At 42.5% G+C, this 226,904-nt stretch carries 246 protein-coding genes, 2 other RNA genes, 4 pseudogenes and 2 riboswitches (1 of these 254 running past the window's edge); of the genes and pseudogenes, 187 read left to right on the top strand and 65 right to left on the bottom strand.

The features are described from left to right. Positions 1–140: 140 nt before the first annotated feature. From ACOJQI_RS13365 to ACOJQI_RS13345, 5 genes are all read left to right on the top strand, one after another. A complete protein-coding gene (locus tag ACOJQI_RS13365) occupies positions 141–1,076 on the top strand; it encodes an LCP family protein (protein WP_421378622.1) in 936 nt (311 codons plus the stop codon). A gap of 575 nt (positions 1,077–1,651) precedes the next feature. Beyond that, complete coding sequence (gene proC, locus ACOJQI_RS13360; RefSeq protein WP_421378618.1) at positions 1,652–2,494, top strand: pyrroline-5-carboxylate reductase; 843 nt, start codon at positions 1,652–1,654, stop codon at positions 2,492–2,494. Between the two features lie 179 nt (positions 2,495–2,673). Next, on the top strand, positions 2,674–3,807 hold the full coding sequence (gene proB, locus ACOJQI_RS13355; RefSeq protein ID WP_421378615.1) for a glutamate 5-kinase: 1,134 nt from the start codon (positions 2,674–2,676) through the stop codon (positions 3,805–3,807). Positions 3,808–3,860: 53 nt separating this feature from the next. After that, positions 3,861–5,123, top strand: a complete 1,263-nt coding sequence (locus ACOJQI_RS13350) for a glutamate-5-semialdehyde dehydrogenase (protein ID WP_421378613.1) — start codon at positions 3,861–3,863, stop codon at positions 5,121–5,123. A 64-nt stretch (positions 5,124–5,187) separates the two neighbouring features. After that, on the top strand, positions 5,188–5,571 hold the full coding sequence (locus ACOJQI_RS13345) for a hypothetical protein (RefSeq protein ID WP_421378610.1): 384 nt from the start codon (positions 5,188–5,190) through the stop codon (positions 5,569–5,571). 53 nt (positions 5,572–5,624) lie between these two features. Here the strand turns inward: ACOJQI_RS13345 and ACOJQI_RS13340 are convergent, their stop codons facing one another. The 4 genes from ACOJQI_RS13340 to ACOJQI_RS13325 form a co-directional block, all read right to left on the bottom strand. Continuing rightward, positions 5,625–6,368, bottom strand: a complete 744-nt coding sequence (locus tag ACOJQI_RS13340) for a PolC-type DNA polymerase III (protein WP_421378607.1) — start codon at positions 6,366–6,368, stop codon at positions 5,625–5,627. Positions 6,369–6,371: 3 nt separating this feature from the next. Next, entirely contained in the window at positions 6,372–8,285 is a 1,914-nt protein-coding gene (locus ACOJQI_RS13335; RefSeq protein WP_421378604.1) for a DUF294 nucleotidyltransferase-like domain-containing protein, read from the bottom strand. Between the two features lie 237 nt (positions 8,286–8,522). Next, positions 8,523–10,679, bottom strand: coding sequence for an MMPL family transporter (locus tag ACOJQI_RS13330; protein ID WP_421378601.1), 2,157 nt, complete (start codon positions 10,677–10,679; stop codon positions 8,523–8,525). Between the two features lie 128 nt (positions 10,680–10,807). Then, positions 10,808–11,335 (bottom strand): D-glycero-alpha-D-manno-heptose-1,7-bisphosphate 7-phosphatase, encoded by a 528-nt coding sequence (locus ACOJQI_RS13325; protein ID WP_421378598.1) that lies wholly within the window; start codon positions 11,333–11,335, stop codon positions 10,808–10,810. A gap of 242 nt (positions 11,336–11,577) precedes the next feature. Here ACOJQI_RS13325 and ACOJQI_RS13320 point away from each other — a divergent pair, with 242 nt between their 5' ends. Next, positions 11,578–12,423 (top strand): DUF1206 domain-containing protein, encoded by an 846-nt coding sequence (locus ACOJQI_RS13320; RefSeq protein WP_421378595.1) that lies wholly within the window; start codon positions 11,578–11,580, stop codon positions 12,421–12,423. Between the two features lie 130 nt (positions 12,424–12,553). On the opposite strand, the gene ACOJQI_RS13315 is transcribed toward ACOJQI_RS13320, so the two are convergent. Together ACOJQI_RS13315 and ACOJQI_RS13310 are read right to left on the bottom strand one after the other, a co-directional pair. Then, positions 12,554–13,390: an alpha/beta fold hydrolase gene (locus ACOJQI_RS13315; protein WP_421378592.1), complete on the bottom strand. Its 837-nt coding sequence runs from the start codon at positions 13,388–13,390 to the stop codon at positions 12,554–12,556. Positions 13,391–13,554: 164 nt separating this feature from the next. Further along, positions 13,555–13,755 carry a DUF2188 domain-containing protein gene (locus ACOJQI_RS13310; RefSeq protein WP_421378589.1) on the bottom strand — a complete coding sequence of 67 codons (201 nt, stop codon included), beginning with the start codon at positions 13,753–13,755 and terminating at the stop codon, positions 13,555–13,557. A 186-nt stretch (positions 13,756–13,941) separates the two neighbouring features. Between ACOJQI_RS13310 and ACOJQI_RS13305 the strand changes: the two genes are divergently transcribed. Next, positions 13,942–14,088 carry a DUF3934 family protein gene (locus ACOJQI_RS13305; protein ID WP_421378586.1) on the top strand — a complete coding sequence of 49 codons (147 nt, stop codon included), beginning with the start codon at positions 13,942–13,944 and terminating at the stop codon, positions 14,086–14,088. 53 nt (positions 14,089–14,141) lie between these two features. On the opposite strand, the gene ACOJQI_RS13300 is transcribed toward ACOJQI_RS13305, so the two are convergent. The 3 genes from ACOJQI_RS13300 to ACOJQI_RS13290 all read right to left on the bottom strand — a co-directional run bounded on the left by ACOJQI_RS13300 (position 14,142) and on the right by ACOJQI_RS13290 (position 16,948). Then, positions 14,142–15,374: an aminopeptidase gene (locus ACOJQI_RS13300; protein ID WP_421378584.1), complete on the bottom strand. Its 1,233-nt coding sequence runs from the start codon at positions 15,372–15,374 to the stop codon at positions 14,142–14,144. Between the two features lie 172 nt (positions 15,375–15,546). Beyond that, a complete protein-coding gene (locus ACOJQI_RS13295) occupies positions 15,547–15,678 on the bottom strand; it encodes a hypothetical protein (protein WP_421378581.1) in 132 nt (43 codons plus the stop codon). A 13-nt stretch (positions 15,679–15,691) separates the two neighbouring features. After that, a complete protein-coding gene (locus tag ACOJQI_RS13290; RefSeq protein WP_421378578.1) occupies positions 15,692–16,948 on the bottom strand; it encodes a tetratricopeptide repeat protein in 1,257 nt (418 codons plus the stop codon). Positions 16,949–17,270: 322 nt separating this feature from the next. On the opposite strand from ACOJQI_RS13290, the gene ltaE reads away from it, so the two are divergent. The 3 genes from ltaE to ACOJQI_RS13275 all read left to right on the top strand — a co-directional run bounded on the left by ltaE (position 17,271) and on the right by ACOJQI_RS13275 (position 19,913). Then, positions 17,271–18,296, top strand: coding sequence for a low-specificity L-threonine aldolase (gene ltaE / locus ACOJQI_RS13285; RefSeq protein ID WP_421378575.1), 1,026 nt, complete (start codon positions 17,271–17,273; stop codon positions 18,294–18,296). Positions 18,297–18,455: 159 nt separating this feature from the next. Further along, complete coding sequence (locus ACOJQI_RS13280) at positions 18,456–18,869, top strand: sporulation protein (RefSeq protein ID WP_421378572.1); 414 nt, start codon at positions 18,456–18,458, stop codon at positions 18,867–18,869. 54 nt (positions 18,870–18,923) lie between these two features. Then, entirely contained in the window at positions 18,924–19,913 is a 990-nt protein-coding gene (locus ACOJQI_RS13275; RefSeq protein ID WP_421378569.1) for a zinc-binding dehydrogenase, read from the top strand. Positions 19,914–20,417: 504 nt separating this feature from the next. On the opposite strand, the gene ACOJQI_RS13270 is transcribed toward ACOJQI_RS13275, so the two are convergent. Continuing rightward, the gene (locus ACOJQI_RS13270) at positions 20,418–20,666 is read right to left on the bottom strand and encodes a hypothetical protein (protein ID WP_421378566.1); all 249 of its coding nucleotides are present in this window, start codon (positions 20,664–20,666) and stop codon (positions 20,418–20,420) included. A 169-nt stretch (positions 20,667–20,835) separates the two neighbouring features. Between ACOJQI_RS13270 and ACOJQI_RS13265 the strand changes: the two genes are divergently transcribed. From ACOJQI_RS13265 to ACOJQI_RS13245, 5 genes are all read left to right on the top strand, one after another. Then, complete coding sequence (locus ACOJQI_RS13265) at positions 20,836–22,026, top strand: cation:proton antiporter (protein ID WP_421378564.1); 1,191 nt, start codon at positions 20,836–20,838, stop codon at positions 22,024–22,026. A 125-nt stretch (positions 22,027–22,151) separates the two neighbouring features. Beyond that, positions 22,152–23,399 (top strand): M24 family metallopeptidase, encoded by a 1,248-nt coding sequence (locus ACOJQI_RS13260; RefSeq protein WP_421378561.1) that lies wholly within the window; start codon positions 22,152–22,154, stop codon positions 23,397–23,399. A gap of 144 nt (positions 23,400–23,543) precedes the next feature. Further along, positions 23,544–24,677 carry a M20 family metallopeptidase gene (locus tag ACOJQI_RS13255; protein WP_421378558.1) on the top strand — a complete coding sequence of 378 codons (1,134 nt, stop codon included), beginning with the start codon at positions 23,544–23,546 and terminating at the stop codon, positions 24,675–24,677. A gap of 12 nt (positions 24,678–24,689) precedes the next feature. After that, complete coding sequence (locus ACOJQI_RS13250) at positions 24,690–25,454, top strand: nucleotidyltransferase domain-containing protein (RefSeq protein ID WP_421378555.1); 765 nt, start codon at positions 24,690–24,692, stop codon at positions 25,452–25,454. Between the two features lie 553 nt (positions 25,455–26,007). Beyond that, positions 26,008–26,952: an aldo/keto reductase family protein gene (locus ACOJQI_RS13245; RefSeq protein WP_421378552.1), complete on the top strand. Its 945-nt coding sequence runs from the start codon at positions 26,008–26,010 to the stop codon at positions 26,950–26,952. Here the strand turns inward: ACOJQI_RS13245 and ACOJQI_RS13240 are convergent. The 3 genes from ACOJQI_RS13240 to ACOJQI_RS13230 all read right to left on the bottom strand — a co-directional run bounded on the left by ACOJQI_RS13240 (position 26,936) and on the right by ACOJQI_RS13230 (position 28,625). After that, positions 26,936–27,511, bottom strand: a complete 576-nt coding sequence (locus ACOJQI_RS13240; RefSeq protein ID WP_421378549.1) for a VanZ family protein — start codon at positions 27,509–27,511, stop codon at positions 26,936–26,938. The two genes, ACOJQI_RS13245 and ACOJQI_RS13240, sit on opposite strands and share 17 nt — an antisense overlap. 80 nt (positions 27,512–27,591) lie before the next feature. Beyond that, positions 27,592–27,966, bottom strand: coding sequence for an SET domain-containing protein (locus ACOJQI_RS13235; protein WP_421378547.1), 375 nt, complete (start codon positions 27,964–27,966; stop codon positions 27,592–27,594). Between the two features lie 206 nt (positions 27,967–28,172). Then, positions 28,173–28,625, bottom strand: coding sequence for an OsmC family protein (locus ACOJQI_RS13230; protein ID WP_421378544.1), 453 nt, complete (start codon positions 28,623–28,625; stop codon positions 28,173–28,175). A gap of 185 nt (positions 28,626–28,810) precedes the next feature. Here ACOJQI_RS13230 and ACOJQI_RS13225 point away from each other — a divergent pair, with 185 nt between their 5' ends. The 33 genes and pseudogenes from ACOJQI_RS13225 to ACOJQI_RS13065 all read left to right on the top strand — a co-directional run bounded on the left by ACOJQI_RS13225 (position 28,811) and on the right by ACOJQI_RS13065 (position 54,838). Then, positions 28,811–29,623: an alpha/beta fold hydrolase gene (locus ACOJQI_RS13225; RefSeq protein WP_421378541.1), complete on the top strand. Its 813-nt coding sequence runs from the start codon at positions 28,811–28,813 to the stop codon at positions 29,621–29,623. Between the two features lie 14 nt (positions 29,624–29,637). Continuing rightward, a complete protein-coding gene (locus ACOJQI_RS13220; RefSeq protein WP_421378538.1) occupies positions 29,638–30,096 on the top strand; it encodes an NUDIX hydrolase in 459 nt (152 codons plus the stop codon). Positions 30,097–30,130: 34 nt separating this feature from the next. Next, the gene (locus ACOJQI_RS13215; protein WP_421378535.1) at positions 30,131–30,556 is read left to right on the top strand and encodes a DUF1801 domain-containing protein; all 426 of its coding nucleotides are present in this window, start codon (positions 30,131–30,133) and stop codon (positions 30,554–30,556) included. A 235-nt stretch (positions 30,557–30,791) separates the two neighbouring features. Further along, positions 30,792–31,004 carry a hypothetical protein gene (locus ACOJQI_RS13210; protein WP_421378532.1) on the top strand — a complete coding sequence of 71 codons (213 nt, stop codon included), beginning with the start codon at positions 30,792–30,794 and terminating at the stop codon, positions 31,002–31,004. Between the two features lie 89 nt (positions 31,005–31,093). Then, positions 31,094–31,528: a hypothetical protein gene (locus ACOJQI_RS13205; RefSeq protein ID WP_421378529.1), complete on the top strand. Its 435-nt coding sequence runs from the start codon at positions 31,094–31,096 to the stop codon at positions 31,526–31,528. A 64-nt stretch (positions 31,529–31,592) separates the two neighbouring features. Then, entirely contained in the window at positions 31,593–32,615 is a 1,023-nt protein-coding gene (locus tag ACOJQI_RS13200) for a serine hydrolase domain-containing protein (protein WP_421378527.1), read from the top strand. Positions 32,616–32,634: 19 nt separating this feature from the next. After that, positions 32,635–33,783: a PstS family phosphate ABC transporter substrate-binding protein gene (locus ACOJQI_RS13195; RefSeq protein ID WP_421378524.1), complete on the top strand. Its 1,149-nt coding sequence runs from the start codon at positions 32,635–32,637 to the stop codon at positions 33,781–33,783. A gap of 9 nt (positions 33,784–33,792) precedes the next feature. After that, complete coding sequence (locus ACOJQI_RS13190) at positions 33,793–34,197, top strand: GNAT family N-acetyltransferase (RefSeq protein WP_421385472.1); 405 nt, start codon at positions 33,793–33,795, stop codon at positions 34,195–34,197. Between the two features lie 4 nt (positions 34,198–34,201). Next, positions 34,202–34,378, top strand: a complete 177-nt coding sequence (locus tag ACOJQI_RS13185; protein ID WP_421378521.1) for a hypothetical protein — start codon at positions 34,202–34,204, stop codon at positions 34,376–34,378. A 29-nt stretch (positions 34,379–34,407) separates the two neighbouring features. Further along, positions 34,408–34,773 carry a cupin domain-containing protein gene (locus ACOJQI_RS13180; protein ID WP_421378518.1) on the top strand — a complete coding sequence of 122 codons (366 nt, stop codon included), beginning with the start codon at positions 34,408–34,410 and terminating at the stop codon, positions 34,771–34,773. 20 nt (positions 34,774–34,793) lie between these two features. After that, positions 34,794–35,210: an NUDIX hydrolase gene (locus ACOJQI_RS13175; protein WP_421378515.1), complete on the top strand. Its 417-nt coding sequence runs from the start codon at positions 34,794–34,796 to the stop codon at positions 35,208–35,210. A gap of 97 nt (positions 35,211–35,307) precedes the next feature. Beyond that, complete coding sequence (locus tag ACOJQI_RS13170; RefSeq protein ID WP_421378512.1) at positions 35,308–35,874, top strand: 2'-5' RNA ligase family protein; 567 nt, start codon at positions 35,308–35,310, stop codon at positions 35,872–35,874. Beyond that, a complete protein-coding gene (locus ACOJQI_RS13165; protein ID WP_421378509.1) occupies positions 35,867–36,421 on the top strand; it encodes a GNAT family N-acetyltransferase in 555 nt (184 codons plus the stop codon). The genes ACOJQI_RS13170 and ACOJQI_RS13165 overlap by 8 nt, the downstream gene beginning before the upstream one ends. Before the next feature lie 11 nt (positions 36,422–36,432). Beyond that, positions 36,433–36,975: a GNAT family N-acetyltransferase gene (locus ACOJQI_RS13160; RefSeq protein ID WP_421378506.1), complete on the top strand. Its 543-nt coding sequence runs from the start codon at positions 36,433–36,435 to the stop codon at positions 36,973–36,975. 97 nt (positions 36,976–37,072) lie between these two features. After that, positions 37,073–37,453, top strand: a pseudogene (locus ACOJQI_RS13155) (VOC family protein); the annotation flags it as partial. Positions 37,454–38,384: 931 nt separating this feature from the next. Continuing rightward, on the top strand, positions 38,385–39,407 hold the full coding sequence (locus tag ACOJQI_RS13150) for an ABC transporter permease subunit (protein WP_421378503.1): 1,023 nt from the start codon (positions 38,385–38,387) through the stop codon (positions 39,405–39,407). A gap of 109 nt (positions 39,408–39,516) precedes the next feature. Continuing rightward, positions 39,517–40,200 (top strand): hypothetical protein, encoded by a 684-nt coding sequence (locus tag ACOJQI_RS13145; RefSeq protein ID WP_421378500.1) that lies wholly within the window; start codon positions 39,517–39,519, stop codon positions 40,198–40,200. A gap of 386 nt (positions 40,201–40,586) precedes the next feature. Further along, positions 40,587–41,423 carry an STAS domain-containing protein gene (locus ACOJQI_RS13140; RefSeq protein ID WP_421378497.1) on the top strand — a complete coding sequence of 279 codons (837 nt, stop codon included), beginning with the start codon at positions 40,587–40,589 and terminating at the stop codon, positions 41,421–41,423. Between the two features lie 294 nt (positions 41,424–41,717). After that, the gene (locus tag ACOJQI_RS13135) at positions 41,718–42,242 is read left to right on the top strand and encodes a sigma-70 family RNA polymerase sigma factor (RefSeq protein WP_421378494.1); all 525 of its coding nucleotides are present in this window, start codon (positions 41,718–41,720) and stop codon (positions 42,240–42,242) included. Continuing rightward, positions 42,235–43,239, top strand: coding sequence for an LCP family protein (locus ACOJQI_RS13130; RefSeq protein ID WP_421378492.1), 1,005 nt, complete (start codon positions 42,235–42,237; stop codon positions 43,237–43,239). The genes ACOJQI_RS13135 and ACOJQI_RS13130 overlap by 8 nt, the downstream gene beginning before the upstream one ends. Positions 43,240–43,391: 152 nt before the next feature. Further along, entirely contained in the window at positions 43,392–44,132 is a 741-nt protein-coding gene (locus ACOJQI_RS13125; RefSeq protein WP_421378490.1) for a hypothetical protein, read from the top strand. A gap of 431 nt (positions 44,133–44,563) precedes the next feature. Next, a complete protein-coding gene (locus ACOJQI_RS13120; RefSeq protein ID WP_421378488.1) occupies positions 44,564–45,106 on the top strand; it encodes an RNA polymerase sigma factor in 543 nt (180 codons plus the stop codon). Then, a complete protein-coding gene (locus tag ACOJQI_RS13115; RefSeq protein WP_421378486.1) occupies positions 45,096–45,761 on the top strand; it encodes a hypothetical protein in 666 nt (221 codons plus the stop codon). The genes ACOJQI_RS13120 and ACOJQI_RS13115 overlap by 11 nt, the downstream gene beginning before the upstream one ends. Positions 45,762–45,774: 13 nt before the next feature. After that, positions 45,775–46,647, top strand: coding sequence for an ABC transporter permease subunit (locus ACOJQI_RS13110; protein WP_421378484.1), 873 nt, complete (start codon positions 45,775–45,777; stop codon positions 46,645–46,647). After that, complete coding sequence (locus ACOJQI_RS13105; RefSeq protein WP_421378482.1) at positions 46,647–47,657, top strand: ABC transporter permease; 1,011 nt, start codon at positions 46,647–46,649, stop codon at positions 47,655–47,657. Before ACOJQI_RS13110 ends, ACOJQI_RS13105 begins: the two co-directional genes overlap by 1 nt. 112 nt (positions 47,658–47,769) lie before the next feature. After that, a complete protein-coding gene (locus ACOJQI_RS13100; RefSeq protein ID WP_421378480.1) occupies positions 47,770–48,144 on the top strand; it encodes a DUF4181 domain-containing protein in 375 nt (124 codons plus the stop codon). A gap of 18 nt (positions 48,145–48,162) precedes the next feature. Beyond that, positions 48,163–48,741 (top strand): GNAT family N-acetyltransferase, encoded by a 579-nt coding sequence (locus ACOJQI_RS13095; protein WP_421378478.1) that lies wholly within the window; start codon positions 48,163–48,165, stop codon positions 48,739–48,741. Continuing rightward, entirely contained in the window at positions 48,725–48,943 is a 219-nt protein-coding gene (locus ACOJQI_RS13090) for a hypothetical protein (protein WP_421378476.1), read from the top strand. The genes ACOJQI_RS13095 and ACOJQI_RS13090 overlap by 17 nt, the downstream gene beginning before the upstream one ends. Before the next feature lie 264 nt (positions 48,944–49,207). Then, positions 49,208–52,288, top strand: coding sequence for a GNAT family N-acetyltransferase (locus tag ACOJQI_RS13085; protein ID WP_421378474.1), 3,081 nt, complete (start codon positions 49,208–49,210; stop codon positions 52,286–52,288). Between the two features lie 79 nt (positions 52,289–52,367). After that, positions 52,368–52,898 (top strand): GNAT family N-acetyltransferase, encoded by a 531-nt coding sequence (locus ACOJQI_RS13080; protein ID WP_421378472.1) that lies wholly within the window; start codon positions 52,368–52,370, stop codon positions 52,896–52,898. Positions 52,899–52,916: 18 nt separating this feature from the next. Continuing rightward, on the top strand, positions 52,917–53,537 hold the full coding sequence (locus ACOJQI_RS13075) for a class I SAM-dependent methyltransferase (protein WP_421378470.1): 621 nt from the start codon (positions 52,917–52,919) through the stop codon (positions 53,535–53,537). Positions 53,538–53,574: 37 nt separating this feature from the next. After that, positions 53,575–54,372, top strand: coding sequence for a protein phosphatase 2C domain-containing protein (locus tag ACOJQI_RS13070; protein WP_421378468.1), 798 nt, complete (start codon positions 53,575–53,577; stop codon positions 54,370–54,372). A 25-nt stretch (positions 54,373–54,397) separates the two neighbouring features. Next, positions 54,398–54,838 carry a hypothetical protein gene (locus tag ACOJQI_RS13065; RefSeq protein ID WP_421378466.1) on the top strand — a complete coding sequence of 147 codons (441 nt, stop codon included), beginning with the start codon at positions 54,398–54,400 and terminating at the stop codon, positions 54,836–54,838. Between the two features lie 47 nt (positions 54,839–54,885). Here ACOJQI_RS13065 and ACOJQI_RS13060 read toward each other — a convergent pair whose 3' ends face one another. Then, entirely contained in the window at positions 54,886–56,685 is a 1,800-nt protein-coding gene (locus ACOJQI_RS13060; protein ID WP_421378463.1) for a M3 family oligoendopeptidase, read from the bottom strand. 392 nt (positions 56,686–57,077) lie between these two features. On the opposite strand from ACOJQI_RS13060, the gene ACOJQI_RS13055 reads away from it, so the two are divergent. From ACOJQI_RS13055 to ACOJQI_RS13020, 8 genes are all read left to right on the top strand, one after another. Beyond that, the gene (locus tag ACOJQI_RS13055) at positions 57,078–57,788 is read left to right on the top strand and encodes a methyltransferase domain-containing protein (RefSeq protein ID WP_421378461.1); all 711 of its coding nucleotides are present in this window, start codon (positions 57,078–57,080) and stop codon (positions 57,786–57,788) included. A 126-nt stretch (positions 57,789–57,914) separates the two neighbouring features. After that, positions 57,915–58,472 (top strand): GNAT family N-acetyltransferase, encoded by a 558-nt coding sequence (locus ACOJQI_RS13050; RefSeq protein WP_421378459.1) that lies wholly within the window; start codon positions 57,915–57,917, stop codon positions 58,470–58,472. Positions 58,473–58,488: 16 nt separating this feature from the next. Next, positions 58,489–59,388, top strand: a complete 900-nt coding sequence (locus ACOJQI_RS13045) for an alpha/beta fold hydrolase (protein ID WP_421378457.1) — start codon at positions 58,489–58,491, stop codon at positions 59,386–59,388. A 139-nt stretch (positions 59,389–59,527) separates the two neighbouring features. Further along, entirely contained in the window at positions 59,528–60,097 is a 570-nt protein-coding gene (locus tag ACOJQI_RS13040; protein WP_421378455.1) for a hypothetical protein, read from the top strand. Positions 60,098–60,395: 298 nt separating this feature from the next. Then, positions 60,396–62,180 (top strand): M3 family metallopeptidase, encoded by a 1,785-nt coding sequence (locus tag ACOJQI_RS13035; protein ID WP_421378452.1) that lies wholly within the window; start codon positions 60,396–60,398, stop codon positions 62,178–62,180. A 47-nt stretch (positions 62,181–62,227) separates the two neighbouring features. Further along, positions 62,228–63,763, top strand: coding sequence for a hypothetical protein (locus ACOJQI_RS13030; protein WP_421378450.1), 1,536 nt, complete (start codon positions 62,228–62,230; stop codon positions 63,761–63,763). A 102-nt stretch (positions 63,764–63,865) separates the two neighbouring features. Then, entirely contained in the window at positions 63,866–64,861 is a 996-nt protein-coding gene (locus ACOJQI_RS13025; RefSeq protein WP_421378448.1) for a multidrug resistance efflux transporter family protein, read from the top strand. 188 nt (positions 64,862–65,049) lie between these two features. Next, positions 65,050–65,358 (top strand): YrhK family protein, encoded by a 309-nt coding sequence (locus ACOJQI_RS13020; protein ID WP_421378446.1) that lies wholly within the window; start codon positions 65,050–65,052, stop codon positions 65,356–65,358. A gap of 25 nt (positions 65,359–65,383) precedes the next feature. Here the strand turns inward: ACOJQI_RS13020 and ACOJQI_RS13015 are convergent, their stop codons facing one another. Continuing rightward, positions 65,384–65,923, bottom strand: coding sequence for a CBO0543 family protein (locus tag ACOJQI_RS13015; RefSeq protein WP_421378444.1), 540 nt, complete (start codon positions 65,921–65,923; stop codon positions 65,384–65,386). 208 nt (positions 65,924–66,131) lie between these two features. Here ACOJQI_RS13015 and ACOJQI_RS13010 point away from each other — a divergent pair, with 208 nt between their 5' ends. After that, positions 66,132–66,599, top strand: a complete 468-nt coding sequence (locus tag ACOJQI_RS13010) for a GNAT family N-acetyltransferase (RefSeq protein ID WP_421378442.1) — start codon at positions 66,132–66,134, stop codon at positions 66,597–66,599. A gap of 95 nt (positions 66,600–66,694) precedes the next feature. On the opposite strand, the gene ACOJQI_RS13005 is transcribed toward ACOJQI_RS13010, so the two are convergent. Then, positions 66,695–67,537, bottom strand: coding sequence for a hypothetical protein (locus ACOJQI_RS13005; RefSeq protein WP_421378440.1), 843 nt, complete (start codon positions 67,535–67,537; stop codon positions 66,695–66,697). Positions 67,538–67,723: 186 nt separating this feature from the next. Between ACOJQI_RS13005 and ACOJQI_RS13000 the strand changes: the two genes are divergently transcribed. From ACOJQI_RS13000 to ACOJQI_RS12975, 6 genes are all read left to right on the top strand, one after another. Beyond that, complete coding sequence (locus ACOJQI_RS13000) at positions 67,724–68,278, top strand: histidine phosphatase family protein (RefSeq protein ID WP_421378438.1); 555 nt, start codon at positions 67,724–67,726, stop codon at positions 68,276–68,278. Positions 68,279–68,393: 115 nt separating this feature from the next. After that, positions 68,394–68,957, top strand: a complete 564-nt coding sequence (locus ACOJQI_RS12995; RefSeq protein WP_421378436.1) for a hypothetical protein — start codon at positions 68,394–68,396, stop codon at positions 68,955–68,957. A gap of 78 nt (positions 68,958–69,035) precedes the next feature. Next, positions 69,036–69,965: a nuclease-related domain-containing protein gene (locus ACOJQI_RS12990; RefSeq protein WP_421378434.1), complete on the top strand. Its 930-nt coding sequence runs from the start codon at positions 69,036–69,038 to the stop codon at positions 69,963–69,965. Positions 69,966–70,380: 415 nt separating this feature from the next. Beyond that, positions 70,381–70,806 carry a nuclear transport factor 2 family protein gene (locus ACOJQI_RS12985; RefSeq protein ID WP_421378432.1) on the top strand — a complete coding sequence of 142 codons (426 nt, stop codon included), beginning with the start codon at positions 70,381–70,383 and terminating at the stop codon, positions 70,804–70,806. A 43-nt stretch (positions 70,807–70,849) separates the two neighbouring features. After that, positions 70,850–71,200: an STAS/SEC14 domain-containing protein gene (locus ACOJQI_RS12980; protein WP_421378430.1), complete on the top strand. Its 351-nt coding sequence runs from the start codon at positions 70,850–70,852 to the stop codon at positions 71,198–71,200. Positions 71,201–71,249: 49 nt separating this feature from the next. Beyond that, on the top strand, positions 71,250–71,492 hold the full coding sequence (locus tag ACOJQI_RS12975; protein ID WP_421378428.1) for a hypothetical protein: 243 nt from the start codon (positions 71,250–71,252) through the stop codon (positions 71,490–71,492). A gap of 25 nt (positions 71,493–71,517) precedes the next feature. Here ACOJQI_RS12975 and ACOJQI_RS12970 read toward each other — a convergent pair whose 3' ends face one another. Then, the gene (locus ACOJQI_RS12970; RefSeq protein ID WP_421378426.1) at positions 71,518–72,441 is read right to left on the bottom strand and encodes an exonuclease domain-containing protein; all 924 of its coding nucleotides are present in this window, start codon (positions 72,439–72,441) and stop codon (positions 71,518–71,520) included. 438 nt (positions 72,442–72,879) lie between these two features. On the opposite strand from ACOJQI_RS12970, the gene ACOJQI_RS12965 reads away from it, so the two are divergent. The 4 genes from ACOJQI_RS12965 to ACOJQI_RS12950 all read left to right on the top strand — a co-directional run bounded on the left by ACOJQI_RS12965 (position 72,880) and on the right by ACOJQI_RS12950 (position 75,750). Beyond that, positions 72,880–73,899 carry an ion channel gene (locus ACOJQI_RS12965; RefSeq protein WP_421378424.1) on the top strand — a complete coding sequence of 340 codons (1,020 nt, stop codon included), beginning with the start codon at positions 72,880–72,882 and terminating at the stop codon, positions 73,897–73,899. Positions 73,900–74,184: 285 nt separating this feature from the next. Next, the gene (locus ACOJQI_RS12960; protein WP_421378422.1) at positions 74,185–74,619 is read left to right on the top strand and encodes a peptidylprolyl isomerase; all 435 of its coding nucleotides are present in this window, start codon (positions 74,185–74,187) and stop codon (positions 74,617–74,619) included. A 180-nt stretch (positions 74,620–74,799) separates the two neighbouring features. Next, the gene (locus ACOJQI_RS12955) at positions 74,800–75,252 is read left to right on the top strand and encodes a CoxG family protein (RefSeq protein WP_421378420.1); all 453 of its coding nucleotides are present in this window, start codon (positions 74,800–74,802) and stop codon (positions 75,250–75,252) included. A 93-nt stretch (positions 75,253–75,345) separates the two neighbouring features. Then, positions 75,346–75,750, top strand: a complete 405-nt coding sequence (locus ACOJQI_RS12950) for a cytochrome-c oxidase (protein ID WP_421378418.1) — start codon at positions 75,346–75,348, stop codon at positions 75,748–75,750. A 40-nt stretch (positions 75,751–75,790) separates the two neighbouring features. Here the strand turns inward: ACOJQI_RS12950 and ACOJQI_RS12945 are convergent, their stop codons facing one another. From ACOJQI_RS12945 to ACOJQI_RS12910, 8 genes are all read right to left on the bottom strand, one after another. Then, positions 75,791–76,441: an MtnX-like HAD-IB family phosphatase gene (locus ACOJQI_RS12945; protein ID WP_421378416.1), complete on the bottom strand. Its 651-nt coding sequence runs from the start codon at positions 76,439–76,441 to the stop codon at positions 75,791–75,793. 151 nt (positions 76,442–76,592) lie between these two features. After that, positions 76,593–77,615: an STAS domain-containing protein gene (locus ACOJQI_RS12940; protein ID WP_421378414.1), complete on the bottom strand. Its 1,023-nt coding sequence runs from the start codon at positions 77,613–77,615 to the stop codon at positions 76,593–76,595. A 134-nt stretch (positions 77,616–77,749) separates the two neighbouring features. Then, on the bottom strand, positions 77,750–78,367 hold the full coding sequence (locus tag ACOJQI_RS12935) for a polysaccharide deacetylase family protein (RefSeq protein ID WP_421378412.1): 618 nt from the start codon (positions 78,365–78,367) through the stop codon (positions 77,750–77,752). Positions 78,368–78,404: 37 nt separating this feature from the next. Beyond that, complete coding sequence (gene phnC / locus ACOJQI_RS12930; RefSeq protein WP_421378410.1) at positions 78,405–79,160, bottom strand: phosphonate ABC transporter ATP-binding protein; 756 nt, start codon at positions 79,158–79,160, stop codon at positions 78,405–78,407. Positions 79,161–79,172: 12 nt separating this feature from the next. Beyond that, positions 79,173–79,928, bottom strand: coding sequence for a phosphonate ABC transporter, permease protein PhnE (gene phnE, locus ACOJQI_RS12925; protein ID WP_421378408.1), 756 nt, complete (start codon positions 79,926–79,928; stop codon positions 79,173–79,175). 11 nt (positions 79,929–79,939) lie between these two features. Continuing rightward, a complete protein-coding gene (gene phnD / locus ACOJQI_RS12920) occupies positions 79,940–80,860 on the bottom strand; it encodes a phosphate/phosphite/phosphonate ABC transporter substrate-binding protein (RefSeq protein ID WP_421378405.1) in 921 nt (306 codons plus the stop codon). Positions 80,861–80,976: 116 nt separating this feature from the next. Beyond that, positions 80,977–82,026 (bottom strand): selenide, water dikinase SelD, encoded by a 1,050-nt coding sequence (selD, locus tag ACOJQI_RS12915; RefSeq protein WP_421378403.1) that lies wholly within the window; start codon positions 82,024–82,026, stop codon positions 80,977–80,979. Between the two features lie 12 nt (positions 82,027–82,038). Further along, positions 82,039–83,058 (bottom strand): glycosyltransferase family 4 protein, encoded by a 1,020-nt coding sequence (locus ACOJQI_RS12910; protein ID WP_421378401.1) that lies wholly within the window; start codon positions 83,056–83,058, stop codon positions 82,039–82,041. A 500-nt stretch (positions 83,059–83,558) separates the two neighbouring features. Between ACOJQI_RS12910 and ssrS (ACOJQI_RS12905) the strand changes: the two genes are divergently transcribed. Next, a non-coding RNA gene (gene ssrS, locus ACOJQI_RS12905) (6S RNA) lies at positions 83,559–83,746 on the top strand. 168 nt (positions 83,747–83,914) lie between these two features. Continuing rightward, a non-coding RNA gene (gene ssrS / locus ACOJQI_RS12900) (6S RNA) lies at positions 83,915–84,102 on the top strand. Between the two features lie 62 nt (positions 84,103–84,164). Here the strand turns inward: ssrS (ACOJQI_RS12900) and ACOJQI_RS12895 are convergent. The 3 genes from ACOJQI_RS12895 to ACOJQI_RS12885 form a co-directional block, all read right to left on the bottom strand. Next, positions 84,165–85,130 carry an acetamidase/formamidase family protein gene (locus ACOJQI_RS12895; protein WP_421378399.1) on the bottom strand — a complete coding sequence of 322 codons (966 nt, stop codon included), beginning with the start codon at positions 85,128–85,130 and terminating at the stop codon, positions 84,165–84,167. Positions 85,131–85,280: 150 nt separating this feature from the next. Beyond that, a complete protein-coding gene (locus tag ACOJQI_RS12890) occupies positions 85,281–85,646 on the bottom strand; it encodes a hypothetical protein (protein ID WP_421378396.1) in 366 nt (121 codons plus the stop codon). Between the two features lie 5 nt (positions 85,647–85,651). Next, positions 85,652–86,842: a hypothetical protein gene (locus ACOJQI_RS12885; RefSeq protein WP_421378394.1), complete on the bottom strand. Its 1,191-nt coding sequence runs from the start codon at positions 86,840–86,842 to the stop codon at positions 85,652–85,654. Positions 86,843–87,070: 228 nt separating this feature from the next. On the opposite strand from ACOJQI_RS12885, the gene ACOJQI_RS12880 reads away from it, so the two are divergent. From ACOJQI_RS12880 to ACOJQI_RS12865, 4 genes are all read left to right on the top strand, one after another. After that, complete coding sequence (locus tag ACOJQI_RS12880; RefSeq protein ID WP_421378392.1) at positions 87,071–87,934, top strand: CsxC family protein; 864 nt, start codon at positions 87,071–87,073, stop codon at positions 87,932–87,934. 197 nt (positions 87,935–88,131) lie between these two features. Continuing rightward, positions 88,132–88,902, top strand: a complete 771-nt coding sequence (locus tag ACOJQI_RS12875) for a CsxC family protein (RefSeq protein ID WP_421378390.1) — start codon at positions 88,132–88,134, stop codon at positions 88,900–88,902. Between the two features lie 77 nt (positions 88,903–88,979). Further along, a complete protein-coding gene (locus ACOJQI_RS12870; protein ID WP_421378388.1) occupies positions 88,980–89,168 on the top strand; it encodes a hypothetical protein in 189 nt (62 codons plus the stop codon). A 44-nt stretch (positions 89,169–89,212) separates the two neighbouring features. Then, a complete protein-coding gene (locus ACOJQI_RS12865) occupies positions 89,213–90,091 on the top strand; it encodes a hypothetical protein (protein ID WP_421378386.1) in 879 nt (292 codons plus the stop codon). Between the two features lie 42 nt (positions 90,092–90,133). Here the strand turns inward: ACOJQI_RS12865 and ACOJQI_RS12860 are convergent, their stop codons facing one another. After that, entirely contained in the window at positions 90,134–90,916 is a 783-nt protein-coding gene (locus tag ACOJQI_RS12860) for a CsxC family protein (RefSeq protein WP_421378384.1), read from the bottom strand. Between the two features lie 223 nt (positions 90,917–91,139). Here ACOJQI_RS12860 and ACOJQI_RS12855 point away from each other — a divergent pair, with 223 nt between their 5' ends. Continuing rightward, positions 91,140–91,709: a histidine phosphatase family protein gene (locus ACOJQI_RS12855; protein ID WP_421378382.1), complete on the top strand. Its 570-nt coding sequence runs from the start codon at positions 91,140–91,142 to the stop codon at positions 91,707–91,709. A gap of 181 nt (positions 91,710–91,890) precedes the next feature. Then, positions 91,891–92,067 carry a hypothetical protein gene (locus ACOJQI_RS12850; protein WP_421378380.1) on the top strand — a complete coding sequence of 59 codons (177 nt, stop codon included), beginning with the start codon at positions 91,891–91,893 and terminating at the stop codon, positions 92,065–92,067. Positions 92,068–92,120: 53 nt separating this feature from the next. Here ACOJQI_RS12850 and ACOJQI_RS12845 read toward each other — a convergent pair whose 3' ends face one another. Together ACOJQI_RS12845 and ACOJQI_RS12840 are read right to left on the bottom strand one after the other, a co-directional pair. Next, complete coding sequence (locus ACOJQI_RS12845) at positions 92,121–92,861, bottom strand: ZIP family metal transporter (RefSeq protein WP_421378378.1); 741 nt, start codon at positions 92,859–92,861, stop codon at positions 92,121–92,123. A gap of 151 nt (positions 92,862–93,012) precedes the next feature. Further along, a complete protein-coding gene (locus tag ACOJQI_RS12840; RefSeq protein WP_421378376.1) occupies positions 93,013–93,564 on the bottom strand; it encodes a DUF3231 family protein in 552 nt (183 codons plus the stop codon). 140 nt (positions 93,565–93,704) lie between these two features. Here ACOJQI_RS12840 and ACOJQI_RS12835 point away from each other — a divergent pair, with 140 nt between their 5' ends. From ACOJQI_RS12835 to ACOJQI_RS12805, 7 genes are all read left to right on the top strand, one after another. Next, positions 93,705–94,259, top strand: coding sequence for a DUF3231 family protein (locus ACOJQI_RS12835; protein ID WP_421378374.1), 555 nt, complete (start codon positions 93,705–93,707; stop codon positions 94,257–94,259). A gap of 63 nt (positions 94,260–94,322) precedes the next feature. Then, positions 94,323–95,384 (top strand): DUF3231 family protein, encoded by a 1,062-nt coding sequence (locus ACOJQI_RS12830; protein WP_421378372.1) that lies wholly within the window; start codon positions 94,323–94,325, stop codon positions 95,382–95,384. Positions 95,385–95,515: 131 nt separating this feature from the next. Next, positions 95,516–96,139 carry a TetR/AcrR family transcriptional regulator gene (locus tag ACOJQI_RS12825; RefSeq protein WP_421378370.1) on the top strand — a complete coding sequence of 208 codons (624 nt, stop codon included), beginning with the start codon at positions 95,516–95,518 and terminating at the stop codon, positions 96,137–96,139. A gap of 26 nt (positions 96,140–96,165) precedes the next feature. Beyond that, positions 96,166–97,083: an ATP-binding cassette domain-containing protein gene (locus tag ACOJQI_RS12820; RefSeq protein ID WP_421378367.1), complete on the top strand. Its 918-nt coding sequence runs from the start codon at positions 96,166–96,168 to the stop codon at positions 97,081–97,083. Next, a complete protein-coding gene (locus ACOJQI_RS12815) occupies positions 97,083–98,678 on the top strand; it encodes an ABC transporter permease (RefSeq protein ID WP_421378364.1) in 1,596 nt (531 codons plus the stop codon). The genes ACOJQI_RS12820 and ACOJQI_RS12815 overlap by 1 nt, the downstream gene beginning before the upstream one ends. A gap of 248 nt (positions 98,679–98,926) precedes the next feature. After that, positions 98,927–99,067, top strand: a complete 141-nt coding sequence (locus ACOJQI_RS12810) for a hypothetical protein (protein WP_421378362.1) — start codon at positions 98,927–98,929, stop codon at positions 99,065–99,067. An 18-nt stretch (positions 99,068–99,085) separates the two neighbouring features. Next, entirely contained in the window at positions 99,086–99,322 is a 237-nt protein-coding gene (locus ACOJQI_RS12805) for a hypothetical protein (protein ID WP_421378360.1), read from the top strand. Between the two features lie 60 nt (positions 99,323–99,382). On the opposite strand, the gene ACOJQI_RS12800 is transcribed toward ACOJQI_RS12805, so the two are convergent. After that, complete coding sequence (locus tag ACOJQI_RS12800) at positions 99,383–100,618, bottom strand: MFS transporter (protein WP_421378358.1); 1,236 nt, start codon at positions 100,616–100,618, stop codon at positions 99,383–99,385. Positions 100,619–100,835: 217 nt separating this feature from the next. On the opposite strand from ACOJQI_RS12800, the gene ACOJQI_RS12795 reads away from it, so the two are divergent. After that, complete coding sequence (locus ACOJQI_RS12795; protein WP_421378356.1) at positions 100,836–101,684, top strand: nucleotidyltransferase domain-containing protein; 849 nt, start codon at positions 100,836–100,838, stop codon at positions 101,682–101,684. Between the two features lie 11 nt (positions 101,685–101,695). Here ACOJQI_RS12795 and ACOJQI_RS12790 read toward each other — a convergent pair whose 3' ends face one another. After that, positions 101,696–102,259 (bottom strand): GNAT family N-acetyltransferase, encoded by a 564-nt coding sequence (locus ACOJQI_RS12790; protein ID WP_421378353.1) that lies wholly within the window; start codon positions 102,257–102,259, stop codon positions 101,696–101,698. Between the two features lie 195 nt (positions 102,260–102,454). Further along, a riboswitch (SAM riboswitch) is annotated at positions 102,455–102,559 on the top strand. A gap of 70 nt (positions 102,560–102,629) precedes the next feature. Between ACOJQI_RS12790 and ACOJQI_RS12785 the strand changes: the two genes are divergently transcribed. The 8 genes and pseudogenes from ACOJQI_RS12785 to ACOJQI_RS12750 all read left to right on the top strand — a co-directional run bounded on the left by ACOJQI_RS12785 (position 102,630) and on the right by ACOJQI_RS12750 (position 108,311). Then, on the top strand, positions 102,630–103,643 hold the full coding sequence (locus tag ACOJQI_RS12785) for a methionine ABC transporter ATP-binding protein (protein WP_421378351.1): 1,014 nt from the start codon (positions 102,630–102,632) through the stop codon (positions 103,641–103,643). Further along, positions 103,633–104,298, top strand: coding sequence for a methionine ABC transporter permease (locus ACOJQI_RS12780; protein WP_421378349.1), 666 nt, complete (start codon positions 103,633–103,635; stop codon positions 104,296–104,298). The genes ACOJQI_RS12785 and ACOJQI_RS12780 overlap by 11 nt, the downstream gene beginning before the upstream one ends. Positions 104,299–104,319: 21 nt before the next feature. Continuing rightward, positions 104,320–105,144: a MetQ/NlpA family ABC transporter substrate-binding protein gene (locus tag ACOJQI_RS12775; RefSeq protein WP_421378347.1), complete on the top strand. Its 825-nt coding sequence runs from the start codon at positions 104,320–104,322 to the stop codon at positions 105,142–105,144. A 167-nt stretch (positions 105,145–105,311) separates the two neighbouring features. Next, positions 105,312–105,698 (top strand): annotated as a pseudogene (locus tag ACOJQI_RS12770) (PAS domain-containing protein); the annotation flags it as partial. A gap of 204 nt (positions 105,699–105,902) precedes the next feature. Beyond that, positions 105,903–106,235: pseudogene (locus ACOJQI_RS12765) on the top strand (methyl-accepting chemotaxis protein); the annotation flags it as partial. A gap of 170 nt (positions 106,236–106,405) precedes the next feature. Further along, positions 106,406–107,281, top strand: coding sequence for an alpha/beta fold hydrolase (locus ACOJQI_RS12760; protein ID WP_421378345.1), 876 nt, complete (start codon positions 106,406–106,408; stop codon positions 107,279–107,281). Positions 107,282–107,473: 192 nt separating this feature from the next. After that, positions 107,474–107,722, top strand: coding sequence for a hypothetical protein (locus ACOJQI_RS12755; protein ID WP_421378343.1), 249 nt, complete (start codon positions 107,474–107,476; stop codon positions 107,720–107,722). An 85-nt stretch (positions 107,723–107,807) separates the two neighbouring features. Continuing rightward, entirely contained in the window at positions 107,808–108,311 is a 504-nt protein-coding gene (locus ACOJQI_RS12750; RefSeq protein ID WP_421378341.1) for a DinB family protein, read from the top strand. 30 nt (positions 108,312–108,341) lie between these two features. Here the strand turns inward: ACOJQI_RS12750 and ACOJQI_RS12745 are convergent, their stop codons facing one another. The 3 genes from ACOJQI_RS12745 to ACOJQI_RS12735 all read right to left on the bottom strand — a co-directional run bounded on the left by ACOJQI_RS12745 (position 108,342) and on the right by ACOJQI_RS12735 (position 109,912). Continuing rightward, complete coding sequence (locus ACOJQI_RS12745) at positions 108,342–108,632, bottom strand: hypothetical protein (RefSeq protein WP_421378339.1); 291 nt, start codon at positions 108,630–108,632, stop codon at positions 108,342–108,344. Positions 108,633–108,797: 165 nt separating this feature from the next. Beyond that, positions 108,798–109,550 carry a YqcI/YcgG family protein gene (locus ACOJQI_RS12740; RefSeq protein ID WP_421378337.1) on the bottom strand — a complete coding sequence of 251 codons (753 nt, stop codon included), beginning with the start codon at positions 109,548–109,550 and terminating at the stop codon, positions 108,798–108,800. An 86-nt stretch (positions 109,551–109,636) separates the two neighbouring features. Continuing rightward, entirely contained in the window at positions 109,637–109,912 is a 276-nt protein-coding gene (locus ACOJQI_RS12735; protein WP_421378334.1) for a YqhV family protein, read from the bottom strand. A 118-nt stretch (positions 109,913–110,030) separates the two neighbouring features. On the opposite strand from ACOJQI_RS12735, the gene ACOJQI_RS12730 reads away from it, so the two are divergent. Next, entirely contained in the window at positions 110,031–110,309 is a 279-nt protein-coding gene (locus tag ACOJQI_RS12730; protein ID WP_421378332.1) for a hypothetical protein, read from the top strand. Positions 110,310–110,339: 30 nt separating this feature from the next. Here ACOJQI_RS12730 and ACOJQI_RS12725 read toward each other — a convergent pair whose 3' ends face one another. The 3 genes from ACOJQI_RS12725 to ACOJQI_RS12715 form a co-directional block, all read right to left on the bottom strand. Next, on the bottom strand, positions 110,340–111,248 hold the full coding sequence (locus ACOJQI_RS12725) for a nuclease-related domain-containing protein (protein WP_421378330.1): 909 nt from the start codon (positions 111,246–111,248) through the stop codon (positions 110,340–110,342). A 68-nt stretch (positions 111,249–111,316) separates the two neighbouring features. Continuing rightward, the gene (locus tag ACOJQI_RS12720) at positions 111,317–111,823 is read right to left on the bottom strand and encodes a GNAT family N-acetyltransferase (protein WP_421378328.1); all 507 of its coding nucleotides are present in this window, start codon (positions 111,821–111,823) and stop codon (positions 111,317–111,319) included. An 18-nt stretch (positions 111,824–111,841) separates the two neighbouring features. Continuing rightward, positions 111,842–112,828 (bottom strand): glutathione S-transferase family protein, encoded by a 987-nt coding sequence (locus tag ACOJQI_RS12715; RefSeq protein ID WP_421385471.1) that lies wholly within the window; start codon positions 112,826–112,828, stop codon positions 111,842–111,844. Between the two features lie 172 nt (positions 112,829–113,000). On the opposite strand from ACOJQI_RS12715, the gene ACOJQI_RS12710 reads away from it, so the two are divergent. Both ACOJQI_RS12710 and ACOJQI_RS12705 read left to right on the top strand, forming a co-directional pair. Then, on the top strand, positions 113,001–113,483 hold the full coding sequence (locus tag ACOJQI_RS12710) for a PaaI family thioesterase (protein WP_421378326.1): 483 nt from the start codon (positions 113,001–113,003) through the stop codon (positions 113,481–113,483). 129 nt (positions 113,484–113,612) lie between these two features. Next, on the top strand, positions 113,613–115,073 hold the full coding sequence (locus tag ACOJQI_RS12705; protein ID WP_421378324.1) for a carboxylesterase/lipase family protein: 1,461 nt from the start codon (positions 113,613–113,615) through the stop codon (positions 115,071–115,073). 412 nt (positions 115,074–115,485) lie between these two features. On the opposite strand, the gene ACOJQI_RS12700 is transcribed toward ACOJQI_RS12705, so the two are convergent. After that, complete coding sequence (locus ACOJQI_RS12700) at positions 115,486–117,150, bottom strand: ribonuclease J (RefSeq protein WP_421378322.1); 1,665 nt, start codon at positions 117,148–117,150, stop codon at positions 115,486–115,488. 148 nt (positions 117,151–117,298) lie between these two features. Here ACOJQI_RS12700 and ACOJQI_RS12695 point away from each other — a divergent pair, with 148 nt between their 5' ends. From ACOJQI_RS12695 to ACOJQI_RS12635, 13 genes are all read left to right on the top strand, one after another. Next, positions 117,299–117,472, top strand: coding sequence for a hypothetical protein (locus ACOJQI_RS12695; RefSeq protein WP_421378319.1), 174 nt, complete (start codon positions 117,299–117,301; stop codon positions 117,470–117,472). 192 nt (positions 117,473–117,664) lie between these two features. Continuing rightward, the gene (locus tag ACOJQI_RS12690) at positions 117,665–118,210 is read left to right on the top strand and encodes a GNAT family N-acetyltransferase (RefSeq protein WP_421378317.1); all 546 of its coding nucleotides are present in this window, start codon (positions 117,665–117,667) and stop codon (positions 118,208–118,210) included. Between the two features lie 151 nt (positions 118,211–118,361). Next, the gene (locus ACOJQI_RS12685; RefSeq protein WP_421378315.1) at positions 118,362–118,487 is read left to right on the top strand and encodes a hypothetical protein; all 126 of its coding nucleotides are present in this window, start codon (positions 118,362–118,364) and stop codon (positions 118,485–118,487) included. A 326-nt stretch (positions 118,488–118,813) separates the two neighbouring features. Beyond that, on the top strand, positions 118,814–119,698 hold the full coding sequence (locus ACOJQI_RS12680; protein ID WP_421385470.1) for a metal ABC transporter solute-binding protein, Zn/Mn family: 885 nt from the start codon (positions 118,814–118,816) through the stop codon (positions 119,696–119,698). 14 nt (positions 119,699–119,712) lie between these two features. Next, on the top strand, positions 119,713–120,465 hold the full coding sequence (locus ACOJQI_RS12675; RefSeq protein WP_421378313.1) for a metal ABC transporter ATP-binding protein: 753 nt from the start codon (positions 119,713–119,715) through the stop codon (positions 120,463–120,465). Positions 120,466–120,475: 10 nt separating this feature from the next. After that, complete coding sequence (locus tag ACOJQI_RS12670) at positions 120,476–121,402, top strand: metal ABC transporter permease (RefSeq protein ID WP_421378311.1); 927 nt, start codon at positions 120,476–120,478, stop codon at positions 121,400–121,402. Further along, a complete protein-coding gene (locus tag ACOJQI_RS12665; RefSeq protein WP_421378309.1) occupies positions 121,399–122,283 on the top strand; it encodes a metal ABC transporter permease in 885 nt (294 codons plus the stop codon). The genes ACOJQI_RS12670 and ACOJQI_RS12665 overlap by 4 nt, the downstream gene beginning before the upstream one ends. Before the next feature lie 181 nt (positions 122,284–122,464). Then, positions 122,465–123,328, top strand: coding sequence for an ABC transporter permease subunit (locus ACOJQI_RS12660; RefSeq protein ID WP_421378306.1), 864 nt, complete (start codon positions 122,465–122,467; stop codon positions 123,326–123,328). Further along, positions 123,328–124,353: an ABC transporter permease gene (locus tag ACOJQI_RS12655; RefSeq protein ID WP_421378304.1), complete on the top strand. Its 1,026-nt coding sequence runs from the start codon at positions 123,328–123,330 to the stop codon at positions 124,351–124,353. Before ACOJQI_RS12660 ends, ACOJQI_RS12655 begins: the two co-directional genes overlap by 1 nt. Before the next feature lie 22 nt (positions 124,354–124,375). Continuing rightward, positions 124,376–125,173 (top strand): aminoglycoside 6-adenylyltransferase, encoded by a 798-nt coding sequence (locus tag ACOJQI_RS12650; protein ID WP_421378302.1) that lies wholly within the window; start codon positions 124,376–124,378, stop codon positions 125,171–125,173. Between the two features lie 380 nt (positions 125,174–125,553). Then, entirely contained in the window at positions 125,554–125,838 is a 285-nt protein-coding gene (locus tag ACOJQI_RS12645; protein ID WP_421378300.1) for an AbrB/MazE/SpoVT family DNA-binding domain-containing protein, read from the top strand. 175 nt (positions 125,839–126,013) lie between these two features. After that, positions 126,014–126,484 (top strand): hypothetical protein, encoded by a 471-nt coding sequence (locus ACOJQI_RS12640; protein WP_421378298.1) that lies wholly within the window; start codon positions 126,014–126,016, stop codon positions 126,482–126,484. Positions 126,485–126,521: 37 nt separating this feature from the next. Continuing rightward, positions 126,522–126,695, top strand: a complete 174-nt coding sequence (locus ACOJQI_RS12635) for a hypothetical protein (RefSeq protein WP_421378296.1) — start codon at positions 126,522–126,524, stop codon at positions 126,693–126,695. Positions 126,696–126,732: 37 nt separating this feature from the next. On the opposite strand, the gene ACOJQI_RS12630 is transcribed toward ACOJQI_RS12635, so the two are convergent. Next, complete coding sequence (locus ACOJQI_RS12630; RefSeq protein ID WP_421378294.1) at positions 126,733–127,308, bottom strand: CBO0543 family protein; 576 nt, start codon at positions 127,306–127,308, stop codon at positions 126,733–126,735. 97 nt (positions 127,309–127,405) lie between these two features. After that, positions 127,406–128,428: an aspartate--ammonia ligase gene (gene asnA, locus ACOJQI_RS12625; RefSeq protein ID WP_421378292.1), complete on the bottom strand. Its 1,023-nt coding sequence runs from the start codon at positions 128,426–128,428 to the stop codon at positions 127,406–127,408. Between the two features lie 254 nt (positions 128,429–128,682). Between asnA and ACOJQI_RS12620 the strand changes: the two genes are divergently transcribed. Next, on the top strand, positions 128,683–129,564 hold the full coding sequence (locus ACOJQI_RS12620; RefSeq protein ID WP_421378290.1) for a DMT family transporter: 882 nt from the start codon (positions 128,683–128,685) through the stop codon (positions 129,562–129,564). Between the two features lie 127 nt (positions 129,565–129,691). Next, complete coding sequence (locus ACOJQI_RS12615) at positions 129,692–129,811, top strand: YjcZ family sporulation protein (protein WP_421378288.1); 120 nt, start codon at positions 129,692–129,694, stop codon at positions 129,809–129,811. A 179-nt stretch (positions 129,812–129,990) separates the two neighbouring features. Here ACOJQI_RS12615 and ACOJQI_RS12610 read toward each other — a convergent pair whose 3' ends face one another. Both ACOJQI_RS12610 and ACOJQI_RS12605 read right to left on the bottom strand, forming a co-directional pair. After that, positions 129,991–130,101 carry a YjcZ family sporulation protein gene (locus ACOJQI_RS12610; protein WP_006835107.1) on the bottom strand — a complete coding sequence of 37 codons (111 nt, stop codon included), beginning with the start codon at positions 130,099–130,101 and terminating at the stop codon, positions 129,991–129,993. 119 nt (positions 130,102–130,220) lie between these two features. Further along, positions 130,221–131,369 (bottom strand): ROK family transcriptional regulator, encoded by a 1,149-nt coding sequence (locus tag ACOJQI_RS12605; protein WP_421385469.1) that lies wholly within the window; start codon positions 131,367–131,369, stop codon positions 130,221–130,223. Positions 131,370–132,212: 843 nt separating this feature from the next. On the opposite strand from ACOJQI_RS12605, the gene xylA reads away from it, so the two are divergent. From xylA to ACOJQI_RS12575, 6 genes are all read left to right on the top strand, one after another. Continuing rightward, entirely contained in the window at positions 132,213–133,544 is a 1,332-nt protein-coding gene (gene xylA, locus ACOJQI_RS12600) for a xylose isomerase (protein ID WP_421378285.1), read from the top strand. Between the two features lie 78 nt (positions 133,545–133,622). Continuing rightward, on the top strand, positions 133,623–135,122 hold the full coding sequence (gene xylB / locus ACOJQI_RS12595; RefSeq protein ID WP_421378283.1) for a xylulokinase: 1,500 nt from the start codon (positions 133,623–133,625) through the stop codon (positions 135,120–135,122). A 94-nt stretch (positions 135,123–135,216) separates the two neighbouring features. After that, positions 135,217–135,867, top strand: a complete 651-nt coding sequence (locus ACOJQI_RS12590) for an SGNH/GDSL hydrolase family protein (protein WP_421378281.1) — start codon at positions 135,217–135,219, stop codon at positions 135,865–135,867. Positions 135,868–135,881: 14 nt separating this feature from the next. Then, the gene (locus ACOJQI_RS12585) at positions 135,882–136,922 is read left to right on the top strand and encodes an aldose epimerase family protein (RefSeq protein ID WP_421385468.1); all 1,041 of its coding nucleotides are present in this window, start codon (positions 135,882–135,884) and stop codon (positions 136,920–136,922) included. Between the two features lie 4 nt (positions 136,923–136,926). Next, positions 136,927–137,910 carry an aldo/keto reductase gene (locus ACOJQI_RS12580; protein ID WP_421378279.1) on the top strand — a complete coding sequence of 328 codons (984 nt, stop codon included), beginning with the start codon at positions 136,927–136,929 and terminating at the stop codon, positions 137,908–137,910. Between the two features lie 96 nt (positions 137,911–138,006). Then, entirely contained in the window at positions 138,007–138,624 is a 618-nt protein-coding gene (locus ACOJQI_RS12575) for a polysaccharide deacetylase family protein (RefSeq protein WP_421378277.1), read from the top strand. A 75-nt stretch (positions 138,625–138,699) separates the two neighbouring features. On the opposite strand, the gene ACOJQI_RS12570 is transcribed toward ACOJQI_RS12575, so the two are convergent. Then, positions 138,700–139,332: a YesL family protein gene (locus ACOJQI_RS12570; RefSeq protein ID WP_421378275.1), complete on the bottom strand. Its 633-nt coding sequence runs from the start codon at positions 139,330–139,332 to the stop codon at positions 138,700–138,702. Positions 139,333–139,482: 150 nt separating this feature from the next. On the opposite strand from ACOJQI_RS12570, the gene ACOJQI_RS12565 reads away from it, so the two are divergent. From ACOJQI_RS12565 to ACOJQI_RS12525, 9 genes are all read left to right on the top strand, one after another. Continuing rightward, positions 139,483–141,252, top strand: coding sequence for a sensor histidine kinase (locus ACOJQI_RS12565; protein ID WP_421378273.1), 1,770 nt, complete (start codon positions 139,483–139,485; stop codon positions 141,250–141,252). Beyond that, positions 141,221–142,006: a response regulator transcription factor gene (locus ACOJQI_RS12560; RefSeq protein ID WP_421385467.1), complete on the top strand. Its 786-nt coding sequence runs from the start codon at positions 141,221–141,223 to the stop codon at positions 142,004–142,006. The genes ACOJQI_RS12565 and ACOJQI_RS12560 overlap by 32 nt, the downstream gene beginning before the upstream one ends. Positions 142,007–142,118: 112 nt before the next feature. Then, the gene (locus ACOJQI_RS12555) at positions 142,119–143,420 is read left to right on the top strand and encodes an extracellular solute-binding protein (RefSeq protein WP_421385466.1); all 1,302 of its coding nucleotides are present in this window, start codon (positions 142,119–142,121) and stop codon (positions 143,418–143,420) included. 287 nt (positions 143,421–143,707) lie between these two features. After that, entirely contained in the window at positions 143,708–144,586 is an 879-nt protein-coding gene (locus ACOJQI_RS12550; protein WP_421378271.1) for a carbohydrate ABC transporter permease, read from the top strand. 18 nt (positions 144,587–144,604) lie between these two features. Beyond that, entirely contained in the window at positions 144,605–145,507 is a 903-nt protein-coding gene (locus ACOJQI_RS12545; protein ID WP_421378269.1) for a carbohydrate ABC transporter permease, read from the top strand. 340 nt (positions 145,508–145,847) lie between these two features. Continuing rightward, complete coding sequence (locus ACOJQI_RS12540) at positions 145,848–146,561, top strand: TIGR02206 family membrane protein (RefSeq protein WP_421378267.1); 714 nt, start codon at positions 145,848–145,850, stop codon at positions 146,559–146,561. A 128-nt stretch (positions 146,562–146,689) separates the two neighbouring features. After that, the gene (locus ACOJQI_RS12535) at positions 146,690–147,160 is read left to right on the top strand and encodes a hypothetical protein (RefSeq protein ID WP_421378265.1); all 471 of its coding nucleotides are present in this window, start codon (positions 146,690–146,692) and stop codon (positions 147,158–147,160) included. A 36-nt stretch (positions 147,161–147,196) separates the two neighbouring features. Then, entirely contained in the window at positions 147,197–147,748 is a 552-nt protein-coding gene (locus ACOJQI_RS12530) for an aspartyl-tRNA synthetase (protein WP_421378263.1), read from the top strand. A gap of 138 nt (positions 147,749–147,886) precedes the next feature. After that, a complete protein-coding gene (locus tag ACOJQI_RS12525; protein WP_421378261.1) occupies positions 147,887–148,408 on the top strand; it encodes a DNA topology modulation protein in 522 nt (173 codons plus the stop codon). 30 nt (positions 148,409–148,438) lie between these two features. On the opposite strand, the gene ACOJQI_RS12520 is transcribed toward ACOJQI_RS12525, so the two are convergent. Both ACOJQI_RS12520 and ACOJQI_RS12515 read right to left on the bottom strand, forming a co-directional pair. After that, the gene (locus ACOJQI_RS12520) at positions 148,439–148,753 is read right to left on the bottom strand and encodes a DMT family transporter (protein ID WP_421378259.1); all 315 of its coding nucleotides are present in this window, start codon (positions 148,751–148,753) and stop codon (positions 148,439–148,441) included. Next, complete coding sequence (locus ACOJQI_RS12515) at positions 148,753–149,094, bottom strand: DMT family transporter (protein ID WP_421378257.1); 342 nt, start codon at positions 149,092–149,094, stop codon at positions 148,753–148,755. Before ACOJQI_RS12515 ends, ACOJQI_RS12520 begins: the two co-directional genes overlap by 1 nt. Before the next feature lie 61 nt (positions 149,095–149,155). Continuing rightward, positions 149,156–149,251, bottom strand: a riboswitch (guanidine-I (ykkC/yxkD leader). Positions 149,252–149,381: 130 nt separating this feature from the next. Between ACOJQI_RS12515 and ACOJQI_RS12510 the strand changes: the two genes are divergently transcribed. The 3 genes from ACOJQI_RS12510 to ACOJQI_RS12500 all read left to right on the top strand — a co-directional run bounded on the left by ACOJQI_RS12510 (position 149,382) and on the right by ACOJQI_RS12500 (position 151,671). Continuing rightward, the gene (locus ACOJQI_RS12510; RefSeq protein WP_421378255.1) at positions 149,382–150,446 is read left to right on the top strand and encodes a DUF2268 domain-containing protein; all 1,065 of its coding nucleotides are present in this window, start codon (positions 149,382–149,384) and stop codon (positions 150,444–150,446) included. A 38-nt stretch (positions 150,447–150,484) separates the two neighbouring features. After that, the gene (locus ACOJQI_RS12505; RefSeq protein WP_421378253.1) at positions 150,485–150,664 is read left to right on the top strand and encodes an amino acid transporter; all 180 of its coding nucleotides are present in this window, start codon (positions 150,485–150,487) and stop codon (positions 150,662–150,664) included. A gap of 128 nt (positions 150,665–150,792) precedes the next feature. After that, positions 150,793–151,671 carry an alpha/beta fold hydrolase gene (locus ACOJQI_RS12500; protein ID WP_421378251.1) on the top strand — a complete coding sequence of 293 codons (879 nt, stop codon included), beginning with the start codon at positions 150,793–150,795 and terminating at the stop codon, positions 151,669–151,671. Positions 151,672–152,215: 544 nt separating this feature from the next. Here ACOJQI_RS12500 and ACOJQI_RS12495 read toward each other — a convergent pair. Continuing rightward, positions 152,216–152,566, bottom strand: a pseudogene (locus ACOJQI_RS12495) (CBO0543 family protein); the annotation flags it as partial. A gap of 144 nt (positions 152,567–152,710) precedes the next feature. Between ACOJQI_RS12495 and ACOJQI_RS12490 the strand changes: the two are divergent. The 14 genes from ACOJQI_RS12490 to ACOJQI_RS12425 all read left to right on the top strand — a co-directional run bounded on the left by ACOJQI_RS12490 (position 152,711) and on the right by ACOJQI_RS12425 (position 169,062). Beyond that, positions 152,711–153,148 (top strand): cell wall hydrolase, encoded by a 438-nt coding sequence (locus ACOJQI_RS12490; RefSeq protein ID WP_421378249.1) that lies wholly within the window; start codon positions 152,711–152,713, stop codon positions 153,146–153,148. A gap of 166 nt (positions 153,149–153,314) precedes the next feature. Beyond that, the gene (locus ACOJQI_RS12485) at positions 153,315–153,845 is read left to right on the top strand and encodes a GNAT family N-acetyltransferase (protein ID WP_421378247.1); all 531 of its coding nucleotides are present in this window, start codon (positions 153,315–153,317) and stop codon (positions 153,843–153,845) included. A 135-nt stretch (positions 153,846–153,980) separates the two neighbouring features. Continuing rightward, entirely contained in the window at positions 153,981–154,289 is a 309-nt protein-coding gene (locus ACOJQI_RS12480) for a hypothetical protein (protein ID WP_421378244.1), read from the top strand. 17 nt (positions 154,290–154,306) lie between these two features. After that, entirely contained in the window at positions 154,307–154,747 is a 441-nt protein-coding gene (locus ACOJQI_RS12475; protein WP_421378242.1) for a hypothetical protein, read from the top strand. 27 nt (positions 154,748–154,774) lie between these two features. Beyond that, on the top strand, positions 154,775–155,338 hold the full coding sequence (locus ACOJQI_RS12470; RefSeq protein WP_421378240.1) for a hypothetical protein: 564 nt from the start codon (positions 154,775–154,777) through the stop codon (positions 155,336–155,338). 782 nt (positions 155,339–156,120) lie between these two features. Beyond that, positions 156,121–158,559 carry a hypothetical protein gene (locus tag ACOJQI_RS12465; RefSeq protein ID WP_421378238.1) on the top strand — a complete coding sequence of 813 codons (2,439 nt, stop codon included), beginning with the start codon at positions 156,121–156,123 and terminating at the stop codon, positions 158,557–158,559. Next, positions 158,556–159,488 (top strand): ABC transporter ATP-binding protein, encoded by a 933-nt coding sequence (locus tag ACOJQI_RS12460; protein ID WP_421378236.1) that lies wholly within the window; start codon positions 158,556–158,558, stop codon positions 159,486–159,488. Before ACOJQI_RS12465 ends, ACOJQI_RS12460 begins: the two co-directional genes overlap by 4 nt. Then, the gene (locus ACOJQI_RS12455) at positions 159,489–160,343 is read left to right on the top strand and encodes an ABC transporter permease (RefSeq protein WP_421378234.1); all 855 of its coding nucleotides are present in this window, start codon (positions 159,489–159,491) and stop codon (positions 160,341–160,343) included. Then, on the top strand, positions 160,336–161,946 hold the full coding sequence (locus tag ACOJQI_RS12450; RefSeq protein WP_421378232.1) for a hypothetical protein: 1,611 nt from the start codon (positions 160,336–160,338) through the stop codon (positions 161,944–161,946). Before ACOJQI_RS12455 ends, ACOJQI_RS12450 begins: the two co-directional genes overlap by 8 nt. A 6-nt stretch (positions 161,947–161,952) precedes the next feature. Further along, positions 161,953–162,960, top strand: a complete 1,008-nt coding sequence (locus ACOJQI_RS12445; RefSeq protein ID WP_421378230.1) for an AAA family ATPase — start codon at positions 161,953–161,955, stop codon at positions 162,958–162,960. Further along, positions 162,957–163,829: a DUF58 domain-containing protein gene (locus ACOJQI_RS12440; RefSeq protein WP_421378228.1), complete on the top strand. Its 873-nt coding sequence runs from the start codon at positions 162,957–162,959 to the stop codon at positions 163,827–163,829. The genes ACOJQI_RS12445 and ACOJQI_RS12440 overlap by 4 nt, the downstream gene beginning before the upstream one ends. Before the next feature lie 9 nt (positions 163,830–163,838). After that, on the top strand, positions 163,839–165,662 hold the full coding sequence (locus ACOJQI_RS12435; protein ID WP_421378226.1) for a vWA domain-containing protein: 1,824 nt from the start codon (positions 163,839–163,841) through the stop codon (positions 165,660–165,662). Next, positions 165,646–168,444 carry a VWA domain-containing protein gene (locus ACOJQI_RS12430; protein ID WP_421378223.1) on the top strand — a complete coding sequence of 933 codons (2,799 nt, stop codon included), beginning with the start codon at positions 165,646–165,648 and terminating at the stop codon, positions 168,442–168,444. The genes ACOJQI_RS12435 and ACOJQI_RS12430 overlap by 17 nt, the downstream gene beginning before the upstream one ends. Before the next feature lie 243 nt (positions 168,445–168,687). Next, positions 168,688–169,062 (top strand): hypothetical protein, encoded by a 375-nt coding sequence (locus ACOJQI_RS12425; RefSeq protein ID WP_421378221.1) that lies wholly within the window; start codon positions 168,688–168,690, stop codon positions 169,060–169,062. 130 nt (positions 169,063–169,192) lie between these two features. On the opposite strand, the gene ACOJQI_RS12420 is transcribed toward ACOJQI_RS12425, so the two are convergent. Continuing rightward, positions 169,193–169,426 (bottom strand): hypothetical protein, encoded by a 234-nt coding sequence (locus ACOJQI_RS12420; RefSeq protein WP_421378219.1) that lies wholly within the window; start codon positions 169,424–169,426, stop codon positions 169,193–169,195. 229 nt (positions 169,427–169,655) lie between these two features. Further along, positions 169,656–170,819, bottom strand: a complete 1,164-nt coding sequence (locus ACOJQI_RS12415; protein ID WP_421378217.1) for an endo-1,4-beta-xylanase — start codon at positions 170,817–170,819, stop codon at positions 169,656–169,658. A gap of 371 nt (positions 170,820–171,190) precedes the next feature. On the opposite strand from ACOJQI_RS12415, the gene ACOJQI_RS12410 reads away from it, so the two are divergent. Together ACOJQI_RS12410 and ACOJQI_RS12405 are read left to right on the top strand one after the other, a co-directional pair. Continuing rightward, positions 171,191–171,655 (top strand): SRPBCC family protein, encoded by a 465-nt coding sequence (locus ACOJQI_RS12410; protein ID WP_421378215.1) that lies wholly within the window; start codon positions 171,191–171,193, stop codon positions 171,653–171,655. Between the two features lie 125 nt (positions 171,656–171,780). Next, the gene (locus ACOJQI_RS12405; protein ID WP_421378213.1) at positions 171,781–172,176 is read left to right on the top strand and encodes a VOC family protein; all 396 of its coding nucleotides are present in this window, start codon (positions 171,781–171,783) and stop codon (positions 172,174–172,176) included. Positions 172,177–172,331: 155 nt separating this feature from the next. Here the strand turns inward: ACOJQI_RS12405 and ACOJQI_RS12400 are convergent, their stop codons facing one another. Beyond that, positions 172,332–172,703, bottom strand: a complete 372-nt coding sequence (locus ACOJQI_RS12400) for a VOC family protein (protein WP_421378211.1) — start codon at positions 172,701–172,703, stop codon at positions 172,332–172,334. Between the two features lie 254 nt (positions 172,704–172,957). Between ACOJQI_RS12400 and ACOJQI_RS12395 the strand changes: the two genes are divergently transcribed. Together ACOJQI_RS12395 and ACOJQI_RS12390 are read left to right on the top strand one after the other, a co-directional pair. Then, complete coding sequence (locus ACOJQI_RS12395; RefSeq protein ID WP_421378209.1) at positions 172,958–173,443, top strand: hypothetical protein; 486 nt, start codon at positions 172,958–172,960, stop codon at positions 173,441–173,443. Continuing rightward, a complete protein-coding gene (locus tag ACOJQI_RS12390; RefSeq protein ID WP_421378207.1) occupies positions 173,427–173,942 on the top strand; it encodes a hypothetical protein in 516 nt (171 codons plus the stop codon). Before ACOJQI_RS12395 ends, ACOJQI_RS12390 begins: the two co-directional genes overlap by 17 nt. Before the next feature lie 125 nt (positions 173,943–174,067). On the opposite strand, the gene ACOJQI_RS12385 is transcribed toward ACOJQI_RS12390, so the two are convergent. The 6 genes from ACOJQI_RS12385 to ACOJQI_RS12360 all read right to left on the bottom strand — a co-directional run bounded on the left by ACOJQI_RS12385 (position 174,068) and on the right by ACOJQI_RS12360 (position 177,098). After that, positions 174,068–174,586, bottom strand: a complete 519-nt coding sequence (locus ACOJQI_RS12385; protein ID WP_421378205.1) for a CBO0543 family protein — start codon at positions 174,584–174,586, stop codon at positions 174,068–174,070. A 130-nt stretch (positions 174,587–174,716) separates the two neighbouring features. Then, positions 174,717–175,016 (bottom strand): spore coat protein, encoded by a 300-nt coding sequence (locus tag ACOJQI_RS12380; RefSeq protein WP_421378203.1) that lies wholly within the window; start codon positions 175,014–175,016, stop codon positions 174,717–174,719. Positions 175,017–175,032: 16 nt separating this feature from the next. Continuing rightward, positions 175,033–175,227, bottom strand: a complete 195-nt coding sequence (locus tag ACOJQI_RS12375) for a hypothetical protein (RefSeq protein ID WP_421378201.1) — start codon at positions 175,225–175,227, stop codon at positions 175,033–175,035. A gap of 84 nt (positions 175,228–175,311) precedes the next feature. Further along, positions 175,312–176,448 carry a zinc-dependent alcohol dehydrogenase gene (locus ACOJQI_RS12370; protein ID WP_421378199.1) on the bottom strand — a complete coding sequence of 379 codons (1,137 nt, stop codon included), beginning with the start codon at positions 176,446–176,448 and terminating at the stop codon, positions 175,312–175,314. 18 nt (positions 176,449–176,466) lie between these two features. Next, positions 176,467–176,835 carry a spore coat protein gene (locus ACOJQI_RS12365; protein ID WP_421378197.1) on the bottom strand — a complete coding sequence of 123 codons (369 nt, stop codon included), beginning with the start codon at positions 176,833–176,835 and terminating at the stop codon, positions 176,467–176,469. Further along, positions 176,832–177,098: a spore gernimation protein GerQ gene (locus ACOJQI_RS12360; protein WP_421378195.1), complete on the bottom strand. Its 267-nt coding sequence runs from the start codon at positions 177,096–177,098 to the stop codon at positions 176,832–176,834. The genes ACOJQI_RS12365 and ACOJQI_RS12360 overlap by 4 nt, the downstream gene beginning before the upstream one ends. 273 nt (positions 177,099–177,371) lie before the next feature. Here ACOJQI_RS12360 and ACOJQI_RS12355 point away from each other — a divergent pair, with 273 nt between their 5' ends. Next, on the top strand, positions 177,372–177,824 hold the full coding sequence (locus tag ACOJQI_RS12355; RefSeq protein WP_421378193.1) for a PaaI family thioesterase: 453 nt from the start codon (positions 177,372–177,374) through the stop codon (positions 177,822–177,824). Positions 177,825–177,993: 169 nt separating this feature from the next. Here ACOJQI_RS12355 and ACOJQI_RS12350 read toward each other — a convergent pair whose 3' ends face one another. Next, on the bottom strand, positions 177,994–178,899 hold the full coding sequence (locus tag ACOJQI_RS12350) for a superoxide dismutase (RefSeq protein WP_421378191.1): 906 nt from the start codon (positions 178,897–178,899) through the stop codon (positions 177,994–177,996). Positions 178,900–179,510: 611 nt separating this feature from the next. Here ACOJQI_RS12350 and ACOJQI_RS12345 point away from each other — a divergent pair. Together ACOJQI_RS12345 and ACOJQI_RS12340 are read left to right on the top strand one after the other, a co-directional pair. After that, positions 179,511–179,978, top strand: coding sequence for a CBO0543 family protein (locus ACOJQI_RS12345; RefSeq protein WP_421378189.1), 468 nt, complete (start codon positions 179,511–179,513; stop codon positions 179,976–179,978). Between the two features lie 260 nt (positions 179,979–180,238). Then, positions 180,239–180,637, top strand: coding sequence for a YbaN family protein (locus ACOJQI_RS12340; RefSeq protein ID WP_421378187.1), 399 nt, complete (start codon positions 180,239–180,241; stop codon positions 180,635–180,637). Positions 180,638–180,686: 49 nt separating this feature from the next. On the opposite strand, the gene ACOJQI_RS12335 is transcribed toward ACOJQI_RS12340, so the two are convergent. After that, on the bottom strand, positions 180,687–182,153 hold the full coding sequence (locus ACOJQI_RS12335) for a DHA2 family efflux MFS transporter permease subunit (RefSeq protein ID WP_421378185.1): 1,467 nt from the start codon (positions 182,151–182,153) through the stop codon (positions 180,687–180,689). 215 nt (positions 182,154–182,368) lie between these two features. Between ACOJQI_RS12335 and ACOJQI_RS12330 the strand changes: the two genes are divergently transcribed. The 3 genes from ACOJQI_RS12330 (at position 182,369) to ACOJQI_RS12320 (ending at position 184,644) form a co-directional block, all read left to right on the top strand. Then, a complete protein-coding gene (locus tag ACOJQI_RS12330; RefSeq protein WP_421378183.1) occupies positions 182,369–182,977 on the top strand; it encodes a TetR/AcrR family transcriptional regulator in 609 nt (202 codons plus the stop codon). A 64-nt stretch (positions 182,978–183,041) separates the two neighbouring features. Beyond that, positions 183,042–183,857 (top strand): ZIP family metal transporter, encoded by an 816-nt coding sequence (locus ACOJQI_RS12325; RefSeq protein ID WP_421378181.1) that lies wholly within the window; start codon positions 183,042–183,044, stop codon positions 183,855–183,857. A 304-nt stretch (positions 183,858–184,161) separates the two neighbouring features. Beyond that, a complete protein-coding gene (locus tag ACOJQI_RS12320) occupies positions 184,162–184,644 on the top strand; it encodes a geobacillin-26 family protein (RefSeq protein WP_421378179.1) in 483 nt (160 codons plus the stop codon). A 38-nt stretch (positions 184,645–184,682) separates the two neighbouring features. Here ACOJQI_RS12320 and ACOJQI_RS12315 read toward each other — a convergent pair whose 3' ends face one another. Together ACOJQI_RS12315 and ACOJQI_RS12310 are read right to left on the bottom strand one after the other, a co-directional pair. After that, entirely contained in the window at positions 184,683–185,375 is a 693-nt protein-coding gene (locus ACOJQI_RS12315; protein WP_421378176.1) for a DUF421 domain-containing protein, read from the bottom strand. Between the two features lie 12 nt (positions 185,376–185,387). Then, a complete protein-coding gene (locus ACOJQI_RS12310; protein ID WP_421378173.1) occupies positions 185,388–185,759 on the bottom strand; it encodes a hypothetical protein in 372 nt (123 codons plus the stop codon). A 162-nt stretch (positions 185,760–185,921) separates the two neighbouring features. Here ACOJQI_RS12310 and ACOJQI_RS12305 point away from each other — a divergent pair, with 162 nt between their 5' ends. The 21 genes from ACOJQI_RS12305 to ACOJQI_RS12205 all read left to right on the top strand — a co-directional run bounded on the left by ACOJQI_RS12305 (position 185,922) and on the right by ACOJQI_RS12205 (position 206,196). Beyond that, positions 185,922–186,479: a sigma-70 family RNA polymerase sigma factor gene (locus ACOJQI_RS12305; protein ID WP_421378171.1), complete on the top strand. Its 558-nt coding sequence runs from the start codon at positions 185,922–185,924 to the stop codon at positions 186,477–186,479. Continuing rightward, the gene (locus ACOJQI_RS12300) at positions 186,469–188,007 is read left to right on the top strand and encodes a hypothetical protein (protein ID WP_421378169.1); all 1,539 of its coding nucleotides are present in this window, start codon (positions 186,469–186,471) and stop codon (positions 188,005–188,007) included. Before ACOJQI_RS12305 ends, ACOJQI_RS12300 begins: the two co-directional genes overlap by 11 nt. Positions 188,008–188,058: 51 nt before the next feature. After that, a complete protein-coding gene (locus ACOJQI_RS12295) occupies positions 188,059–188,421 on the top strand; it encodes a hypothetical protein (protein WP_421378167.1) in 363 nt (120 codons plus the stop codon). A 13-nt stretch (positions 188,422–188,434) separates the two neighbouring features. Next, entirely contained in the window at positions 188,435–188,617 is a 183-nt protein-coding gene (locus tag ACOJQI_RS12290) for a hypothetical protein (RefSeq protein WP_421378165.1), read from the top strand. 26 nt (positions 188,618–188,643) lie between these two features. Beyond that, entirely contained in the window at positions 188,644–188,766 is a 123-nt protein-coding gene (locus tag ACOJQI_RS12285; RefSeq protein ID WP_421378163.1) for a hypothetical protein, read from the top strand. A gap of 141 nt (positions 188,767–188,907) precedes the next feature. Beyond that, positions 188,908–189,420, top strand: a complete 513-nt coding sequence (locus ACOJQI_RS12280) for an RND transporter (protein ID WP_421378161.1) — start codon at positions 188,908–188,910, stop codon at positions 189,418–189,420. Positions 189,421–189,478: 58 nt separating this feature from the next. Next, a complete protein-coding gene (locus ACOJQI_RS12275) occupies positions 189,479–189,769 on the top strand; it encodes a hypothetical protein (RefSeq protein ID WP_421378159.1) in 291 nt (96 codons plus the stop codon). Between the two features lie 292 nt (positions 189,770–190,061). Beyond that, complete coding sequence (locus ACOJQI_RS12270) at positions 190,062–190,418, top strand: DUF6054 family protein (RefSeq protein WP_421378157.1); 357 nt, start codon at positions 190,062–190,064, stop codon at positions 190,416–190,418. 27 nt (positions 190,419–190,445) lie between these two features. Then, positions 190,446–190,940 (top strand): hypothetical protein, encoded by a 495-nt coding sequence (locus tag ACOJQI_RS12265; RefSeq protein ID WP_421378155.1) that lies wholly within the window; start codon positions 190,446–190,448, stop codon positions 190,938–190,940. 16 nt (positions 190,941–190,956) lie between these two features. Beyond that, a complete protein-coding gene (locus tag ACOJQI_RS12260) occupies positions 190,957–191,610 on the top strand; it encodes a hypothetical protein (RefSeq protein ID WP_421378153.1) in 654 nt (217 codons plus the stop codon). 148 nt (positions 191,611–191,758) lie between these two features. Beyond that, on the top strand, positions 191,759–192,769 hold the full coding sequence (locus tag ACOJQI_RS12255) for a DUF3231 family protein (protein ID WP_421378151.1): 1,011 nt from the start codon (positions 191,759–191,761) through the stop codon (positions 192,767–192,769). Positions 192,770–192,774: 5 nt separating this feature from the next. Beyond that, the gene (locus ACOJQI_RS12250; protein ID WP_421378149.1) at positions 192,775–193,251 is read left to right on the top strand and encodes a hypothetical protein; all 477 of its coding nucleotides are present in this window, start codon (positions 192,775–192,777) and stop codon (positions 193,249–193,251) included. Between the two features lie 170 nt (positions 193,252–193,421). Beyond that, positions 193,422–194,189 carry a 3-hydroxyacyl-CoA dehydrogenase gene (locus ACOJQI_RS12245; protein WP_421378147.1) on the top strand — a complete coding sequence of 256 codons (768 nt, stop codon included), beginning with the start codon at positions 193,422–193,424 and terminating at the stop codon, positions 194,187–194,189. Between the two features lie 718 nt (positions 194,190–194,907). Then, positions 194,908–196,956: a sigma 54-interacting transcriptional regulator gene (locus tag ACOJQI_RS12240; RefSeq protein ID WP_421378145.1), complete on the top strand. Its 2,049-nt coding sequence runs from the start codon at positions 194,908–194,910 to the stop codon at positions 196,954–196,956. A gap of 184 nt (positions 196,957–197,140) precedes the next feature. After that, positions 197,141–198,664, top strand: coding sequence for a class I adenylate-forming enzyme family protein (locus ACOJQI_RS12235; protein ID WP_421378143.1), 1,524 nt, complete (start codon positions 197,141–197,143; stop codon positions 198,662–198,664). A 22-nt stretch (positions 198,665–198,686) separates the two neighbouring features. Continuing rightward, entirely contained in the window at positions 198,687–199,832 is a 1,146-nt protein-coding gene (locus ACOJQI_RS12230; RefSeq protein WP_421378141.1) for an acyl-CoA dehydrogenase family protein, read from the top strand. A gap of 16 nt (positions 199,833–199,848) precedes the next feature. Beyond that, positions 199,849–201,003, top strand: a complete 1,155-nt coding sequence (locus tag ACOJQI_RS12225) for a thiolase family protein (RefSeq protein ID WP_421378138.1) — start codon at positions 199,849–199,851, stop codon at positions 201,001–201,003. Positions 201,004–201,064: 61 nt separating this feature from the next. Next, the gene (locus ACOJQI_RS12220) at positions 201,065–202,636 is read left to right on the top strand and encodes a fatty acid--CoA ligase (protein ID WP_421378136.1); all 1,572 of its coding nucleotides are present in this window, start codon (positions 201,065–201,067) and stop codon (positions 202,634–202,636) included. Between the two features lie 18 nt (positions 202,637–202,654). Next, entirely contained in the window at positions 202,655–203,701 is a 1,047-nt protein-coding gene (locus tag ACOJQI_RS12215) for a CaiB/BaiF CoA transferase family protein (RefSeq protein WP_421378134.1), read from the top strand. A gap of 149 nt (positions 203,702–203,850) precedes the next feature. Then, positions 203,851–204,849 carry a DUF3231 family protein gene (locus ACOJQI_RS12210; protein ID WP_421378132.1) on the top strand — a complete coding sequence of 333 codons (999 nt, stop codon included), beginning with the start codon at positions 203,851–203,853 and terminating at the stop codon, positions 204,847–204,849. Between the two features lie 801 nt (positions 204,850–205,650). After that, positions 205,651–206,196 (top strand): DUF7010 family protein, encoded by a 546-nt coding sequence (locus tag ACOJQI_RS12205; protein ID WP_421378130.1) that lies wholly within the window; start codon positions 205,651–205,653, stop codon positions 206,194–206,196. Positions 206,197–206,267: 71 nt separating this feature from the next. Here the strand turns inward: ACOJQI_RS12205 and ACOJQI_RS12200 are convergent, their stop codons facing one another. Beyond that, positions 206,268–206,852 carry an MEDS domain-containing protein gene (locus tag ACOJQI_RS12200; RefSeq protein WP_421378128.1) on the bottom strand — a complete coding sequence of 195 codons (585 nt, stop codon included), beginning with the start codon at positions 206,850–206,852 and terminating at the stop codon, positions 206,268–206,270. Between the two features lie 224 nt (positions 206,853–207,076). On the opposite strand from ACOJQI_RS12200, the gene ACOJQI_RS12195 reads away from it, so the two are divergent. From ACOJQI_RS12195 to ACOJQI_RS12175, 5 genes are all read left to right on the top strand, one after another. Further along, a complete protein-coding gene (locus tag ACOJQI_RS12195; RefSeq protein ID WP_421378125.1) occupies positions 207,077–207,625 on the top strand; it encodes an NADPH-dependent FMN reductase in 549 nt (182 codons plus the stop codon). A 35-nt stretch (positions 207,626–207,660) separates the two neighbouring features. Next, a complete protein-coding gene (locus ACOJQI_RS12190; RefSeq protein ID WP_421378123.1) occupies positions 207,661–208,665 on the top strand; it encodes a ring-cleaving dioxygenase in 1,005 nt (334 codons plus the stop codon). Continuing rightward, positions 208,662–209,273, top strand: coding sequence for an alpha/beta hydrolase (locus ACOJQI_RS12185; RefSeq protein WP_421378121.1), 612 nt, complete (start codon positions 208,662–208,664; stop codon positions 209,271–209,273). The genes ACOJQI_RS12190 and ACOJQI_RS12185 overlap by 4 nt, the downstream gene beginning before the upstream one ends. Before the next feature lie 224 nt (positions 209,274–209,497). Continuing rightward, a complete protein-coding gene (locus ACOJQI_RS12180; protein WP_421378119.1) occupies positions 209,498–210,589 on the top strand; it encodes a low temperature requirement protein A in 1,092 nt (363 codons plus the stop codon). Between the two features lie 25 nt (positions 210,590–210,614). Beyond that, positions 210,615–211,601 (top strand): ring-cleaving dioxygenase, encoded by a 987-nt coding sequence (locus ACOJQI_RS12175; protein ID WP_421378117.1) that lies wholly within the window; start codon positions 210,615–210,617, stop codon positions 211,599–211,601. A 73-nt stretch (positions 211,602–211,674) separates the two neighbouring features. On the opposite strand, the gene ACOJQI_RS12170 is transcribed toward ACOJQI_RS12175, so the two are convergent. Then, positions 211,675–212,577 (bottom strand): LysR family transcriptional regulator, encoded by a 903-nt coding sequence (locus tag ACOJQI_RS12170; protein WP_421378115.1) that lies wholly within the window; start codon positions 212,575–212,577, stop codon positions 211,675–211,677. 166 nt (positions 212,578–212,743) lie between these two features. Here ACOJQI_RS12170 and ACOJQI_RS12165 point away from each other — a divergent pair, with 166 nt between their 5' ends. From ACOJQI_RS12165 to ACOJQI_RS12145, 5 genes are all read left to right on the top strand, one after another. Beyond that, complete coding sequence (locus ACOJQI_RS12165) at positions 212,744–212,929, top strand: Spo0E family sporulation regulatory protein-aspartic acid phosphatase (protein WP_421378113.1); 186 nt, start codon at positions 212,744–212,746, stop codon at positions 212,927–212,929. A gap of 393 nt (positions 212,930–213,322) precedes the next feature. Beyond that, the gene (locus tag ACOJQI_RS12160) at positions 213,323–217,048 is read left to right on the top strand and encodes a S8 family serine peptidase (protein WP_421378111.1); all 3,726 of its coding nucleotides are present in this window, start codon (positions 213,323–213,325) and stop codon (positions 217,046–217,048) included. Between the two features lie 748 nt (positions 217,049–217,796). Then, positions 217,797–221,930: a S8 family serine peptidase gene (locus tag ACOJQI_RS12155; protein ID WP_421378110.1), complete on the top strand. Its 4,134-nt coding sequence runs from the start codon at positions 217,797–217,799 to the stop codon at positions 221,928–221,930. A 301-nt stretch (positions 221,931–222,231) separates the two neighbouring features. Beyond that, positions 222,232–222,783 carry a SurA N-terminal domain-containing protein gene (locus ACOJQI_RS12150; protein ID WP_421378108.1) on the top strand — a complete coding sequence of 184 codons (552 nt, stop codon included), beginning with the start codon at positions 222,232–222,234 and terminating at the stop codon, positions 222,781–222,783. 84 nt (positions 222,784–222,867) lie between these two features. Further along, positions 222,868–223,317 (top strand): NUDIX hydrolase, encoded by a 450-nt coding sequence (locus ACOJQI_RS12145; RefSeq protein WP_421378106.1) that lies wholly within the window; start codon positions 222,868–222,870, stop codon positions 223,315–223,317. 117 nt (positions 223,318–223,434) lie between these two features. On the opposite strand, the gene ACOJQI_RS12140 is transcribed toward ACOJQI_RS12145, so the two are convergent. Beyond that, positions 223,435–223,584 (bottom strand): hypothetical protein, encoded by a 150-nt coding sequence (locus ACOJQI_RS12140; protein ID WP_421378104.1) that lies wholly within the window; start codon positions 223,582–223,584, stop codon positions 223,435–223,437. 195 nt (positions 223,585–223,779) lie between these two features. Between ACOJQI_RS12140 and ACOJQI_RS12135 the strand changes: the two genes are divergently transcribed. The 5 genes from ACOJQI_RS12135 (at position 223,780) to ACOJQI_RS12115 (ending at position 226,096) form a co-directional block, all read left to right on the top strand. Then, on the top strand, positions 223,780–223,941 hold the full coding sequence (locus ACOJQI_RS12135; RefSeq protein ID WP_421378102.1) for a hypothetical protein: 162 nt from the start codon (positions 223,780–223,782) through the stop codon (positions 223,939–223,941). 150 nt (positions 223,942–224,091) lie between these two features. Then, positions 224,092–224,478: a DUF3021 family protein gene (locus ACOJQI_RS12130; RefSeq protein WP_421378100.1), complete on the top strand. Its 387-nt coding sequence runs from the start codon at positions 224,092–224,094 to the stop codon at positions 224,476–224,478. Between the two features lie 45 nt (positions 224,479–224,523). Further along, a complete protein-coding gene (locus ACOJQI_RS12125) occupies positions 224,524–225,132 on the top strand; it encodes a hypothetical protein (protein ID WP_421378098.1) in 609 nt (202 codons plus the stop codon). Between the two features lie 77 nt (positions 225,133–225,209). Beyond that, entirely contained in the window at positions 225,210–225,680 is a 471-nt protein-coding gene (locus tag ACOJQI_RS12120; protein ID WP_421378096.1) for a GNAT family N-acetyltransferase, read from the top strand. A gap of 35 nt (positions 225,681–225,715) precedes the next feature. Continuing rightward, positions 225,716–226,096: a hypothetical protein gene (locus ACOJQI_RS12115; RefSeq protein ID WP_421378094.1), complete on the top strand. Its 381-nt coding sequence runs from the start codon at positions 225,716–225,718 to the stop codon at positions 226,094–226,096. A 68-nt stretch (positions 226,097–226,164) separates the two neighbouring features. Here ACOJQI_RS12115 and ACOJQI_RS12110 read toward each other — a convergent pair whose 3' ends face one another. Further along, positions 226,165–226,904, bottom strand: partial view of an aldo/keto reductase gene (locus tag ACOJQI_RS12110; protein ID WP_421378092.1) — the 3' portion only. It continues 103 nt past the right edge of the window; the window shows 740 of its 843 coding nt (coding positions 104–843); its start codon lies beyond the right edge, outside the window — the gene reads right to left on this strand; it ends in the stop codon at positions 226,165–226,167.

Here is a 226,904-nt window from a genome sequence, read left to right as displayed (position 1 = left end):
TTTACTAGTGAAACTTTTTGTGCTGAATTTCGTCTAATCTACTAGATTTATGATGAAAGAAAAAATTAAGGCTTATTTTCGCAGATCTTGCCGATTTAATCATTGCAGTGGAAAAAAGCCAATGTAAAGAAGGTGCATGTATGAATTCACGTTTGGAATATAAAAAGAAAAAGAAGAGGAGAGGACTGAAAATCGTTCTTTTCCTATTACTCATGATAACAGTTTTAGTCGGATATGCAGCTGTTCAGTTCTATCAGGGTACACAGCTTGCTTCCGGGGAAAGCAATACTCCTAAAGCGGAAAATTATACCTTTAACGGAGTCAAGGACAAGAATGGCCGTATCAATGTCTTGCTTCTTGGCGTGGACAGCCGCGGTGAAGAAAAATCAAGAACAGATACGATGATGATTGCCCAGGTAGATCCAAAAACAAATGAAACAAAGCTGGTCTCCTTCATGAGGGATATGTATGTAGAGATTCCAGGGTATCAAAATTATAAGCTCAATACCGCATTTTTCCTGGGCGGTCCTGACCTTTTGAGACAGACCCTGAAGCAAAACTTTGGTGTGGATGTCCAGTATTATATGATTGTCGATTTTAAAGGCTTTGAACAATCCATTGATGTACTGGCTCCAGAAGGAATCGAAATTGATGTCGAAAAAGCCATGTCGGAAAATATCGGTGTTTCACTGCAGCCGGGACTGCAGAATCTGAACGGTAAAGAGCTTTTAGGGTATGCGAGGTTCCGTAAGGATGCAGAAGGGGACCATGGACGTGTAAGAAGACAGCAGGAAGTCATAACAGCTGTCAAAGACGAAGCTTTGAGCCTTGGCAGTGTGACAAAGCTTCCGAAGATGATCGGAGCAGCACAGCCGTATATTGAGACAAACATGAGCAAACTCGACCAAATCGGTTTGGTTAAAGACATCCTGTTAGGAAACAGCAGTGAAATCGAAAAATTGACCATTCCAGTTGAAGATTCCTTTACGGATGGCTATTATGAGCATGCAGGTTCTGTACTGGAAGTCGATTTTGAAACCAACAAGGCAGAGTTACAGGAATTTCTGAATCAGTAATGTAGGTGAACCGGGTGATACAGACCCGGTTCTTTTTTTATGACCAGTTTACGGCTTTGAAAAATGAAAATAGAGTTACTATTTTTTGTATACTTTGCACTGAGAATTTAGAGTCATACGGTTTGATTAGAATGAATCTCCTGAAGATCCTTTTTTAGTGATTGTAGCGGAAGGTGTGCGATCTCCTGCGGGACTAGCGGGCAGGTGAGACCCCGCAGGCAAAGCCGAGGAGGCTCACCGCCCGCCCCGCGGAGTCGTGCACCTGGAGCGGAAATCATAAACCGGTTTTCATACAGAAATTACAGGTTCTTTTTTTATTCCTGAAAGCATAGTCCGAAAAAATTTAGAAATAAAAATCTCTATATAACGGCTTGAGAAGGGAAATACAGGGATTATTCTCGGTTTGGACCGCTCACGAATAAATGGAACCGCTTACACTAACTAATTCAACCATATACACTAAACATTGTGCTAAACACTTGATTATGATTTTGTACGTGTTACGATTGTAAACGTTGAAAAAAGAGCGAACAAAAATACGAACAAAAAAAGAAATTTATTGGGAGAGGATATTTTTGCTAAACAAACAAACGGTTGCTTTTTTAGGTGCAGGTAATATGGCAGAGGCCATGATCTCGGGTATGGTGGAATCAAACAAAATCCCTGCAGAACAAATTATCGTATCAAATAGAAGCAATCAAGGGCGTTTACAAGAGCTTAAAGCAAAATATGATGTTGCAGCTATAACAAAAGACAATCTAAACTTTGATGAAATAGATATGCTGATACTAGCAATGAAACCAAAAGATATCGACGCAGTATTGGAATCGATTAAAGACCTTGTCAATCCGAAGACAGTCATTCTTTCTGTATTAGCCGGTATTACTACAGAACATATGGAATTGGGGCTTCCTGAAGGCCAAAAGGTCATCAGAGTGATGCCTAACACATCCAGTATGATGAGAGAATCGGCAACAGCGATATCTGCAGGAGAAAACACAACAGGAAAAGACATGAAGGTAGCTGCTGAATTACTCGAATGCATCGGTGAGGTTTATACAATAAACGAAGAGAAAATGGATATCTTCACTGGGATTGCAGGCAGCGGGCCAGCTTACTTCTACTATCTGATGGAACACATTGAAAAAGCCGGAAAAGATAGCGGTCTTGATCCGGAAGTAACACGCCAGATCGGAGCCCAAACCATTTTAGGTGCAGCGAAAATGATCATGGAGCGTGAGGAAACACCCGCACAGTTACGAGAAAATGTAACTTCCCCGAATGGAACCACAGCAGCTGGTCTTGACGCACTAGCGAAATTTGGCGGAGGCGAAGCGATTGCTCAAGCCGTCAAAGGTGCTGAAAAACGTTCAAAAGAAATCAGTTCCCAATTCAAAAAGGTGCTTGTCGCCAATTAATTCAACATATGAAGGGATTCTTCGCTGCACTAACGCATCACCGCAGCGGGGGACAGTCCCTCAGCGCACTAACATTTTAGCGAATTAACGCATTAACGCACTAAGAGGGACAGTCCCTTTTAATGGTTTAGTGTACTAAAGCAAAGAGATATAAATAATTATTTTACAGGAGTGATAAGATGTCTCCGGACACCAAGAAGAAGCGAATCGTAATCAAAATAGGAAGCAGTTCTTTAACAAGCCTTCACGGGGAGATGAGCCGCAGAAAGCTGGAGCGCCTGACAGATGAAGTCGTACGCTTGAAAGATGATGGCCATGAGGTATTGCTCGTTTCATCCGGTGCAGTAGCGGCCGGATACAGAAAGTTAGGATGCCTGACACGACCAAGCACACTTCCGGAAAAACAAGCAGCAGCATCTATCGGTCAAGGATTGTTAATTGAGGCATACTCTGATCTATTCTTATCAAATGGTTATGTAGCTTCTCAAATTCTCATCACGAGGAGTGATTTCTCTGATGAGAACCGATACAATAATGCGAAAAACACAATCAACGTACTGCTTGAACGCGGAATTATCCCGATTGTCAATGAAAATGACACCGTCACAATTGACCGATTGAAATTCGGCGATAATGACACGTTATCCGCGAAAGTGGCTGGACTGGTGAACGCTGATAAGTTGATCATACTGTCAGATATCGATGGACTATATAATGATGATCCGCGTAAAAATCCAGAGGCGGAACTTCTAGAAGAAGTGAATGAAATTACTCCTGAAATTGAAGATATGGCTGGTGAACCCGGCAGTTCGGTCGGAACGGGCGGAATGCGTTCAAAAATCGATGCTTTCAAAATCGCGATGGCATCAGGAATTCCAGCGTTCCTTGGAAAAGCCGGAGTTGCTAACATTATCTATGACGCAGCAAATGACGCAGCGAAAGGCACTTATTTTGAAGCGAAAGAAGATGTTATCAATCTCGACACCAAGAAACAATGGATTGCTTTCAATTCAGGGCCCGAGGGAGAAATCACGATTGATAATGATGCCAAAGAGTCCATCCTTGAAAGCAAGAAGAGCTTAGATGCCACAGGGATCTATGCCGTCAAAGGAAGATTCAAGAGCGGTGCCGTCATCAGAATTTCCGACATCAATGGAGAAGAAATCGGTTTGGGTGTCGTAAACTATGATTCTGATGAACTGAAGAAACTCAATAAGATGACTGAAGAAGAACTTGAAAAATATGAATATGCAGCAGTAGAGATCGACCATCTGGTTTGTCACGTGGAAGTACCGATCCCAGTTGGTGTCTAAGAAATCATTCTTATAATAACCGAATAAAACAACTTACTATATGGAGGTATTGGATGACTTTAACAGCCAATAAAACGAATGTAGAAGAACAAGCGATTGCAGCAAAGAAAGCAGCAAAATCACTATCTTTATTAACGACAGAAGAGAAAAACGCAGCTCTTTTGACACTTGCTTCAACATTGGAAGAACAATATGAAACCATTTTGGAAGCCAATGAAAAAGACCTCAGCCGCGGCCGTGAAAAAGGTTTTGACGAAGCTTTCATGGATCGCCTGTCTTTATCAAAAGAACGTATCTTTGATTTTGCGAATGGTCTTCGTGAAGTTGCTGAACTCGAGGATCCTACAGGATTGACAGTCAGCGACTGGACACTGGAGAACGGTTTGGATGTAGCAAAAGTAACGGTTCCTCTGGGTGTTATCGGAATGATTTATGAAGCACGTCCAAACGTAACAGTGGATGCGACGGGTCTTGCATTGAAATCAGGTAATGCCATTGTTTTAAAAGGCGGTTCAAATGCCATTACTTCAAACAAAGCGATTGTAGACGTTATGCATAATGCTTTGGAAAATACGAAGATCCCTAAAGAAGCAGTACAGTTCATCAATACAACTGACCGTGAAGCTACACAGCAGCTGTTTACTATGAAAGAACATGTTGACGTGCTGATCCCCCGCGGAGGAGGCGCACTCATCAATGCTGTTGTCAATAATGCAACGGTGCCGGTCCTTGAAACAGGAGTCGGAAACTGCCATATCTACATTGATAAAGATGCAGATGTACAAATGGCGCTTAATATCCTGGTTAATGCAAAAACAGATCGCCCTGCAGTTTGTAATGCTGCCGAGACAGTGATCATTCACCGTGAGTGGCTTGCAGAAAATAAGGGACAGCTGATTGAAACATTCAATAAGCATAACATCACTGTGCATGGTGATGAGCATGCCTGCGAAACGATTCCCGGATGCACTCCAGCAGGAGAAGAAGACTGGGCAAATGAATACCTGAGCCTGGATATCGCTGTAAAAACAGTGGACACTGCTGCAGATGCCATCAACCATATCGAACAATACGGTACAAAGCACTCTGAAGCAATCGTAACGGATAATGCAGAGACTGCTAAGATGTTCATGACACTTGTTGATGCAGCAGCAATCTATCACAATGCTTCCACTCGCTTTACTGATGGAGGAGCTCTCGGCTTTGGTGCAGAGATCGGTATCTCCACACAGAAACTACATGCACGCGGACCGATGGGACTGCCTGCACTGACTACAATAAAATATATGATGACTGGTAACGGCCAGATCCGATAAAACTTGAGTGAAAAGTGCCCCTTATTTAGGGGCGCTTTTTTTATTTGTTTGGGTTCATCAGGATTTGGACAGAGGCGGACATAAGATACAGGAAGGAGTCGCAATTCCGGCCGAATCGGGACATCACAGGGGTTGGAAGGGGAGACAGAGTCGTAATTCCGGCCGAATCGGGACAGCACAGGGATTGGAAGGGGAGACAGAGTCGCAATACCGGCCGAATCGGGACAGCACAGGGGTTGGAAGGGGAGACAGAGTCGCAATACCGGCCGAATCGGGACAGCACAGGGATTGGAAGGGGAGACAGAGTCGCAATACCGGCCGAATCGGGACAGCACAGGGGTTGGAAGGGGAGACAGAGTCGCAATTCCGGCCGAATCGGGACAGCACAGGGATTAGAAGGGGAGACAGAGTCGCAATTCCGATCGAATCGGAACAGCACAAGAGCTAAAAAGGAGGAAGGAGTCACAAAAAGAGACAGCCCGCCGGCTGCCTCTTTAAAATTCAAGCCCCTGTTCCTGCAACTTCATGCAGTTCTTTAATCGTCTCAATCTTGTTCGCTTTACATAATTTAATCAGTTCTTGAAAAATCTCCGCTGTCATGATTGCATCATTCAATGCATGGTGGCGGGTTCTTTTGGCAATTTGGAACTTTTTCACCAGGTCATCCAGGTAGCATTCCTGTTCATTCAGCAGCTCTTTGGCAAGTGCGTAAGAATCAATGAATTCTGGATCAAAAGAGGGAAGGCCCCACTTGCCGATTCGTTTTTGTAGAAAATTAATATCAAAAGAGGCCGGATGAGCAACGAGTATGGTTCCTTTACAGAAATCCAGAAACTCCTTTAAGCCCACTGGCAAAGTCTTCGCTTTGATGAAATCAGCTCTTTTTAACCCAGTGAACTTCTTAGTTTCAGCTGAGACGGTCTGCAGCGGGTTGATGACTTCATAGAAGGTCTTTTTTTCGAGAATTTGTTCTCCTTGCATTTTTATCGCACCGATAGAAACGATTTCATCACCTATTTCCGGGAAGAATCCCGTTGTTTCAAGGTCAAAGATCGTAAAAATGCAATTCTCAAGATATTGCTGCTGAAGAAGGGGCTTTTCTTCTTCAAATTCCTTTAGCATTGAATTCAATTTTTGATATGAAGGATTTTTCTTTGCTTTCTCCACTTGTTTTTTAAATAAATATCTATGCCAAAAATAATATTTCAAAATTCGGTATCCTACATTAAATTTAGCATCACTCATAATTTAAACCACCCGGTTACGATTGAAGCTGATCTCCATTACTTGCTGCATTCGATTTGCGATTTGAAGTGCTTCTCTAAGTTTTCGTTTATCTTCTTTAGAAATCTGATCAACTGGCAACTCATTTGTAAGCTCACGATTTTCAGCCAGTTCAGAAAGGTTTTGATTCAAACGGTAGTACAGCAAGTAGTGAAGTGCTGTTTTCGTATTCTCTGCATCTCTAGGGTGGAACACTTTCTTTTCCTTCAATGCTTCCAGGCGCTGGACAGTGTTCACTTCCTTGATGCCATGTTTAATGGAGTGGATGCGGACCATATTGACGATTTGCATTAAACCTGCTTTCTTGATGTTAAACCGTTTGTTTCTGCCTTTAAGGTTGATTCTTCCCAGGGCGTTGACGGGAATGCGGAAGCGTATGGCGTCCTTTCGCAGCAATTGCTGCAAGTTCAGTGATTTCCTGGCTTTTTCAGCTATATAGCTGCGGATATCCTCTGCAAGACTGTAGTCGCCGAAGATGGGGCGGAAATCATAAAACATCGTGAAGCTTTGAACTTCTTCCGCATCAATTTCATGAAGCCAGTCATCTATAGCTCTGAGCCATTCCTTGTATGATTTACGCCATTTCAGTTCCTTGGCCATGATTCCCCCGGTACATTCATGAAACCCGCAGAGAGTCAATTTGGTATTGATTTTTTCTGTAAACCGTTCAAAGTAACTTTCCACTGCACCCGCATTGTCAAGATGGGAATAGTCTGAAAGGATAATGCCGTTATCCTGATCGGTGTTGAAAGATTGCTCACTTCGGCCCTGGCTTCCCATTACGATGAAGCAGTAGTTTACAGGAGGGGAGCCGAAACCTTCCTGAATCATCTCTGTTTCAGAAAGCATAATGACTTTACGGTAGAGCCGGTCATTATAATTGGTTAAAACTTCACTAACGTTATAGGCAAAACTGTCTTGATCAAGCAAGCTGCTGATAAAGGATGTGAACGTACTATTCTCAATTGGAGATAAAGGGATAAGGTCTTCTGTGCTTGAAGCCGACGTTATGCTGTAAGACAGATCCAGATAGCTGGAATCATGGATGTTCACAAAAGAAAGTCCTGTCAATATACCTACAACAATGCCATTTCGCAGAACAGGGACAAACTTTGCCCCTTCATATCTGAATAGGGACAATGCTTCATAGGCAAAAGATTCATCCCTTACCCAATAGGGCTTCCTGTTCATCCACTCTGAAACGGAAGGAGTTTCTTTGCTGCTGGTTAAAAAGCGGAGGATATCCGTTTGAGTGACTATTCCTTTTAGAGCCGATTCCCTGTCGGTTATAACAAGCGCTTCCACTTCTTCATCAAGCATTTTTTGAGCAGCTTCTTCCATTGTGGCTTCTTTAGGGAGCGTGACGGGAGAATCCATCAGGACATTGACTCTGGTGCGGAATAAGGATAAGTCAGCTGAATCTTCCTGAGATTCCTTATACTTAATCTCATCATAAAGAGTTTTCATGCGGTTCCCGACACTTTCAAGGATGATCTGGGAAAAGTCCTGGTTATTGGTCAGCATATCGAAGAAAACCTTCTTATTAAAACGGAATAATGTGCATTCTTCAATTGCCTGTACGGAAAAACTCATATCCCCGCTAGTCCAGAGAATCATAAGGCCGACGAGGTCACCGGGATAGTAATATCGCAGAGAAACCTGTTTTCCGGATGGCCTGTGCAGTACATTCTTGGCCGTTCCGGAGATTAGGAAATAAACATCCAGTTCTTCCTGTGATTCATTTTCGTGAAATATGAACTCGTTCTTGGCATACTTCTGGAACTGGGCATGCGAGACTAAATATTCTAATTGATCTTCAGATAAGTGGTCAAACGGGTATGAAGCTTTAATCATATTATGAAATTCGGCTTTATTCACTCTTTCAGCCTCCTTGTGCATTTCTTTCGAGCCCTTCTTTTAATCAGCCGAAGTAATTAGGGATTATTCAAACCGCTACTGAAGGGAAATATTTTCACCCTGAAAAATTTATTGGCGAATCAGTCTTCTCTCTCTAACCTTATCATAGATCCACCACCTCATTAACGATTTTGCTTTTTCATCCAGGAAAATAAAAAAGCCAGTATAGAGAGTAGGTTCTCTATACTAGCTTTTTCATTAGACAGTAAAATCTTCATTTTTTCTTATATTTTTATTTTTCTTCATAAATGGCATATACCAGTTCCAATCACCAAGTAGCTTCATCAGTGAAGGAACAAGCAGCATCCTGATGATAGTTGCATCAATAAAGATTGCGATAGCGATTCCGATACCAATCTGTTTGACAGGCATGACACCGGTAAAGGCGAACGCTCCAGTGATGACCATCATTATCAAGGCAGCAGAGGTAATGATTTTGCTTGTCGATGTGAGCCCTTCTATCGTTGCCTCTGTGTTATCACCCGTTTGCAAATAGATCTCGTGAATCCTCGAAATCAAGAATACTTCATAATCCATACTCAAGCCGAAAACAAGGCTGAAGACAAGAACTGGCAGGACAAGGGCAATATCTGAAGCCTGAAGTCCAAAATGGCCGCCCTGGAAAAGCCAGACAAGTATGCCGAAGGTTGAAGTCAAACCGATGATGTTCATCAGAATAGCTTTCAATGGAATGATGATGGATTGGAAAGCTATCATGAGAATGAAATAAGTTGATATCAGGATAATTCCGAGACTTAAAGGAACTTTGTCATAAATTTCATCAAAGATTTCCTGGTTGAATTTCACTTCTCCACCGAAAGCCAAGGGGTAATCCCACTCTTTAGAAGACCATTCCCTGATCCAGTTTTTGGCTGCCTCTGAAGATTCTTCTTCAGACAACTCGACAGGCAGGAGGAGCTGATCTTCATTGATCAAGGATGCCAATAATGGAGCTAATGATTCAGCGCTTTCCGGTTGTTGAAGTGCACCGTACAAGGCTTCGGGTGAATCAATCTTGCTTTCTGTGAAAACAGTAGTGACGGAATCAACGATTGCATCTTCTTCAAGGGCATCAGAAAGCCTCTGTATTTCTTCTAATCCTTCTTCGCTTGTCCAGTCACCATCACGTTCTGCAATGACGTAAACCTGGCTGCCTTCATTTATATTGAAAGTATCCTGGATTTTTTCAATGGCCTGGCGGGACTCATAGCTTTCGGGAAGTGAGTCAATCTCCGGAATGGCAAGATTCATGTTCCCGACAGGCAATACTCCGATAATCAAAATGGCCAGTGCAGAGATGGAAATGACTAACGGCTTTTTCATCACAAAACGGGCAAATGTTCGCCAGCCGCTTGATGATCCATCACTTTGATTGATCACCATCCATTTATTAATCGCAGGTCCCAGGATAATTAGTACAGATGGCAGCAGGGTCAGGGATGAAATAACAGCGATTGAAACCACGACCATACCGCCAATGGCAATGGTCTGAAAGATATCAATCTCAATTACGCTCATGGCTGCCAATCCGATGAACACACAAACAGCTGAAAAGACAATAGACCTGCCTGCAGTTTGAATAGTTGTTCGGATTGCTGTCAGCTTATCAGATTTAAGCAGCTCTTCTCTATAACGATTAATGAAGAGAAGGGCAAAGTCGATGCTTAATGCGAGTCCGATCATAGGTACGACATTCAGAAGAAAAACAGATAATTCGATGTCTTCGCCTATCATTGTTAAAATTCCAAGGGAGGAGACGACAGTAATTCCGCCAATGATAATCGGGACTACTGAAGCTATTATACTTCCGAAAGCAAAGAGAAGAACAAGCAATGCAACCGGAAGGCCAATCAATTCAGCTCGTTTCAAGTCATCCTGGCTGGCTTGATTAATGTCGGCAGATATCACCGGACCACCGGTCAATACTACATTATCTTTGGATTGGATCTTTTCCTTAATGATGTTTATTTCTTCTTTAATATCAGATTGATCAAAAGAGATGGAGGCATAAGCTGTTCCTCCTTCTCGTAGAGAATCATCCGTCAAAGGAGATTGGATAATTGCTGAATTAACAGATTCATCTATATCGTTAAGGGTGGTCTGGATTTTTTCTTCAAAAACTGTTTCACTGTCCTTGCCTTGTTCAAATAAAAGAAGTAGTGTACTTTCTGGAAAATCGAAGTCACCGGTGAGGGTTTCTTTAACCTCTTCAAATTCACCGTCCGTTCTGAAACCATCACCCCCGAGTATATCTGGAAGCCCTGCAGCAAAATAGCCGAGACATAGCGCAATGATCAGCCACAGAATTAAGAAGGATTTATAGAAGCTGGTTATCTTTTTTGAAAAATACTTCATGACTGTATTCCTCCACAATTTAAATAGAATGAATGACTAATCATAAGTTTACTTTTATAGTTAAATAGATTCAAATATTAGTGGTCCCTAAAAACTGTCATATAAAAACTTCAGAGAAACTCTGAAGTTCATGATTGTCCGCATAAATATATTGCTGCTTCATATAGAGAGGGGAAGTGACGGTCCGCCAGATTTTCTGGATCGTCATCTCCAATGAGGATAGTGGAACAGCCAGCTTTTTTTCCCGCTTCTATATCAGGCTCCCTGTCTCCAATCATATAACTCTGTGATAAGTCGATTCCATGTTTGTTAGCGAGGGACAAGATCATTCCCGCCTCAGGTTTTCTGCATTCACATCCCTCATGCGGCTTATGGATACAACTTGCAAACTCCTCAACAAAGCCTCCTTCATTTTCAATATCCTGTTTCATCTTTTCATGAATCTTATCCAATCCTGCTTCCGTAAGGTAACCGAGGCCTACGCCTCCCTGGTTCGTGACGACAAAAACTTTAAATCCTTTACCATTAAGCATTTTTATTGCCTTAGGCACTTTTTTAAGATAATGAATATCAGAGGGTTTATTGACGAACTTCACTCTCTTGGACAAAACCTCATTGATCACTCCATCTCGATCTAAAAAAACAGCTTTTTTCACGATAATTCTCCTTTTTTAAACAGAATTTGCTTTATCGAATCAAATATTGTCATATATTGCGGTTTCCGGGGAAATAACTGAAAATTTCCTCAACTTTTCTATAAGAAATGTTTTCCTCTATTAGTATTCCTTTTTCTTATGAATCTAACATGTAGTGCTTAAAATAAGTTTTCCTATTATAAAAAGTGGGAAATTAAAGGACAAAGACAAAGAACAACTACAAACGAGAGGAGCAATCGGTAATGAATAAAGAACAGGCGAAAGGACAAGCCAAAAAGGGTGCCCATGAAGCAAAACCATGGGTCAAAGGACTCGGGCGAATGGGCTATGTGGCTAAAGGGAGCGTGTACCTCCTGATTGGTATTCTTGCACTAATGGCCGCCATAGGGATAGGCGGACAAACCACAGGAACCAAGGGAGCGTTGGCATCAATAGCAACAAAGCCTTTTGGTGAAGTAATCCTATGGATATTAGCTATTGGTCTGGCCGGTTATGTCATTTGGAAAATCGTTGAAGCGATCACCGACCCGCAGAACAAAGGACATGATGCAAAAGGAATTGTAATAAGAATCGGTTTTATATTTAGTGCAATTGTATATGCTGGACTTGCATATAGAGCGGTCCAACTTGCTTCTAATGCAGGAAGCAGCAGCGGTGGTGGAAACAGCAAACAGACTATAACAGCTGAAATCCTTTCCCAGCCATTTGGTCAATGGATGATTGGCCTGGCAGGAGCGGCCGTGATTGGCTTTGGTATTTATGAAATCTATAAAGGTTACAGTGAAAAGTTTACTGACTCTTTCCATCGAAGCAAGATGGACAAGAAAGAATATGAACTAGGAAAGAAAACCGGGAAAGCAGGATTGATGGCCAGAGGTGTCGTATTCTGTATCACTGGCTATTTCCTCATTCAAACTGCAATCACTACCAATCCCGATAATGCAAAAGGGCTTGATGCAGCACTATCTAAAATTGCAGAGCAGCCATTTGGACAATGGATGCTGGGGCTGGTGGCTCTGGGACTTGCAGCATATGGGGTATTCCAGATCCTTAAAGGTAAAAATAAGAATATGGCATTTGGTCAATAAAAGGAGGCTGCCACATTTTTGTGGCAGCTTTTTGTTGAAGAGGGGAAGATAAACTTGTGCAGTTACATGCTGGAGAGGGTACTTCCTTTGAAAATGAAAGAATGCCTGGTATTTTCACCAGGCATTCTTTCTAGTTCCATAGAAACTTTTTCAGCAATTTATCTACCTTTTCCGTTTCATGCAAACCGCTGTGATCAATAGACACATCTTCAATTAGGCGCTTTTGCAGGCGCTCTTCACTAACAATGTTTTGGATTGCAAATGCGCTTTCCACATCAACAACCTGGTCTCCGGATCCTGCAACCGCCAGTACTTCCAGGTCGGAAGGGAAGTTTTCGCGATTAGCAACAAGGGCATTCAATGCGTCAGATTCGGGCATTAAATCAATGACGGCTTCGCCGGTATTCACTCTGTGGTAGGAATCATCAGAAATACCAGCAAAAGGACTCCCAATAACCGCGAATTTTAGTGTTTCCGGATATTCATTGTTCCCGTTTGTCGTTTCCAAGTAATGCGCAGATACCAGTCCACCCATGGAATGACCGATAATATTCACTTGTTCAATACCAAACTTTTCCTTCAAGCCTTTCATGACACTCTGAAGGCGGCTGGAAGTTTCTGCAATGGATGCTTTATTTTTCTCGAATACAATCTGGACAAGAGGCGGCATTTCGGACTCATTATGGAGTGAACCTTTCCAGGTAAGTGCTCCCTCTGCAGAAACATACACCACCAGTTCTCTCTTGCCCCACTTATTATCCTCAAAGCGGTAGAGCATCGTTTTAAAAGAATTATAAGTTCCTTTATAGCCGTGTACAAAGACAGTTGGTATACCAGCATATTCTGCAGAATCATTTTCTTTCGATTCAGCAATCTGTGTCTTGAATGATATATAAATTAATGATAAGACAAGTAAGAGCATAGCTCCGACTGAAAAAACCTTCGTTTTAGTAAGGGTGCTTTTCATAAGAAGTAAATCTCCTTTAAATACTGTTATATTAATCATAAACGATTATGTATGACTTGAAAATGTTTTATCTGAAATTCTTCTGTAATAATAAGGGTAATATATGGTATTTAAAAAAAGCAAAATGAAGAAGCCTGATTCAGGCTTCTTCTTTGAAGTTCATATTAGGAAAAGGTCTTCTCGCTTATGACTTCCTGGTCTTCATTCTCAACCAGCACTTTTGCCGGCTGATTTTCTTTTGCAAGGCGCTCAGCTTCATCAATAGCTTCAGAACGGCCATTGTAAAGCGTTGTTGGAGCTACGTCTTCTATTTTTACATACCAGCCGGTGTCATCTTTATTAGGTACCACATAGTATTCTTTCATGATTATCGCTCCTTTCTAAGTCTTCAATTTTTCCTTTCCCTGAATGAGAGGAGGTAAAACCTTAAAGGTATAGTGGAATAAGGAGATGAAGAAAGATTTCTTATCTGCACCTTTGTTTATTGTGGAGGTTTTTTGATATAATGAATCTTTAATAATATTGAATGAGCATTTAATGGAGTTGATAGAGTGAGTAAAAGTAAAGGCGGCGGAACAGGCAGAGGGACTGGAAAAAAAGGCTGGAACCGCTGGCAGAAAAGTGCAAAGAAAAAAGCTGCTGCCAAACCATACACAAGCAAAGGGACCAAGCAAGGCAGCGAGTCTGACAAAGACTGAAGTTATAAAAAGAAGAGCCGCATTCCCGTGGAGGGGATACGGCTCTTCTTTTTTTAGAATGCCCAGTTGCCGCTTCGGAAAATTGGCTCGATCGTTCCATCTTCACGCTCGCCGTCAATATCCAATTGTGCTGAACCAATCATGAAATCCACGTGTGTCAGGCTCTCATTAAAGCCGATTTCTTTCAGTTCATCCTGGGTCATTTCCTTTCCATTTTCAACACAGATAGAAAGGGCATTTCCAAGAGCAATATGACATGAAGCATTTTCATCAAACAAAGTGTTGTTGAAAATGATATTAGTGTTCGAAATAGGAGAGTTGTGCGGAACAAGAGCAATCTCTCCAAGGAAGGAGGCGCCTTCATCCGTTTCCAGCAATCCTTTTAACGTATCATATCCTTCTTCGGCATTGAACTCTGTTACTTTTCCATCCTTGAATGTCAGGCTGAAATTATTGATCAGGTTGCCGCTGTAATTCAATGGTTTGGTACTGCTGACTGTTCCATTAACACTATCACGTACTGGAATCGTGAAAACTTCTTCAGTAGGAAGGTTAGGAACAAAATTAACACCCTGATCGTTATTGAACTGGGCGCAAATCCACTTGCTCTTTGGATGAAGTTCTACAGTGAAATCTGTACCAGGACCTTTATAATGAAGTTTTCGGTATGAACGGTCATTGAGATGGTCAGCATTCTTGGTCATGTCAGCAATATGCTTTTCCCATAACTGCACAGGGTTTTCCTGATCGACTCTGGTCGTGTAGAAGATCTTTTCCCATAATTCTTCGACAGCTTCTTCTTCAGATAATTCAGGGAACACACTCTTTGCCCAGGATTTTGAAGGGACGGCAGCGATCAGCCAGCTGATTCGCCCTCCAGATATGAAAGGCTGGAAATCCTTGAATGCTTCACCGCTCGCCTTATTGGCCACTGCGACACGCTTTGCATCTATACCTTTCAGCAAGGTAGGGTTGGGAGAGGTCAAATTAAGGACAGCTGCATTGTTTTTTGCCATTTCAACAAGCCCTTTGGCTTTCCATAAAGGAACGTCTTTTAATCCTTCCTCAGGTGCTTTTTCCATTTTTAATCGAGTCAGATTTTCATCCGAGTAATCAACAAGGACATTCTTGGCACCGGCATCATAAGCTTTTTCTGTCAGCTGGGCAACAAAATCAGCCTCTGTAACAGGAGCGTTGATAAGGAGCGTTTGCCCTTCCTGAAGATTGATTCCCACGCGGATAAGTAAATCGGCATATCTCTCTAGTTTTGTCTCTTTTGAAGCCATTTATAAATCCCCCTTTAAGTAGCTTACAAGTTAAATATACTATGTACTGCGTAAATTTACCATTTATAAATAAAACGCTTTCATCCTTTAAAGCGGCGGGGGACTGTCCCCCATTGCTTTAAAGCGTTAAAAGGCTCCTGTTTCCATTGGGAGACAGGAGCCTTAGATATGTTTATTCAGTTAGAGCAGGTGCTCCGCCGTTTGGCGGCGGCAGGTCTTCCTCTTGAGCGCTGACGGATGTTCCGACAGCAGAAAGGGCAACAAGTACAAGTGCGGCAATCGTGATTCTTTTCAGTTTTTTCATTCTGAATCTCCTCCTATAATCCTATTATTTTTTCATATGCCACATTAGCTTTAGTAAGATAATGTGCAGCATATTTATATTTTCTAATTTCTTGATAATAGTTACCAAGAAATTTAGAATACTGGGCCAGAAGATGAGGGTTCCCCGTTTTTTCAAAAAAGGGGAGGGCTTCGGTTTTCATAAATTCTTCAAATTCCCCATCCAGTTTATTAGCTGCAAATTCATAGATTCGGAATTCATAATATTTCTCCCTATTCTTTTGCTGTTGTGATAAAAGAATTCCTTCCTTAAGCCACTTCATCAGTTCGTCGAATCTTTTGAGTTTGTAGTACTCCTTAACAAGAGCAAGGATGGTCGTCAATTTACTGGCCTGATCGTCGTTTTTGAATTCGAGGCTCTTAAGGTAATGTGAAATGGCTTCTTCAATACGGCTATCCATTGACTTCAGATATCCCAGATTTTGTTCGACATTTCCTCTCAGCAATGGGTAATCGATATTCTTGCTGATTTCATTTGCCCACTCATAGTGCGTGATGGCCTCTTGTATGTTCTGAATCCTTCTATAGCACACACCAAGAAGCAAATGGATCTCAGCACACCTTTTGTTATGATACAGACTTTGGTAGAGTGCCAGGGACTCTTCTGAATAATGGATGGCAAGGGCATGCTTTCTTAATTGGACAAGGGTAAGTGATTTCAAGTAAAATAAATCTGCTTTTTCCTCATTGTCCAGTATGCTTCCAAGAACAAAGAAATGCTCCGCATCTTTAAGGTGATTATTGGCTTTCTCGAATTGGCTCTGGGTGTAGCAAAAGTTGCCGGCAAACTTATGGAAATAGAACCGCAGTTTATCCGAAAGTACTTTATAGTTTTTTTCAAGTGTAGTGATGATGTCCCTTGGGCTCTCGTAATCTTTTAATAAAATATGATAGCGGATCTTAAGGATAAGGAAACTATTGAGGAGGGTCATATCATCAATTTGTGTGATTTGACTTGAAACCTGCTCATAAAGGCGGACAGCTTCATTATGATCGTTTCTCAATAGTGCCTTATTCCAATCCGAGAATGCTTTTTTAAGGACCTCATCATTTTCCTGAAGTAAAACAATCCCGAGTCGTTTGCAGAGAAGTTCTATCACTTCTTCAGAGGCGGTGGTTTGATTATTCTCAATCTTGGAAAGATAAGAGACGGAAAGAATCCCTGTTGCAAGTTCTTCTTGGGTTAGTTTCTTTTTCATGCGATGATAACGGATTTTGCTTCCGATCGTCACGATTGTTTCTCCTCTCTATCTATAGTAATAGTATAAAATAATCCTTCGTTTAGAACGAATCTGGCTACTTGGGAAAATACCCCTGACCACCCCTTAAAGAATCCCTGAAATAGTGGATAAACCATGAAAATTTTCCTCTGGATGTTCAATCAATATTAATAAGATTACCACAGAAAAGAGGTAAAAAGTCCGAATATTCCTATAATTATATTTTAGATAAGTTTACTAGGAATTACTGGGAAAAAGACGTAAAGAGAATAAGAATGTTATAATTTGAAAGAGGAAAATAATAGGGGCAATTACATATTTGGGAGTGGTTTCAATGATCGATTTAAGAAGCGATACTGTGACAAAACCGACGAAAGAAATGAGAGAGGCTGCAATGAATGCTGTTGTTGGTGACGATGTCTATGGAGAAGATCCAACTGTCCTTAAACTTGAAGAAACAGCAGCAGAACTATTGGGAAAAGAAGCCGCATTATTTGTGACAAGTGGAACACAAGGCAACCAAATTGCTGTTTTGACACATTGCTCACCGGCTAATGAAGTGATCATGGAAGCAGAATCACATATTTTTTACTATGAATCTGGAGCAATTTCAGCGTTTGCAGGTGTGCAGCCAAGGACAATAAAAGGCAGCCGGGGGGCAATGGACCCAAAAGAAGTGGAAGCAGCGATCAGGGAAGATGACCAGCACTTTCCAGAGACGGGTCTGATATGTCTTGAAAACACCCATAATCGTGCTGGGGGTGCCATTGTTCCTTCTTCAAACATGAAGGAAATCTATACAGTTGCCCAAAAACATGGAGTACCTGTTCATGTCGATGGTGCAAGGTTATTCAACGCGGTTGCGGCTGAAAACGTTCTCCTTACAGAATACACTCAGTACTGTGACACCGTACAAGTCTGCCTGTCAAAAGGCCTGGGTGCTCCGGTGGGTTCTATAATTGCCGGAAATAAAGATTTCATTAAAAAGGCAAGAAAATGGAGAAAGCGTTTAGGCGGGGGACTCAGACAGGCTGGTATCATTGCAGCACCTGGGCTTTATGCATTGAACAATATGAGAGAAAGAATGTCTGAAGACCATGAAAACGCCAAGATGCTTGCAGAAGGGTTAAGCTCCATCAGCAGATTGAGCGTTGTGAATAGGGTGGATACAAATATTGTCGTGGCAGATGTTTCTGAGCTGGGGATGAATTCCACTGAGTTTACTGACCGCCTGAAGGAAGAAGGTGTGCTGGCTGTCACATTCGGTCCGGCATTAGTCCGCTTTACTACCCATTTTGATATCAGCCGCGAAGATATCGAACGTACGATTGATATTGTAAAGAACTTCGTCGAATTGTAAGTTACTGAAAGGAAAAGGAGGCCGATCATATTGGTCTCCTTTTCCATCACTTGGTGTATTTCTTGCTTTTCTGGCTGGTAGTTAGTATCATTTTCTGCGAAAGCAATAGATTGGATAAATCTTGGGTTTATTACTTAATTTAGAAAGGGTGAACAAGGCATGTGGAAAGACTTTTTGTCTAGCATTGGTATCGGTAATATCAAGGTAGATACCGTTGTGGAAAATCCTACACTGACACCATCAAGTGACTTGAAGGGAGAAGTTGTGATTGAAGGGGGCTTATCAGACCAGCAGGTAAACAAAGTTGTTCTGACCGTCTTTATCCGTACAGATGATTACCGGGAAGACAGCGATTTTTCTTATCATGAAAAAGAGCTGCATGGATATGCGTTAGATGAAATCGGGGTCGTGAAAGCAGAGGAAGTGAAACGGATTCCATTCAAGTTCTCCCTATCAAAAGAACATCCAATTTCAGATGATAAAACAGAAACGTTTTTAAGGACCACCGTTGATATCCCTCAAGCTGTGGATCCTACTGATGAAGACAGCATCAAAGTTGTCAAAAGTCTGTAAGGTATCCTTGAAAAGACGAATACATAATCGATATAGGAACAAAGGAGGAGAAATATGAAAGCGATCTTACATGAAGGAAAGCAAGGAATGGAAGGGCTCTCGCTCAGAGATTTTCAGGAACCTGAGATCAGCCGCGGTTTGGTGAAAATTAAATTGAAAACGGCCGGGCTAAACAGAAGGGATCTTATCGTGTTAACCAGGCATAAAGAAGATCAGCCTCCTTTAATTGTAGGTTCAGATGGAGCTGGAACAATAGAAGAGATAGGAGAAGGGGTCACAAATATAGCTGCGGGCGATGAGGTCATCATCAATCCAGGCCTTGGATGGAATCAAAACAGCGATGCACCGCCAGCTGGGTTTGAAATTGTCGGACTTCCGGACAACGGTACATTTGCAGAGTATATTACTCTGCCAGCTGAAAATGTCGAGAAGAAACCGGATCATCTGAACTGGGAAGAGGCAGGAGTTTTATCGTTAGCAGCTCTGACTGCTTACCGGGTGTTATTTACCCGTGCAAAAGTAAAAGAAGGGGATACCGTCTTGATTCCAGGAATCGGCAGCGGGGTAGGGACCTTCCTGCTTAAATTTGCAAAAGCTGCAGGAGCTAAAGTCATTGTTACTTCCCGGAGTGAAGAGAAACAAGAGAAGGCCCGGGAGCTCGGAGCGGACATCAGCATATCCACGAACAGTGACTGGAATGAAGAGCTTAAAGGTGAAACAGTCGACGTGGTCATCGAGAGTATTGGCAGAGCCACTTTTGATAAATCACTTAAAATAGTCAGAAAAGGCGGGACGGTTGCTACTTTTGGAGCCACAACAGAGGACGTAATCGAAATAGATATCCGCCATTTCTTTTATGGGCAGCTGAACCTCCTTGGTTCTACAATGGGGAGTGCCGAGGAATTCAGGGAAATGCTTCAATTTATCCAGAAGCATGGCATTAAACCTGTAGTGGACAGCGTTTATAACCTGAATGAATATGAAGCTGCATTCAACCGTTTAAAGCAGAGCGAAAACTTGGGGAAAATCGCTTTCCGTATTTAAAAGTGTTTTTTTGAAAGGATCTTACCTAAATGGTGAGGTCCTTTTTGAGTTTTATCACTTATATAATGGTTCTGGTTGAAAGAATAAAGTAAAAGTGTCTTGAGAGGGATCCTCAAGGACATGAGCCGGGCAAAACTGAAGTGAAAGTGACTTGAGAGGTGTCCTCAAGGACATGAGCTGGAAAAAACTGAAGTGAAAGTGACTTGAGAGGTGTCCTCAAGGACATGAGCCGGGCAAAACTGAAGTGAAAGTGACTTGAGAGGCGTCCTCAAGGACATGAGCTGGGAAAAACAGAGTCAAGAGTGTCTTGAGGGAAGTCCTCAAGGACATGAAATGTGAAAAACTGAAGTGAAAGTGTCCTGAGAACTGTTTTAATAAGAGAAAGCAGTTCTGCAATAACCATGTGCATTATTGAGTCTTTATGTCACTTAAGCCCCCAGCTGGATACAAAAAAAGGATCTTACCAAACCGGTAAGATCCTTCTTTGTATAATGACTATGGCTATTATTGTGCGGTTGAATTGTAGTAATGAACCGAAGTTTGGGCACCCTCGCTGACCATTGTGTTATCTTCCACATCATGGGGGTGAGGATTGCCAGTTCTGTGTATATGAGAGTCCTCATTCTCACGGTTCTGCCATTTCTGTTTTACGCTTTCAATCATGTTCTGCACCTTCATGCGGTTATCTTTCTTACTCATGTAGTATCCCGCGCCGGCTGCTGCACCAACTAATAACTTAGATTTTAGACTCATACCCTTATTCCTCCTTCAAGATTTTTAAAGGTAATAAACCTTCTTATCCAGTACCCGTACGTTAAAAAGAGTAAACATTTCACCCTATCTTTCTTATCTGATCCTCTGTTTAAGAGTCAGTCAGAAAGGTAAAAGAAAAACATAAGATTTTAAAGCAGGAGGCACAGTAATGAATTATACACACGTATTTATTTTACTATTTATCGGCTATATTGTTTTCACTATAGACAAAAAACAGAAAAACTTCCCGGTGCCTACAGTTCTTCTGTTGATAGGAATTGGGTTATCGTTCACTCCTTTTTTCTCGCCGGTAGAAATCACTAAGGACATGATATTCAATGTCTTTTTACCGGCTTTATTGTTCACTTCAGCGTATCAGTTCAAAATTAAGGGGCTGCGTAAAAATGCTGGTGTCATAGGCGTATTGAGCACTCTCGGGTTGCTTTTGACAGTTCTTCTTCTTGGGGCATCCATTTATTTTGTCGGACTGGTTTCCCTTTCCTTTATCGGTGCATTGCTTATTGCGGCCATCCTTACCCCGACGGATCCGGTTTCAGTTGTTTCAATTTTAAAGAAATCATCCAACAGCCCCAAGATTGCGGATGTTGTAGAAGGTGAATCCATGGTGAATGACGGTACAAGTGTCGTTTTATTCACAGTTATCTCGCATCTCTACTTATCTGATGAAAGTTTCAATATGCTTCCGGCTATAGGAGATTTTCTTTTAGTTTCAGCTGGCGGCCTATTGATAGGGATTGTGTTTGGATGGATGGTGAGCAGGATTTATCATTTTACACATCATCGCCAGTATCAGGTTATGTTAAGTATTGTATTGGCGTACGGAAGTTTTTATCTTGCCGAACATCTGGGGGTATCCGGAGTCCTGGCTTCAGTTTCATCGGGAGTCATGCTTTCATGGAAGCTTGATACAACAGATAAAGAAGAGGATTACCGTAGCTATTTAGACTCCTTCTGGGAGGTGATTGAACCAAGTATTCTCTCAATACTATTCTTGTTGATCGGAATCGAGTTTATGAAGTATATTTCTTTTGAGAATATTGGTTTCATCTTCATCATCTTTGGCCTATCGTTGATTGTCCGCTTCATTGTGCTGACAGGGATTTTTAAACTTTTTGGAAAATGGAGGAAAGAATTTTTGTGGGATGATATTTCAATCATTACTTGGTCGGGGATCAAAGGAACCATGTCTGTTGCACTTTTATTAGGTTTGGCCGCCGAAAGTTCAGGCCAGGACGATACGCTGCTTTCGCTGACTTTTGGTGCTATCATCTTATCACTTCTCATACAAAGTCCTCTCGTTTATCCACTATCACGATGGTTTTCAAAAGAGAGCCGTTGATACTAAGCTGGTCGTTGCGGCCGGCTTTTTTTTTCAGTAAGTACACGGGTATGTCCATTTGCATCAATAAAAAAAGGAAACTTTAAATAAAATAGAGAAGTGTATAAGAAAAGGGGGAGATGGGTATGGAGAAAACTTTTTCTAAAATCTTGTCTTTAAAAGAGAGAGATGCTTTCCGGGATCGTGTTTTAGAAGAGCGGTTGCAAACTATATTGCCGGGATTAATGGAGGAGCATGGAACGGAAATGTGGATCACATTCGGAAGGGAGTACAATGAAGACCCTGTCATCAGCACCTTCTTTCCTTCAGCTGTAGACAGTTCAAGGAGGCTGACGGTCTTTATTTTTTGTAAGAATGAACAAGGGGAAATCGAGAGGTTCGTTCTTCATTCGAATCCCGCATTCCAGCCCTTTTACAAAAATGTATGGGAGAAAAGCACAGAAACCCAATGGGGATGCGCTGCAAGAATTATTAAAGAGAGGGCCCCTGCTGAAATTGCCGTGAATATGGGAGAGCTCCATGCTGCCAGTGACGGTTTAACGGTCAACATGTTGAACAACTTAAAGAAAGCTCTTGGTGAGGAAAATCACAATTTTGTCAGCTCTGAACCTCTGCTGGTGGACTGGCTCCAGACCAGGAGCGAGCTGGAACTGACCGCTTATCCCCATATCTGTGAGCTTGCAAGGGAGATTGGGCAGGAGGCTCTTTCGAATAGGGTAATCCATCCCGGTATTACCACTACTAAAGAGGTAGTTGACTGGATCAGGCAAAAGGTTATGGATCTGGGTCTCGAAACTTCTTTTTATCCTACAGTTGATGTTCAAAGACAGGGGGCTGGCGAGGATCGGCTGGAGAATACGGCCATTCTTCCAGGAGATATTGTCCATCTGGATTTTGGAATACATTATCTTGGATTGGCTACCGATACCCAGCAGCTTGCATATGTTCTGAAGAATGGCGAGAGTACCGTTCCGCAAAGCCTTTCTGCTGCATTCGAAAAAGCGTTGAGGTTTGAAGATATCGTTACCAGCTGCTTTGAAACAGGAAGAAGCGGCAATCAAATTTTTTCGGGTAGCATGAAAGCAGCTGAAGGTCAAGACATAGAAGCCATGCTTTATTCCCATCCGCTTGGTGTTCATTGTCATGGTGCCGGGCCGCTGATTGGTTTGTATGATAAGCAGGCTGAAATACCAGGCAGAGGGGACTTATTATTAAGGGATAACACTTGTTATGCTCTTGAATTCAATATCCGGATGCACATTCCTGAATGGAATCAAGACGTCCCGATTTATTTGGAAGAACCAATCTTATTCCATAAGGGCAAAGTTCATTATATGGCCAAACAGCAGAAAGAATTCTACCTTATTCGTTAAAGCAGCCCCAGCTGTTTGCATGCTTGGAAACATTCGAGAATATATTCTTATAACTGTAAATCAAACGTTTCTCCTTGGACATAATGGTATAATAGTAGGAAATAACACGTTTATGATTCATGGAGAAAGCTGGGAGAGAGTAAAGTGCAAGAATATATAAGCAGTAAACAACAGGAAATGCTGAAATTGATTGAAATGCTGGTGAATATTGACAGCGGTTCAACAAACAAAGCCGGCGTTGACAGGGTAGGTTCATTATTAAAAAATGTATACGAAAATATAGGATTTAAAATAGATGTCATTCAACAGGAGGAATACGGGAATCACTTGATTATCCAACATGAAGAAGCAGTAAATCCGGAAATCTTAATCATCGCCCATATGGATACTGTTTTTCCAGAAGGAACTGCTGTTGAACGTCCTTTCAGGATTGAGGGAGATATGGCTTACGGACCAGGAGTTATTGATATGAAGTCCAGTCTTGTTACCCTTTTATATGCCATCAAAGCGCTTTTGAAGAATAATTCCCCTCATTTCCGCAATGTACAGATTCTTTTGAACAGTGACGAAGAGATCGGTTCGCCGTCTTCAAAGGATTTAATAACACGCGTTTCACAAGGAAAAAATTATGCGTTAATCATGGAACCGGCAAGGAAAGACGGCTCCCTTGTTTCCGCGCGGAGAGGAAAAGGAAACTATACGCTCAATGTAATTGGAAAAGCGGCTCATTCTGGAATCGAGCCGGAAAAGGGCAGAAGTGCGATAGAAGAGCTTGCGCATAAAGTGATTCAGCTGCATGAATTAAATGACCATGAAAATGGAATCAGCGTGAATGTCGGCCTGATAGAAGGCGGTTCTTCGGTAAATACCGTTTCTGACCATGCAACCGCTCAGATGGAAATAAGGATCGCTGAGACAGATCAAGCATCTTCCGTTGAAGAAAGAATGGAAGAAATCTGTTCCAAGACCGACGTTCCGGGTACGGAAATCATCCTTGAAGGCGAAATCAACAGGCCTCCAATGGAAAAGAATAGACGGAATAACAAATTACTCAAAAAAATCATATCAGTTGGTGAAGAGCTGGGCATAGAAATTACTGATACATCGACGGGTGGAGGATCAGATGCCTCTTTCACTTCAGCTGCCGGTGTAGCAACCATAGACGGAATGGGGCCGGTCGGCGGTAATGCACACAGCGAAAAGGAGTATCTGGAAGTAACTTCTCTATCCGAACGCACCCTTCTTTTAGCAAAAGTCATAGAAAATCTATCTCAATGAGGTGAGCATCCGATGGATCACCGTATCGCGTCTGAACTCAAACGAATAGAAAGCGAAAATGGAATCAAAATTCTCTATTCCGTCCAGGCTGGTAGCAGGTCGTGGGGGTTTCCTTCACCAAAGAGTGATTATGATATCCGGTTTATTTACAAGCACCACATGGACTGGTACCTATCGCTTGATAAGAAGCCGGATGTGATAGAAGAACAAGCTGGAACCGATTTGGAATTAAGCGGATGGGATTTGAAAAAGGCACTTACCTTGTACAAGAAATCTAATTCTACAATGCTGGAGTGGCTGAATACAAGGGAGAGATTAGTGGCAGATCCATTATTTTGCGAAAAAATCCTTCCTTTGCAGGCTGAGCTATTTTCAGCAGTGGCCTGCTATCACCATTACCTTAGCATGTCAAAATCAAACTGGAATAAATGGAAGAAGGATTCTTTAAAATCCACCAAATTGACCCTTCATTTGCTGAGAGGGGTTCTTTGCTGTATATGGATCAAGGAGCATGACGCCTTTCCTCCGGTGAATTTCAAAACATTGTCCGAGGGAACAATTAGTGATCAAGTGATAGCTGCAGAACTGAACAGCATTCTAGACTTGAAAAAGTCTGGAGAAGAAACAATCGGATTAGAGGTTGATTCACTTTACTCTTTTATAAACCTTGCTATGGAAAAACTTTTGGAGGAAGCCCCCACCTTTTCAGAGAGACAAAAGATTTCTAATGAAGTGTTGAATGAGGTTTTCAGGAGCTTAGTTAAAAGTGAAGGATGAGAGATATAGTATAGGAATATATCCAAGGGTGACTGTTGCAGGTTTGCGGGGCAAGCATGGTACATCATTGGAAGATTCTTCATGTGAATTGATGCCAGTCGGAAGGGGAGCGGGGTACATCATATGAGGAAAAAAGTGAAATGATACCAGTCGTAAATCGAAAGATGAAAAAGGAAAAGTACATAGAAAAGAAGGACGTTCCATGGTGGATTCGTCTTTTTTGAGAGAAGAAACCTTTTTGATAATTGTACGTCTAATGAAAAAGAGAATACCTTCGAAAAGGTGATAAGCAGCTTCCCGGTAATTTTTCCAATGCATTTAGTGTGGGAACAAAATATTTTTCTATAAAAAACATAAGCACGGGTGAAGCAATTGCCGTTGAAGTGGATGAGGGAATTTACCATGTAGCTGAGAGGCATGGTAAATATACAAAAAAACAGCCGGTTGAAAATAATGGGAAATTATCCCTTCAGGTTTTAGTGTCTCTTATCAGTCTGTTCTCTGTCGGAATTTTGATTGCAGTCAGGAATCTAAAGAATACTGGAGGTAATCCATGAAATACAACAAATTGGGAAACTCAGGACTGATGGTTAGCGAAGTCAGCCTTGGCAGTTACTTAACGTTTGGTGACAAGGTTAATGAATATGAATCAGCACAGATCGTTCATAAAGCATTCGAGCTAGGGGTTAATTCTTTTGATACTGCCAATGTATATCAGGAGGGGGAAGCTGAGAGAATTTTAGCGAAAGCATTAAAATCGTTTCCACGGGATGAATATATTCTGTCAACAAAGGCATTTTGGCCGACAGGGAGGGGGCCGACGAGCAGAGGTCTCTCACGAAAGCACTTGGTGGAACAGGTCAACGTGAGTTTGAATAGGATGGAACTGGACTACATCGATATCTTTTACTGCCACAACTATGATTCGAATACCCCAGTTGAGGAAACCTTGAGAACACTTGATGATATGATCAGGCAGGGAAAAATTCTTTATGCAGGGGTCAGCAACTGGTCTGCTTCTCAATTGGAAGAAGCCATAGAGATTGCAGACAGCCTGTTGTTAAATAGGCTGATCGTCAATCAGTGTGAGTACAGCCTGCTGAAAAGGGATATTGAGCATGATATCTTGCCGGTATCAGAAAAACTGCGAATTTCCCAAATCGTCTTCAGCCCGCTTGCCCAGGGGATTTTGACGGGTAAGTATCAAAATAGTATTCCTAAAGAAAGCAGAGCACAGAATCCCAATGTAAACAAATTCTTCAACAGTTTGTTTACAAAGGAATCGTTTGAGTTGGTAAGAAAAATACAAACAATTGCAGACCAATATGATGTTTCATTAACGGAACTGGCACTAACCTGGGTCCTTCAGCAGGAGAATGTCGCAAGTGCCTTGGTTGGTGCAAGTTCAGCGGAACAGATAGAAAGAAATATAATGGCTGTTAGCAGGGCGATTCCAGCTGAACTCTATGAAAAAATCAATCTTACTCTATCATCTTGAACACTTTTTGGAATAAAGGATACAACACAAATCCTGTGAAGACACCTGCTGTATTTAAAATCAGGTCATCAATATCCAGGCTCCCGCGGTGGGTGACAAATTGTGTGATTTCAATAAGAGAGATACATAACAGTGTATAGATAAGGATTCTCCAAGGACTTGGTTTCCTGTTTACATATTTGTAATAAAGACCAAAAGGAATAAAAAGGGCGATATTCGCGCCGAGGTTATAGAAAGCAATAAGAAAATCGACTTTCCCTGAAAGGTAAAAAGAAATCGTTTCAAAGGGGACTAAGTTTGAACTTCCATGATCATCGTTCGGCCTCAATAATAAAAGGATCAATAAACTGGCACTATATGCAGCTGTAACAATACTCAACAAACGTTTGTTAAAAGAAATCGTTACTTGATTAACCAGGCAAACGACAAACACAACTAAAAAACTATAACAGAACCATACGACCGCAATCACTATCCAATGAAGATACTTAGTCAGCTCCAGCCATACTGGGAATAACAAAATAAAAATAACTTGTGAAATAATAAGACTAATTTTCATATATCCTCCATTGATAATAAAAGCCCATCTAAGGTAGATTTCCAAAGATGAGCTGTTAGCATCCGCTAGATTTCGGGGTATTACTTATCAAACCAGAGAAGCTCTTGGTCGTCGGCCTCCCCGTTATAATTGATCATGATTTCTTCGCCGGCCTTTATATCTTTATGAGCATAAAAATCAAAAGTAAAGTTTGGGAAGTTGATTTCATAAATAGCATTCGGTTGATAGGAATGGTTAAACAGCATCCCATATCCTAAAAGAATAGCACTGTGGTTTATGCCGTATTCAAAAGCATAATCAGCGAGAAGCGTTTTCTCAATGTGTTCATGTTCACTGTTTGGATAAGGAAGTACAGGGGCTTCATGAATCAGTTCTCCCTTTGCAATATCCCTTGTGGCAAATACCCCTCTATTTAATTCTCCGTCACTAATTTCAGACGTTCTGATTTCAATCATATCTTCACCTTCCATGTTGTCAGTAATATTGTTGTTTCTTAAGCTTGTCAGTTTACAGCCAAGAAAGCAACCATTTTATCGGTAAACAACAAATTGTCTTTCATAAATGCATTTTTCCCTTAATTAGAATAGGAATATTCTTTAGTGTTGGAGATCTCGACTTACGACAAAAGACGCCGGCTGAGATGGCCGGCGTCTTTTGTCCATCACTCTTCTGTTTTTATAACTTCAGCTTGAAGTTCCACTTCTACATTCCCTTTAATGGCCCTAGTGATCATGCATGATGCTTCTGCTTTTTCTGCCAGTCGTCTGGCTAGAGAAATGTCTTTTTCAGTTGCCTCTTTTTTCAGGATGATAAGTGGTCTATGGATGATTTTTTTGTAAGTGATGATTCCTTTGGTGACGTCCACGATACCTTCTGACTCCAAGGTAAGGTCGTCCTTCTCCAGGCCACTTCTTTCCATCATTGCCGCCAATGTAATAATGAAGCATGTGGCGGCTGCGCCTAAAAGCATTTCGTCAGGATTTGTTCCGATACCTGGCCCGTCCATTTCTTTTGGAATCGAGATGGCGGTTTTCATATTCTTGGTCTCTATATCACCGATATCATTTCGCAGTCCCGGCCAGTTTGCTTTTAAGTGAAAGTGGTGTTCTGCCATGGGGTTTCCTCCTCAACAATTCATTTATCCTATTTTATCAGAAGTATAAACAGGAGGAGAAATGAAAAAGAGGTCGAATCCAATTAAGGTGGTAAAAATGCATTAAGACATTATTTTTTAGCGGAAGAAGATAAACATCGAGACTTACATACAAATCCGGCTCATTATGAAAGAAGAGGGATACAATGGAATGCAAAGTTAAGTATGGCACGATAAACTACAAAGTAACTGGCGAGGGCAGGCCTTATATCATCCTGCACTCAATGGGAACAGACCACAGAGCTATGGAGGCATGGCTGGAACCCATTTTTTCACCAGAAAGCAATTGTAAGAGAATCTACATAGACCTCCCGGCTCATGGTTTAAGTACTATAAATGAGCATTTCAAAGGTACAGAACAAATCGTAGGGAACATCATAGAATTTATCCAAAAAACAATAGGAGATCAAACATTCGGCTTGATTGGCATGTCTTATGGCGCTTATGTGGCACAAGGAATTATGGATGAATTAGGAGAGAAAGTGGAAGGGATCGCTTTAATCGTTCCGGCGGTGCATAACCCGACAAAAAATCTGCCAGAAAAGGTGGTCTTGAAACAAGAAGAAAAAATGCTGAAAACGCTGGATGATGATATGCGGCAGGCTTTTGAGACATTATTTGTAATTCAAACCGATGAAATGGTGGAAGGATTTCTATCAGAACTTCAACCGGGAAGGGAACGGGCTAATAGAGAGTTTTTAACATCTGATTGGCGGGAGAAGGAATATTTCTTGAAAAAAGAACCGTTCATTGAACATGAAGAAATCACTATTCCCGCACTGTTCCTTATGGGGAAACAAGATAGTATATGCGGATACGAAGGTCAGTTTGAAGTGTTCAAAAAATTTTCGAAAGCCACTTTCTCGGTGCTGGACGGGGCAGGCCATATGCTGGTCTTGGAGAAGAGGGAGACTGCACAAGCATTGATAAAAGACTGGATTAAAGAAATAAATGGATAAAAGGGGTTAGGAAAATGTTCTGTGTAAATGTAGAAGGAGCGGTCTTCAGAAAAGGTAAGTGGCTGATTATTGAAAGAAGCAAAAAAGAAGGGCATGCCGGCGGGCTTTTGTCGTTTCCAGGGGGGACTGTGGAAAAGGAAGGAAACTCAAAGGATTTACTGGAAATTACCTTAACAAGAGAATTATCAGAAGAGGTCGGGGTTACCATTCATTCGGAAGTGGTCCATGTAAACAATACGTCCTTCGTGTTGGAGGATGGTACACCTGTACTTAATATCGTGTTCCTATGCGAAATAGCTGAAGGTGAACCTTTTCCTAAGGCTGTGGACGAGGTGGTAAATGTATATTGGATGACAGAAGAAGAGATTATGGAACATCAGGGATCCCCTGTTTGGTTAAAGGACAGCATAATGAAAGCGAAATCTCTTTTGAAGAGATCCCATTCAGTAGACGGTATTTCTCTAATCCATTAACTGACCATACATGACTGAAAAGGAGCTGAATAGTATGTATGAACTGAAGACAAAAGAAAATGACAGCAGCGTGATTGAGTTTATCGAGTCAGTCGAAAGTCAGAAAAAAAGGGAAGACGCATACAAACTGTTGGATATCTTTACAGAAACAACAGGGGATGAGGCAAAAATGTGGGGAACGAGCATTATTGGCTTCGGTTCATATCATTACAAGTACAAAACAGGACATGAAGGAGATGCACCGCTGGTAGGCTTTTCACCGAGAAAAGCAAAGATCAGTTTATATTTTGCCACAGGTGATCCAGACAGGGAAAAACTTCTTGAAGATTTCGGAAAGCATACCTCAGGAAAGGCTTGTGTCTATATCAACAAATTGGCGGATATTGATGTAGAAGTCTTGAAGGAATTAATCCACCAATCCGTGAAATTCCTTCAGAAAACCTTTCCTCAACAACTATAGAAAATAGTGGCACCAGTATCTTTGCAGGTGTTCTGTCGAATTATTCAGGCTGGTAATAAGGTGAAGAATGCATTCAGTGAAATGCATTCTTTTTAGGTTGAATTTAGGAAATGAAACTTTCCAAAGGCAAAATCGTCCAATAACTAGTTATGATACATCAATCATACTCGATTTTCCCCAAATAGGCAGACTATTATGATAAAATTCTGAATTATAAACCATATTGGAGGCTCATATGGAAATACCATATATTATTTTATTTGGATTGTTAAGTTTATTCATCTTTTACATAATTATTGAAACTGCAGTGAGGAAAGGGATCGACAGTTCTGAAACAGGACAAATGATTCAGCGTATGCTTGAACGACAGCTGGAAGAACCGCCTCCTCCCATATCAGACAAAGACATAGAGAATGAACTTGAACAGGACTTTAATAAGAAAGATTAATGTTCTTTATTTTTGTGGATTACGGAGCGGGCTGCTTACCTGAAAATGGTACAAAGCCCTTAAAATTATGGGAAGGGATTAAATATAATATGACCTATACTAGAATTGAAAAATCCCATACTGCCTGGATGATCTTTCTATTTCTACTGATAAGTTCAGATTTTCTATCAGGTAATGTTGTCATCACTATAATTTTGTGGCTGATTTTATTCTTTGTGGTTATGTCACTTGGCATTAAGTATCAATTGGTATTTGTAGGACATCAATTGGAGTTCAGCCTGTTTTTCTTATCATTCCGTATTTTCACAAAGTCCGTCACCCCGGAACAGGTAAAATCAATTGTCTTCAAGCGCAGTGACTGGACTAAAAAGAAGGCTGTAATCAAAATGGAGAGAGGCAGGAATATTGTGGTCGTGGATTATCAGCCTGCTGAAATATTCATTGACCTTGAAAACTTCGGTATCCAACATGATATTTCATTGAAGAAGACAAAAGACTATAAGCTGCTCCAGAAATATTACTAAATTCTATGGAGAATAGCTACAGTTAGAGAGCTTCAAAAAGAAAACATTAAAGGTGTTGTAAGCAATGAAAATGAATCAACTTAATAAAGATATACAAGAAACCATCAAAAAAGAGAACTTCTCTGGAAGTATTATAATTAAACGTGATAAGGATGTTATCTTTGAGGAAGCGGCTGGATTCGCAGATAAAGCTGAGCAACGATTGAATACCCTTCCTACTCGTTTTGGTGTAGCTTCCGGCTGCAAAATATTCACATCCGCAGCTATTTGCCAATTAGTTGAGAACGGGCTTTTGAGCTTCGATACTCAGTTGAGGGAGTGCCTGAATATAAAATTTGATCAGTGGGATGACAAAGTAACCATCCACCATCTCCTGACTCACACTTCAGGAATACCGGATTATTTTGATGAAGATGAAATGGATGATTTTGCAGATTTGTGGAAACAGACCCCAATGTATCTGCTGAGGCAGCCTTCCGATTTCCTGCCGTTATTTAAAGAACAGCCGATGAAAAGTCTGCCCGGTGAGAAATTTCATTATAACAACGCAGGATATATTGTATTAGGGATGGTGGTTGAGCAGCTGACCAAACTTTCTTTTACAGACTATGTATCTGAAAAAATATTTAAAAAAGCAGGAATGTCTTCATCTGGTTATTTCTCGATGGACCAACTGCCAAAGGAAACTGCCTATGGATATATCCAAACAGAAGAGGGCGGTTACAAAACCAACATTTACTCCGTTCCTATTAAAGGAGGCCCTGACGGAGGAGCCTATATTACAGCTCCTGATATGATTGCTTTTTGGGAAGCACTTCTGAACAATAGACTGTTAAGCAAAGAAACAACACAATTCCTGCTGACTCCGCATGTAAAGGTAAAAGAAGGTGTTCAGTACGGATTTGGTGTCTGGATCAACAGTAAAGAAGGTATCATTTCAAAATATCATGTGATGGGATATGATCCGGGAGTCAGCTTTCATTCCGCATTCTATCCCAACTCCAAAACTCTATCCGTAGTTCTTTCAAACCACAGCAGTGGTGCTTTTTCGGTTATGAAAGCAGCAGAAGAAATTTTAGATAGATGATGAAGGGGCGGGCTTACTAATGTTGAGCAGGATCATTGCAGCAGCAGCATTCACCATTTTTTTTGGAGTTGTCAGCTTATTCATAGTCGGCTACTCCTTCCTTGTTTCTACTCAGAACGGCTATGTTTACACAGAGATTGTGGTTGTAGCAATCCTGATTATAGGAAATCTATACTTTCTCGGTCTTCTTGCACGTCTTACAAAAAGAGCAAGATGGGCGGTGCCAGCTTTGATTCTTACCCTTCCGCTGGCGGTATACGGAGGGTACGAGGCATACATAAACCATATTGAAATCAACAATGCGGAAGTGGATTTAACTGCCTATGAACCTTTCGAAAACGGTACAAAGGCAGTGTCCCTTGATGGAAAGGCAGACTTTTCAATAGATAGCAGGATGCCATTACTGGATGGAGCAACTGCTCTGTACCCAGTTATGGCTTCATTTATCCAGGCAGTTTATCCCGAACAAAACTATCCCCACGACAATCCACTGGAAAGTGAAGCAGTGGCATCCAAAACAGGTAATGCTTTTGCGCGGCTGGCTAAAAAGGAAGTGGATATCATTTTTACCGCAGGACCGTCAGAAGTTCAGGAAGCCGCTTTGAAAGACATGGAAATGACTCCCATCGGGAAAGAAGCATTTGTCTTCTTTGTACATGAAAGCAATCCGGTGGAAAGCTTGACGATAAAACAGCTTCAGCAGATTTATTCCGGAGAAATCACTAACTGGAAAGAGGTTGGTGGTAAGGATAAGGAAATCATTGCGTTCCAAAGGCCGGAAGGGAGCGGCAGCCAAACAGGATTACAGAATATGATGGGGGATACTCCCATCATGACACCTCCGACGGATCAGAAAGTAGACGGGATGGGCGGGGTCATCGAGAAAGCGTCCAACTACCGGAATTATCGGAATGCAATCGGCTTCTCCTACCGTTTTTTCGCTACAGGAATGGTTGAGAGCAAAGGGATCAAACTTTTGAAGGTTAATGACGTCGAACCTGATATTGAAGGAATCCAAAGCGGCAAGTACCCTCTGACAGGTGAGTTCTATGCCATTACAAATGGAACCATTAATCCCAATGTGAAACCTTTTATAGAATGGATTTTATCGGAACAGGGACAACAACTAATTGAAAAGACAGGTTATGTGCCTATAAAGGAGAAATAAAATTTGAACATTCTGTTATTCACTAACTCTGAAAAGCAAATACAGGCATCCGATGTGGAAGGATTATACAAGAATGCAGGATGGTGGCCTGAAAGGAATATAATGGATATTGAAAAAATGCTGAACGGCCAAATAGCAGTCGGAGTTTGGAATGGAAATGAACTAATAGGATTCTCTAGGGCTGTAACAGACGGAAGATTCAGGGCTTATATTGAAGACGTAGTCATCCACTCGGACTGGAGAAATCAGGGGATTGGCAATCAAATGGTGGTAAAGCTGCTGGATGAGTTAACCCATATTGATATCATCAGTTTATTTTGTGAGGAAGAGCACATCCCGTTTTATGAACGGAATGGCTTTAAGAAAAGCAGGTCCCAGTTTGTGATGCATAGAAAAATAAATGGATTGGTCTAATGCTATGAACATAGGACATCTATTGTTTACCACAGGTTTAATTGTTTTTATGGTGGGAATTTATCTTTCTACAAAGTGGGTCATCATAGGATCAATTACCGGGATTTTTGGCGGGATGATGATGGGAGCGGCAACACATTTTCTGGCAGGAATTGGTGCCGCTTCAAAGAAAAATAAATAAATGCAATTCAAATATAGGAGCGGAATGTTATGAATGAGAAGTCTATTAATTTTGCAGAGAAATTAAGCAAGTTTGCAGAGCATTGGTCCCCAAAAGTCATTGCCGAAATGAATGACTATCAATTTAAACTTGTAAAGGTCCAGGGAGATTTTGTTTGGCACGACCATAAGGATACCGACGAAGTTTTTATTGTCATCGACGGTGAAATGGCCATCGAATTCCGCGATGGAGAAGTTAGACTAGGCAAAGGGGAAATGTTTGTCGTCCCTAAAGGAGTAGAGCACAAACCCTATGCTGAAAATGAGTGCCATATCTTGCTGGTTGAACCAAAGGGTGTTGTGAATACAGGGGAAGCAATGGGAGAACTGACAGCAGAGAACGATGTTTGGATATAAAAATAAGCGGGGGGATATTTTTGCCTTCAGTTGGTGTATTTGCGGTTGTGAAAAATCAGAAAGATGAGATACTTTGCGTTAAATTAAATTACGGATCAGGCAACTGGACATTGCCGGGCGGTCATCTGGATGAAAATGAATCACCTTTTGATGGGGTGAAAAGGGAAGTATTCGAGGAAACAGGGCATGCAGTTGAGGTTGAAAATTTTGTCGGGGTATATTCTGCTCCCGAAAAAGATGATCTTGTCCTTTTGTTCAGGGCAAAAATCCTCCATGAAGGAACATTTATGCCTAATGCAGAAATACAACAAATAAATTATTTTGCGTTAGATAAACTTCCTAAACTTATGCATCCTTGGAACAAAAAACGAATCCAAGATGCTTTTATAGGAATGCAAAGTTCGATACATGTCTTTGAGAAAGCAGGAAAAGCCTGAACTTTACTTTAAGATCGAAATGAATTTGGTAATTTGGTGTAGGCTGGTAAAGTCTGAACAATTGGCAGTTTACAAATTTAATTAAAGGAGCAGTCGAATGTACTGGGTTGCAGCACTATTTGATGAAAAGACAGAGGAATTGATCAAACAGCTATGGGAAGAATTACGTGAAGAATCAATCTCTTTTTATGCGGATGAGATAAAGGATGGGAGGCCGCATATAACGTTAGCCAGTTACTCAGAATTAGATAAACAAAAATTCATGAATGAGATGGAAAAGTGCTATGCAAATGAAACGGAAAAAGAGATTTGCTTTAATACTTTGGGCTCCTTCTTGAATTATGGAACTCTATTTTTCTCTCCAACTGTCACAACAGAACTCCTTCAATTTCACGGGTCACATTATGAATTTTTTGAGAGTTATAATGAATATGCAAACCCGCTTTACACACCGGGAAAATGGATTCCTCACTGTACTTTGGCAAACAAATTGTCTGAAGCAGAGCTGGCAGAAGCTTTTCAATACTGTTTAAAAAGACATGAATCCATAATGGGAAAAATTACTGAAGTTGCTCTAATTGAACTGGTGGAGGAACAAGGTGAGAATTTAGATGCCCCGATCATTTTTTCAGTACCATTAAAGAAAGGCGAACGTAATGTTTAAACTACATGTAGATAACGATATACATATTTCCCTTTTTCAGCCCCGGCATGCTTCACAATTATACAGCCTGGTCAATGCTAATCGGGACACTCTTGGCGAATGGCTCTCCTTTCCAGGAAAAACGAAGTCTGCTGAAGATTCCAAGGTGTTTATTGAAAATTCGCTAACCAGGTTTGCAGAAGGAAATGGTTTTTGGGCAGGGATATGGTATGACGGCCAGCTGGCAGGTGCAATCGGTTATTTATATGTTGATTCAGCTCATAGGAAAACGGAAATTGGTTATTGGCTGGGAACCACTTTTGAAGGGAAAGGGCTTGTGACTAAATCTTGTCAAGGCTTCATAAAGCATGCTTTTGAAGAATGGGATTTAAATAAAGTGGAGATCAATATGGCGGGTGAAAACCTAAAAAGCAGAGCTGTTGCAGAGCGGCTTGGGTTTAAGCGAGAAGGTATAATAAGAGATTACGAGTATTTAAATGGGGATTTTCATGACAGGTTTATTTATGGGATGCTGCGAAAGGAATGGAACGAACTAAAAGGGAAATAAGGGTGATTTTAATGGAGAAAAAATCATTATTAAGAGGGAATAGGATTATCTTAAGGGAACTCCAGGAAGATGATTGGCTGGGGATCCATGACTATGCTTCCCAGGAACAGGCCAGCCGGTTCCAGCCTTGGGGGCCAAATACGGAAGAGGAAACAAAAATTTTTGTCCAAGAAGCACTGGATGAGGCAAAGAAGAATCCAAGAAACCGATTCTTCTTTGTGATCCAAGGAATTCAAAATAATGAACTGCTCGGCGCCGTGGAACTAAATATAAGCGATTTTCACAATCAAGCGGGGGATATCGGCTATATAATTAATCCAAAGAACTGGGGGGAAGGCTTTGCTACGGAGGCTGCACAATTGGTACTTCGGTATGGATTCGAAGTATTGAAGCTTCATAGGATTTATGCTACTTGCAGCCCGGAAAATGCAGGGTCCGCCAGAGTTTTGGAAAAGGTGGGAATGACAAAAGAAGGGACAATGCGTGATCATTTAAAAATGAAGGATGGGTGGAGGGACTCTTCCCTTTATTCCATACTGGAAAATGAAATATGAGGCATTAAGTTAAAAAAAACGGTACTGCGCTTTTCGTGAAAGTTGAAGCATCTGTTATAATACTGTGATTTTATCGTAATCGGAAGGAGAGGTTCCCTTGCTGCATCACATTGAACTATATGTGTCAGATCTTGAAAAATCCACTCAATTTTGGGGATGGTTGTTAGAGGAGCTGGGATATCAGCCTTATCAAAAATGGGATGAAGGACGAAGTTGGAAAATGGAGGGGACATATATCGTATTTGTTCAGACAGAAGAACGGTTTTTGGATATTCCTTATCACCGCTGCAGAGTTGGGTTGAACCATCTTGCTTTTCATGCAAAATCCAGGAAGCATGTTGATGAAATGACCATGAAATTAAGAGATAAAGGCATAGAAATTCTTTATCCGGACAAGCATCCTTTTGCCGGCGGGTCCGATTACTACGCTGTCTTCTTTGAAGACCCCGATAGAGTGAAGGTAGAACTGGTCTCTCCGGAATTGAGAGGCTTCATTCCCTCATGCCGCATTTGTACAAGGAAGGAGCGGGTGTCTGATATGGAGCATTTACGGGTTATCATGTTTATGGTATTAAGATTTTTATTTGTATCATTAGGCCTTATCTTGATTTCGGGGTTCATTGGCTTATTCAGAAATGGAATCAATCTCGATTTCCAACTTTATCTTGTGAATGTTTGGGAGATTATCCTCTCCCTGACCAGTCCCGCAGATATCACCATAACCAACAAGTCAGGAAATACTTACTCCATGTTCCCTACGTTTTGGAGTTATTATAATTATTCATTGATTATCTTTTTAGGATCTTTGCTTCTTGCAACGATTATCGCTTTTCTTTTAACATTCTTAACTATTCAACTTCCTCAGAAAATATCTGCATCCTTGCTTAAAATACTTTCCTTATTAGAGTCGATTCCAGACATTTTCATTATCATCATCATTCACTTCACAGTCATTGTTACCTTTAAGAAAACGGGGGTATTACTGGCACCTGTGGCAGGTGGGAATGATCCCGTTTATGTCCTGCCGATTGTGACATTATCCATTCTGCCGACAATATTCATTTTTAAACTTTTGCTGCTGTTTGTGCAGGATGAATTGACTAAGCCGTATATCGAACTTGCAGAGAGCAAAGGATTGGGAAAGGCATACATTTTTTCCATGCATGTCATCAGGAATTTTTCTTCCAGCCTGATGAACCATATGAAATCATTCATCCTTATTTATTATCCAACCTGATTGTGTTCGAAAGATTATTCAACATATATGGTTTAACACATTTCATTCTCGCATTCCCGCAAATTGATGTAATATGTTTCAGCTTGCTTCTTTTTTACCTGCCTATTTTCATTTTGTTGACAGCAATCGGCTTCTTCATCAGGTTGAAAACCGGACAGGAGGGAGTGGTTTCATGATAATAAAGAGGCTCATGAAAAGCCCGCAGTTCCTTACTGGTTTCATTTTTTTGTTTGGGATCTTCGCTGCAAGTATAGTTTATTATTGGATGACAGGTGATCAGGTCCCAAAGACCGACCTTCTTAAAGGGAAGGATGGGCAATTTCTCAGCCCGCCATACTCGCCATTGGAATTTCCGCCGCTGGGGACTGACAATTTTGGCCATGACGTATTTTTGCTCATGCTTGCCGGGGCCAAGTATACAATAGGTGCGGCTCTGCTGATTGCATTCCTGAGGGTGATTCCTTCAGTTGTAATAGGCTTGGGCATTCATTTCTATATGCATAAATTCAAGAAGATTTTCTCCTCTATTGTAGAAGCTTTTAATTATTTTCCCGCAACTCTTCTGGCCTTTTTGCTCTTGCAGTGGGTGATGATGGATGGCCCGCTGATGGATCCGGACTCTTTTGAATATTCTTTTAAGGATAAGGTATTCATTTACATAACCATTCTGGTTTGCATATCCCTTCCGTCTGTCTCTTTGTTATTCAGCAATGAAATCGAACATATAATGAAGAAGCAATTTATTGAGAGTGCGAAGGTGCTGGGTGCTTACAAAAGGCATTACATCATGTATCATATACGCCCCTATCTTGTTCCTCAAATCTATATGGTTTTCTTAAGGGAATTCATTTCGGTTATGATATTGATTTCACATCTTGGTGTTTTAGGCATTTTTATTGGCGGATTTCAATTCAAAATGGATCTGTTTAATAAAAGTCAACCCTTGTCGTTATCCCACGAATGGTCTGGTTCATTGGGGACATGGTGGGAATTTTTGTGGACTACTTATCCATGGATAGCCTTCATACCTGTCATATTTTTCACCCTGACAGTATTGGCAGCAAAGATGATGCTGCTTGGACTCACAAAGGCCTTCGAACAAAAAAGGGAAGTTCCTGAGGAGCTGGATCAGCTTAATAATGAAAAATTCAGCGATGAAGAAGACTTTGAAATCGTCAGTAATAAGGCAAATTAAATGACTGGCACCTCGGTAGACTGAACCCTATTCTGACAGGTGCTAATGCTCTATATAAATCAATAGATAATAACTCAGAGTTCAACAAGATCAAATTGGAGGAGCAGGAATGAGCCAAAACTTCTGGTTATTTACTGTGGTTGTGTTTCTTTTGCTTTTAACAGGGTGCAGAATGGAATTTTCCTATGTTGAGGAACTCCCTGAGAGTGAAGAAGAAGCAGAAGAAGAAAAAGAAGAAGAGGAAGTAGAATTTATTTCAGTTGATGAACAGCTTGAATCAATTTCGGTTCAAGATACTACTACTGAAGATGGCAGAATCAATACAGCCATTGATATCGGGGGAATGATCGAAGGCAGTACCCATTTGAAACTGAAAGGGAAATCAAACTTGCAGGAAGGAGCAGTTTTAACCATTGTTCTCCAGGAATATGAAGATGAAACCGGTTTTAGTGTCAGCGGTATTTCGGAAGGGGCAGAACCGACAGGCCCTGTTTTATTTGAGAAAGATGTGGTTACCGGTCCTCAAGGAGAATTTTATATCACTGTCATTCGGAAGGATCAGTTTAAGTATGGAAAGGTCACTGTTACCTTCCGGCCGGAACGCCAGAATGAAGAGGTGCAGAGTATTTATGGAAAGCATGGGGAAAATATAGGCTTTGCTGATGGAAGCAGCACCCGGAGAACCTACTCAGTAAATGGTGAGGAGTATTCAGCTTATCAAGTTTATGCACCGGCCGATTTTTTGAACGCATTTTCACAACTCTTGAAGGAATATGAAGAAACCGAGCAGTGAGGCTTGCCCTTGCTGCCTTATTAATTTAGGCAAGATTTCTGCTAATTTATTTTACTGTTTTAAGCCGATAGATCTGTGATCTCTTCTCTTTATAGTAGATTCAAAAAAAAATTGTATAATAAGGATTAATAATTTTATAATCAGGGTATATATAGGCGGAGTTTTAAAGGGGGAGGTGTAAGCTGCTTATTTATTGATGGGATAAGTACTTATAAAATGCAGCAATCATTTATACATAAAAAGTTTTTTCTGTTTACAAGCAGCTAAAGGACTAATTCATACAAGTATTCAAAAAAAGAATAGCTTTTTCTTGATTAATGAAGGATTTTTAATTCCAGAAATCGAACTAATTTAATATTCAAACTAGCTAAAGGAGTGTATTCTTTATGAGTGCAGAATTTATAAATAAAGAAGAAATATCAGAATTCATTAGTGCTAACAGGATGAACTTTAAAGAAAAACTACTTTCTGAGGCTGTAAACGTCAGAAACAAAATCAATGATATATTAGAAAAAGGAAATATAGACCTTTTAAAAAATGCAGAGAAGCTTGCTCTCTTTATCGCAGAGAACAGGGAGGATGAATTGATAGATTTTGCAAAGATAGAAGGGATCGCCTGGGCGCAGCATTCCCTCACACTGGCTTTCAAGCTGGAATGGGTTCATGCTATAAGAAGGACCTTGTGGTATTTTCTATATCAATATGATCTGTTGAATGCGGAGAAAGGATTTTCCGGGAAAAAATTCTTTGACCTGGAAAAAAGGATCAATGACCGAGTCGATCAGTTCCTGAACACTTTCTTCATCAGCTATTCTGATTATAAGGATCAGCAGTTGATGTCACAGAGGAAACTTGTTGAAAATTTATCCGTTCCTATCATTCCTATAGACAGCTCAATTGCCGTGCTTCCTCTTATTGGAATGGTGGATACATACCGTGTGCACACATTGGAAGAAAAAGTATTAATGGAAATCAACAACTTAAGGATCCAAACCCTTATCATTGATTTATCAGGTATGGCCGAGATGGAATTGGATGTTATCGTCCAATTTGAAAAAATATTGAACGGAATACAAATGATGGGCTGTAAGGCTGTTCTTACAGGACTGAGGGTGGAATTAGTCAGAAAAATGATCAATGCAGGAGTTTCTTTTGACAACCAGGTGGCGACCAAAGGAACACTTCAGCAGACACTTAAAGAGCATCTGATACTGGATAAATAAGTGTTGCGATATTTTATCTGTTCAGTAACAAGAAAAAGGGCCGATTCGAAGGGATAAATCGTCCCTTTTTTTATTGTGTTCATCATTAGAATTTGAAATAATAAAGTAAGATAAAAGAATAGCTGCCGTCAGGAGCCCTTCTCTATGGCAGGGGGCTTTTTTGTTATGGTTGAAATCAGACCACCAGAAGAGGTGGGAAACTTTAGAAATTTATTAAGAAATGAAACTTTTTATACCGGGTAACTCGTCAAATAAGAAATTCATAGACAGGTGAGGGGAAAAGGGAGCTGCAGCATGGAGAAAAGCAAACGAAATTTGTTACTGGAAGAAATCATGACAGAGTATGGAGATGAGTTGGTCAGACTTGCCTATTCCTATGTGAAAGATGTTGAACTCGCAAAAGATATTACACAGAATTCTTTCGTGAAATGTTATAAAAAGCTGGACTCTTTCAGAGGAGATTCGAAGATGAAGACCTGGCTGTATCGGATCACCATCAATGAATGCAAAGACCACTTAAAGAGCTGGAACCATAAAAAAGTTCAAGTCATGGACTATATACAGGAAAATACTAAGTCCCTGCTTCCTTCAACAGAATCAACTGTCCTGAAGGATGCCAAGAATCAGGAAATAAAAGATATTGTGTTGTCGCTGCCCAAAAAATACAGAGAAGTGATATATCTCTATTATTTTGATTCTCTGAACATTGAAGAAGTGGCTGAGGTGACAGAGCTTGGGATAAATACCGTCAAGACCCGATTGAGAAGAGCAAAGCAGAGGTTAAAGATTAAATTGGAGGAGGCCGAAGTATATGAATGATAAAGATTTGGAAAAATCATTGAATGAGTTTCATGATACCGACCTCTCCTTTACAAAAGAGGATAGGAATAAAGTATTTCAAAAGATCGAAGACGAGCAAAGGAAGAGGAGAACCGGTTTTATCCAAACTATCAGCCACCGGGCGGCACCTTTGATGGCAATGGCCGTACTTCTGGCACTTTCAGTTGTCCTTGCGTACTCATTTATCGGGGGAGGAATCAGTCAAACTGCCGACCATTCTGACAAGCAGACAGCTGTAGAAAATCAACAAAAATCCGTCCTGTTTCTTTTGAAAGGTGAAAATAACAGAACAAACCTGCATCTGCTCATCACTTACAACAGTAAAAAGGGAAGCATCAAGTTAAGTTCCATTCCTTCTGAAACCCTTGTTCCTCTTAGTAACTCAGAGGGAAAGAAAGAAAGCCAAGATAAGTTGACCCATGTATATGCCGACGGGAATGGTGCTGATTCGGTCAAGGAATCCGTTTCCCAAGCATTGGATATGCCGATAGATTACTATGTGGCTTTAAAATCGGAAGAATTTGCGAAGATGCTGAATACCTTGGAAGAAACTTCATTTAACTTGGATGAGGATGAAACATTGCTTACACTTGAAGGAAAACAAGTAAAAATTGAGGAAGGACCTAACTACCTTGATGGAAAGGAAGCAGTAGCTCTTCTCTCGGCACGCTCTACTTCAAATGATTCAGAAAGCACATGGAATGAACGGGATAGGCTGAAGTTATCTGCAGCTGTCCTCACAAACATGCTGACCCACCTGCCTGCTGACAGTGCTGATATCATATTGAGGAACGCAGAAACCAATGAAGAGTTGGAAACAATCATTGGGGAGCTGAAAGCTACTAAAATTAATTCCCTTGAGACCGTTGCCATCCAGGAAGAATTGAAACCAGTTTATATTGAGGATATGTACTATCTTCAATTTAAAGAGGGAGCTGCCAAACGTATAAAGAATGAATTAATTTCTTCAGACTAAAATTTCATTTCAATGTTTAAATACCCCGGGGGACTTTTATGCCGGGGTATTTTTAGTTGTTACGACTTTGTGTATATCTTGCTGGAATTATTTACAAGAAGGCCTTCCTTGGATACTCTTAAGAAAAGAAGAGAGAGGCTGGGGGGAATTGTATGGAGACAAGGATGATCGTTTCCTTAATAATCATGGTTGTTCTGTTAGAAGGGTTCATCATTTTTCTTTTTATCCGATATAAGCAGGGGAAAATGGATGAGAACCCACTCATTGCTGTTGTACAAAAAGAATGGAAAGTAGTTTATTACTCTCTATTCAAATGGAAAACGCGTCATATTGACAGCCCTGATACTTTTCAATTGCACAAGAACACAAGTTACTTTTGGTTGTTCGTAGCCCTCCTGCATGAACAGGTGATCGAAATGGCCGCCTTTCACATTTATTTGCGGAAGGAAGATCCAGCGATCGCGTATGCCTTTTCAGGTCTTCATCTCTATAGCATTTTTTATATATTAGGCGATTATAATTGGGTAAGGAATACCCCTGTTACGATCCGGAATAATTTTGTTCAAATGAAAATTGGAGCAAGAAGAGAACTTCATTTTCATATTTCAGATATCGACAGGATAGAAAGAGCTTCAATCCAATATGATGCAAAAGGAGGCATCATTCATCCAGACGGATTCCATGTGACCGCTTTTCCGAGGGTCTGGACAAAGATCTTTGGAATGACCGATCCTCTCCAATATGAAATCATCTTTAATGAGCCTATCCTATCCAAAGGGTATTTCGGTATTAAGAAGCCAGTTTCAAAAGCGTTGATTTACATTGACCAAGCTGATGAATTGGTTGAAAGTCTCAATGATAAATTACTGCTTGGTGATGTTTATATGAAATGAAGCTTTGTACTGTTTGACTAAGCGCTGGGAACTCCTGTAAAGGCAGTTCTCTTTTTTTGTTGTTTTGCATTTCATTAACAAACCAGTAGATGGCTCCAGGGAGGCGGGGTACATCAAAAGCTGAGAAAAAGAAAATGATGTCCTCAAAGAGGGTCTATGCCGTCATCAAAAGAAGTCAGAAGTCAAAATAATGTCCTCAAAGTGATTCCGTCCCAGCTTACACTTAATTCCCTTGCTGTACACTCCCCTAACTAATGCCATCCGAATCCACCCCAAAATTTTCAAAAACTGGATTTTGTTCTAGAATGAGAGAATAAGGAAAAGAGACCGAAGCTATGAAAATCATACATCCAAAATAAATTGTAAAATAAACCGAACCATTTTTCTGTTTTTGAAGTAATTACGATAAAGGGATGGAGAAGGGGGATTCTATGAGTCTGCAACTTAGTGAATCAGAAGCTGAGGATTTATTTACTGAATATAAAGACTATGTCTACAGGACGGCGTTATTGCTGACTAAGTCGAGAAGCTTGGCTGATGATATTACCCAGGAGACATTCATCAGGGTCCTGACTAAGTATCATACCTATGATAGTAAACGCCCGCTGAAGCCCTGGATTTATACGATCACCATGAATGTGACAAGGTCGGTTATGAGAAAGCAGAAATGGATTAATACTTTTTCATTTTTAACTGATTCCATTGGCGATGATCGAATCAATTCCATTGAAGATACCTTTATGAAGAGTGAAGATGTGAAAGAGCTATGGGAATCTGTGAAGAAGCTTTCTCTTAAAAGCAGGGAGATTCTCATTCTGCATTTTTATCTCGGATTTACTTTGAAGGAATCAGCAGGGATACTAAGGATCCCCGAGGGAACGGCTAAATCCAGGCTGCATACAGCGCTGAACCAACTTCGCAGGCAGGGAATCAGAAAGTTTGTCAGGGATGGAGGGGATACGGTTGAAGGATGAAAATCTCCGCAAACTTTTCAAGGAAGTAGATAAAAGTGAAGACACGTCAATTGAATTTGAAACAGTGTGGAGGAAGGCTAACCGGCGGGGCTGGAAAGACAAGTATTTTCACTCTCTGAGGCATAATCTTGCCATTTTATGTACTTTATTGATTCTGGCTCCTGTTGTGGGGAGCTTTATTGTCAGCAATCCGCAGAGTGACAAGGATGCTGACTTCTATGAGAACCATGATGTTATCCAAGGACAGACCAGGAGACTGGCTGACAAAGCAGTGATTAAGGGACAAAGTTCTCTTCCGGAAGGATCGATTATTCAATTGAAATTAATAAAAATTGAGAGCGAAACCATCATTGATGAGAAGGAAATTCAAATAGATCGTGCAGGTTCTTTTATTGGAACCTTCCATGTTCCTGACAAACAAGAAGATTATATAGTAATGCTGGAATTATTTCCTCATCTGCAAAGCAAGAGCATACAAGAAGTAATAGGACCCAAAGGTGAGAATCTATACAGCAGCCCCCAGGTGAATGGTGTTTACCATTATCTTATTGAAAAGGAACTCTATACCGGGATCCGTTTGTACGGAGATGCGGCAAAAGGCAATTTAAATGCTAATAAAATGATGTTCGGCAGCCTAAAGAGCAACATGCCGTAAAGGAGTGGGCAAAATGAAAATCGTTCAAAGGTTAATCTTCTTTTTTATTTCCATAGTGGGAATCATCCTTGCTGGCGGTCTGCCTTCCCTGCTGGCTGGGCTAAATGAACGTAGGCTCCATTTCGATCACTATCTGAAGGATATTGAAGAAATTCTATATGCCTTTATGCATCCAGGTGCCATCAAATATACAGTCATCGGGGGACAGAAGGAAAGGGACTTGTTTCCCTACCTATTCGATCCGGTTTTCTATTCATTGACTGTACTTTTTGTCTCGTTCTTTATAGCTGTATTCATTGCGTTGATTCTGACGTTGATTTCGATGCTATTTTCGGAACGGGTGCGGAACCGTATAAAACTCACCTTTTATTTACTGGAATCCATACCCGATCTTCTCATAATTATGGGATCGCAGCTCGCGATTATTTACGTTTATAAAGAATCGGGCATCCTGCTTTTCAATACCGCATCCACCTATGACGATAAAGCTTATCTTCTTCCGATCCTCATCCTTGCAATTCTGCCTTCGATTCAGCTTTTTAGGGTGACTATTGTTTCGTTCGAATTTGAAATGCAGAAAGACTATGTACTATTGGCGAGGTCGATTGGCGTAGGAAAGCTGCTCATACTCATATCTCACGTCTTGCGCAATGCCATTATCAGTGTTTTCTTTCAATCTAAAAAGACGGTTTGGCTCATGCTGTCCAATTTATTTGTCATAGAGCTTCTCTTCAATATACCTGGAATTACAAGGTTCTTGATGTCTACTATGCAGCCTTCATTATTTGTGCTCGCTATCTTATCAATCTTTATTCCTTTATTCCTTTTTTATAATATTGGGGAGCAGGTTCTTTCTAAAAAAGCAAACAGAGGGGAGGAACTGTAATGAAAAGGAGCGTATGGAAACATCCTTTTTTCCTTTCAGGTTTTATTTTTATAGCTGCTCTGCTTATTTTCAGTTTTGCCTACAGTTTTCTATGGGGTAATGAAGTACGGAAACTTTACTATATCTCTGTGGATAGTGTGCCGGTTGAATCTGCACCGATTTCGCCAAAATGGACTTATCCTTTCGGGACGGATCCTCTTGGTCTTGATATGCTGGGAAAAGTGATCATTGGGGCAAAATATACCATCCTGGCAGCATTGGTTGTAGCTTTTCTGCGTGTCTTCATTTCTCTTCCATTGGGCTTTTTCTTGGGAGTATACCTGCAAAGATACAGGAAATATTTTAATGGGACAGTGGAATCTTTTCATTATATACCGTTATCGATTCTGGCTTATTTTCTGCTTTATCCGGTTTTATGGGAACCTTATGAGGGCTTCTCAACTTCTATGGGGGAACGTCTCGTCATTGAGACCATAGTCTTGACGTTATTGGTCGTACCGATTATATCCTCGCTCTTGGGCAATGAAATCGCCCAGGTTTATAAAAGTGAATTCATCACCAGTGCACAAGCTTTGGGAGCGAGGAAGTTCAGGATTATGATTAAACATATTCTTCCCGCAATCAGGGAGAAGCTGGTGATTCTCTTTGGACAACAGGTAATGCAGACGTTAATCATTTTTATTCATCTGGGTTTACTGAAACTGTTTTTAGGTGGTACCGATGTGGACTACCAGCTGGTAAACGACCCTCCTAAATCAATGACATTGGAATGGTCGGGATTGATTGGGGATACATTTCGTTATCTGCAAGGGGCGCCTTGGGTACCGCTGACACCAATCTTGTTCTTTGCAGCCACAATGTTTGCTGTTGCGCTCATGATTGAAGGATATGTACAGGCGACTTCCGGCTATTCCTATTATTCCAGGAAATTTAAACGGAAGGCATCTATAGCGGAACAAGTGGAAGTCCGGGAAATTAAAAAATCTGATTTTACAAGAGTAGAAATATAGTTTGGAGAAGGGCTATTCCAATTGGAGGTCCTTTTTTTGATGATAAATCAACTAAATCTCAAATTTTGAAACAATTTCCCTTTTTGCCTCGTCATAAAGAGGGTGAAAGAATATGAAGTTTATTAGTTTTATAGTCATTACTGCGGTTGTTTTTTGGTTAATAGAAAGACTGCTGACAATGTGGCTTGGAAAAGACAAGCGGAAAATATCAGATACAGACGGTAAGTTGCTTGACCGGTGGGGAAGAGGCGTGATTCTTCTCATTGCTCTTGTCATGCTGAATAAAGTCCAGCAAATGCCTGATTCCCGTCAGGCGATGAATATTTATTGGATGTCATTTGCTATCCTTATCCTTGGTTTTCAATCTTACATGCAGTGGAAGTTTCTGAAAGGGTCAAAGGAGTATTTGAAGACATTGATCTTTTTAGGTGTTGTCCTCTGCGGATTTGGACTGATGGGGGTCATCGGGTACTCACTATTTTTATAGGAAAGGTTGGAAGCAGGGATGGATTCATTTACATATAAAGCAGAAACTGAAAGGCTGTCTGTCAGGCCTTTAACTAACGGGGATTATTCCTCATGGTACCGAGGATTCAATGAGAGACTGCCTTCACACCATAGACATGATCCAGGGAGACTGGATATGAGCGACTGTACAGAGCAATGGTTTGCTTCACTTGTTAAGAAGCATCAAAATCTGGCTGTGGAGGATACCGCCTATATTTTCGGTGTTTTTAACAACAAGAATGGTGAACACCTGGGCATGGTTGATTTTTCAACACTGGCAAGGAATGAATTCCAATGGGGAAGAATCGGCTACACCATTCATAACCAGTACTGGGGTGCTGGATATGGAAAAGAAGCTGTTTCCTTAGCTTTGAAACTGGCATTCTCTCAGTTGGAATATCATCGAATCGAGGCACATATTAATCTTGATAACCAAGCGTCCATTCATTTAGCTAAGAGTGTAGGAATGGATTTCGAGTGTGTCAGGAAGGCATTCATTCAAGAATTTGGCGAGTGGACAGATAATCTCATTTATTACAAGAATGCTGAGGTACGGGTCAATGAAGGTTCATTTTAAATTACGGGCGGCATGGGTTGGTTTAAATATTTTCTGTTATCTGATGCTCATTGGCGTTGTATTTTTTGTTGTGTTGAATGCTGAGGGGCTGGCTGAAATTCATCGCCTATCTATTTGGACCATGGCGATTTTAAGCTTGCTTTTTGTTTCAGTATTCGGCAGCGTCCAGTTAGTGTCTTGGATAAAGAAGGGGAAACTCTAGCGCTTTGAAATCAAGAAGTTGCTTATCTTCTTGATTTTTTAGATTTCTATCGTTCTCTTGTTTATAAAAAAATAGGGAATTTACTGTTTAATCGGAATGTTCTTTACTTATGGAACATAACCCTCTAAACTGTGGGTGCCGCAGTAAAGTTTTCCAGCCTATTTTTTGAAAGGAGGAGATGAACATGATTAAATTCATCAATATTATTCAGGTAAGCAAAAAAAATGAGGTAAGATCAATAAAAACGTAGCTCAGGGGGATTTTATGAAAACAACAGCAGAACAAGTGAAGATTGTGGAATACCACGAAGGTCTTGCTAAAGGCATTGCAAAGATGTGGAATGAAAGCCGGGAAAACTGGGGAGGGGATTCCGTTGTAACGACGGAACAGGATGTCATAGAAAAAGAGGCCAATTCTACTAATCTCCATTTATTCCTAGCTTTGGCAGGGGAAGAGGTTGTTGGGTACTGCGGGCTGTCACAATACCGTGAAGATAAAGGGGCATTATATATTCCATTACTGAATGTCCATCCAGGCTATCAAGGACTGAAAATCGGCAAGCAGCTTGTGCTGAGAGCCTTGGAAAAGACAATTGAACTGAAGTGGCCCCGTCTTGACTTGTTTACATGGGCAGGCAACACGAAAGCGGTTCCTCTTTACAAGAAATGCGGATTCTTTTGGGAGGAAAGAGATGATAGTACTCATCTAATGAACTTTATACCGCTTGTCATGCAAATTGAATGGCTTCGTCCTTTCTTTGAAAAGCATGATTGGTATACGACGAGCCAGAGGGAGATCGAAGTGAAACCCGATGGAATCAAAGAAAATGACCATACGTATTTCGAGTACAAATGGCAAGCTGGTAATGAGTTTGTCAGAGTACAAATCGAACGTACGGGAAGAGGCATACGCCTCATTGAAACCCAGGACCTGCTTCTGGAAGTAGACTTGCCGGGATTTAAGCTTCTGGAAAATGAAAAACACCCGGTCACCTATAAAATTGTGAATAAGACAGGCAAGCCATACTCTGTTTCCCTTTCAGGCAAAGTCGATGAAACGGTTGACCATTCATTCAATCATTCTGTTACCGTGAAAGATGAATGGTCAGGGGATTTTCCAGTAAGGGTATCCACGCCTGGTCGTGAACCCAGCCCTTGGAAGACACATCCTGGAGTAAGTTCTAACGTAAAGATAAATGGTTTTGAATTCCCGCTGAATGTGGGGATCTTCCCGAAACAGGCTGGAAAAATATTTGTTCGTTCCACCAGAAGGAATTGGAGGGCAAGACAAACGGGGCTGGTCCATCTGGATATTGAAAGCCAGTTGGATGTAGAATGTACATTCAGTGTCCGTTTGCCGGATAATCCCGTTCTGAAATGGGAGAGAAAAGAAGTAACGGCCGTAATTAAAGGGAAAGAAAAAGCTTCTTTTCCGATTCCTGTCAAACTTTTGAAAAACGGGTTTTTATCAGAAGAAGTAGAAGTCACTGTTTCTCCAAAAGATCAGGATTCCATGAAGTTTCAAACAAAGCTGGCTTTGGCTTTTCCGGGTTATGGAAGTAAATTCGGCGGAGAAACCGAAGAGTATTGGTTTGGTTATAATGGACCATTCTATGTGGAAGTGGAAAAGCGGAATCATATTGTGAAAATGGGGTCAATATATTCCTCTGGGGAAGCTTTGACTTTCTTTTCCCCAAAGTTGGGAAAACCATTCAGTGAGGAGTTTTCAAAAAAGGAAGCTTCCAATGTGGAGTTCATTGAACTTGTCGAGGGACTCGTTATTAAAACAACACTGGATTCAGATGCTTTTCCATCACTTAAACTGAATACTTACTTAAAACTTTTTGGTGATGGCCTGATTGAAATGAATCATGAGGTCATCAACAAGGGACCAGAGGCGGAAAAGGATGTGTTTCTCCTTCAGCCTGTTTATCCGGAGTTAAAAGGAATGGCACTTCCCCAAAAAGATGGGGTGATGATTGGGAATGAGGCATCCATCCCATTCTTTGATTATATAAAAGATAAAGACATTAATGAGAACTGGCTGTTCATTTCAGGGAATCAAGGAGATACAACAGGGTTATCCTGGCCGGCAGAGGCGGTTGGAAGAAAAGATGATTGGCGTTTCGGCATTGAGTATAAGCTTGATACAGTAAAACCTCAGGAAGAAATCTGCATCGGACCAATAGCTGTAGGAATAAATACTTCCCGAACATGGAGACAGTGGCGTGAATTTACAGAAGGTGCAGAAGCACCTGACCTAAAAGAACTCCCGTTGTATGCTCTTCAATCTTCAGGAGGAGATTTCGTTTCTTCTGCCGGTGAAACGGTGGACTACACTTTCCGGTCTATGCTCTCTCCTTATGTTCATGGCAGCTTAAGATTGAACAGTGAAGGTGAAACATATGAACGGTATGCAAAGAAAGAGGATGAAGTGACAAACATTGACCTTCAGGTTGAGCACAACTCTCCAGGAGTAAAGAGAATCAAGGGAAGTTTCCATACTTCTGGTCAAAAAGCAGAAATGGAAACCATTCAGCTGGTTAAAGGCCGTGAAATAGTAAATGTGGAAGAAAACAGCGGTAATTGGTCTGTTGATAATGGTATCCTTTCGTTTAAAGCAGCACCGGGATATTACCCTGGAGTCTATTCATTGATGATAAACGGCCAAGAATTCCTGCACAATCAATATCCAGAAGCCGGCCCAAAAGCTTGGTGGAACCCATGGGGCGGAGGTATTCGATACTTCTTCCAGAATGTCAGCGCCTATTCAATGATGAAAGAAAAAACTACCGTTAAGCAGGTTACCAGAGTAGACCAGAATGGGCATACATGGTCAGGCCTTTGTCTAATGACGGAGTTTACTGAACATGAGACGATGAAAGGCATTACTTTGAAACAATATGCTCTCACTCTGCCGGAAGTTCCTATATTGGCTTGTTATGGGGAAGTTCTTCAAAACTCAGGTCGTACTTTTAATCAAGAACTGATCGATTTGGAGGCATTCTTTAAACCGGCTGAAGCTCTTACATCATGCTATGCCAAGGTGCCTTCAGAAGGAGTAGTAGAATACTATTATGCCGGAATAGAAGAATTCGTGCTGGGTGATACAGACTACGTGACAGTCGGGTCTGAAGAGTTGAATGGGAAAATGACCTTGATTCATTCTGCCTCCCGCAAGCTGTCTGAGCTTTATATGAATCAGGAAGTGTTCGTTGCAGCTTCAACAGAAGAATGGTCAGCTTCCAGCGGAGAAACTTATACTCTCAGACCGACCATCCTGCTGTTTGGAGACGAGGAACTCTCACGTTCAATCAACCCTCTTAAAGAGATTATGTTCAGATAGCCAGTACATGTAAGGACAGTCCCCTGTTACTTTAAAGTAGCAGGAGACTGTCCCTCACTTTTTAAAAGGAGGAGAAAGGATGAATCTTCATATTAATGGACAAGTTTTTACTTTAAAGAAAGCCGGGGATGGTGATATGGATAAAGTAATCAGCTTGCTTGTGGACGCTGCCCGGTGGCTCAAGACCAAGGGGACAACACAATGGGATTATTATATAACCGATTTAGAAGGAAATTTGGATGAGATTATAGAATCCATAACTAAACGAAGTACATACCTTCTCCAAGAAGATGCGAAAGCAGTCGCCACGTTTACTCTGGAAGAAGATCCAAACGAATGGGATATGGATGTATGGGGAGAAGATGCGTCTCAAAATGATTGCGTCTACCTTCACAGGTTAGTAGTCAACCGTGAATATGCCGGCAGGGGAATTGGAGATGCATTAATGGAATGGGCAAAAGAGGATGTAAGCCGCCGAGGGAAAAAGTATATCCGTTTTGATTGCCTGAATAACAATGAAGGCTTGAATCACTATTATCAACGCCAGTATCGTTTAAAAGGTGTCGCAAATATTTATGGGAAGCATTCCTTGTATGAAATAACTTTGTGAATGCAGAAGGTGTTCAAAATGAACAATAAATGGAATAAATTCATTTATAAAATCTGGTCTCCTTTTTATGATTTATTTTTTAACCGAGGATTGTTTCTCTCCGCAAGAAAGAAAGTTTTTGCGGAAATAGATTTGCCTGAGGGGAGCAGAGTTTTATTCGTCGGTACCGGAACAGGTGCAGACATTGAATTTTTTGATGATAGAACATTAGAAATCACTGCCATTGATTACTCCAGTGATATGCTGCAAAAAGCCAGGGATAAGTTCAGGGATTCAAACGTGGAGTTCCTGCAAATGGATGCTCAAGATTTGGATTTCCCTCATGGTTCCTTTGATTTTATCGTTTGCAGCCTTGTTCTTTCGGTTGTACCGAATCCGCTGGCATGCCTTCAGGAAACGCACCGGGTATTAAGAAATGGCGGGACGATATTTGTATTTGACAAGTTTTCTTCCAACCAGAAACCCTCTTCTATTAGTAAAAAAATCCTTCGGCAGGTCATCAGGATTCTCGGTACGGATATCGGCCTGGATCACACTGATTTGTTAGGTAACATGAAAGATGAGCTATCAGTAGAGAAGGACGAGCCAGTCATGCTAAAGGGAATGTATAGAAAGATTGTCCTTATGAAATTGAAATGAGGCCAATTAAAACAAATATAAATTATGAGGGAAAATCATGTTGAAAGAATATAAATGGACAGGCAGTGATTGTCATTTTGTAGATGAAATACATACAAGGAATATCGGAAAAGTTCTTGTCGGACACTTTGGCGGAAACTCTTCTGCTGGTCAATATAAGAATGAAGATGGTTGTCTGTTATGGGTGGATGAGGAAAAAGATTGGGAGTTTGCCATCATACTTGATGCTCATAACACCGCCGAGAGTGCCGAATTGGTGATAGAGGAAATCCATTCCCGGAAAGAGAGGATCCTTACTTTTCTTGACCTGGAGTGTCAGGCGGCCTTCCGGCAAATCAATGAATTGATATTGAATACATTTGAAGGAGAGTCCTTTCAAGAGGCATGCCGAACGATCAAGGGGGAGACCGCATGCCTTTTTGTCATCAGAAAAGAAAATTTCCTCTCATGGTTTTCGGTAGGAGACTGTATCCTTCATCTCTGCCATCCTGAGCTTTCAAGACTTGGAGAGTATCAGCAGAATCACCGCAGCTTTTTTGAATGGGTGGGTCAGGAAAGTACGTTTAATAAATCTTTCCCATGCTATAGTACGGGAATTAAAGAGCTTAGGCAGGGTGTTAACCAAATTTTGATGACAACAGATGGACTGACAGAGTGCCCCGGCACACATTATGAACGGCCTGAAGAAGTTTTTTCTGCCTTTGAGGGAGTGCCGGTTCAAGCTGGGGTTGAACAACTTTTGAAAAGTATCCGTGAAAATGATGTAAGAGACAGTACGACCATTCTTACTTGGAAAGTTGTCAACACTAAAGAGGCGACCATGCCAAGTGATTAGGGGATCAGCGAAGGAAGGTGAGATAATGAAAAAGTGGCAGTTGGCCCTGGCCATTTTGATAATCTTTTCAGGTGGATTCTTTACTGGTAAATATGTATTTGAAGAAGGGGCCTCACGAGAAATCAGAGTGGGTTATCAGGACAGCGGCCGCCCGGATGTCATCAATTTTGAGAAGGTCATTAAAAACACAGAGGATCAGGCCGCAGTAGATAATTTCATGATGATCTATATGAATAAAGAGGAAGTCGCAATGACTGATGTTGATTTGGGAAAGCCCGATGTGTTTATCTCCATAACAAGTCCCAAGCAATTTACAGGTCTGATCGATTCCCGGATCTGGTTTCGTGAAGACGGAGGGATTATTGCCAGAAGGTCAGGAGAAAGCTGGGATGAGGTTGAGTATTTCAGTATTTCCGTCCAGGATGCTGATTATATAAAAGACAAGATTGAATATAAGGCTAATTGAATTAAAACAAACAGCGCCGGAAACACTTGTTGCCGGCGCTGTTGATATTATAGTAGGTCTTCTGTCAGTTCGATATATTCCTCAATTGCTTCAATAACAGGCTGTATCGCTGCCTGCCAGAAAGCCTCTTCATGGAGATCCTGATTTAGATATGTTGTGGCAAGCTGTTCAACTGTCATCCTGCCGGAATTTCTCAAAAGCTCATCATACTGGGCTGCAAATGATTTCCCTTGGTTTTTGGCAAGAGAATAAACTCCGTTGCTGAAAAGATACCCAATGGTATAAGGGATATTATAAAAAGCCTTTTCTGTACTGTAGAAATGCGAAGTAGTGATCCAGCTGTGTTGATGGACACTCTTAACATGCTCTCCATATACTTCTCTTTCAGCTTCGGCAACCATCACTGTTATCTCCTGGCTGCTAATCGATCCTTCTTTTCTCTTTGCGTAAAATCTTTGTTCAAATTGGAATCTGGATGGAACCATCAAGAGGTAGGATAAACCTGCTGTAATCTTGGACTCGAGCAATGATAATTTCTCTGTCTTGTCTTCTGCCTTTGCAATGGCTGCATCCAGCACAAGGTTTTCACAGAAAGTTGAAGCCGTCTCTGCAACGCTGGTCCCTTTTTCACGGGCAAATGCAGGTTCTTCATCAAGGATGTAGTTGTGGTAGGCGTGGCCAAGTTCATGAGCGAGTGTGATGACGTCCAGGTAACTGCCCCTGAAGGTCATCAGGATCCGGCTTTCTTTTTCCAGAGGCAGAGAAGCACAAAAGGCTCCGTTTGCTTTATTGGAACGATCTTCAGCTTCAATCCATCTCTCTTGGAATGCTTTTTCAGCAAGGGTTCCCATATTTTCACTGAAATCATGGAACTGATCAGCAATGATTTTTACAGCTTCTTCATAAGAAACCTTTTTTTCAGAAGTAAAGGTATTACCGGGAATATCATACCATTCCAACTTTTCAAGCTTTAGAAGTTCGGCTTTTCTTTCTAAGAAACGCTGGATGGCGCCCTGGTTGGAATTGATGGCGGCAAGCATCGCATTCAAGGTGCTTTGTTCAATTCGATTCTGCTCGAGTGCTTCTTTTAAAACATTGTCCCATCCACGCTGTTCATAAATGTCAAGACGGAATCCGGCGATATGATTGATAATCGAAGCGTAAGTATCTGCATTGTTTTCACATGCTTCCTCATAGGCATTCATTATTTTCTGCTTGTAGGCGCGGTCGGAAGAAAAGAGTACTTCATAAAACGCCTCACCAACCGTCATATTTTTGATTTCCCCGTCTTTCTCTACCTTGACTCTGAGCTTTGCAATTTGTTGATCATAATGGTTTTCCCATCCGGAGAATCCATTGACTGAAAGGTTCTGGATCACTCTTTCCAAGTGAGCAGGGAGTTTATCATTTGCCCGCTGTTTTCTTTCCTCAAGGAAAAAGCGGTAGGTCTTGACTTCTTCATTCTGAATAAGGGAATTCCAGATATCCTCTGGAAGTTCAGTGAGCAGTCGGTCGAGATCACCTAATAAAATCTCGAAATCACTTCTTAGTCTGGAACTTTTGTTGACCAGCCCTGCAGATGATTGATCGTCCACGTTATCGGAAGAGAAACAAATTAAAAACTCATCCACTTGGAATGTTCCATCCATCACAGTCTGAATGGTTCGGAATACATCCACCATGTTATTTACGGAAAAATCCTTCTTATTCATTATGGCGCCTATCTCAGAGTGAAGCTCTTTAATAGAAAGAGAAAGCTGATTCATAAAATCTTTCAATTCCTGTGAATCACTGCCTCCTGAATATATAGATTCTAAATCCCAGTTCTTACTTATTATTTGTTCCAATTTTCCAACCCCCTATTATTTTGTTCTTCTGTTCCACGAGGCAAGTATAACCTGAAATTTAGGAAAATTCATCCAACTCAAGGCTGATGAAGATCTTTATGTAATCAAATTGAAACATTTGTAACAATATTTAGGGATACTGTTTAAAACTCTACATTTGAAAGGTCTTATTTTGCTTAATACAGAGAGATGAAACTGATGAATAATATACTTCCTTAAGGAGTTTTTTTCCAGAAAATGAGGGTCTCCAGCCGTTTATGAGCGAAATTAAGAAGAGAGGAAAACTCTTCTGAGACTATCAATATATTGAAGGCTTAATGCTGCTGTAACAAGGATTTCAGTCCCTTTTAGTAAAATAGAAGAGAAGTTAAAAGAAAGCGGGGATGGATAAAATGAAAGAATTAATCAGGAGCAATAAAGATGTATTGGAAATGCTGGATGTGCTGCTTCAGGAGCAGAGGACATTTGACTGGGATGCCTTTTATACTGACAGGGACAAACCGGTGCCTTTCTTTGAAGACTTGCCTGATGAAAATCTAGTAGAATACGTAACCAAAGGAATGATAAAGAGCGGAAGGGTATTGGAGTTGGGGTGTGGACCCGGAAGAAATGCGATCTACCTTGCAGAGAAGGGATTCTCAGTTGATGCCGTTGATTCTTCAGAGCAAGGCATCAAATGGGCTAAGGAACGGTCTGAATACAAAAAGCTTGATATCAATTTTATCCAAGGAAATATATTTCATTTGGAGTTTGAAGAGCGATCCTATGACGTAGTATATGACTCAGGGTGTTTTCATCATATTCCTCCTCACAGGCGGATGAGCTATATCGACTTGGTTGAAAGGGCATTGAAACCCGGCGGGTATTTTGCGTTAACCTCTTTTATAGAAGATGGACCGCTGGGGGGAGCCAGAATATCGGATTGGGATGTGTACCGTTACAAGAGCATGAAAGGCGGATTGGGTTACTCCGAAGAAAAACTAAAAACAATCTTTGGAAAGTTTTCTCCGATTGAAATACGTCCAATGAAGGAGATTGAGAAGGCAGAAGGGGAATTTGGAGTGGCTGGATTAATAGCCGGATTGTTCAAGAAAGAAGAATAGTAAAAAGGAACCTTCGTAATAGAAAGCGGAGGTTTTTGATAATATACCCATTTAATCCCAAAAGAGGAATAATTCGTGTTAAAATCAGAATACATCTAACTTCAGTAACAGAGGAAGTGAAAACAAATGAATGATGTTGAACTGAACTTTCCAGAATTAGAAACAGAAAGATTGCTTCTAAGAAATGTTGTGTCCAGTGATAGAGATTTCATCTTTAAGTTGTACAGCAATCAAGAGGTTTGTAGGTTTCTATATGATGAAGAAATATATACCTCATTGGATGACGCTAAAGAATTTATCAGCTGGAACCAGAGTCCTGAAGAAACTGGGAATAACCGTTGGATTATCATTAGAAAAAAGGATCAGTTGCCATTAGGGACTTGTGGTTTTGATTCCTGGGATACTTTTAATAATATTGCTGAAATCGGATTCGATCTAGAGGTCGAATTTTGGGGGAAAGGGTATATGAAGGAAACTCTTATTTCAGCAATCCATAGCGGTTTTCAAAATATGGGTCTTAATCGAATTAATGCATTTACAGCTTTAGAAAATAAGAGGTCTTCTACACTTCTGGAATCGTTGGGTTTTGTAAAAGAAGGTATATACAGGGAGAAGCATTTATATAGAGGGGAATATCACGATCATTTTAGCTATTCCTTATTAAGAAGAGACTGGATTACATAAAAGAAAGAGGGAGAAGATGAAACAAGGTGAATTGATAAACATTAGAGGAAAAGGTTTATATGTTGAAATTTATGGCTCTGCTGAGAAGGATGCAATTTTATATTTGCATGGAGGTCCAGGGGAGAGCTGTTATGACTTTTCTGTTGCACAGGCTGAAAAACTAGCAGAAAATTTCATGGTAATTGCCATTGACCAAAGAGGAGTTTGCCGTTCGGAAGGAATTGGCCCGGATGAAAATTTTGGGTTGATGGACATTATAGAAGACTGTGAAGCCCTAAGGAAAAAACTGAATATTTCCAAATGGTCATTGATAGGGCATTCATTTGGTGGATTTCTGAGTGTTTTATATGCAGCAGAATATCCAGACTCCATACATAAGATAGTTTTTGAAGGACCGACATTCGATTTTGAATTGACTTCCCGAAGTCTGCTGAGAAAGACAGCAGCTCTCTTAAATGAAGCAGGGAAACAGGAAGCAGCAAAGGGCTGCCTTGCATTGGCGGATACTCATAAAACTGTTACGATCCGTGAACTGACGGAAAAGTATATGGATTTCAGTGATTTGCTTGAAGAAGAAAGAATGAAGATATATAGGCATGACCTCCATTCAGGGGTTGACTATTCTTATTACTCAGATGAAGAATGGGAGTCTTTCTATGATCGTTCCGACGTTCACTACGATAGATTAAGAGAAGAGGGAATGATCTTCAAGTCCTTGCTTCCAAACTTAAAGGCCTTGCCGCATGAAATGCTCCTTTTGAAAGGGGATAGTGATCCAGCCCCTTGCGAGAGACAAGTGGAAGTTTTCCAAGAAACAGAGAACGGCAGTGTTTACACAGTGGAAAATTGCGGACATACCCCTCATTATGAAACACCTGAGGAGTTTACCAGAGTCGTAACGGAATTTTTAAGGTGATAGCTTTCAGTTGACTGAAGTCGATCAGCAGATTTTGTAAATTGCTTTTATTCTGAATTAGTGCTGATTCCTGTAGTTCCGAGTATAATGGTTTCTGTGATAAGTTTTCGTTCATTTTTAACAAACTCGGAGGTACGCTTTGAAGAACAAAAGAATGGCCATTTTGATTGCTTTACTCATTGCAGTTCTTGTTTTTGCAGGAATTCAATTCAGGGATAATCAAAAGATGGAAAGTTATTTGAACAAACAGCTAAATGAGCGGCTGGAAATGCTCGACCTGCAAGTCCAGACAATTCACTTTGTGACGGAAAATGCCCTGGCAGATAAAGAGATAACTAGAGTTTCTTTAAATGAAATCCAGGAGTCCCTGGAAATGCTCAGAATGAAAAGCCTTCAGGTTGAAAACTTAGCCAGAGGGTTAAATTTGGAGGGGGCAGGTGAGCTGCATGGCACCACGCATAATTCCTCACGGTTTATGGAACAGCGTTTGGAGCTGCTCTTTAAAGAAATGGGTGATCATGAAAAATTAGCACTTCAGGAGGATACACTTCGCATCATCCGCCACATTCATGGAACCAGTAGTAATTGGAAAAAAGAAAGCGGAACATTTCTTGGTCCCGATAAGACCATCAATAAAACGGACTGGGTGGAAACGCTGATCAGAATGCAGAAGCATTCTTCTGAATATCAAAGAAATATGGATGGATAATTGGATGTATTTAGAAATGATGTCAATATTTATTGATTTTTCTAAAAATTATAATATAATATAATATAAATGTTAGGAAATTTGAAATAGAGGAGGTAGTCATTATGCTGATAAAAATTAAATTAAAAGCAGAGAACAATACGATGATTACACTCACTCCTTTTCCTTTTGCATTCTAATAATATTTCACTTTTTTCTTTAAGGGACCATCGTAAATAGGATGGTCCCTTTTTTACTGGGTTTGTTGGTCATTGTATTTCTTCCTAACATCTCTGCTTTTAACACTGGAGGAAAATGAATGTGTACTTACCAACAATGGGATCTGGCTTCACTGCAAGCTGCCAAATGTTTTTCAAGGAAATACATTGAAAAGTTGAAAACCAAAGTCACTGATTTACTAGCTAAGCTGAGCAGCAAGGAAACAAATGATGTTAACGGAAAACATTTGTCAATTATTCATTCTTACAGCAGTATTAAAGCTGAAATTGATGAAGTTTTTGCTTATGCCACATGTTTATCTAGAGAAGATACCTCAAAGGAAGAAGTGGCAGTGTTACTTATGAATTTAAGAAGTATGAAGGATGATTTATCACTTCTTTTGATAGAAGTCAGACGGTTGATTTCGGGTATGGACAATATTGAAGTAAAGCAAGTTATAGCAAAGTCAGAATCAAAATCTATGGCCTGCTTTATAGAAGAAATGAGGGAGCATGCCCAAGGCAGGCTGCCTATCCAAATTGAAAATGTTATTGAAGGGTTGGCTCAACCAGGAGTAAGGTCATGGGCACGTTTGCGTCAGACATTGATAAGAGATATTCAATTTTCAATAAAAATCAATGGAAAAAAACAAATCATTAACGGACCGAGGGCTCTTCATTTAATGTTTACTTCCCATCCAGACCCCCAAACGAGGAAAGGTATCAGGAACAATTTTGACGAGCAGATTCAAGATGATCTGAAAATATATTCACAAGCTATCAATGAGATTGTAAGGACCAATGTTACTTTGCAGGAGCTGAGGGGACAAAAAAGTGTACTGACAGGAGCATTGGAAAGGAACCGATTAACAGAAGAAGCTTTACTCGCAATGAAAGAAACCTTTGAATCAAACTTGCATAAATTTACTCCTTACTTTAAAAGGAAGGCGGTTCTAATAGATATGGATTCATTAAGTGAAGTGGATCTTCTTGCCAATTTATTTTCAGATCAGCCGCCGATAATTCCTTATGAAAAAGCAGTGAATGGTATCATTGAAATTCTGAGTGATTTCAGTTCTGATATGGGCGCTTATGTAAAGAATGCCATTAACAACGGCTGGGTTGATGCAGAAAATAGAGATGGGAAATCGTTTATTCAGTTTCATTGTTATTTTCCAATATCCAAACAATCCAGAATCATGTTGAGGTACAACAATGATTTTCAAAGTCTTTCCACACTGGCTCACGAACTAGGTCACGGGTATCATAGTTCCTTGCTTTCTGTTCAATCTGTTCCTCTGCAGGACCTCCCTCTGACTATTGCGGAAACAGCATCAACCTTCTCAGAAATGATCGTGTCAAAGAGGATGGTCAGTCAAACCAAAAGTATAGAGGAAGAAGTTTTTCTTCTGGATGAAAAAATCAAAACAATGATCACTTATCTTCATAAGCCTTTTGTTCATTTCCTCTTTTTGAAGGAGTTGTATGAAAAGGCGAAGGATGGGCAGTTGAATCACAGTCAACTGAATGAACTGATGGAAGAGAAACAAAAATTTGTTTACCAGGATTCATTAAATAGTTATACCCAAACTGAATGGATAAGCAATAATTTGTTCTGGCTGACGGATAAACCATTTTATAATTATCAATATTGTTTTGGTTATTTGTTTTCTGCTGGCTTATGCAGCCTTTTAGAAAATGACATTCTAAAACCTGAAGCTTTTTCCGCATTTCTTCAAGAATCCGGATTTATGCCTGTGGAGGAGTTAGCGCAGGAGCATCTTGGCGTTGACTTAAAGGACTCCTCCTTCTGGCAGAGGGCGATAGATTTTCTGGTGTTGGATGTAGAACGGTTCCTCTGTTTAACAGAGCCGGCAGACGACTGATCAGCTAAATTTATGAAGCCATAAACAGATGGGAGGAGAATTTGAAAGTGAATTTCGAGAGAATGCTTGAAATAACAGATAAGACCGCATGGAAGAATGCATATGAAGAAGAGATTAGACGCCTGGACTTACTATATCAGGAGGAAGAAAGGCTCTATTACGATATGTATACCAGTGGAAAACAGAGCACCCGATTAAATGAGATTCAAAAAACTAAACATGAAATAATGACAAACAAATACTATAAAGAAATGATGTCCTATTGGAAACAAGTTTTCAGAACCGATAAGATTTGGAGCAGAAGATTAAGTGTCCTATTATCCCGGATGGAAGCGGAAAAACTCGACAGCTCGCCTCAAATAACCAGGCTTCAGCAAAAATTGCAAAAAAGCCTGCTGGAAAGCAGTGTCAAGATTAATGGAAAGGACTACACACTTGGAGCCATTCACTCCAATATCATGGAAAATCCTGACCGGGATATGCGTAAGAATCTATTGTGCGGTGCTGTAGGAATAGGGAGGAATCATGAGGAACGGTTCCGCGATTTAATCAAACAGCGAAACGAGTTGGCAAAACAAGCCGGGTTTGAAAATTACTTTTACTTCAAATGCCATCTAAAAGGTTTGGATTTTGATCGATATTCTGCTGAATTGGCAACTCTGCTTGAATCTTCAGGAAAATCATCCCAAGACTGGAAGAACAGAATTAAAGACAAATTCGAGTGGAAAGTCATTCACCAGTATGATCAATACTATTCTGTATTTAACTACCATCAACTTGATGGAAGCCTCTTTCCATCGAACAGGCTGAACACTGTCCTAAAAGGGATAATGGAGAGCCTCAAAGTCGATGCTGACAATATGCCTTTTTCAGCAGAAATCCATGATATCCCTTACGGGGGTTTCTGTATAAATATCTCTCCAGAAGAAATCAAGTTGGTCGTTAGTAAGAGAGACTCCTACTCGGTCTATTTGTCTGCCATCCATGAGATGGGCCATGCGCTTGATGGTTATTTCAGTTCATTCGAATATCCTGAAATGTACCGGTTCTATTCAAGTATTGCTGCAGAGGGGATTGCAGAACTGTTTCAGACTATTGTAACGGATCACCGGTTTCTTAATGCAGCTTTTCAATTTGATCAAGAAATGATTCAAAGTTTAAATGAACTTAAGCAATTAACAGACATTAAGCTGCTCAGCATGAATCACTATTATAGCTTGGTAGAATTTAAATTATATAAAAATTCTGATAGAGATTTCAAAAAAATAGCAGAGGAAACTTATTTTGAAGTATTTGGTGAAGAAGGTGAAACGTTTCATCCTGCCAGTGAAATGTTTTATATTGAAAATCCTGTTTTCTTTCAGGATTATAACGTTGCATTGTCAATTCGTGAAATGATTCTTGAAAAATTTAATATGGAAAGTCCATATGGCAATCCTGCGTTTTTTCAAGAACTTCTAGAAAAATTCATTCAGCCAAATCAGCTATATACTTGGGAAGAACGAGTTGAGCGTCTCTGCAGGGAACCTCATACTTTTCGCTATCTGGCCGAGTCTCTTTCTAATCATACAAATGCTGAGTAGGAGGACAATACCTTTTTGGCTTCCTAATTAAAAAGCAATTTCATTCCTGTCTGACATATATTATAATTATCTAAAAATTCATAAAAAATGTGTGGTGTTCGTATGAGGGAAATCTTTATTGGTATTCTGGCTTCGATGTTTTTTGCTGTAACCTTCATCCTGAACCGGTCCATGGAACTTTCAGGGGGAAGCTGGCTTTGGAGTTCCTCGTTAAGATTTTTCTTTATGGTGCCATTTTTGTTCATCATTGTGCTGGCAAGGAAGAATCTCAAACAACTTTTCCTGGAGATGGTAAAGCATCCTTTACAATGGCTGAGTTGGAGTTTCGTTGGATTTGTTTTATTTTATGCCCCTTTGACCTATGCTGCTGCTTATGGACCAGGCTGGCTCGTTGCAGGTACTTGGCAGCTGACAATTGTTGCAGGTGTCCTCCTCGGACCGCTCTTTTTTGAAACCAGGCAATCGGAAATGGGTGTTTTGAAGGTCAGGCAAAGAATTCCTCTAAAAGCCTTGCTGATATCAGTGTTGATTTTATCCGGCGTACTACTTATTCAGGGGCAGCAATCAAATCAGATTACCATGCAAATGCTGCTGGCCGGGATACTTCCTGTTTTACTTGCTGCATTCGCTTATCCGCTTGGGAACCGAAAGATGATGGAAGTATGCGGTGGCAGGCTCGATACTTTCCAAAGGGTGCTGGGTATGACATTGGCGACCATTCCATTCTGGATGATTGTTGGGGGAATCGGGTTCGTTCAAGTGGGGGCGCCGAATTTCGATCAAGTTCTTCAGGCCTTCATAGTTGCAATCTGTTCAGGAGTGATAGCTACAACCTTATTCTTCATTGCAACTGATAGGGTGCGGGAGAGCCAGGCAAAACTTGCTGCTGTCGAGGCGACACAATCCACCCAAGTCCTGTTCGTCATTATCGGGGAGGTTGTCCTGTTATCATCACCGTTCCCGGATGGATTGGCAATGGCAGGTCTTTTCATCATTGTTCTCGGAATGCTCCTTCACAGTTTCTACAGCAGAAAAATTAAAATGAAGGGAAAAGGGAAAGTGTTGGTTTCCTCGCGAAGTGAAGAGATTAAAATGTAATGGGAGAGCAATCCTTCAGAAACGGAGGATTGTTTTTTATGTCTCAAACCTAGTACATTTGTTGGAATTCAATTTTTTTACAAATAATTATTTTAAACGAATATTTTAAGGGTAATAAGAATATCTAGACAAATTTAATTACAAACAATTCATCAGCCCGGTGATCTTATCAACAAGAGGTGATTCAAATGCTTAAAGGATTAAAAAACCGGATGGAAGAGTTTGATGATAATTCAGTCCAAATTTATTTAAGTAAAAAAAGAAAAATGGTGATCAGGAACCGTTACCAGATCATTGGATACCTAAACGATATCCTGCTTGGTATCCTTTATATGATTGGAAGTATTTTGTTCGTAACAGATTCAGATAGGATACTGGCTGTAAGCTTTTTCCTTGCAGGAAGTTTCCTGATGATTTTCCGGGCAATCATCAATATCCTCAGGGATATTCACCTGAAAAGATTTACAAAAGAAGATTTTCAGGAGCATAATTATTAACGTTTCTCAGGGGAGAAGCGTTTTTTTATTGCTGCTCTCCAGAACTGTTTTTTGCAAATGGAGTATCTTTTACAGAAATCGTATTTTTATTAATCATCCTAATCAACGCAATGATGCCCCTGCAGATAAGCATTTTTATCATGAGTGTTATGAAAGAGTGATACCAAGTCCATCCTTTCCTCCAGGTGATTAATTCCGTCTTTCTTTCCGCAATCGTCTCTAGCAGGATCTGTGGAATCACAAAAGGAAAGAGTTTAAAAAGTATGCCTGCCGGCTTGCTGTTCAATGTCCACTGATTGTAATAAAGAAGCATAAGTGGATAGTGAATGTAATCAAATGGCAGATGAATTTTGAATCTCTTTTTGAAAGGTCTGATGTTGTATCGCAAATACCCCTGTGAAACAAGGTAACGGTCTGCCATGGAATTTCCAAGCACACTGACTAGAAATACAATCAGCCAGTCTTTGAATGAGCGTTTGACGATAGCAAAAGGCAGTAAGGCGATGCCTATTAAAGTAGTAGTGGTTAAAAAGGCAACAGAAATCACTGAACTTTTTCTTTTCATATAAATAACACCTCCTTATTGTAGTTTAACTATATTCAGAACCGATTATGTAGTGATTTTTTACAGCCTTCCCGATTGCCTTCAAAGAAATCAATGGAAGACATCGAGTTATCATAATGGTAACATTATACAAAAGAGGGCAGTCCTGAATTGTTCTCAGGAGAGGGAAATGAACTAATGAACTACAAGAGACTAGAGGGTGGCAGACATGTATAAGTTTTCTCCTCTGACAGATGATGCAGCTGAGGAAATTGCTTTTCAATGGAAGTATGATGGCGAATATTCCTTTTATGACATGACGGCTGATCAAGAGGACCTTGAAGAGTTCCTAAGTCCTGACAGATCAGGTTATTACGCAGTGGAAAGAAATGATGAGCTTATTGGCTATTTCTGTTTTCAAAGGGATGAAGCAGGGCAGCTTGAGATTGGATTGGGGATGAAACCGAAATTAACAGGAAAAGGGCTCGGACTGGAGTTTGTTCTTGAGGGTATCAGGTTTGCTATTGCCAATTATCAAACATCCGCACTCTCGCTTTCAGTGGCTGCATTCAACAAAAGGGCCATCAAAGTATATGAAAAGACTGGCTTTGAGTCCATTGAAACCTTTAAACAAGATACCAATGGAAGTACATATGAGTTTGTAAGAATGAATTATGAACCTAAAGGTGAAAAATGATGTATTTGGAAAAGGATCAGTAGAAGCATGAGGAATAGAGGATCTCACCAGAGGAACCTAGGAACCAGTTTTGGTCCCTCTGGATAGTTTTTTGCTTATTCATGAGCTCCCCACTTGTATATCGATTTGTAAAATTGCCTGGATAGGAAAATCATGAATACATGAAAAGGGATGTTCGATAAAATCTGTCTTGTCTTCATTTTTAAAATTCCGATTTTAATGAGAATATAATCAACAAGCATACAGCCGCCGAGAAAGACAATTCGATAGAAAAAATGATGCTTGAAGGACAGCAGGACACCAAGGAACGATAATGACAAACTATACAACGGAGCAATCAGGAAATGTTCCTTCCATGAATGGTATCTGCTGAGCCCGAAGCGGAGTTTCCTGCTGGCAGCGGTACAGTAAAGCAAAGAAACCCCTATAACCTCCAGAGCCAGGTATTGGGCAGTGGCCAATGCCCATTGCTTTTTCCCCTTCATAGCATGGTACATTCTGTCACTTATGAAAAAATAGATCATTAATAAACATGGAGTGAAATAGGGTTTCCACCAATTCAATTTATAAAGTCCTAATTTCAAGAACAACTTCTCAATTAAAAAGAAATAACAGCTGAAACCAGCTCTCCACTTCCAGTTCCCGTTAAAAACGGTAATAAAAGTCGCAGCAATAGGAACGTATATACCTTGAGAAAGGATAGCTCCAAAAATATTATCCAAGTACCGGGTTTTTACAACCGAGGGTTTGTATTTATAGGCTTGAAGATAGTTCAGGACCACATATTCAAAAATATAGGCCATTCCCATATTGGTTAGCAGCAATACCCAGGTAATACGCTCTTTTTTTCTCAAAAGTGTCGCTATCAGCAAAAATAGATGAACCAAGGCTAGTATGAAAAAGTAAATGGAATTTCTGTTCAATGGTCCTTTTCTCATCACGAGCCACCTGACTTGATAAGATTTTCACTTAGTTTATGTAATTTGCAGGAGAATATAAATTTTTCTGCAGCAGCCTATAGTAAATTCGTCATGCAATCGGCCAGAAATCCTGGAAACAGCAAACCATTATTTATCGAGCCGAGAAACCACATATGAAATTTTTTGATTGAAAGGAGAAAGCGCATGAAAACAAATGTATATCTTGTGAGGCATGCCCATTCATTTTATACACCTGATGAATTGGAGAGGCCGCTATCGGAAAAGGGATTTGCAGATGCGAAAAAGATCAAGGGGATTTTAGCGGAGGAAAAGATCGATTTGTTTATATCAAGCCCTTATAGACGTGCTGTACAAACCATCCAGGGAGCTGCAGATGTTTTTGGTAAGGAGATTTTAATTGCAGATGCTTTCAAGGAACGTACTTTAACCGCGGAGCCGGCGGATGATTTTGATTTAGCCATCAGCAAGGTATGGGAAGACTGGTTTTTCTCCTGGGAAGGAGGAGAGTCCAATATCACCGCGCAGGAAAGAGGGATTGCAGGATTGCTGAAGGTCCTCGAAGAATATGAAGGGAAAAATATCGTTATAGGAACCCATGGTAATATCATGGTACTGATCATGAATTACTTTGATAAAACCTTTGATTTTGCCTTTTGGAAACAGTTGGAGATGCCTGATATTTATAAACTTACCTTTGAGGAAGGAAAGTTTAACGGGGCAGCAAGGGTTTATAAATAAGGAAAACCGCGTAAATGGTACGCGGTTTTTTTATGTTCTTTTACTGGTGAGGATAATTCATGAGGCGGGTGAAAAGATAGTAAAAGACCGAATTGAGTGTGGAGGTTGATTTTTCATGAGCTTTGAAGAATACTGGGCCAGGTTGTATGAAGCCGGGGATGAGTTGAATTCACTTTTTCATTCTTATTGGAGTGACTACTCGAGCTTAACGACATGGCAGTTCTGGGTTGTTCTTATACTATTGGCGGCTCCTTTGATTCTCTTGTTTTTTACGGTGGATCGCAGCCGTATTTTTGAACTCTTCTTCTTCGGGTATTCAGTACATATTCTTTGGACATATGTGGATGTCCCCCTTGAAAGATACGGATATTTCGTTCACCAGTATTTTATCCTGCCGCTTTTTCCCTACTCATTGAATATGACAGCATCGGTACTGCCTGTAAGTTTTTTGCTGTTGTATCAATACTGTACAAGCCGGAAAAAGAATTTCTTAGTTTATGCTGCTTTAATGAGTGCGGTTTTCACCTTTGTTTTTGCTCCTTTGGAGAGCTATTTTGGTCTTTTGGAACTTAGAAGGGGAATGACCTACTTTTATGTGTTGCTGATTGATCTGGGAGTCGTGTATTTTTCCTATTTTTTCACGAGGATTCTCAGGGGAGTATACGAAAGGAATCGTTGAACTCAGTCTAAGCTGGGTTCTTTTTATTGGAAAGCGGTTTGGGATGGGATAAAATGGAATAGAAAGGAGAGATGTTGATTGATCTTGAAAAATAGGAGGGAATCGGAAGAATTGAAAATATTAAGGTCCTTGAATGCGAGAGCTTCATTGGATGAGAATGGAAGGAACTCTTATCATTCTGCGGAGAAAGGTTACGAAGGAGAGGTGCTTTTTGATGAACGAGTGACTGCTGTTAGAGATCATATGGTATTCATAAACGATTTACTTCTTGAACACCAAGGCAGCGAGTTTCAAATTGACTCGTTAGCGGTTTCTTCCAGAAAGATTTTTCACTTTGAGGTGAAAAACTATGAAGGTGATTTTTTGATCGATGAAGGCAAGTGGCGGTCGCCGAGTGGAAAGGAAATTAAAAATCCAATTCTACAGGTTTCTAGAGCCGCATCGTTAATAAGACAGATCACTGAACAGGCTGGCTTTCGATACCCAGTTGAATCCTACCTCATATTTGTTAACCCCGAATTTCACCTTGATAATCCCCCGGCGAAAACCCGCTCCATTGTTTACCCTGCACAACTGAACCGTTTCATTTATAAACTTCAAAACCAACCACTCAAAATAAGTAAATCAGATATCAGACTTGGAGAGAAACTTTTGTCCCTTCATAAGGAGTCTTCCGATCATTCCCGGATTCCGGAGTATAAGTTTGAGGAACTGCGGAAGGGGATAATTTGTCCGGGGTGTGGGGAGTTTTATCAGGAATTTAATAGACTAACAGTTTTCTGCCAGCACTGTAAGGGGAGGGAGAGCTGCGGTCTAGCTGTGTTTCGTACGGTCGAGGAATTTAGATTATTGTTCCCTGGCTTAAAAATCACAAACAATCTTGTTTACGGAATTTGTGATGGACTCCTTAGCAAAAAAACCATTTATCGCATCCTTTCACAACACTATAAGAAGATTGGATACGGAAATCATTCCTATTATATTGATTGTAATAAAAATATTGATTAGTTTTCAATTGTGAAAATTTATAAGAAGGGTTAAAGGGCTTTAAGATAGAAAGGTAAAGATGTAGGTGTTTTAAAGGCAGCTTAAAGGACTTTTGCTGAATGATTGTTAAAATAAAGGTCTTTAGAAAGTTCTTAAAGGATTTAAAATTAGCAAAATGGAAATTAGAGTACTCTAAAGTCAGTTTAAAGGACTTAAGTTACATGATTTTAAAAATAAAGGTCTTTAGAGAGTGCTTAAAGGACTTTAAAATAGCAAAATAAAAACTAGAGTCCTATAAAAACAGTTTAAAGGACTTTAAGTTACTTGATTTTAAATTAAAGTTCTATAGGGAATTTTTAAAGGACACCAAACTTTTAAGTTTAACACTAAAGTCCTTTAGATCAGTTTTGAATTCACAAAAGGAGTGAAAATCAAGATGGAATTTCATACTTTTTTACAACAATTCCTAAATGCTTGGTCGCGGTCATCACTGGATGAACTGTCAGAAATGATTTCCCATACCTATCAGGCAAGGGAGATAACGCCCAACGGGGAGATTTCAGATTTTGGCTATGAGGAGTCTATTGAGGGATGGAAGCAGGGGTTCCAGTTTGTGCAAGAAAGCAAGTCTGAGTGGATGTTAGAAATCCTTTCCACGCTCCCTTTGAGGGAAGACGAGTCGATGGCGATCATTTCCGCTTCCATTAAAGTAGATGGGAAGCCAATGGAGACGGCAAATATCTTTTTTGATACGTTCAGGCATTCAGATGGGGAATGGAAGCTGGTCAGAAGCTATGTAGAGGCCGGGGTCAAGATGGATCAAAACCAGAATATGTTTTCAAAGTTTAACCCTATGTCCTAACCGGGTATAAACAAAATGAGACATTATTAAAGGAGGAATGAATATGATTAACATTATTCCGAGTGGACGAAATGATCTCATGGAAGTGGAAGTGAATGGTGATTATACAAAAGAGGACATGCAGGAATTCGAAAGGGCCTTTCATGAAAAGAAAACGCCGAATGAAGATATGAATTTGCTGCTTGTTGTGAATGACATGGATTTTTCCATGAAAGCATTGAAAGAGGACTTCATGTTCGGTAAGGATCACATGCATGAATTTAACAAAGTAGCGGTTGTCACCGACCAGAAATGGGTTGAGATGGGCGCGAAGATGGAAGACATGATGCCGAATGTTGAAGTGAAACAGTTTGATAAAGATCACAGAACTGATGCAGTAACGTGGATTCAATGACGGAGTGGAGATTTTTCTCCATTCCTTTTTCTTGTGAAGGAGGGGTATCATGCTGGTGATAGGAAGTATTTTGCTGTTGATCGTCACGCTGGCATTGAGTAAAAATGTAAAAAGATCAAAAAGGTTTGCTGTATTTTATGTTATTGCCTTGGCGGGTGGATCATTTGCCCTGTTATCTGCAGTCATTTTTGGCGGATGGGAAAGTCTTCCCTTTGCTTTAACCGGTGCTTTAATAGGAGTCGTCGGCCTTTTTGGGATGATGATGGTACTCCTTGTCAGACAAAGGGCATGAGTATGTAGAAGGAAGCGGCGATGCTTCACTTCAAATTCTTAATTGAGCTTATGGATTGATCATCGATGATCATGACTCTCGATGAACAGATGAAATGCTCCTGATAGGAATCTTTCAAGTTGTCGTAGAAGTTCTTTAACAGCATTACAAGATTCTGGAGATCCTTTGAAAAAATACCTGATCGGTTAATCAAGATATTTTCATATTTTTTAACTGTTTTATTCACTTTTTTTATAAGTTTTTTAGCGTCTCTTAGACGATAGGCAAAATGCAGATTTTCCGTTAGTTCATGGAAGTCCTGAATCAAGGCGCTGCTGACTTCAGCATTGATGTTATCCAAGTCCACTTCTTCACCAGGAAGGATAAAAGCTTTGACCATTTCTATATCTGATGTAATCGGCTGACTATAATAATGAAGAAAGATTTGCAGTGTATTGTAGGCGTCATACATAGGATTGTGAGCATCACCTTTAAATTCAACGCCATATAAAGCAAGGGCATTTTCGACGGAGAGATTATCCTTTGAAACATGTTTGGTGAATGTTTCCTGGAAATCAGCATACCTGCTTTCGATTTTTTCGATGGTCACTGCATGTAGTCCGTGGAGAGTACTATCCATTTTCAGTCTGGTCATGTCACTTTTGGACCACGAGAAAAAGCGGGACTTCTTCACACCGCCGACCCAGAAAAGGAATTCTTTGAAAACCAGCGGGAATGGCTCTGCAGCTGCTAGGTCAACATCTTCAATCCCAGTAAGTTTTTTACAAAAGTCACTCAAGGCATCTGGTACTGACGGCTTGATGAATCGGTTAAAGTGTGTCACTTGCTTTGTCTGGAGATCATATTTAACAGCACCTAAGCGAATGGCTTCCATTTCTTCAAAAGCCATGCCGCGATTATCGCATTTCATTTCAAAATCAAAGAAAATAAACTGTTTCATTTCGGCCATAGTCATTCTCCTCTCTCCAACTTGTCAGTATAAAGGGTGACCAGGAGTTTTGAAACAAGTAATTTATACCAAAAAAGCTTGCAGTCAATGGACCGCAAGCTTTTTTGGCTGATCTAAAAATCCTTTACTGCCTCGGGCCGCCTGTAACGGACAAGGATGCCGGGAACAGGCTGGAGTTTGGCAGCAAGCAGGATCTCAAAGCAGTGTCGTATGTACAAAAAACAGAAGGCCCCTCCCGATCCGTACAGTGGTTAAGTGTCCCGCAACAAGCGAATAGAATTCGGGAGGAGCCTTACTGTATTATACCCTAACATAGAATGTTAAACGCGTGAAGGGGGGAATTGTTTCCTTTCCAGATAATGTTTGTTGAGAGGAGCAGACGGGTATTTTAAACAACTATTGGAGAATAACTTTGTACTTGGAAAGGAAGTTTTGCGAGTGAATGAGATCTATATGATTTTAGGTGTGCTGGTTCTCTTCCTTGTAGCCATCGACCTTCTATGGACAACCATTTGGGTGGATGGAGGTGGAGGACCTGTTTCAAGAAGACTTGGAAAAACCTGCTGGTATTCACTGAGAAAAATCAGCAGAGATAATTCGAAAATACTCAGGCTGTCCGGGCCGTTGATATTGTCGCTGACTTTGATCATGTGGATCTTAATGCTGTGGGGAGGCTGGACACTCGTCTTTTCAGCTGATGCGGATTCCATTTTACTTTCTCAAAAGAAAAGCCCTGTTTCTTCCTGGGAGGAAAGAGTTTATTTTGTCGGATTTACTGTATTTACATTGGGAATTGGTGATTATATCCCCCAAAAAGGTTTTTGGCAGCTTATGACCACAGTTGCAACAGGCAGCGGGATGCTTTTCATTACTTTGTCAGTTTCGTATGTAGTTTCAGTAGTCAGCGGAGTGGTCCAAAAACGGGCATTCGCCAAAAATATTACAGGGCAGGGGAATGATTGGGTATCGATTGTCAAGCGGAGCTGGGATGGCAAGAGCTTCAGAAATATCGACTTGTTTTTAAAAGATCAGTCTTCACAATTGACCGCTCTGACTCAGCAGCATAAAGCTTATCCCATATTGCATTACTACCATACCCAGGATAAGGACCAATCCTCAGCTGTGGCAGTTGCCCTTTTGGACGAGGCTTTGACCGTTTATGAATTCGGTATCAAAGAAGAAAACAAACCAAACGAGGTATGGATTCAAGAGGCACGGTCAAGTGTGAAGGATTATCTGGATACTTTGCATACTGTCTTCTTTAAACCCGCTTCCAACACCCCGCCGTCCATGGATTTAACGCCTTTAAGGGAAGATGGGCTGCCGGTGAAGTCCAGTCAGGAGTTTAACATTGCTCTATCTGATCTTGTTAAAAGAAGAGAGAGATTACTTGGCTTGGTCGAAGCGGATGCATGGGAGTGGCCGCATAATGAAAAACATGATTCTCATGGGAAATGAACAGCTATGGGATCGCTCTGTGGGAGTGTGATTTCGCAAGGATGTTGGCCCGCAAATAGAGTTATCGGGCCAATGAGATGTCTATTCCGCAAGGGTGATGGCCCGTAAAAAGAGTTATCGGGCCAATTAGATGTCTTTTCTGCAAGGATGTTGGCCCGCAAAAAGCAATAATCGGTCCGATGCTGTTTTTTACGAAAAATCGACTAATTCTTTCACAATCTTTTTCTTCTCAAGAAAATCATGGTATGATATAAATTGATTTCTAATGAATAGGAGTGTTAACAAATGGCTAAAAAAGGATACATACAATTCGAAAATGGCGAAAAAGTTGAATTCGATTTGTTCCCGAATGAAGCACCTGGAACAGTTGAAAACTTTTCTAAGCTGGCGAAAGAAGGATTCTACGATGGTCTTACATTCCATCGTGTCATCCCTGGGTTCGTAAGCCAAGGAGGCTGCCCGAATGGAACAGGTACTGGCGGTCCCGGCTACACAATCCCATGTGAAACGGAAGGAAACCCTCATAAGCATGAAGCGGGATCTCTTTCCATGGCACATGCCGGTAAAGACACTGGCGGAAGCCAATTCTTCATCGTTCATGAGCCGCAGCCTCATTTGAACGGTGTGCACACTGTATTCGGTAAAGTGACGTCTGGCCTTGAGACAGCTAGAAGCCTTCGTAACGGAGATGTTATGCAGAAGGTAGTCGTTGAAGATTAATTTTTTAGGAGAGAGCTGATTCAGCTCTCTTTTTTTATGCCCCTAAAAGAATTACCTCTCATTCATCCATCCAGTACGCTTCAAATTTTATAAACGTTGACCTAAATTTATTTCAGTAATAACCCCCTCTTTTCCTAATAACATATATAGAAGACGAGAAGACATCTGGGAGGAGATACTATGCCGGCAGGCCTTCATAAAATGCAAGTTGAAGCTTCAAGGGATGAAATTTGGAAATTTGTTAGTGAAATGGATGCTTGGGCACCGTTAGTCCCTGGTTATATTGATCATGAAATCCTGAACGAAAGAGAATCGACATGGAAATTCAAGACGGATTTAGGTCTGATGAAGAAAAAAATCCACTTGAAGGTGGATATAACGGAGTGGCAGGAGCCTAGAAAAGTTACATTCAATTTAACCGGAATAAATGAAAGGTTCAAAGGAAATGGGTATTTTGAGGCTGAATCAATCGGAAGAAATGCTTCCAATATGACGGGATACCTTGAAATTAATGCCGAAGGACCGCTCTCCAAAATGGTGACTCCTTTGTTGAACTCGATTTTGCCTGAACTGACAACTGAACTAACAGAAGCAGTTGCTTATAAGGTCGAAGGGATGTATTCATCAAAATGATTTTATTTAAATTTTCTGATAACTCATTGAAATCAAGTAGGGAGTATAGTACCATTATAATGTAATTATTTTACAGTGAGGGAGGGAAATGGCATGGGTGCCAGGCTGTTAAAGATTTCTGTGTTCTATTTAATTGTCGGGGTAGGGCTGGGCATGTATATGTCAATCGTCCATAACTTTGGCTATACTGGGGCACATGCCCATATTAATTTGCTTGGATGGGCGTCTTTGGCTTTAGCTGGTTTGATTTATGTTTTGTTTCCTGCGGCAGCAGAAAGTACTCTGGGGAAAATCCACTTTTGGCTGCATAATATCGGTCTTCCAATCATGTGTATCGGTCTGTTCATAGTGGTTCATAATCAATCATTGGCCGTTCCGATCATTTCGATCGGTTCCATTTTGGCAACACTCGGAATCATCTCTTTTTTCATTAATGTCCTAAAAAATGTGAATGCAGCTGATGTGAAAGATGCTTATTCTAATAAAATCACTATGTGAATAATAAAAGATGACGGCCGTCCCAGGCAGCCGTCATCTTTTATTTTAAGAATCCTTCAGCAGTTAAATAACGTTCTACGTCCTTAAACGTGTCTACCGCAATGAAGTCTATATTTCTTTCACTGAGCATCTTTTGTAATGCTTTCTTGGCAAAAACCAAATCGGCATGTTCTGCAGGATGTGTATCCGGTTCACTGTCTCCAATGAAGTGGACCGTTTCATATTCCTTGTGCAAATCCTGGATGACTTTTGATTTATCAATACCATAACGTTCATGATAATGAGGATGTGATTTGTCCAGGTTCAAATGGACTCCTTGATCTTTGTAGTATCCTTCATTAGAATAAACTTTAACATTTTCGATTTTGTAATGATCAAGAAGGTGGTTGATGTAATAATCGGTCCCGGCACTTAGAATAAAGAAATCTCCTCCATTTGCCTGGACATTTTCTATGAAGCTCATTGCATATTCATCTATTGGAAGGTCGCGTATTTCATTAATGACATTTTCTTCTTTGTCATTAATGTTTCTAAATACCTCACGAAGAAAATCAATGTCTTTCATGTCACCATTTTTCCATTGTTTGTACAGATCTTTTCCTTCATTATAATGATTTTCAATGACAAGGTCGTAAAAGTCCTGTTCTGAAATGGTCCCATCAAAATCAGAAACAAATGCCCATTTTTTCATCTTGAAGCCTCCTCTAAAAAAGTTTCTCCCTTACTTTTCCCATTATCGTTCAATTATAACTTAGGGGACATGGAGAGGGGGAGGTCCCTGTGAAAGCGGCGATAGAAGATTTCTATAAGACACTGCGTTAAAAAAAGAGCATCAGACTGATCTAATGCTCTTTTTTGGTCAATTCCAATCCAAGTTCGTCCAAAGCATGCATCACGCTTTGTTGAAGGGTGGAGAAGCAGGGAACTTTATTAATTCTGTGACCTCTTTGGGTGATTTGTATACTAAGCTCTGGAGAAATTCCGACAAGGATGCATTTTGTCCCCAGGATGGAGGTGGCTTGTACAAACTTATCTATGAAGTCCAGCGTATAGTCATCGACGCCTTTGAGGCTTGTCAGATCAACGATTAAGTGGGTCGCTTTATACCGGGGGAGATTCAACAAAGTCCTGTTGAGCAGTTCCTCTGCCCTTAAATCGTTATAACGGCCGACCATAGGAATGACTAGAATTGATTCCATGACAGGAATTATAGGGGATGAAATCTCCTTAATAATATCGGATAAGAATTCGGTCCGTTCACGAGTGACCTTTTCAAGTTCCTCCTGGGCAGCCTTTTTCTTTTTTTGAATCAGCGTGTTGACATTTAAAGAGGGGGTCATCGATGAAGGGAAGAATTCATATTCACTATATTCCTCACCTTTGATTTGGCTTTTGGTCACCTTGTACCACACAGTATCATTGAATAAACCGGAAAAAACGCCGGCCCAGTGCCCCGGCAGGAAAGTGCCTTCTTCATTCTTCTTTTGAGCAACATTCACTTTATATTCCCAGCCATTTCGTACGGTAATCCTGGCTTTGTTTTCGGACAAGCATACCTGTTCAATATGGGTTTTTCCCCAGCCTGCAGTCAGATACATGTTTGGCAGCTTCTTTAATATATCTTCAACTTTACCAATGGATTCCTTATAAAAACCATATACGATTTTTCCTGTACGGTAGCCCGCTGTCTCCAATACAAGCTTGGCTTCATCACTGCCAGCAATTTCTTCTATAGAGTCAAAAAGTGTCTTGAAAGCCGTATTCACCCAAAATAAAACTACTTCATCATTTTCAAAATAAATATCTCCATTATCAAGGTCCCATTCAAAGAATGATCCGTTTATATCCTTATGATCTCTAGTCATCACTTGGCCTCCTAATAAAAATATCTACTTATAAATTCATATCTGCAATTTATTATTATAAAAGAAGATGGGAGGTCAAGTAAATTTTTAATGTGTTGAATAAAAAAACGCTTAGAATGCTATCACTCTAAGCGTCATCGTTCCAATATCTGAAACTGGAAACCTTGTTCTTTTATTTGCTGAATTAATGCAGGCAGGATTTTAACCGTCTGCGGCAATTCATGTAATAAAATGATTGCCTGGTCCTCCAGGTTTTCGGTAACAAACTTGATGATTTGCTCTGGGTCATCTTCCAATTCCCAATCCATGGACGAAATTCTCCACATCACCGTCTGCAGGCCAAGTTGTTTGGCAGCTGCGATGGTGTCATCATTATACTGGCCGAAAGGGGGACGGAAATACTTGATTTCCTGTCCAATCACATCCTCAATGACATTCTTGCTTTTGGAAAGATCGGCAAGCTGATCTTTTAAAGTGAGGCGGACAAGGTTTTTATGGCTGCAGGAATGACTTCCTATAAAATGTCCCTCGTCTAAGACCCTCTTCCAAGGACGCTCCGGGTGAAGGAGGCGGGACTGCCAAAAGAACCCTGCTCTGACATTCTCTTGGTGTAATATATCCAATATTTCAGGCAAAGCCCTACCGGGTCCATCATCGAAGGTCAACATAACAGACCTTTGCTCGTTCTTTTCCAGTTTTGTGATTATATTCTTATCTAGAGAGTCGTACACGACCCTTGTGGAATCGACCACTCAAGGACTTCTATGCATAACGATGAACTCCTTCCATTTAAAGATGTTCATAATTTTCGGAGCCGTAGGTTTCCTGGTATTCAGTTTCGGTAAAATCTGAGGATTTACCATCAAATATAATGACCCCATCTCGTAACGCAATGATCCGGTCTGCAAATTTTTTTGCCAATGAAACATCATGCACGTTGATGATCGTCAATAAATTGTGCTGTTCATGCATCTGTTTGATTAAAGTGAAGATATGATTGGAGGTGCCCGGGTCAAGGCTGGCGACAGGTTCATCCCCCAATAGCACCTTCGGATTTTGGACAAGTGCCCGCGCAATGCCAACCCGCTGTTTCTGTCCACCGCTCAAATGCTCCACCCGTCTGTCGGCAAAATCGGAAAGGCCCACTTCCGCAATCACGTCTTTTGCTCTTTGAATTTCTTCCGCGGTAAACCAGCCGATTAAATTCTTGAAAGTGGAGCGGTACCCAAACATTCCTGTCAACACATTCTGCATCACAGATAGGCGGGGGATGAGATTGAAATGCTGAAAAATCATCCCCATTTCCCTTCTGACCTTTCGGGCTTCCTCTTCGGTTTTGGACGAAAGGGGGTTCCCCTGCCATGTCACTTCTCCTTGAGACAGGGGCTGCAAACCATTGATTGTCCTAATGAGAGTGGATTTACCAGCACCGCTTTTTCCCAGGACACAAACAAAATCGCCTTTCTCAAAAGCAAGGTTGACAGAAGACAGCGCAGCATGATTGGAGCCTTGGTATTGAACACTTATATCTTTTAAATTTAACATCACGGCTGCCTCCTAAATGACTTTATTCCGGACATAGCTTCCCAGGAAGTCGACGATGATGACCATGATCATAATGATGAGAACGTCCAGTGATACGGAAGAATATTGGAAAGTCTTGAAATCATTGAATAAACGCTGGCCAATACCTCCGCCTCCGATGAAACCAAGTATCAGTGATGTTCTGATCGCCACTTCAAAACGGTAGAAGTAGTGGGAGAGGACATTCGGCCAGATTTGGGGAAGGATGCTGAAAAAATAGGCAAACCATTTTTTTGCACCTACCGCTTTCATTGCATCCTGGGGACCGGAATCCGACGCTTCTATAAGCTCTGAAATCAATTTCCCCAAAACTCCGATGTTATGAATCATGATGGCCACCACTGCCGGGAATGGGCCAAGTCCCAAAGCTGTCAATAATATAAGTCCAATGACGATTTCCGGAATGGATCGTATAAAGCTTAAGCCCACCCTGGAGACATGATAAAGAAGGGAGGAAGGAGATGTGTTCCTGGCGGAAATAAAACTTAGAGGCAAGGCGATCAGGAGGCCGAAAAAGCTTCCTAAAAACGCCATTGCCAATGTTTCCAGCCCGTCTTCAATCATTTTAGGCAGGAGGGAGAAGTCCATAGGGAACCACTGTGATAAAAAATCGATCATATTACGGAAATCTCTGAATTTGGATAAATCAAACTCTGTCAGCTTCATGCTGAAGTAGACAAAGACGATTAGAATAAGAAAAGTAAATAAGCTTCTCTTTTTAAACCACACGCTGTATCACTCTATTCTTCGATAAGTCCCTGCTTAAGGGCTGCCTGCCTTATGCTTTCATAGTCCTCGTTGCTTGCTTCCGTAAAACCTGTTGCACCGAATGCATCCAGAACTTCCTGATCATCGATTTCCAGGAATGCAGCTTGCAAGGTTTCAATTGTTTCTTCATCTGTATCTTCATGGACGGCCCAAGGGTATTGGAACAATTTTTCTGATTCCCAAATGGTCTTGATCTGGTCTCCATCCACTTTTCCTGATTCTACAAGCTGATTGAAGATCGCACTGTCAATTGCCCCGGCATCGACTTGCTTGTTTTGTACCGCAAGGGCTGTTGCATCATGTGAACCTGTAAATCGGACAGATGCAAATTCATGTTCGTCTTCAGATTGGTACACACCGCGGTCTTGAAGTTCGATGGAAGGGATGAGTGAGCCTGATGTTGAGTTAGGGTCACCAAATGCGAAATTCACTTCCTGGCTGTTCTCCAGCATTTCTTCCAGGGAAGTCCACGGGTTGTCTTTATGCGTAATGATGTAAGAATGGTAGAATGGCTCTCCGTCAATCAGCTGGGTGATGATGGCTTTAGCGCCGCTTTTCTCATGGGCGATAACATATGACAGCGGACCGAAATAAGCCATGTCGATTTTATCGTAATTCATCGCTTCCACGACACCGTTGTAATCAGGGTAGACTTCAACTTCCACATCTCTGCCAAGTTTATCAGTAAGGATGGTTTGCAATTTATCCATTGCGCCTTCCATTGCACCTTCTGTTTGGACAGGGATTACACCAATGGTGAAGGCCTCACCGCTGGCTGTTTCGTTATTGCCTTCATTGCTGTTATCCTCTGAATTTCCGTTATTTCCATTTCCACAAGCTGCGATTAATAAGGTAAGGGAAATTAATAACGTTAGAAATATACTCTTCTTCATGTAGCTGCACCTCTTTTTATGTTAGTTGGTATTCTCTTGATAATAGCCTGTATCTTTCAGTCTTAACCATTTTTTAGAAAAGGAATGTGTAAAAAAGGACTCAAATGAGCCCTTTTTTACTTAACACGTATCCTGCCAGGATGATCTGCTGTAACGGTTCCGATGATGGCAGAAGAAAGGGATCTGCTTTTCAACTCATTTTGCAGGTCTTCTGCATGTTCTTCAGGAATCGAAATCAGCAGTCCACCGGAAGTGATTGCATCACAAAGGATCAGCTGATCGATTTCTGAAACAGAATCATCATAGTCAATCCTTTCAGCAAGCCACTTATGGTTTTTGCGGGTACCGCCAGGGATGACATTTTGTTCTGCAAGCTCCCTGGTCATGTCCAGGATAGGGACCGCATCCTTTTCAATAGTGATGCCGTTCTTGCTTCCTTCAGCAATCTCCATGGCATGTCCTAATAGGCCGAATCCTGTTACATCTGTACATGCATTAACAGGGAATGAATCCATCGCTTCAGCGGCATCCTTGTTTAAGGCAGCCATTGTTTGCATAACTTCCTCGATATTCTCTTTCGGAAGCTTGTCATTTTTGATGGCTGTCGTGAGGATTCCGACACCGATCGGTTTGGTAAGGATCAGCTTATCACCAGGTTTTGCTGCTGCATTGGAACGCACTCGTTCTGGATGGACAACACCTGTAACCGACAAGCCGAATTTTGGCTCCTGGTCATCAATCGAATGTCCTCCGACTAAAACAGCACCAGATTCTAGGACTTTATCAGAAGCACCTGACAAAATATCGGCAAGAATGCTTTTATCAAGAGTGCTGATAGGGAATCCGACAATATTCATGACTGTAATGGGCTTACCGCCCATGGCATAGACATCACTCAGGGCATTGGCTGCTGCAATCTGGCCGAACATGTAAGGGTCGTCCACAATTGGAGTGAAGTAATCCAGTGTTTGAACTAGTGCTGTTTCGTCATTGATTTTATAAACTCCGGCATCGTCCGAAGTATCCAGGCCGACAAGGAGATTGGGGTCTTCTACAGAACGGGGTAAATGACGCAGAACCTGCGCCAGGTCTTCAGGACCAATTTTGCATCCTCAGCCGCCTTTTGAAGACAGAGATGTCAGCTTGAAAATTTCTTTGTTTGTCATATTATTCACTCCTTAATATTCTGATGTTGGATAACTTTCTCTTAACACCTGCCTATAAATCGAAAGCAGGGTCTTTGTTTCATACTCCCTGGAATGATGCTGGAATATGTAAGACTTGGCAGCATTGCCAAACTCTTGCCTCATTCCGTTATTATTGAGTAAAGTTTCAGCATAATCAAGGAATTCGCTCTCATTAGTGTATACAAAGCCTGTTTTTCCATGTGTCACTATATTCATGTTGCCGGCATTATTTGAAGCGACAACAGGCAGTCCGTGCTCCATTGCTTCCAGGATGGCGGCAGGCTGGCCCTCTGAAATGGAAGTATTCAAGACAACATCCGCATATTGATATGCAGCACCCATCTCTTTGTGAGGGAGCTGGCCTGGATAGGAAACCCATTCTTGATTTTCTTCAACCAGTTCTTTTACAAATCTGCCCTCGTCATCTTCGATGATCGGGCCGACAAGTAGCAGGCGTATATGCGGGTAACGCTCATGCAGCTTTTTTAAAGCCTGGACGGCAAACGGAATGTTCTTTACTTTTCTGATGCCTGCAGGAAGAACGAATACAAAAGTGCCCTCATCTTTCGGCAAACTTGTTTGTGAGGGTTTCAGGTCGCTAGTTCCCTGATGAATGACATGGATTTTCTTATTGATACCTGACACTTCTTTTGTCAAAGTCTCTTTTGCCGCTTGGTCAAAAACGGTTATGGCTCCGGCTTCGTTCAAGCAGTTAAGGACTTTACTCCGGCGTGCATCATCATAAAGGTCATGATTTAAATCTGTCCCTGTTATGGTGATAACAAAGGGGAGAGTGTCTTCTTTCAGTTTCTCTTTAAACGTATAAAACTTATAAGCATGGAAGCCGTGAATGAGATCAGCTTTTGGGAGGGAAGAAAGTTCAGTATCTTCCACAATCGAAATGATTTCTGTCTCGGCTCCGCTTTTCTCCAGTCCATCGGCTATCCTTTGGACAGTAACGGTATTTCCCCGCTGCTGATGAAAGTTAGGAGAGGCCAGGATTACCTTCATTCATCCACCTCCTTATCTAGTTTGTAATAGGGGACCAAAGGAGACTATTCCTATCAGATATGAATAGAATATCTTCCATTTAAAAATTTGTCACATGATATGCCTTGTTTGGTGACAGTCCCACCCCGAGATTTGTCGAATGCAGAAATGGCCGGATTCCCCGAAGTTGTCGAATGGTGTATTCGGGGCGTGACAGTGACCACCCGAAGTATGTCGAATGAAATTTGATCGTTATTTAAAATAATGTCGACAATGATCTGGCATCAGAGTTAGAGATGTAAGTATAATGTCGAAACAAACTAGGCGTTCCCGTTGTTAATCGCTTGAAGTGCTTGGAAATAAAGTATTCCCGGTTATTAATATTGTGTCGATAATGGACATTTAGTAGCATGGAAATTTTTTTCGCTGAAGACGTAAAGGTAAAAGGGGGATTTTGAACAAGGAGAATGTATGGAAAAACTTGTCCTTGATAAATCGCAATGAATAAGATAATATACTAATACAAGCTGCGTTGTACGTAATGATAATAAAGTTTTAACCTTTAAACTGTAATAGGGAGTTTTACATCGAAGCCGGAATGTCAAGCCGCCATGGATAGCGGAAGACAGGAACGTTTCTGCAAACACCCACTTTGAGGAGTGGTGGTTTAAAACTTTCTTAGACGATTTACGGCAAATGCGGCCTACATAGTTCCGTCAATCACAAGCCAGTTCCCAATCGGGGGCTGGTTTTTTCATTGGCCGAAGGATTATTCGGGAAGTGACAGTCACAACCCGGTTTTTGTCGGATGCAACCATTACGGAATTATGGAAAAAACTGTTGTTGATAAACTCGTACAAATGAAGTAATATACTTATATAAGCTGCGTTGTACGTAATGATAATAAAGTTTTAACCTTTAAACTGTAATAGGGAGTTTTACATCGAAGCTGGAATGTCAGGCCGCCTTGGACAGTGGAAGAAAGGAACGTTTCTGCAAACACCCACTTTGAGGAGTGGTGGTTTAAAACTTTCTTAGACGATTTACGGCAAATGCGGCCTACATACTACCGCCAATCACAAAACCAGTTCCTGATGGGGAACTGGTTTTTTATTATGGTCCGAGACTCACTTATTCTTCATGAGGGCATTATGCGGGAGGAAAGCGTGTACACCTTTCTTTCCATTAACAATTTGAGTGACTCTCAAATCAACGACAAGCGATGCGTATGCATTTGCTTCCGATCTGCTGATATGGAGGTTTTCCATCATCAGATCGAGCATTTCGTTCATGGCAATCCACATGGCCTCATCAAGGCTCTCATGGATGCCCATCGTAAGCCAGCCTTTTGGAGTATCAGCCCTTGGCATTGATATTTCCTTCGTTTCCAGCAGGTTAAAGGTAAGATTGACTTTTTCCATTCCACATTCCAATGCGGGGCCGCCCACTTCACCGTCTCCCTGGACGGCATGACCATCGCCTACTGAAAATAAACCACCTTCAACCGGAATGGGAAGGTATAACCTGCTCCCTGCAGTCAACTCTTTGCAGTCCAAATTTCCCCCTGAAGGAAAAGGGGAAACAGTCGAATGTCTTCCTGCTTCATCTGGCGGCATACCCATGATCCCCATGAAAGGGCTGAGGGCAACGGAATAATCAAACGAACCGAAACTGCTCGAGCCGATCATTTTTTCCGGGTCCAAGTCAAAGTCAAAAGTTACTTCTTCCTGATCCGCAATTCCCAATTTTCTATTCCAGTAGCTAGGAAAACCGCCGGCAGATGTCCATCCATAGGTGGAAGGGATAATCTCATTGATCTGTATCTCCAGGGTCATACCGGGTTTTGCTCCATTAATGAAAACAGGTCCAATCAGTGCGTGCCCAAATTGATTGTGTTGGCGTTCTGGGGAGAGATCCGAGAATTTTTTTCGTTTGGTTCCGGGAGCTTGTCTTTTTTCGATTCCCCAGGCGGAATCAAGTGTTTTGTAGATGACAGAGTCACCAGGTTCAATTTCATGTGCGGGAGAGAGTGAGCGGTCAAAGAAACCATGCAGCGTCTGTGAGTCAGGTTGAAGGTGATGAATTGATGCCATAGAAAGAACCTCCTTAAAATAATTTTATATATTCATAGTACTCAATTTCAACTATGTAGTAAATAAAATTACTTTTAAAAGTATTTTAATTCGTTCGACATATTTCGGGTCGTGCCTGTCACTTCACAAAAAAATAAAACCTCCAGGGTGTCAGCCCCCGAAGGCTTCGAGTATGTCGTTTAGGTCGCGCATATTAAGTGGTTTAGGGGCTTGCTGGTCTTTGGCGGTGGATACAGGAACATTAGATGCGGTTACATAGCCCTGCTGGAGCATGGTTTTGATGGCTTCCAGCTCTTGGAGTATATCAGCGTTGGTACCGCTTTTGGCGGCGGGCTTGAAATATTGATCCAAAGCTGAGAAGACTAGATGAACCAAAGTATGATTATGTGCATGGTATTCGATCTGTTCCTGTATCAATTGTGAAACAGTGTGGGTATCACCGGTTTTGATATCGATGTATTTTTCCGGAACGGTGATGGCCACTTTATTGACGTAGTCAGTGTACGTTTCTCCCATAACCATCAACTCCTAGTGGCAGCCAGGTCGGTAGTTTCTTCTTGTTGTTTTTTCAAATGGTTCATTTTAGCCAGGATCATGAGCCCGAGAACGTTCAGTTTTTCCAGGTCTTCCGGAAAGTAAAGGTTGATTGGGCGCCCCTTGTCGCTCCACCTTACTGCCGCTTCCTGTATTTGTTTTTGAGCAAGCTTCGCAGCACCGCCTACAGCGATATACCGTGAGGCCCCCTTAATTTCATTGGAACTGCTTCTCACACGATCGAACAGTTCTAAATATTTGATAGCCATTGATTTCAATTGAGGAATCACATATTTACTGATATCCTTGCGTACCCCTGCAAAAGGTTCCACATACCATTCCGATTGACCTGCATAAAGTTTTTCCTCGAGTTCAGAACGAGAATCGAATTTATACAATTCATTCTTGCTGACTTTTTGAATGATGATATCGAGGAATTGATTTATGCCGAAATGTTCACCTTCGACGGAAGCAACAGGTTTGTTGTTTTTGATGCCGACAAAATCGACGGAATCCCCGCCCAAGTCACCGATCAGTACGCCTTTGATGGTATCTTTGACGAGTTCATCATCCTTGACTCCTAAAGTTTCCTGATCCCTTGTCAATCCAAGATACGCACAGGCACCTTCAGCACCCACAATGACATCCTTGATGGTAAGCTTTACATTTACCTCTTTAGGCTCTGGAACACCAGGGACTTTATGAAGGATGACCGTATGTGTTCCTATTAATCGCTGTTTCAGCTGTTCTTTTTTCTCTTTATATTGGGTAGTCGGCAGGGAGACAGCCAACTGATCAATGTCATATACTATATCAGTTTGATCTGGATTGATCTGGATGGCATGATAAGCCGCAGTTGAGAACAGCAGAATATAAGTACGGATTTCATCCACTTTTTGATTGTTAACCGAAGTGAGGCTTACATTTCTTTGTCTTGCTGCTGATTTACCTGCATAGTAAATCTCTCTTTTATTCAACACTGTTGGACTCTTTACTTCTGCAATTATATTTTCTTCTAACTCTACATCCTCTTCATCATAAGGCATCTCATAGAACTCTTCATCGAACAGGGCAATGGCATTTGGCATTTGGTATTCAGAGACTTTACCACTGTCCGATGTCAGAACTTTATACCAGCTGTTACCTATATCAACAGCAAAGAAATTGGATGATTGCATTTTTATCTCCTCCTCCCTTGAATCCTATGCAGCATGAGAGGGACCCTGTGCAAGTACCCCGATATTTTCTGTTAAGTATCTGCCGTTTATAGTTGAACAATTGAAACAGACAAGTGGAATTTGCAATTTCTGCTAAAATTCCACGCTTGTACTAATACATATGACCAAGCTACTCAGCCTTGTACGCATAGGATAAAGTGAAGGAAAAAACAATAAGGAGGAAAAAACATGAGTGATAAACACCACCACCATCCAAAACAAGACTGTGTAAAAGTGAATAAGACAGCTAATGTAAGTGAAAGTCCTAACGCTGATGGCGATTTCGTACTTGTTCCAGATAATGAACTAAGAATAGTAAGAGTACCTGTTCAATTAGCAGCCAGAGAAATTACGACTAATCTCGTAGCTGACATCCACTTTCCAGAGCCTGTAATGGAAATTAAAGATGTGAAGAAGAGAGTAGAGGTTGTACAATGCCGTTTGATGACACCACCTGCACCTTCAGCGGATGTAGATGACATCTTCTCGGTAGGTCCATTCCCATTGGTGATCAAAGGGTATGTACGTAAAAACATTCAATATGCAACACCGATTTATAATAAAGAAGGTAACTGTGTAGCGTCAGACATTAAATCTTTAACTGTAAGAGTTCCTTTTGAAACAGTTACAAATGTTGAATTGGATTCGCCAGTTCAATTGCCTCTTGCTAACACGAGAACTGAATTTGATTACTACAGAGAGCAAGGCCTCGGCAGCGGATTCCCAGAAAAAGACCTGTTCTTATCGAGTGATATCTCCCAATTCCATCAGTTCAGTACACAGTTCTACAACCAGCTTCCATTCTGTGAGCTCCTATCCAGTACAATCCTTGAGTGGGATGAGTCAACTAACCGTCATCACTATAAAGGCGGCCCAGTTGGAGAAGGCTGTTTTGATAAGGTCGTAGAAAAAATGAATGTTACATTTACTGTTAAAGTTCTTCAAAATCAGCAGCTTGAAGTTGCTACTGCTGACGACGCTGATGACAACGGCAATGGAAACGGCGGTGCAGCAGGCGCTACATCTGCATCAAGAAGAAGAAGAAGACGATAAAGAATGAATGAAAAACACTATTCCTCCTGGGAGTAGTGTTTTTTATTTTGTTCTTACAAGCTTTCATACGGAAGGAGGCAGAAGACAGTGCAGTCCCAATATCCTGAAAATTTCCAACTTGCCCATGGGCGCATGCCTATACATAGACGAATGCACAACATACATTGAACTATCTTGAAATTTAAGGAGGACTATAAATGTCTGATTCATACAAAGAGAAAAATGAAAGCTACTGCAAACCTAAACATCATCATCCAAATGTGAATATTGGAAAATTAGTTACAAAGGTGCCGGTTGTCCTGGCAGAACTAGCCTTAACAGCAGATATGACAGCAAAGATTACATTTCCTGAACCTGTATTGGAGATAAAAGATGTAAAAAAACGTGTGAAGATCACGCAATGCCGACTTCTTCTTCCTTCCAATAAGTTATTTGTAAGTGGTTTTGTACGCAAGAACATTCAATACGCAAGCCCATCAGGGGACATTGAACATGCAACACACCAATCCATTGCTTCCGATCTGCATTCGTATACAGTGGATATTCCATTCCAGCTTGTGACTGAGATTGATCACTACCTATCAAATCCTGTTCAACCGCAAATGAACTCAAGAGAAGAATTTGATTTCTTTGTATCTCAATCACTGCCATCAGGATTCCCGGAAAAGGATGAGTTACTATCAAGTGATCTTTCCCAGTTCCATCAATCAAGTACTCAGTTCTATAATGAATTACCTTACTGTGAATTGGTTTCCAGCAAAATCATTGAATGGGATGAAGCAATTGACAGAAAGATGATCGGCAAGGATGCTCCATTGGCAGAAGGCGTCTTCAGAACGATTGAGGAAAAAATGGTATTGGATTTCACATTAAGGGTCATCCAGGACCAGCAGATACGTGTAGCCTCTACTACGAATGATGATCATCACCATCATCATCATGATTGTGATGAGGATGATCACTACTAAAAGCAAGTTTTGACGGGGTTATACTACGCGATAGTGTAATCCCTATTCATATTTTCAGGAGGAGGTGAAAAACATGGATGCAAGAAATAGTAGTATGTTTACTGCAAATCAGCGGAGGAGAAGGGAAGAACCCTTCAGCAGCTCAAATCTTTGGAATGGTAGAAAAGGCAATAATCTTTATCCAAGTTCTTTCTATAGCAAAACTGAAGAGGAACGAGAAGAAAATCCTCTCGAAAATGGGCCAAAAAAGAAAGGCGGCCCTCTGATCTTGCCACCGCCTCCAACAGTTTCCCTAGACCGAAAGAAAATAATGGAACAAAAGAGAGAAATAGAAAAGCAACAGGAACCGGAAAAAAAGAAGCGGGAAGAGGAAATTATCCCTCTCCCTGAAGATTATGATGATGAAATCTTGTTGTTTGAAAAAGAGGATAAAAAAACAACTGAAAAACATATTCCACAAGAAGAGCCTTATCCTCATGTTGAAGAAGAGATTTGGGAAGACGGATATGAAGAGGATGAATCAGTAGAAGAAATTATTGCCCCGGATACGGTGGAGGACTATCCAAGCTATGAAGACGACTGGTTCGAAGAGAAAGAAGAAAAAATAGAATCCGAATGGAAAGAGAGTATTCAAGCTGAAAATGTAGAAAAACCTATTGAAGCTAAAATGGCACGACTTCCGGTGCTGCTTTTGAAAGATGATTTTGAGATTGATATTTTCGACAGTTTTACGCTGATGATGCCGCTTACCAATGTCTCTAAAGTGGATTGGAAGGTTCATTCGTTTAAGGGGAGGGCTCTCCTTCCATCAGAAAAGGTATTCCTGGAGCTCGTTTTGTCAGCCGATATAGAATTTGTTTCGCAGAAAAGCGGAAGCGTTCAGACCCTCAAAATATATATTCCTTTGCAAAAGACAGTATCTGTTAATTGGATTACACCACCCGACCTTCCCAAGACAAGCAGCCGCGAATACGATTTTTTGAATAAAGATGGAATTACGGTCAGCACCCACAGAGAATGGGAAGAGAAACTGGTTCCTAACATTAAATTTCACCTTAATTCATTCGAGGTCATTTGGCATGATGAGCTAAGGAAAGGAAAACAAGGAAAGTCACAACTGGGTGTTCAAGGCACTGCCAAAATATCTGTAGAAGCAAGTCAAGAGCAGACAGTCGCTCTACACACATAAAAAAACGGGTGTCTCAAATCAGACACCCATTTATTTGGAGTGTTAATTCATACGGTTGATACGATCCTGAATCCGTTCCATCATGCTTTTAGGTGCTGCTTCTTCTGCAGGTTCCTCATCTGTTTCAGGTGCCATAGGGACATCCCCGCCATAGTAGCTGAACTTTTCTTGGTTTTGAACAAGCTTAAACCATAGATTTACGTCCATCTTTTCAGTGATTCTGGAGAAATTACCGTACTTGTCAAAGTCCTTTGACAAGTCAATCTCATAGACATCTGCATACTTCAGGATACAGTCAATCGGCTCGTTGAAGTATTCATAGGTGAACGAACCATTTTTACAGCGGTCCGCACCGTGCTTGTCCTTGGCAAGGAATTTGTACTCGGCGTTCAAGGAACTCTTCTCACTCTTGTACTGATCAACATAGTGATAGATGTCGATTTCATCGCTGCAAGTGAAAGGTACATCGACGCTGAAATCTCTTACATAACCGTTGCAAGACTCGACGTATTGAATGTTTTTGTGGACAATCCCCGTAATATAGAGCTTCACTTTATTGTAAGCGTACGGGTGTTTCAACACCTCACATTGTTTAAGCGAAACATTTTTTTTGATTGCTTTGATCTCCCTTGCAGGTGTTGGAAGCTTCACATTCGCTTCAATATCTGCCTGAAGGTGGACATCGGCCAGAACCGTTGGCACATAAACTGAACCATACGGGTAATATGAGTCAGCATCGCATGCGACATGCATTGGTTTCGCCTTACCGCAATTCTGAGCCGGAGGACATCCCTTTTGCATCGGGGTGTTCATCTTTTTATCCATTTCTACACCACTCCTTATAGATTTTGTCAAAAGAAAGAGAACTTCTAATCTCTTAATTTTGACTTACTATCTTTATATGTAAGAGAAACGAATAGGGGTGGACGAGTATACTCCGTAAATAGCATATTTTTTGGACAAGGGTTAAAAATGAGAGAATGTCTCCGATGCAAATGTCTATTAAATATATGCTACTATTGATAGAGATATAGAATGGGGGATAAGGATGACAAAAATCTGCATCGTCCGGCATGGACAAACCGACTGGAACAAAGAGAGAAGGCTGCAGGGAAGAACAGATATTGCCCTGAATAGTACCGGGGAGCGCCAAGCAAAGGAGGCGCGCGACTTTTTAAAAAGCGGGGAATGGGACGCTGTCATTACTTCGCCTTTGAAGAGGGCAAAGAAGACAGCTGAGATCATCAATGAGGAATTGAATCTGCCATTGATAGAAATGGAGGAGTTTGCAGAAAGATATTTCGGTGAGGCAGAAGGGATGTTAATAGAAGAAAGCCGGAAGAGGTTTCCGAATGGGGGCAGTCCCGGCCAGGAAAGCAGAGAAGAAGTCCTTTCCAGAGTCCTCAAGGGAATAGAGGGCATTCAACATAGATATCCGGAGAAAAATGTGCTCCTTGTTGCACATGGTGCTTTGATCGGAATCCTTCTTGCACACTTGTCTCCCGACCAATTCATCTACGGGGAGACCCATTTAGTCAATGCGTGCATCAACACCATCCACTTCACAGAAAACAAATGGAACCTCAAAGAATTCAACCAAACCAGCCATCTATCATAAGTATAGCAAAGTGCTAGCACTTTGCTAGGGCGCAGTAACAGGGGACTGTCCCCTGTTACGGTGGCGTATTAAAGTGCATGATGGCTGAAAAATTTGGTGTTTAATTTTCAGGCTTGTATTATAATGAATTTAAGTTTTATATCATATGCATGCAGGACATGTGTAAAGGAGAAAAGCACCGATGGCAGAAGATCAAAAGAAGATCAGTTTACAAGAAGCGATGAAACAGCAGCTTGAACGAAAGAAACAGGGGCAAGGTAACGGCAAGCAGCAGAACAGTGGTTTTGCCGGAAATCAGAGGATGAAAAGCCAGCAAGCGAAGAAAGCGAGTGTCACCCGCAGAAAAATGGGCGGTTGATTCAACCTTCCTTTCTTAACAAAAGCCTTCCCAGGTCCGGGAGGGCTTTTGTGTTAAAAAGCAGGCCCCTGCAGATTGGTCAGAATATAAGAAAGAATGATCCCCAGTGAAGAAACAAACCCGACGACCGGTCCCCCTTGTTCAAAAGCTTCCGGAAGCATGGTCGAGGAAACCATCGCCATCAATCCGCCGGCCCCAAAGGCACCGATCAGGTAACCAACACTTTCAGATGCACCCTCCAGAAAGAGATATCCCATCATCGCGCTGACCGATGACAGCACAACCACGCTCCCCCATAAGAATAAAATCTTTCTGACGCTGTAGTTATCCATACGCAATCCAATGGAGCTGGAAAGGGATTCAGGCAGATTACTTATGAAAATAGCAAAAATGAAGACCCATTGAATCGGCTGGCTGCCAATGAAGCTTATCCCGATAATGATTGATTCAGGAATGGCATCCATCAGCGTGCCCACATAAATAGCCAGACCGGCATGGCCATGCGGGTTTTTTTTCGACCGTTTCCGCTCGTTCCCGCCTTTCTTACTGATGACCAGTTCAAAAATAGTAAAGATGAGGGCACCTGCCAAAAACATGAGGGTGATCAATATCAAATTTGCATTCCCTTGTGCTTCACTGAGCAAATCGAAAGTGGCAGAACCTATTATCAACCCTGTGCCAAATGCCATGATATAGGCGGCAATCCGTTTGGGGATCTGAAAGAAAATACCTGCGAGCGCCCCGATAAAGAGTGATAAACTGGCGATTCCTCCCCATAAAGCAGCCTGCAACATGCAGTTACCCCCTTTACAAATTTAGGATGGAGCCTTGTGTCCCTGCCTTTACACAATTGAGCTGAATAAAAAGGGTGAATTGTGCCAGGCACTCACACCCTTATATACTTCCCTGTGAAAATAGAGGGAAAACCGGATCGGCTCCTGCAGTTTACTGCTGATTTGGCATTCCAGGCGGATAGTAATAAGGAGGGACTTTGATCCACCCCTTTTTCCGCATTACTTCCTTTACCTCGGTCCCGAACTTCATTTTTTCAAGCATGCATTGTGTAAACAGCATCCCCACATCATTTCTTATGGATTGACTGGCAGCAGCAGCACAATGCATCACGGCAGCAGCAGTCTTCATACTAATTCCATTCATGATTTCGTCATCTGTCATTTTAACCCCTAACGGTACTCCGTTCGGATCGGAATTAGGCCGTTGTTCACTCGTTCTTGGTAAATGAACACCTTCTATTTTCAAGAATTCCTTAAATCGCTGCCCTTGAACATCACACTGCTTCAGGCTTTCAGTCAAAATCTTTCTGACCTCATCATCATTGGTGGTATTTAACCCTATTTGGACATACACTGTCGCCTCATCCATCAGCGCGAGATACATCCAGCAGCTCATCACTTCTCCAACATGCAGCGGATTTTTGGGTTCGTCATCCAGCTTCATTTGTAAATAGTCTTTTAAAGAAGAAAATATATTCGTCATACTAACCCTCCCAGCTTCCTTCATTTTTTCCTGCAAGGAATGATTACATACATGAAGAAGGTGAACAGGCCGCATACTATAAAATGAATTTACATTTTTTCCAATTAATTAGAAATAATAATGATTAGGAGGTGTTAGTTTTGGCAAATCCCTTTGAAGCTGTATGGAATTCGCTGAAAATTGCTGTTGATAATTCAGATGAACCCAAAGCTCCATTACATATCGTTGAAGCAGGGGACTGCTGGAAGTATGTTACCTTAATGGAAGAGTTCATCCGCTATGAAGAAATCGGATTGAATACAACCACTGATGATGAAGTGAAGGAAATTCTGACAGATATAGTCCGCTTGTGTGAATCCCAGGTTGAAAAGTTATCTGCATTTATAAAAAAAGAGGGGATTCCCCTCCCCGATGTGACCTCTGCCAAGCCCGAATCAAGACCTGATTCCATCCCTTTAGGCGTAAAGTTGACAGATGATGAAATCATGAACGGACTTGCGTTTAAATTGGTGACTTGCATGCTTCAATGTGCCAAAGGGCAGGCTGATGCAGTGCGGAATGATGTCGGGCTTATGTGGTTCGGATTTTATACAGAGTGGACAAACTTTGGGACAACAATGAAGACCCTTATGAGGAAACGAGGGTGGCTGAAAGTGCCTCCATATTATTATCCTCCTGGAATTCCCGACAAATAGAGGCTTAAATCTATAAAAAATTCTTTTTAAAGTTAAAATTTAATCTGAAAGGTGGTCATCTGATTGAAAAAGGAAAGTAGTAAAAGCATTGAAGAAACAATCAGTGAGCATCAGCAAAATAAGAAACTTGTCTCCTCTGAACTGGCTGAACTGTATGCGAATTTCCAAGGAGATTCAGTATACAGCTGTGTCTTTGAACATTTTTTAGAGGTTGTGGAAGATGATGAGGTAAGGGATTTTATTGAAGATGTGAAGTCCCTTTCCAAAAAGCACCTTGATCATCTTGAGGCTTTATTCAAACAGGAGGGGATACCCATCCCGGAGGCTTTTGGGGAGCGGGATATCAGCAGGGAGGCACCACGGCTCTTCAGTGATATATTTATGGTGTTCTATACGACTGAAATGGCAAGGGCGGCTTTTTCAGCTTACGGGTCTGCAATAGCCACATCCTATCGTAAGGATGTCGTTTCCTATTTTGAAATGTGTTTACAGGACACCGTCGAAACTTATAAAAAAGGAATGACTCTGCTGCTGGCAAAAGGCTTTGATATTATGTCACCGGAAATTCCTTATCCAGATAAAGTCGATTTTGTGGAGAAGGAGTCGTTTATCTCGTTCTTGGCTGGGAAAAGCAGGCCGCTTCTGGCAGTTGAAATCAAACACCTTCAAATGAACATCTATACCAATGCTCTGGGGAAGGCCCTTATGCTCGCATTCAGCCAGGTGGCATCTTCCGATAATCTGCGTAAATTTTTCAGGGAAGGCTCCCAATTGGCAGACAGGCAGATCAGGGAATTAAGTTCCTTTTTATTAAGAGAAGACTTACCCAGTCCCCGTGTCCTCGATGACCAGGTAACTGATTCCACAACGCCCCCCTTCTCAGATAAACTGATGCTTTCACATGCTTCGATGGCAAATGCTACAGGAATCCTCAATTATGGGGCAGCTTTGTCAAAGATATTGCGCCATGATCTTCATACTCAATTTATGACTCTGTCTGCAGGTATTGGAAAATATGCCAATGAAGGATTGAACCTGATGATTAACAATGGCTGGCTGGAAGAACCTCCAACCGCTGCAGACCGAAAAAAACTGTCAGAGAGCAAATCTGACAGAGGAAATTGAGATTCGCCAGAAAACAACTCAATTATTGGGTTGTTTTTATTTTTTTTGACAAAAGGTCCTATTGACCGATGTGGTCAACGGGTGTATGATGAAATTGACCATGGTGGTCAACGCTTCGTGGAGGTGTAGAAATGGATGAAAAATTTTTTAGTCTCGACCAAAAAAAACAAGACAGGATATTGAACTCAGCATTGAAGGAATTTGCCCAAAAAGGATATAAAAATGCTTCAACAAATGAAATTGTGAAGGATGCAGGAATTTCAAAAGGTTCGTTATTTCACTATTTTAAAAACAAAAAAGACTTGTATCTTTTCCTGTTTGATCACTTTGTCACCATTTTGATCGAGAAAATGAAACAGGAAGTCGATTGGAAAGTAAGAGACATTTTTGACCGTAACAGGGAATTGGCTGCTGTCAAAATTGAAATGTTTCATCAATACCCTCAAGTATTTGATTTCTTCAATGGAATCTTTTTTGAAGAGGATCCAGAAATAAACAAAGAGCTGGAAAGCAGGAAACATGAGTTTCTCAGCAACAACTACAAAGAAATGATGGAAGACATCGATACAAGCAAATTCAGGGAAGGGGTCGATGTCGAGAAGGCGAAAGATATCATCACCTGGTCGTTGGAAGGGTTCTCTAACAGGATGCAGGCGAAAGTGAAAGGAATGGGTTTGAAGGAAATAAACATAGAAGAGACCATCTCTGAAATGGATGAGTATCTCGAAGTATTGAAAAAATCTTTCTATAAATAAGGGACTCAAGAAGAGGAGGAGCGGGTATGGCAGTATTAAAAACGAATAACTTAACCAAAACATTTGGTAAATTCACTGCTTTGAGTGGAGTCGATATAGAGGTGAATCAAGGTGAGGTCTATGGATTCATCGGCCCCAATGGAGCCGGGAAATCAACGACCATCCGCATATTGCTTGGTGCCCTGAAAGCTGACAGCGGGGAGGCATCCATCTTTGGAATGGACGCCTGGAGGGATGCAGTAGACATTCATAAGCGGATTGCCTACGTTCCTGGAGATGTGAATCTGTGGCCGAACTTGACCGGTGGAGAGGTGATCGACCTTTTCATGAAACTGAGAGGCCGGGTGGATAAAGGGAAAAGAGAAGAGTTAATTGATAGGTTCAACCTCGATCCATCAAAAAAATGCAGAACCTATTCTAAGGGGAATCGGCAAAAAGTTGCCCTGGTGGCAGCTTTTGCATCAAATGCAGACCTGTATATCCTTGATGAGCCGACTTCCGGACTCGATCCCCTGATGGAACGGGTCTTTCAGGAATGTGTGGGAGAAGTGAAAGCAGAGGGGAAAAGTGTTCTTTTATCAAGCCATATTTTATCTGAAGTAGAGAAACTCTGTGACAGAGTCGGAATCATCCGCCAAGGGAAAATCATTGAAACGGGAACGTTGAATGAGCTGCGCCACTTAACAAGGACTCATCTGCTTGTGGAAACCAATCATCCTGTCGATTCCCTCGATAAAGTTGCAGGGGTTTATGATATCAAGAAGAGCGGGGAGCAGCTTTCTTTCCAAGTGGATTCCGAAGAACTCGACCAAGTCATTCGGTATGTCAGCGGGTTTGGCATCAATAGGCTTGAAAGTGCACCGCCAACTTTGGAAGACCTGTTCATGCGTCATTATGATGCTGAAGGAAAGAAAACCAATTCAGGAGCCGGGGGTGAATCCTGATGTTATTCACTAAAACAGGGATGATTCTGCGATTTATTTTACGACAGGACCGAATCCGGATTCCGGTGTGGATACTATCACTGGCTGCTTTGTCCTTCATGACAGCGGGAGCTTTCGAGGGGCTTTATCCTACTAAGGAAAGCAGGCAGGCAATTGCCGAAACCATGATGAATCCAGCTATGACCGCCATGCTTGGAAAGGGCTATGGAATTGACAACTACACGTATGGTGCGATGTTTGCTCATGAAATGCTTCTCTTTTCAGGCATTATAGTGGCAATTATGAGTATCCTACTCACAGCCCGGCATACCAGAGCGGAAGAGGAGGATGGACGATTAGAAATGATCCGTTCACTTCCCGCGGGCAGATTAGCCAATTTAAATGCGACGATTTTATCTTTGGTATTGACCAATGTACTGCTTTCCTTGGTGATCGGCTTTGGATTGTTTTCTATGGGAATCGAGAGCATGGATTTGAACGGCTCTTTGCTGTATGGTGCAGCCCTTGGTGTGACAGGATTGATTTTCACAGGTATTACAGCTGTTTTTGCACAGGTGTCTGAATCATCAAGAGGAACGATCGGCCTTTCATTTACCCTACTAGGGATTGCATACCTGGTGCGTGCCGTCGGGGATGTAAGCGATGGGGTCTTATCCTGGTTTTCGCCCCTTGGCTGGGTGCTCGGTTCAGAGGTGTATGTCAATAACTACTGGTGGCCGGTTCTTTTGACAGCCGCCGTTTCAGCAGCGCTGATGCTTCTTGCTCTATATTTTAATGCCATTAGAGATATGGGATCCGGCTTCCTGCCTTCAAGACCCGGAAAAAGACACGCTTCAATATTTTTGCAAAGTCCTTTTGGGCTGGCTGCCAAGCTGCAGAGAACAGGTATGATTTCGTGGATGATTGGAATGTTCCTGATTGGAGTTTCGTATGGGTCGATTTTCGGGGATCTGGAATCCTTTTTCAGTGAAATTGAGATGATGCAGCAGCTGCTGCCTTCAGCAGAAGGCTTTTCATTGACGGAACAATTTACGGCAAAAATCATGTCCATCATCGCCATGATCAGTACAGTGCCTGCCCTTATGGTTGTATTTAAACTGAAGGGGGAGGAAAAAGCATCACGTACAGAGCATCTTCTGGCAAGGGCTGTTTCCCGGACCCGGCTGCTGGGAAGTTATCTTGCATTGTCTGTACTGGTCTCGGCAGTGATGCAGGCAGCCGCTTCCATCGGCCTGGGTGCAGCCGCAGTGTCTGTCATGGAAGATGGTCTTGAGTTCTCTGCTTTCATCGAAGCCGGCATGGTGCATCTTCCTGCTATATGGGTGTTGATTGCACTTGGTGTTCTTCTTGTTGGCTTCCTGCCAAACCTGACAGGGCTTGCCTGGTTATATCTTGGTTATTCCTTTTTCGTCGTCTATCTGGGAGGAATGTTTCAGTTTGATGAATGGGTAGGAAATCTCTCTCCATTCGCACATATTCCGGAGATTCCTATAGAGGAAATGAACGTGATGAAGGTGAGCATTTTGACGATAATAGCTCTGGCTGTTATGGCTGCAGGTTTTGTTGGATACAATCGCCGTGATATCCAAGGATGATTTTGTAAGGCTCATTTCTTCTGGAGAAGGGATGAGCCTTTTTTGGGTAGGTGTGTTTCAGGATAGAAGGGGAGTCACCGAAAAGGGCTATGCCGACATCAAAAGAGAAGCGAGAGGAAAATGACGTCCTCAAAGAGGTTCTATGCCGACATCAAAAGAGAGTCGAGAGAAAAATGGTGTCCCCAAAGAGGGTCAATGCCGACATCAAAAGAAGAGCGAGAGAAAAATGATGTCCCCAAAGCGGGTCAATGCCGACATCAAAAGACGAGCGTGAGGAAAATGATGTCCTCAAAGAGGGTGTATGCAGACATCAAAAGAGGAGCGGGAAGAAAATGATGTCCTCAAAGAGGGTCAATGCCGACATCAAAAGACGAGCGGGAGGAAAATGATGTTCTCAAAGAGGGTGTATGCAGACATCAAAAGACGAGCAGGAGGAAAATGATGTTCTCAAAGAGGGTGTATGCAGACATCAAAAGAGAAGCGAGAGGAAAATGATGTCCTCAAAGAGGGTCAATGCCGACATCAAAAGAGAGGCGAGAGAAAAATGGTGTCCCCAAAGAGGGTCAATGCCGACATCAAAAGAGAAGCGAGAGGAAAATGATGTTCTCAAAGAGGGTCACCTCCAACACTTATCACCAACCTAAAGGCAGCCTGTAAAATAACAAACTAAAAAGCTGCCAATCGGCAGCTTTCTTTCAAGCATATCAAGCATTCAGCGTTCTTTCGGCTGCAGTCCCATATTTTACAACAGCGGGCAGGAAGAAACCGATTAATCCTGACAGCATCCCAAGGATTCCTCCATAGAAATAGATTTGATGGACACCAACGGCATCAATCAGCCAGCCATTGACTGCCTGGGCGACAGGGGTCATGCCCTGGGCAACAATGAGGATGATGCTATACACCCGTCCCATCATATGCTGTGGAATGATTGTCTGGGAGATACTTTGTTCCAGCACGCCAAGGGTTGCCCCGGCTGCACCGATCAATGCCACAAGAAAAGCGACCTGCCAATGATTTTGGGTGAACCCTATTGTTAAAATCATTATGCCCTGGAGGAACAAAATGGCCATTTTTGCCCGGGGACTGGGCTTCTTAATGACGATAAAAGCTGATAATAATACAGAAGCAGCGATTCCGCCCACACCAAGTCCGGCTTGCATCTGACTAAGACCCTGTGCACCCACTTCATACTCCTGGGCGAGGAAGGGCAGCCCGACAAGAATGGTGCTCATCGCCATATTGCCGAATACAGCTGTCATGATGATGGCGATCAGGAGTGGACTTCCCCAGATGAATCGGGCACCTTCGAGCATGTCGGCAGCCAGCGATTTTTTCTCTGTGACCCAATCTCCGGCCTTCGGCAGCAGTTTTATAAAGAAGAGGGTAACTGCTGAAATCAGAAAGCTGAAGGCAGTGACCGTAAAACTGATTGTGAAATCCAGGAGGTTGATCAATATCCCTCCCAAAAGGGGACCTGCTATGGCCGCAATCTGCCAGGTACCAGTCAAAACCGAATTGGACTGCGTATACTGCTCAGGCTTTACAATTCGCTGGCGTATAGCTGTGACAGAAGGCCAATAGAACGCGTCCACGATGCCAAACACGACACCGAGCCCGAAGATTAAAGGAAGCGATACATAGCCTGTCAGCGAGGCAGCAGCAAAGATAAAGAGAACGATTGCCCTTAATGTATCCGACCAGAACATCACAATCCGGGAAGAAAACCGGTCGACCGCAATCCCTCCGACCAGCATAAACAATACACGGGGAATCCCGACGAATAAAAGGAAGGTCCCCATCACAACTCCTGAACCGGTTAACTTAACGATCAGCCAGGATACACTGAGGATGAAAATGGCATCCCCCAGTGCAGAAAAGAGATAACCGAGCCAGTACATAACAAAATTTCTATTTTTGAAAATATCCCATTTGCCCATTGAAACAACTCCTTCATAAACCCCTTATAATTCCATCATATCCTAATACTGTTAGGAGGGATATACAACTGTAAGCGATGTCACAAAACTTTCAATAGAATCGAAACATGGTAAAATAGAATAATCCTTTACCACAATTTATAAGAATAGAAGGATTATAAAAATATAGGATTCCGTGATAAATGAACTGCTTCTTTTAAGCTCCAGGAGGAATGAAATGACCAATATAAAAGAGATAGGATACACTGCAAGAGCAGATAGAGAAGGATTTCTGCTAAATGAATCATGCTGGGAGAAAGTGAACGAGAAATATCGCCCCGCCATCGATTATATCGTTGAATCATTGACAGATTCGTTTTCCGATGAGATTCATAGCATTTATTTAAGAGGCTCCCTTCCAAGGGGACTGGGGATTGAAGGGGTTTCTGATATCGATTTGCTGGTGGTGACAAATGTATCCCCTGAAAATTCCGTTTTTCACGAAAGGACCAGACAAATAGAGAACGAGATTCTACGAAGATATCCGTTTGTGAATGGCATTGAGGTTGGCATTTATGCTCTTATCGATGTAGTGGATACGAGCAGATTCGGCATCATCCCTTTCATGATCAAGACCTACAGCATTCCTCTTTATGGGAAAAACCTGCAGGAAAGACTGCCGAGGTATAAAGCGGATGAAAAGCTAGCAAACGAGCACATCGTCAACCTAAAATCACAAATAGAGATGGCGCTGGCAGACCTGGAAGGGAACGAAGACAAAGAAGATATTAAAGACTGCTGCACTTGGATCATGAAGATTATCACCCGTTGTGGTATGGCACTGGTAATGACAGAGGAGAATACATATACCCGGGATCTATATCCGGCATACAAATTATTCTCAAAGCATTTTCCCGAACAAAAAGAGGAGATGGAAAAAGCCTTGCTGTATGCCATAAATCCATCTGAGGATCCTGTGGAGATCAGCTCTTTTTTAAAAGATGGTTTAGGCAAGTGGATGATGGAAGAAGCCGATAAATGGCTGAAAGAACATAATCCCACCGAGCTGAAACAGCTTCCTCTATAAAAGGCAAAAGCTCAGACTGGATCTGAGCTTTTGATGTTTACCCTACCCCTCCGGCTTCTCAGCACTGTGATAAAGCCCCCCAAAATCTCATGGCTTACCTGAAATCCTTTTCGCTTGTAAAACTCCAAGGCATTCTGATTCCCGTTGGAAACATAGATAAAGTAATCTTCCACATCTTCAAATTGGTTCAGCCATTCCATGGACATGTTGAAAAGCACCGAGCCGACACCAAGAGCACGGTATTTTTCATTTATGTAAAATTGGGACAAACACCCCACATTTTCACCGGTTACTGATGATAGATCAAAAAAGGTGGCAAAATCAGTATCATACGCCTCCTTAGGTGAAATATTTGTATACACATATCCGACAATCTTCTCACCGTCTTTGACCGCAACCAAATAGTTATTAAGAGCTTTTTTAAATGAGGGCACCAATCTCGTTTCGAAGTTCATTTCGTCAAATAACTCAGGTGTAATGAAGGCCTTGCTCTTTTGAAAAGTCATCAATTCATTGCATGCCTCTCTTAAAACTTCCACTTTTTCCTCTGGTATAACTTCATATGTTAGATTCATATTTTCACCTCTTTAATAGTTATTTTATAATAAAGCCTTTTAGTAGGGGACGATAAGCTTAAAAATATTTTTCGTTGGTATACAAGCAAAGGCAGCGCTTACATAAGATTTCCAGAAAAATTCTTTATTGACTTAAATCGGTAAAGCAATTATTATCCAATATAGGCAAAGTAATAACAAACAATTTCATAAATTCAATTATCAAGAGTGACCGAGGGATCAGGCCCTATGACGTCCGGCAACCTCCATTATGGAACGGTGCTAATTCCTGCAGAATGATTTCATTCTGAAAGATAAGTGATCGATAAATTTGATGCTTCTTTCAGTTGAAAGAAGCATTTTTTATTTTATCAAAAAAGGGGTGTACATAATGATTGAAATCAGGAACCTTGTAAAAGAATACAAGACCAAAAAACAGACTGTCATCGGTGTCGATAATGTTTCTGTATCGATTAACAAGGGGGAGATATTCGGCATCGTAGGGTACAGTGGAGCGGGGAAAAGTTCATTGATCCGCTGCTTGAATCTCCTGGAAAAACCGACTTCCGGGGAAATCATAATTGACGGACAGGATCTGACAAAGCTTTCTTCCAGAGAACTGAGGCAGGCGCGTCAGAAAATCAGCATGATCTTTCAGCACTTCCATTTGATTAAAGCAAAGACAGTATATGATAATCTCGCCTTTGCTTTAAAGGCCGCCAGTGTACCCAAAGCTGAAATCCAGCCAAGGGTGACGGAACTGCTGGAAATGGTAGGACTGAGCGATAAAGCAAACGCCTATCCGTCCCAGTTGAGCGGAGGTCAGAAGCAGAGAGTGGGGATTGCCCGGGCATTAGCCAACAACCCATCTGTGCTGTTGTGCGACGAAGCTACATCGGCACTAGACCCCAGTACGACAAAGTCGATTCTGAAACTATTGAAAGATATCAATAAAGAATTGGGATTGACCATTGTGCTGATCACGCACGAAATGGAAGTTGTGAAAGAAATCTGCGACAGAATGGCTGTCATGCAGGACGGGAAAATCATTGAGGAAGGTCATGTATATGATTTGTTCGCAACCCCTCAGCAGTCATTAACGAAGCAATTCATCGCGAACATCCTGCAGTTTGACTTGCCGGAGCATTTGCTGCAGTCCCGGACAGGAAAGCTGATCAAAATACAGTTCAAGGGATCCATTGCTGAAGAGAGTGTTGTCTCAGAAGTTTTCCAGAAATATAAGGTCAGAGGCAATATCCTGCATGGGAAAATTGAATACATTCAAGATGTACCGCTGGGAATCTTTATCATGGAACTAATTGGTGATCCATCTGAAATTGAAGCAGCTATCCGCTATATCAGTATCAAGACTCAAAGCCTGGAGGTGCTTGAGAATGCTGCCTGAATCATTGACTGCCATCATACCGGAGCTGAACAAAGCTTTCTTTGAAACGATTTACATGGTGGGTATATCACTCGTTGTTTCCATCGTGATCGGTCTGCCGCTGGGAATCCTTCTATTTGTGACAGACAAAGGGTTGTTCCTGCAGAACAGCTTTGTCAAAAAGATCGTCGGGTTTCTCGTCAATATGATCCGCTCGGTGCCATTCATCATTTTACTTGTGGCACTGCTGCCATTGACGAAGCTCCTGACTGGAACAACCATCGGGCCGACAGCCGCTTCGGTTTCACTTTCTGTTGCAGGTATTCCTTTCTTTGCAAGGATGGTGGAAACGTCATTGAGGGAAATCGATAAAGGTGTTATTGAGGCTTCAGTTTCAGTGGGCGCAAGCCCTTGGATGATCATAAAGGATGTTCTTTTACCTGAAGCACGGCCGGCTATTATCCAGGCAGTGACAATCACTACGATCAGTCTAGTCGCATTTTCCGCGATGGCCGGCATTGTCGGCGGCGGGGGAGTCGGTGACTTGGCCATTCGTTTCGGTTATTACCGCTACGATAATGTCATTATGGTAACGACAGTCGTCATCTTAATTTGTTTAGTGCAGATCATTCAGTTTACAGGTGACATTTTTGCAAGATTAGTAGATAAAAGATAATAATTTTAGGAGGAATACAACATGAAGAAATGGATTTTATTTTTAGCATTGACAGCAGCCATCAGTTTATTGGCTGCATGCGGCGGTGAGGAAGCCGGCGGATCAGAGAGTGAGAGCAAGGAAATCACATTTGGTGCCACGGCAGGGCCATACAGTGATATGGTGACAAAAGCAATCAAGCCAGGCCTTGAGGAAAAAGGATATACAGTGGAAGTCAAAGAATTCAGTGACTATATCCAGCCAAACAACGCACTCGCAGAAGGTGACCTTGATGCTAACCTGTTCCAGCATAAAATTTACATGGAAACTTTCGCCGAGCAGAACGGGCTTGAATTATCAGAAGTCATTGTCGTTCCTACTGCACCAATGGGGATCTATTCAACAAAATTTGATTCCATTGAAGCGATTGAAGATGGAAGCTCCATTGCCATTCCGAATGACCCTACCAATGCGGCCCGTGCATTCCAGATTTTGCAGGATGCAGGCCTGATTACCTTGAATCCGGATTCTGACCCGCTTACTGTTTCAGAAAAAGATGTAGAGGAAAACGTGAAGAATCTTAAATTCCAGCCAATTGAAGCGGCCCAGCTTCCAAGAGCCGTTGAAAGCACAGATCTATCCGCTGTACCAGGAAACTATGCTCTTGCCGCAAAAATGGATCTTCTGGATGCCCTTCAATTGGAAAACATGCCAGACCAGTATCGAAACCGGGTAGTCATGAATACGGCAGAAGTTGATTCACAACTTGCAAAAGATATTATAGAAGTGGTGGAATCTGAAGAATTTGAAGCAACAATAGATGAAGAATTCAAAGGCTTTGGAAAGCCTGAATGGATGGAAGAATAAGAGACAGAACACCCAGGGAGTGCATGCTTCCTGGGTGTTTATTTGCCTGACAAGTGGCTGTACAGCAACACACTGGATGTTGAATAAGTCCTGGGTATAAGGTAATGTTAGAGAGAGTTGACAAAAAATCAGAATAATAAACAAATTATTACATTTGGGGGTCCATAATGAACGGGATATTGAAAGAGGAGAACCAGCAGTTGGTTACAGACGATTTAGTCGTAAGGGCCATCGAGAAACATCTGGCCATTATCCGGTTTGATGTTAACCGCCGTGTCGCATATGTGAATGAATTATTTGCGAGATCAATGGGGTATACGGTAAATGAAATGCTGGGAATGCATCACAAAAAATTCTGTTTCCCTTCATTTGCAAACAGCCGGGAATATGATGATTTCTGGGGCAGACTGTTTGGAGGCAACAGCTATCAGGGCAAGATTGAGCGGATAGATGCCCATGGGAATACCTTATGGCTGGAGGCTACTTATATGCCTGTATACTCCGAGGATGGCAGAGAAGTGATCGGGGTCTCGAAAGTCGCCACCAACATCACGAAGAGGCAGAACCAGATAATTAAAATGGCGGATCACTTAAAGGAGATGTCGGAACAGTTAAATACCCGTTCCGAGGTGGGAATGGTGAGAAGCCAAGAACTGTTGACGACGATTGAACGGATTTCACATGAATCGAAAGAAAATGCGATGAACCTTGCAAACCTGCAGAATCAAGCAAATTTCATTACAGGGATAGTGAAAACCATCAGGGAAATTGCTGCCCAAACCAACCTGCTTGCACTGAATGCCGCTATTGAAGCTGCCCGTGCAGGTGAACACGGAAGAGGATTTGATGTGGTCGCAAAAGAAGTTCGCAAGCTTTCGGTGAAGGTGGAACAATCGATTACAGAAGTAAAAGATAATATTGATGGGATTGTAAAAGAAATCGGAAAAGTCACAGACAGTATCGAAAGAATCACGCAAAGTGTTAATGAAAGCCAGAAACAAATTGACATCGCCATGCAGGAATTCGAAGCTATCTCCAGTTCTGCCGGTGGACTGGACAAGCAGGCGCAGGAATTTGTTTCCATGGTATAGAGAAAGTTCAATCAGTAAAGTCTGATCCAATTGAGATCGGGCTTTTTCTTTTGTAGAATCGGAGGCTGTTTTAAATCTGAGAAGGGACAAATGAATGAAAGTTTATTTGCCCTCCAGATGCTATAATAGTAATGTATGAATTTTCCAATAGTCTCAGGAGGGAAACTAAAATGGAAGAAAGATTGGTTCATTTAAGCAATGGGATAGGTCTCAATGTTAAATACAAGAAAAATAGAGGACCGGCACTCTTATTTTTACATTTCAGCGGGGGAACTAACGAGATGTGGAACGGTGTGATTCCCCTCTTTGATAAGGAATATACCATTATTGCTCCTGACATCCGCGGTCATGGGAAATCCGATCGGCCTGACACTGGCTATCATATTGATGACATGGCGAACGATATCCATCTTTTACTGAAAGAATTAGAGATCAATAGTTGTCAAATCATTGGAAGCTCGATGGGGGCAGAAGTGGGATTGAGTCTTGCCGCCTCCCATCCGGAAATGATTGCATCGATTGTCTGTGAAGGAGCGATGTATAACGAGTTCGGGGAATACGGGCTTTTCCGAGGGACTGAAGAAGAAATCACGCAGGAAAAAGAGAGACAGCTGCATGAAATGAACAGGAGGGTTCTTCCTGTCTACCCGTCTATCAAACAATACACAATTGAAATGCAAAAGCAGTTAACAGAACATGGAGTTTGGTCTGATTCCTTTGTGTCTTATTTCAAGAGCTGTCTGCATGAAAATGATCAGGATCAGTTTGAACACCATTATAAAAATCACGTCCGAAAGGAATATATCCAAAAGTACTGGGGTTTGAAATTTGAAGAGTATTATCAAAAAATTACGTGTCCGGTCCTTTTTCTCCCAACTGAAGAGGAATGGGAAAATGAGAAGATCCGCCAAAGCACTTATTTTTTCGCCAGCTTCTTGAACTCTTTTAAAATCCTGCCTTTAAGAGACAGTATGCATGCATACGTATGGATGCAGCATCCGGGGATGGCAGGAGAAACAGTAAGAACCTTTTTAGAAGAACAGTAGAAAAGGAGGAATCATGTGCATCCTATCACAGTGATAGAAATGATTGCATCGGTCATCTTTATAGGATTCGTTTTCATGATCGCTTTCTGATTGCCGTCCAAGAACAGAAAAACAAGTCTCAAGACAGCAGCATTCATTACGATTCTGCTTCTTATTTTTTTTGCTGTCCGGCCCTTCTGGATTCAGTATCAAGTGGCAAAAAAAACGGAAGCATTAAATGAGTACTTGGAAGTAAAGTATCCGGATGAAAGGTGGGAGATTCGCAGTCGGACAGGCAGGCAATACAACCCCTATCATCTGGAAGTGACTTTTCAAAATGAAAGGGGGTGGACATATACCTATTCAGTGGCTGATGAAGACAAGATCTGCCAAAGTGTATGGACTCCGCCGGAAGGACTGCTCCCTAATGAAGGGATGCATTTCGAAAAGGATTGCGAATGATTCATTTTTTTGTAACAGTTGGAGGTCTGAAACGGCAGGGAAAGCAATATATTACGGTGTATCCATACATAAAGGGGGAATGCATATGTTTCAAACTGTTAATGGATTTTTGATGTCCTGGGAAAGGGAGACGGCTTCCACTCAAAAAGCGCTGAACAATTTGACGGATGAGTCTTTGAAGCAGGAAGTTTCAGAAGGGCATTGGTCACTCGGAAGGACAGCATGGCATATAACAACAGCGATCAAGATAATTTCCTCGCAGACGAACCTGAAATTTGACGGTCCTGCAGAAGATTATCCTGTTCCTGGTTCTGCAAGCTACATTGCCGAAACCTACAAACGGACAAATGCAGCTTTCATAGCCGCCGTGAAAGAACAGTGGTCAGATGATGATATGGCTGTGGAAATTGATGTATTTGGCCAGAAAATGAATATAGGAACCTTACTTCTTTTCTTGATGAAGCATGAAATCCACCATCGCGGACAGATGACCGTACTGATGAGGCAGGCGGGATTAAATGTGCCTGGTTTCTATGGCCCGTCGAAAGAAGAATGGGCGCTTATGGGGATGGAAGCACCTAAAATGTAAAAAAGGGCCTTTTTAAAGGGCCTTTTTGTTTTATAAGATATCTGTTGTTTTATCAAAGATCAGCGGATAAATAATTAGATAAGAAATGATAAGAATTAGGTTTCTAAAATAAAATGACTGGCCCTTGCAGTTCCCGCGGTAAATCACTAAAAGAATAAAACCAGCGATATTGAACAGATAAATTAATGCAGCGATTCCCCTGACCAAAATTGCAAGGATGGAAAACCAGGGGGAGATAATACCAATCAGGCATATCAAGTTGATAAACAAGCCGGATAGAGCCGTTGTATTCGTTAATTGTTTGATAGTCGGAACGTTCATAGTTTCTCTCCATAAAAATTCAGTATATATTCATTGTAAATTGTATGTTTCAGGGGTTCAACAAGGAGCTATTAAGGATAGGGTTTGGGGCTGTCTTTCCGAAAAAAGCAGGGGTTTTGCTTGGGGAACAGATGTATGTAACCGAACTTGGTAGTCCGGTGGTTGTTACTCCATTTTTTTCGAGGCTTTCATCATTTGGTGAAACGGACATTTTGAGAGTGCTGTATCATCGTCGCGTAAAAAATATTGCTTCCATTCATAGTTATCGTCACTGCCATATTTCTTCAGCTCGGGATGGGCATCAATTTGATCATAGAGTTCAAGTCTCTTCCTGATCTGCTTCTGTACTTTTTTAGCATACCCCGGGTTGGAATTGAACTCGTTCAGCACCCAGCGTGGAGTTATGGCCATCATCATGTATGGGAAAAACCGGCTGTCCCTGTTCTTGTGCAAAGGAGTGGCGCAGTACATGAAATATTGCTCGCCATGAAAACAGAATTCCCATTGATTCTCCTCGGGATCGGGCGGAATATGCCCTGGCCATTCCACTTCATCTATCTCATTAAGTTGATTCAATAGTTTCCAGAACAACAGTTCAAAATCCTCAACGGTACCTTCCTCAACAAGAGCAGTCGGTGTGTCAAAAAACACCACGAGTGTCGTATATTTCCCGAACTCCCGGCTTTGTAATGAAAATTGTTTCAGGATCTCAGCAAGCCCGGCAGTGGTCGAATCTGCAGTGGGGATGCCGGCAAAACCATAACGGAGCTGCTTTAGCGCATATGCCTGGGTAGCCGGAATGCAGGGGAATTTTTTTGGGCTGGTCATCTTATCGGAAAAACGGTTGATGGCATCCTTCTGCCAACCAGACAATTCAGCGATTTCCGGATCATCTTCTCTGTATAACACCAATCTCAAACACCCTCCTCTCTGTAAACAGAATATTACCGTTACAGATATAGGTGAATGTCCTATTGTGGATTGGGCAGGTGTCCCGTTTCTATCTATTTCATCTTCAAACTTAGCCCGATAAGCAAAACTCCTGAAGTTAAACAAACTGCTTTCATTAAAGAAATTTTCCCCGACAAACCCATCAGCCCGATGGCCGTGGTCGAAAAGAAAATCGTCGGCCCCACCAAGGCAAGCAATGAATTAATCGCAAACGCCTTCTCCAAATCATTGAATTTCAACATAAGCAAAGCGGCCCCGATCTCAATACTCCCCGAGAGGATCCTCAACGCAACCATGGCCAAAAGGGCTTTTTCTATAAAAACAAACATCGAAAGTCTCCTCGCATATTCAGTCTTTGTATGTAAAACTAAATGGCGACCCTCAAGGGGATCGCTTGTACAATTTATGCAGGAACCTAAGGAAATAGTATTGAAAGTGGGGGAAGGGTTGGAGTACATGGTAGTAATCGGGGTGGAATTGCGACAGCAAGGAGGAAGCAGAAGGCGAGGGAGTCGCGATTCGGTTGGAATTGCGACAGCAAAGAGGAAGCAGAAGGCAAGGGAGTCGCAATTCGGTTGGAATTGCGACAGCAAGGAGGGAACAGAAGGCGAGGGAGTCGCGATTCAAGTGGAATTGCGACAGCAAGGAGTGAACAGAAGGCAAAGGAGTCGCGATTCGGCTGGGATTGCGACAGCAAGGAGGGAACAGAAGGCGAGGGAGTCGTAATTCGGCTGGAATTGCAACCAAACCCTAAGATCACTCATAAAAAACATCCTTGGTACTTCCCAAAGTTGTAAAATTCCTCTTTAGTACTCTGCTAAATGTTCTGCGGCTCAAATCCACATTACACCACTCCTGAATGATTTTAGCAGTGATTTTTTTACCTGGGAATAGTAGCCTGAACTCCTTAGTGGTCCGTAAAATGGCTTTCTCAAATTTTTCTTCCTCTCTGCATTTACCGCAAATAAACTTATTATTCATTGTGGAAAGCGAGTAGGATCTGCAACTCTTACAGTAGATACCTTTTCTCAACTTTGCATACTCATACCCCGGCAGCTGAGTAAAAGGGTTCTTGGTCTTATGCATTGCAACTAACTTATTGGCAAGGTTTCTGTTTTTATCGCTAAGTGAAGATGGTGTGTTATCCAGTGTAGTCAAAAAGCGGTTTAGCTGGGTTGGATAGATGATGGGCTGGTTAAGAGGGGCTTGGTATAAAGTGAATTGAGGGTTGACGAAGACGACGAAGGGTTTGACTGTATAATCTTCTTGCAAATCCTGGAGGATCTGACGCATGATCGTGGCACTTCTTTGTAGCTGTAGAAGGGGGTTTTTGTATTCTTTTTCGTGAGAAACTTTTAACAGTTTATCTCCGTCAAAATAGTAATCTCCCTCATAATTTTTAATGTTTAATAAATGAATTACTCCATTCGAGATACTCAGCGTATCGATTTGTGAATAAGAATGATGCACTTCCAGTAACAAATCATTAAGGACAAATTTATCCTCTAAACGTTTTTCTGCCATTCCATCGAATTGTACCTCGCCTTCATAGCCCTTTTCAAGATTTAAATAATGATGCTTGTCCCTCTTGCTTAATCGCATTCGATTGTTCAAAGACCCTAATGCCAATAGTTCATCGGATTCAGAACGAGTTTTAAAAAACATGTTTCACCTCCTTGCTTTTTACTTCTCCAACAAAATAAGAAATCCCTGCAATTGACAGGGATTTCTCTTTATATTGCAAGTCTGAATGCTTTTACAATGATTCCATCATTCGCGGGTTCAAAGTCATATTGAGGAAGCCGTTCAAAGCCGAAGCGTTCATAAAGAGCGATCGCATCATTCATGAAATCACCGGTATGGAGACCGATAAAATCATAGCCTTTGTCTTTCGCGCGACGGATGCATTCTTTAATGAGGGCAGCAGCCACGCCTTTTCCCCGGGCTTCCGGTGCAACAGCCAGGACCCGGATTTCCGGGTAATCCAATTCATCAATGAAACCTTCGTATGCGTCTGTTTTAGCAGGGAACAGGGCAACACTTCCAACAATTCGATCTTCGATTTTAGCAACCAGGAGGTCAACACCTTGCTGCTGGTCGGCTTCGGATGAAATGGCTTTCTTAAGGGCTTCCCAGTGTGCTTTGGGAATGGTTGGAATATGATCCTTATAAGCCTCGATCCGCTGTTTGCGGATTTCCGACAATTCTTCTTTTCTAGCTTCCCGAATGGTTATATTCATTGAATACTAATATCCCTTCTATATTAAATACTTTTCATCGCGGCCGCTTACTTTTTCACGATCGTGTGGTGTGTTCCACAAACTAAGATCCGGTCCTTTTGGTAAAATTCTTGAATCGGTGCTGTCCGGATTTATGGTTATGGAGAGGTGGTAGTGCCGCTTGATGGCGTCAAAATCGGTTGTGTCTCCAAAGCCTGGTGTTTGATATAAGTCACGGGCATAAGCCCATAGATTCGGCATTTCCCTCAACAGGTTCAGGTTTGTATTAAAACCGTTGTAATAAGCCGCGTCGAATCGGGCGAGTGTTGTATACAAGCGCACATCGGAATCTGTTATGAAGCCGCCGTGCAAAAAACGTTGCTCAGACAGCCTTTCTTCCAACTCATCCAGACGGCTGAACAACTGATCAAAAGATTCTTCATAAGCTTCCTGGGATTGAGCAAAACCGCATTTGTATACCCCATTGTTCACATCATGAAAAATTTTATCATTCAACTCATCGATTTCGTTCCGTAAATGCTCCGGGTACAAGTCAGGAGCATTCTCCTTGTGAAAGGGGCTCCAGACCGTTTCAAAGTAGTTAGTCAACTTGAAGTAATCATTGTTTACAGCTTTCTTCTTTTTTATATCCACCATGACAGGGACGGTTGGCCGCCCGGAGTATTCAGGGTCGGCATTTAAGTAAACTTCACTTACATATTGGGTTCCCAAGACAGGGTCTTTATTTCCATCGTCCAATGAAAATTCCCAGTCCACGCGTCCGATTGCCGGGCGCATCGGGCTTGCTGTACCCAGGCTGATGGCATCCTCTAAACCCAGGATCCTTCTGACAATCACAGCCCGGTGTGCCCATGGACAGGCTGCTGACCAAAGGAGTCTGTAGCGGCCGGATTCGATGGGAAGTTCTCCCTTTCCTTGGCCGAATGGTACAGTGAAGCGGTTGGTTTGTCTTTTAAAGGAACCGTCCTGGCTGATTTCTTCTAGCTTCTTTTTATGTAAATTGATAAAAATCCCTCGCTCTCATATAAAAATCTAAATTATGGAAAAGTTCATACATCTTTTATCGCATTTTATGAATTGGGGGTCAAGTAATAGTACTTTCTAGTGAAAAGCAGGATTTCAGCTCAATGAAAAGAAGTAGTAAACAAGTCAAATAAATATGAGAAGGATGGTAAAAATGGAAGAAGTAAAGAGAGCGATACAAGATGAATACCCGGCTGATTTTGCCTGGTGCCATGGATGCGGCCGTTTAAATGAAAAAGGGCATCATTTCCGGACAGGCTGGGACGGTGAGAAAACGATAACTGTTTACCTGCCGAAGGAAGAGCATATGGCAATGCCTGGTTTTGTGTACGGAGGGATCATTGCTTCCTTGATCGACTGCCACGGAACCGGATCGGCTGCGATTGCTCTGCATAGAAAAAATGGGCATGAATTAGGAGACGGCGTGGAGCCACCGCGCTTTGTAACAGGTTCTTTAAAAGTTGATTTTTTAAAGCCCACTCCTGCAGAAGTTCAGCTGAAGGCTTACGGAAGTGTTCAGGAAATTCATCCGAAGAAGTGGAAGGTGGAGACGGAGGTCTACGCAAATGACATACTTTGTGCGCGTGGAGAAGTTGTGGCGGTCATCATGCCGGATTCTTTTAAAAACAATGGCTAGTTAGAAAGAGACTGTCTCGGGAATGATACCCCTGAGACGGTTTTTACGTGAAGAGGCTATATTTGGGTATGAATGGGAAACAGTGTAAAATTAGTCATTATCGAATTTTATTATAAGGAGAGCGACGTCATGGCAAATACATTGGTGAAGACAGAACAGGGTCTGGTTCAAGGGCTGGAAGAGGGAAATGCCAGGGTGTGGAAGGGCATTCCCTTTGCAAAAAAACCTGTAGGGGAACTCCGTTTTCAGCCGCCGGAAGTCCATGAGAGTTGGGAAGGGGCACTGGACTGTTCGTCATTCGGCCCAATATGCCCGCAAAACCCGGAAGTGGCGGCTATGCTGGGTGCACCGGCAGTGAATATGTCGGAGGACTGCCTTTATTTGAATGTATGGGCACCAATGGGGGAAAAAGAAAACCTTCCTGTCATGGTGTGGATTCATGGAGGGGCATTCCGGGCAGGATCAGGGAGCAGTCCGTTGTATGATGGATCAGCATTCGCAGAGAACGGTGATGTCATCGTGGTCACGTTGAATTACCGTTTGGGTGCATTCGGTTTTCTTCACCTGGCAGGGCTGGACGGCGGCTACACAGGAAATGTCGGATTACTTGATCAAATTGCGGCATTGAAATGGGTGCGGGAAAACATCAAAGCGTTTGGGGGAAATCCTGACGAAGTGACCATCTTTGGAGAATCCGCTGGCTCCATGAGTATTGCTTCCCTATTGACCATGCCTGCTGCGGAAGGATTGTTTAAAAGAGCAATAATGGAGAGCGGGGCAGAACAAGTTCTGCCAGCAAGATCAGCAGCTGCGGTAGCAGAGGCTATGCTGGATGAGCTTGGGGTAGACAAACAGGGTTTAACATCCTTAAAAGACATTTCAGCAGAAAAAATTATTGAGGCTGCAGAGAAGGTGAATCAAGGAGCGGGTCTCTCGATGTTGTTCCAGCCTGTGGTGGACGGTGACACGCTGCCGGATTATCCACAGAAAGCCATTTCGGAAGGAGCGGCAAAAGATGTACCGATCATCATCGGGACGAATCATGACGAAGGTGCTTTTTTCTTCAGGCCCGGTTCCAAACCAATGCCTGAGCAGGTCAGAAATGCAACCATGATGAAAATGGCCGGCAGGGAGCTATTCGATAAGATTAAAGACCAATATTCAGCCACAATTGAGGGGCAGGCCCAGTTCATGACCGATTTTGTTTTTTGGAAACCTTCCATTAATTATGCGGAAGCTCAAGCAAAACATGCTCCTGTCTGGATGTATCGGTTTGACTGGCATATTCCCGATCATCCTGTCGTTGCAAAAGCGTCACATGGTTTGGAGATTCCTTTTGTATTCACCCATTATGGATACCTTAAGAGGCTCGAAGTTGATGTTGATGAGGGAGTCAAAAACCTTGCCCGGCAGATGCAGGATGCCTGGATTTCGTTTGCGAAGACTGGTGACCCGAACGCTGGAGGCAGCGGGTTGAGATGGCCGACTTACAACACAGAAGTTCGATCCACCATTGTGTTTAACCGTGAAAGTGAAGTAGTGGAAGATCCTGATGGAGAGAAGCGGAGACTTGTAATGGAGGACAACTGAATTTTAAAGATTGGCTTCAGTTTAAGGAAGATAGAAGTGGATATACCATTTTAGCGTCCTTTAAAATCTGTTTATAGGACGTTAAATTAGGGATAACGTTTTTAAAGTCCTATAAACGCTTTCTAAAGGAAGATAGATTGCCGGTTCGAATATTAAAGTCTTTAAAACCACTTTTAAAGGAAGATAGATTAGGATCTGACTTTTTTACTTCCTTTAAAACCTGTTTAAAGGATATTAAGTTAAGGATCCAAAATTTAAATACCTTTAAAACCTCTCTAAAGGACTTTAGAATAAGACTTTGCATTTTAAAATCCATGAAATCACACCAAGCCGAAGAAGTGGCCGCTAACATGAAGTAACAAACGCAAAGAAGACCAAATCGAACGATTTGGTCTTCTTTCTGCTCGCAGGCTTAAACCTCAATGATAATAGGGATGATCATCGGTCTCCGTTTCGTTTGTTTGAACAGATATTGTCCGACGGATTTCATGATGCTTTGTTTGATGACCTTCCACTGCAGGTGACCAGGTGGCAGGTCATCGAGGGCATCCCTGACAATGTTATTCACTTTGCGGATGAGGTCTTCGGAATCTTTTACATAGACAAATCCGCGGGTGATGGTGTCAGGTCCAGACAACAGGCGTTGATCGTGTTTGCTCAGTGTCAGGACAATGACAAGGATGCCGTCTTCGGATAACTGGCGGCGGTCGCGCAGCACTACATTTCCAACGTCACCAACACTGATGCCGTCCACATAGGTATCACCGGCAGGAACAGAGCGGGTTTGGCGGGCTGTCCCGTTTTCGATATCCACGACCTCTCCGTTTTTGATAATAAATGTGTTGCCGGGTTCAACACCGACTGATTCGGCGAGTAAACGGTGATGGTGCAGCATCCGGGTCTCCCCGTGAATCGGGATAAAATAAGTCGGATTCATCAAAGTAAGCATCAGCTTAAGATCTTCCTGATAACCATGCCCAGAAACATGCATGCCGGTAGAACTTCCTGTTCCATAGATGACATGTGCGCCGAGGTTAAATAGGTTGTCGATGATCTTGGAGACATCCTTTTCGTTGCCTGGTATCGGAGAAGCAGCAAGGATGACAGTGTCACCGGTATCAATTGTCACATCGCGGAACTGCCCGCTGGACAGCCGCCCGAGTGCAGCCATTTGTTCCCCTTGGCTCCCGGTACACAGGATAGCAACTTTTTCAGAGTTAAAAGTGTCAATATCTCTGTGGTCGATGATCATTCCTTCCGGGACATTGAGGTAGCCTCGTTCGATGGCAACATCCACAACATTGATCATGCTCCGGCCAAGAAGGGCGAGTTTTCGGTTCGTTTTCATTGCGGCATGAACAACCTGCTGCACGCGGTTGACGTTGGAGGCAAAAGTCGATACAAATATCTTCCCTTCTGCCTTCAAGAAAGCCTCGTCCATATGGCTGCTGACGATTTGCTCAGAAGGGGACAATCCGCCGCGCTCTGCATTTGTACTTTCTGATAAGAGAGCCAGGACACCTTTTTTTCCGATTTCGGCCATCTTATGTATATCGGCTTTCTGGTTATTCAGCGGAGTCCAGTCAAACTTGAAGTCTCCTGTATGAACGACCGTTCCTTCCGGTGTATCAAAAACAATGCCAAGACAGTCGGGGATACTGTGACTTACGTTAAAAAAGGAAGTTTTGATCTGTCCGAATTCCAATGCAGAATTGGAATCAATCGGCACAAGAGTGGTCTCTCTTCTGAGTTTGTGCTCTTCCAGTTTCAATTCAATGAGACCTAATGTGAAGTTAGTCGCATACACAGGTACATTCAGTTTTTTCAAAAGATAAGGAACTCCGCCAATATGGTCCTCATGTCCATGTGTCACGAGAAGGGCTTTTACCTTGTCCGCGTTTTCTTCCAGGTAGCTGATGTCCGGGATGATCAGATCAATGCCCATCAGTGTTTCATCAGGAAATTTCCCACCGGAATCAATGATGATGATATCATCACCGTATTGGATAACATACATATTTTTACCGATTTCATTACAGCCGCCAAGGGCAAAAATCGATAGAAGGCTTTCGCTCATACTTTATTCCTCCTGTAAGTATATTGCTTTTAGCATTCCCTGGGTCCGTTGGTTCTATTTACTTTATTTAGAAGAAAAAGCTTTCTTAGAATAATTTCTGACAGATATCGAATACTAGATTTGTATATATTACTTGGAGGGGACTTTCATGAGACCTGCTGGAGAACAACCTTGCAAGAGATGCGGACTGGCTTTCTCCGTCGAATCCTTTTACTATAAAGGGAATATATTGATTCACTGCACAGACTGCCGTACGGAAATGAGACAGATCAAAAGGCAGGAGATAAAGAGGCTGTTAGATTTGGAACAGGAGTTATCCTGAATTAAATATTGGTAAATACGAGATATGGACCAAGACCTGTGCTTGGTCTTTTTTGCTGTACTTGGAAAGCGGCCGAAGGCGATGTTTCATGAAAAAAAAGATGAAATGGTCTCTGATAAATGATTACCCTTTTTCTTCTTTTCTCTTTTTTGTATTCTGGGAATAGCCAAATAATAGGGAAGAGGTAACGAGATGAAAATATCCAATAAAAACTACGCGGTGAACGGGCTGGAGTATGTCATTCGGTCGGCCAAGAAAGAGGATGCTGCCCAGCTGTCAACTTTAAGGCTGGAGATTGATGGTGAAACGGAAAACCTTGATCGCGAAAGAGGAGAAGGGTTTATTGATGAAACGGGTTTTGAAGAATTGATCCACGAGGATAGTGAGAAACCGAGAAATCTTTTTCTGGTGGCTGAGGCAAATGGGAAACTAATAGCGTTCTCCAGATGCGAAGGCAGTGAGTTAAAAAGATTTTCACACAAAGTGGAATTCGGTGTGGGTGTACTTAGAGATTTCTGGGGATATGGAATAGGAAAAAATCTTTTAGAACAATCCCTTCATTGGGCAGATATGAGTAAAATCAGCAAAGTTGCTTTAAGTGTCCTGGAAACCAACGAAAAAGCGATAAGGCTTTATGAAAAGCTTGGTTTTGAGAAGGAAGGAGTATTGAAAAGAGACAAAATCCTGGCTGACGGAAAATTTTATAACACAATACTGATGGGAAGACATAGTGTTTGAGATCCCTTAGTTTGTAAAAAAGTAAAGGATGCAGGACAATAAATAGTCCTGTATCCTTTTATATTTGCCGATGCCCATTTTTTTGGTGTAAGGAAACATTTTAAGTTAAGTGAATATAATTTGATAAAACCAATCAAAGGGGTGGTGAGGCATGTATCCTTCAGGGAGAATTCAAAGAAAAATTCAAACATATGCCGTTGTGTTCAAGGCTCTTGGAATCCTGAGTGAAGAAGAGGTTAAACTGATAACGGAGAAAAAACATATTGAAAAGCAGTAGAAGGGGATATGGAATAAGGAAAATATTTTAGCTTAATAAATAACTTTTGGTTGAAGTAAACTTTTAAATTGTTATAGAATATAGTTGTGAATGTCTGGTCAAAGGTGGTGGAAGAAAACAATTTAGCACGTTAAAGTGTTACAGGGGACTGTCCCTCTTAGCGCTTTAAAGGAGTAAAGCAAGGTTTATATTTTTTTATCCAAAAGTTGCATTAGGTAAACTTTTGTGTGAATGGGTAACTAATTTGTCCGGAGAAAAATGAAGAAGAGAGGTATGGAACCATGAAACTATTTAAGTTAGCTTTTCTTGCTGGTGCTGCCCTGATGATGATTGTAAGCGGATGTTCAAACAGTGATCAATCGGATTCAGACCCCGGCAAAATCAAGATTACATCTACTATCGGAATGATAAACGATATTGTCGAGAATGTGGGAGGGGAGCACGTTGATGCAGTCGGATTGATGAAGTCAGGAGTGGATCCTCACCTCTACAAAGCTTCTCAAGGGGATATCCGGAAACTGGATGAAGCAGACATGATTTTTTATAATGGACTGCACCTGGAAGGGAAAATGACTGAAATCTTCGAGAAGATGGAAAAGCAGAAACCGACGATTGCTGTTACGAAAAACATTCCTGAATCCAGTTTGCGGACGCCTGCTGACGGCTCCCAAGGGCACGATCCCCATGTCTGGTTCAATGTGAAACATTGGATTTCGGCCACTGAAACGGTTGCGGAAGAACTTTCAGATTTTGATAAGGAGCATGCGGAGGATTATGAAACGAACGCAAAAGAGTACATCAAAGAGTTGGAAGAACTCGACAACTATACAAGGGACCAAATTGCAACGATTCCTGAATCGACAAGAGTGTTGGTGACAGCCCATGATGCGTTCGGCTACTTTGGAGAGGCTTATGATATCGAAGTAAAGGGACTGCAGGGAATCAGCACGGCATCGGAAGCCGGCTCCAAGGATGTAAGTGAACTCCGCGATTACCTTGTTGATAAAAAGATTAAAGCGGTGTTTGTGGAATCAAGCGTGCCGAAGAAAGCGATTGAAGCAGTCATTGAAGGAGCTAAGGAGAAAGGCCATGATTTACAGATCGGCGGAGAGCTCTTTTCTGATGCCATGGGAGAAGCAGGAACAGAAGAAGGAACGTATATCGGCATGGTGCGCCATAACGTAGATACCATTGTCAATGCATTAAAGTAAAGGAGGAAATGAAAATGAATTCACCATTGAAGGTAAAAAATTTAGCGGTAGCTTATCAGAAGAAGCCGGTCTTGAAAAATATCTCATTCAGTTTGCCTGAAGGAAATCTTATCGGGATCATCGGTCCCAATGGAGCTGGGAAATCCACCTTGATCAAATCCATTCTCGAATTAATCCCTGCTCTGACTGGAGACGTGGAGATATTCGGCAGTTCATATAAAGCAGCTAGAAAACGAGTTGGGTATGTTCCGCAGAGGGAATCGGTCGACTGGGATTTTCCGACGGATGCCCTCGATGTAGTGACGATGGGCCGTTACGGCCATCTGGGGTGGGTGAGCCGTCCTAAGAAAAAAGATAAGCAGATTGCGATGGAATGTCTTGAAAAGGTAGGGATGGCCGAATTCGCCAGCCGCCAGATCAGCCAGCTTTCAGGAGGGCAGCAGCAGCGGGTTTTCCTTGCACGGGCCCTTGCGCAGGACGCTGACTTGTACTTTATGGATGAACCGTTCGTCGGAGTGGATGCTGCAACAGAAAAGGCAATCATTTCTTTATTGAATGAACTGAAACAGCAGGGGAAGACAGTCCTCGTTGTCCACCATGACCTTAATACAGTAAAGGAATATTTTGATTGGATTATGCTTCTGAATGTAGAGTTGATCGGTGTGGGGCCTACGGAAGAACTTTTTACAAAAGAATATTTACAAAAGACATACGGCGGAAAATTAACCATGCTTGATTCTGATTCCACCACTCTGGTAGGAAATTGAGGTGTTTGAAATGGAATGGCTATCTTTCTTTCAAGATCCCAATACTCAATGGATTCTCATGGGCTCCATGCTCCTTGGATTAAGCAGCGGCGTCATCGGCTGCTTCGCTTATCTGAGAAAGCAGTCCTTAATGGGGGATGCTCTATCACATGCCGCTTTGCCGGGGGTATGTGTTGCTTTCATGATAACCGGTACCAAGTCCATCGTATTTTTCCTGATCGGGGCAATTGTGGCCGGTCTTCTTGCAACATTGATGATCAGTTTAATTACGAAATATTCGAGAATCAAACAAGATTCCGCCCTGGGAATCATTTTGACGGTGTTTTTTGGTATCGGCATTGTACTCCTAACACAAATTCAGCACAGCAACAGCGGGAATCAAAGCGGGTTGGATAAGTTCCTGTTCGGCCAGGCAGCATCGATGGTTCAATCGGATGTATATACCATGGCTGCCATCAGCCTGTTCCTGGTAGGAATCTCGGCATTGTTCTTCAAAGAGTTCAAGCTTCTATCATTTGATCCCGGGTTTGCAAAGGGAATCGGATTGCCGATCTTCCTGCTGGATCAGTTCATCATGCTTCTCCTTGTTACAGCAGTTGTTATCGGGATTCAGGCAGTAGGGGTCGTATTGATGGCAGCCTTGTTGATCACCCCTGCAGTGGCCGCCCGCTATTGGACTGAAAAGCTGCATGTGATGGTGGTCCTGGCAGGGATATTCGGTGCCTTAAGCGGGTTTGCCGGTACGATTGTGAGTACGATGGCGTCCAACTTGCCGACAGGTCCTCTGGTTGTCTTGTCAGCGACTGCAATCTTTGTCATCAGTGTCATCTTTTCTCCAACAAGAGGGGTGCTTGCAAAAATAAAATTAAGAGCCCAGGCTAAACAGCATTACCAAGAAGTGTATGTAAATGCCGAAGTAAAGGAGAGGTCATCATGAACGATTTCTGGATTATACTGATTGGTGCCCTTGTTGCCTGCTCTTGCAGCATTTTGGGCTGCTTCCTGGTCCTGAGGAAAATGTCGATGGTGGGGGATGCCATCAGTCACTCCGTTTTGCCGGGAATCGTCCTCGCATTCCTGTTGAGCGGTTCAAGGGATTCACTCTTCATGATGATCGGGGCAGCTGCCATCGGGTTAGTGACCGTGTTCCTGATTCAAATGTTCCAAAATAACGGGGTGCAGTCGGATGCCTCGATCGGGGTCGTGTTTACAGCCCTCTTCGCTATTGGGGTGATTTTGGTCAGTGTCTTTACAAGACAAGTGGACCTTGATTTGGATTGCGTCCTCTATGGGGAGATTGCTTATGCCCCTTGGGACACCTTACAGATCGGCGGAATGAGCCTGGGACCGATTGCTGTCTGGGGTATCGGGGCTGCATTCCTGCTGAATGTATTGGTTATAGGCTTGTTTTATAAACAGATCAAAATCTGTTCTTTCGATCCAGCCATGGCAGCGGCCTTAGGGATTCCAGTCGTCCTGTTTCATTATGTGTTGATGGGGATGGTGTCATTGACGACTGTGGCATCTTTCGAAAGTGTCGGGGCCATCCTTGTTGTCGGGATGATCATCGTACCCGCTGCTGCGGCCTACCTGCTTACAGAAAAGCTGAGCGGCATGATCTTCATCAGTATGGTGATCGGCATCATCAGCTCCATAGCTGGTTATTACCTGGCTTACTTCCTGGACGCCTCCATTGCCGGATCGATGATTTCAGTTGCCGGCGGTATCTTTGTCCTTGTATTCCTGCTCTCTCCGACCCATGGCATTGTGGTGAAAAAATTAAACAGACGAAAGCTTATTTCTGAGGAAGCCATATAGAAAGAGGTGATGAAAAAAATGGCCTCAACTTCTGAAGGGAAAAACAACAAGGAGGACGGACCGCTTAGGGGTTCGTCCTCCTTGTTGTTAGTGGATTCTCCATGAAAACGTTACCTGAATATTACAAATATGTGTTAATATTGTAATAATTAGATAAATTGAAGAAAGGGGGCAGGGTGGAATGGCTAAATTATGGGGAAGAAGCCTCTCTGAACCCTTATTGATCATTATTGGCATTATATTGGTAAGCGCTGCTTCCGGGTTGTTTCAAAACCAAACACTTTCCATTGTTACATATGGGGAAAGCCTGCTGAGCGTATTTAGAGATTTGGTGAATCCGACTGATCTTGTGTATGTAAATTCCAATGTGGAAAGGGACTTGTTTCCGATCATTTTCCTTGCATTCTACAGCAGTGCGCGGATTGTCTTTTTGGCTTTATTGATAGCAATAGCAGCATCTTTACTGCTTCTTGTACTGTATTACACTGTAGGAAGATGGTTCAGGGGATTGATCAGGGTCTTTGCTTTTCTCTTGAGTTCTTTACCGGATATTTTTGTGATTGCTTCCATGCAAATTTTTGTTATCTGGTTTTTTAAAAAGTCAGGAATCCTGCTGATGGATGTAGCATCTGTAGGGGAAAAACAGGTGATCCTTTTCCCTGCGGCAGTATTGAGTATCCTTCCTGCTTTTTTCTTTCTTGGCTTATTGGTGTCCTTCATCAAGGAGGAGCAGAATCTGCCCTATGTTGAGCTTGCGCGAGGAAAGGGACTGGGGAAATTCAATCTGCTCTTCACCCATATGATCAGGAATATCTTGATCAGCCTGACCTATCACTCTAAACAGATCGTTTGGATGATGTTATCGAACCTTCTAATCTTGGAATATCTGTTTAATGTATTCGGTGTCACCTCCTTTCTATTTACCTATAATACTCCGTCCATCTTTGCGATTACGGCCATCCTGCTGTTCATCCCAATTTATGTTCTGCTGAAGGGGCTGCAGTTCTTGATCAAACGGAGAATCGGGAAGGAGATGAGCTTGTAATGAAGAGAAACTTCTATAAATGGCTTGTCATCCTATGTATAGGATTTGTCATTCTGATGGTGTCCGGCAGCCTTGTCTTTAACTATATCCTTGATGGAGATATTCCACAGACGACACTTAAGTACAATGAAGAGGGAAATGTCATCGCTGGTGCCCCTTTTAAACCATCATTGGAATTTCCTTTCGGGACGAACCGCAACGGCTATGATATGTTCTTCATTGTCCTGCAGGGTGCTCAGTACACTCTTGGCGCGGCTATTGCCATATCCCTGCTGAGTTTCCTGGTGTCTTTCATCCTAGGGATCGCGGGAGGCTTCATTCAAACGGCATCAAGATACATAACACAGACGATGTTCAATTCGTTTTATTTTATCCCGCAGTCCATCATTGCCTATAATGTCCTGCATCCCTTGCTCTGGGAACCGCCGCAAGGGTTCCAAACGACAATGACAGAAAGAATCGTCTGGCAGATCATCGTCCTGGCACTCATCACGGTGCCGACAACAGCGATATTGATTGCGAATGAGACGAGGGAAATCTTGAAGAAGGAATTCATTCTCAGTGCTACGGTACTCGGCGGAAATAAATTTTTTGTATTTCGAAAACATCTCATGCCCCATCTGAAACTTAGACTGTTCATTATCTTCCCGAAGATACTTATCCAGGTATTACTGATCATCGCACATTTAAGTTTCTTTCAATTATTTTTCGGAGGGACAGATGTTTGTTATGTAGGCTTCTGTGATCCGCCGAAACCCTTCGTAAATGAGTGGGCCGGTGTAATGGCCATGAATTATACAGAAATTTTCAACGCCTGGTGGATTTTTATGGTGCCTATGCTTTTCTTTTCTTTGACGATCCTTTCACTCAACGGGATTGCGAAAGGACTGGAAGGACTTTCGGTAAAGGAAAAGAGAAAGAAATGGGATATAAATGAAGATGTTCTGGAAGATTCAAATGATGCTGACCAGAAGGTGAAAGAAGAGAATTTCAATCTGATTTCCTATCAAAAGCAATCTTTTTAAAAAATTGAATAAGAGGTGCAATATGTATAGTCCTGAAGAAAGAAATGCGTACTTTGAAAAAACAATCGATGCGTTAAAGACCCTGGATTCAGTGGAAGGGGTCGTACAAATCGGTTCCGGGGTGGAAGGGTATAAGGATGAATATTCCGATATCGATTTGATGGTTGCCACTGGCAGGGTGGAAGACGCCGAGTATACGAAAGAGAGGGTTCACCAGGTCCTCAGTGAATTCCATCCGGCTTATATCAAAGAAAAAAAGTTCACTAAAGACATATTTTTGTTGATTGTGATATTGGATAATCAGTTGGAATTCAACATTTCGATTGTCCCTCGGGAAATGTTGAGCGTGCGGTCGCCGTTATGGAAAGTCATCGTCGATAAAACAGGTTTGGTATCCGAGAAAATGAACAAGGAAAATGAGGCATTTCTTAACAGAACTTTAAAGTATAACGTCGGTTTTGATCTGCCTTTTGAATTTGTGTACTGTGCCCGCTCACTTGAGAAGGAATTGAATCGGAATAATCTGATCTATGCCCTCAGGATGCTCGAGGAAATGAGGGAGTTCACTTTGATAGTCCAGGCATTGAATGAGGATAAGAAACTTCATCAGTTTAAAGCATACGAAACTCTGAATCCTTCATTCATTCAAACCTGCCTTTCCACTTACCCTGAAAAAATAACAGTCGAAGGCGTACGTGACTCATCCCATCAATTAATGAAACTTTTTGCAAAAGCCTTGGAAGAGAGTTCAATCTTTTCGATGGATGAGGATTTAAAGAAGCTTTTGGACACCGTTTTAAAAGAAAGAGAGCAGGTTTAAAGAAGAAAAAATTTCAAAAAATGTACCTTAAAAGAATGCCGCGTTTGATTTATTTTTTTAAAAATCAAATGCGGCTTTTTTTATGTCTGTCACCGTAAAGGAGCACGATTGAGGGTGTGGCAATTCAGCCACACATGACCGCTGGCAGGGGAAATATATTATAATATTGTTTTAAAGAAGAGATCTAAATGAACTCTTGAAAGCCAGGGGACGATACGCCATTACATACATGTAAGAGATCGAGAATTTTTATATAGCATTAGTAGTCTCCTATTCTAATTTATCCGACCCCTGAATACGCCGGAACGATACAGAAAAACCACATGAATGATAGCATAGGAGAACGAATGCTGATTATGATAAAAAGGAGATGAGAAAATATGAAGTCGACCGGGATTGTACGGAAAGTGGATGAACTCGGGCGTGTAGTCATCCCAATTGAATTACGGCGCACCTTGGGGATCGATGTGAAGGATTCCCTGGAGATTTATGTGGATGATGATCGAATCATCCTGCAGAAATATAAGCCCAGCAAAACCTGTCATGTGACCGGGGAAGTTTCTGAAGACAACAAAGAGATTGCTGATGGAAAACTGATTTTAAGCCGTGAAGGAGCGATGAAGATCGTCCAGGAAATTAAGGATTCTTTCGGCATTGAATCGTAAATTAATTGAATTCAATATATGCAGGAAAAGGGGGTTTAAGCAGCCGCCTTTTCCTTTTTTTATATTCTTTTTCTTTAAAATTTGTATTATTATTGTTTTTAATCTGATTATTTGAAATAATTAAAACAACAAGATTCATTGTAAAGATTTAACATATGATATGAAAGGGGATTGGATGAAAAGAAAAGTTGTTCGTTTCTTCTGTTACTTTTTCTACTCGATCCTTGTTGGTCTCATCTTGTTTTGGGGGATCCGCAATCAATATCTTTTGGACCAGCAAAGGAGTGCCTCATTTGATGCCCGGCCATTTATTGTTTTTTCCACGTTATTTCCCTTTGTCATTGGCATGTTATTTGCACTCCCGTCCCTCTACAAAAAATACCGCTCTTCAGGAAAGTGGAAGTATGACTGGATAAAATTCTTTTCCGTCGGAATTCCTGCTGCCATTGCTGCCACTATTCCATTAACGTATTTCTCACCCATTAGCAGCATCGGTCCCATTGGAAGATTCTTAGCGTTCCTTTCCAATGGAGGTCAACTTTTATTTTTCATTTCCGGAATGGTATTCGGATTTGTCACTTTTTGCAGTTTTAAAAAAATGGCCAGGGATGAACTAATTGAGACAGCTGAATATTTGGAAGGATAGGATTTCGAACTGGTAAATTCATAAAGGAGGGATGCTTATGTGGTGGTTTGTCATCATGATAGGCGGAATCTTGCTGTTTGCGCTGTTAATTGATTTTCGCCGCAAGAAAAATAATAACAACCCTCATATCCCAACCGATCCAAACGCAAAACCAGGGGATAGTTCCAATTATATGATGGGCGATAACCGGTACACTAACGGCGGCGAGTAGAAATCTGGAACGGAAGTCATAACTCTAAGAAGACCCGCTATTTATGACGGGTCTTTTCATGTTGAAAATGATGAAAAATATCGGTTATCGCTTTAGATAGGAAGATAATCACCAAGTAACCCGCAAATAAGTAAAGATAAGGCATGGGAATGTAAAACCTCAAGAAAAAGTGAAGGACAATTATAGGCTTGAAAATGAATGACAAGCCCGCACTGAGAAGAATCATGTAAAGGTAAAAATTCTTGTTATTGTTGAGTATCCATTGATATAACAAAATATAAATGACGGGTATCAGTGAAGCATCCAGGCTGACATTGCTGGGGAGGAGCATGAACCATTGATATGGATATTCCCAGAAACCTTTGTTGACACCGAAGCGGTCAATATAGCCCAGCCAAACATGAATATTGAAACCGAAGAAACCGAGCTGGAAGGCCTTTCTTCTATCAAGTTTGAAGTAGAGGATGATGAGCGGCAGAAAAAACATGACGACCAAGAACCAGAACTGCCATGTATCAAGTGCTGAATACTGGGTCCAATAGTCCATCCAGTCTTGAGTGAATGCTTTTTGTTTTTCATTTAGTGTGTCGATCATTTTTTTTTGCTTTTCCACTCTCATTTTCCCCTTTTTGCTTTTTGAATATTATTTCCTATACTTTTCCAAACATGTACTCACAAAAAAATCAGGGTATTTCAACCCTGAGCTCACCTTACAAAAGTTCAATATTTTTCTCTCTGCATTCTTTCAAAATCTCTTCACTCCACACAGAAGATTGAACTTCCCCGATATGGACTTTCTTCAGTAAAAACATACATAAACGGGACTGCCCGATACCGCCGCCAATAGTATACGGCAGCTGGCCGTTCAAGACGGACTGGTGATATGGCAGCGACTTTCGCTCATTATTTCCCGCCTGCCAAAGCTGATAAAGCAATGCCTGCTCATCGACCCGGATGCCCATCGAAGAGATTTCAAATGCCGTTTCGAGAACCGGGTTCCAGAGAATGATATCTCCATTCAAGGACCAGTCATCATAATCGGGAGAACGGCCATCATGTTTTTCGCCGGATTTCAGCAGTCCGCCGATCTGCATGATAAAGACGGCGCCGTATTGTTCGGCAATAGTATCTTCCCGTTGTTTTGGCGTTAGGTTAGGAAACCGGTCTTCCAGTTCTTGAGAGGTAATGAAATGAATCTTATCCGGTAGAACGGGTGTCAGGGACGTGTGTAACTCAGACATATACTTTTCGGTTGCTTTAATGGCTGCATATATTTTTTCCACTTCACTTTTTAAAGTGATAAGGTTTCTTTCTTTTTTTGAAATCACTTTTTCCCAGTCCCATTGATCAACATAGATCGAGTGGAGATTGCCAAGTTCTTCATCCCGCCTGATGGCATGCATTTGTGTATAAAGGCCCTGACCGAGAGGGAGGCCATACCGTTCCAGAGCGACTCTTTTCCATTTTGCCAGGGACTGAACGATCTCGACCTTTTCTTCCTGCAACCCTCCGGTGTTGAAAGAGACAGTCCGTTCCACACCATTTAAATTATCATTGATTCCTGTCTCTGCATTCAGCAGGAGCGGAGCGGATACTTTGATGAGATTCAGTGATTTTGCCAATTTGGCTTCAAAATGGTTCTTAACCTCATTGATCGCAAGCTCTGTATATAATAAATCCAGCTTCGATCGGTATCCACTCGGAACTTTATAAGTTTTTGGCAATGACATCATCCTCCAATTATCTATGATGAATTATATATATTGAATAAACGATAAATGGGTGAAGAGAGCTATAGATAAAAAAGACTTTTGAGCAATTGTATGGGAATACAACCTTTTAATATTCATAAAAATTTTTTCTGCAGTCATTAGAGAAGATAAAGTTGAGTCTTTTCATTTTCTAAGTAAACCCTGTCCTGATATACTTTTTATCATCATAGATTAAACGAACGGGAAAGCATGACGGGAAAGGGAGATGGAGGACCGTGAACAGGACGTTGTTTGTCATATTGCTAATCACGACGACCGGCCTTATGGGATCATCCTTCGCTGTAGGGAAAATCGGTCTAGAATATGTTACTCCTCTCATGCTGGTTGCACTGCGGTTTACGATTGCCGGCATCATCATGGCCTTAGCGGTGAAGGTGCTGAAGAGGCCGCATCCTGCCGAAGCCAAGGAGTGGGGTAAGGTCGTTCTCGTAGGAAGCCTTCAGACCGCAGGGGTGATGGGATGTATTTTCCTGAGCTTGAGAACGATCACGGCAGGGGAATCATCCATCCTTACTTTCACCAATCCGCTTCTGGTAGTCGTATTCGGGACGGTGTTCATGGGGATGAAATATCGCCGGGTTCAATGGTTAGGTGTCATCATGGGAATGGCCGGAGTCTTTATTACACTGGGTGCAAGTCTTGATATCCGGCAGCCTGGTTTTTTCCTGGGATTGATGAGTGCTGTCTTCTGGTCAAGCGCGACCCTTGTTATGAAAAAATGGGGCAATTCCTTCGATACATGGGTGCTGACAGCCTATCAGATGCTCTTCGGCGGAATAATCTTATTGGTGGTAAGCTCCCTGTTTGAACCGGTGAAGGTCGTTATAACATCCACTTCCATCCTGATTATCCTGTGGCTTGCCATCATGGCGTCAATCGTCCAGTTTGCCATCTGGTTCTATCTTTTGCAGAAGGAGGATCCGGCAAAAGTGAGTTCCTTTTTATTCCTGGCTCCTTTATTCGGTGTCCTGACAGGCTGGCTCGTATTAAAAGAACAACTGCATCTGTATACGGTGATAGGCGGGAGTATCATCCTCGCAGGGATCTACCTGGTAAATAAACCCCAGAAAAAGGTGCCTGAAAGGGATGCGGCGTAACAGGCTGGCTGTTTTTAATAGGCATTCATTTAAATGCCGCTGGATAATGGGACATCAGTACAATCATTATATATCCCCCCTACATATTGTATAAGTGTAGAGGCAATCCTCTAGGAAAGGGGGAGTTATGATGAGTTACTGTGGCGGTTATGGATCCGGCGGTGGTTACGGTACTGGATCTACGTTTGTGCTGATTGTTGTTCTATTCATCCTATTGATAATTGTGGGAGCAGCATACGTTGGGTAGTAATCATCTGAATCTGCAAGAAGGAGCACCCGGGATATGGGTGCTCCTTTTTAATGTTTTTGCTTTTCTCCCATCGTATTGTCAATCTGCCTTTATGCCGGCATGATAAGTGGTTTCTGTTAAACACAAGAAAAAAACAGGCCTGAAAAAGACCTGCCTTCCATCATTTAAGGTTCGAATTAATATCCGTAGCCGCCTCCTACCCAGGAAGCACCGATGATAATCAAAAGGATGAACAAAACAACGATCAGAGCAAACCCTGATCCATAACCGTATCCTCCAGCGCTCATTCACTACACCTCCTTGTTACAGGATGGAATATAGTATGTAGGGACAAGGCATATGGTTCATTATCAGTTTGCTTCTACATAAAAAAAGCCCTGCGCACAATCAGGCAGGGCATTGATGATTAAGCCATTTTTGCTTCTTCTTTAATAAAATTCTCCACAACGAATGCAGAAACACCCAATGCAGTTGAGTAATTTTTCAAGTGTGAAAACTCAAGCTGCACTTCCTGCTGGTGGAAGGCCAGGGTATGATTTTCGACCGTCTGCCGGATTGGATCCTGGATCCATTCCTTGGCCATGGCCAGTCTGTTGCCGATGATGACTTGATCGGGATTGAATGTATTAATGATGTTGTTGATGCCAAAACCAAGATAGTATCCGATCTTTTCAAAAAGTGCTTTTGCTTTTTCATCACCGTCATCAGCTCTTTGAATTAAAGATTCTAATGAATCTTCATTTTCGGTCATTTCAAGCAATGCGTGTTCGGAAGCATAAGCTTCCCAGCAGCCATTGCTGCCGCAGCTGCATTTTTTTCCATTCATATCGATGATCATATGTCCCATCTCACCGGAAAATCCATTAGACCCTTGATATAATTCCATGTTTAATATGATGCCGACACCGATCCCGATGCCTGCACTGATATAGATGATATTCTTGAAATCCTGACCAGCGCCGAACTGCTGTTCACCGAAGGCCCCGGCATTGGCTTCATTTTCAATTATGACAGGAACATGGAACATCTCTTCCAAATCTTTTTTCAAATCGATATTTTTCCAATGAAGGTTAGGAGCAAGAAGAACTGACCCTTCTTTATTGATGATTCCCGGCACACCTACCCCTATCCCGACAATGCCATATCGGCTGGCCGGCATTTCATCCATTAATGACTGAATCATGCTCTGGACCAAATGTAAGATTGCAGGGTAGGGCGTCTCCTTAACTATTTCATTTCTTTCATTGACAATATTGCCCTTTAGGTCCGTCATGACCGAACGTACATAATTGACGCCGATATCAAGGCCGATTGCATACCCCGTGACCTTGTTGAAGTGAAGGATGACCGGACGGCGGCCGCCGCTTGATGCACCCGGGCCGGATTCGTAGATTAATTCTTCCTGTAGTAACTCATTGACTAATGAAGAGACAGTTGCTTTATGTAATCCAGAAACTTGAGAAATATCTGCCCTCGAGATGGGCTCTTTTTCCATAATCAATTGTAAAACGAGTGCCTTGTTATTCTTTTTAACAATTTGCTGATTCCATGTCATAGTTCCCACTTGTCAATCCCCTTATCTGTTAGTAAGTCCATCTTATCATATACTTAGTTTAATGGGTAGACAAACTGTGTGTATTCCTAATCGCTGGCAAGGATTCTATCCAGAAAGGAAACCTGGTGGGGGAGTTTGAATGGATATCTGATTTCCGCTCCAGGTGTTCGACTCCGCGGGGCGGGCGGTGAGCCTCCTCGGCTTCGCCTGCGGGGTCTCACCTGTCCCGCTAGTCCCGCAGGAGGTCGCACACCTTCCGCTTCAATCAACCTTACGAAAATACAAGCGTAAAAACTATTGATAAGAAAGAACCTTTCTCAATGACTTCTATAATGAATAGGTAATATGACATGACTGACGGACTTCATTATAAAGGAAGTTCCGTGATGCTTTAATTTAAATCTCCCGCCTCGTATAGCTGAGCGGAATAAGTTAACACCTGCCGAATAGGAGATATTATATGGACCAATGAAGTGCTTGGATCGGAGAGATACTGGCCTTTAAAATGGATAAACGGTCCAATGGAGTATGATAATTCGCGAGTTGTTGGCCCGTAAAATGAATAAACGGCCCGATAAGTAAAGAAATTCCGAGGGGTATTGGCCCGTAAACTGGCTAAATGGCCCAATGCAATAAGATAATTCGCGAGATGCTGGCCCGTATATAGGCTAAAAGAATACGCAACACAAGAAATCTACAACTCAATAAAAAATATTTAAAAAATAACTTAGTTTATTTAATAGACAAACTAAGTTAGCAGTGCTATAATGAGTTCAAATAAAGGTTTTGAAAGCCTTTACATAAAAATCAAACTTAACAATTACACATTAGGAGGAAATCCAAATGGCATATTTTGAAAACATTAGCAAGATCAAATTTGAAGGCGCTTCATCGAAAAATCCTTTTGCATTCAAGTACTATAATCCTGAAGAAACAATCAATGGACAGACGATGGAAGAAATCCTTCGCTTCTCTGTTGCATACTGGCATACATTCACAGCAGATGGATCAGATCCATTTGGCGTAGGTACAGCAATCCGCCCATGGGATAATCTTAAAGGCTTGGATTTAGCGAAGGCACGCGTTGAAGCGGCATTTGAACTTTTTGAGAAATTGAACGTTCCATTCTTTGCTTTCCATGACGTGGATATCGCGCCGGAAGGAAGAACACTGAAAGAAACAAACGAAAACCAGGATGAAATCGTTGGCATGATCAAAGAGTACATGAAAACAAGCAAAACAAAACTTCTTTGGAACACTGCGAACATGTTCACAAATCCTCGTTATGTTCACGGTGCTGCGACTTCCCCGAATGCAGATGTATTTGCTTACTCTGCAGCGAAAGTGAAAAAAGGCTTGGAAGTAGCGAAAGAGCTTGGTGCTGAAAACTACGTATTCTGGGGCGGCCGTGAAGGCTACGAAACTCTTTTGAATACAAACATGAAACTTGAACAGGATAACCTGGCGCGCTTCTTCCATATGGCGGTTGATTATGCGAAAGAAATCGGCTTGAATGTTCCATTCCTGATCGAGCCAAAACCAAAAGAGCCGACAAAACATCAATATGACTTTGATGTGGCTACCGGTCTTGCATTCTTGCAAAAATACGATTTGACAGATCACTTCAAGTTCAATATCGAAGCAAACCATGCTACACTTGCCGGCCATACGTTCGAGCATGAATTGAGAACTGCACGCATTAACGGAATGCTTGGTTCTGTCGATGCCAACCAGGGTGATACGCTTCTTGGCTGGGATACGGACGAATTCCCGACAGATATTTATTCAAATACTTTGGCTATGTATGAAATCCTTAAAAATGGCGGACTTGGCAAAGGCGGCTTGAACTTCGACGCGAAAGTAAGAAGAGGTTCATTTGAAGCTGACGACCTGTTCCATGCGCATATCGCTGGTATGGATGCATTCGCCATTGGTTTAAAAGTAGCCAACAAACTAATCGAAGACAAAGTGCTTGATAGTTTCGTAGAAGAACGCTATAGCAGTTTCAATGAAGGAATCGGTCTTGCTGTCGTTGAAGGAAGAACGAACTTCCGTGAGCTGGAAGAGCATGCCCTTCAGTTGACTGAAATCAAGAACACTTCTGGCAGAACGGAGCGCCTGAAAGGGGTTATTAACCAATATATCTTGGAAACTCTTTCAACGGTAAACGCATAATTCATTTAAATACAATCAAGAAAAATGTGCTGGCAGTAGGTATACTCCAGCACATTTTCATAGAAAAGGATGATACAGATGAAATATGTAATCGGAGTGGACCTCGGGACAAGTGCAGTCAAAATCCTTCTTGTCAATCAAAATGGCGAAGTCTCCAATGAAGTTTCAAAATCCTACCCTCTTATTATCGAAAAATCAGGCTACAGTGAGCAGAATCCGGAAGAATGGGTGGAAAAAACAAAGGCAGGGTTAGCGGAACTCATCCAACAGTTTGACGGAGATATAAACGACATCGAGGGGATCAGCTTTTCAGGACAGATGCATGGCCTGGTATTAGTGGATCAAAATAATGAAGTGCTGAGAAACGCAATTTTGTGGAATGACACCAGAACGACTCCTCAATGCCAGGAAATCTATGACACGGTCGGTAAAGAGCGTTTATTGGAAATCACGAAGAATCCTGCGCTGGAAGGTTTTACGCTTCCTAAAATTCTCTGGGTAAAAGAGCATGAGCCTGAATTGTTTGAAAGAGCAAGTGTCTTCATGCTTCCGAAAGATTACCTTCGATACAGATTGACAGGAAATATCCATATGGAATATTCAGATGCTGCAGGAACATTGCTATTGAATGTTGGCGAGCGCAATTGGAGCAGTGAAATACTGGAAAGTTTCGGCCTGACACCAGATTTTTGCCCGCCATTGGTTGAATCACACGATTTGGTTGGGACACTTACACCTGAGTCAGCTGAAGAAACAGGGTTAGCCGAAACGGTGAAAATATTTGCCGGCGGGGCAGACAATGCCTGCGGTGCTATCGGATCAGGCATTCTATCAGAAGGCAAAACTCTGTGCAGTATCGGGACCTCTGGTGTTGTCCTTTCTTATGAAGAAAGAAGCGACCTTGACTTTGAAGGGAAGGTCCACTATTTCAATCATGGTGAAGAGAATGCTTTCTATACAATGGGAGTGACTCTTGCTGCCGGATATTCCTTGAGCTGGTATAAAGATACCTTTGCAAAAGAGGAGTCTTTCGATCAATTTTTAGAAGGAATTGAAGAGGTGGCGCCAGGAAGCAACGGTTTGTTATTCACTCCATATATTGTCGGAGAACGGACTCCTCATGCGGATTCAATGATCAGGGGAACCTTTATCGGAATCGATGCTGCACACGAGCGCAAACATTTTTCCCGTGCCGTCCTTGAAGGAATCACCTTCTCTTTGAATGAATCACTGGAAATCTTCCGAAGCAGCGGCAAGACCATCGATACGATCATCTCTATCGGGGGAGGAGCGAAAAACGAAACATGGCTCCAGATGCAGGCTGACATATTCAATGCAAAAATTGAAAAACTGACAAGCGAACAGGGACCTGGAATGGGTGCTGCTATGCTGGCTGCTTATGGCTGCGGCTGGTTCCCTTCCTTAAAAGAATGTGCCCAGGAATTTATCAACACGTCCAAAACATATCATCCTATCCCTGAAAATGTGGAAGTTTACAAAAATGTATTTTCAATTTATCAGCAGGTCTATAACCAAACAAAAGAAATGAATGACCAGTTGAGGGCGTTTAGAAAGTAATCACTGTATATGCTCCATAACACAAATCAGAATGTAGCCTCTCATGCTCTCCAATTGGGAGGCTTTAATTCGATTTTACGGGGAGGTTTATCAGATGAAAATGGAAAAGGGGCAGAAGCTTCTGTTTATTGGCGATTCAGTTACCGACTGTGAAAGGTCCAAACCGGATGGAGAAGGGTCGCTTGGAAATGGCTACGTTTCATTTGTGGACGGTCTCCTTCAAGCTGTTTATCCAGAATGGGGTATCCGGGTGGTGAATAAGGGAATTAATGGCCATACCATCCGTGATCTGAAAAAGCGCTGGCAGGAAGATGTTTTGGACCAGAAACCAGACTTGTTGTCCATCATGATTGGAATCAATGATGTTTGGCGTCAATACGACACACCATTCATCAAAGAAAGCCATGTATATGTGGAGGAATACGAAAATACCTTAAGGAGCTTGGTAGAGAAGACCAAGCCGGGAGTAAAACACATCTTCCTGATGACACCATTTTATCTGGAACCAAATGAACAGGACGCCATGCGCCGTTCTATGGATCAGTATGGCCGGGTGGTTAAGAGGATTGCCGGAGAGACGGGCTGCTTATTCATTGATACACAAGCGGCATTCAACAAGGTGCTGAAGGATTTATATCCCGCTGCAATTGCCTGGGACCGTGTGCATCCGTCGACTGCCGGGCATATGGTGCTGGCCCGGGCATTTTTGACCGAAATCGGGTTTGACTGGAACCGGTTCTCATGAAAGGAGGAAAGATGGTGGAAATCAAACAAGAAAGCTTTGGAGAAATACAGGGGCAGGAAATATCCTCGTTTACATTGAAGAATGATAATGGGATTGAAATAACGGCGATTAATTACGGCTGCATCATTACAAAGATTTTGGTCCCTGATATGAATGGAAACCTGGAGAATATTGTACTTGGCCATAATTCGCTTGCGGAGTATGTAGAGGATCCGTATTTCATTGGTGCAGTCGCAGGCAGAGTCGGCGGCAGGATTGCCGGAGGGTCGTTTGAACTTGATGGAGAGAGGTACACACTTGCCCAAAACAACGGGAAAAATCACCTGCACGGCGGCATAAGAGGATTCAATAAGGCAGTCTGGGACGCGGAAATCATTGAAGATGGCGTTCGTTTTACATACCTCAGCCGAGATGATGAAGAAGGGTACCCGGGCAATCTGCAGGTTAAGATTACTTATACCCTGGATGAGCAGAATCAATTGAAGATCCAGTATGAGGCTGAAACGGATAAAAAGACAATCATGACTCTGACGAACCACTCTTATTTCAATCTGAGCGGAGATTTGAAAAGAGATATCCTTCAGCATAATCTGCAGCTGAAAAGCAATCACTACTTGGAACTGGATGATGATTTCATCCCGACCGGCCGTCTCATCGATGTGAAGGATACTCCGTTTGATTTTACAGAGAGCCGGCCGATAGCAGCAGGAGCACAATCGTCCCATCCGCAGAATGTCTTAGTCGGGAACGGGTATGACCATCCATTTGTATTGAACTCCCATCATGATAGGGAAATTATTTTACATGACCCGGAAAGCGGGCGCACCATGACTGTGGAAACAGATGAACCCGCCGTGGTGGTGTACTCGGGGAATTCCCTGGATTCTTCTGCAGAGTTTCATGGCACAAAAGGGGAAAAGTATCTCGGGGTCTGCCTGGAAACGCAGGGGTTCCCGGATGCCATTCATCACCCTGAATTCCCGTCCATTGTTTTAAAGCCAAGTGAGAAGTATTCTTCAACAACAATCTATCAATTTGGAATGAGAGGAGAATGATCAAATGAACTATCGTGAACTTGGAAACACAGGAATCAAAATCAGTGAGGTAAGTCTCGGAACATGGGCCATCGGCGGCTCCTGGGGAAAAACAAGCGATGCTGAAGCATTGAAATCACTGGAGTATGCCATTGACCAGGGAGTTAATTTCTTTGATACCGCAGATGTCTATGGGGACGGACACAGCGAAGAATTATTGGCCAAGGCGACAAAAGGTAAGGAAGACGAAATTTATATCGCCACAAAATTCTGCCGCCAGGGAGATATCTTTGACCCGCAGAACTACAGTTACGAACAGGTGAAGTCCTATTGTGAAGACAGCCTGCGCCGTCTGGGCAGAGAAGCGATCGATCTTTATCAAATCCATTGTCCTGCCACCGAAATCTTAAGGGATGGCAGCGTCTTTGAAGTACTCGACCGTCTAAAAGATGAAGGGAAAATCCGCAACTACGGAGTCAGCGTTGAAACAGTCGAAGAAGGCTTGATCAGCTTGAAAAATCCAAATGTGAAAAGCCTGCAGATCATCTTCAATATGTTCCGCCAAAAGCCATTGGAGGAGCTGATTCCACAAGCATATAAAAATGGCGTCGGCCTTCTCGTCAGACTGCCCCTTGCCAGTGGATTGCTGACAGGGAAATTCAGTTCTGATCATGTTTTTGAAGAAGACGATCACCGTAATTTCAATGAAAACGGGGAAGCATTCAATGTAGGTGAAACATTCGCCGGCCTTGGATTCAAAAAAGGTGTCGAGCTTGCTGACCAGCTGAAATGGGTCAGTGAAGGCAGAAACTCCATGGCAAGTGCATCCCTTCGCTGGATTCTGGACCAAAAGGAAATCACCGCAGTCATTCCTGGATTTAAAAACCTGGAGCAGGTTCAGGGCAACCTTTCAGCGATAGAGGAAAAGCCGTTCTCTGAAGAAGAACAGCAGAGAATTAAGCGCTTCTATGAGGAACAAGTGAAGGATTCTATCCGCGGACCTTATTGATTAAATTTAGGATTACACCTGGGAACAGAGAAGATCTTCCCAGGTGTACTTGTAATTGTGTCATTAGAAAACAAGCAAACAAGGGGGGCACACTTCATGTCCGAACTCATAAATCAAGTCCATACCACAAAGAAGGCCGTCGCCATTACATTCGATGATGGTCCGAATCCGGTCTTCACACCCCAGGTCCTGGAAATCTTTCAAAAAGTAAACGGGAAAGCGACGTTCTTCATGATAGGGGAGCAGATGGAGAATTCACCGGAGCTGGTCAAGAAGGCGGCCGATCTTGGCCATGAAATTGGCAATCATACATACACCCATCCAAAGCTCTCGCAAATCAGCAAGGAAGAGGCGGTGAAGGAAATTGATGCAACAGCGAGTTTGATAGAGAAATTGACGGGGCAAAAGCCTTCACTCTTCCGGCCGCCTTATCTGGACTATAACGGGCAGACAACGGAGGTGCTTCAGGAAAAAGGATATCCAATTATGATCGGCGCTCTTAATATGGAAGCGACGGATTGGGAACAGCCGGGTGTTGATTTTATCCTGAGAAAAACAAAAAATGTCATCGAAAATGGCAGTATTCTTCTCTTCCATGATGGGTATGGAGACCGCTCACAGACCATTGAAGCGGTAAGGATACTTGCCCAAGAACTAACAGAACAAGGCTTTGAGCTGGTCACAGTCAGTGACCTTATTAAACTGGCAAAATAAAAAAACACGTTACCGCTTTAAAGCACTGGGGGACAGTCCCCCGCTGCTTTAAAGTGGTAACGTAAAGGTGCTTATTTAAATGGAGTGTGCTTCCTTTTGTTTCTTATCAATGCGTTGAAAGGCAAGGTAACAGGAGGCCATGATGATGGCTGCTGTAAAGCTGCCTCCAAAGATGAACAGCAGTGCAGGCAGGGCATTCATGACAAAGAGTGTTGAAACGACCCCGGCAAGCATAAGGACATTCGGTATTGGATTCAGAAGCATGATCAGAAAGGCATTTTTAAACACCTGTACAAAGCCTACATTATAGTGTACATAGACTGGAATGGTATACAAAACCGTCATGGCTATGGCAAGGATCATCAGGTAGAGCGGGATGTGGGTTACCTGCAGGCCGCTGCCTCCATTGAGATCCATGAAATATAAGTCAATATATGCCAGGACGGCCAATAATACAAAGACGATTCCCATAAGGTTGCTTTTAAAGAAATCCTTTTTATACGTCTCCCAGAAAGTTTGAAAGATGGGAGTTTCATATTCTCCCATAATCCATTTGCGGAGAATAGTAAATAGTGCCACTGTCGCCGGCAGGAATCCGAAAATGACCAACCCGAGAAGGGTAAACCCGATCCATAAAATATTTAAATAGGCGAACTTGGTTATCCACTCAGTAAGGGAATAAACCCCTCGCACAGCTCGATTATTCATAAGAAATGTCCCCTTTATGATGCGCTTCCATTTTGTCTGTCTATCATTATAGACTAAATTCTAACTTTTAGGAATAGTATTAACGTTTTCGACAAAATGGGTTATAGTAAACAAAAAACTATTTCAGAAAAATAGAAGGGCGAAGTACTCATGTGGAGAAAACTCAGAAAATGGAATACACTCCGAAATCAAATATCATTCGTTTTTTTGGTTGTCATGGCAACCGTGCTGGCGCTTGTCAGTATTTTAACCTACAACCAGGTTTCCACTCTTTTGAAGACTAATGCAGAGAAGCAGATTGAGCAGACAGCCTTGGAAGCAAACGGGCGGCTGGAGTCGCTTTACAAACAAATCAGCACAGCCTCAAAGCTGGTCATGACTAATAACAATATACAAAATGTCCTTGAAAAGGCGTATGAAGGGAAAACCATTGATTTTTATGAGCGTCAGGAATTAGAAGGGATTGTCAATAACATCCAGGCGAATACGGATGGGATTTTTGCCTTTGAACTCTACACACGTAACATGAACCGACTTCTGCCATTGGATGATACCAGTCTGGTCACGAGAATCGACAAAAAATGGATCATCGAGGCGGATAAAGCGAAAGGCGGATTGATTTGGATAGGGGATGATCCAAGCAACTCTGACAATCTGCTGGCATTGCGCCAGGTCAATCTAATGGGCAAGCAATATGACACAGGGGGCTACCTCCTTATCAGCATCTATCGGAACTATCTGCAATTTGAAAATGAAACCGACGTAACGAATCAATACTCGCTTTTATTTGATAAAGATATGGAACCGATTCTATCAAACTATGACGAACCGCTTGCTCCTATCATTAATAATGATGACGGCAACATCTCGCTGAATAAGCAGGAGTTCATCGTAACCAGGAAGACTTCGCCAATCACGGACTGGACACTGATTATCCTCACCCCGATCAAAGAGTTGACGGCCGGAATCAGTGTGCTGAGGATGGTCATCATTATATCTGGAATTATAGGATTCATCATCTTTCTCATCAGTTCATTGCTGCTGTCATCTTTTATCACCAGCCCGATCATCAAATTGACCAAGACTATGCAGCAGGCCGGCGCCGGTTCGCTTTCGATGAACCCAAGCGTTACAACCGTAAATGAGATCAATGAATTGAACAGCACCTATAACCAGCTGGCAAAGCAGACCAATCATCTGATCCAGATGGTTTATCAAAAGGAAATCACACGGAGCCGCAGTGAATTGAAGGCATTGCAGGCGCAGATCAACCCGCATTTCTTATTCAACACCCTTGATGCCCTGAAGTGGGCTTTAGAAGATAAGGATGAAGATGAACTGGCTGAATTTGTCGTTGCCATGTCCGAGTTATTCCGATATACGATTACAAAACAATCTAATGGGGATTGGGTGACCTTGGAAGAAGAAATTCAGCATATTGAAAATTATATGGAAATCATGAAGATGCGGTTTGACGACCAACTGAAGTGGAAGCTGAATATGGATTGCGAGTGGAGAGAAGTCAGAATACCAAAGCTGCTGATCCAGCCTTTGGTCGAAAATGCGGTCCTTCACGGGGCAGGGAATACAATGAGTCCTTGTACCATTTCCGTTTCCATCAAGCCGGCAGAAGAGGAAGGCTATCTGAGAATAGAAGTGGAGGATAATGGTCCGGGAATCTCTCAGGATAAATTAAGGACGATTTACGAATCAATGCAAACAGGGGGTGTAATCTCCAATCATTCAGGTAACGGAATGGCGATTTCCAATGTGCATAAACGTCTGGAATTGTATTATCCAAACCGCTTAAGAAGCGGATTGACCATTACAAGTGAAGAAAATGCCGGCACGAAAGTTTTCTTTGAAATACCTGTGAAAGGGGATATAGATAATGATGAAAACCATTTTGATCGTCGATGATGAGCCCCGGACCCGCCAAGGCCTTGCCAAGACACTGGACAAGTGGGCGAATGGGGAATATCAAATCATCACCGCTTCCAACGGAGAAGAAGCGATTGAATTGATGAAATTGAATAAAATCCATATCTTGATCACCGATATCCGCATGCCCGAAATCACGGGACTTCAGTTATTGAAGATGGCAAAGGAGCAGAATATCCATCCTGTGATCATCGTCATTTCGGCTTACTCGGAATTTGAATACGCCCAGGAAGCACTCAGGCTCGGGGTGATTAATTACCTGCTCAAACCGATCAGCAAGAAGACATTGCTGGAGGCGGTGGAAGCGGCAGTGGAAGCGGTTGAAAAGCAAGAGCGGGCTGAAAAAATCGAGAAAGTAGTGGACAAGAGACTTGTCGAGGCAGACAGCCAGAACTTTTCGAACCGGACACCAATCAGGGAAGCGATTGATTACATCAATAGCCACTTAAAAGATGAATTGACCCAGAAGGAAGTCGCTGAGCATGTCCACTTGAATGCCAGTTATCTGAGTGTCCTTTTCAAGGAACATGTAAAGATGACTTTCAGTGAATATGTCACAAGGAGGAGGATCCAGCGGGCAAAGGATCTCCTCATTTCAACCAATCTTCCAATCAACGATATAGCAGAAGAATCAGGTTATAAAACAGCAAAATATTTTATTAAGATATTCAAAGATTCGGAGGGTATGACACCCAGTGCCTACCGAAAGACCAACAATGGAACCGCTTTCTAAAAATAGTAGTATTTTTCCTAATCGTTGTTACCTATTTTTCAGAACTCTCTGACGGTACACTATAAATGTAAGAAACAAAAACAAACAAGGTCAAAAGGGGGATCTTACATTGTTGAAAAAGAAAGCGTTTGCAATAATGATGGCATCATTGATGCTAGTCTCATTGGCACTTGCCGGATGTTCTTCTTCTGGATCTGAAGAAGCCAGCGCTGATGGCAAAAAGGTAATCAAGTTCATGCATTTATGGCCGGAAGGCAGCTCGAATGCACAGTTCTCCATTGTAAAGGATATTATTGGAGAATATGAGAAAGAACACAACGTCAAGATTGAAACTGAAATCCTTAACCCGGATCAGTACAGAGAAAAGCTGAAAGTTTTGGCTTCTTCAAATGAACTTCCTGATATCGGGATGACTTGGTCAGACGGTTTCATCCAGCCTTATGTTGAAGGTGACATGCTGGCGCCGCTTGATGACGTTGACACAGGCGGAGTTGAATTCATCCCTGGTGTTAAAGAATCTTATGCAGTGGATGGAAAGACTTACGGTCTTCCGCTTGAGTTGAACATCTCTTACGTTTTCTACAACAAAGAAATTTTTGAAAAACACGGATTAGAAGTTCCAAAGACTTACGAAGAATACAAAAACGTAGTAAAGACATTGGCTGACGCAGGTGTAACACCAGCTACAGTTGGTGCAAAAGATGGATGGCCAGCATCTTTCTGGTTCATGTACATGGCTGACCGTATCGGCGGATCTACAATCCTGACTGATGTTATCGACGGCAAAGCGAAATTCGATGACCCGGCAATCAAGAAAGCAGCTGAAGAAATTCAGAACCTTGTTGACATGGGCGGTTTCGTTAAAGGTGCCAGCGCACTATCAAATGATGATGCAAAAGGTTACTTCATGAACGAACAGGCTGCAATGTTCCTGACAGCAACTTGGGAGCTTCCTAACTACACTACAAGCCCTGATGTATCACAAGATTTCAAAGATAAGATCGGCTACTTCAAATTCCCGACTTATGAAGGCGGAAAAGGCGAGTCCATCGACAGTTATGTAGGCGGACCTGGTGTTGGTCTATTCGTAGCGAAAGACTCTAAAGTTAAAGACGAAGCAAAAGATTTCGTTGGATACTTAGTGAAGAGATGGGGAGAGAAATCAGTAACAGACGCTGGTGTCATCCCTGCAACAAAAGTAGACACAGCAAGCTTGGAGCTTGATCCAATGTACATTGAAATCCTTGATGATTTAGGTGCAGCATCAAACGTAACAACTTACTTTGATACTCAATCAAGCCCAGCCGTATCTGAGCTTCACCATGATCTTGTAACAGCTCTATTCGGAAAACAAGTGACTCCTGAAGAATTCGTGAAACAACACGCGGACGAACTTGCCAAAGAGCAAGAGTAATACATTTTCTTTGATGGAGGGCATAATGATATGCCCTCTATCGTTTTATAAAGAAGTTTTATAGAAAAGATTGCAAACAGATAATTTAGGGAGCTTACCATTTAGTAGAGTCATCTCTAAATTTCTGTTTGATCGAAGTGGAAGGGGTGCGATCTCCTGCGGGACTAGCGGGACAGGTGAGACCCCGGAGGCAAAGCCGAGGAGGCTCACCGCCCGCCCCGCGGAGTCGTGCCCCTGAAACGGAGATCAACCACAAGAAGTCTTTTATCAAGAAGGGAGTATAGAAAATGAGAAGTGTAATGTCAAACAAATGGGTTATCAGCCTTTATGTACTTCCTGCATTAATCCTGATTCTCCTATTAATCTATATTCCGATCGTCCTCACCGGCTGGTATGGCTTGATGGATTGGAACGGAATCGGACAAATGAAATTTACCGGATTGGACAACTACATAGAGCTGGTCAAGGACTCTATGTTCTGGAAGAGTACCTGGCACTCAATTCTTTTGGGCCTATTTTCAACTTTAAGCCTTGTAGGCTATTTAATTTTGTCGTTGATCTTGGCAAGTAAGATCAAAGGCGCCAACTTCTTCAGGAAAATCTACCTGATCCCGATGCTTCTGTCATCAGTGGCAATCGGTCAGCTTTGGGCAAAAATCTTTGACCCGACAAACGGTATGCTGAACAGGCTTCTCGTCTTGATCGGCTTCGACAACCCGCCGGTCTGGTTAGCAGATCCAAACATTGTACTATATGCTCTGTTCTTCCCGATTGTATGGCAGTATGCAGGATTCTATATCATCATTTTCTATGCGGCGCTGAAAAATGTACCGGAAGAATTGGTGGAGGCAGCGAAGATCGATGGAGCAACACCTATCCAAATCGCTTATAAAATTAAAGTCCCATTGATTTCCGGCGTCATCAAAGTAATGGTCATCCTGGCGATTGTCGGATCACTGAAATACTTTGACCTGATCTTCGTATTGACAGGAGGCGGGCCTAACGGTGCAAGTGAGGTAATGGCCTCTTACATGTACAAAGAAGCGTTCAGTAAATACAACTTCGGTTACGGAAGCGCCATCGGCTTCGGTCTGTTGGTTATCTGTCTTGTCATGACATGGATCATTCAAAAATTACTAACTTCTAAAAATGAAGTGGAATATTAAGAAAGGGGAGAAATAGAGATGAGTAAAGTCGCCGTTGAAACACAAACAAACACACAGCCGACGCTCCCAGCTTCTTATAAAACGAGTAAATCTCTCGGAAAGAGAATTGGATTCGGAATTCTCTACGTCATTCTGGGAATCATCGGAGTCATTCAAATTTACCCGCTTATCTGGTTATTCATGTTTTCTTTGAAGACGAACCAGGAGGTATTCGGGATGTCCCCGTTTGCGCTTCCGCAGGATCCGCAGTGGGGGAACTATGTTAAAGCCTGGACGACCGGAAACATCGATACGTACTTTTTCAACAGTGTCCTTTATACAGTCGTTGCGGTTGTTCTGACTGTCATTCTGGCGAGCTTTGTAACATTCGCCGTCACGAGAATGCACTGGAAACTGAGCGGTGTCGTACTGGCATTATTCATGGCTGGATATATGATTCCGCTTCACTCAACACTGATTCCATTATTCAACATTTTTAAATCAGTGAACCTGATTGATAATCCAATTTCAATCATTATCTCTTATGTAGCGTTCAACCTGCCGATCACGATCATGATCCTGACCGGTTTCTACAAAGCGCTGCCGCGTGAAATCGAAGAAGCAGCGGTCATGGACGGCTGTTCCATTCACCGGATCTTCTTCCAGATTACATTGCCGATGACGATGCCTGTTCTATCGACAACCGTCATCATCAACATGATTTATAACTGGAACGAATTCGTGTTTGTCCAAACATTCATGAGCTCTGACAAATGGAAAACGATCACGGTCGGCGTCAACAACTTCGTTGGACAGTACCTGACTGACTGGGGTGCGATCGGTGCAACCCTGATGATCAGCATCATACCGGTTTTGATCGCTTACTTCATCCTAAGCGATCGTATCGTCGAAGGGATTGCTGCAGGTTCTGTTAAAGGCTGATAAAACCAAATTTGAATATCCCCCTCTTTAATAAATCGGGCATGGGTTTTTCATGCTCGATTTTTTGGTGTTAAAAAATGTATTATCACTGCAAGTGAACATCTTTGACTTGGAGAGGATGCAGGCAGTGAAATTTAAACTTTGTTTTGTGTTTTTCCTGGATTGAAGATGGAATAGTGACACTTTCCAACTCAAACACAACAAAATAGGCTATTTTAGTTAAAATAGTTCCCCTTAAACAACTGTTTTATCAGATTTCCCCGGACAATGTCTAAGACTGCCTCTATGCCGAATAGACTATTCTTGATACCACATATTTCAACGGAATAGGGGTGGCATGATGTTTTCGGTTACGGAACTCCAGACGTTTGAGTTGTTTTCTGTCCCACACATCACTGTGCTTCTGTTGTTTGTGGCTTTGTCGTTATGGCTGATCATATTCAGGGTTGCTTTAAGGCCTCATCACTTGTTCATCAAGTGGACGTTATTCTCCATATTGTTGCTGAGTGAAGTGTCTCAGCAGATCTGGCTGGTATGGACAGATCAATGGGAAGTGGGGAGCCTGCCGCTGCATCTATGTTCGATCAGTACTTTCATAGCCATTTTTTTGTTCCTAAAGCCCAATAAGAAAGTGTTTTATTTATTGTTCTTTACCGGGTCCCTTCCTGCAATTTTGAGTATGGTGACACCTGAAGTTTTTTACACATTTCCTCATTTTCGGTTTATAAAGTATTTCCTTCATCATGCAGCAATTTCGTGGTCTGTTCTTTACTTCATTGTATTTGAGGGATATCGGGTACCCAAGAAAGCCATTTGGACCGGATTCCTGCTGCTTAACCTTCTAGCTCTGCCAATTTTCTTCATTAATATTCTTCTTGATACTAATTTCTTCTATCTGGCCAATCCTACGGAATCCAAGACAATTCTGTCCTTCTTCGGCTCTGGCATCATGTATTATATCAACCTTGAGATAGCTGCCATTTTCGTCTTTTTCCTCACATACCTTCCTATGGGCGCGCTGTTGAAGAGGGAGAAAAGGGAAACATCGATTTGAAAGACAGTTGGGTCCTCATTGAAATTCCCATGTTAATGGGGACCTGCAAAGAAACTAATTAGGTAATCATTTCGTCTAATAGTAAAAGAGGTTTTCCCCGCAGAGGGACAAGACTTGGAGGAATAGGTATGAAGATTAGAGGATTTCTAGTGATTGCTGCTGCATTATTTTTACTGGGCTGTACCAATGAAAACAAGGAAGAATCGCTTGATGATTATCCAGCTGATACACCTGAGGAAGCGGTGAAACTAGTTTCAGATAAGGAGAAGGAATTAAAGATTTATGGTAATTTTCAAGCACATGATGAGCTGGTTCTTGTGGTTTTTAAAGGGTTCATGAATAAAGAAGATATATGGATAGCAGAGGTTGAAAAAGAGGATGACAAGTGGATCACCAAAAAGGTTGTCTTAATGGAAGAGCCGCAGAAGGGGGAAGACCCCCTAATATACTCTGATTCTGATAAAGGGTATGAAGCGGGATATCTGGAAGAGGGTCAAACAGATTTCGAGTCCGGTAAAAATATTAAAGTAATAGACTTAGATGAGGACAGTGATAGGAAGATCTTGTTAAAATATATAGGGAATACCGTTTCATCATAAATCGGGAGGAATAGAGAAGAGAGCAAAGGAGAAAAAATGAAAAAGTCTACAAGTATCACAATTACCGTAATTTTATTGATATCCATAGGCCTTCTATCCGCATGGGGGTATAATGAACAGAAAATCTCTTTTGCAGAACCAAATGAAGCTATACTTTCCACAAATAAAGGTTTGGTACTGATTCCTGCTTATAAAAACGATGATAGGTCTTTATTTTTCTTTATTAAGGATAAAAACAATCTTGGTGCTGCTGTTGCTCATAAAGGTGTGTTCGGCTGGAAAAGCGGGATGTCAGCCTGGAGCCCGTTTAATAAAAGGGGAGATTATGAGACATTTGGGGGCTACCAAGGATATGGGGATCAACTCATTTATGGACTTATCAGAAATCCAGAAAAGAAAATAATCATGGCTGATGACCGTGAAGCTGCCATGCTGAACCTGGAAATGCTGCCCCAATCGGTGGTAAAGGAATATAATTTGAAAGACTTGTACCTTTGGTATTTTGAGAGCGAAAATACACTCAATATTGAACAGCTAAAGCTCCTGCAAAAGGACACTCAAGAAGTCATCCAAAGCATAGATTTATGAAAATGATATGAGGTGGTCGCCTTGAAACACCTGTCTTTTTTACTCATTATTTTGTTTCTAGCATTATCTGAGAAATGGAGAAATGAAAAGATCTTGCAGGAGGGATAGATTGCTTCAATTTTTTTAGGGGGTTAGCCGGTGAACAAAATTGCATTGATAGGTTCCGGCGGGTCCGGGAAATCCACTTTAGCAAAAAAGTTGGGACAAAGACTTAATTTGAATGTCTGGCACTTGGATCAGCTTCTGTGGAAACCTGGCTGGACTCCTGTTTCCAAGAAAGAGCAAATCAAGATTCAGACAGAATTGGTAACACAAGAAAATTGGATCATTGACGGGAATTATAACAGTACGCTGGACATACGGCTGGATGCCGCGGACACAATCATTTTCTTGGATATCTCCCGTTTTATTTGTGTATATCGTGTTTTTAAAAGGATGCTGATCTTTCGAAACAGGACAAGGCCAGATATGAGGGAAGGCTGCAATGAAAAAATGAACTTGGAATTTCTGAAGTGGATCTGGGATTACCCGAAAAAGAAAAAGCCAGAGGTCCTTATGAAAATTGAAAACCTTTCGAATGAGAAACATATTATTATTTTGGAAAGCCCCAGAGAAGTCGATCAATTTCTAAGACGTATGGAGGCAGTAAGGCAGAGATAGCTGAAGCAATAAGCTCAGCTATCTCTTTTTCTATGAAACAAGCTTTAATCCTATGGCGGCAGATAAAACCATTGCTATGCATAACAGCCGCTTCCACTCTTTTGATTCTCCATACAAAACCATTCCCAATATGGCTCCGCCGGAAGCGCCGATCCCTGTCCAGATTGCATATGCAGTCCCCATCGGCAGCGATTCCATGGCGTAGGAAAGCAGGATGAAGCTTGCTCCAAATCCCGCAATCAATAGAACGAGTGATTTCCAGTCAGGTTGTTTATGCCATCTATTGATCATGGAAACGCCAAACATCTCAAATAGTCCTGCGAAAACCAGTGAAATCCATGCCATTATGATTCAGCTCCTTCCTTAACTTTTTCCTTTGTCACTAATTTCAGGCCGATGACACCTGCGAGTAATAGTAATATCAATAGAATTTTACTGACTTTAAATGGCTCGCCAAAGAATACAATATCGGATATTACAGTGCCTGCCGTGCCCAGTCCCACAAACACCGCATAGACCGTTCCGACGGGAAGCCGCTGCCCGGCCATGATCATGACATAAAAACTGATGAAGATGGAAACCAAGGTACCGCTCCAAGTGAGGAAATCATCGGCGTGTTTAAGGCCGATGACCCAGAATACTTCAAATAGTGCAGCTATGAATACTTTGATCCAGTCTTTATTCAATATAAAAACCTCCATTTTCTACTAAAATAAAAAAGCCTCAGAGATGACTGTAACTTCAGTGATCTCCCAGGCTTTTATCCTTCCGTGGCACAGCAAGGCTGTGAGTTTTCTCTCGGTCCAGACCAATAAGAATTGCGGAACCCTAGAAAACATTAACGTATTTAATTACCTTATATTTTACACATTTCTTACTGGTTTTCAATAGGCAGGTTGCTGGAAGAAGAAATATCCAAAAAATTGAAACTTTCTGGAAGCTAATCCGTATCCATTTATAAGCCTATCTAAAAATGGAGGGGATTTCTATCAAAAAAACGTTGACTCTATTCCTGACTAGTGCCTTGTGCCTGATGATGGCAAGCTGTTCTAATGATGAGCCGCAGGCAAGTGATAATGCTGAAAAAGATACCGCTCAAGCTGAAGGAAATGGCACCCAGGTTGCCAGTGCCAGAAGCGAAGCCCCGCCGGCTTCTCAAGATATAACGATCGATGACCAGACCTTTCACATCATTATGCTTAACGACGAAATTTTGGATTTTGCCAAGGCTGTAGAAAATGATTCCAATGCTGTTAAAAAGGATGTTTACACAGAAAAGGTAGTGAAACCTCTTCGGAAACAGGCTGCCGAAGTGAATGCTCACATTTACAGTGATTACTACTCTTTCTTGTCACCGAATACAAATATTGCAAAACTGAAGGAAAGCGCCGAAGATCTTATTGCAAAACAGGACCGTATCCTTGAACTTGTTGAGCAGGGAATCCGGGATTCCGTCGAGCATATGCCGGGAATCGACAAAACGATTATCATCGCACCGGTCAATCCCGATGAACTTTTTGTCATAGAGAAAATGGGCGGAGTTGCAGGAGCCGCCTTGAGCAAGGATACTTTTATCATCAGGATTGATCCTTCTTTTAATGAAGAGGGTCTGAAGCACGTAGTTGCCCATGAGTATCATCATACCCTGCAGGCGGAAAAAGACGCCAATTCAGCCAATACCATGCTGGGTGCTTTCGTTTTGGAAGGGAAAGCCGATGCGTTTGCCAATATTGTGTACCCTGATTATCAAGCACCATGGATAGAACCATTATCAGAAAAATCACAGGAAAAAGTTTTTGAGGAATTAAGGGACAATGGAAACGATTGGGATTATAAAAGATATTATGAATTCATGAACGGTAATTCCAGCAAGGGAATCCCGCTATGGTCCAATTACAAAACCGGGTATCAAATTATCCAAAGCTACCTGAAGAACCATCCGGATGAGCCGGTGGAAGAATGGACCGCCCTGAATCCAAAAGAGATCATTTCTGGAAGCGGCTTTAAGGAGTTTTTTGAGGAATTGGAAGCAATGTAGATTGATTGAATTCTATTTGAACGAAAAGGAGTGGTAAGATGACAGAGAAGAAACCGTTTAACGATGCCACGGAACACATGAAAAATATAGAAGGCTATCCAAGCGATATGGATTTAAAAAAGTTGCCAAGACCATTAAGATATTTTGGTTATTTCTTTATCACATTCTTTGCTCTATCGGTCCTGTTCATCATCATTGCCAACATTGTTACCAAGTAAAATTCCACATACTTAAGCGTTCCTTTTGGGGACGCTTTTTTATTTTTGTTCGGGAAAAAATTATATTGCCTAAATCAAATCCATTTGAAATAATTTAAATAATTAGATTAAAAGGAGATGCGGAAACGATGAATCAGACAAACGGGGAGTTTTCAGTTGAATTGAACGGCATAAACCATTGGGTCAAAATTGAAGGGAGTGAAAATAACACAACTCCTCTCATCATTCTTCACGGGGGCCCTGGCGGAAATCATTATGTGTTTGAAAGAACCGCAGGGCCTTTGTTATCGAAAACAAGGACAGTAGTTTACTATGAACAGCGGGGATGCGGCAGGACGGACAGGCCGACATCGGAAAATGAGTATTCAATCGAACTGCTTATCAGCGATTTTATCGAATTGAAGAATTGGTTGGCAGCGGATAAGGTTGATCTCTTAGGATATTCATTTGGCGGGGAACTGGCCCTTGAAATTTCATATGCACTTCCTCAAGAAGTTAATCAGGTGATAGTGTCCGCCCCAAGTTTAATGAACACAGAAATTCAGAAATTGGTTCAAATCACAGGCATTCTGTCAGTGGCGAGTAGTAGTCTTTATAATAAAATTTTTGAGCAGGGCGGAACTGGAATCGACGAACTTTACGATAGGATATGGAACCTTGCTGATCCTGACACCGTAGATGCGCTGTTATTTGAAAATCAAGAGATTGCCAGGAAAAATAGAGAATGGTGGGAAGAGAGCAAATTAGTCAACACAGGTTTGCTGGCTGCAAATCTGCAAAAGAATCAGGTGGAAAAACCGTTGATTTTCCGCTTGGAAGAAATCCAAAATCCTGTGTTGATCCTAACCGGAGCCTATGATCGAAATACCGGAATTCCCATTTCAAAGATTATTGAGAGAAACCTGCCAGACAGCAGGATGGTAATTTTCGAGAATAGCGCCCATTTTCCTGATTTAGAGGAAACAGAAAAGTTTGTTGAAGTTATAGCGGAGTTTCTAGAGAGGTGAGTAATAAAGTAGTGATTGGTCAGGAATCGGGACAGCATGCTGTAAAAGCCTCCCCTAATTGTCGCGATTATCACGTAATCGCGACAGGAATGGGTTAGTCAGAGTGGGTGGAGTCGCAAAAGCGAAGGAATCGAGACAGAAAGCAGTAAAAATTCATCTACTGTGTCGCAATTGTCCGCTAATCGCGACAGCAAGGAACAACTTAGGGGTGCATGAGTCGCGATTATCCAGTTTCAGAAAAACCGCCAAGAGTAAGAATATTTTTCATCCGAGAAAGGTTTGTAGCAGTCAATGATCAGTGCCATTATACAAGAATAAAATGTCAGCTTTGATTATTTGGGTAACAGCATGCTATCTATTTATGCCATTAATACGATGATTACTTTGGCAGCGGTGGTTCAAAAAGGATAAATAGAAGAATGATAGTTGAAAATGATAACAGCCAGGAGATCCACGGTTTCCATCGATGGACCACCAGTAAAGAAAATGTCACTAAGTTAAAGAGGAATGACCAGGATAATGACCATCCATGATGATGGACTATACTGTCGTTCAAGTAGGCGATAAATTCAACTGTCTGGAAGATAATAGCCCATAAAACAATCCATAGCCCCTTCCTTAGCTTGGATTTGGGAATTCGGCCTAAGAACACAACGATGGCACAGGGATAAATTAAAAAAGAGATCGCAGTGGCAATTATGGTATGGGTGGGGAGCAAGAAGTGGTCTATCCCTACGGGACGGAACTCCCAAACCCTGAAGTCATGAAGCAGGGAGGCATAAAGCAGGTCTCCTACGATCCAGAATAATAAGGTAGGATAAAATTCATGCCAGCGTTTCCAGTCTCCAAAAAGTAACCCTATTATGATAAAGAAAAAAACAAAAGCTGTCTGCAAGGTCCATCATCCTAAAATTAGTCTGAAAAGCTTCCATTATTATGCACAAACTGTGAAGATTTATTTTATCCCACTGTACTCATATTTAATAATTAATGACATGAATGCAGGCATTTTTCATACAATATTTTTGAGGTGAAAAATATGCCAAGAGTGAAATACCGGGATTCGGATGTTGCCTTAATGGCAAGGATGATGAGGGCGGAAGCTGAAGGCGAAGGAAAACAGGGAATGCTTTATGTTGGGAATGTCATTGTTAATCGTGCTTTAGCGGATTGCTTAGACTTCAAAGATGTCAGGACCATCAATGATGTCATTTACCAGGTGCAGGGCGGGAATTACTCCTTTGAGGCAGTTCAGAAAGGGAACCTTTTTTATAACAGAGCAAGATCGGTTGAAAAAAGACTGGCTAAACAAAACTTGGATTATTGGAGCCAGCAACCGGCAAAATATGCCCTTTGGTATTTTAATCCATATGCTCCATGTCCCCCAACATGGTATGGCCAGCCTTTTGCAGGACAATTTAAAAATCATTGTTATTATGAGCCGGCGGCGGGATCCTGTGCCAGTGTGTACCGGTGAGGAGAAGCGGCGTTCTTCAATCAAGGAGCGGCAGTCTGATAATAATAGTAAAAAGGGAACTTCCTGGTTGACAGGGGGTTCCCTCTTTTATAATGCTGGTAGTGGTGGGAACAGACAGGTTGCGGTATCCTATTAGTAAGGATTAAACAGGGATAGGTGAGAAAATATGAATGTACGTTTTGAACGATTAAGGGAACCGGGCAAGGTGGTAATTGAAGCGCTGAACCGCTGGGAAAATGATCCCAGTATCATTCCACTGACACGTCCCAACAGAAACAAAGAGGAACTGGAACAAAGGGAAGAAATTAACCTCGACAGATTGGAAAAAAGACTGGAACACCAGCGGATCTATTTAATTTTCCTGGATGATCTTCTGGTAGGTGAAATGAATTACATGGTGGACCCGGGTCATCTTTTTAAAAAAGAACAGGGAACCTCCTGGATCGGAATCACAATCGGTGAGTCAGAGGGAAGGGGAAAAGGGATCGGCTTCCAGGCCATTCAGCACTTGGAACAAGAGGCGCAGGCAGAAGGACTGAAACGGATAGAACTGGGTGTATTTGAATTCAACAATCAAGCCATCACGCTTTATGAAAAACTCGGTTATCAAAAAATCGGTGAAATTGAGGATTTTACATATTGGCAGGATAAAATGTGGAAGGACATCCGGATGGAGAAGTATCTTGAAAAGAAATAGCTGTAAGGCAGAGCGGCATTAGCAGGCGTAATTCCTTGATGGGATTGCGTCTTTTTGTTTGAGGTAAAAAGGAAACTATTTGGATGTGTTTATCGTCTAATACTAAAATACCACTATTAAAAAGGAAGGCAGATAATGAAAAAGAATGTGATTGGAACTGTTATAACTGCAGCTTTATTAAGTATGCTGGTTTGGCTTGGAAGTATGATGTTTCTTTTTTCTTATAATGAATGGAGTTTTTTTATCGGTTTTACTCTTAGTGTGATTCTTTTTTTCTTTAGCAGCAGCGGCGGCATGTTTTCAAGAATGGCTAATTATTCAGTCAGCCGTACCTATGGGAAGGTCCAGCAGGATTATGAATTGAAGGCCAATGTCGGGTTTGTCTTTTATGGTACGGTATTGTTTACAATTATTAGTCTTGTCGTGCAGATCATCAGCTCGTAGGAAGAGTGCTAGACTATTTGAATAGAGGAGATCTGGTAGCAGCACATGAAGGAGGAAAGGTCATCAATAAAATAATTTTTGCCACAATTGTATCGTTGTTCGTTTTGTCGGGATGCAGCAAGCCTGAACCTGCAGAAGAGGTAACTGTTTATCAAGTGGGGGAGGATGGGGAGAAGAAAGAAGCGCATACAATAACTGACCCTAAGGATATTGAGTATCTTGAAGAGGAATTTGAAAATGAAAGATGGTCTTCGTCTGGTGTAGATTTATACGTTGGAACAGACTATAGCTTTGAATTAAATAGGGAAAAGTATGATGTCCACATTCATGAGAGAGATAATTCCATCGAGGTTTTCAGAATTCCGAGTGAAGGCGGTACTGAGAGAGCTTACATATTGTATGAACAGGCAGAAGGGTTTTTTGAAGTGATAACTGGGGAAAGCTTGACGGGTGAATAATCGAGTAAGGACATAAGGAGTGTCAGTTTGAGAAACGAAGGTAAAAAGAAAAATAAATTAGATATATTTTTAAATATGTTCATAGTTTTGGTACTATTATTCCTTACCTATCAATGGAATGATGACCACCAGAAAGTGCAGCATTATGAACAAGTTAGACCTCTTGAGATTGAGTATCAGCTGAATGAGCTGCATGCAGCTTTTTTCAGCATTGAAGAAACGCTTTCTACATATGATTTCCCTATTGGGGATGACATGAGAGTGTATTACCAGGATGCACTTGATAACGATATCCAGCGCCTGAACCATGTTGGACATACAATTCAGCAGCTGAACGAATATCCGAATTTTATAGGGATCAATAAGGATTACATAGCAAGGATTGAAGAAATCATGAAGGGATTAAGGGGGTTCAAGTACTCAGACCAGGAAAAAAACAGTGCCATTGAAGCACTAAATAAGGTTCAAAGCGAATTATATTCCTTATTGGAAAGTCGGGACTTCTCTGTGGAGAAGGAAACAGATAGAGAAAAGGTGTTAGCTGCTCTTGAGCAGTTTATTGAGGAACTTTCTGTTCTGAAAAGGTATTAATTCTTACTAAAAAGCTGCAGATCTGTAACATGATCTGCAGCTTTTGTTTGTGGTTTACATTCTTTTTGATAATTAGATCTGCTACTCTCCGTTTTGCGGGCCGGGATCTGCCCGGTTTCTCATTCTCAACGGCCCGGTATTCCGTTTGCGGGCCAGGATCTGCCCGGTTTCTCATTCTCAATGGCCCGGTAATCCGTTTTGGGGGCCAGGATCTGCCCGGTTTTCCATTCTCAATGGCCCGGTAATCCGTTTTGCGGGCCGGGACCTATCCGGTTTTCCATTCACAACGGCCCGGTACTCCGTTTTGCGGGCCAGGATGTGCTTGGTTTCTCATTCTCAATGACCCGGTACTCCGTTTTGCGGGCCAGGATCTGCCCGGTTTTCCATTCTCAATGGCCCGGTACTCCGTTTTGCGGGCCGGAATCTGTCCGGTTTTCCATTCTCAACGGCCCGGTACTCCGTTTTGCGGGCTAGGATCTGCCCGGTTTTCCATTCTCAACGGCCCGAAAAATCCCTATGCGGGCCAACACCAGCTCTATTACCACATCTCAATGGCCCGATAATATAGGAAGAGAGAAACTTACTCGGTTTTTCGCCGGTCTCTTATTAAACCCGCAACTCCTCCTCTCACTCACCACTTGCAAAAATAACACCTAAAAACCTTAAATAACCTAAAAATGTAACCCCAAAAACATTTTTCTAAAATTCTCTTAAAATAGCAGAACTTTTTTGCGCCGGCAATCGTCTTTACTAGAGAGAAGATAAAGAGGGGGAAATTTTGGGTGAAACAGTACATAATGAAAGTTTTGGCGGTGGTGCTCCTGCTGGCGGCATTCATGCCGTGGATGGCAGAAACAGCATCTGCAGAAGGCACACTGGATGTGGATGTAGAAACAGGTATTAATGGAAAGGTGAAGAACGGGAAGGCATTTCCTGTGACCCTGACAATCAAGAATAATGGGGAGGATTTATCGGGTGATTTGGTCATCTCGTCAAGCCCTCACTATTTTGCCTATGAAAATGTTGTCGTTCCTGTAGAGATTGCCGCAGGGGCAGAACAGAATATCCAGGTATCGCTGCCTGGTTATGGTGATCATATGGGTGCAAATCCTATGAACCCGAGCAAGACCAAGGAAATCCGCTTCTATGATGGCGGCTGGAAAGAAGGAGACGAAATAAAAATATCGGGGGATACCAGGCTCTCTCCGGGATTCATCCCTGATATGAAGCTTGTGCTTGGCGTATTGAGTGATAACCCCGATCAGATGAATGTGTTGAAGCTGACGTCATTTCAAGGGGAAACACCGGAAGTGCTTCCTTTGACGGAGGATACTTTGCCGGAAGACAGTCTGGGCCTCGGCATGTTCAATGCGTTGGTCATCCATGATTATGCGATTGGCCAGCTGCCTGAGAAAAAGCAGGCTGCCCTTAAAGAGTGGGTGGAGCTTGGCGGCCACTTGATCATTGGAAGCACGCCCGACCTGCAGCAAAAAATGGGGAAACTGGCTTCATTGATCCCTATGAATGTAACTGGCGAGAAAGAGCTTAAGGATTTATCCTTCCTGAAAGGGTACAGCGATAAGCCTTTGGCACTGAATGAAATGACGATCCTGACAGGTGAGCAGTCAGCCGGTGCTGATGAGTTGATTGTTGAGAGCGGCTTGCCGCTTGCCGTTGAAAAAGGATTGGGAATGGGGAAAGTAACCCAGCTAACCTATAATTTGGCCGAAGAACCGCTCGCCTCCTGGGAAGGAAACAACGGCTGGTGGAACAGGATCCTGACGGCTTCGGTCGATTCGCAAATGCAGCATCCGATGTCTTTTTATGATCAGGTACATAATACCCTGCTGAATACGACGGAACTGTTTGCTTCTTCATTTCTGCCGGTTTCGGTCATAGTTCTGTTATTTGCCGCTTATATCATCATTATCGTTCCTGTCCTTTACTTTATTTTGAAAAAGAAAGATAAGAGGGAATGGGGCTGGTGGATCATTCCATCCATTGCCATCGTGACAAGTATCGCAATCTTTGCCACCGGGGCAAGCGACCGTTCAGGAGGGGAAAGCATAAACAAAGTCAGTATCGTTTCCGTGAGTGAAGAAGGCACGGGCAGCGGATATCATATTTCCTCCATGCTCTCCAGCAGCGGTGGAGATTATGCTGTAGAGTTCGGCAGTGAAGTTCTTCACCCTGTGCCATTCAGCCAGGAATTTGTGGAGCAAACGAACTACAGTGATTACCCGATGGTTCAAGCGGCTGATGAAAATTCTGTGGTGACATTCAAGGATGTTGAATTTTGGTCTGTTCGTTCCATAATGAATCAAGTTGCTTCTGTTGAAACTGGCAGAATCGAAGGAGAGCTGTCAGCCGGAGATACACTCATTTCCGGAACAGTGACGAATAATATGGTTCATGACCTGGAACATGTATATATCCTTGCCGGAGGCAGTGCTTATGAAGTTGGCTCGCTGGCAAAGGGAGAAAACAAGAAAGTGGAGATCGAGAAAAAGTCCACCGCTTTGATTGGAGCCCCTAGCAGCTTGGTTGCTGACAGAGCATTTCCTGGCATGCAGAACTACATGTATGGTCCCGGGCCGGGTATGCAGCAGAATAATGGCGATGATTGGAAGAAGTTCAATCTGCTTCGTTTTGCCCTGGATGAAAAAATGTATAATGCTTCAATGAATACGCCGCTGATTATCGGCTATTCCGAAGATTCTTTAGTCGATATGAAGGTGAATGGCAAGAAAGCAAATGAAGATTCACTGAATCTCTTCTTGCAGCCAATCAATATAAAAACCGATAACAAGGGTTCCTTCACTCTGAAGAGCGACCAGCTGGAACCAACTGTTTCAGTAGTGGAAGGCATGATCTACCATCAGGAAATCATGGAAGGAAAGTTTTTCATCGATGCCGAGCCCGGCACTTATGACTTGGCATTCCAGCTTCCGGATTCGGTCGTGGAAAACAAGGTCCGTTACTCAAAACTGCTTCTCGCCTTTAACGAAACCGTTACTAATGACGGTGTATCCATCATGAATATGAAAACCGGCGAGGCAGAGGAACTGGAAACAGGTGTAAGGCAGATCAAATTTGATGAGGACATCCAGAAATATATCGATAAAGATGGCAGGCTTATCGTAAGAATCGAAAAAAGAGGCCAGCATAACCCGCAGGTTCCTGTACCGGGAGTAACAATAGAAGGAGAGTTTGTACAATGATTGAAATCATCAACTTAACAAAAAAATACGGCTCGTTCACGGCCCTGGATAACTTGAACCTGTCCATTGAAAAAGGAACGGTATTTGGAGTGGTGGGGCCAAATGGAGCCGGAAAGTCAACGACATTCTCCATTCTTGCGACCCTCCTTGCTCCAACAGAGGGTACAGCATTTGTCAACGGTTTTGATGTGACCAAGGATCCGAAGAAAGTGCGCAAACAGATCGGGTACATGCCTGACTTCTTCGGGGTCTATGATCAGTTCAAGGCATCCGAATATCTCGATTTCTATGGTGCCAGTTATGGGCTGTCCGCATCTGAACGGAAAGCGCTTATTCCGCAATTGCTGGAATTGGTGAACCTTTCTCATAAAAAAGATTCGTACGTCGACCTTCTCTCGCGAGGGATGAAACAGCGGCTTTGTCTGGCACGATGCCTGATCCACGATCCTGAAGTGCTGATCCTTGATGAGCCCGCTTCCGGATTGGATCCCCGTGCAAGGATTGAAATGAGGGATATTTTAAAAGAATTGAAAACGATGGGTAAAACCATTTTGATTTCATCCCATATCCTTCCTGAACTTGCGGAAATGTGTGATGAGCTTGGTGTCATTGAAAACGGAAAATTGGTTGCCTCAGGCTCAGTCTCTGTGATCCATCAGCAGCTGCAGGCTAACAAAATCTTGAATGTCACGGTGATGGACAACATTGAAAAAGCGATTGCCTTTTTCGAGGATGATCCCCAAGTAGCGGAAGTCTTAAGAAATGAGAAGGAACCGGGGACAATTCATTTTGCCTATTCCGGGACAGATCGGGAACAAGTCGATCTCCTTGGGAAAGCAGTGCAGTCAGGCCTCCTGATCACAGAATTCACCCAGAAAAAGACGGATCTTGAAGACATCTTCCTGGAAATCACGAAAGGGGATGAGTAGATGAAGACACTTCTGATCAACCCAGTATTAAATAAAGAAATCAAGTTAAGGCTGCGATCGCTGAAAAGCTTCATGGGGATTTTGTTTTACCTTGCCACATTAGGCCTTGTTGCCATCGGATTCATTTACCTTACCATGATGAACAGCCAGGCTGGTTATATCAGGCCGGAAGAAAGCCGGATGATGTTCATGGTGCTATCCATGGTCCAGCTGGCACTGATTTTGTTCATGACGCCGGGTCTGACAGCAGGTGTCATCAGCGGGGAGAGGGAAAGGCAGACACTCAGCATGCTGTTGACCACTGAGCAATCCTCGACAAGCATCATCCTGAGCAAACTTGTCTCCTCTGTAGCGTTTCTGTTTTTGATGATTTCAGCATCACTGCCGCTGTACAGCATTGTTTTCTTGTATGGTGGTGTATCTCCGGGAGTCCTCCTTGGAACATTCGGTTTGTATGTCATTACGATCATCACCATCGGCAGTATCGGGATTTTGTTTTCCACCCTGCTGAAGAAGACGATTGTTTCCATGATTGCAACCTACGGCGTGGCGCTGTTCCTTACGGCAGGTACCGGCTTTCTGACAATATTCACGATGAGTGCGATTCTGATGGGAAATCAGACAAACCCGGCTCCTTACTTCATGATCATGAGTAATCCTGCTTTCGTGCTGATGACCGTTTTCGAACCGAACATAGCGGATGAGTTCGTGATGAGGACCGGCATTGAACTGCCATTTTGGATCAGCTTTGTCATTACCTTTTTGGTGATTGCAGCCATATCTTTATGGATCAGTATTGCAAAGCTGCGTCCAAACATGAGGCCTGCCGGCAGGGGAAGAAAGAAAGATGCATGATCGACAGCTCTTTCTTTCCTTGCTTTCCAACCTGCAGAAAAAGCTTCAGAAGAGGCATTTCAGTTTCATCCTGACCAGGGGCCTTTTCTTTGCTGCGGCTGGAGCTTGTCTGTGGTCTCTGGCAGCGAGGATTTTTGTCATCCCTTTTCTTTGGGAAAAGATGGCCATCACCGGCGGGGTTCTTCTTGCCGGATTTGTGATCTACGCTGTCATTTCCCGACCTAAACGGGAAGCAGCAGCCATGAGATTTGATGATTTTACCGGGGAGGACACTGTATCAACCGCTTTATCCTATCTTGATAAAGAAGATGCAATCTACCACCTTCAACGGAGAGATGCAGTAAGGGAGATGAAAGAAGCAGGAAGGGAAATCGATCAAATGAAACGGTTTGAGTTTCCCCGGAAGCCTCTTTATTCCTCTTTAATACTGATATTGCTTATTTCGTTCTCCATCCTCTTTCCAAACACAGTGATGGAGAGGGCAGAACAAAAAGAGGCTGAAAAAAGAATCATGGAGGAAACAAAGGAGAAAGTTGAGAAATTGGCTGAAAAGAAGAAAGAGCCCGCAGATGAAAAACTAGGCAAGAAATTGGCTCAGCTGAAGAAAGAGCTGAATGAGAGTCAATCTGCGGAGCAAGCCCTCCAAAAATTAGTGGAGAAGGAAAGAAAAACAGCGGAACTGAAAAAAGATGCCGAAGCAGCTGAAAAAAGATTGAGCAGTCTTTCGGAGGAAGCAGCAGGAAACAATCTGAATGAACTGTCCAAAGCATTAAAAGAATTGGATCAGAAAAAGCTTCAAGAGGCGATGGAGAGGCTTAAAGATAAACAAAGTTTAAACAAAGAAGAGCTTCAAGAACTTCAAGAAATGATGGAAGCTGTTCAGGGGCAAAATGTCGATCTCGAAAACATGTCTGAAGAAGAGCTGGAGAAAATGCTCGCCGATCTTGAAAAGTCCCTTGATGAAATGATTGCCTCCGCAGCTTCATTATCGCAATTGGCTTCCATGCAGCAGGAACTTCAGCAGATTGCGTCAAGCATGAACAAACAGATGGCAGCAGCCAATCTGGGAGCGGCCCAGTCCTTGGCATTTAATAACCCATCTTCCGGCCAGGCAAGCTCTGGACAGAATGGGAATTCCGCTAATGGTTCCTCATCTCAGAGCCAAAGCGGCCAAGGTGCTGGACAGGGTTCCGGCAACGGTGCTTCAGGGAATGGTTCAGGATCTGGTTCGGGGTCCGGTTCTGGAACCGGTTCGGGTTCTGGCTCAGGAACTGGATCCGGCTCTGGAAGCGGCAGCGGTTCCGGAAGCGGCGGAAATGGAGCGGGATTCGGCCAGGGCTCCAGAGAACTTGTTACTGTTCCAGACAGGATTGGAGGGAAAACAAACCAATCAGTCGACCAGGGGCCACTTGGACAAGGGTCAGGGGAACAGCAGACAACAGGGCAGTCTCCGACCATTAGAGGATCGGCCAGGCCATACAATGAAGTTTATGGAGAGTATAAGCAGTCCTACCGGGAGAGTGTCGACCGTATGCAGCTCCCGGGGAATCTAGAAAACGTTGTAAAGAATTATTTCAGCGAATTGAATCCGGAAGGGGAGTAAAGAACATTGACAGAACTCGCACTTAAAGAACAGCAGCTGCAGCAGGCAGCCGGGGCATATCAACAAATCAGGGAGGAAATCGGGAAGTTCATCGTCGGACAGGAAGAAACGGTCGAGCAGGTACTGTGGGCGATCTTCGCAGGCGGGCATGCCCTCCTGGAAGGCTTGCCCGGGCTCGGGAAGACGATGCTTGTCCGGACCATTTCCGATGTCATGGATCTTCAGTTTTCGCGGATCCAATATACCCCGGATCTGATGCCGACGGATATCACAGGCACCATGATGATCCAGCCGGATGAACAGGGAAGACAGACCTTCCACTTCCATCCCGGCCCGTTATTTTCAAACATTGTCCTTGCCGATGAAATCAACCGTGCCACGCCAAAGACACAAAGCTCCCTTTTAGAAGCGATGCAGGAGCAGACTGTGACCGTGCTCGGAGAAATGAAGCGCCTGCCAGATCCTTTCTTCGTCCTTGCGACCCAGAATCCGATTGAGCTGGAGGGGACCTATCCTCTTCCTGAAGCCCAAATGGACCGTTTCCTTTTAAAAATCAACGTGGAAGCGCCGGGGAGGGAAGAGTTGAAAGAAATAGCCTTGAGGACAACGGGAATCGAGGAAATCAAGCTGAACAAACAGGTGGATGGTGATTTCATCCTGACGACACAGAAGCTTGCAAAAGAAATCATTTTGGCTGAGCATATCCTCGATTACGCGGTCACCTTGATCATGGCGACACAGCCTGATGAAGAGATAGCTCCTGAAATCGTAAAGAGAAATGTCCGGTACGGTTCCGGCCCCCGCGGATTGCAGAGCTTGATTAAAATCGCGAGGGTAAGGGCATTGTTCTCCGGAAGATACCATGTATCTGTCGGGGATTTGAAGAAGGCAGCGTTACCTGTACTCCGGCACCGGATCTTCTTGAATTTCGAAGGAGAGGCATCCGGCATTACACAGGATGAAATTATACTGGAAGTACTGTCTGCTGCCGATAAAACGGTGAATGCAAAATGATGAACCTGCTTTCTTCAAGGATATTGCAGCGCTCCACTAAGCACTCCCTTGTTCTGCGCAGAGCGGTCGGAGGAATGCATAAAGGGGAGAGGCGTTCATCCAAGCAGGGGACGTCCCTCGAATTTTCCGATTTTCGGGCTTATACGCCGGGGGATGATCCAAGGCTGATCGACTGGAATGCCTTTGCGAGGACACAGAAACACTACATCAAGCGGTATCTGGATGAACAGGAACTCTTTGTGACCATCTGCCTGGACGGCTCCAAATCGATGATGATTCCCCAGGGTAAGTGGGAGATGGCCAAGTCCATTGCGGCCTGCCTCGGTTATATGTCTCTAGCCAATGATGATAGAATCTCTGTTTTTCCGGTAGGATCCGGGAGCACTCCTTTTACATATAAGAAAGGCCGCGCATATGCAGGGAAACTGGTAAACTATGTTTCTGATTTAAAGACCGGCGGCAGCACGGGGACCTTTTCATCAGGCCTCGCCAAAATACAACAGAAGAGGAACGGCCTCACTGTCATCATCAGTGACCTCCTCGAACCGATCGGGGAGATAAAAGAGGCGTTAAAGAAAATACAATCCGCCAGGCAGGACATCAGGATCATCCAGGTGTTAAGCCCGGAAGAAATCCAGCCTGATTTTCAAGGTGATCTGAAACTGATTGACAGCGAAACCGGACAGCAAAGCGAAGTATCCATCAGCCGGACTGTCCTCCGTGACTATCAGGAAAGGCTGAAGTCCCATCATGACGGGCTTGAGGCATTCTGCAGGGAAAGAGGAATCGGCATGATGCAATGTTCGTCCGAACAGGATCTTGAGGAGCTGGTCTTCTCCAGGATGGCAGGAAAAGGATGGGTAATGTGAGGTGAGATTATGGGATTTTTAACACCGTCGTATTTTTGGCTGGCCGGATTTTTGGCTGTACTAATTTTATTTTATCTTTTTCGGAAGGAATTCATAGAAAAAGAGATTTCATCAACGCTCCTATGGGACAGGCTCATACAGGAATGGAAGGCGAACAGGTGGTGGAGGAAGCTTCAGCGCCACCTCCTGCTCCTTCTCCAGATATTGATTGTCTGCTTCTTGATCCTGGCACTGGCACAGCCAATATTATCCGGAAAGGGGATCAGCGGCAGCCATGTCGTGGCGGTAATCGATACATCTGCTTCCATGCAGGCGAGTGAAGGCCAAAGTACCAGGTTTGAAGTGGCAAAGGCTGATGTCATGGAAATCATCGATTCTCTTGGGAGCGGACAGAAAATGAGCCTGCTGGCGGGAGGTAAAACGCCTGAATTGATTTTTTCCGGTGAATTGGAGAAACAGAAGATGAGGAACGCAGTCAACGATTTGACTCCTTCCTATCAAGAAGACAGTATGGCCCAGGCTGCTGGATATGCATCTTCACTCGTTCCTGAAGGGGAAGGTGAAATTCACCTCTTTACCGATTCCTTGGCTAAAGAAGAGCTGGCGGACGTTCCCGTCAGCAATAAACTCGTTGTCCATAATATCGGTGAACAACGGAATAACCTGTCGCTCCGCTCATTTGGCGTCGCACAAACTGAAAGCAGTATGACCGGGGTAGTGACGATAGCCAATGAAAGCAAGGAAAACAGAACGATTTCCGTTGCGATCAAGGGGCAGGAAGAGGTGGTTAAAAAGAGCATCCAAGTAAAAGCGGGAGGAACGGAACTGCTCTATGTCGATGGCCTTCCTGATTCAGACTATTATGAAGCAGTCATCGAAGAAGAAGATGCTTATGATGCAGATAACCGGGTCTCCGCTTTTGCGGGAGGACAGGCTGAGACAGCTGTCTATTTAGCAGGCGATATCAATCCTTTTTTAGAAAAAGTCCTGCCGCTTCTTGGTTTTGAACCCGTTATCCTGTCTGAGAATGAAACAGGCGAATGGCAGTATCCCGAAGAGCAGAAAGGACTCTATATTGTTTCTGGTGTGGAAGAAGAAAAATGGCCTTCAGGACCGAAATTAGTTCTTTCTCCTGCTGAAGGCGGTTCATTTGCTGTAAAAGGAAAAACAGAAACCGAGGAAAAATTATCAGTTGAGGCTTCCTCTCCGCTGCTTCGTTATGTGGACATGGAAAAAGTTTACCTGCAGTACAGGTTTCCTTATAAAAACACGAACTTGGAAACAGTGGTCTCAAGCGGGGATGATCCCATCATCAGCAAAGGCAGCCACGAGGGCAGTCCACTGGTCCTCCTCGGTTTTGATCTGCAGGATTCAGATTGGCCGCTTCAGCCAGGTTTCCCGATTTTTATAAAAAATGCACTTGAATTCCTGCAGCAGGAAAACCAATCACTTGGGTATACATCACCGGGTGAGCAGCTTCAAGTGTCGTTTTCTTCGAATACAGAGAAGGCGGAAATCTTGGACTTGAATAGCGGAGAGGCTGAAAGAAGCCTTTCAATGGATTCCGGGATGATCCAAGCGCCAGGTGAGCCAGGCATATACCAGGTCAAGGAAACCTTGGATTCCGGATTCAGAGACCGTTATCTTGCGGTTTTGCTTCCTGAGAAAGAACAAAATATAACGCCGGAAAAATCTTTTGTCATTGGTGCTTCCGGTGAAAATGAGCAGCAGGAAAACAAAAGCATTCATCCACTCTGGAAGTGGGCTGCCTTACTGGCGTTCATGCTGCTGTTGGTGGAATGGGAGGTGTACCGCCGTGGAATTTCAACTTGATCAGCCGCTTTGGCTTTTGCTCCTACCGGCGGCTGCAGCAGGGCTTTTCTTCTATTGGAAGAGCCGGACAAGCATTCCGCTGCTTGAAAAACGCCTGATTCTTATTTTCCGTTCGCTGATCATCATTTTGCTTGTACTCGCTTTGGCCGGAGTTCAGCTTCTGTTCCCTGTAAAAGGAGTCTCGACGGTTTTTGTTACCGACATGTCCGACAGTCTAGACAATCAGACAGAAAATCTCAGACAGTCGATTAATCAGGCTGTAAAAGAAATGGACCCTGATGATCAGTATGGGGTGATCTCAACTGGCCGGAATGCTGTCGTTGAGAGGCCCTTGAAGGAAAAAACGGAGGCCGATGTCCAGTTCCGGAGTGAAATCGAAACTTTCAGTACAGACCTCGCGGACGGGCTGAGGCTCGGCGGAAGCATAATTCCTTCCTATACCAATGGCAGGGTCGTCCTCATGTCTGATGGAAACGAAAACACCGGGGATGCCGTCAAACAGGCAGCCTACTTAAAACAGCAGGGATTGACGGTCGATGTGTATCCTGTGGATCCGATATATGGTGAGGATGTATCTTTGAGCGGTTTTGACATTCCCAATAACCAGTTCCAAGGGGAAACGGCCAAACTGGACATCGAGATTGAAAGCAATATCAGCACAAAAAGCAGAATCAGGGTTTTCGAGAATGATAAGCCGGTCGTCGACAAGGAAGTTTCCATTGAGACCGGGAAAAACCGTTTTGTATTCGAGCACAAGGCCGCCGAGGAAGGGTTCAGGCAGTACCGGGCGGAAGTGTTAACGGATTCGGATACCATTATTGAAAATAATGAAGCCTATGCATATACCAATGTGAAAGGCGATCCCAAGGTGCTTGTAGTGGAAAACCAGAAAGGGGAAGGCAGAAACCTGACCGATTCATTGACCGCATCAGGATTGAGGGTCGATGTCATTCAGACCGAGCTCCTGCCAACTGTACTTTCAGGCTATGTCCAGTATCAGTCGATTGTCTTTGTGAACGTCCCTGCCACCAAAGTCAGCCAGCAGCAGATGGAGTTGATCCACAGTGCTGTGAAGGACTTCGGCACAGGCTTTGTGATGGCGGGAGGAGACAACAGTTTCGGCCTCGGTGGGTATTTCAAGACGCCGATTGAAAAGCTGCTTCCAGTCGATATGGAATTGAAGGGTAAAAAGGAACTCCCGTCGCTCGGTATGGTGATTGTCCTCGACCGTTCGGGCAGTATGGCCGGTTATAAAATTCAGCTGGCCAAAGAAGCGGCCGCGCGCTCAGCTGAACTTCTGAGGGAGAAGGATACCCTCGGGTTCATTGCTTTTGACGACCGGCCGTGGCAAATCATTGAAACTGAACCAATTAATAATAAAGAGAAAGTGATTGAAAAAATCAATGGACTGACAGCAGGGGGAGGCACCAATATCTTTCCTTCACTGGAACTTGCTTATGAACAACTGACGCCGCTTGAATTGCAGCGGAAACATATCATCCTTTTGACAGATGGACAGTCGGCAACATCCCCTGATTATCTGACAACCATTGAAGAAGGGAAAGAGAATAACATCACCCTTTCAACAGTAGCGATTGGGGAAGGGTCGGACGGTGTGCTCCTCGAACAGCTGGCCGAAGAAGGCGGCGGGAGATTTTACGATGTCTTTGACTCTTCCACCATTCCCAGCATTCTATCAAGGGAAACCGTTCTGACCACCAGGACGTATATCGAAGACAACCCGTTTTATCCGACGGTTGTACAGGGCAGTAATTTTACTGGTTTGTTCAACGAAGGAATGCCGCGAATGAACACCTATGTGGCGACTTCCCTGAAAGGAAGGGCAGAATCCATCCTCATGAGCGAAAAAGAGGATCCCGTCCTGGCAAGGTGGCAATACGGAATCGGACGGACGGCGGCCTGGACCTCGGACATTCCCGGTGAATGGGCAGGCGATTGGCCTGGTTGGAAAAGGTGGCCTGATATGTGGAACCAGCTTGTCACCTGGAGTTTTCCTAACTATCAGAACACAGCCTTTGAAGTCAGCCAGACCCGGGAAGGCAACGATATGAAGGTAACCATCAGTCAGCCTGATTTTAAAGCGATGCCGATGGATGCAGTCCTCGTGGACAATAAAGGGAAAGAAACTGCAGCATCCTTTAAGACAACAGGACCGGGGCAGTATGAACTGACCTTTGCCGCGGAACCAGGCAACTACTTCCTCCAATTAAATGAAGGGAGTGGAGAAGAGTCTTCAGGCTTATTCAAAACCGGCATTTCAGTTCCTTATTCTTCTGAATACAGGCTCCTGAATGCCAACCAATCCAATCTTGAAAAAATTGCGGAAGCTGGGGGAGGCGAAGTACTGGGTTCTACTGAGGAGCTGTATAATGACAATCTTCCGAACTCTTATACGAAATCAAGCATTTCCCAATGGCTTTTATTAACCGCATTTTTCCTTTTGTTCCTGGAAATCGCACTGCGCCGTTTTGGGCTCATGGGGACGGCTTCAACTCTTGTAAGGAATAAAGAGAAGAAGCAGACAGAAAGACAGGAAAGACAGAAGGAAAAGGTGGAGCATTTCAAAAAGCTGAAAACATCGACTGCAAAGAAGAAACCTGCTTCCAACAATGAGCTGACTCGTCCTGAAAAAACGGAACCGGTCAAGCCCAAAAAGGAACCAAAACCAGCAAAACCAAAGGCCGACAAAATTGAAAATGAAACCAACCGGTCAGACAGAATGGACCGTCTTCTCAAAGCGAAAGATAAACGAAAAAGATAGACAGAATCCGCAACAGCTTGAGTGCTGCTGCGGATTTTTTTGAGAAGCTAATCGGAAAGTCTCATTTTTTGTCAATTTCTATTTTAGAAAGTTTACAGGAAAAGGTCGGGGGTATATGGAAAAAGTATGTTTAAGAGGATATAAATCTTACTTTTTTAGAAGTTGATTACATACCCAGCGGGCTGTCTTACAAATGTTACCCTGGCCAGCGAAATTCAGCCAAACAAGGTAAGGAGGCAAACGATGCAGCATTCTCTGACGTTTTTGTTAGTGTTATCTGTCATGAGTTCATGGATGCCGGAAGATACGCAAGTACCAACTGAGGCAAACACAAGACAGCTTGTCATAGAAGGGAAGACGCTAAATGCATCTTCTGAAGTCGAAAACAAACATCAATATGAGGTCCAGTTCAGCGAACAAGGTTTTTACCAGGTTGAACACATCTATTCCGAGACTAAATATGGGAGCTCCAAAGAAACACAAATCTATTTTGTGAATGGGAAGAATCAGTATTTGGTGGCGAGGAAGGAATACTCGAAGGATAATATATTACCCGAGGAGTTTGATGGGGATTATCTGGAGGAAATCGAGGAGCTGCCGTTCAGCACTATTGATTAAAATAAGTTTGTGCCCAGGGTGATATTTCTGCCTGGGCCTTTTTTTGAGTGTTGGATATGCTTTATGCTGGAAGGTTTGAGCCCGATATTCGACATCATTGAGAAAGTTCATGTAAAATAGAGTTGTAGAATCAATTATATATTTGAGGTGTTTTAGAGTGAATATTACAGATCAAGCTCGTGATTTCTTGAAGCAGATGCTGCAAGATAACGACGCCGAAAACATTCGTTTTCATTTTGCCGGCTTTGGCTGAGGACAGCCAAAAGTAGGACTGGCTCTGGATGAGCCTGAAGAGAATGATAAGGTAGAAACCATCAATGAAATCAAAGTAGCAGTCGATCCGAATATCGAATCCGCTACCCAAAACATGACCCTTGATATAAACCAGGAAGGCAATGGGTTGATCTTCGTAGGGAATGACGCTCCATCTTGTTAAAACCAAACACACATTGGGACATGAATTCCCTTTGTTAAACGCAACGTCCTGTGAAATTTGCAGGGCGTTTTTTGTATTGAAAATAGAAGTGTCTCTTGCAAGAAATAGAAAAAACCCCAGACCGGAATTTACCGGTTCTGAGGTTTCGAGTTATATTTTACTCTTCATCTATAATCGCCCAATAAGCAGGCTTTGTATTGTATTCATTGTCGAACACAAATGGTGCATCCACTCCGACTCCGTCGTTATACTGCTCGGCACGGTCGTTCAGCCAAGTATGGTTGTCGGCGACACCCCAGAACGTTACGCTGCTGATTTTATCTCCTAATCTTTCATACAGTTGGAATAGACGGTCATAACGGTCTGCCTGTGTTTGGAGTACATCCTCTGTAATAGCATCATAAGTCTCAAAAGCATCTTTTGGCGGCCATCCATAAAGGCTGACATCCAGTTCCGTGATCTGATTATCCAGTCCTAAATCGGCAAATAGATTAATAGAGTCCTCTATTTCCTGAAGGGTAGGCCAGCCAAGCTGAATATGTGACTGATGGCCGACACCATCGATCGGTACCCCTTGATCTAATAAGTCCTTCACCAGAGCATACAAGTAATCTCTTTTTGGTTGAACCTCAGTGTTATAATCATTGATGTAAAGCTTGGCATCTTTCGCTGCATATCGATCCGCAGTCTCGAATGCTACTTTAATATACTCGTCTCCTGTAATCTGGTACCAAGGGGATTCTCGCAAACCTCTGTCATTGGAAGCATATTCATCAATTACTTCATTCACAACATCCCAAGACTTAATGTCATTCTTATAACGTTTAACAATGGTTTTAATATGGGTTTCCAAGCGTTTTAATAACAATTTCTTGTTTTTCTCACGCTGTTTTGGGTCTTTTTCGTCGACCATAGGGTTGCCTTCTTTATCTTTAAAAAACCAATCAGGAACCTGGCTGTGCCAAATCAGGGTGTGAAAGCGCAGTTCCATATCATTTTCCTTGGCAAACTTGACGAGCTTATCAGCCTCAGTGAAGTTGAATTTTCCTTCTTCAGGCTGTATGTTGATTGGCTTCATTACGTTTTCTGCAACAATACTGTTGTAGTGGCGCTTCAGTACATCCGCATCGATTTGCTCTAATTGATAGGGTTCAACCGCAGCACCGACAGCAAAGGAATCCTGATACCTTTCAGAAATGGAAGGAACCTCCAATGCACTTAAAGAGTCCGTAGATTCAGCAGACACAGCACCCATTCCGACAGGGAGCATAAGGGACAAGGCTAATCCGGTAATGACAGGTTTACGCAATATTTTCAGCATGAGAAAATCTCCTTTTTCTTTAAGTTTTTGTTTTCCTAAAAAAACTACTAAACTAAGAACCTCCCTTATTCATGAAAATACACAGGAAAGAAAGGGCTTTCATTTTGTCGTAAACTATGCAGCTGATCTCCTGTTAATCGTATTATATAGTTAGTTTATACACTGAATAAACAAAGAAATTGCAATTTTCAAAAAATGAATCATTGGTCGCGGTAATATTTTACTTATTTTTACAGGTGAGGATTTTGTGAATAGGACTAATTGAGTGGAGAAGGTTAATGCAGCTTCTATTTAAATAACCTTTCTTGTTTTAATAGAAGGTATATCGGCAATTCTGTCTAATACTCTAATAAGAGAGTGGGGAGAGCCGTGTGAGTATCCAATTTGAAGTGAATAGAACTTTTCAGGTAAATAAAGAGGAAGCCTATTCAGCGTTGATCGATCTTGATTCTGCCAGGCATTGGATGCAAGGATTTGTGAGGATTGAAAGGTTCGATCAAGGCCCTTTGAAAGAAGGCAGCCAATGGAAAGAGACCAGAAAGATGTTTGGAAAAGAGGCTTCAGAGATTTTTGAAGTGATAAAGTTAGAAGAACCGGATAAAATCATGCTGCGTTGTGACGGTACAAAAGGTACAACCGGCAAGGGGGAATTCCTATTCACTTATATCCTGACCCAAACACGTGAAGGAACGAATGTAACACTGCTCGGAGAAATCCGGGGTCTGACCGGCCTGTCAAAAATGTTTGGAAAATTGATGGCAGGGACCTTTAAGAAAGCATGTGCTAAAGACCTTGATTCCTTGAGAGATCATTTAGAGAAAGTCAGCTCATCATAATCCTAAGCTTAAAAATAAAATCCACAAAAACCGAATGTTTGTTCGTTTTTAAAAGAGGGATTTGAAGAGTAGCAGCGAAATACTTAATAGAAGACTATAAATTACAAGCCAATAGGAGGTACACGATGGGAAGAATCGTTCATTTTGAAATCCATGTGGATGACATGGAGCGTGCTGTAAAATTTTATGGTGAGGTATTCGGCTGGACATTCGAGGATTGGAGTGATTTCGCGGGCATGCCTTATATGGGAGCTGTGACAGGTGGGGAAGATCAACCTGGAATCAATGGGGCGTTGATGCAGCGTCAAGGACCGGCTCCAGAACCAAACCAGGCGATGAATGGCTATGCATGTACAATGGGTGTTGAAAATTATGATTCCACAGAAGAAAAGATCCTCCAAAACGGAGGAACCGTTGCGCTTCCCAAATACGCTCTTCCTGGAATGGCTTGGCAGGGATATTATAAGGATACCGAGGGAAACATTTTTGGTATTCATCAGCCGGATGAGAACGCAAAATAGAGTATTTTAACAAGACCTGACCCTGAGGCGTTGAATCAGATGCATAGGGGTCAGGTTCTTTTTTATGTTTTTAATAGCAGTCGCCATTATTATGGCTGTAATAACAAGTGAATTTATCTTCAGGTCAAAATGATAATTAAGGTTTTTTTAACGAATCACCTATGTTGATCAACGAGTATCAGGTTGCCATCCGGGTCTTCAATTGTAAAAAACGCCGGCCCTTGTGTTGATTTGTCTGCTTCTGATATTATGTGGATTCCTTTTTCTTTAAGCTGTCTTTGCAAATCCCTTACATCTTCATAAGAATCCAAGTTCTCGGCATTTTCATTCCACCCCGGATTAAAAGTCAAGATGTTCTTATCGAACATGCCTTGAAAAAGCCCAATGATACAATTTTCATTCTTCATAATAAGATAATTGTGTTCAATGTTTCCCCCTAATGTTGAAAATCCAAGTTTTTGGTAAAATTCTTTGGATGCATTCAAATCTTTCACAGTCAAACTGACAGAAAACGCTCCTAGCTTCATGCTTTTAATCCCCCTTTGAATATTGAAAGGCCATTTATAAATTTAGTATAGGCGGCTGTAAGCTCATTTACAACAAGCTTGAAGGGGATCAATCTATACATTTGTATAAAAGCACGATGAATCTATCTTTACCAGTTTCATGTACCTTGGTCATTTTTTTGTTGATAGAGTGAATGACTGTCTATTGAATAAATGGACAGAAAAAGACCAATAATGGTGAATATGTAAAGTAGATGATCGAAGGAGGGTTGGGAATGTTTGCGGTGCCCCTTATGATCGTATTGTTTTTAATCATTTCAATGGTCTTCTTTTTCCAAAGGAAGCCATTTTCCTTTTTGCAGAATTCCATTCTATATATGGTTTTTAAGATTTTGGCAACGAATGTTACGACAATCGTAACTTTGAACTTGGACTTCATCAAGAAAACCGAGGATCCTTTTTTGTTTCCGGCCTATCTGCTTAACCGGGATGGAATCATTCCGCTGCTTCTGCTGATTTTTATCAATAGGATGAATGGTGGAGATACACCTTTGAAAAAAGTTTTTTACACCTTCATCATATTTGCTTGTTTGAATGGACTGGTCTTCTTGATGGTCGAACTGAAACTAATTGAATTTCTGGAGTGGAATTACTTAGAGACAGCGGTTGTGAACGGTGCTTATCTTTTGGTTGCTTTCGGAGCGGGGAAGCTGCTTTCATTTATTACCCGAAGGAGTACATGGCATGATAGTCGTGTATGAACAATCTTTTGATGGAAATGAATGGTTTGTTATTTCTGGTCTGCTGATTTTGCATCTGCTCCTGTACTTGACCCCGCGGATTTTTTCAACTTTAGAAGGGATTGCCTTTTATTTATTCGGGATCACAGTGGTGTATTTTTTTGACCATACCCTCAGTGTAAAACCATGGGATTTCTATGATGTCAATGATTCGTCCAGCTATCAGCTGATGGATGTGATGTATTATGTGATGAACGGCCCCGTCGGTTACTTTTTTGTTTATTTATATTGCAGGCTCAACATCAGCGGGTATCAAACGATTTTTTACCTGCTCCTTTGGTCGAGTTTTTCTGTTTTAACAGAATGGGCAGGAATGAAAGTCGGCCTCTTTCATTATGACAAGGGATACAAAATGTACTGGTCATTTCCGATTTACATGATCGTTCAGATGACTTTGATAATTTTTTATAGTAAGAGCAGGGGTTCTGCACAAAAAGAGGATAGGAAGGAAGCGCAGTGAGGTCATCTGCATCATAAACTCCAGCATGAAAATCCTGCCTTCTGCAAATTCTGTTCCACCATGAAAACGAGACGAGTGAGGTTTTCATTAGAAGAACAAATAAAAGAAGCCTGAATCCTTATATTTCAGACTCCCATTTTTTTATCTGTCATTATGTTGATAATGAAAAAGCGTATGCATAGACCCGCTGCGATATAATATACAAAGGAATAGAAGTAATTCCATTTTAAATACTGCACCAATTTGAGCCATTCACAAAAGGGTTCGCCTATAAAAGCATAAGCCGCTGCCATGACAATCAGCGCGGTACTAAAGGATTTCCAGGTTCGAAAATATTGGAACATCAACATATAAGGAACTGGAACCATTGATAGATCAAAGGGGAAGGCTCTTGGAATGACCGGGACGAAAACAATGGGATATTCCCATACCCCGAATTGCAATCCCACTGTATCCAACAAAACGGTAATCAACATTATCATCAAACCAAATAAGATGGATTCTACCATCCACTTTCTTTTTTTAAGAACAACCCAAATGATCCATGGGAAGATAAAGAAACATAATAACAGCCACCATTCAGCTGTTAAGAACTCGTAGATATACCAGCCCTTTGCCTCAAGGGTATACAATTGATCTTCCAACAAGCGGGTTTCTTGAAGATGGTCTGGGCGTATTTTGATTTAAATCACCTCAGCAGAGAAAATTATCCGTATACTTATAGTAATAGACCGAGGAACAGCTGACGCTCCATCAAATCTGCTCCTCGGTTTCTTATAGTGTCGGAAGTTGTAAAGCGGTGTTGATATTTTGAAGGTTGAGATTGATCTGCTCATTAGTATCAAAGGTATGATACCAGCCTCTTTCCACCATATAATTCGAAATCTGTTCGTGCAGATCAAGTGCTTCTTCCAGATGCTTGGTCAGGACTTCTTTAATTTCAGGGGAGCCGGCTTCTGTAACGGCAAAGGCATAATTCCGCACGCCGCTTTTGGCCGCAATAAGAAGATCCATTGCAACGACCTGGTCCGTGAGTGCCTTCATTCCGGTTAAATTTTCTACTACAAAATTCATGTTTTTCAACTCCTCATCATTGATTTGCATTGGATAGAATATCGGAGAATTCACCTAATTGACGAGTGGAAATTTCTACATCTTTCTCCATGATTCTTTTTAGTTTTTCATCTGAAACAAGGGCTCTCATTGTTTTGGACTTGGTCAAACAGTTCGTTTTAAAAGCCGCCATTTCCTGGACTTCAAGGACTTCATGCAATGCGTAATCCATATTAGTGACCTCCTTTAATGGTTGCAGAAAACTTACGTATTGAGACTTTAGTTACAATATGGGTCGGAATACTGCAAGAATCTTTTAAGGCTTCAATACAACCTTGATGCAATTATCTGTCTTCGTATCAAATATCTCATATCCACGCTTGGCTTCGCTAAGCGGAAGCACATGGGTCACGACGTCACCGAGGTCGATTTTTCCTGATGTCACCAATTCATACATATGAGGCATTAGGTGGATCATCGGGGCTTGTCCCGAGCGGATGTTGACGTTTCGCTGCATGATATCTCCAAGCGGGAAGCCGTTATATCGGCCGCCGTATACACCTGTGATCTGGATCGTTCCTGCTTTCCGTACAGCTTGGGATGCGATGACCAGGGCACTCATGGCTCCGCCTTGTAACTTAAGGCCGCTAGCCAAGAATTCCATATCCGTCATTTTTCCATCCATCCCGACCGCATCAATGACAACATCGGCGCCTCCTTTGGTAATTTCCTTGAGGTAGCTGCCAACGTTTTCATGGTCTTCGAAATTGACGATTTCCACTTTGTTTGTGCGTTTTGCATGATCCAGACGGTATTTAACATAATCTACAGCTATCACCCGTTTAGCACCCTTCATCCAGGCAAATTTCTGTGCGAACAAACCAACAGGTCCGCAGCCAAGGACTATGACCGTGTCGCCGTTTTTGACACCGGCATTGTCAACGCTCCAAAATCCTGTGGACATCGCATCGGCAATACAGCTTAATTTTTCATCTGGTTCCTCGCAGGATTCAGGAATTTTAAAGTGGGTGAAATTGGCAAAAGGGACTCTTAGATATTCAGCCTGGCCTCCAGCAAAACCGCCGGTAGTGCCTGAGTACCCAAAATAGGCGCCCATATCGCCATTATCATTGGAATTATCGCATTGGCTTTCCAGCTGATTCTTACAATAAATACATTCCCCGCAAGCAATATTGAACGGTATGATGACGCGGTCGCCTTTTTTCAAATTCTTTACTTCCGGTCCAACCTCTTCGACGATTCCCATCGGTTCATGTCCGATGACATAGTCTTCTTGCATATTGGGAATCATACCATGAATCAAATGAAGGTCTGATCCGCAAATAGCGGTACTTGTGATCTTGACAATCATGTCATCCGGCTTTTCTATCTTTGGATCCGGGACTTCTTTCACTTCGACATTCTTGATGCCTTGATAGGTTACTGCTTTCATGCTAATTTACCTCCAGTGTTATTGTTCATCCGGTGTTCGATCAAACATTCCTTTTCTGTTTGTATCAACAGGGAACAAGTTCATATTCCCGATCATGTTCGTATTCTTGGCAGAGAGCTGATCCAATTGATACTGCTCACTCAGGTCATGAGGATGGAACCATTTCTTCTCAACCATCAGCTCTGTGATTTCCTGGTGCATGGCGATGCCTTGAAAAAGCTGCTTCCGAAGGGCTGCTCGTAATTCGGGTGTAGTGGTTTCCGTTAATGCAACAGCCGTATTTCTAACACCCTCTTTTGCACGAACGAGAAAATCCAAAGCAAATGTCATGTCAGCCAGTTCCGGCATATTCAGTGCATTAATGGGATCTAAATAATCTTGGTTCAATGTACGTTACCCTCCTTATCATCGATGATTGGTGTCGGGCGGCTTTGGGGAACCGGTGCTTCGAATGCTGCGTGTTTATAGATCTGCTGTAATTCAGCAAGATCCATCATGGATTGCTGCACATCTTTTTCCATCAACTCTCTTAGGTCCTGGTCAAAAACAACACCCTGCATCAATTTTGACTTTGCTACACATAATGTTTTGAAATTTATCGCTTCGTGCAGATCCAGTGATTCATGTGGTGCCAATTGATACTTTTCCAATGATACTGACCTCCTTTATGACTTGGTACGATTGTAGTGTCTCCTAAGGGAGAGGCAGTATTCTTGATAAACTCATATGGTTTATGGAAGTTTATTGTATGGTATAAGAGAGCAGATACTGAGGATGAATGCGAATTCAGTTGAATTTACAAAGAAATGATCGAACCTGGTAAATTCAAGTGAGTTTTTTCAGTTGTCAACCCTATATCTCTGTAATACTTCTGTTGCAATGACAGGGGAAAAATACAATAATAGAAAAAAGGGGAGTTGGGTATGAAGAAAATCGACGAACACCAAATTCATGGAGATAACTATGACCAGATTTATAAAAAAGTAAAAAACGACCTGTATGCCCAGTCATTAGGCATTCAGTTAACGAAATTTGAGGCTGGATTTGCTGAAGCTGTACTGGAAGTGCAAAACCATATGGTCAATGCCCATGGAACGGTTCACGGGGCTGTCATCTACGCTTTGGCTGACCATGCTTTTTCTGTCGCCTGCAATGCTTATGGGAAGACGTCGGTTGGCCTTTCGACCAATATTCAATTTATTGCAGCAGCCATGCCAGGGGACAAAATCACAGCACGAACAATTGAAATTAAACGGAACTTCCGCACAGGGTTTTATAGGATAGATATCTTTCATGAGGAAAATATGATTGCGACTATGGATGCGGTGGCTTATCGAAAGGATCAATATTTTATTGATTTTGATGAAAAAGGTTAAGGGTGATTACTCAAAGCATGTCTATGGAATTTTTTGATTCCCTTGATGTTCATCGGGCTTTCGTTTCTAGCAGATGTTAGAAAAATGCTTGGCACTATACAGACAAAAGACTCGTCGATTGACGAGTCTTTCATTTTCCAATTGTTTAATAATTGCAGGTTTACTAATATCAATAAGCTTTCCACTTTATTTTTTTGGCTTCGTTATACCGTTTTTCGACTTCATTCCAATTGACGACATTCCACCAGTTATCTACATACTTTCCTCTGTTATTTTCATACTGTAAATAATAGGCGTGTTCCCAGACATCCAGGACAAGCAGGGGAATGACGTCCCATTGGCTCAGGTTTTGATGTTTTTCGGCTTGGAGGATTTCAAGCCGGTGCGCCCGCGGAGCCCATACGAGAATGGCCCAGCCAACAGCTTCAACATTCTTCGCGGCTTCTGAAAAGTGCCGCTTAAATTGATCAAAACTTCCAAATGAGTGATTAATTTCAGTTAAAAGGGCTCCTCTAGGTTTTCCTCCTCCTTGAGGAGACATGATGCTCCAGAATATTGTATGCAGATAATGCCCTGCACCATGGAAAGCAGCTTCTCGCTCCCAATGCTTAATCAACGAGAAATCATTCTTCCTCCTGGCTTTCTCCATTTCCTTTTCAGCTTTATTCAGCCCATCAACATAACTCTGATGGTGCTTGTCATGATGAAGCTTCATGATTCTTCTGTCGATCGAAGGCTCCAGTGCCTCGTAAGGGTAAGGGAGTGGAGGCAGTGTGTGTCCGCCGATAGGTACACTTGATTGATTTCTTTCCTCATACGTTGCGATCAGTGCATTCCATTGTTCGGTTAACGCCTCAGAATGCTTTTTTAATTCTTCCGCCATCCCGCTCACAAGCAAACTCCTTTTGTTCATGATTTGCTCTAATTGGTTCATAAATGAATCCAGTTCATCACTATAACTTGAGGTCTGCTCACTAAGCGGAAGTTGATCAAGCTCGCATGCACGATTCCATTCTTCTACCAATTGGGCACCATGCCGGTACAGGTCATTCAAAAGTATCTCTAAATAGTTCAAAGGAATCCCACCTTTCTTCATCGTTACACTATATGATGCAAGTGGTGAAACGAGAGTAGAAAGGTGGTTGTATTTAGAAAATTTTAGGTGGCATGTTTGGTTTTTTATTCGGGCCAACATCAGTGCTAGAAACGAAACTCACTGGCCCGGTAACTGGTTTTGCGGGCCAGCATCTTGGCGAAAAGCGAGTCTCGATGGGCCGATAATGAATGTTGCGGGCCAACATCAGTGCGAAAAACGAAACTCATTGGCCCGGTAACTGGTTTTACAGGCCAGCATCTTGGCGAAAAGCGAGTCTCGATGGGCTGATAATGAGTGTTGCGGGCCAACATCTTGGCGATAAGCGAAACTCATTGGCCCGGTAACTGGTTTTACGGGCCAGCATCTTGGCGAAAAGCGAGTCTCGATGGGCTGATAATGAGTGTTGCGGGCCAACATCAGTGCGAAAACCAAACCTCGCTGGCCCGGTAACAACCTTTAACGTCGATGGATTTATGAAGCACAATCAAAATTCACCTCGCTATATTCCAAAAGCCGGTCTCCAGTGAAGTATATATTTTAATGTAATGGTGAAAATGTGGAAAAGGACAAAATGCGGCAGGAATGACACTATGGATGATAAGTGGCAAGTGTATGAAAAAGTAAGAGAAATCCAAAAGGAGCTTGTTAAGGTTGACAAGACCGGCTGGTATAACAATGAGTTCCTCACCTGGCAGTGGTGGCTGCTGCTTGCGATACTGGTATTTCCCTGGATCCTCTTTATTTTGCTCCATAAAAAAAGAAGACTGGTTCCGACTATGCTGGTGGGTACTTTTACAGCCTTGATCACAGTCATTTATGATGTTGTCGGAAGCGACTATAGTCTGTGGGGATATCCCACCGAACTTGTGAGGGCGGGTCCTGGTGCGCTGGCTTTTGACTTGGGGATCGTGCCGGTCCTGTTCATGATGCTGTATCAGTATTTTTCGCGATGGAAAAGCTATATCATCGCTCTTTTGATTATGGCGTGGGCGTATGCCTATATTGGTGAAAATATATCGGTGAAACTTGAGTTATATACAAAAATTAAGTGGCAGTAGGCCTACTCCTTAACATACTATATAGTGGTTGGGATGGGTACCAAGCTGTTCGTCGACTTTCTGTTGAAAGTGGAAAATACGGGTCAAGGATAGAAACGCTTGTTCATTCAGGCGTTTTTATTTTTTTAGACCAGAGTGCTTACCGACTCAGAAAACTGGAAAAGGTCCATGGCTTAAACAAGGGGCATTTCTCTGCTAGTATAGAAGGAAAGGAATAGAACCTTGAGGACGACCAGTACCTAAATAGAGGAGAACTTTTTATGCAAGCTATTAAAAAAATCCTGTTTTTGCTGCTTGGGATCATTGCTTTAGCCTTCGGATTGGCAGGAACCGTTCTGCCTGTACTGCCGGGAGGTCCGTTTTACTTGATTGCGGCTTTTTGTTTTGCCAAGAGTTCCAAGAAAATCGATAAGTGGTTTAAGAATACCTCTTTATACAAGAAGTACGTCGAGGCTTTTCTTCAGAAGAAGGGGATGCCGCGTAAGGAAAAGATTAGAATCAACCTCATTGCGGATTTCTTTATTCTCGCTTCCATCATTTATGTGGATATTTTGATTGTTCGAATCATCCTTCTTTCATTAGCTCTTTACAAGCACTACTATTTTATTTATAAAATCAAGACCATTCCTCAGGAGAACCCACAAACCAAAGCATCCTGATTGTAAAAAAAGGGAGAAACCGGATTGATCGGTTTCTCCCTTTTTCAGTTTATCCCCGCGAAGCTATGGCTTCTTCAGGTGCCTGTTCCACTTTTTTAATGAAGAAGGAAAGAACCAGGCTGACGACCCCGATGATTAAGATTGCGAAATAGGTGTCGCCGATCCCTTGAATCGATGCTTCCATGATCATATGTGCTTGGGATTCTCCTGCTGCTCCTCCTGCCATCATATCCTGCAGATGATCTTTCGTCCGGTTCGTCATGATGGTGATGAGCAGGGAGGTACCGATCGCACCTGCAACTTGACGTGCCGTATTGGAAATGGCCGTACCATGCGCGTGCAGACTGGAAGGCAGTTGATTCAATCCGGCCGTTTGTATCGGCATCAGGAACAAAGCCATCCCAATACGGCGTCCCGCATACATCATGATCAAATGGGTATAGCTGGTTGAATCCGTCAGATTTGTAAATGTATAAGTGGTACCCAGAATGATGGCGATTCCAATAATGGAAAGCCATTTTGCACCGAAACGGTCAAAAAGCTTACCGACAGCCGGGCTCATCAGCCCCATCAATAAGGCTCCTGGAAGCATGAGGACACCAGCCTCCAATGCCGTAAACCCGCGGGCATTCTGCAAATACAGCGGAAGGAGGATCATATCCGCATACATGACAATCGTGATGACACAATTAATTATCGTGGTGAGCGAGAACATGTTGAATTTAAAAGCCCGGAGATCAAGGAACGGCCGTTCAGCCGCCAGCTGTCTCCATGTAAACAGACCGACCGCAATCAATCCGACCGTTAACGTAAAGATGACTACAGAATTGCCCCAGCCATCACTTCCAGCTTCACTGAATCCATAAAGGAGAGCGCCAAACCCTACTGTAGAAAGGATCAAGCTGATGATATCAATTTTGCTCATCGTTGTATCGGAGACATTTTTCAGGAAGATGAATCCACAGATAATGATGATGACGATAAATGGAATCATTCCGTAGAATAACGTTTGCCAAGGGTAGACGTCCAGGACGTAACCTGCAAGTGTCGGCCCTATTGCGGGTGCGAAAATGATTGCAAGTCCGACGGTCCCCATGGCCGTTCCTCTTTTTTCAGGAGGAAAGAGCGACAGCACCACATTCATCAACAAAGGCATTGTAATACCAGTTGACGCCGCCTGTATCAGCCTTCCTGTCAGTAAAACTGAAAAGCTCGGTGCGATAGCGGAAACAATGGTTCCGATAAGGAAAATGGCCATAGAAGTCAGGAATAATTGCCGGGTCGTATACCGCTGCATTAAAAAGCCGGTAACCGGAATCAGGACCCCATTGACGAGCATATACCCCGTTGTCAGCCATTGCCCGGTGGACGCATCGATATCAAATGCTTCCATTAATTTAGGAAGGGCAACGGTCATGGTGGTTTGATTAAAGATGGTAAAGAAGGCACCCAGAATCATGATCACCATGATAGGGGCTTTTTTGACCGTATTTGCTGCAGTATTACTCAAACTCATTCATCCTTTCAGACAGTTGAAAACTTAATTTACAATGTGTAGTATAATGAACAAAGCATAAATTACATTATAGGAGTAAAAATACAGCCTTACAACATACAGTAATTGATAATCTGTCAATTAGTTTACACATTTAAAAATTATGTAGTGTAACTTTATGAAGTTAGACACATTGATTCCAATGGTAAATTAACGGTTGAAGAGAGGTTTTTGAAATGAAGAAACAAAACAAGCAAACGGATCCGAGGATCCTGCGGACACGGCAGCTGCTCAAAGACGCTTTTGTAGATTTGCTGCAGGAGATGGATGTGGAAAAATTATCCGTCAACAAACTGGCAGAGCGGGCAACCATCAACCGGGTAACTTTTTACCTTCATTATAAGGACATATCGGACATGCTCGAAAAGATGGCAGATGAAATGGTGGAAGAGGTATCGAACGTATTGGATGAGCCTGAAGCGAACCAGCAATCCAATGATGAGGAAAATATGAGGATGCTCGAGAGGTTCCTTGAACATATCGCTGAGAATGCCAAGTTTTATAAAACCATCCTTGCTTCCAGGGGGATTCCGATTTTTAAAGAACGGTTGTTAACGTTTTTATCCAACTGGCTTGTCTTAAGGATCGACAGCAGGGGAAAGGACTCCTTCGTTCAGCAAGCCGGAATCCAAAAGGAAATCCTCTTGTGGTATGATGCAGCGGCAGTCATCGGCACGGTGGAAGCTTGGCTGCGGAATGATATGCCTTATACCCCTTCGTATTTGGCACGGCAGTTTTACTTGATTCATAAAAGGGGATTGGATAATGGGGAATCAAATAATTGACTGTCATTTTACTTACAGCTAAAATGTTTCCTAAGGTAAACATTCATTTGAAGGAGTCCTTTATATGGTAGATTTTTTTCAAGATTTTAATCCTATCACTCAAGCGTTTATCGCTACCTTATTTACATGGTTGATGACAGCGCTGGGGGCATCGCTTGTTTTTGCGACCAAAACAGTGAATCAGCGTTTATTGGACAGTATGTTAGGGTTCGCCGGTGGTGTGATGATCGCGGCGAGTTATTGGTCTTTACTCGGACCCGCTATTGAAATGTCAGAGAACCATGCCATCGGAGCCTGGTTTCCGGCAGCAATTGGATTCCTGCTGGGCGGGTTCTTTTTATGGGGAATCGATAAGATCCTGCCCCATCTCCACCCAAACAGTCCGTTGAGTTCAGCGGAAGGATACAATTCCAAGCAAAGAAAGAGAAGCACATTGCTGGTCCTTGCCATCACTCTTCATAATATACCTGAAGGGTTGGCTGTCGGAATCGCTTTCGGCGCACTGGCGAATGGGGGAACCGAAGCTTCTTTGGCAGGTGCAGTCACGCTTGCCCTCGGAATCGGCATTCAAAACTTCCCTGAAGGCCTCGCGGTTTCCATGCCATTAAGAGGCGATGGGATGTCCCGCCGAAAAAGCTTTTTCTATGGGCAGTTCTCTGGCATGGTGGAACCGATCGCAGCCGTCATTGGTGCTGTGGCCGTTTCATTCATGGAGCCATTGCTTCCTTATGCATTGAGCTTCGCGGCCGGAGCCATGATTTTTGTAGTCGCGGAAGAAGTAATTCCAAGTTCGCAGGAAAAAGGAAATAAGGACCTTGCATCCATGAGTTTGATGGTCGGATTTGTGTTGATGATGATCTTGGATGTGGCGTTGGGATGATAGGATGTTTTTTCAAAGGCATTGCGGGGACCGCAGTGTCTTTTTTTGTGTTGTGCTGGTGGTCATGAGATGTCGAATTGTGTCGCTTGGCCGATAAATGGCTGAAATCGCCGATAAAATTTGAGAATCGCCGATAAAAATAAAAAATCTCCGATAAATCCCAGCGAAACGCCGATAAAAAGAAATTGCATCATCAGGCCGCGAACTTGTAAATAAAGCAAACCTTTCTCAGAAGCGATTGTTAATTAATCCAATATTTGCAATAATTAAGCTATGAAAACGACTGAGAGAATGAGGTATGAAGATGAAAAAAATGTTTTTGATAGGGCTGCTGTGTATTTTGGTTCTCTTAACCGCCTGTGCTCAAGCCGAAGAAGATACAGAAGATTTCTCTGGGGTAATAAATGAGGGTAAATCCATGGGATATGAATACACCGTTACGAAAGACCAAGATACATATACCTGGGAGGTTGGGCTCAAGGGAACGACCACCGTCATCCTGGAAACGCCCGGGAATGAGGAAGACCTTGAACACTTCAGAAAAGCTGTCAGTGATAGTGAATCGGAACTTGTAGACCTCATCATATCATTATGTTACCTCTTCATTATTGCCGTCATTACACTGTTCCTTTTTAAAAAGAACAGAAAGGTGCTCAAGGATAGCGGCCCCATAATTGCTGTATTTGCAGGGATTGCCATATATATTGCTTTCGGGGCATTTGAAGATTTATTCCGATCCATTCAGGATGCGCAGTATTATTATTCCATCATCATTCATTCTAAATAGATTTTGAAAACAAGGAGCAGAAATAAAAGAATTTCAGCTCAAAAAATTCTGGGTGTCTGCACTTCCTTGTTTTTGTGTATGATATGAAACTGCCCCTGACCGTCCATCTGGGCAAACAATACTTCCCGCACATCCTTGACGGAAAAGGTCCTGAGTTGATTGTTCAGCCAATTTTCGTCTTTCTGCAAAAATCGTAAATTATTTTGATTGACCTCCCCGTCGATGATCAGCGGAAAGGCCATGGAAACAGGTGAAGCCTGGATGGAAAGGTCACTGGGCTGAACAGGACGTGCCTTCGAACGGGGAATGACCGAAAGCTTTCCACTCGGTTCAATGATCGCATATTCTACATCTGCGATATTCTGATATCCTTTCAGTCTGAGTTCTGACATCAGAAGGGGGATATTCATCCGCGAATTCTTCAGTTCTTTTTCTTGTATCTGTCCATTGGCCACTATGATCAACGGCCGCGAATCAATATTGTAAAAAAACTTTTTTAAGGACAGCATTCCGACCAAGATCGTGACAATCGTGATGGCAAAAACCCCCGTAAATGCTTTTGAAGGGATTTTGTATACTAACGGTTCAGCGGCGACTGTCGTCAGAAGCATGATGGCTGCTAAATCATAGGAAGTCATATTAGCGATTGATTTTTTACCAATCAATCTGACGGCAGCCCATGTGACCAGAAACATGAAGACACATCTGATAAGATAAGCCGTGATGGCCATAAATATCCCCCCTTAAGGCTCGGGTACAAACCGATTGAAATTTCTCCATAAATCCTGGGCATTTTGTGTGTAGGATAGAACTTCCGCTAAGTCCTCTGCTTCGCTGCCCGCCACTATGTGATTGAGTGTTTCTTCAAATAAGGAAAATTCCGCTTCGGAGTAATTAACCAGAATGATGAAATTGTCTTGATGCCATTTTGCCTTCATTTCTTTAGATAACGACAGGGCCGAACCCCAATCGCCATTTCTGGCATAGTCCTCTACACGATCAAAGTCATGGAAGTATGCATCAGAGTCCCATATTAAATTTTTCGTCCAGAAGTACCCTGCCAAAAGTAAGCAAACAATGAAGAGAAGAGTGAGGTCTATGGTTCTATTCTTCATAAGCAGCCCCCCCATCTTGATGTCAATTCCTATTGATTAGCTTACCTTCCTTCTTCCTTTTTATGTATAATTTAACAGTTGCATAAGGATTACGTGGAACCTATTATTAATTTTTTTGTAACCATTCTTGCTTGGTGTCGTCTAAAGGGTGAGAGGATGTAAATGATGTTAGAAGATAAGAGGTCGGTTATGGAACATAATGATTTTACAAAAGAAGAAACAGTGGAATGGTTGATGAATGAGTACGGCAGGAAGGTTGTCAGGCTTGCTTATACATACTTGAAACAAGAAGAGATGGCGGAGGATGTGGCGCAGGAGGTTTTCATCAAATGCTATCAAAAGCTGGATACGTTCAGGCATGACTCGTCATACCAGACTTGGATCTACACGATAACGGTGAATCTTTGCAAAGATAAATTAAAAAGCTGGAGCTTTCGGAATCTGATAGTCAGTGACTTTTTTTCTGCCAAAACAATCAGCCATCGGACTCCGGAAACCAGTGTAATAAACCGGGAAGCCAAAAGAGAACTTTCCGAGAGTGTGCTGCAGCTTCCTGTAAAATACCGCGAAATCGTGATTCTGTTTTATTATGAGGATCTGAGCTACAACGAAATCTCGGAATTATTGGGAATAAGCAAACAATCGATAAAGACAAGGCTTCATAGGGGCAGGAACCTTTTAAAAAAGAAGTTAAAAGGAGGGGTGAGCAATGACGGATAGGTTGAAAAACTTGAAAGAAGACATGGATGACACGGTTCTTAAGGATCTGGATTTCGGTGAGAGACATAAAGCAGCAGTCAGAAGAAGTTTCATGGAGAAACAAGAGAAATCACAAAAGACAAGTCCTTTTCGCATAGGAATGATCTTAAGTCTTTGCTTTACCACTCTTTTTATGGGATTTGCCGGCTACTTTGTCATAAATAATTTACAGTTGGCTGAACAGGAGAACCTTTCAAGCGAAGAATTAAAAGAGCAGGTCCCGGTTCCTTCTCCCGAACGTGAAGAGAGTTATGCAGATATGACAAAAGAAGATGTACTGCACAAAATTTTTAACTCAGTGGATTATTTTGACACAGCATCCGGTCAATTCGAAAATTATTACCGATACCGTGATGGTACGTCCACCAAGTGGACCGTTGAGTACAAGATCAGTAATAACAACGTAATAGGCGGTTATGAGAAAGTGATCAATTATCCCGATCCTGAGAACCCCAACAGTAAAAAAACAATCAGTGAAACCTATTACAATCAAAATAGAATCTGGAATCTGAGACTCGATGAATATGATTATTCCACCCAGGAGTATGAACAGGAACCGAAGAAACAACCGGTGAATCCCGATGATATTCTTAAAATGGATCCCGATAAAATCTATGATTATGAATCAAAAGGAATGTACAGGGAAAGTCTGCCAATGATGTCAGCCCACTCCTCTCTTTTCGGCTATAAATTTGCAGCGAAATATCTAAGAGAAGAAAACGAGTGGTCAATCGAAAAGCAGAATGAAGATCTGTTGGGACATAACACTCTGGTGATTTCCGGGACTTTGGACGAAAGCCTTGTTAATATTCAGCAGCCTGATGAAAAGGATTTCCGCATATGGGTTGATAAAGACACCGGTATTATCCTGAAAAGAGAGGTATATGACGAGGAAGGGGGTTTGGTGAGCTACCTTCATCCATCAAGCTTGGAGATTAACAAAACCTTTGATGAAGAGGAGTTTGAAGTTGACCTGGAGGGCTATCAAAAGCGTTTGGAAAGGAATCTCTCCCTGGGTGAAAAAGAGAGTGAGCTTCAGGTCATCGAGCATGCCGACACGGGTTCTGAAGAAGTGGAAGAAGTCATGGCCATTCAAAGGGAAACCGTCCCTATGTTCTATGAATTCAATGATTCTAAGATCAAGCCTTTCTCTGCCAGTATCGAAGCGTATCAACAGGACAAACATGCCTATGTAGTTTACAGTTTTGATGCACCCGAAGAAATGGGACCAGAATCAAGCCTGATATATACGAGAGTGTATCCAAGAGACACCTTTCTGAGGAAGACAGGCGACTTCAGCAGACCGCTGGGGGAAGAACTGGATACCTTGAATGTTAATGGGATTCACTGGTCTATCTTTGAAATAAAAGGCACAAATGATGTTTACCTAAAAGGGGAGTCAGGGAACTTTCTGTTTGAAATGGCTACTTATAAAGTTTCTTTCAATGAGATAAAAAAATTGTTAAGTGAATTTCAAAAGCTGAATTAAAAACCCTATTTAAGCCGGAGAACCGCTGTGTTTCTCTGGCTTTTTATGTGAATGGGATTTAGAAGAGCTTTGGTACAGGGCTTTAGGGAGGAAGATAGGAATATAGAGTCCTATAGAGCTTGTTTAAAGGACTATAAAATTAAAAAAGGCAAACTAAAGGCCTTTGGAACGGAGTTAAAGGACTTTACGGAGGAAGACAGGAAATTAAAGTCTTATAAAGTCTCTTTAAAGGACTTTAAAATTAAAAAAAGCAAACTAAAGGTCTTTAAAGTGGTTTTAAAGGATTTTAGTGAGAAAGGTAAGAACTTAAAGTCCTATAGAGTTTTTCTAAAGGACTTTAAAATTGAAAATTCTAACCAAAGGTCTTTAGAAGGGAATGGAACTTTAAAGCGGTTTTCCTCGTCTAACTGTTAAAGGAGAGATGCAAATGAAGCGGCCGCTGTTTTACTTCGGTCTGATGTTGACAGTTATTTTTGGCGGTGGATTCCTTATCCGGCTGATAAGGGACGGGGATTTTTACATAGCGGAATTTGGTGTAGGGGTTCTGGGGCTTCTGTTACTTGTTGTCAGTCTCTTTATCGGTAAGAGCCAAAGTAATGTTTCTGGTTGAATGTTTTTTTATAGGAGTAAGAAGATATGAAAATTGATTCACTTATACCATTTCTCTTGTTGTGGGGCATCCCGGCTGCTCTAATGACGAGGGAATTCTTGAAAATGAGTAAGGATGATAAACAATCTGCCTTAAATGACTTTTTATAATTCAATTTTATTTCTACTATTGGCCTCATTACGTTAGGCACTTTCATCGCACATATCGCGTTCCTCTTTTCCAGCAGCATCTTAAAAAAAGCTGGCCAAGGTGTTGATCCTTATAGGAGGGCTCATTTCGGTGGCTGGTATGTGGAAAAGGAACAAACCCAGAAGCTTACTGCTGCTTGTTGTGTTATCTTTTTTTATTTGGATCATTTAATCCTCTATGAGTCTTCGAATGAAAGAGAGATGAGCATGAATCACAAAAAGAATTTACAAAAATTTAATTGGATTGTTTTTGGATTACTAATCATTATTTCTTTGTTTGTCATTTCTGAAGCCTTTGAGGAGTTGAAACAACTAGCGGAATCAGATCAGGCGGATTCTGCACAATCACGGCGTGCATTTCGTTGGGATTCAGCACATACCACATTTGGACTGGTGCTGCTTTTCTTTACTGTATTGCTCACCATAGGCTGGAAGAGGTTATTTCCGTTTAATGTGCCTATCGCCATCATCCTGTATGGATTTTACTATGAATTATTCTTTATGACCTACACAGTCGGCTGGGTCGGTCTAATTGGCACACTTGGGTTAGCAATATGTGGAGTGACCGGTATTCTTCTGATCATTTCATACGCGCTTTACCTGTTTTTCAGATGAATCTTAGCAAGAGAAATTATACCCTGACTTAAAGGATAAAAGGGGGGGACTAGCAACAATGCTTGAAAAATTTAGTAAACCATCAGCGATATTAAGTATCGTTTGCGCGTTAACGTTATTCCTTTCCTACGAGCTGGCTCCAGAAAAGCCGGAAGGATGGATCGTCATTATTTTGCAGCTCTTATTTTTCACTTCGCTCATTACGGGAGTAATCAGTCTGGTGCTCTCCTTTTTGGCTCATCGTAATAAAGAAAAAGGTTTCCTGAAAAATGTAGCTCCTACTATTCTAGTAGTGATACTCGCTGTTTTCGCTTTAGCCTTTATAGGGATTATCGTGAGTTTTATTTAACTGGATGGCCTGTGGAGTCAGGGAATGCACCAATTTTGAAGGTTGGGATTCAGGTTTTGGATTATTTCTTAGAGTAATGAACCAATTTTTCAATTCCGGCCAAACATTTTGGTCTCTTCCGCGGATAAATAGTCCAATATTAGAGATCCAGATTTAAATTTTGGTTCAATACCATAAAGAATACACCAATTTTACAGGTCCACCAAAAGAATTTGGTTCATTCCTTGAATGATTCCGCCATTTTTTCATAGTTAAGAAGTTATAATAAAAAAGAAACAAAGGATGAGTACCGATGCGCAGTTATTTAGAGTTCACCGTAGATTTAGAACCTGTGGATGCCGTTGCTTTACTCTTGAAAGATGCTGAGATGAAAGAAGCACTGGTTTTTCAGGATTACAAAGTTTCTACCGGGGCCGACCCTGAACAAGCCATCGCGGTCCTGGTTTTGGAGAAATATTTTTTTAGAAACAACAGTACGGCCACTCTGACGATCACAGTCAGTAATTTCGAAGGAGTGACCACTTTAAAGTGTATTTCCACCGGAAATGGTACAGGTCTTATTGATATTGGATTATGGGCGGGAAGGAGTTTCATCAAGCCGGTCCGTAAAATATTGGCTCCTCATATTCTTGAAATAATAGATGAGTAAATTGATCTTGAGAAGGAGAAAACCAGGATGTTTGGTTTCGTTAGCAGAGATAAATTAGTAAAAGATGATTTGAGAGGCATTGCCCAATTGATGTATCAGGATGTTTCAAAGGATGAGTGGGATCAAGAGAACCTGACTAAAGCAAATTTGGACTTTAGTTTGGAAAGTGTCCGCGTGATTGACAGGTATGCAAAGAAAAGATTGATGAATGCAGAATATGACTCTGACTTACTACATAACCATTTTGATAACTTTGTTAACCGTCTGGGCGCTTATATCGGTGAAGTGGTCAGAAGGCAGATCAGTCAGGATTACAACTGGTATGAAGCTGTTTCTGTATACAAGTATTCTGATAATGTTGACAAGGAGTCTCTTGATAAAAAGTTCCCTGCCGTCCTTTACTCCAAAAAGAAAGACAAAGTGATCTCTCCCTTGAAGGTGGTTTCCGAGTTTCTGAGAGGAAGCTCACCATATCCAAATCTGCTTCGTTATGCAGAAGAGATGATCAAGGGACATTCATGAGGAGGAGGGAGACCAAATGATAAAGAACAAAAAAGCAGTCATTGCTTCCGCCATTCTACTATGTATTTGCATGAGTTTATTTTTCCCGTACCCTGACTATGAATTATTGAACGCACGTTCCACCTTCATGTCATTTCCTATTCGTACCTTTGAGGGGGTTAACCTGCTTGCCATCTCGGGGAGCATTCTGTTTGTCATCGCCATCGGTCTGCTTGTTATGGGATTGAAAAAATACCGGCTTCGAACCATTATCATTATTTTTCTAGTATATGCACTCCTGCCGAATTTCTTGGTCACCATTTATCAGGAGACATTGGCGGACGGAATTGCGGCCATTTCCTATGATGGCAATGGAGAGTGCAATTTTGAAGAAGAGAGTGAAGATTTCATTAGGGGCGGATGCAGTCTCGTTCTCAAGAACCACAGCAATGAAGCGGTGTCCTTTCAGCTGGAGTTTCTGGATGAATACTTTTCGAAAGACCAAATTCGTATGCAGTCTCTCTTGAATGAAAATGGCCCGCATACAATTACAATAGAAGGAAATCAATCAAAACCCATTGACCTGATGGAATTGATTAAAGTTTCCGGCATCAGGAATCATGTACATAATGGAACATCGAATTACATTCATTTTAAAATAATGGATGGAGAGTCGAGCAGGATACTATAATACGATCAAGAATGATCAGAAGAAGCGTTGATCCGAAGATGGATCGACGTTTTTTTTAGGGTATTTTGAAAAAGGCTATGGTTATCATAAGAATGGAAAAGCCTAGCAGGGTTAAACTATAGGATAGTTTAATGCAGGAGGTAAGCAGATGGACATCTCTAAACGAAAAATTAAAATCAGTTCCTCTGAGCACGGAATCTTATGGTCTCAGTATATCAATGACACGCTTTCAATATGTGTCCTGAAATACTTTTTGAAAGATGCCAAAGAGGAACAAACGATAGCGGTGCTTCAGGAAGCCTTGCAGCTCGCTGAGGAACACATTGTAAAACTCAAGAAATTCTTCTCGGATGAGAACCTCCCCACACCAATCGGGTTTACAGAAGAGGATGTGAATATGGATGCGCCAACCTTGTACAGCGATGTCTATAAGATTCTCTACATGCATATTATGGCGCTTCATGGTCTGACACGTTATGCGGGAGCAGTCAGCAGCTGTCTTCGGGCGGACTATATACAGTATTACAGCGAGTGTACAAAAGAAACCCTGGATTTGTATGCTAAAGCAAGTAAAGTAGTGGTTGATCTAGGCATCATTACGAGACCGCCTATCTTTCATAATAAACAAAAGGTTGAATTTGTGAATAAACAATCGTACATGGCGGGCTGGTTCACCAATAAAAGACCCATCAATGCCTTAGAAATCAGCGGGGCGTATCTTAATCTGCAAAAAACAATGGCGAAAATGGTCCTTGAACTCGGATTCAGCCAAGTCGCCAAATCAAAGAAGGTCCGTGAGTACATGGAAAGGGGCAGGAAACTGTGTCATAAACAGTTTAACCGGCTCTCCGAAATGCTGGAAGAAGACAGCTTGCATGTCCCGAGGCGGTTCGAGTCAGAAGTGACGGATTCCACAGTGTCCCCCTTCTCGGACAAACTCATGATGTATCATATTACCACTCTTTTGTCTTCGGCCGTTGGGTATTATGGAGAAGCGCTGTCTTTGTGCCAAAGAAGGGACATGTCTGCTGCCTATATGAAACTGATCCTTGAAATCGGTATTTTCGCTGAGGACGGCGTAAATATCATGATTGATAACGGCTGGCTGGAACAGCCGCCGATGGCTACTGATCATGAACACTTGCAGAAGAACAAGTGAGTGGAATGATGAGAAAGAAAGAAGATCCTTTTGAATGCATCTTATTAAATATTGCCCTTCCAGGAACCTGTCAGATTCTTAATGGCAATTACATAAAAGGAATTTTGCTTCTATTTCTGGCTGGAACCATTAATATGAAATCGAATCTTAATCAAATGATCTTTCTTCTTTTTAATGGAGAAACAGCTAAAATTCAATCTGCCGCTGACCTGAACTGGCTCATGTTTTACCCATGTGTTTACTTTTTTGCGCTCTGGGATGCATTCAAGGATGCAGGAGGTGGAAGGACGCCTTATTCCTATCTTCCCTGTGTTTTTCCAGTCTATTTTACTACAGTGGGGATCATTTTTTCGGACAAATTTAATCTGTTGGGCATCCCGGGAATCGTGTGGGGTCCGGTCATTTGTTTTGTACCGGGTCTCCTATTGGGTCTGGCTGCAAAGGTGATGCTGGTTAAACGATTACAGGTGTCGTCAGGTTAGAGTTAGGTAGTAGTTAAGGTACTTATTTTACTGTGTCTTTGACTGTCCAGGGTGTCTATTTTTTGGACAGCGTGGCAAAGGTTGACCCTTTAATGACAGGGCTGGCCCTTTGGCATGCTTCTTGCATGTCTGAAGAGGGAAAAGGTCTTTTTTTAAAGGAGAGGATACCTATGGATTTGAATAAAACCATTGCTGTTGTGACGGGGGGAGCTTCCGGTTTAGGAGAAGCGACAGTAAGGGAAATCATCGGGCAGGGCGGTAAAGCGGTGATTGTGGATCTGGCTGCTGAAAGAGGACAAGCGCTGGCAGAAGAATTAGGGGGAAATGCTTTTTATGTTAAGACGGATGTCACGAATGAAGTTGAAGTAGCGAGCGCCATTGATAAGGCTGTCGGGAAATACGGGTCGATCAACACAGTCGTCAATTGCGCAGGTATCGGGATTGCCTCGAAAGTTTTATCAAGGAAAGGAGTTCATTCCCTTGATAGGTTTTCAAAGGTCATCTCCATCAATCTGATCGGTACTTTCAATGTCATCCGCCTCGCCTCGGAAAAAATGATAGAGAACGAGCCAAACGACCAGGGAGAACGGGGTGTCATCATCAACACGGCTTCCGTTGCGGCGTTTGAAGGACAGATCGGGCAGGCAGCCTACAGTGCATCCAAGGGTGGAGTAGTGGGAATGACGCTGCCGATCGCAAGGGAACTCGCTTCTTATGGTATACGTGTCATGACGATCGCACCGGGCCTCTTCCATACGCCGATGTTTGAAGCCCTGCCTCAGGAAGCGATCGATTCTCTCGGGAAATCAGTACCGTTTCCACAAAGGCTCGGACGTCCTGATGAATATGCACACCTGGTAAGAAGCATCATCACCAATCCGATGTTGAACGGAGAAACGATCCGCCTGGATGGCGGTATCCGGATGCAGCCGAAATAAGGTGGCGGCTGGAGGGTTCCCGGAGTAAGGGAGAAGAGCCTCAAGGACATTAAGTTGTCCAATAGGGGGCAAAAGTGTCTTGAAGAAGAATTTCAAGGACACCAAGCAACTAAAAGGAATCAGAATATGTCTTGAGCTTGAGTTTCAAGGACATCAAGCGACTAAAAGGAATCAGAATATGTCTTAATGACGAGTTTCAAGGGCATCAGGCAACTAAAATGAATCAGAATATGTCTTAAGAACAAGTTTCAAAGGCATCAAGTGATTAAAAGTGAAGCGAAATTGTCTTGAGCAATAGTTCAGGGACATAAAGGGTTAGAAGTCATATGTACCCTAGTTACCGTTTTGTAATAACATCAAGTTACTTCGGGCCTCTAGAAGTTCTCTAGAGGCCTTTTAGCATTAGTAAGTTCATGCTTAGGGCCTTTAAGAGCACTTTAGATGCCTCTTTGCTTCAACCCCAAAGGCTAATAGTACTCTAAAAGCCTTTTAGATGCCTTTTGCTATTACCTTTCACAAGCATCGGGCTTCTACAAGAGCTCTAGACGCCTTTAACTTACAATCCAACTCCCTAAAGGTCTCTAAAACCCTCCCAAACGCTTTTCAACATCCCTCCAGCCCCAAATTTATCAAAACCTTTTGTCCCATTCCCGCCAAACCTTTATAATGAAGAAAACAGATTGAATTTTCAGACGATAAACATCCAAGGGGGTAAGTGATGTTTGAGTTCAGTGAAATCATTACGCGGGTTGATTATGTGATTACCGAGGAGACGACCTTCAAGGAAGCGGTAGAAATCATAAAGGAGAAGAAATGGAACCTGCTTCCGGTCACAGACGAGAACCGAAAAATCAAAGGGTTATTCACACGAAGCGGTTTGCATCAGATGATTCTTGACAAGAAGCCGTTGGACACACCGATCAAAGCATACATAAAAACAGAACCAAAGACGCTCAGGGTCGATACGCCCTATGAGCAGCTGCAAGAGATCGTGAAGACAAGCAAAGCAGGAACGGGTGTTGTACTCGATGAAGAGGATAAAGTGATTGGGCTGCTGACCAAGACCGAAATGGTGATGGCTTTATTGAAGTCGGCGAACACGTTGAAAGATCAGATGGAAACAATCCTCAAGCATTCAGCCATCGGGGTGTTGATGACTGAGGCGGATACAAAAATCATTTACACAAACGATGCATTCACCAAAATAACCGGCCATCCAATGGCATCGGTTCGTGTACGATATTTCAATCATATTTTTCCAAACATTCCTATTGATCACCATGGGCACCGGCATGATGAGGGCTATAAAGCCATCCTCCACATTTCCACTTATGAAACCGTCAATCGGAAGGAAGGCAAGATTGTGCTGTTTCAGGATATTTCGCAGATAGAAAAAATGGCGGAGGAACTGGAGACAGTGAAAAAGCTCAAATTAACGATCGAGACAACACTGGATCATGCGTATGATGGAATTTTGATGACGGATGAAAGCAATAAGATCACGATGGTGAGTCCGCCGCTGCTGGAGCTGTTTGATCTTGAAAAAAAAGGAGTCCTGAATCGGGATGTGGATCAAATACTGCCGCAGCTGAAGCTGAAACATGTATTCACCACGGAAACTGCCGAGATCAGTGATTTTCATGAACAGAACGGTATCAGATACATCGTTCACCGCATTCCAATCAAAAAAGACGGAAAGGTGATAGGGGCCATCGGGAAGGTGATGTTCCGCCAGTTGAATGAAGTAAGCGAGTTGTTCAAACGCCTTCAGAAAGCGGAAAGCAAGGCAAGCTTCTATCATCAGGAGCTTCAAAAATCTGAATCAGCGAGGTTTACCTGGGACCATATTCACAGTGAGTATCCTTCCATGGAAAAACTAAAGAAGAGTGCGGCGAAAGCAGCGAAAGGCAGATCGACTGTATTGATCAGAGGAGAAAGCGGGACAGGGAAGGAGTTATTCGCACATGCCATCCATAACAGCAGCGGGAGAAGTGATGGAAAATTCGTCATTGTGAATTGTGCCGCCATTCCTGAAGACTTGCTTGAAGCCGAATTTTTTGGGTATGAAGAGGGCGCTTTTACCGGTGCGAAACGGAGAGGGAAGGTCGGGAAATTCGACCTCGCCAATGGCGGGACCTTATTCCTGGACGAAATCGGTGACATGTCGATTGCCCTTCAGGCAAAGCTGCTCCGGGTCCTTCAGGAGAGGGAATTTTACCGCGTTGGCGGAAATGAAAGGATCAAAGTCGATGTCAGGATTATCGGGGCAACGAACCGCAACCTTGAAGAAATGGTGAGAGAGGGCGACTTTCGGGAAGATCTCTACTACAGGCTGAATGTCATTTCATTGAACATTCCTCCATTGCGGGAACGCGTTTATGATGTAGAGTTTCTGACGGGGAAATTAATGGCCGAACTGAATTCCATGCTCGGGACCAGCGTCACCGGTATTTCAGACAAGGCCCAAAATGCCCTGCTTCACTATGATTGGCCGGGCAATGTGCGGGAACTTCGAAATGTCCTCGAACGGGCGATGACGTTTGCGGAGTATGGGAAGATCCAGGAGGAGGACCTGCCGGATTATCTCCTTTCGCAGCTCTCCAATCCGCGGTCACCGGCCATCAGTCTTTCAGAGGATGCCGAGTTAAATGCCATCAAGAAAGCTTTGAACCAGACCGGCGGCAACAAAACCCATGCGGCCAGGCTGCTGGGGATCAGCCGTTCAGGACTCTATGAAAAACTGAAAAAATATGAGCTGTCGGTTTGAAAACGGGGTAGCTGTAATATACTGTATTGTCCAGGGAAGGTGTCCAAAAATCGGACACCTTTTCTTTTTATTTCGCTCCTTTCCCTCTAAATATAGCCCCTCATAAGATTTCTGAAAGTTGGCACAATTATTGCATGTAAGTAGATGAAGGATATAATACCGTTCAATAGGGGGAGGATCTGAGATGGATATTGGTTCGTATCTTGAACAGAATGCAAGGAAGCATGGAGATAAGCTTGCCATTGAGTGTGACGGAAGAACCTATACTTATAAGCAATTTAATGAAGAAGTGAACAGGCTTGCGCACGGACTTCTGCAACTAGGGATCAAAAAGGGAGAAAAGCTGGCGTTGATGATGAAGAATTCAGACCGATTTGTCATGACCTTTTTTGCAGGGACAAAGATCGGAGCGGTCATGGTGCCGGTGAATTTCCGCCTTACAGCAAGCGAAGTGAACTATATACTCGCACAGTCCGGAACGAGGACCGTTTTTTGCGATGAGGAATTCGAGAGTGTAATCTCTGATGCAAAGGAAGGAACGGAGATAAAAGAAGTCATAGTGGCAGGAAATCCTGAAGCCGAAGAACATTTTGCCTACCAGGAAATGAGGAGTGAGACGACGGGCAATCCTTCTGTACAAGTCAATGAAGAAGACGATCTGGAAATCCTTTATACATCGGGAACCACCGGTCGGCCGAAAGGGGCTTTGTTCGACCACAGGAGGATCTTCAATGTTGGCTTGACGATGATGGTGGGACTCGGGCTTAACGAGGAAGAACGGTTCCTGCATATTGCTCCATTATTCCATTCCGCACAGCTGAATCTTTTCCTTTTATCAGGAGTGGTATTGGGCGCGACCCATATCATTCATAAAGATTTCCATCCGGTCCGCACTCTTGAAGCGATCCAGCAGCATGGCATCACTACCTTCTTCGGCGTACCCGCCATGTACAATTTCCTCCTTCAGGTGCCGAAAGCAGGGGAATATGATCTTTCCACCATCAAAAGATGCGGCTACGGTGCGGCTCCTATGGCTCCGGAAATTGTCCGAAAAAGCATGAAATTGTTTCAAACCGATCAGTTCTATAATTTGTGCGGGCTGACGGAAGCCGGTCCTGGAGGGATTCTATTAACTCCAGAAGGGCACAAAAATCATTTGGGGAAAGGCGGCAAAGCCATATTCCTGACAGAAGCAAGAGTCGTCAATGAAGAAGGAAAGGATGTAGAGCCGTTCACTGTCGGGGAGTTCATCATAAAAGGAGAGACCATCATGAAAGAGTATTATCAGAAACCCGAGGAAACATCTCAGGCTCTGAAAGACGGCTGGCTCTATACGGGTGACCTGGCCACCATCGATGGAGAAGGATACATCACCCTTGTCGACCGGAAAAAGGACATGATCATCTCTGGAGGAGAGAACGTCTACTCCATTGAAGTCGAAGAGGTCCTCTATGAACACCCGGATATCATGGAAGCGGCGATCATCGGGCTCCCTGATGAAACATGGGGTGAAGCCGTCAGTGCCGTCATCGTACCAAAAGAGGGATCAGTCATTGATGACCAGGAGATAAGGAGTTTCTGCCGTCAGAAGCTTGCGGGATATAAAGTGCCGAGAAAATTTTTTATTGAAGAAGCCCTGCCAAGGAACGCCTCTGGGAAGATACTGAAATATCAATTGCGCCAGTCCTTGAACAAAGTAAAACAGTGAACAAGTAAAGGAGGAAACAGGAATGAAGCATCTCTATTTATCGGATGACCATGAAATCTTTCGAAAGTCACTCCGTAAGTTTTTGGAAAAGGAAGCCTACCCATTCTATGATCAGTGGGAGGAAGACCGGATGATTCCACGCTCATTCTGGGAAAAGATGGGGGAACAAGGGTATCTCTGCCCGGATATTGATGAACAATTCGGCGGCAGCGGAACGGACTGGGGATTCTCCGTCATCATCAACGAGGAAATCGAGCGGGTGGGCTCTGGCCTTGTAGGTATTGGGCTTCATAATGATATCGTCGTTCCGTACATCACGGCTTACGGAACTGAAAAACAGAAACAGCGCTGGCTCCCGAAATGTGCTACAGGTGAAATCATCACGGCCATAGCGATGACAGAACCCGGGACCGGCTCTGACCTGGCAAATATCAAAACCACCGCCGCACTCAAGGGTGACCGTTATATCTTGAACGGACAGAAAACCTTCATCACCAACGGAATCCATTCCGACCTCGTCATCGTCGCTTGCAAAACCGATCCGAAAGCAAACCCGAAACATAAAGGAGTCAGCCTTCTCGTTGTAGAACGTGACGCTCCCGGTTTTTCAAGAGGAAGGAAGCTGAATAAAGTAGGACTTCACTCACAGGATACGGCGGAACTCATTTTTGAAGATTGCGAGGTTCCGAAAGAGAATTTGCTTGGGGAAGAAGGGAAAGGTTTCTTATATTTGATGGAAAAACTGCAGCAGGAACGCCTCCTGGTGGCGATCGCCGCACAGGTTGCCTCCGAGGTGATGGTGAAGCAGACCATAGAATACGTGAAAAGCCGTGAAGCCTTCGGAAAATCCGTGAGTAAATTCCAAAATACACAATTTAAAATTGCAGAGATGGCGACAGACATTGAAATGGGGCGGTCCTTCCTTGAGCAGCTGATTGCCGAGCACATCGCAGGGGAAGATATCGTGACCAAAGTTTCTATGGCAAAGTGGAAACTGACCGAAAGCGCCCGGAACATTGCAGCGGTTTGTATGCAGCTTCACGGAGGATACGGCTATATGGAAGAGTACGAGATTGCGAGGAGATTCCGCGATATCCCTGTGGCCAGCATCTATGCGGGCACCAATGAAATCATGAAAACAATCATTGCGAAAAACCTAGGTTTATAGAGAGAGGAGAATGACGATGCGCGAAGTGGTAATTGTGGAAGCGTTAAGGACACCAGTGGGAAGAAGGAAAGGTCAGTTAAAGGATATTCGGCCGGATGATCTAGCCGCAATGGTGCTGGAAGAACTGGTGAACAGGGCTGGAATTGAAAGCTCCATCGTGGAAGATGTCATCCTTGGCTGTGTGACCCAGGCAGGCGAGCAGGCTGGTGACATCGCAAGGGTGGCTGCACTGATTGCAGGCTTTCCAATCGAAGTTCCCGGTACAACGATCGATCGTCAGTGCGGTTCAAGCCAGCAGGCGGTCCATTTTGGGGCACAGGCCATCATGGCAGGCGATATGGACGTTGTGATTGCAGGGGGAGTAGAGAATATGACAAGGGTCCCAATGGCCTCGAATTATCAGGATGCAGAGCCCTTCAGCCCCAAGCTGAAAGAGAAACATGAGATCATCCATCAAGGATTGTCCGCTGAGAGGATCGCCGAGAAATATGGATTTACCCGGAAGGAACTTGATGACTATTCGGCCGAGAGCCACCGCCGTGCGTTGGCTGCCCAGAGCGAAGGACGCTTTCAAAAAGAGATCATGCCAGTGGAGGTTACGCTGGAAGACGGCAGCAAGACAAGGATGACCGAAGACTCCGGACCAAGGGAAGGGACGACTGCAGAAGTTTTAGGGAGCTTGAAAACGGTCTTCAAGGAAGACGGAGTCATCCATGCCGGCAACTCCAGCCAGATCAGTGACGGAGCAGGCGCCCTCCTCCTCATGAGCCGGGAAAAAGCGGAAGAGCTCGGATTGAAGCCGCGTTTTAAAATCCTGACAAGGGTGGTGGTCGGATCAGACCCTACATTAATGCTGACAGGGCCGATTCCCGCAACTGAAAAAGCGTTGAAAAAGACTGGTTTGACAATCGATGATATTGATGTTTTTGAAGTGAACGAGGCATTTGCCCCTGTCCCGCTCGCATGGTTAAAAGAAACAAAAGCCGACCCGGCGAAGCTGAATCCGAATGGTGGTGCGATCGCCCTCGGACATCCACTCGGAGCAAGCGGTGCCCGCCTGATGATCACCATGATGCACGAGCTGGAACGAACCGGCGGCCGCTACGGACTGCAGACCATGTGTGAAGGACACGGAATGGCGAACGCAACCATCATAGAGCGGCTGGTCTAAAAAGAAGCTCTTTTTATCAGTAAGGAATTTAAACGAAAAAACTTTTCCAGGAGGTATGAAAATGACCACTACCGTAGGCAGGATTTTTGAACAGTCGGTTATGAAATTCCCAAATAAGGAAGCGCTTTATGATGTCCGCAAAAATCTCCGTTTGACCTACAGCCAATGGAATGATGAAGTAAACCGTGTTGCAAATGCTCTTTTAACAGAGGGGGTTAAAAAGGGTGACAGAGTAACCGCCTTTCTTTTCAACACAGAGGAATTAGGAACTGCCTACTTTGCTTGTGCGAAAATCGGAGCTGTTTTCAATCCGGTCAATTTCCGGTTAATGGGCGAGGAAGTTGCTTTCATCCTGAATGATGCCGAGCCAAAAGTGGTTTTATTTGAAAAGGCAGTGGAACCGGTCATTGCTTCGATTGAAAAGCGATTCCCGCATACCGCTTTCTGGTATATAGACAAAGATATACCTGACTATGCCGTAAGCTATCATGAAAAAGTGCAGTCTGCTGAACCAACCCCAGTCGACATTGAAGTCGATGAAAATGATGTATATGCCATCATGTATACAAGCGGAACAACGGGCAGGCCAAAGGGTGTCCTCCATAAGCACAGGGACATGGCAGAGCAGAGCCTGATTGTCATTGGCGCTACGAAATTGGGGGATAGGGACACCGGGCTTGTGACAGCACCGATGTTTCATTGTGCGGAGCTTCACTGCGCATTTCTCCCGCGTGTGCATGTGGGTGCAAGCAATGTCATCCTTCACCAATTCCAGCCGAAAAAAGTGCTGGAACTGATTGAAACTGAAAAAATCACAAAACTATTTGCCGCGCCAACCATGTGGAATATGCTCCTTCAGGAAAATCTGTCTGATTACAATATTAATAGCCTCGAGGTCGGTCTTTACGGCGGTGCACCAATGGCTCCGGCACTTGTCCATGCCTGCCATGAAAAGCTTGGCATTTCGCTCGTCCAGGCATACGGAATGACTGAAATGGGCCCTGCCATCACTTTCCTCTCCGAAGAAGATCAGCTTTCAAAGGCAGGAGCAGCCGGAAAGGCCTGTCTCAATCATGAAATCAGGATTGTGAAACCAAATGATGATGGCCCGTCAGAACCGGATGACGTCCTGCCCCCTGGCGAAAGCGGGGAGATCATCGTCCAGGGGCCATGCATGATGTCCGGTTATTTCAACCGAGAAGAAGCTTCGGAAAAAGCCTTGTATAAGGGCTGGTACCATTCCGGGGACATCGGGTACATGGATGAAGACGGATTTCTTTGGGTCAAGGACAGGGTCGACGACATGATTGTCAGCGGAGGAGAGAATATTTACCCGCGGGAGGTTGAGGACTTGCTTCACGCACATGAGGGAGTGCTTGACGTTGCAGTTGTGGGACAGCCGGATGACCGCTGGGGTGAAAGCGTTACAGCATTTGTGGTGAAGAAAGACCTTGGCTTGACGGATGACGATCTTGATCAGTGGTGCAAGGACAGCGACAGCCTTGCGAACTACAAACGGCCAAGGAAATATGTTTTCGTTGATGAACTCCCTCGCAATGCAAGCGGTAAAATCCAGAAATTCATGCTCCGCAAGCAAATGGAGGAGATTTTTACAAAAGGGCAGACAACGTAAGGAGGCTGGGAACCGATTATGCTGAACGGCATTACAATCATCGACTTCACGAACTATATACCGGGACCATTTGCCACATTGAGGCTTGCAGAAATGGGAGCGGAAGTCATCAAGGTGGAAGCCCCGGGAGGAGACCCGGCAAGGAATACTGGAAACGGACTCGTCTTCCGTGCCCATAACCGAGGAAAACAAAGCATTGTCATCGATTTGAAACAGGGTGAAGGAAAAAAGGCAGCTCTCAACCTGCTTAGAAAAGCCGATGCTGTCATTGAAAGCTTCCGGCCGGGGGTTATGGAAAAGCTTGGTCTGGGTTATGAAGCGGTAAAGGAAATTAATCCGGACATTGTCTATTGTTCGCTCACCGGCTACGGGAACTCGGGGGAGATGGCGAGTCTCGGAAGCCATGACCTGAACTATATGAGCCTGAGCGGCGCACTTGCCCAGTTCAAGGATGAAACGGGCCGTCCGGTTCATCCCACGCATACCATTGCCGATTATATCGGAGGATTGGCTGCGAGTGAACGGATTCTTGCTGCCCTGCTTTCCAGGTCCCTTAACGGTGAGGGAAGCTGTCATTGCATCTCCATCGCTGACAGTGTCGCCTCCTTCATGGGAACCCATGTCCTCATGGAAAAGGAAACTGGCTTCCCTAATGGTATACCAGTTTTGGCAGGCAAAGTCATTTCCTATGGACTCTATGAAACGAAAGATGGGCGTTATGTGAGCCTGGCAGCCCTCGAACCTAAGTTTTGGCAGAACTTCTGCCGGGCGCTGGACAGAGTGGACTGGGTTCCTGCTCACCACTCTGAAAGACATGAAAGCAATCCAGTTTATCTGGAGCTGGTAAAGGTTTTCAAAACAAAACCACTCTCAGATTGGTCCTCATTTGGTCTGCAGGTTGATTGCTGTCTCACACCGGTCCTTGAAGCAGGGGAACTTCAAGACCATGTCCATTTTAAAGAAAGAAACTTTATCTCGACAGAGGGTCAGGTCAAGATGCATGGTGACCTTGATAATGATTTAGTTCAGTCAGTCTCGGAAAAAATCATTAATACTGAAACGTAAGATGAAACGCGGCTCGTCACTTGATGAGCCGTTTTATGCGGTACAAGAGATTTCGACTGTCGGCAGTGCCTTAGCAAACCATGTGTATACTCAATAATTATCGGGGGACATTAAAGGTAAAACTTGATCAATGGAGGGATGATCACTTCATGAGTTCCCCGGAGAGTGTAAAACTGACGTCATCCGAAATGGCTTCCTTGTGGGATGCTTATATCAGCAATACGCACACTGCATGCGTTCTTAAACACTTTGTGGCGGTAGCGGAAGACTCGGATGTTCTGAAGCTGCTAAGTGAGACTTTGGAAGTCATTCAGAATGCAGAACAGAAGACCAAGAAGATTTTAGAATCGGAGAATATACCAATTCCCATTGGATTCACTGATCAAGATGTGGATGTCAATGCGCCGCGCCTCTTTACCGATACATTTTCTTTACTGTACATAAAAAACATGGCAAGAGTGATGCTCGCAGCTTGCAGCCTGATGTATTCCATGTCCACCCGGAAGGATATCCGGAATCATTTCAAGGAATGCATAAATCGAGGAACGGACATCTTTGATTCGGTTAGTGATCTGCTTCTTGCCAAAGGGACCTATATACGGCCGCCGTTCATTGAACCGCCGAAAGAAGTGGACTTTATCGAGAATAAAGATTATGTAAATGGCAAGAACTTTTTCAAGGATCAACGATATCTGAATGCCATTGAAATTTCTCATATTTTTGCAAACATAGAATCGAATGTAGTAGGCAATGCTTTGACACAGGCATTTGGACAAACGGCTGATTTAAAACAAATCCGCGACTTCATGGGGGATGCGGGACAATTGTGCACGAAAGTGGTCAATACCCTGACCGAGTACTTGACAGGAAGCAAACTGCCAGCACCGATGGGATCCGACACTCATGTGTACAGCTCGCCAAAGCCTCCTTTTTCAGATAAACTGATGGCTTATGAAATGTCCGTCCTCATCGCCACGGCCCTGTCGGATTATGCGACCTCCATGGCTGCCAGTATGAGGAACGACTTGAAGTCACATTACATGGACCTATTGGAAGACACTTTGAAAATAGGGAAAAAAGCAGAGGATATCATGATTGAACATGCGTGGCTCGAGCAGCCGCCGCAGCAAGACAAACTGACGAGGTGAGACTTTAGATAGGATTCACCAATTAGTTGGAATTTCAGGGCCAGTAAGAAAATAAATTGATAAACAACAGGCGGATTCGTAAATGAATTTGTCTGTTTTTTTGTTGAGAAGGGGCCTATGCAGACATCATTTGGTAAGGGGGGAAGAGATGATGTAGGAAAAAGGGGTCTATGGGGACATCATTTGGCTGCCGAGGAAGAAATGATGTAGGAAAAAGGGGTCTATGCAGACATCATTTGGCTGGGGAGGAGAAATGATGTAGGAAAAAGGGGCCTATGGGGACATCATTTGGCTGGGGAGGAAGAGATGATGTAGGGAAAAGGGGTCTATGGGGACATCATATGGCTGGGGAGGAAGAGATGATGTAGGAAAAAGGGGTCTATGCAGACATCATTTGGCTAAGGAGGAAGAAATGATGTAGGAAAAAGGGGCCTATGGGGACATCATTTGGCTGGGGAGGAAGAGATGATGTAGGGAAAAGGGGTCTATGGGGACATCATATGGCTGGGGAGGAAGAAATGATGTAGGAAAAAGAGGTCTATGCAGACATCATTTAGCTCGGAACGAGGATATGATGTCACAAAGCGATGCTTATCCCTGCACATAGGGGGGGAAGATGAAATGAGATGTTGTTTAACACCGGAGTTTTGAAGCGGGCTGAGATGGCTGGCTTTTTTATATGAATGTTTCATCATTCGGCATTCCAGCTCCTTCTATTTACCTAAAAAAGATGGAATAAATGGAAGAGTCATTGTATATTAGTTTTAGGATGGAAAATTATAGAAAAATAGGGGTGTCAGTATGTCTCAGACTCTTGTACAATTGCATTCTGAAATTAGTTCAGAGGCCAAGAAAGGATATCCGATTCTTTTAGCGGGTTCGATTGTGTTCCTGGCATTTACGTTCCTGCCATTATTTTTACCGATGGAAACGGTGCACCTGGTATGGATCTTCGGGCTAAGCACGATCTTCCCGTTAGGGTTGCTGTTCTGCAAGCTGCTTGGTATTAATATTTTGTCTTCCAAGAACCCTTTGGGAACATTAGGGGGAATCATTGCCTTCCCGCAGGCATTTTTCATCCCGGTCTTCATCATCGTGTATATGAATATCCCGGAATATCTGCCGTTCACGATTGGATTGCTAGGGGGTTCGCATTTTCTTCCTTACATGTGGATCTACCGCAGCAAAGCTTATCTGGTAGTAACATTCGGAGTGTGCCTGCTTTCCATGGTATTCGGAGCTTGGTTCGTCGACCAGGCTTTCACCATCGTTCCCATTGCAATTTCGGCTGTGTATGGTCTGGGGGTTCTGCTAATATTATGGGAATTAAAGGTGGAGAACCGCTAGGAGTGCAATCTCTTAAAATTAATTAAAGCCGGAGGCATCTCCGGCTTTTTCACATATTCAAAGATAGTAAATCACTTGCCTGCCCCTATTTTAGGCGCAGCAGTCTTATACAGAACAGACTTAATTAAATCGTCGTCCGTCATGATATGAAGGTGGGTTTCTTCTAAAACGGACTGCATGCCGGGGGGCATTTTTTCTGCCTCATAAGCACAGACGAGTGTTAATTCGTGCTCATATACCACTTGGTCAACACCCTTTTCAAAGTAATCGACGATATGGGAAGGGTCTTCAAGTGTTCCCCATTCAACATTTGTCCACGTGCGAAAAGAAATGTCATTTTCTAAGTATGGGTTCAACGTTTTATTCACTTGTTCAAAAATCACAGGGGGATGGTAGCTGCCGCTTGATTGATAGAATTCATAATTGTTGACCATATTCACTTTTTTCATTTGCTCTTTCGTCAATTTTTCAGCTAAAAGAGCTTCAAGGATTAATAAATTTCTTTCACTCTCAATTAAGATGACAGATTCTCCCGACTCGACTCCGTCAACCAGATAATCAACCGCATTCTTAAAATAAGAATCGTTGTTCCCATGACTATAAAGGATATGTGTACAAATGTGATTCTTTACGTGCCTGTTTACGAATTCAGACATAGAGACACCTTCCTTCCTATGTATACTCTTCTAGAGCGTGCCCGAAAAACCTTTAGGTCTAATAGAGTAAAATAAATTTCATGGTTTTTGCGTTAACTTTTAGTTAATTAAAATTAAAAATAGTTAAATTTACATTAACCAAAGGACCGCTTATACTTATATGGCAATCTACTTGGAATTAAACAGCTCCGGTTCTTCAAGGAGTGAAACAGGGAGGAATTATAGTGGAAAAACAGAATCTATCGATCGGCATTATCTTAGGAAGTACCCGTAAAGGACGGGTGAGCCCGCAAGTAGGGAAATGGGTAAAGGAAATTGCCGATAAGCGGGAAGATGCCAATTATGAAATCGTTGATATAGCTGATTATAACCTGCCGTTCCTGGGGACAACAGATGGGCAAGAATCAGGGATTGCCGCCTGGAACACAAAGATTGAAAGCTTGGATGGATTCATATTTATTGTTCAGGAGTACAATCACAGCATAACAGGGGCCCTGAAAAATGCACTGGATTTAGCTCGGGAACCATGGAATAACAAAGCAGCAGGAATCGTCAGTTATGGTTCAACGGGAGGGGCACGTGCGGCTGAACACCTGCGTGGAATCCTGGGTGAATTAATGATTGCGGATGTCCGGGTTCATCCTACTTTGTCCTTATTTACTGATTTTGAAAATTTCACGACGTTTAAGCCGGTAGAATTACATCACAAAAATGTAAGTGCCATGCTTAACCAAGTTCTTTCTTGGAGCGGAGCACTTAAAACCTTACGGTGATTTATTTTTGTCACATCTAAGGAGGGGGACTTTTCATGATTCTAAAAGGAATACACCATGTCTCTTCATTAACGGCAAATGCCAAAAGGAACCTGGATTTTTACACTAGGGTCCTTGGTATGAGGTTAGTTAAGAAAACAGTGAACCAGGACCACACTGAATTCTATCATCTATTCTATGGCGATGAAAATGGGAATCCAGGTACCGAATTGACATTCTTCGAAATACCGAATATGGCCAGGAAATATCCCGGTACGAATAGTATTTCGAGCATTTCTTTACGAGTAAAGACAGACCAGGCGCTAACTTACTGGAAAAAGCGGTTTGATGATTTAAAAATTGACCATGGTCCGATCAGCCACCGTTATGGCCATGCCACTCTCTCCTTTAGAGATTCCGACGGACATGAAATGTCATTGATATCAGATCAAAACAATAGCGGTGTCCCGGCAGGAAAAGCATGGTCGCAAAGCGGCATTCCCGAAGAGTTTGGGATTGTTGGTCTTGGACCAGTCAAACTGACTGTAAGGTATTTGGAACCGACTGCCCAGGTCCTTACCGAGGTGATGGGTTTTAGAAAAACGGGCCACTATCTAACAAACGATAATACCAGCAGTGAGGTACACGTTTTTGAAACAGGAGAAGGAGGGAACGGTTCCGAGATTCATATCGAACAACGGAAGGACCTTCCTGAAGAGAGGCAGGGAAGGGGCAGCGTGCATCATGTTGCTTTCAGGGTTTCAACTGACGAAGAACTGCATCAATGGGTCAACCACCTGAAAAGTGATGGATTAAAGCCGACAGAATTTATCGACCGGTTTTATTTCCGTTCTTTGTACTTCAGTGAGCCAAATGGAATATTGTTTGAACTTGCTACAGACGGACCTGGATTCAACTTGGATGAATCCTCTGAGCATTTGGGGGAACAGTTATCACTGCCGACATTCTTGGAACCTCGGCGCAAGGAGATAGAAGCCAGGTTGAAGCCATTGCCAACAACAAGCCGAATGAGGAAGTTCAGAGAGGAGCGAGAGGATTGAAGCATTTTTTCCACAAGAGTAAAGAAACCAACGAAGTTTTTGTGCTCCTGCACGGAACTGGCGGAAGGGAGACAGATTTATTGCCTGTAGCAGGTCGGATCGACCCTGCATTGTCTGTTTTAGGAATCAGGGGGGATGTGGGTGAAAACGGGCAATACCGTTATTTTAAAAGGCAGCCCGATGGCTCCATGGACGAAGAATCTTTAAAAGAGAAAACCAAGCCGCTCCTTGATTTCTTATTTGAAGCAGCGATCACTCACCAATTTGAGCAGAAAGAGATACATCTTATTGGTTATTCAAATGGTGCCAACATGGCGGTTAGTTTATTGTTGCATAAACCTGAATTCTTCCGCAGTGCCATGTTATTACATCCAAGCCACCCGTTAAAGTCCTTTGATACTGCTGAATTGAATGACTTAGACATCTTTATCACAGCGGGGGCAAAGGATCAACTCGTACTCCCTGGCGAAGCTGTACAACTAAAGAAGCATCTGCGTCATTTAGGAGCGCGTGTTTCACTTCACATGACCGACTATGGACATGAGTTGAGAAATTCAGAATTCACTCAAGCAGCGAAATGGTGGAGCGAGAATATCAAAACGGTTTGAAAGGAAGACATCAGCCATCTGCCACAGGTCCGTAAAAGATCCATTCAACAGAAAGCTTCTGGAGACCAAAAAACAGGAACAGGAGTCAAAAGGAAAATGGGATATGACGTTTGCAGAGGCTGGCAAATTACCACGATTTGATTTTTGGAGACCTGGGGACATGGGAACAACTACAGGCCTTTATCGATGGTTTTGTGGAAAAGTAATTAACGGAGGGAGTTCAATTGCCTCACAAAAAAGTAAATTGGATTGAATTGTTTTATGACTTGATCTTTGTCGCAGCGATTGCGACAGCAACCCATACCTTGCTGCACATTGAAGAAGGCGTCATCCCTGCTGAGTATCTGATTAAATTTGTTCTCATCTTTATTCCCATATGGTGGGCTTGGACAGGTCAGACACTCTTTATTAATCGCTATGGGGAAGACACGCGTGTGGACCGCATTTGGATGAGCATCCAGATGGTTTTTGTCATTTTAATGACCGCGAGTCTATCGGTTGATTTCGATGGAAATTATCTCCCATTTCTCATAGGCTATCTGGGTATACGCTTCGTTGTAGCATTTCAGTATCTTCTAGTGATCCGAATGGAAGCCGGTGACAGGAGAATGGTAGCCAGGTTTCTCGGGTATGGTTTTCTCATCGGAGCACTGATTTCCTTAGGGTCCTGTTTTTTTGACTCGTGGATACGGTATATCGTCCTTTATCTGGGGATTGCAGTCGATATTACCATACCGCTGCTGGGTCGCAAATATATAAAGCGAGTGCCCATTAATACCCCTCATTTGTTAGAACGGTTTGGCTTGCTGACGATCATTTTGTTTGGGGAATTTATTGTAAGTATCGTGACAGTCTTAAGTGAGGGAAGGCCGTTAAATCAGAGCTTTCTGATTTTGCTGCTATCGTTCACAGTGGTGATGGCCATGTGGTGGCAGTACTTTGATAATTTAGAGAATAAAATTGACAAAGAAAACACAACCTCAGGACAAGTTATTGTTTATGGTCATCTATTCATCTATATGTCCATGAGCATTATGGCTTCAGTCATTCAACTGGGATTCTTATATAATATTGATCATACCTTGTTCGTTTCATTAGCTTTTGGGTCAACGCTCATCTATGTTGCTGGAACAAGTCTTGTGTTCCATAAATATCGACATCATCATGACCGGTTGGGGATAAGGCACTTCATCTATTTTTTCGGCAGCATTGCCGCTTTATGGTCTGGCAATATAGTGCTCCCTGTTAATGAAATAATCATTTTCATTGAGCTTGCCGTCTTTTTCATAATATACGCTTTTATTACTGTAAAATAATATTTCTTAGTAAAGGAGATTGGATATGAATCACTTATCAGGAATCCATCATGTAACCGCTATAACAAGCAGCGCGGAAAAGAATTATGAATTTTTCACTTATGTCCTGGGTATGCGACTAGTCAAGAAAACAGTTAACCAAGATGATATCCAAACATATCATCTATTCTTCGCTGATGATAAAGGCAGTGCCGGGACAGACATGACTTTCTTTGACTTTCAGGGCGCTCCTAAAGGGATAAGCGGAACAAATGAAATTTCGAAAACATCCTTCCGGGTACCTGACGATCGAGCATTGGAGTATTGGGTAAAACGATTCGACCGACTGGAAGTCCAACATACTGGCATCCAAACTCAGTTCGGCAAGAAAACACTTGCTTTTGTCGATTTTGATGATCAACAATATCAATTAATTTCAGATGAATTGAATAAAGGGGTTAAGTCAGGTACACCTTGGCAAAAAGGACCGATCCCGCTGGAATACGCGATTACAGGATTAGGACCCGTTTTCGTCCGCACTGCGTTTATTGATTACTTTCAAGAATTATTGGAAAAAGTGTTCTTTATGCGCAAAGTTGCAGAAGAGGGTGCCTTCCATATGTTTGAGATGGGAGAAGGCGGAAATGGTGCCCAGATTATAATTGAACACAATAATGACATGGCACAAGCCCAGCAAGGGTTTGGCTCCGTCCATCATGCTGCCTTCCGTGTAAAAGACCGAAGTGAACTGGATTACTGGCAGAATCGCCTGGCAGAGTTGAACTTTTCCAACTCGGGTTACGTAGAACGATATTTCTTTGGGTCTCTATATACTAAAATGGCACCGGGCATTCTATTCGAACTGGCAACGGACGGTCCTGGTTTCATGGGAGATGAACCTTATGAAACCCTTGGAGAAAAGCTTTCACTGCCGCCTTTCTTAGAATCAAAGCGTGAAGAAATTGAAAATGCGGTACGTCCCATTGACACGGTGAGAAGCACAAAAGAACTTGAAAAAGAATATGAATCTTAAGAATTAAATCATAAGCATCCATTGAACAATATCAATGGATGCTTATACATGAAGGAATGGTTTTCGCGTCGTGCTACTTCTTGACAGCTTTCAAGACCATCTTTTGAAATTCCCTTACTTCTTCTGATGCTCGGCGTGACGCGGGCTGAACACCCCAGAAATCGTAATAACTATATTCATCCGATCCGGCCTTTTTTATGGGGATTATCGCTAGGTTACCGTTTAAAACGTCGGGATGGTTAATGAAGGTCAGGTTATGGACAAATAGGATTGCACAACCTCTTGTCACGGCCGCTCTCAATACATCGATATTATTGGAAGTGAAAAGGGCTTTGATATTGCTTACATATTGTTCGACCATTTCTTTCATTCGTTCAGATTTATAAAGGACAAACCTTTCATTTTTAATATCATCGACTGTTAAGAATTCTTTATGATATAGATCGGAGTGCTTGCTGACGCAAACACAGATATTGGCGTTAAACAAAAACTCATATTTGATGCAATCCATGATTTCAGGGCGATGCAGCTCTTCGGTGTAATATTGGGAGAAACCGACATCTATTTGATTATTTTTTAATGCTTCCAAAATATCATCTTTTTCCATTTCCACGATTTCTACATCAATATCCGGATTTTCACTGCTGAAAAGTAAAAAGGCATCATACATCACATATGTCAGCGCTGGGCCGCAGCCTATCTTAAGAGACTTCACTTTCTTGTCGGGTCTGAATTCTTCATAGAGTTTTTCGGTTTTTTGAAGAATTTCTAGTCCTGATTTTATTAATTTTTTACCGTCCATGGTTGGAGTGACCCCTTGGCGGGTACGATTGAAAATGGTGATTCCGAGCTCCTTCTCGAGCAGAGTGATGGCCTTACTGACAGCGGGCGTGGAAACATGCAGATTATTAGCAGCCTTGGTTAAAGATCTTTCTTTTGACACTTCTAAAATATATCTCAATTGATCAAGGTTCAATATATATTACTCCCTATGAAATAATTTTTGTTCATTATTTTTCAATAAAACAAGCGAATGTATGTATTATCATACACATTTTCAACCTTTATAACAGCCTTTAAAGGCGTCTGCTATATTATAAACCTTCTAAATTGACAAGATTAATAAAACGAGGGGGAAATACATGGAAAGCAAAGTCATTAGCTTGCAGCGGGAAAAACTAGAAGAATTGATCAACGAATTAAAAGATAAGCTTTATCAATCATACCTGCATAACGGACTTGATAGTCCAGAGACGATCAAAATCAGCCAGGAGCTGGATGTACTTTTAAATTTAGCAGGGGAGATTTTTGGCAACAGGAAAATCTAACGAGGAAAACCAGTAATTCAAATATATATTTTTTCAAAAGAGCTTCTATCTTTGGTAGATGCTCTTTTTTATTTAATGCAGCCGATTTACTAAGGACAATTTAAACCAAGTTTTCGTTAGAAATTAGTCTATTTGTCCCGGTGGATTTTGGAAGAGAGACCTCATTTGGTTATTTTAGCTTGTTTTTATAGTATATTGGCCCTCTGTTAAAACCACCTTTGTCAGATAATTCTGACGTATATTAAAATTCGGTTAGACCTAACTTCTTTGTTTTCCCTCCTATGAGGAGGTTCAACTTTGAATCTATTAAAGGGGGATCGTTTACCTGGGAATGTATGAGTATCTCACATCATGACTCACATAAATACTGATAAATAGAATAGGAGTATGAGAATGAAAAACATTAAAGCAAAATCTCTGTTGACTGGAGCTCTTGCTGTAACAATGCTTACAGCGCCACTGGTACCGACAGATGCAATGGGATCATCAATACCGAATCAAGACCTGGACAACCAATCAGCAGCTTTAGCAAACAGTATTACGGGGGAGCATGTCATTACCCTTATTACCGGTGATGTGGTTAAGGTTTCCGTATTGGATAACGGAAAATATATAATCAGTCCCGACCAAACGAAATCTGATGGAAAAGGGCTCAGGGTCATGACTGCAGGAGAAGATACCTTTGTATTCCCGGACTCTGCAATGCCATATCTGGCTGCTGATACGCTGGATGAAGATTTGTTCAATATAACCAAATTGATTGAGTACGGGTACGATGATAAAAATCTGTCATCTTTGCCAGTCATCGTAGAGTACAAGGAGTCCAAAGGAAGAACCTTCTCCCGCAGCCCTGTGATTAAGGGAGCGAAGAAAGTCCGGGACCTCGAAAGCATTAATGGAGCAGCCCTTACAGCAGAGAAAGATGATGCCCAAACATTTTGGGAAGAGGTAACGGCTGAGAAACAACAAAAGGATGCTTCTGCAGCTCCTATTTTTGCCAAAGGGGTCGAAAAGATTTGGCTGGACGGCCGGGTCGAGGCATCTCTGGACCAAAGCGTCTCTCAAATTGGTGCTGATCAGGCTTGGGAACAAGGATTTACCGGAAAAGGAGTCAAGGTAGCGGTACTGGATACCGGAATCGACCCTGAACACCCTGATATTGCGCCGCAGCTGGATGAATCCGTCAGCTTTGTACCAGGTGAAGGGGTGACTGATGTCCATGGTCATGGAACGCATGTCGCGTCCACCGTGCTGGGTACAGGGGCAGCAGACAGTAAGTATAAAGGGGTCGCTCCCGGTGCACGCCTGTTAGTAGGTAAAGTATTAAGTGATGCCGGTTATGGGCAGGACTCCTGGATTATAGATGGAATGGAGTGGGCTTCTGATCATGCCAAAATTGTCAATATGAGTATAGGAAGTGATGTTCCGAGTGATGGGACAGATCCAATGGCTCAGGCTGTGGACAGGCTTTCGGAAGAAGATGGTACCCTGTTTGTCATCGCGGCGGGCAATAGAGGCGGTGAAGGGACGATCGGTTCCCCGGGTGCGGCTGAGTCGGCATTAACGGTAGGAGCTGTAGATGATTCAGATAGACTCGCCTACTTTTCATCCAAAGGACCTTTGCATGGTACAAAGGCGCTTAAACCAGATTTATCAGCTCCGGGAGTTGGTATCATGGCGGCCCGTTCCCAATATGCTTCAGGAAGCGGTTCCTACGTAAGCAAAAACGGAACGTCAATGGCGACTCCACATGTTGCAGGAGCTGCAGCCATCCTGGCTGAAAAGTATCCGGAGTGGGACGGGGAAAAGTTAAAACAGGTGTTGATGAATACCACGGTTAAGCTGGATGACTATCAGCCGTATCATGTAGGAACTGGACGGGTTGATATCCCTGCAGCACTGGAAACAGAAATAAGCGCGACAGGAGCCGTTTCATTCGGGCATTTCATGTGGCCCCATGATCAGGCTGAACCAGTCGATAAGGTAGTCACTTACACCAATGACGGTGACCAAGATGTCACTTTGGACCTTGAAACAACGTTTACCAATGCAGAAGGCGAGGAAGCACCTGATGGTTTGCTGACTCTTTCTGATACTAGCATTACCGTTCCGGCGGGTGGAAGTGTGGATGTCAATGTTCATCTGGATTCCACAAAAGGTATTCCTGGTTCCAGATATCAAGGTTTCCTCACAGCAAATGTAAACGGCGAACCAGTTGTGCATACGACGATGGGAATGTTGAAAGAAGAGGAACGTTATCCACTAACAATGAAAGCGACTGACCGTGATGGCTCTGAAGCTTTGGCCTATGTGATATTGTTCAGTGAAGAAATGCCACCTCAAGTTGTTGCTGTAAACGGGACAGCGGAGTTTAGACTGCCGCCAGGCAATTATTCTGCAATGTCAATGATGAAGGTGGATGTAAACACTGATCACAAAGGTGTTGCGCTTGTCGGAGATCCTGAAATTATTTTGGACAGCCCGAAGACGGTAGAACTGGATGCAAGGAAGGCAAATGAAATTTCCGTTAGGGTGTCTAAGAAGGCAGAACCAACCTATCAAAGGCTTCAATATTTTCAAAAAAAGGGTAATATGACAGCAGGCTCTTATTATTGGACCCCAGTTTGGGTTGATAAACTGTATGCTGCACCTACTAAAGAAGTAGAAAATGGTGAATTCGAGCAGTTAACCCGCTGGCGCCTGACTGAACCACTTTTGTCAATTAACTTTAAAGGTAAAGAATTGGATGATATTCCTTTTGCAGGAAGCACATTGCTGGATGGAAAGCATAATCTTGAGACCGTTTATGCCGGCAAAGGAACATCTTCTGATTATCAAAGTCAAAAGGTGGAAGGAAGAGCAGTTGTAGTAGATCGGAATCCTGAAATAACGGTTTCTGAGCAGGCTGCTGCAGCCGCTGAAGCTGGTGCAAAGCTTTTGATTATTGCAAACAATGAAGAAAAGGAATTTAGTGAATATGCGGGAACTCCTGACTATCAAAGCAACCCGATTGCTGTCGCAGGTATCAGCAAACAAGAAGGAGTGAAGCTGGTCAAAGCAGCTCGTTCAGGAAATCTCAAATTGAAGGTTGAAGGAAAACCGGATTCCGATTACGTCTATGATTTATTGGATGTTCATGCCGGTTCTATCCCAGAAGACCTGGGGTATACACCAAAGCAAAGTGATTTGGCAGTTATCAAGGCAAATTATAACTTACCGAATGAAGCAGACGGAGCTGAGTTCCGCTGGGATTTTCGCCCTTATACAGCTGTGGGCATAGGCTTTCCACAAAGATTATCTCTACCACATGCTAGAACCGAATATGTGACAACAACTGAAGGTACAAAATGGTATCAGCAAGCTGCTGAATTGGAAACGGGTTGGGAAATCCGCCAACCGTTAAAGGACTATTCGGGCGGAGAAAAAATCTCAGAAAACTGGTTCTCTCCCGTTGTAAGACCAAGCCTGGGAGTCGGATACTGGCTGCCAAGACGTGCAGGGAGTCATCTTATGATCAATACTCCTGCATGGGCTGACGGAGGAAAAGGTAACACCGGTGGAGCAGGTTATAGTTTTTCTAGAGAAAATCAGACTCATAAATTATACAAAGACGATACTCTTGTTATAGAAGGAAAAGGACAGGCTATGAACGGATTCGGTGTAGTACCGGAAGAACGAACTCAATTTCGTTACGTGACAGAAGCGAAACGTGATGAGGAGAAATGGAAAACTTCGATCAGAACTAAGACGGAATGGACTTTCTGGACAGATGCATCTGATAATTGCTGCTATAACCTGCCGTTCCTGTCACTTCATTATGATGTAGACACAGATAGAAGTGGAAATGCTCCAGCCGGCCGATCAACAAAACTTGAAGTTTCCGTGGAAAAAGTTAAAGATGCAATGGGATATGGAAAGCTGGAAGGTTTGACATTGGAGATTTCTTTTGACGAAGGTCAGAAGTGGGAGAAAGTAGTACTCGATGAAAACGGCGATACTTTTACTGCCATCATCAACAATCCTAAAGGTGCTGCCTCTGTTTCTCTTAAAACAAATGCATGGGACAGTGAAGGAAACAAAATCTCTCAAGAGATCATTAAGGCTTACGGATTGAAATAAGTTTCAAATGGATGCCCCTTGGATGTACAAGGCGGCATCTTTTTGATTGCTGACGAAATTATAAAAGTCTCAGTGTTTGGATAACAAAATTAATTTCTGCATACAGCAGCACCCAGCCCCCGGATCATATGCCGATCCATCTAGAAGGTCAAAGAGCGACCTGCGACGGGGTCTGATTAAGGCTCTATTGCTTTTGTTCCGTTGAAGAATGATATCCCTCGAACAGGAAGCGGGGTACATCAAAAGGTGAAAAAGAGAAAATTACGTCCTTCAAGTGAATCCGTTCCTGGCACCCGATCCACCCATGTTCCTCAAGCCTGCTTAAACCCCAAAAGAAAAATGACAAATGTATCAGCAGGCGGTTTTACATACTCAAAAAGGCAGCGCAAGAGCTTCTCAATCTTCACTTAATAGGTAAGAAGTTGCTATCGAAACCCCGATTGTTTCCTTGTTTGCAGCATAATAAAATTTAACTGACACCACGATTTCGTACGACTACCTCGAACCCTTCTATTTATTTATGTGCGGCTGGCTGCACTGGTATTCTGCAACTCTCCACAACTGCTTTAATAGATCTTTCATCCTGTCCAATACTTATACATACGCCTATGAATCTAGAAATCTTTATTCAGTAACTTGGGGTTGAATGCAAAAACACCATTCGTTAGTCACTAAGTGAATGAAAGGTCAAATAGTAGTACGACTTGATAGGAAAACGTTTATTACTTATTAAGGAAGGAAGGATTAAATGAAACCATTTAATGTTATCACCACAGGTTTACTTGCGACAAGCATGCTTCTTACAGATGTCTCGCCTTCAATGGCGCAAGGGAATCCATCGTCCATGGACAAGCTGGAATTATTTCTGCAAAACGCTACACAGGAGGACCGGGAGCGGATTCATGCAGGCCAGAATCAAGCAGGAGAGAAATTTGTTTCCCCTGAAATCAATGTGCATTCTAATGAAGAGATTGGTGTAATAGTTCAACTCACACATGATCCTGCAGAAGTGGAAGTGAAGAAGAAGGAGCTTAAGGGGGAAAAGGTTGCTCTTCAAACAGCAAAAGAGAATCTCAATAAAGTTCAACATCGATTTAAAGAGAAGCTGAAGAAGCAGCAATCGAAAGCCAAAGGGAAAGCTTCTATACAAATCAGTAAAGAATATCAGCAAGCATTTAATGGTTTCGCTATCAGACTTCCGGCAAGTGAAGTTAAGGAGCTATTGAAGTATGAAGAAGTCCAAGCCGTGTATTACGATAAGGAAATCAAGGTAGATCCCATTTCTTCCAGCGGTAAGACTGCGGATTCTTCACCAGCAATGAGCAGTCTATCTCAGATCTCTGCCCAGTATGCTCACGCAGAAGGATTTACAGGGAATGGTATCAAAGTCGGCGTTCTGGATACGGGGATTGATTATAACCATCCCGATTTGAAAGATGCATATAAAGGTGGATATGACCTCGTGAATGATGACGATGATCCAATGGAGACGACGTATGAGGATTGGAAAGAATCCGGTCAATTGGAGTTGAATCCGTTGAGTGGTACAACATATTACACCTCTCACGGGACGCACGTTGCCGGAACAATTGCCGGACGTGCTGTAAATGAAAGTGGTGTGAAAGGAGTAGCACCGGACGCAAATCTCTATGCATATAAGGTGTTAGGTCCATATGGAAGTGCACCAATGTCAACGATTATCGCAGGAATTGAGAAAGCCGTAGAAGATGGGATGGATGTTATTAATCTATCACTTGGCGGTTCCTCGATCAGTCCTTTGGATCCTACTGCTATAGCAGTGGATAATGCCATGCTGGCAGGCACCGTTGCCGTTGTGGCGGCAGGAAACTCAGGAGATGATCAATATACGGTTGGCAGTCCGGGCACGGCCAGTCTTGGGATCACTGTCGGAGCGACTGATTACTCTGTTACTATTCCTCAAGCTGTTGGATCTCTTGTAAATAGCTCAGAGAATGCAGAATTTGGAGATATTCGTTTGCTCGGGAAAGATTTTGGACCTCTTGATAAACTCCTAGGCTCTGAACTTCCTATTACCTATGTAGGAATCGGGCAGGAAAATGACTACGAAGGAAAAGATGTTGAGGGTAAGATCGTCTTGATTTCAAGAGGAACCAATGGCGTGAATGAGAAGATCTATATAGCGAAACAGCATGGTGCGAAGGCAGCGCTTATTTTCAATAATAATCCTGAGGAAGGACATATTCCATATTATTTTGGAGAAGAAGTCCAATTCATTCCGGGATTCTCACTGACTTATGAAAGCGGGCAAGCGATCCTGGAAGCTTTAAAAGAAGGAACCAAATTTTCCTTCAATCATTTTGATGAAGTTACAGCTGAGGGAGACCATTTGGCAAGTTTCAGTTCACGCGGTCCGACAAGGATTACTCATGATATCAAGCCGGAAATTGTTGCACCGGGAGTTGGCGTTTATTCATCGGTGCCAAGCTATATGCAGGGAAGTGAATATTTAGGGAATTACGATACAGCTTACCATCGGGCTTCAGGTACATCCATGGCAGCACCCCATGTGGCGGGGGCAGCAGCTGTCCTTCTTCAGGAGAACCCTGATCTTAAACCGGAAGATATTAAAACAGCACTCATGAATACGGCCGATGAAGTAAAAGGTCAAACAAGCGTATTCGAGCGGGGTGCCGGCCGTATCGATGTGTTCGAAGCTATGAAGGCAGACGTGGAAATCGAAGTGAAGCATGAGGTTCTAACTGCTGCAGCCGATTCAGGGGATACTCATGAAGGAGAAGTCCACCTTCATGACAGTCACTCCGTTGATCAGATTATAGAATATAGCGGCGATTTGAGTTTTGGTGGAATTAGTAAAACCGGAAAAGATATTTCAGAACGTCTCTCACTGACTCTTAACAATAACAGTAATGAACAAAAAAAATTCTCCGTTTCTTTTGAAGAGAATCAAATCGAAGGCAACGAAAGCATGCGGGAAAATGGAGTCAGCTTGTCGTTTGCCAAAGCTTCAAATGTAAAACCAGGAAAAACTAAAGATCAGAATATCATTTTGAACATCCCTCACACGGCGAAAGCAGGTTTTTATGAAGGAATGGTAACGTACACCAATAAAGAGAATCCAGAGGAAAAGTATCAGCTGCCTGTTGGGTTCAGGCTCTTAGACCAGGGAATCAAAGAAGTGACCGCTCACTTCACTTCTTTTACTACACGGCGTGATTACAACCATGGATATATGGGATATTCACCGATTACGTTCTCCTTAAACAGTGGGATGGAAAGAGTGGACATCGTTCTGAAAGACGCAGATACAGGTGAAGGTCTTGGTGTAATCGATTCGTTTCCATTTTATTTACCGGAAGATTATCTTTTTGGACTTGAATTTGGTTTTGTAGGACTCTATTATCCTTTCACAGGGAATCCAGAAAACCCGGTAGCCTATTCTAAGACCTTAGCACCTCCGGGGAATTATCAGGTAGAAATCGTCGGGACCGATGGAAACGGCAAGACCTATAGCAAGTCGGACAATCTATTTATTGAAAATTCTCTTCCTGAAGTGAAAACAGAACAAACAGGTGGAGTGTATGAGGTGTCAGAAGAAGGTCTTATTGTAAAAGGAAACATTTACAATAACCATGTGGAAAAGATGAAGGAATACGGGGAAAACTTTGATCAGTCTACGAATACAGTAAATGTTTTATCTTATTCCCCTTATAGCAGTACACCTGTAGAGGTAGATCCAGAAGGTGACTTCCAAACAAAATTACAGCTTCCGGATGGAAAGGAAAAAGGGAAATTCACCTTGCATTATTATGATCAGGCCATCAACGGTATGCAGGATCATCCTGACTTAACCTTTGATCTTATCAAAGAAGGGACTCCATATGCTAAATTGACTTCACAGAAGAGCGATGTGAAGTATGGTGAATCAGTGACGTTACAACTTTCAACTCATCATTCAGCAGTCCATGGTGGAACTTTTGATATCCGGTATGACAATACTGTTTTCGAAGGGGTAAAAGCTGTCATCACCGAAGAGCTAAAAGCATTTGCGGTCTCAGAGGGAGTAGAGATTGAGGCAGTAACAAAAGAACCAGTAGTCTCAGGAAGCAGGACGACTATTCCACTAACTTTAAAAGTTGATGGGAATGTAAACAAAGAGATTCCGAATGATATTAAATTAGTGGATATCAAGCTGAAGGTGAATGAAACACCTTCTTCTTATAAAAAATGGGTATATCCAATCGAATTAACAAAATCTGAAGTTCAGAGTTCATCAGGTGAAACCCTTACGGTTCATTCGTTTGGCAAAGGTATCAACATCATCCCAACGCATTCTCAGCTTGAAGGGGGCTTTTTGCCTGATGGATTTACTAACGGAGTTTGGTTCCGACCGGGATTGGATATGTCCTCGGTAGGAGCACAAGTTACCTTGACCGATCAATCGGGAAAGGTTCAAAATGGAAGTATCAACAGAGGGGCTAGGTATACATTTAAAGAACTTGCGAATTCAGATGAGGCTTATGATATAAAGATTACTGTTCCTGGTCACTTCACCCGACATGCGAAAGTAAGTCATTTGGGAGACGGATTTAATGGAGAGCAGGCTGGACGAATGACCTACATTTTCTATGCGGAAATGCAGGCAGGGGATATTAACCAGGATGACGTCATTGATGTGATGGATGCGATTGAGGTCCAGGATCATTTTGGAACAAGTAACCGTGAAGCGGATATCAATTTTGATGGAACGGTAGACACCACCGACCTCCAATATATCATTGACAATTATCTCGTACAGAATCCAGATGTGTTGAATCCTCCTGCAGGTAAAACTGAATACGATGGAACAACACTAGAAGATATCGTAGGGGACTTGAATTAAATACTTTCTTAAAAACCAAAACGGCTAAACAAAAACGCTATTAACCTTTTAATAGCGTTTTTGTATTGAAGGAAAAAGAGAATGGAAGGAAGTCGTTGTCAATTACCAGACAAATAAGCGGAGAAATTTCTCCTATTCTGCAGTCCAACCGGAAAACTCCGCTTATTTTTACAGGTTTTCAAATCAATTAAGGAATTTATGGTAAAATTGTGTGTGAATTGTAATATTTGAGTGAACAGGGAAGACCCTCGTGAAACCTAAGAATAGCACCTGAAAAATGCAATAGAAAGGTTGGACATTATTGAAGAAGTTGATTATTTTTTTGCTCTTCACCATTTCTTTTTTGGCAGGGTGTAGTGCAGCAGATTCAGCAAAAGAAGTCGTCGGAATTGAAACTCTGGATGAATATCTAACGGAAGAAAGAATTGATAGAAGAATGGAATCATTGGAAAGGCTGGACTCCTATTATCAATCAACCAATGATGAAGACTTAAAAGGTGACGCAATCGAACAATTAATTGATGAATACATCTTGAAGTATGAAGCGAAAGCCCGGGACTTGTCTGTCAACGAAGAAGAAGTACAAGATGTCATTGATTTCAATATTGAGACAGCAAAGAAAGGACAAAACGAAAACTTCAAAAACTATCTGGACGAAATGGATATGACAGTAGAAGAATACTATAAAGAGTATGCCTATGAATCTATAAAAGGAAAATTACTCGAAAACAAACTTAATGACGAAATAACAGCCAATGGTGAAAAGTGGGATGACTACAAGAAGAAAGTCATAGCGGATTACAGAGAAAAAAATGATGCTGAGATAAACAATCTAATGGAAAAAGAGAATTAAAGTATTTAATGGTTATTGTTTTAGATCACAGCGGATACTGCCTAGTTCCGGAGGAAGTTCACAGATGTTTTTGGAGGTAAAGATATGGACTATGTTAAAGATCTAAGAAAATTAGTCGGTCATAGACCGCTTATATTACCTGGTTCCGTTGTTTTAATATTGAATGAGGAAAACAAGTTATTATTGCAGCATAGAACCGACGGTGGCTGGGGGTTGCCGGGAGGGCTGATGGAGCTTGGCGAAAGTTTGGAAGATACGGCAAGAAGAGAAGTGAAAGAAGAGACGGGACTTAATATAGACAGGTTAAAATTAGTAGATATATTTTCGGGACCGGATTATTTTTTTAAAGTATCAAATGGCGATGAACTTTATTCTGTAACGGCTGTTTATGTGACAAATAACGTAAAAGGGACCTTAGAAATGGATGAAAGGGAATCTTTGGATATACAATATTTCAAGATTGATGAACTGCCAGAAGCTTTGACAGAAGAATACCGAACCTATATCAATTCATACATAAACCAAATGGGCTAACGGGAACTTCTTCGCACAAAAATTCTCATAAGAAAAAGTAGACTGAAAATCAAGAACGCTTGGGTGCTTGCCCAAGCGTTCTTGAGTGTGCAGAAAAATGAATGGAACAACTTCCTTCTAAAGATTGTCCGTATTGATTCTAGGGTATTCCTGTTCAAGAGCTGCCGCTGCCCTTGCATTTTCATTGTGTCGGTCGTCGATATCAACTGCGCTTTCTAATGAGTTGTATTCTTCGGTGTCGTTAGGGTTTTTCTTTTTGTCAGCCACCTTAATCACCTCCTACCGATAATATGCGCAATAACTACTTTGAAAATTAAAATGGGTGAAGTAATTTCCTATTTATTCACGTATATGGTGCTAAATGGAGAAATCCGAAACTAATACAAGTTGGTTTCCGTCTAATCACTAAAGCGAAATTCCGTATTTATGAAGCTTAGCCTTAATGTATGAGGAGCTGAGAATATGTGGTGGTTACCAATCATGATTGTGCTCGTCTTGCTATTTGCCTGGTTTATTGATTTCAGAAGAAAGAAGAGAGGTAATGATAAGCATATCCAGGGGAATTCGTCTTCAGCTAATCCAGGAGAAAGTAATAATTATCATTATGGAGAACGAAGAGATTAGAAGGGTGCAGCCGGGATTAGCCAATTGATCTTCGGCCAGCCCTTTTTTTATGGTCGGCCAGTTAATCAAGTTCTATGAAACTTTTACCAGGCAGCAATCGTATACAATAATATAACTGTCGAAATATTTTAATAGAAAGGGAAGGGATGTATGAATCTTTTATTTAAGGGATTGGTCAGAGGTGGAATTTTATTTATTATCGTGCTGATTATTTCTCTGTGGCACCAGCTGCAGGGTTCATCAGATAGTTCAACTGTCTTCATTTATAATGGTCTTATTGCTTTTTTCCTGGGATTGACAAGTGTGATTTATCAGATAAACCAATGGAGTTTTTCAAAACAAATTATCGCTCATTATTTGGCAATGCTGGTTACGGTGTTTCCAACTCTGCTTCTTAGCGGTTTTTACCCCCTAAATTCTTTCACCGATGTATTAAAGGTCTATCTACAGTTTAATAAAGCGGGCGTTATCTTGTTTTTCGCAACGTATTTTATTTTTAAACTGTTCAGGAGATCTAATAGTGTCAGAACGGAATGATTTGTTATGGTGAATAACACTAAATAATTATGGGAGGGTAGGAAGATGAAATTCATCGCATCAGTTGCTTCTCTTGTAATGGGAATCATTTTATTTACCGGGTGCCAATCAAGTGATGATGCTCAGGTAGAAATAAAAATGAAAAGTAATGAAGAACAAAAGGAAATTGCGGATACTTACACGTACGACGATTATAAAAAGGTATTTGAAGAGGCAGTTTCGGAAGCAAATAAATTTGACGAAGATGAGGAATTGACTAAGTGGATCATAAGAACTTTAGCTCAAGAAAAATTATACTATGAAACTGATTTAACGGATGAACAAGTTAAAGATTCAGCCAGAAAAGATATGGAAGAAGATAAAGTTTGGAAATCAATTGCCACAGAAGATTACGGCGTTTCAGTAACTGAAACAGAAGTAGACAATTATATCAATGAAGGACCGGATAGCGTTGATTCACCCCAGATGAAAGCATATGCAGATGCTTTAGGGTTATCAATAGAAGAACTTAACCACGATTTTGACCGAGATCTCTATGAAAAGAATGTTCTTTGGTTAAAACTCAAACCAAAGCTGGAAAAGAAATATGGCACAAATGATAATAATGAACAAGTTGAAAAATATGAAGAGGAAGTTGCAGAACAACTGAATTAAAATATTTATTAAAGGTCCTATGGAGCAGCCAATAGAGCCTTTGCGAAAAACAGAACTTCACCGAGGGGGAAAACTAATTGGATTTACATATCAGAGAAGCCAACAAGAATGATTATGATGCGGTTCATCAACTTCAAAAACAAGTCCACGAAATCCATACAAAGGAAAGACCAGACCATTATAGGATGGCTGACACCACCTTAGACAAGGAGTACTTCAACAACTTGATAGATGGAGAAAATACAAAAGTATTTTTATTGGAAGAAGCACAACCGATCGGCTATACAATCTTAACGATAAAAAATACGGAGGAAAGACCCATCCTCATACCAAGGAAAGTTGTCTATATGAACGATTTTGGAGTCGACAATAGATTCAGAGGAAAAGGAATGGGTAAGCTATTCTTTGAAAAAATAGTGGAGTTCGCAAGGAATATAGAAGCAGACTTATTGGAATTAGGGGTGTATGAGTTTAATGAGAGCGCCATAAAATTCTATGAATCAATGAATTTAAAAACAAAAATGAGACAGATGGAAATCAAATTATAATTCTTTTTTTCCATAATCCTTTGGGGAGGTTGAACATGAAACTTTCTAAAAAGTTACTGCTGCTCAGTATTTTGGCTGTTTTTCTCGCCGGTTGTAATAATGGGTTTTCGATGAGTCCAGCGACCGGCAATCCCACTCCGAAAGATTATCTGAAATACGAGGATGCTGATATCTTTTTTCTTGGCGATCATGTATATTCTAACGCGGAGGATTTGGACTGGGTATCTGAGTTGGATTATGAATTAGGGGAGGAACTGGGTGAAATAACATCGCAGGCAGACAAGGCATCCAAATTTAAAGATGGCACAGCTAATAAATTGCCGGTTGGAACAAAGATATACAACACCGATACTCCGGCATATATCGCAGTGGTGGATGGAGAAGAGATTCCCTATTTGAAAATGGTTGAGGGGTAATCAAATTAAAAAGGAGAGAAAAGGTGCGGTAACCTTTCCTCTCCTTTCCTGAATGACAGCATTATTTTTTAAAACTCCTCATACTCAGCAGGATCCTGGTCATTAAGCCGGCCGTCTGGCCTGGAAAGACTGGCAATGGTCTTCATATCCCCATCATCCAAAGAGAAATCAAAAATGGACAGATTCTCGAGTTGGCGGGCAGGAGAGGAGGATTTAGGAATCGGTACTGCCCCAATCTGATAATGCCAGCGAAGGACGACCTGGGAAATGCTCTTCCCGTGCTTCAGGGCAATCTCATTCAACGTATCGTTTTCAAAAACGTCAGAAGCACGATAGAGAGGACTCCAGGATTCCGTAACAATACCTTGTTCCTCGTGCCACTTTCTTTGTTCCTCTTGATTGAAAAATGGATGAAGTTCGATCTGATTGATGCTTGGCAGGACGCCTGTTTCTTTTTCCAATCGTTCCAGATGTTCCGGCAGGAAATTACTGACTCCTATGGAGCGGACCAATCCCCATCTTTTCGCATCAATCAATGCCTGCCATGCTTCCAGGTATAGATCCTGCTTCGGGTTCGGCCAATGAATGATATACAAATCATAGTAATCCAGGTTTGCGCGGTATAACGATTCCTGAATTGTAGTTACTGCATCCTGATATTTGTGATAGCGTCCGGGCAGCTTGGATGTGATTTTCAATTGTTCCCTGGGCACAGATGTACGTCGAATCGCTTCTCCAACAGTCCCTTCATTTTCATAATTATAAGCCGAATCAATCAGCCGGTAACCATTGTTAATAGCATGCTGAA

Source organism: Bacillus salacetis, assembly GCF_049177075.1.
Classification (GTDB): domain Bacteria; phylum Bacillota; class Bacilli; order Bacillales; family Bacillaceae_B; genus Rossellomorea; species Rossellomorea salacetis_A.
This window is presented reverse-complemented; position numbering and strand designations above follow the sequence as displayed.

What these genes read in the sequence shown, in the direction of transcription:
- ACOJQI_RS13365 (WP_421378622.1), top strand. Translation starts at nt 141, where the DNA reads ATGAATTCACGTTTGGAATATAAAAAGAAAAAGAAGAGGAGAGGACTG.
- proB (WP_421378615.1), top strand. Translation starts at nt 2,674, where the DNA reads ATGTCTCCGGACACCAAGAAGAAGCGAATCGTAATCAAAATAGGAAGC.
- ACOJQI_RS13350 (WP_421378613.1), top strand. Translation starts at nt 3,861, where the DNA reads ATGACTTTAACAGCCAATAAAACGAATGTAGAAGAACAAGCGATTGCA.
- ACOJQI_RS13340 (WP_421378607.1), bottom strand. Translation starts at nt 6,368, where the DNA reads ATGAGTGATGCTAAATTTAATGTAGGATACCGAATTTTGAAATATTAT.
- ACOJQI_RS13330 (WP_421378601.1), bottom strand. Translation starts at nt 10,679, where the DNA reads ATGAAGTATTTTTCAAAAAAGATAACCAGCTTCTATAAATCCTTCTTA.
- ACOJQI_RS13320 (WP_421378595.1), top strand. Translation starts at nt 11,578, where the DNA reads ATGAATAAAGAACAGGCGAAAGGACAAGCCAAAAAGGGTGCCCATGAA.
- ACOJQI_RS13315 (WP_421378592.1), bottom strand. Translation starts at nt 13,390, where the DNA reads ATGAAAAGCACCCTTACTAAAACGAAGGTTTTTTCAGTCGGAGCTATG.
- ACOJQI_RS13310 (WP_421378589.1), bottom strand. Translation starts at nt 13,755, where the DNA reads ATGAAAGAATACTATGTGGTACCTAATAAAGATGACACCGGCTGGTAT.
- ACOJQI_RS13300 (WP_421378584.1), bottom strand. Translation starts at nt 15,374, where the DNA reads ATGGCTTCAAAAGAGACAAAACTAGAGAGATATGCCGATTTACTTATC.
- ACOJQI_RS13295 (WP_421378581.1), bottom strand. Translation starts at nt 15,678, where the DNA reads ATGAAAAAACTGAAAAGAATCACGATTGCCGCACTTGTACTTGTTGCC.
- ltaE (WP_421378575.1), top strand. Translation starts at nt 17,271, where the DNA reads ATGATCGATTTAAGAAGCGATACTGTGACAAAACCGACGAAAGAAATG.
- ACOJQI_RS13280 (WP_421378572.1), top strand. Translation starts at nt 18,456, where the DNA reads ATGTGGAAAGACTTTTTGTCTAGCATTGGTATCGGTAATATCAAGGTA.
- ACOJQI_RS13275 (WP_421378569.1), top strand. Translation starts at nt 18,924, where the DNA reads ATGAAAGCGATCTTACATGAAGGAAAGCAAGGAATGGAAGGGCTCTCG.
- ACOJQI_RS13270 (WP_421378566.1), bottom strand. Translation starts at nt 20,666, where the DNA reads ATGAGTCTAAAATCTAAGTTATTAGTTGGTGCAGCAGCCGGCGCGGGA.
- ACOJQI_RS13265 (WP_421378564.1), top strand. Translation starts at nt 20,836, where the DNA reads ATGAATTATACACACGTATTTATTTTACTATTTATCGGCTATATTGTT.
- ACOJQI_RS13260 (WP_421378561.1), top strand. Translation starts at nt 22,152, where the DNA reads ATGGAGAAAACTTTTTCTAAAATCTTGTCTTTAAAAGAGAGAGATGCT.
- ACOJQI_RS13250 (WP_421378555.1), top strand. Translation starts at nt 24,690, where the DNA reads ATGGATCACCGTATCGCGTCTGAACTCAAACGAATAGAAAGCGAAAAT.
- ACOJQI_RS13245 (WP_421378552.1), top strand. Translation starts at nt 26,008, where the DNA reads ATGAAATACAACAAATTGGGAAACTCAGGACTGATGGTTAGCGAAGTC.
- ACOJQI_RS13240 (WP_421378549.1), bottom strand. Translation starts at nt 27,511, where the DNA reads ATGAAAATTAGTCTTATTATTTCACAAGTTATTTTTATTTTGTTATTC.
- ACOJQI_RS13235 (WP_421378547.1), bottom strand. Translation starts at nt 27,966, where the DNA reads ATGATTGAAATCAGAACGTCTGAAATTAGTGACGGAGAATTAAATAGA.
- ACOJQI_RS13230 (WP_421378544.1), bottom strand. Translation starts at nt 28,625, where the DNA reads ATGGCAGAACACCACTTTCACTTAAAAGCAAACTGGCCGGGACTGCGA.
- ACOJQI_RS13225 (WP_421378541.1), top strand. Translation starts at nt 28,811, where the DNA reads ATGGAATGCAAAGTTAAGTATGGCACGATAAACTACAAAGTAACTGGC.
- ACOJQI_RS13220 (WP_421378538.1), top strand. Translation starts at nt 29,638, where the DNA reads ATGTTCTGTGTAAATGTAGAAGGAGCGGTCTTCAGAAAAGGTAAGTGG.
- ACOJQI_RS13215 (WP_421378535.1), top strand. Translation starts at nt 30,131, where the DNA reads ATGTATGAACTGAAGACAAAAGAAAATGACAGCAGCGTGATTGAGTTT.
- ACOJQI_RS13210 (WP_421378532.1), top strand. Translation starts at nt 30,792, where the DNA reads ATGGAAATACCATATATTATTTTATTTGGATTGTTAAGTTTATTCATC.
- ACOJQI_RS13205 (WP_421378529.1), top strand. Translation starts at nt 31,094, where the DNA reads ATGACCTATACTAGAATTGAAAAATCCCATACTGCCTGGATGATCTTT.
- ACOJQI_RS13200 (WP_421378527.1), top strand. Translation starts at nt 31,593, where the DNA reads ATGAAAATGAATCAACTTAATAAAGATATACAAGAAACCATCAAAAAA.
- ACOJQI_RS13195 (WP_421378524.1), top strand. Translation starts at nt 32,635, where the DNA reads ATGTTGAGCAGGATCATTGCAGCAGCAGCATTCACCATTTTTTTTGGA.
- ACOJQI_RS13185 (WP_421378521.1), top strand. Translation starts at nt 34,202, where the DNA reads ATGAACATAGGACATCTATTGTTTACCACAGGTTTAATTGTTTTTATG.
- ACOJQI_RS13180 (WP_421378518.1), top strand. Translation starts at nt 34,408, where the DNA reads ATGAATGAGAAGTCTATTAATTTTGCAGAGAAATTAAGCAAGTTTGCA.
- ACOJQI_RS13170 (WP_421378512.1), top strand. Translation starts at nt 35,308, where the DNA reads ATGTACTGGGTTGCAGCACTATTTGATGAAAAGACAGAGGAATTGATC.
- ACOJQI_RS13165 (WP_421378509.1), top strand. Translation starts at nt 35,867, where the DNA reads ATGTTTAAACTACATGTAGATAACGATATACATATTTCCCTTTTTCAG.
- ACOJQI_RS13160 (WP_421378506.1), top strand. Translation starts at nt 36,433, where the DNA reads ATGGAGAAAAAATCATTATTAAGAGGGAATAGGATTATCTTAAGGGAA.
- ACOJQI_RS13150 (WP_421378503.1), top strand. Translation starts at nt 38,385, where the DNA reads ATGATAATAAAGAGGCTCATGAAAAGCCCGCAGTTCCTTACTGGTTTC.
- ACOJQI_RS13145 (WP_421378500.1), top strand. Translation starts at nt 39,517, where the DNA reads ATGAGCCAAAACTTCTGGTTATTTACTGTGGTTGTGTTTCTTTTGCTT.
- ACOJQI_RS13140 (WP_421378497.1), top strand. Translation starts at nt 40,587, where the DNA reads ATGAGTGCAGAATTTATAAATAAAGAAGAAATATCAGAATTCATTAGT.
- ACOJQI_RS13135 (WP_421378494.1), top strand. Translation starts at nt 41,718, where the DNA reads ATGGAGAAAAGCAAACGAAATTTGTTACTGGAAGAAATCATGACAGAG.
- ACOJQI_RS13130 (WP_421378492.1), top strand. Translation starts at nt 42,235, where the DNA reads ATGAATGATAAAGATTTGGAAAAATCATTGAATGAGTTTCATGATACC.
- ACOJQI_RS13125 (WP_421378490.1), top strand. Translation starts at nt 43,392, where the DNA reads ATGGAGACAAGGATGATCGTTTCCTTAATAATCATGGTTGTTCTGTTA.
- ACOJQI_RS13120 (WP_421378488.1), top strand. Translation starts at nt 44,564, where the DNA reads ATGAGTCTGCAACTTAGTGAATCAGAAGCTGAGGATTTATTTACTGAA.
- ACOJQI_RS13110 (WP_421378484.1), top strand. Translation starts at nt 45,775, where the DNA reads ATGAAAATCGTTCAAAGGTTAATCTTCTTTTTTATTTCCATAGTGGGA.
- ACOJQI_RS13105 (WP_421378482.1), top strand. Translation starts at nt 46,647, where the DNA reads ATGAAAAGGAGCGTATGGAAACATCCTTTTTTCCTTTCAGGTTTTATT.
- ACOJQI_RS13100 (WP_421378480.1), top strand. Translation starts at nt 47,770, where the DNA reads ATGAAGTTTATTAGTTTTATAGTCATTACTGCGGTTGTTTTTTGGTTA.
- ACOJQI_RS13095 (WP_421378478.1), top strand. Translation starts at nt 48,163, where the DNA reads ATGGATTCATTTACATATAAAGCAGAAACTGAAAGGCTGTCTGTCAGG.
- ACOJQI_RS13090 (WP_421378476.1), top strand. Translation starts at nt 48,725, where the DNA reads ATGAAGGTTCATTTTAAATTACGGGCGGCATGGGTTGGTTTAAATATT.
- ACOJQI_RS13085 (WP_421378474.1), top strand. Translation starts at nt 49,208, where the DNA reads ATGAAAACAACAGCAGAACAAGTGAAGATTGTGGAATACCACGAAGGT.
- ACOJQI_RS13080 (WP_421378472.1), top strand. Translation starts at nt 52,368, where the DNA reads ATGAATCTTCATATTAATGGACAAGTTTTTACTTTAAAGAAAGCCGGG.
- ACOJQI_RS13075 (WP_421378470.1), top strand. Translation starts at nt 52,917, where the DNA reads ATGAACAATAAATGGAATAAATTCATTTATAAAATCTGGTCTCCTTTT.
- ACOJQI_RS13070 (WP_421378468.1), top strand. Translation starts at nt 53,575, where the DNA reads ATGTTGAAAGAATATAAATGGACAGGCAGTGATTGTCATTTTGTAGAT.
- ACOJQI_RS13065 (WP_421378466.1), top strand. Translation starts at nt 54,398, where the DNA reads ATGAAAAAGTGGCAGTTGGCCCTGGCCATTTTGATAATCTTTTCAGGT.
- ACOJQI_RS13055 (WP_421378461.1), top strand. Translation starts at nt 57,078, where the DNA reads ATGAAAGAATTAATCAGGAGCAATAAAGATGTATTGGAAATGCTGGAT.
- ACOJQI_RS13050 (WP_421378459.1), top strand. Translation starts at nt 57,915, where the DNA reads ATGAATGATGTTGAACTGAACTTTCCAGAATTAGAAACAGAAAGATTG.
- ACOJQI_RS13045 (WP_421378457.1), top strand. Translation starts at nt 58,489, where the DNA reads ATGAAACAAGGTGAATTGATAAACATTAGAGGAAAAGGTTTATATGTT.
- ACOJQI_RS13035 (WP_421378452.1), top strand. Translation starts at nt 60,396, where the DNA reads ATGTGTACTTACCAACAATGGGATCTGGCTTCACTGCAAGCTGCCAAA.
- ACOJQI_RS13025 (WP_421378448.1), top strand. Translation starts at nt 63,866, where the DNA reads ATGAGGGAAATCTTTATTGGTATTCTGGCTTCGATGTTTTTTGCTGTA.
- ACOJQI_RS13020 (WP_421378446.1), top strand. Translation starts at nt 65,050, where the DNA reads ATGCTTAAAGGATTAAAAAACCGGATGGAAGAGTTTGATGATAATTCA.
- ACOJQI_RS13015 (WP_421378444.1), bottom strand. Translation starts at nt 65,923, where the DNA reads ATGAAAAGAAAAAGTTCAGTGATTTCTGTTGCCTTTTTAACCACTACT.
- ACOJQI_RS13010 (WP_421378442.1), top strand. Translation starts at nt 66,132, where the DNA reads ATGTATAAGTTTTCTCCTCTGACAGATGATGCAGCTGAGGAAATTGCT.
- ACOJQI_RS13005 (WP_421378440.1), bottom strand. Translation starts at nt 67,537, where the DNA reads ATGAGAAAAGGACCATTGAACAGAAATTCCATTTACTTTTTCATACTA.
- ACOJQI_RS13000 (WP_421378438.1), top strand. Translation starts at nt 67,724, where the DNA reads ATGAAAACAAATGTATATCTTGTGAGGCATGCCCATTCATTTTATACA.
- ACOJQI_RS12995 (WP_421378436.1), top strand. Translation starts at nt 68,394, where the DNA reads ATGAGCTTTGAAGAATACTGGGCCAGGTTGTATGAAGCCGGGGATGAG.
- ACOJQI_RS12985 (WP_421378432.1), top strand. Translation starts at nt 70,381, where the DNA reads ATGGAATTTCATACTTTTTTACAACAATTCCTAAATGCTTGGTCGCGG.
- ACOJQI_RS12980 (WP_421378430.1), top strand. Translation starts at nt 70,850, where the DNA reads ATGATTAACATTATTCCGAGTGGACGAAATGATCTCATGGAAGTGGAA.
- ACOJQI_RS12975 (WP_421378428.1), top strand. Translation starts at nt 71,250, where the DNA reads ATGCTGGTGATAGGAAGTATTTTGCTGTTGATCGTCACGCTGGCATTG.
- ACOJQI_RS12970 (WP_421378426.1), bottom strand. Translation starts at nt 72,441, where the DNA reads ATGGCCGAAATGAAACAGTTTATTTTCTTTGATTTTGAAATGAAATGC.
- ACOJQI_RS12960 (WP_421378422.1), top strand. Translation starts at nt 74,185, where the DNA reads ATGGCTAAAAAAGGATACATACAATTCGAAAATGGCGAAAAAGTTGAA.
- ACOJQI_RS12955 (WP_421378420.1), top strand. Translation starts at nt 74,800, where the DNA reads ATGCCGGCAGGCCTTCATAAAATGCAAGTTGAAGCTTCAAGGGATGAA.
- ACOJQI_RS12950 (WP_421378418.1), top strand. Translation starts at nt 75,346, where the DNA reads ATGGGTGCCAGGCTGTTAAAGATTTCTGTGTTCTATTTAATTGTCGGG.
- ACOJQI_RS12945 (WP_421378416.1), bottom strand. Translation starts at nt 76,441, where the DNA reads ATGAAAAAATGGGCATTTGTTTCTGATTTTGATGGGACCATTTCAGAA.
- ACOJQI_RS12940 (WP_421378414.1), bottom strand. Translation starts at nt 77,615, where the DNA reads ATGACTAGAGATCATAAGGATATAAACGGATCATTCTTTGAATGGGAC.
- phnC (WP_421378410.1), bottom strand. Translation starts at nt 79,160, where the DNA reads ATGTTAAATTTAAAAGATATAAGTGTTCAATACCAAGGCTCCAATCAT.
- phnD (WP_421378405.1), bottom strand. Translation starts at nt 80,860, where the DNA reads ATGAAGAAGAGTATATTTCTAACGTTATTAATTTCCCTTACCTTATTA.
- ACOJQI_RS12910 (WP_421378401.1), bottom strand. Translation starts at nt 83,058, where the DNA reads ATGAAGGTAATCCTGGCCTCTCCTAACTTTCATCAGCAGCGGGGAAAT.
- ACOJQI_RS12895 (WP_421378399.1), bottom strand. Translation starts at nt 85,130, where the DNA reads ATGGCATCAATTCATCACCTTCAACCTGACTCACAGACGCTGCATGGT.
- ACOJQI_RS12890 (WP_421378396.1), bottom strand. Translation starts at nt 85,646, where the DNA reads ATGGGAGAAACGTACACTGACTACGTCAATAAAGTGGCCATCACCGTT.
- ACOJQI_RS12885 (WP_421378394.1), bottom strand. Translation starts at nt 86,842, where the DNA reads ATGCAATCATCCAATTTCTTTGCTGTTGATATAGGTAACAGCTGGTAT.
- ACOJQI_RS12880 (WP_421378392.1), top strand. Translation starts at nt 87,071, where the DNA reads ATGAGTGATAAACACCACCACCATCCAAAACAAGACTGTGTAAAAGTG.
- ACOJQI_RS12875 (WP_421378390.1), top strand. Translation starts at nt 88,132, where the DNA reads ATGTCTGATTCATACAAAGAGAAAAATGAAAGCTACTGCAAACCTAAA.
- ACOJQI_RS12870 (WP_421378388.1), top strand. Translation starts at nt 88,980, where the DNA reads ATGCAAGAAATAGTAGTATGTTTACTGCAAATCAGCGGAGGAGAAGGG.
- ACOJQI_RS12865 (WP_421378386.1), top strand. Translation starts at nt 89,213, where the DNA reads ATGGAACAAAAGAGAGAAATAGAAAAGCAACAGGAACCGGAAAAAAAG.
- ACOJQI_RS12860 (WP_421378384.1), bottom strand. Translation starts at nt 90,916, where the DNA reads ATGGATAAAAAGATGAACACCCCGATGCAAAAGGGATGTCCTCCGGCT.
- ACOJQI_RS12855 (WP_421378382.1), top strand. Translation starts at nt 91,140, where the DNA reads ATGACAAAAATCTGCATCGTCCGGCATGGACAAACCGACTGGAACAAA.
- ACOJQI_RS12850 (WP_421378380.1), top strand. Translation starts at nt 91,891, where the DNA reads ATGGCAGAAGATCAAAAGAAGATCAGTTTACAAGAAGCGATGAAACAG.
- ACOJQI_RS12845 (WP_421378378.1), bottom strand. Translation starts at nt 92,861, where the DNA reads ATGTTGCAGGCTGCTTTATGGGGAGGAATCGCCAGTTTATCACTCTTT.
- ACOJQI_RS12840 (WP_421378376.1), bottom strand. Translation starts at nt 93,564, where the DNA reads ATGACGAATATATTTTCTTCTTTAAAAGACTATTTACAAATGAAGCTG.
- ACOJQI_RS12825 (WP_421378370.1), top strand. Translation starts at nt 95,516, where the DNA reads ATGGATGAAAAATTTTTTAGTCTCGACCAAAAAAAACAAGACAGGATA.
- ACOJQI_RS12820 (WP_421378367.1), top strand. Translation starts at nt 96,166, where the DNA reads ATGGCAGTATTAAAAACGAATAACTTAACCAAAACATTTGGTAAATTC.
- ACOJQI_RS12815 (WP_421378364.1), top strand. Translation starts at nt 97,083, where the DNA reads ATGTTATTCACTAAAACAGGGATGATTCTGCGATTTATTTTACGACAG.
- ACOJQI_RS12810 (WP_421378362.1), top strand. Translation starts at nt 98,927, where the DNA reads ATGCCGACATCAAAAGACGAGCGTGAGGAAAATGATGTCCTCAAAGAG.
- ACOJQI_RS12805 (WP_421378360.1), top strand. Translation starts at nt 99,086, where the DNA reads ATGCAGACATCAAAAGACGAGCAGGAGGAAAATGATGTTCTCAAAGAG.
- ACOJQI_RS12800 (WP_421378358.1), bottom strand. Translation starts at nt 100,618, where the DNA reads ATGGGCAAATGGGATATTTTCAAAAATAGAAATTTTGTTATGTACTGG.
- ACOJQI_RS12795 (WP_421378356.1), top strand. Translation starts at nt 100,836, where the DNA reads ATGACCAATATAAAAGAGATAGGATACACTGCAAGAGCAGATAGAGAA.
- ACOJQI_RS12790 (WP_421378353.1), bottom strand. Translation starts at nt 102,259, where the DNA reads ATGAATCTAACATATGAAGTTATACCAGAGGAAAAAGTGGAAGTTTTA.
- ACOJQI_RS12785 (WP_421378351.1), top strand. Translation starts at nt 102,630, where the DNA reads ATGATTGAAATCAGGAACCTTGTAAAAGAATACAAGACCAAAAAACAG.
- ACOJQI_RS12780 (WP_421378349.1), top strand. Translation starts at nt 103,633, where the DNA reads ATGCTGCCTGAATCATTGACTGCCATCATACCGGAGCTGAACAAAGCT.
- ACOJQI_RS12775 (WP_421378347.1), top strand. Translation starts at nt 104,320, where the DNA reads ATGAAGAAATGGATTTTATTTTTAGCATTGACAGCAGCCATCAGTTTA.
- ACOJQI_RS12760 (WP_421378345.1), top strand. Translation starts at nt 106,406, where the DNA reads ATGGAAGAAAGATTGGTTCATTTAAGCAATGGGATAGGTCTCAATGTT.
- ACOJQI_RS12750 (WP_421378341.1), top strand. Translation starts at nt 107,808, where the DNA reads ATGTTTCAAACTGTTAATGGATTTTTGATGTCCTGGGAAAGGGAGACG.
- ACOJQI_RS12745 (WP_421378339.1), bottom strand. Translation starts at nt 108,632, where the DNA reads ATGAACGTTCCGACTATCAAACAATTAACGAATACAACGGCTCTATCC.
- ACOJQI_RS12735 (WP_421378334.1), bottom strand. Translation starts at nt 109,912, where the DNA reads ATGTTTGTTTTTATAGAAAAAGCCCTTTTGGCCATGGTTGCGTTGAGG.
- ACOJQI_RS12725 (WP_421378330.1), bottom strand. Translation starts at nt 111,248, where the DNA reads ATGTTTTTTAAAACTCGTTCTGAATCCGATGAACTATTGGCATTAGGG.
- ACOJQI_RS12720 (WP_421378328.1), bottom strand. Translation starts at nt 111,823, where the DNA reads ATGAATATAACCATTCGGGAAGCTAGAAAAGAAGAATTGTCGGAAATC.
- ACOJQI_RS12710 (WP_421378326.1), top strand. Translation starts at nt 113,001, where the DNA reads ATGGAAGAAGTAAAGAGAGCGATACAAGATGAATACCCGGCTGATTTT.
- ACOJQI_RS12705 (WP_421378324.1), top strand. Translation starts at nt 113,613, where the DNA reads ATGGCAAATACATTGGTGAAGACAGAACAGGGTCTGGTTCAAGGGCTG.
- ACOJQI_RS12700 (WP_421378322.1), bottom strand. Translation starts at nt 117,150, where the DNA reads ATGAGCGAAAGCCTTCTATCGATTTTTGCCCTTGGCGGCTGTAATGAA.
- ACOJQI_RS12695 (WP_421378319.1), top strand. Translation starts at nt 117,299, where the DNA reads ATGAGACCTGCTGGAGAACAACCTTGCAAGAGATGCGGACTGGCTTTC.
- ACOJQI_RS12690 (WP_421378317.1), top strand. Translation starts at nt 117,665, where the DNA reads ATGAAAATATCCAATAAAAACTACGCGGTGAACGGGCTGGAGTATGTC.
- ACOJQI_RS12685 (WP_421378315.1), top strand. Translation starts at nt 118,362, where the DNA reads ATGTATCCTTCAGGGAGAATTCAAAGAAAAATTCAAACATATGCCGTT.
- ACOJQI_RS12680 (WP_421385470.1), top strand. Translation starts at nt 118,814, where the DNA reads ATGATTGTAAGCGGATGTTCAAACAGTGATCAATCGGATTCAGACCCC.
- ACOJQI_RS12675 (WP_421378313.1), top strand. Translation starts at nt 119,713, where the DNA reads ATGAATTCACCATTGAAGGTAAAAAATTTAGCGGTAGCTTATCAGAAG.
- ACOJQI_RS12670 (WP_421378311.1), top strand. Translation starts at nt 120,476, where the DNA reads ATGGAATGGCTATCTTTCTTTCAAGATCCCAATACTCAATGGATTCTC.
- ACOJQI_RS12665 (WP_421378309.1), top strand. Translation starts at nt 121,399, where the DNA reads ATGAACGATTTCTGGATTATACTGATTGGTGCCCTTGTTGCCTGCTCT.
- ACOJQI_RS12660 (WP_421378306.1), top strand. Translation starts at nt 122,465, where the DNA reads ATGGCTAAATTATGGGGAAGAAGCCTCTCTGAACCCTTATTGATCATT.
- ACOJQI_RS12655 (WP_421378304.1), top strand. Translation starts at nt 123,328, where the DNA reads ATGAAGAGAAACTTCTATAAATGGCTTGTCATCCTATGTATAGGATTT.
- ACOJQI_RS12650 (WP_421378302.1), top strand. Translation starts at nt 124,376, where the DNA reads ATGTATAGTCCTGAAGAAAGAAATGCGTACTTTGAAAAAACAATCGAT.
- ACOJQI_RS12645 (WP_421378300.1), top strand. Translation starts at nt 125,554, where the DNA reads ATGAAGTCGACCGGGATTGTACGGAAAGTGGATGAACTCGGGCGTGTA.
- ACOJQI_RS12640 (WP_421378298.1), top strand. Translation starts at nt 126,014, where the DNA reads ATGAAAAGAAAAGTTGTTCGTTTCTTCTGTTACTTTTTCTACTCGATC.
- ACOJQI_RS12635 (WP_421378296.1), top strand. Translation starts at nt 126,522, where the DNA reads ATGTGGTGGTTTGTCATCATGATAGGCGGAATCTTGCTGTTTGCGCTG.
- asnA (WP_421378292.1), bottom strand. Translation starts at nt 128,428, where the DNA reads ATGATGTCATTGCCAAAAACTTATAAAGTTCCGAGTGGATACCGATCG.
- ACOJQI_RS12615 (WP_421378288.1), top strand. Translation starts at nt 129,692, where the DNA reads ATGATGAGTTACTGTGGCGGTTATGGATCCGGCGGTGGTTACGGTACT.
- ACOJQI_RS12610 (WP_006835107.1), bottom strand. Translation starts at nt 130,101, where the DNA reads ATGAGCGCTGGAGGATACGGTTATGGATCAGGGTTTGCTCTGATCGTT.
- ACOJQI_RS12605 (WP_421385469.1), bottom strand. Translation starts at nt 131,369, where the DNA reads ATGACATGGAATCAGCAAATTGTTAAAAAGAATAACAAGGCACTCGTT.
- xylA (WP_421378285.1), top strand. Translation starts at nt 132,213, where the DNA reads ATGGCATATTTTGAAAACATTAGCAAGATCAAATTTGAAGGCGCTTCA.
- xylB (WP_421378283.1), top strand. Translation starts at nt 133,623, where the DNA reads ATGAAATATGTAATCGGAGTGGACCTCGGGACAAGTGCAGTCAAAATC.
- ACOJQI_RS12590 (WP_421378281.1), top strand. Translation starts at nt 135,217, where the DNA reads ATGAAAATGGAAAAGGGGCAGAAGCTTCTGTTTATTGGCGATTCAGTT.
- ACOJQI_RS12580 (WP_421378279.1), top strand. Translation starts at nt 136,927, where the DNA reads ATGAACTATCGTGAACTTGGAAACACAGGAATCAAAATCAGTGAGGTA.
- ACOJQI_RS12575 (WP_421378277.1), top strand. Translation starts at nt 138,007, where the DNA reads ATGTCCGAACTCATAAATCAAGTCCATACCACAAAGAAGGCCGTCGCC.
- ACOJQI_RS12570 (WP_421378275.1), bottom strand. Translation starts at nt 139,332, where the DNA reads ATGAATAATCGAGCTGTGCGAGGGGTTTATTCCCTTACTGAGTGGATA.
- ACOJQI_RS12565 (WP_421378273.1), top strand. Translation starts at nt 139,483, where the DNA reads ATGTGGAGAAAACTCAGAAAATGGAATACACTCCGAAATCAAATATCA.
- ACOJQI_RS12550 (WP_421378271.1), top strand. Translation starts at nt 143,708, where the DNA reads ATGAGAAGTGTAATGTCAAACAAATGGGTTATCAGCCTTTATGTACTT.
- ACOJQI_RS12545 (WP_421378269.1), top strand. Translation starts at nt 144,605, where the DNA reads ATGAGTAAAGTCGCCGTTGAAACACAAACAAACACACAGCCGACGCTC.
- ACOJQI_RS12540 (WP_421378267.1), top strand. Translation starts at nt 145,848, where the DNA reads ATGTTTTCGGTTACGGAACTCCAGACGTTTGAGTTGTTTTCTGTCCCA.
- ACOJQI_RS12535 (WP_421378265.1), top strand. Translation starts at nt 146,690, where the DNA reads ATGAAGATTAGAGGATTTCTAGTGATTGCTGCTGCATTATTTTTACTG.
- ACOJQI_RS12530 (WP_421378263.1), top strand. Translation starts at nt 147,197, where the DNA reads ATGAAAAAGTCTACAAGTATCACAATTACCGTAATTTTATTGATATCC.
- ACOJQI_RS12520 (WP_421378259.1), bottom strand. Translation starts at nt 148,753, where the DNA reads ATGGCATGGATTTCACTGGTTTTCGCAGGACTATTTGAGATGTTTGGC.
- ACOJQI_RS12510 (WP_421378255.1), top strand. Translation starts at nt 149,382, where the DNA reads ATGGAGGGGATTTCTATCAAAAAAACGTTGACTCTATTCCTGACTAGT.
- ACOJQI_RS12505 (WP_421378253.1), top strand. Translation starts at nt 150,485, where the DNA reads ATGACAGAGAAGAAACCGTTTAACGATGCCACGGAACACATGAAAAAT.
- ACOJQI_RS12500 (WP_421378251.1), top strand. Translation starts at nt 150,793, where the DNA reads ATGAATCAGACAAACGGGGAGTTTTCAGTTGAATTGAACGGCATAAAC.
- ACOJQI_RS12490 (WP_421378249.1), top strand. Translation starts at nt 152,711, where the DNA reads ATGCCAAGAGTGAAATACCGGGATTCGGATGTTGCCTTAATGGCAAGG.
- ACOJQI_RS12485 (WP_421378247.1), top strand. Translation starts at nt 153,315, where the DNA reads ATGAATGTACGTTTTGAACGATTAAGGGAACCGGGCAAGGTGGTAATT.
- ACOJQI_RS12480 (WP_421378244.1), top strand. Translation starts at nt 153,981, where the DNA reads ATGAAAAAGAATGTGATTGGAACTGTTATAACTGCAGCTTTATTAAGT.
- ACOJQI_RS12460 (WP_421378236.1), top strand. Translation starts at nt 158,556, where the DNA reads ATGATTGAAATCATCAACTTAACAAAAAAATACGGCTCGTTCACGGCC.
- ACOJQI_RS12455 (WP_421378234.1), top strand. Translation starts at nt 159,489, where the DNA reads ATGAAGACACTTCTGATCAACCCAGTATTAAATAAAGAAATCAAGTTA.
- ACOJQI_RS12450 (WP_421378232.1), top strand. Translation starts at nt 160,336, where the DNA reads ATGCATGATCGACAGCTCTTTCTTTCCTTGCTTTCCAACCTGCAGAAA.
- ACOJQI_RS12440 (WP_421378228.1), top strand. Translation starts at nt 162,957, where the DNA reads ATGATGAACCTGCTTTCTTCAAGGATATTGCAGCGCTCCACTAAGCAC.
- ACOJQI_RS12435 (WP_421378226.1), top strand. Translation starts at nt 163,839, where the DNA reads ATGGGATTTTTAACACCGTCGTATTTTTGGCTGGCCGGATTTTTGGCT.
- ACOJQI_RS12425 (WP_421378221.1), top strand. Translation starts at nt 168,688, where the DNA reads ATGCAGCATTCTCTGACGTTTTTGTTAGTGTTATCTGTCATGAGTTCA.
- ACOJQI_RS12415 (WP_421378217.1), bottom strand. Translation starts at nt 170,819, where the DNA reads ATGCTGAAAATATTGCGTAAACCTGTCATTACCGGATTAGCCTTGTCC.
- ACOJQI_RS12405 (WP_421378213.1), top strand. Translation starts at nt 171,781, where the DNA reads ATGGGAAGAATCGTTCATTTTGAAATCCATGTGGATGACATGGAGCGT.
- ACOJQI_RS12400 (WP_421378211.1), bottom strand. Translation starts at nt 172,703, where the DNA reads ATGAAGCTAGGAGCGTTTTCTGTCAGTTTGACTGTGAAAGATTTGAAT.
- ACOJQI_RS12395 (WP_421378209.1), top strand. Translation starts at nt 172,958, where the DNA reads ATGTTTGCGGTGCCCCTTATGATCGTATTGTTTTTAATCATTTCAATG.
- ACOJQI_RS12390 (WP_421378207.1), top strand. Translation starts at nt 173,427, where the DNA reads ATGATAGTCGTGTATGAACAATCTTTTGATGGAAATGAATGGTTTGTT.
- ACOJQI_RS12380 (WP_421378203.1), bottom strand. Translation starts at nt 175,016, where the DNA reads ATGAATTTTGTAGTAGAAAATTTAACCGGAATGAAGGCACTCACGGAC.
- ACOJQI_RS12375 (WP_421378201.1), bottom strand. Translation starts at nt 175,227, where the DNA reads ATGGATTACGCATTGCATGAAGTCCTTGAAGTCCAGGAAATGGCGGCT.
- ACOJQI_RS12370 (WP_421378199.1), bottom strand. Translation starts at nt 176,448, where the DNA reads ATGAAAGCAGTAACCTATCAAGGCATCAAGAATGTCGAAGTGAAAGAA.
- ACOJQI_RS12355 (WP_421378193.1), top strand. Translation starts at nt 177,372, where the DNA reads ATGAAGAAAATCGACGAACACCAAATTCATGGAGATAACTATGACCAG.
- ACOJQI_RS12345 (WP_421378189.1), top strand. Translation starts at nt 179,511, where the DNA reads ATGGATGATAAGTGGCAAGTGTATGAAAAAGTAAGAGAAATCCAAAAG.
- ACOJQI_RS12340 (WP_421378187.1), top strand. Translation starts at nt 180,239, where the DNA reads ATGCAAGCTATTAAAAAAATCCTGTTTTTGCTGCTTGGGATCATTGCT.
- ACOJQI_RS12335 (WP_421378185.1), bottom strand. Translation starts at nt 182,153, where the DNA reads ATGAGTTTGAGTAATACTGCAGCAAATACGGTCAAAAAAGCCCCTATC.
- ACOJQI_RS12330 (WP_421378183.1), top strand. Translation starts at nt 182,369, where the DNA reads ATGAAGAAACAAAACAAGCAAACGGATCCGAGGATCCTGCGGACACGG.
- ACOJQI_RS12325 (WP_421378181.1), top strand. Translation starts at nt 183,042, where the DNA reads ATGGTAGATTTTTTTCAAGATTTTAATCCTATCACTCAAGCGTTTATC.
- ACOJQI_RS12320 (WP_421378179.1), top strand. Translation starts at nt 184,162, where the DNA reads ATGAAAAAAATGTTTTTGATAGGGCTGCTGTGTATTTTGGTTCTCTTA.
- ACOJQI_RS12315 (WP_421378176.1), bottom strand. Translation starts at nt 185,375, where the DNA reads ATGGCCATCACGGCTTATCTTATCAGATGTGTCTTCATGTTTCTGGTC.
- ACOJQI_RS12310 (WP_421378173.1), bottom strand. Translation starts at nt 185,759, where the DNA reads ATGAAGAATAGAACCATAGACCTCACTCTTCTCTTCATTGTTTGCTTA.
- ACOJQI_RS12305 (WP_421378171.1), top strand. Translation starts at nt 185,922, where the DNA reads ATGATGTTAGAAGATAAGAGGTCGGTTATGGAACATAATGATTTTACA.
- ACOJQI_RS12300 (WP_421378169.1), top strand. Translation starts at nt 186,469, where the DNA reads ATGACGGATAGGTTGAAAAACTTGAAAGAAGACATGGATGACACGGTT.
- ACOJQI_RS12295 (WP_421378167.1), top strand. Translation starts at nt 188,059, where the DNA reads ATGGGATTTAGAAGAGCTTTGGTACAGGGCTTTAGGGAGGAAGATAGG.
- ACOJQI_RS12290 (WP_421378165.1), top strand. Translation starts at nt 188,435, where the DNA reads ATGAAGCGGCCGCTGTTTTACTTCGGTCTGATGTTGACAGTTATTTTT.
- ACOJQI_RS12285 (WP_421378163.1), top strand. Translation starts at nt 188,644, where the DNA reads ATGAAAATTGATTCACTTATACCATTTCTCTTGTTGTGGGGCATCCCG.
- ACOJQI_RS12275 (WP_421378159.1), top strand. Translation starts at nt 189,479, where the DNA reads ATGCTTGAAAAATTTAGTAAACCATCAGCGATATTAAGTATCGTTTGC.
- ACOJQI_RS12270 (WP_421378157.1), top strand. Translation starts at nt 190,062, where the DNA reads ATGCGCAGTTATTTAGAGTTCACCGTAGATTTAGAACCTGTGGATGCC.
- ACOJQI_RS12265 (WP_421378155.1), top strand. Translation starts at nt 190,446, where the DNA reads ATGTTTGGTTTCGTTAGCAGAGATAAATTAGTAAAAGATGATTTGAGA.
- ACOJQI_RS12260 (WP_421378153.1), top strand. Translation starts at nt 190,957, where the DNA reads ATGATAAAGAACAAAAAAGCAGTCATTGCTTCCGCCATTCTACTATGT.
- ACOJQI_RS12255 (WP_421378151.1), top strand. Translation starts at nt 191,759, where the DNA reads ATGGACATCTCTAAACGAAAAATTAAAATCAGTTCCTCTGAGCACGGA.
- ACOJQI_RS12250 (WP_421378149.1), top strand. Translation starts at nt 192,775, where the DNA reads ATGATGAGAAAGAAAGAAGATCCTTTTGAATGCATCTTATTAAATATT.
- ACOJQI_RS12245 (WP_421378147.1), top strand. Translation starts at nt 193,422, where the DNA reads ATGGATTTGAATAAAACCATTGCTGTTGTGACGGGGGGAGCTTCCGGT.
- ACOJQI_RS12240 (WP_421378145.1), top strand. Translation starts at nt 194,908, where the DNA reads ATGTTTGAGTTCAGTGAAATCATTACGCGGGTTGATTATGTGATTACC.
- ACOJQI_RS12235 (WP_421378143.1), top strand. Translation starts at nt 197,141, where the DNA reads ATGGATATTGGTTCGTATCTTGAACAGAATGCAAGGAAGCATGGAGAT.
- ACOJQI_RS12230 (WP_421378141.1), top strand. Translation starts at nt 198,687, where the DNA reads ATGAAGCATCTCTATTTATCGGATGACCATGAAATCTTTCGAAAGTCA.
- ACOJQI_RS12225 (WP_421378138.1), top strand. Translation starts at nt 199,849, where the DNA reads ATGCGCGAAGTGGTAATTGTGGAAGCGTTAAGGACACCAGTGGGAAGA.
- ACOJQI_RS12220 (WP_421378136.1), top strand. Translation starts at nt 201,065, where the DNA reads ATGACCACTACCGTAGGCAGGATTTTTGAACAGTCGGTTATGAAATTC.
- ACOJQI_RS12215 (WP_421378134.1), top strand. Translation starts at nt 202,655, where the DNA reads ATGCTGAACGGCATTACAATCATCGACTTCACGAACTATATACCGGGA.
- ACOJQI_RS12210 (WP_421378132.1), top strand. Translation starts at nt 203,851, where the DNA reads ATGAGTTCCCCGGAGAGTGTAAAACTGACGTCATCCGAAATGGCTTCC.
- ACOJQI_RS12205 (WP_421378130.1), top strand. Translation starts at nt 205,651, where the DNA reads ATGTCTCAGACTCTTGTACAATTGCATTCTGAAATTAGTTCAGAGGCC.
- ACOJQI_RS12200 (WP_421378128.1), bottom strand. Translation starts at nt 206,852, where the DNA reads ATGTCTGAATTCGTAAACAGGCACGTAAAGAATCACATTTGTACACAT.
- ACOJQI_RS12190 (WP_421378123.1), top strand. Translation starts at nt 207,661, where the DNA reads ATGATTCTAAAAGGAATACACCATGTCTCTTCATTAACGGCAAATGCC.
- ACOJQI_RS12175 (WP_421378117.1), top strand. Translation starts at nt 210,615, where the DNA reads ATGAATCACTTATCAGGAATCCATCATGTAACCGCTATAACAAGCAGC.
- ACOJQI_RS12165 (WP_421378113.1), top strand. Translation starts at nt 212,744, where the DNA reads ATGGAAAGCAAAGTCATTAGCTTGCAGCGGGAAAAACTAGAAGAATTG.
- ACOJQI_RS12160 (WP_421378111.1), top strand. Translation starts at nt 213,323, where the DNA reads ATGAAAAACATTAAAGCAAAATCTCTGTTGACTGGAGCTCTTGCTGTA.
- ACOJQI_RS12155 (WP_421378110.1), top strand. Translation starts at nt 217,797, where the DNA reads ATGAAACCATTTAATGTTATCACCACAGGTTTACTTGCGACAAGCATG.
- ACOJQI_RS12145 (WP_421378106.1), top strand. Translation starts at nt 222,868, where the DNA reads ATGGACTATGTTAAAGATCTAAGAAAATTAGTCGGTCATAGACCGCTT.
- ACOJQI_RS12135 (WP_421378102.1), top strand. Translation starts at nt 223,780, where the DNA reads ATGTGGTGGTTACCAATCATGATTGTGCTCGTCTTGCTATTTGCCTGG.
- ACOJQI_RS12130 (WP_421378100.1), top strand. Translation starts at nt 224,092, where the DNA reads ATGAATCTTTTATTTAAGGGATTGGTCAGAGGTGGAATTTTATTTATT.
- ACOJQI_RS12125 (WP_421378098.1), top strand. Translation starts at nt 224,524, where the DNA reads ATGAAATTCATCGCATCAGTTGCTTCTCTTGTAATGGGAATCATTTTA.
- ACOJQI_RS12115 (WP_421378094.1), top strand. Translation starts at nt 225,716, where the DNA reads ATGAAACTTTCTAAAAAGTTACTGCTGCTCAGTATTTTGGCTGTTTTT.